We start from the raw sequence: 227,735 nt of genomic DNA, 5'->3' as shown, positions 1-227,735 counted from the left end.
CTCCAGGAGCAGGTGGTGGCGACGGCGTCGGCGCCGAGGTCGCCGGTGTCCCAGACGCTCAGGCCGTCGGGGCTCATGCAGCGGGTCTCGCGGTCGATGTCGGCCTTGCTGGAGGTGGTCGACAGATGGCGGGCCCTCGCGGCGACCCGGTCGTCGAGACCGCAGTCGTTGCGGCTGGCGGTGATGGTGGCGACGGCCTCCTCGAAGGCCCGCCGGGCGTCGGCCCGGGAGATCCCGGCCGGCAGGCGGCCGTCGCCGAGGAACCACTCGTACGTGCCGTACTCCTTGCGGCCCGCGGTGGCGTAGGCGGCGTCGGCGCAGGGGGCGGGGGCGTCGGCGCGGCCGCCCCGGACGGCCGTCGCACGGGCCGCCTCGTAGGCGTAGGAGACGGTGCCGTCGGCGGCGACGGTGAGGGTGAACCCGTGCGCCGAGCCGTCCGCGGTGAGGGCGTCGACGCTGACCGTCGTGCCGGGTGCGGGCACCGCCAGGCCCGCGCCGTCGTGGGTGACCACGCGGCCGACCGCGGGGCAGTCGAGCACGGAGGAGCCGGCGGGCAGGTCGTCGACCGTGAGCTCGCCCCGGGCGAGGGGGCAGGCGGGCGTGCGGGGCGCCTGGCCCACGCAGAGCACCGCCAGCGTCACCGCCAGGAGGAACGCCGTGATCGCCCTGCCGGGTCGCCCCGGCCCGCGCCGCCCTGCCACCGCACACTCCCCCTTCGGCGCCGCGCCGGTGCGCGGAACATGATCGACCCGGGAGACATTAGTCACGCGGCGCGGGCCGGGCCCCCGCCGGTCCGCACCCGTTCGGGGGACCGACCGGACGGGCGTCCGGGGCGGTCACGGCGCGAGATGCCGCTCCACGGTCGCCACCTTCGAGGTGAGCCCGTCCGTCACGCCGGGGCGGATGTCGGCCTTCAGGACGAGGGAGACGCGCGGGGCGCGCGCCTCGACGGCGGCGACGGCCCGCCGGACGACGTCCATCACCTCGTCCCATTCGCCCTCGACGGAGGTGAACATGGCGTCGGTGCGGTTCGGCAGGCCGGATGCGCGAACCACCCGAACGGCGTCGGCCACGTACTCGCCGACGTCCTCGCCGACACCCAGGGGAGTGATGGAGAAGGCGACGATCATGCGTTCACGACGCCTTCCTTGCGGGCGCGGGAGGCGATGACCGCGTCCACCGACTCACGGCGCAGCCGACGCTCGGCGAAGAACCCGCCGGTCGGCAGGACCGCGAGGACGAAGTAGAGGGCCGCGGTCTTCAGGGACCACTTCGCGCGGTTCCAGGCGTCGGCCCAGAAGAGCAGGTACACGATGAAGAAGCCGGCGTGGACCCAGCCCATCACTCGCACGGCGTCGAAGTCGGTGGTCCGCTTCAGCACCGAGCAGACCAGCAGCAGGAGGAACGACACGGCCTCCGGGGCGGAGACCAGGCGCAGGCGGCGGAGGGCGGAGGCGGTCTTCAGGTCCACGGGTCACCTTCGGGTGGGGTACGACGAGGGCAGGAGATTGTGAATGCACGCACAAGCGTTCGTCCATTGTGGCAAACGCTCCCCCTAAGGGTGCGTTCAGGGTCTTGCTCCACCTCCGGGTGCTGTTCGGCGCACCCGTCCGGCCGATACCTTCGCCCCGTGGCGATGTTTCGACTCCAAGGCAGCAAGGTGCTCGCCGTCGACATGACCGGCGACGCCGTGAAGGCGAAGAACGGCTCGATGGTCGCGTACGACGGGCAGATGGCCTTCAAGAAGCTCAGCGGCGGCGGTGAGGGCATCCGGGGCATGGTGACCCGGCGGCTCACCGGCGAGCAGATGACCGTGATGGAGGTGAGGGGGCAGGGCACCTGCTGGTTCGCCGACCGCGCCTCCGAGATCAACCTCGTGCAGCTCCGGGGCGACAAGCTGTTCGTCGAGTCGAGCAACCTGCTCGCGACCGACGCCGGCCTGCGCACCGGCACCAGCTTCACCGGGGTGCGCGGCGCGACCCAGGGCAACGGGCTGTTCACGACGACCGTCGAGGGCACCGGCCAGGCGGCGATCACGTCGGACGGGCCGGCCGTGGTGCTGCGCGTCAGCCCGCAGTACCCGCTCACCGTCGACCCGGGCGCCTATGTCGCGCACCAGGGCAACGTCCGGCAGTCCTTCCAGTCGGGGGTGACGTTCCGCACGTTTCTGGGCGAGGGCGGCGGCGAGGCCTTCCAGATCCGCTTCGAGGGGGACGGCCTGGTGTACGTCCAGCCGAGCGAGCGCAACACGATCGCGGGGGACGTGTGAGATGACCTTCCGTGAGATCAACTCCAAGATGATCGAGGCGACCGTCGTCCCCGGCGCCCGGCTCTTCAGCCAGCGCGGGGCCATGCTGGCCTACCGCGGCGAGGTGTCCTTCACCCCGAACGTCCAGGGCGGGCAGGGCGGGGTGATGTCCATGATCGGCCGGCGGCTCGCGAACGAGGACACGCCGCTGATGACCGTCGAGGGCAGCGGCACGGTCCTCTTCGGGCACGGCGGGCACCACGTCCAGGTCATCCGGCTCAGCGGCGACACGCTGTGCGTCGAGGCGGACCGCCTGCTCGCCTTCGAGGGCACCCTCCAGCAGGGCACCATGTTCCTGGGCTCGCAGGGCGGCGTCATGGGCATGGTCCGCGGCCAGATCAGCGGACAGGGCCTGTTCACCACCACCCTCAAGGGCCACGGGGCGGTCGCCGTGATGGCCCACGGCGGGGTGTTCGAGGTCCCGATCACCCCGCAGCGCCCGGTGCACGTCGACCCGCAGGCCTACGTCGCCCACCACGGCGACGTCCGCAACAAGCTGTCGACGGCGCTCGGCTGGCGGGACATGGTGGGCCGCGGCTCCGGCGAGGGCTTCCAGCTCGAGCTGAGCGGCAGCGGTGCGGTGTTCGTCCAGGCGTCGGAGGAGAAGCTGTGAGCATGTACGGGGCTCCGGGCGGCGGCCCGACGGTGCACGACCCCACGACCCTGCCGGTCGACGACAACGTGAACAGCTACACCTTCTGCGTGGAGCTCAAGGGGAGCCAGTGGTTCCTGCAGAAGGGGAAGATGATCGCCTACTACGGGTCGATCGACTTCAACGGCGTCGGACACGGCCGGCTGGACCGTCTGGTGCGCACTTCCTTCCATTCGCCACTGCACGCGAGCGACTGGGTCGTGGCGGAGGGCTCGGGCAAGATGCTGCTCGCCGACCGGGCCTTCGACGTGAACTCGTACGACCTCGAAGACGGCAACCTGACCATTCGCTCGGGCAATCTGCTCGCTTTTCAGCCAAGTCTGTCGCTCAAGCAGTCGATCGTGCCGGGATTCCTCACCCTCATCGGAACCGGAAAGTTCGTGGCCGCATCCAACGGCCCGGTGGTGTTCATGGAGCCCCCGCTCCGGGTGGACCCTCAGGCGCTCGTCGGCTGGGCGGACTGTCCCTCTCCGTGCCATCACTACGACCACGGGTACATGACCGGCGTGATGGGCGGTCTACGTGCGCTGACGGGCCTCGGCGGCGCCTCCGGGGAGGAGCACCAGTTCGAGTTCGTCGGCGCCGGGACGGTGCTGCTGCAGTCGTCCGAGACCCTGATGGCCGAGCAGGCGACGGGGGCTGTTCCGCACGAGCCCGGAGTGCCCGGTTCGGGCGGCGTCCCAGGTGGGCACGGGGGCCACGGCGCGCCGTCCGGCGCACCGCGCCTTCCCGGACAGCTGGGGGACCTCCAGCGTCGCTTCGGGCTGTGAGCGGTAGTCTGCGGAGTGTGACATCGAACGCGTGCGCACCGTCACACCACCCGTACTAGTTCGCCTTTCAACATTTTAGGTAGACTTCATTTATGGAGACCGAAACGGCCACGCGCTGGCTGACCCAAGCGGAGCAGTGCGCCTGGCGCACCCATCTGGAGGTCAACAGGCTGTTGACGTACCAGCTCGAGAAGGATCTTCAGCCGTTCGGACTGACCATGAACGACTACGAGATCCTGGTGAACCTCTCCGAGTCGGAGGGCGTGCGGATGCGAATGAGCGATCTCGCCGCCGCCACCCTCCAGTCCAAGAGCCGCCTCTCGCACCAGATCACCCGCATGGAGAACGCCGATCTGGTGCGCCGGGAGAACTGCGAGTCCGACCGCCGCGGCCTGTACGCGGTCCTGACCGAGCACGGCATGGAGACCATGCAGAAGGTCGCGCCGCACCATGTGGACTCCGTGCGGCGGCACTTCATCGATCTCCTGTCCCCCGAGGCCCTGGCGGAACTCTCCAAGGCCCTGAAGCCCGTCGCGGAGAACCTCCGCGGGCGGCGGGGAAGGCTTTAGCAGCCCCTACGCGGTGACGGCGGGCAGGCGGAGCTCGAAGAGGGCTCCGCCTGCCGGCGTCCCACCGGCCGTGAGCGTGCCGCCGTGCCGCGCCGCCACGTCCCGGGCGATCGCGAGACCGAGACCCGCCCCGCCGTCGTCACGGCTGCGCGCGTCGTCCAGCCGGACGAACCGCTCGAAGATCCGCTCCCGGTCGGCCTCACCCCCGCCCCGTCACGGTCCCCCGACCGCCGCACCCGCACCGAGACCTCCGTGCGGGCGTGCCGCTGCGCGTTGTCGAGCACCCCGTGCCCCTCTCCCCGGCGTGTTCCCGGGCGTTCCCTTCCCCGGCGTGCCCCGCCCCGACGCGCCCGCGACGAGCGCCGCCGTCGCGAGCACCGCCGCCCCGGTCAGCGCGAAGCACGCGCCCACCGCAAGCCGCCCGGCCAGCGCCCCGGCGACCGCCGTGCCCGCCGTGCAGCCCGCGTTGACGGCCGTGTTGATCCACGCCCCCGCCCGCACCCGGGCCTCGGGGGCCGCGACCTCGTCGGCGACGAGGTAGGCCGTGGTGAGAACCGGCGACACGAAGAACCCGGCGATCGCGACCGCCGCGGCCAGGGCGCCGAGCCCCGGCGCCAGGGCCGCGCCGCACAGCGCCGCTCCGAGGCCCGCCGTGAGCCACGGCAGCCGGCCCGGTGCCGGCGTCCGCCAGGAGACGGCGCCGTTGAGCAGCCCGCCGACCGCGCTGCCGGCCGACAGCGCCGCCAGCACCCAGGCCACGGCCGCCCCGCCGGAGCCGTGTCCGTGCCGTTCCGAGAACGCCACGACCAGCAGGTCGACCACGCCCAGCGCCAGCCCGACGCCGGCGACGGCGGCCACGGGCCGCCCGAGGCCGCGCAGCCCGCCGCCGCCCCGCCGCACGGCGACGGCCCCGGCGGACGCGGCCGCCAGCGCGGGGGACGACAGGAACCCGGCCGTGCCCCCGGCCATCAGGGCCGCGCCGGCCACGATCCCGGCGGCCGGCGGTGCGAAGCCGACGAGGACGCCGACCAGCAGCGGACCGGTCACGAACAGCAGTTCCTCGGCGACGCCGTCGAGGCTGTAGGCGCGCTGGAGCAGGGCCCGGTCGGGGGCGAGCCGGGTCCAGACGGCCCGCATGGTCGGCCCCAGCGGCGGCACGCAGGCCCCGGCGGCCGCGGCGAGGGCGCCGAGCACCGGTGCGGGGGCGGCGTCCGGCCGGGAGACGGCGGCGGCCAGCAGGCCGAGCAGCACCGTGTGGCCGGCCGTCATCGGCGCGAGCGCCCGGCGCGGCCCGTGGCGGTCGACGAGGGCCGCCCGCGCGGGCGACAGGAAGACGGCGGTGGCCCCGAACAGCGCCATCACGGCGCCGGCCACCGCGTACGAGCCCGAGGACCGGGTCACGGCGAGCATCACGGACAGCGGGACGACCGCGTAGGACAACCGGCCGGTCAGCGCGGCGGCGAAGGTGCGGCGGGCATGCGGGACCCGCAGGACGGCGGCATACGAAGGCCGCGCGGAGGGCGAAGCGGACATGAGGAGGTTCCTCGACTCGAGGCAGGGCGGGAAAGGGAACGCCGGATCGCCGCGACCGGTGCGGCCTGCTGCCGCTCACCGATCACGGACCTGGGCGGTCCCTATGCCAAGAGGAGAAACACGAGAACGAACGTACCAGCGCCCCTGCGCGCCCCGCACGCCGTTTTCCCGAGGCGTGCCCCCGGCCCGGCTCAGCCCTCCGTCAGCCCCGCCACGAGTTCGTCGGCGGCCCGGTAGGGGTCGAGCTCGCCGGTGACGATGCGGTCCGCCAGGCTGCTCAGCCGGCGGTCGCCGTGGAGGTCGCCGATGCGTTCACGCAGGGCCGTGACGGCGATCGTCTCGACCTCGCGGGCGGCGCGGGCGCGGCGGCGCTCGGCGAGGACGCCGTGCTCCTCCATCCACGCCCGGTGCTTCTCCAGCGCCTCGACGACCTCGTCGACGCCTTCGGAGCGCGCCGCCACGGTCTTCACGATCGGCGGCCGCCAGTCCCCGGGGCCGCGGGCCTCGCCGAGGCCGAGCATGTGGTTCAGTTCGCGGGCGGTGGCGTCGGCACCGTCCCGGTCGGCCTTGTTGACGACGTAGACGTCGCCGATCTCCAAGATGCCCGCCTTGGCCGCCTGGATGCCGTCGCCCATCCCCGGGGCCAGCAGCACCACGCTGGTGTCCGCCTGGGAGGCGATCTCGACCTCCGACTGGCCGACGCCGACCGTCTCGACCAGGATCACGTCGCAGCCGGCCGCGTCCAGCACCCGGATCGCCTGCGGCGCCGACCAGGCGAGGCCGCCGAGGTGGCCGCGGGTGGCCATGGAGCGGATGTAGACGCCGGGGTCGGAGGCGTGGTCGGACATCCGGACCCGGTCGCCGAGCAGCGCGCCCCCGGAGAACGGGGACGACGGGTCGACGGCCAGCACGCCGACCCGCCTGCCCTGCCTGCGGTAGGCGGTGACCAGCGCGGATGTCGAGGTGGACTTGCCCACGCCCGGCGACCCCGTCAGCCCGACCACGTACGCGTTGCCGGTGAGCGGCGCCAGGGCCGCCATGACCTCCCTGAGCTGCGGGGACGCCCCCTCCACGAGGGAGATCAGCCGGGCCACGGCCCGGGGGCGGCCTTCCCTGGCCTGGGCGACCAGCGAGGAGACGTCCTGCATCACAGCTCCGTTCAGATCCGTTCAGTTGCGTTCAGCGAGTGACGTCGCGCGACGCGACTCAGGCCTTGGGCACCCGCACGATCAGCGCGTCGCCCTGCCCGCCGCCGCCGCACAGCGCCGCCGCGCCGACGCCGCCGCCGCGCCGCTTGAGCTCCAGCGCCAGGTGCAGCACCAGCCGCGCGCCGGACATGCCGATCGGGTGGCCGAGGGCGATGGCGCCACCGTTGACGTTCACCTTTTCCGTGGACACGCCGAGGTCCTTCATTGACTGCACCGCGACGGCCGCGAAGGCCTCGTTGATCTCGACGAGGTCGAGGTCGGAGACCTCCAGGCCCTCCTTCTTCAGGGCGTGGGCGATGGCGTTGGAGGGCTGGGACTGCAGCGAGTTGTCCGGCCCGGCCACGTTGCCGTGGGCGCCGATCTCCGCGATCCACTCCAGGCCGAGCTCCTGCGCCTTGGCCTTGCTCATCACGACCACGGCCGCCGCGCCGTCGGAGATCTGCGACGACGAGCCCGCGGTGATCGTGCCGTCCTTGGCGAAGGCCGGGCGGAGCCTGCCGAGGGACTCCGCGGTCGTCTCGGCGCGGATGCCCTCGTCCTTGCTGAAGACGACGGGCTCGCCCTTGCGCTGCGGGATCTCGACCGGGGTGATCTCCGCCTCGAAGACGCCGTTCTTCTGGGCGGCGGCCGCGCGCTGGTGGGACAGGGCGGCGATTTCGTCCTGCTCCGCGCGGGCGATGCCGAGGCGGGTGTTGTGCTTCTCGGTGGACTCGCCCATGGCGATGTTCTCGAAGGCGTCGGTCAGACCGTCGTGCGCCATCGCGTCGAGCATCTCGATCGCCCCGTACTTGAAGCCCTCGCGGGACTTCGGCAGCAGGTGCGGGGCGTTGGTCATGGACTCCTGGCCGCCGGCCACGACGACGTCGAACTCGCCCGCGCGGATCAGCTGGTCCGCGAGCGCGATCGCGTCCAGACCCGAGAGACACACCTTGTTGATCGTGAGCGCCGGCACGTTCATCGGGATGCCGGCCTTGACCGCGGCCTGGCGGGCCGGGATCTGGCCCGCGCCTGCCTGCAGCACCTGGCCCATGATCACGTACTGCACCTGGTCGCCGCCGATGCCCGCGCGGTCGAGGGCGGCCTTGATCGCGAAGCCGCCGAGATCGGCTCCGGAGAAGGACTTGAGGGAGCCCAGCAGTCGTCCCATGGGCGTACGCGCGCCCGCGACGATCACCGAGGTCGTGCCGTTGGAGCCAGTCGAGTCAGTCATGAGCTGCGATTCCCCTTACCGGCCCGCACAGGCCGAGGAGTGAACGAGGGTTTACTTCGAATGTACTGAGTGGCACTCCGTGCCGTCATCGGGCCGTCAGTGTGATCGCGCGCACGTTGCGTAACCACCTCGACCGCGCTGCACTAGCACCATGCTGACGCGAATCGACCACATCGGGATCGCCTGCCACGACCTCGACGCGACCGTCGAGTTCTACCGTTCCACATACGGCTTCGAGGTGTTCCACTCCGAGGTCAACGAGGAGCAGGGCGTGCGCGAGGCCATGCTCAAGATCAACGAAACCTCCGACGGCGGCGCCTCCTACCTGCAGCTTCTGGAGCCGACCCGCCCCGACTCGACCGTCGCCAAGTGGCTGGACAAGAACGGCGAGGGTGTCCACCACATCGCTTTCGGTACGTCGGATGTCGACGGCGAGGCCGCGGACATCCGCTCCAAGGGCGTACGCGTTCTGTACGAAGAGCCCCGACGCGGCTCCATGGGGTCACGAATCACCTTCCTGCACCCGAAGGATTGCCACGGAGTGCTGACAGAACTGGTCACATCGGCCCCTGTTGAGTCACCTGAGCACTGACCCCCGTACATATGGGCCGGTAGGGTTGGGCTCGGTCGCCGCTCACACCGGGGCGACCCGGTCCTGCCGTGAGCGGCGGGACGCAGCCGGGGTCCGGGTTTCGGGGGACGAGCGTCGGGGCAGCAGCCCATGCTCCGTCGTTGATCTGACACCATTCCCCGGGGGCCCCGTCCGGCGGATGGACGGAGCTCGTTCGGGAAGCTTGCGACCAGGGACGGATGGGACCGCGCAGTGCGGGGCTATGAGAGCCAGGAGCGGGAGCCGGCGGCTGACGTCGACCACCTGACTCGGTTCGAAGCCGAGATGAAGCGGCTGAAGACCGAGCGGGAAAAGGCGATCCAGCATGCCGAGGACCTCGGCTACCAGGTCGAGGTGCTGCGCGCCAAGTTGCACGAGGCGCGGCGCACCATCATGTCCCGGCCCGCCTTCGACGGCGGCGACCTCGGCTACCAGGCCGAGCAGTTGCTGCGCAACGCGCAGATGCAGGCCGACCAGCTGCGGCAGGACGCCGAGCGGGAGCTGAGCCAGGCCCGGGCGCAGACCCAGCGGATCCTCCAGGAGCACGCCGAGCAGGCGGCCCGCCTCCAGGCGGAGCTCCACCAGGAGGCCGTCACCCGTCGCCAGCAGCTCGACCAGGAACTGGCCGAGCGCCGGCAGAACGTCGAGTCTCACGTCAACGAGAACGTGGCGTGGGCCGAACAGCTGCGCGCCCGCACCGAGGCGCAGGCCCGCCGGCTGCTCGACGAGTCGCGGGCCGAGGCCGAGCAGGCCCTGACGGCCGCCCGCGCCGAGGCCGAACGGGTGGCGACGGAGGCCCGGCAGCGGCTCCAGGCCGACGCCGAGTCGGCCCGCGCCGAGGCCGAGCAGCTGCTGCTGCGGGCCCGCACCGACGCCGAGCGGCTGCTGAACGCCGCGTCCACGCAGGCCCAGGAGGCCAGCGACCACGCGGAACAGCTGCGCACCTCCACCGTCACCGAGTCCGACGCCGCCCGCCGCCAGGCCGGCGAGCTCAGCCGCGCCGCCGAGCAGCGCATGTCCGAGGCCGAGGAGGCGCTGCGCAAGGCGCAGGCCGAGGCCGACAAGGTGCTCGCCGAGGCCAAGGAAGCCGCGTCGAAGACGCTCGCGGGCGCCGAGTCGGCCAACGAGCAGCGCACCCGCACCGCGAAGGAGCAGGTCGCCCGGCTGGTCAGCGAGGCCACCAAGGAGGCCGAGACCACCAAGGCGGACGCCGAGCAGCTCGTCGCCGACGCCCGCGCCGAGGCCGAGAAGATCGTCGCGGAGGCCTCCGAGAAGGCCCGCACGCTCACCGCCGAGGAAAGCGCGACCCAGCTGTCGAAGGCGGCGAAGACCGCCGAGGACGTCCTCGTCAAGGCCCAGGAGGACGCCCAGCGCACCACCAGGGCCGCCGCCGAGGAGGCTGAGCGGATCCGCCGCGAGGCGGAGAGCGAGGCGGACCGGCTGCGCGCCGAGGCGCACGACATCGCCGAGCAGCTCAAGGGCTCGGCGAAGGACGACACCAAGGAGTACCGCGCCAAGACGGTCGAACTGCAGGAGGAGGCCCGTCGTCTGCGCGGCGAGGCCGAGCAGCTGCGCGCCGACGCCGTCGCCGAGGGCGAGAAGATCCGCGCGGAGGCCCGCAAGGAGGCCGTCCAGCAGATCGAGGAGGCGGCCAGGACCGCCGAGGAGCTGCTGTCCAAGGCGAAGGCCGACGCGGACGAGCTGCGGCAGAAGGCCACCGCGGACAGTGAGAAGGTGCGCACCGAGGCCATCGAGCGCGCCACGGCGCTGCGCCGGCAGGCCGCCGAGACGCTGGAGCGCACCCGCGCGGAGGCCGAGCGCTCCCGCGAGGAGGCGGTGGAGCTCGCCGAGACCATCACCTCGAACGCCGAGCGGGCCGCGCGCGAGCTGCGCGAGGAGACCGAGCGCGCCATAGAGGCCCGGCGGACGGAGGCGGCCGAGGAGCTGTCCCGGCTGCAGACGGAGACGGAGAGCCGGCTGGCCTCCGCCGAGCAGGCCCTCACCGACGCCCGTGAGGAGGCCGCGCGGATCCGCCGCGAGGCCGTCGAGGAGACCGAGCGGCTGCGCTCCGAGGCCGCCGAGCGGATCCGTGGCCTTCAGCAGCAGGCCGACGCGGAGGCCGAGCGGCTGCGCAACGAGGCCGCCGCCGACGCGTCCGCCTCGCGCGCCGAGGGCGAGGCCGTCGCCGTCCGGCTGCGTTCCGACGCCGCCGCCGAGGCCGAACGGCTCAAGACCGAGGCCCAGGACACCGCCGACCGGGTCCGCGCGGAGGCGCAGGCCGCGGCCGAGCGGCTGGCCGACGAGGCGTCCGAGACGCTGGCCGCCGCCCAGGAGGAGGCCGTCCGGCGTCGGCGCGAGGCCGAGGAGTTGCTCGGCTCCGCCCGCCAGGAGGCCGGCCAGGAGCGCGAGCGGGCCCGCGAGCAGAGCGAGGAGCTGCTGGCCTCGGCGCGCAAGCGCGTGGAGGAGGCGCAGACCGAGGCCGTCCGGCTGGTCGAGGAGGCGGACCGGCGGGCCACCGAGATGGTGTCGGCGGCCGAGCAGCACGCGCAGCAGGTGCGCGACTCCGTGGCCGGGCTGCACGAGCAGGCGCAGGAGGAGATCACCGGGCTGCGCTCGGCCGCCGAGCACGCGGCGGACCGGGTCCGGCGCGAGGCCGAGGAGGAGGCGGACCGGGTCCGCGGCGACGCCTACGCCGAGCGGGAGCGGGCCGCCGAGGACGCGAGCCGGGTCCGGCGGGAGGCGAGCGAGGCGGCGCAGGCGGCGCAGGCGCTGGCCGAGCAGACCGTCGGCGAGGCCATCACGGAGGCGGAACGGCTGCGCTCGGAGGCGTCCGCGCACGCCCAGCGGGTGCGCACCGAGTCGTCGGACACCATCGCCCAGGCCGAGCAGGACGCGTCGCGCACCCGCGCCGACGCCCGCGACGACGCCAACCGCATCCGCTCGGACGCGGCGACGCAGGCCGACACCCTCATCACCGAGGCCCGCAACGAGGCGGAGCGGCTCCAGACGGAGACCATCGCCGAGGCCGAGCGGCTGCAGACGGAGACCATCGCGGAGGCCGAGCGGCTGCGCGCCGAGTCGGTCGCCAAGGCGGAGAAGCTGATCTCGGACGCGTCGGGGGACGCGGAGCGGCTGCGCGCCGAGGCCGCCGAGACCGTGGGGTCCGCGCAGCAGCACGCCGAGCGGGTTCGGGCCGAGGCGGAGCGCGTCAGGACGGAGGCGGCCGCGGAGGCCGACCGTCTGATGAGCGTGGCCCGCGAGGAGGCCGACTCGACGCTGGACGAGGCCCGCAAGGAGGCCAACAAGCGGCGCTCCGAGGCGGCCGAGCAGGTCGACACCCTCATCACGGAGACCGCGGCCGAGGCGGACAAGCTGCTCGCCGAGGCGCAGACGCAGGCGCAGAAGACCACCGCGGACGCGGAGGCGCAGGCCGACTCGATGGTCGGCGCGGCCCGCAGCGAGGCCGACCGGCTGGTCTCCGAGGCGACGGTGGAGGGCAACTCCCGGGTGGAGAAGGCCCGTACGGACGCGGACGAGCTGCTCATCGGCGCCCGGCGCGACGCGACGGCCATAAGGGAGCGGGCCGAGGAGCTGCGCGACCGCATCACCAGCGAGATCGAGGCGCTGCACGAGCGGGCCCGCCGCGAGGCCGCCGAGACGATGAAGTCGACCGGCGACCGCTGTGACGCGCTCATCAAGGCGGCCGAGGAGCAGCTCGCGAAGGCGCAGGCCAAGGCGAGGGAGCTGGTGTCGGACGCCAACTCCGAGGCCGGCAAGGTGCGCATCGCCGCCGTGAAGAAGGCGGAAGGGCTCCTCAAGGAGGCCGAGCAGAAGAAGTCGGCGCTGGTGCGGGAGGCCGAGGAGCTCAAGGCCGAGGCGATCCGCGAGGCGCGGCGCACCGTCGAGGAGGGCAAGCGGGAGCTGGAGGTCCTGGTGCGCCGGCGTGAGGACATCAACGCCGAGATCTCCCGGGTCCAGGACGTGCTGGAGGCACTGGAGTCCTTCGAGGCGCCGGCCGGGAGCAAGGACGGGGGCGTCAAGGCGGGCGCCGCCATCGGCGCTCCCCGATCGGGTGGGAAGCCCTCGGACGGCTAGCGGAATGTGTGGATTGGGTTAAAGTCTGGCGCGTTTGACCGGACCTTTGGCAAGGGCTGTGCCGCTCAGCCACCCAAAAGGGGTGTCATTCTCCAGATCAAACACGCATACGCTCGATGACACACCGCTCAGGCCCCTAGGATTCCACCTATCACCTCACCGGTCTCATTCGACAGGAACCCCATGAGCGACACTTCCCCCTACGGCTTCGAGCTTGTGCGGCGTGGGTACGACCGCGCTCAGGTGGACGAACGCATCTCGAAGCTCGTCTCCGACCGTGACAGCGCTCTGGCTCGTATCACTGCTCTGGAAAAGCGCATCGAGGAGCTCCACCTCGAGACGCAGAACGCCCAGGCCCAGGTAAGCGACGCGGAGCCGTCGTACGCCGGTCTCGGCGCGCGTGTCGAGAAGATCCTCCGCCTCGCCGAGGAAGAGGCCAAGGACCTGCGCGAGGAGGCCCGTCGCGCGGCCGAGCAGCACCGGGAGCTCGCCGAGTCGGCCGCCCAGCAGGTGCGCAACGACGCGGAATCGTTCGCTGCGGAGCGCAAGGCCAAGGCGGAGGACGAGGGCGTCCGGATCGTCGAGAAGGCCAAGAGCGACGCGTCGCAGCTGCGTTCCGAGGCGCAGAAGGACGCGCAGTCGAAGCGTGAGGAGGCGGACGCCCTCTTCGAGGAGACCCGCGCGAAGGCCGCGCAGGCCGCCGCCGACTTCGAGACCAACCTGGCCAAGCGCCGCGAGCAGTCGGAGCGCGACCTGGCGTCCCGTCAGCAGAAGGCGGAGAAGCGTCTCGCGGAGATCGAGCACCGCGCGGAGCAGCTGCGTCTGGAGGCGGAGAAGCTGCGGACCGACGCCGAGCGTCGTGCCCGTCAGACCGTCGAGACGGCGCAGCGCCAGGCCGAGGACATCGTGGCCGACGCGAACGCCAAGGCGGACCGGATCCGTTCCGAGTCCGAGCGCGAGCTGGCGGCGCTCACCAACCGCCGCGACAGCATCAACGCCCAGCTGACGAACGTCCGCGAGATGCTCGCCACGCTGACCGGCGCGGCCGTGGCCGCGGCCGGTGCGCCCTCCACGGACGACGAGCCGATCTCGCGCGGGGTCCCGGCACAGCAGTCCCGGTAACGTCCGGAGGTACGGGGAACGGACGTCGGAACACCGGTCGAGCCCTCTGCCGCTTCAGGTGGCAGGGGGCTTTGCCGCGCTTTAGCGTGGCCGCATGATCGAGCTGTCGGGACTGACCAAGCGGTACGGCGACACGGTGGCGGTGAACAACCTCAGTTTCACCGTCAGACCGGGCATCGTCACGGGCTTCCTCGGTCCCAACGGCGCGGGGAAGTCCACCACCATGCGGATGATGCTCGGTCTCGACCGGCCGACCGCGGGGGACGTCCGCATCGACGGGCAGCACTACGACCGGCTCAAGGACCCCCTCACCCGCATCGGCGCCCTGCTGGACGCCAAGGCCATGCACGGCGGGCGCAGCGCCTTCAACCATCTGCTGTGTCTCGCGCAGAGCAACGGCATCCCGCGGAGCCGGGTGCACGAGGTGCTGGACACGGTCGGTCTCACGTCCGTGGCGCGGAAGAAGGCCAAGGGGTTCTCGCTCGGCATGGGCCAGCGGCTGGGCATCGCGGGCGCGCTGCTCGGGGACCCCGGGATCCTGATGTTCGACGAGCCGGTCAACGGCCTCGACCCCGAGGGCATCCACTGGATCCGCACCCTGATGAAATCGCTGGCCTCGCAGGGGCGGACGGTGTTCGTCTCCTCCCACCTGATGAGCGAGATGGCGCTCACCGCGGACCATCTCGTCGTCATCGGGCAGGGCCGGCTGCTCGCCGACACCTCCATGGCCGACTTCATCGCGCAGAACTCGCGCAGTTACGTCCGTGTCCGCACCCCGCAGCGGGAGCGGCTGCTCGATGTGCTGCACGACGCCGGGACGACGGTCGTCGAGACCGGCGGCGGGGTGCTGGAGGTCGACGACGGAAAGCCCGAGCACATCGGCGAGCTGGCGGCGCGGCACCAGATCGTGCTGCATGAGCTGAGCCCCCAGCGGGCCTCCCTGGAGGAGGCCTTCATGCAGCTCACCGCTGAGTCGGTGGAGTACCACGCGCACACGGACGTGCCGATGGACATGCCCCTGGACGTGCCGGCGGGTGCGCCCGCCGTAGCGCGGCAGCAGTGGGGCGACGACTGGACGAGGAGCTGACGATGGCGGCGACCCAGGTCATCCGGTCCGAATGGACCAAGATCCGGTCGGTTGCGTCCACGGTGTGGACACTCTCCCTCGCCGTGGTGGTCACCGTCGCCCTCGGCGTGCTGATCTCGGCGCTGTCGAACCACGAGTTCGACAACATGAGCCGAGGCGACCGGCTCTCCTTCGACCCCACCTTCGTCAGCTTCGCGGGGATGACCCTGGGTCAGCTCGCGATGATCGTGTTCGGCGTGCTGGTGGTGTCGAACGAGTACAGCACGGGCATGATCCGCACCTCGCTGGCCGCGGTTCCGCAGCGCGGCACCTTCCTGTTCAGCAAGATCGCGGTGGCCGCCGGGCTGTCGCTGGCCGTGGGGATGGTGACCAGCTTCGTCACCTTCTTCCTGGGGCAGGCCATGCTGGGCTCCCACCGGGCGTCGCTCGAGGACAGCGGGGTCCTGCGGGCGGTGATCGGCGGCGGTCTGTACATGACGCTCATCGCCGTCTTCTCGATGGGCGTGGCCACGATGCTGCGCTCGCCGATGCTGTCGCTCGGCATCCTGATGCCGTTCTTCTTCCTGATCTCCAACATCCTGGGCAACGTCTCCGCCACGAAGAAGATCGGCCGGTATCTGCCCGACCAGGCGGGCAGCAGGGTGATGCAGGTGGTCACACGGATCGGCGACGACACCCCGTACGGGCCCTGGGGCGGGCTGGCGATCATGGCACTGTGGACCCTGGCGGCGCTCGCCGGCGGCTTTCTCCTGCTGAAGAAACGCGACGCATAACGCTCTGGGCTTTGCTTTCATTTGAGCGGAACCGTCAGCGCCCCGATAGTCTCCTAACCCTTACGGGGGCGTATGCCCTGCTGTCCTGATCCTTTCGATGGGTGCGGAGCATGATCGAAGCAGTCGGCCTGACCAAGCGCTACGGCGACAAGACCGCTGTGTACAACCTTTCCTTCCAGGTCCGTCCTGGCGCGGTCACGGGCTTCCTCGGACCGAACGGCTCGGGCAAGTCCACGACCATGCGCATGATCCTGGGACTGGACAACCCGACGGCCGGCTCGGTGACGATCGGCGGCTACCCGTACCGCCGGCTGCCCAACGCCGCCCGCCAGGTGGGCGCCCTGCTGGACGCCAAGGCGGTGCACGGCGGCCGGCACGCCCGCAACCATCTGCTGAGCCTGGCCCAGCTGTCCGGCATCCCGGCCCGGCGGGTCGACGAGGTGCTCGGCGTGGTCGGCCTCCAGGACGTGGCCCGCAAGCGGTCCAAGGGCTTCTCCCTGGGCATGGGCCAGCGGCTGGGCATCGCGGCCGCCCTGCTCGGCGACCCCCAGGTGCTGCTCTTCGACGAGCCGGTCAACGGCCTCGACCCCGAGGGCATCCTCTGGGTGCGCAACCTGATGAAGGCGCTGGCCGCCGAGGGCCGCACGGTGTTCGTCTCGTCCCATCTGATGAGCGAGATGGCGCTGACGGCCGATCACCTGATCGTCATCGGGCGCGGCCAGCTGCTCTCCGACATGAGCGTGAAGGACTTCATCTCGGCCAATTCCGCCGACTTCGCGCGTGTGCGCACCCCGCACACCGAACCGCAGCTGCGGGAGAAGCTGGCCTCGGCGCTCACCGAGGCGGGCGGCCACGTCCTGCCCGAGCAGGACGGGGCGCTGCGGGTGACGGGGCTGCCGTTGCCCCGGATCAGCGACGTCGCTTACGAAAGCGACGTCCGGCTGTGGGAGCTGTCCCCGCACCAGGCCTCCCTGGAGGAGGCGTACATGCGGATGACGCAGGGCGCCGTGGACTACCGGTCGACCATCGACCAGAAGGCCGGCCTCCAGCAGCAGCTGCCGCCCGGCGCGCAGCCGCCGATGCCGGTGCCGGGACAGGGCCAGCCGGGCTGGTACGCCCCGCCGCCCCCGCAAGCGGGCTACGCGCCCGGCCAGCCGGCCCCGGCGCCTCTGGCGGCCCCCTACGGGGCGTACGGCGCTCCGGGAGCGCCCGGCGCGGCTCCCGGCCCCGGCCCGAGCGTCGCCAACCCGTATGCGCAGCCGCCCGCACAGGCCCCGGCCGCAGAGGCCCCGACCGGTCCGCCGGCGCCCGCGCCCGCCACGCCGTCCGCTCCGGCCGCGGCGCCCGCCGCTCCGGCCGCGGCTCCGGCGCCCGCAGCCGCGCCGGCGCCCGCGCCCGCCTCCGCCCCCGACGCCCCGACCGAGTCCGAGGACGCCCGATGAGCACCCCGCAGCACCCGTCGCCGCAGGCCGCACCCGCCTGGCAGCCGGCGCCCGGCGCCTCGTACACCGCGGCCGGCGCCGTCTACACCTCGCCCATCCCGGTGGTACGCACGCACCTCGGGCACGCCATCGCCTCGGAGTGGACCAAGATCCGGTCGGTGCGCTCCACGATGTGGACTCTCGGCGTGTACGTGCTGCTCGTGATCGGCATCGGGCTGCTGGCCGGTGCGATCGTCGCCTCGAACGCCACCGAGCAGGATCTCGCGGGCAACACCGCGCTGTCGTTCGGCTTCTTCGGACTGCTTCTGGGCAGCATGTGCGTCATCACGCTCGGCGTGCTGACCACCGCCTCCGAGTACGGCACCGGCATGATCCGCACCACCATGGTGGCCTGCCCCTCGCGCGGCAGGGTCCTCGCGGCGAAGGCGATCGTGTTCTTCGTCGTCGCCTTCACGGTGACGCTCGTGTCCACGGGCCTCGTGGCGATGGCGCACGTGGCGATGCTGTCCGGGGCCCGCTCGCCGAGCGGCGAGGAGTGGCTGAAGGCCACCGTGGGCGTGTCCCTCTACATGGCCCTGCTCGGTCTGGTCTCGCTGGCCGTCGGCTCGATCATCCGGCACTCGGCGGGCGCCATCACCATCATGATCGGTCTGCTGCTGGCCCCGCTGGTCATCGCGATCTTCATGTTCTCGTCCTCGTTGGAGGACCTGCGCCAGGCCCTCTTCGAGTACTCGATCCCCAGTCAGCTCGGCGTCTTCTACGCGGCTTCGCTCAGCGACAGCGGGCCGAGCGGCTGGGACCCGCTGTGGATCGCGCTGGGCATGGCCGCCGTCGTGCTCGGCGCGGCCTTCGCGCTGCTGGAGAAGCGGGACGTGTAGCGCGCCGCGTAGAACGCCGCGTCTCCAGGCACGGGAAGGACCCGGGTTCAGAACCTGGGTGCGTTACGGGACCGCTGCATCCCCGGGGTGCGGCGGTCCCGTGCGTTCCAGCACGCCTTGTGCCAGTGGCGCCGGTCGTCGACGCCCGCGTGGTCCGGCCAGGCCACCACGTGCGGGACGCCGCCGGGGATCAACTGGTCGCAGCCGGGGCACCGGTACGTCTTGCCCTGGGCGCTCGCCCCGGCCACGTGCCGTACGCTCCACTGCTCGCCGTGCCAGTCCTGCGCCGACTCCCATCCGCCGTAGCGGCTCGCGCGGTCGTCCTCGGCGCTCCGGCCCGACGAGCCCTCATCCTTGGGTCGGTTGCGACGCGGGGACACAGGACACCTCACGGGGCTATACAGGGGGCAGGGCCGTTCTCCAGCGTACGCGGCGCGAGCCCGGGCACCCGTGGGGCGACGGTCCCGCAGCCCCCTTCCCGGACCCCGCATTCGGCAGACAATCCGCAAATCTCTCCGCCAGGCCGTGTCCTCGGCACGTGTCGGACGGTTATGCCGGGTGGGGGAGCTCCGTGTCGGAGCCAAGGAAGCAGGAAAGTCCATGCGCGTTGGAAGTTTTGTGTTGGGGGCCCAGTTCCCGGGCCAGGGTCAGGGCGAGGCCCTGCACCGCGCGGTCCGCTCGGCCGAGGTCGCCGAGGAGGCGGGGCTCGACTCGGTCTGGCTGGCCGAGCACCACTTCGTGCCGTACGGCACATGCCCGTCGGCCGTCACGCTCGCCGCTCTGCTGCTGGGCCGCACCCGCCGCATCCGGGTGGGCACGGCGGTCAGCGTACTGCCCACCGTCCATCCCGTGACGCTCGGCGAGCAGGCCGCGCTGCTGCACGTGACCAGCGGCGGCCGGTTCTCCCTGGGCGTGGGCCGCGGCGGGCCGTGGGTCGACCTCGAGGTGTTCGGCTCCGGCCTGGAGGCGTACGAGAAGGGGTTCCCGGAATCACTCGATCTGCTGGTGCGCTGGCTGCGTGAACCCTCGGTGGGGGCCGACGGCGAGCGCTTCCGGTTCCGTGAAGTCCCCGTCGTGCCCCGGCCGTCGGAGGCCCTGACGGAGGCGACGGGGCCGGAGGTCGTCGTCGCCTGCACCTCCCCGGCGAGCGTGCGGCTGGCCGCCGAACGCGGCCTGCCGATGCTGCTCGGCATGCACGTCGGGGACGAGGAGAAGGCCGAGATGGTCGCCCAGTGGCGGCGATCGGCCCGTGCGGCGGGGCGCCCGGAGGACGAGATCCGCGGCGCGGCGCATGTCTCGGCGGGCGTCTGCCAGATCGCGGACCGGCGCACGGACGCGGTGGAGACCCTGGTGAAGGCCATGCCGGGCTGGCTGAAGCAGGGACTCGACGCCCATGTCACGGTGGACGGACGGCCCCGCTCCATGCGGGACCCGGTGGCGTACACCGAACTGCTCTGCGGGCTGCACCCGGTGGGCACCCCGAGGCTCTGCGCCGACCGCCTCGCGGCCACCAGCGAGCGGACGGGCATCTCGCGCTTCGCCCTGCTCGTCGAGGGCTCCGGCGACCTGGCGGCCACCGAGGACAACGTACGGCGGCTGGGCTCGGAGGTGCTCCCCCACCTCCGGTGAGCGGCCCAGCCGGCCGCGGAGCCTGCCGCTCCCGTGATGCTCCCGTGGCGCCGGAGACCTCCCGCGTCAGGAGCGGCAAGCGACATCGTCTTGCCGTCAGCAGTCCCGGAACTCCGGGGACTGGTTGAGCACCTGGCTGCGGATCGAGGTGAAGCGGTCGAGCTTCTCGTCGACAGCCGAGTCCAACGGGAACACCGCCACCCGGTGGCAGTTCTGGAAGGCGAGCCGCACGCCGAAGTGCCGCTGCAGCGCGCCGCGTATGGCGTCACTCGCGAGCGCGCGCAGCAGCTGCCCGCGTGCCTGCTCGTCCGGCGGGGGCGTCTGGTTGTCGGCGAAGTCTCCGCCGTCCACCTTCAGCTGGGCCACCAGGGAGCTGACCATCTCCCATGCGTAGGGCAGGGAGGTCCGGACGCAGTCGACGAATTCTGCTTCGTCGACCTCGCCTCGCTCGGCCTGATCGAGTAGGGCCGGTGAGACGTCGAGCGACATGGGTACTCCTCTCGCACCCCCGAGAAGGACGAGGGTTGACGGACAGGGAAAGGGAGTCCGCCATGCCGAAATACCGCACACGCTGAGTACACGCATCGCGACCTCCCGTTCACTACGGTAGGCAACGGACGGTGACCGCACCAGGAGAATGAGCACATAGGGAACCCCTGTTGGGCACACAATCGGCCACGGTCGAACAGCGGCTTTCCTGATCAAAAGGGGCGGGGCCCAAGGGTCGCCCGGTGCGTGCGTGGCCCGGAGACGGGGCGGGCGGATCGCGGGCACCGCGGGGCGTCGGATAGCGTTGCCGACCATGCGTCTCGTCATCGCCCGGTGCTCCGTCGACTACGCCGGCCGGCTCACCGCCCACCTCCCCTCCGCCCCCCGTCTGATCCTGGTGAAGGCGGACGGCAGCGTCTCCATCCACGCGGACGACCGGGCGTACAAGCCCCTCAACTGGATGTCGCCGCCCTGCACGCTGAAGGAGGACGCGGGGGACTCCGACGGTGTCGCGGGCGTCTGGACCGTCGTCAACAAGGGCGGTGAGAAGCTCATCATCACGATGGAGGAGATCCTCCACGACTCGTCGCACGAACTGGGCGTCGATCCCGGCCTGATCAAGGACGGCGTGGAAGCGCACCTGCAGGAACTGCTCGCGGACCGCATCGAGACCCTCGGCGAGGGCTACACCCTCATCCGCCGCGAGTACATGACGGCCATCGGTCCCGTCGACATCCTGTGCCGGGACGCGGACGGGCAGACCGTCGCGGTGGAGATCAAGCGACGCGGTGAGATCGACGGCGTCGAGCAACTCACCCGCTACCTCGAGCTGTTGAACCGCGACCCGCATCTCGCCCCGGTCCGCGGCGTGTTCGCCGCCCAGGAGATCAAGCCCCAGGCCCGCGTCCTCGCCACGGACCGCGGCATCGGCTGCACGGTCCTCGACTACAACGCCATGCGCGGCATCGAGGACGACAAGCTGCGACTGTTCTGACATCCGGTACGACGCCCGTCCGGCGTCCGTACGGCCTCCGTACGAGATCCGTACGGCGACCAGGGCCGGGTTCCCGATGAGGAACCCGGCCCTGTCGTGTGCCCGGGGCCGGTGGCCCTTCGGCTCAGATCACGTCCGGCGAGGTCGCCGCCGAGCCGGAGGGACCGGAGAGCCCGGAGGAGGAGCTCATCGTGCTGCCGACGGGCGCGGAGGACATGGAGTTGCCGCCCGAGGTCGACGTGCCGCCGCTGGGGGTGCCCGTGGGCGTGCCGGGGTCTGACTGCGACGGCGACGGCGAGCCGGTGCCGCCGCTGGGGGACGCCGACGCCGAGGGCGAAGCCGGCCCGGACCGGGTCGGGCTGGACGACGGCCTGCCGCTCGGCTTGGGCGTGCCGGACGGCTTCCCGTCCCCGGGGTCCTGCGAACCGCTCGCCGACGCCGACGGTCCCGCCGACCCCGTGGGCGTCGGGTCGTCGGAGGTGCCCATGGTCCCGTCCGGGCCCGGGTCCGTCGGCCTGCCGGTCGGCTCGCCCGTGTCGGCGGAGCCGTCGTCGCCCGGGGTGTCCGCGCCGACCTCGCCGTCGTCGACGCCGACGGAGGCGGACGGGTTGACGCCGACCCGGTCGGAGGGATCGTCGGCGTCCTTGTGGGAGGTCGCGCCGAGCGTGACCACCGTGCCCAGCACGGCGATGAGCAGCGCGCCGGCGCCGACCCCGACCAGGTTGCGTCTGGCCAGGCTCCGCAGGCCGCCGCGACTGTGCCGGATCGGCCCCGCGGGCGGTTCGCGGCGGGCCACGAGGGTCTCGGCCTCCGGCGGGAAGCTCGGGAGCGCCGCCTGGACGACGCCGCGGGGCGGGGACGCCTGCTCCTCGTGGCGGGCGGGGTCGGGCGCCTCGTCGGCGGACGACGCGACGGGCAGCCCGGGCACGTCGCCGGTGCGGTCGGCGACCAGCGCGAGGGCGCGGCGGCCGGCGACGGTGCCGCGTTTGTCGGCGATCGTGCCGCGCAGGGCGAGCGACGCCTCCAGCTCGGAGCGGGCCCGGTCCAGGTCCCCGGTGCACAGCGCGAGGACGCCCAGCTCGTGGTGGAAGTAGGCGCGGTCCGCGGACTGCGCCGCGAGCCGGGCGGCCTCCGCGCCTTCGTGCAGAGCGCTCGACCAGGCGCTCCAGTGCAGCCCCGCGGCGAACGCGGGCGCCGCCGTGCGGGCGAGCCGGACGGCGGTGGGCTCCTCGCCCTCCTCGGGCCGGGTCGTGTCCGGGACCACCGCCGCGAGGGCGGCGAGGACGGCGTCGGCCTCCGCGCAGACCCGTTCCGGGGTGACCGAGGGGTGCCCCGTCCACCAGGCGTAGTGCTGGGCGGCGGCGTGGGCGCGGGTCGTGACGTCGTCGGCGTAACCGGCGGCCTCGAGCTGGGCCTGGACGCCCGCGGCGAGCCGGTAGCGGTTGCCCACCGGGGAGACGAGCCCGCAGCCCGCCAGCTCGCCGAGCGCCGCGTCGGCGTGGGTGTCGCCCACCAGGGCGGGCAGATGGGCCTGGTGCGGGACCTCGCCGTCGAGGGCGACGGCGAACCGCAGGGCGGCGCGGGCGGAGGCGCTGAGGCGGGCGGCGAGCAGCGGGGCGGGCGCGGCGGCCTCGCCGAGGGAGGGCAGGGATATCTCCTCGGCCTCCCCCGCCCCGGCGACGGCGTCGACGGGGGTGGGGAGAGTCCGGGCGTCCTCGAAGACGCCGAACGCGTCGACCGCGTCGGCGCTGGCCCGCAGCCGGTCGCGCTGCGCGAGCAGGGCGCCGGCCTGCACGAACCGCAGCGGCAGGCCCTCGGACTCGAACCAGAGGTCGCCCGCCCAGTTGGCCTCCTCCTCGGTGAGGACCCGGGCGACGGCGCGCTCGATGACCTCGACGCCGCCCGCCCGGTCGAGACCGCTGAGGACGACCTCCTCGACGGCGGAGTCCGCGGTGGGCGGCGGGGTGTCCGGGGTCGCGCCGAGCAGGAAGGCGCATTCGGGCGTCGCGTCCAGCAGGTCGTCGAGGGCGGCGCCGCCGAGTTCGAGGTCGTCGACCACCACGACCGCGCCGATCTCGCGGACCAGCTCGCGCAGCTCGTCCTCGTCGGGGTGGTGCTGCGGGGCGTCGTAGACGGCGTGGAAGAGATCGCGCAGCAGGTCGGCGGCGGTGCGCAGACGGCCGCTGAGGCGGACGACACCGTCGGGGGCGAGGTCCTCGCAGTCCTCGGCGACCAGGTCGAGAAGGCTGGTGCGGCCGGAGCCGGGCGCGCCGGTGAGACGGACGGAGCGGCCGCGGGCGAGGAGCCGGACCAGCTGTTCGCGTTCGTCCTGACGGCCGAGGAGCGGCCGCACGGGCGGGGCGTTCCCAGCGGGAGCGGCCGGCCGGGCGGCGCGCTCGGCCTCGGCGCGCCGCTCGGGCGTGCGCCTCGCGGGCCGCTCGGCCCGCTCTCCCCCAGGCGGCCGCAGCTCGATCTCGCTGCCGTCGACGGGGTTGACGGTGAGCAGGTGGTCGCCGGCGACCAGGCGCACCGTACGGGCCAGGGCCGGCGCGGGCTGGCCGAAGTCGGGCGTGAGGGGGTCCCTGGACGGGCGCGGGCGCGACGTCTGGCCGGGCCCGGAGTCGAAGGCGCTGGACCGGGAGGCCTCTCCCTCGTCGTGGCCGTGCTCCTCGGGTCCCCGGGTGTTCGGGTCCATGGGTCAAGCCCCCCAAAAGCGTCGTGTGGCGGTAGCCCCTCCCGGCCTGGCCGCACACTGGGCTGTCGCTTCTGGTCCGGTGCCCGCTCGAGGGCTGCGGGCGGCGGGCAGACGAACCGTAAACCTTCGCACAGTATCTACGACAGCCCGGGGTGCCCGGCCGCCCGATGCGTCACAGTCTCGTGAGGATTGCGCCCGTCGCGCGTGCCCTGTCACACGGTTCCCACCGCAGGCCACACGCCCTGTGCGTCACACGCGGGGCAGGGACTCCACGCCGATGCCGCCCTCGATCGCGAGGATCCGGTGCAGGCGGGTGGCCACCAGCAGGCGTTGCATCTGCGGCGGCACGCCGCGCAGCACCAGGCGCCGGCCGCAGCGGCCGGCCCTTCGGTGGACGCCCATGATGACGCCGAGTCCGGTGGCGTCCCACGAGTCGAGTCCGGACAGGTCGAGCACCAGGTCGCCGACTCCGTCGTCGACTGCCGTGTGCAGGGCCGTACGGGCGTCCGCCGCGCTGCGGACGTCGAGGCGGCCCCCGACGACCAGCTCGACGTGGTCGCCCTTGATGTGCATAGCGCTCCCCTAAGCGTGCGTCTCGTGCTCCGCGGTGTGGTGTCCGGTGTTGCATGCTCTGACTGCGCGAAGCGGTCAGAGGTTGCCGTCTGTGAGCGAACCGATACCCAATTCACCCGCAAGGGTGAGGCTCCTGGGACCTGTGCGGTTCCGGTGCCTGTACAGCCCTGCCCGCTCACGCGTCCGATGTCACCGGCGTCAACCATCCGGCGCAGCCGCCCCGGTCGCCTGTCCGTCTGCCTCTCGGCCGGAGATTAGCGGTCGTGAGGCGCTGCGTGACCGCTTAGTAACGCGTCTCACGTCTCACGGCGTGAGACGCCGGTCACGTCGTCAAATCCTGTCCGATTCACGCCGATTGGACCCGTCCTGAGCAGGCGTCGGCGCCCGGCCGGGGGCCGCCGGTCCGGCCGTCCGCGGACCGTGACGAAGGGAACGGAGCGGATGCCCGGGGACGGTCTAGATTGGCGGCATGGTCAATCTGACGCGCATCTACACCAGGACCGGCGACCAGGGCACCACGAACCTCGGCGACATGAGCCGGGTCGCCAAGACCGACCTCAGGATCGCCGCGTACGCGGACGCCAACGAGGCGAACGCGGCGATCGGCACGGCGATCGCGCTCGGCGGCCTGGACGAGGAGGTCGCCGAGGTCCTCGTCCGCGTCCAGAACGACCTGTTCGACGTGGGCGCCGACCTGTCGACGCCGGTCACGGAGAACCCCGAGTTCCCGCCCCTGAGGGTCGAGCAGTTCTACATCGACCGGCTGGAGGCGGACTGCGACCGCTTCAACGCGCAGTTGGAGAAGCTGCGGTCGTTCATCCTGCCCGGTGGCGCCCCGGGCGCGGCCCTGCTGCATCAGGCGTGCACGGTGGTCCGGCGTGCCGAGCGCTCCACATGGGCCGCCCTGGAGGCGCACGGCGAGCGGATGAACCCGCTCACCGCGACCTACCTCAACCGGCTGTCGGACCTGTTGTTCATCCTCGCCCGCACCGCCAACAAGGCGACCGGGGACGTGCTGTGGGTGCCGGGCGGGGAGCGCTAGTCCATCTTGGCCGGTTCCCGCTTCGGGCCGCCCTTCGGTTCCCGCTTCGGGAAGAGGGTGTAGCTCGCGGCGATGACGACGTTGACGCCGACGACGAACACCATCCGCTGCTGCCATGCCCGCAGCGAGCCGGTCTCCCCGTCGGCGCCGACGTACCGTACGGCCGCCTCGAGCAGGGCGGCGGCGACCAGGGCGGCGAGGGTCCAGCGGCCCGCGACCTTCCATTCGTGTACGGCGCGGGCCGTGCCGTACTTCGGCGGTCCCACCGGCGGCGGGCCGCCCGCGAAGCGGTGGGCGACACGGGCGTCGGCCCACTTGATCGTGGAGTGGCCGAGGCCGACGGTGAAGCCGATGTAGACGGCGGCGAGGCCGTGCCGCCAGTCCGGCTCGGCGCCGTTCTTGAGGTCGGTCGCGGTCACCGCGAACAGCACGACCTCCAGCAGCGGCTCGCACAGCAGCAGGGCGAGGCCCAGCCGCGGCATCCGGAACACGTACCGGAAGGCCAGCCCGGCGGCCAGCAGCACCCAGAAGGCCACCTCGCAGGCGATGATCAGCGTGACGATCACGGTCCGCTCCTCTCGTTCGCCGTCCCAGCCTCCCTGCGCCCGTGCCCGCCCGCGTCGTCGTCGACGACGAACCGCCGGTACATCGAAAGATGCAGTTCGGGACCGTTCGCGAGGAGCAGGCGCACGGGTCGCGGGGCGTGTTGGATGGAGGGCATGCCCGTACGCCGATCGCCCCGCCCGCACCGGTTCGACGTCCGCATCGCGGCCGGCGGACTGCTCGGCGGACTGCTGCTCGTCGTCGCCGGCCTGGGCACCCGGCCGTCCAGCGACCCGATCACACTGTTCGACGGCCCCTGGGCCGTCCTGCCGCCGCTGCTGGTGACGGCGGGCTGCGAGCTGATGCGCCGCACGGCCCCGCGCGCGGCCCTGCTCACGGCCACGGCCGCGGTCTGCGCGGATCTGGTGACCCAGGGCAACCTGTCCACCGTCCTGATGTTCACCGACGTCATGTACGCGGCCGTCCTGTACGGTCCGCTCGCCTCCGCCCGCCGTATCCAGTGGATCACCGGGCTGCTCACGGTGGTGGGGACGCTGGTGCCGTTCGCGGTGTGGCGGGTGCCGGAGGCGCTGCTGATCGGCGTGGTCGTGGGCGTCGTCGCGTACGGGCCCGCCGCCACCGGCTGGATCGTGCGCGACCATCGTGACGCCGCCGAGGCCGCGCGGCTGCGGGCCGAGCAGACCGCGCTGCTCGCCGAGGCGGACCGGGCGCAGGCGGTCACGGCCGAGCGGGCTCGCATGGCGCGGGAGTTGCACGACATGGTCGCCAACCATCTGTCGGCGATCGCCATCCACTCGACGGCCGCGCTCTCCATCGACGACCCGGACACGTCCCGGCAGGCGCTGTCCGTCATCCGCGAGAACAGCGTCGAGGGGCTGGCGGAGATGCGGCGGCTGATCGGGATCCTGCGCGACGACGGCGGGGACTGCGAGCCGGCCGTCGCCCCCACCCTCGAAGGCCTGCGTTCCCTGGTCGACGGCGCCCGCGCCAACGGCCTCGACGTCACCCTCGACGCCGACCACGGCGAAGTCCCCACCCCCGTCGGACTCGCCGCCTACCGCATCGTCCAGGAGTCGCTGACCAATGCGCTGAAGCACGCGTGCCCCGGCCGGGTCACCGTCGGCCTCGTGCAGCGCGACGGCGCACTCGACCTGCGGGTCGGCAGTCCGTTCGGCCGCCGGGACGGGCCCCGCGCCCCCGGCTCCGGGGCCGGACTCGTCGGGATGCGGGAGCGGGCCGCGCTGCTCGGCGGCACGTTCGCCGCCGGGCCGCAGGGCTCGCGCTGGACCGTGCACGCCGTGCTGCCCCTCGCCGGGGGAGAGCCCGCATGAGCAAGGAGAGTCCCTGTGAATTCCGCCGTCCGTGTCCTGGTCGCCGACGACCAGTCCGCCGTCCGCGCCGGACTCGTCCTCATCCTGCGCAGCGCGTCCGACATCGAGGTCGTCGGTGAGGCCGCGGACGGGGAGCAGGCGGTGGCGCTGGCCCGGGAGCTGCGTCCGGACCTGGTGCTGATGGACGTTCAGATGCCCCGGCTGGACGGGGTGTCGGCGACCCGGAGGATCGTCGCGGAGGGGCTGGCCGACGTGCTGGTGCTGACCACCTTCGACCTCGACGCCTACGTGTTCGGTGCGTTGCGGGCCGGTGCGGCCGGATTTCTGCTCAAGAACACGGAGGCGCGGGATCTGCTGGCCGCGGTGCGCACCGTGGCCGCCGGGGACGGTCTGATCGCCCCGGCCGTGACACGACGTCTGATCGCCGAGTTCGCCGCGCGTCCGGTCCGTACTCCCGCGGCCGATCCGGCCGCGCTCGACCCGCTGACCCGGCGTGAGCGCGAGGTGCTGGCCTGTCTGGGGCGGGGGCTGTCCAACGCGGGGATCGCCGAGCGCCTCGACATGGCGGAGGCGACGGTGAAGACGCACGTCAGCCGACTGCTGGGCAAGCTGGGGCTGCGCAGTCGCGTCCAAGCGGCGGTCCTGGCACAGGAGTTGGGCGTGGAGTGAATCCGGAGGCACGACCCATCCGATTGGTCCAGACCTATTGACCCGTGGTCCAGACCTTTCTATTCTCGCGGCACCGTGGGCGTGAAGGCTCAGTCACGCCCCCCGACTCCCCCCGAGGAGGCGCGAGATGCGCTTCAGACACAGAGCCGCGGCAGGGTTCGCGACACTGTTGCTCCCCCTGGCCGGGCTGGTCGGCCTGGCGGGCCCCGCCCAGGCCGCCACGACCGCCACCGCCACCTACACCAAGGCCTCCGACTGGGGCACCGGCTTCGAGGGCAGGTGGACGGTGAAGAACACCGGCACCACCGCCATCAGCTCCTGGACGGTCGAGTGGGACTTCCCCTCCGGCACGTCCGTCACCTCCGCCTGGGACGCCGACGTCACCTCCGCCGGCCTGCACTGGACCGCCAAGAACAAGTCGTGGAACGGCTCTCTCGCCCCCGGCGCCTCCGTCTCCTTCGGCTTCAACGGAGCGGGCGCCGGCTCCCCCGCCAACTGCAAGCTCAACGGCGGCAGTTGCGACGGCACGACCGTCCCGGGTGACGCCGCACCCTCCGCGCCGGGCACCCCGACCGCGTCCTCCGTCACCGACACCTCGGTGAAGCTGACCTGGTCGGCCGCCACCGACGACAAGGGCGTCAAGAACTACGACGTCCTGCGCGACGGCGCCAAGGTCGCCACGGTGACGACGACCTCGTACACCGACACCGGTCTGACCGCGGGCACCGACTACTCCTACGCCGTCCGGGCCCGTGACACCGCCGACCAGACCGGTCCGGCCGGGGGCGCGGTCGCCGTGCGCACCACCGGCGGCGGCACCACTCCCCCGACCACCGGCGACAAGGTCAAGCTCGGCTACTTCACCGAGTGGGGCATCTACGGCCGCAACTACAACGTCAAGAACCTGGTGACGTCGGGCTCGGCCGCGAAGATCACGCACATCAACTACGCCTTCGGCAACGTCACGAACGGCCAGTGCGCGATCGGCGACTCCTACGCCGACTACGACAAGGCCTTCACCGCCGACCAGTCGGTCAGCGGCGTCGCCGACACCTGGGACCAGCCGCTGCGCGGCAACTTCAACCAGCTGCGTCAGCTGAAGGCCAAGTACCCGCACATCAAGGTGCTGTGGTCGTTCGGCGGCTGGACCTGGTCCGGCGGGTTCGCCCAGGCCGCGGCCAACCCGGCCGCGTTCGCCCAGTCCTGCTACAACCTGGTCGAGGACCCCCGCTGGGCCGACGTCTTCGACGGCATCGACATCGACTGGGAGTACCCGAACGCCTGCGGCCTGTCCTGCGACACCAGCGGAGCCGCGGCCTACAAGAACCTGATGCAGGCCCTGCGCGCCAAGTTCGGCACGGGCAACCTGGTCACCGCGGCGACCACCGCCGACGGCACCTCCGGAGGCAAGATCGACGCCGCCGACTACGCCGGCGCCGCGCAGTACGTCAACTGGTACAACGTGATGACGTACGACTTCTTCGGCGCCTGGGCGGCCCAGGGCCCGACCGCCCCGCACTCGCCGCTCACCTCGTACAGCGGCATCCCCACGGCCGGGTTCACGACGGCCGACGCGATGGCCAAGTTCAAGGCGAAGGGCGTGCCCGCGAGCAAGCTGCTCATCGGCATCGGCTTCTACGGCCGCGGCTGGACCGGCGTCACCCAGGACGCCCCGGGCGGCACGGCCACGGGCCCGGCGGCCGGCACCTACGAGCAGGGCATCGAGGACTACAAGGTCCTCAAGACGTCCTGTCCGCCGACCGGAACCGTCGCCGGCACCGCGTACGCCAAGTGCGGCGGCAACTGGTGGTCCTACGACACCCCGGCCACCATCGCCGGGAAGATGGCCTGGGCCAAGAGCCAGGGCCTCGGCGGCGCGTTCTTCTGGGAGTTCAGCGGCGACACCGCGAACGGCGAGCTGGTGAGCGCCATCAACAGCGGACTGTGACGACCGTCACGGGAGAACACGGATGATCCAGCGGGTGAACGGGCCTACGCCACGTTCACCCGCTGTCCGGGCGGGGCCGCCTCGAGCCACGCCAGGAACCCCGTCAGCGCGTCCTCGCTCATCGCCAGCTCCAGGCGGGTGCCCCGGTGCAGACAGACGAGGATCACCGCGTCGGACAGCAACGCCAGCTCCTCCTCGCCCTCGGGGAGCCGGCGGCCGGCCACCTCGATCGAGCCGCGCTCCAGCACCCGGCGCGGACGGTAGGCGTAGGAGAAGACCCGGTACCACTCGATGCGGTCGCCGTTGTAGCGGGCGACGCCGTAGCTCCAGCCCTTGCCGCTCGTGTCCGGTTTCTCGGAGACGTCCCAGCGCAGGGAACAGTCGAAGGTGCCGCCGGAGCGCTGGATGAGTCTGCGGCGCAGACCGAAGACGAACAACCCCAGCGCCACCAGGGCCACGACGATTCCGCACACAGTCAGAGCGAGGACCATCGACACCGACCTCCTCGTCTCCTAGGTACCGAAATAGGTAACGGAACGGAAAAATCATCCATATCTGCCACAGCCGCGGTCGGCACCGGATTGCTCCGGTGCCGACCGCGGCTGAGTGACGTCATGCGGTTACACGCTGGCTCAGCGCGAAGCCGCCGCACGCAGTCGTACGTCCGCGCGACGCTCGGCGGCGGCATCGCCCTCCGCCTTCGCGCGCTCGAGTTCACGCTCGACGCGCTGGACGTCGATCTCGTCCGACAGTTCGGCGATCTCGGCGAGCAGCGACAGCTTGTTGTCCGCGAACGAGATGAAACCGCCGTGCACAGCGGCGACGACCGTTCCACCGTCACTCGTGCGGATCGTCACCGGGCCCGACTCCAGCACACCGAGCAGCGGCTGGTGACCGGGCATGACGCCGATGTCGCCGGACGTGGTGCGCGCGACGACCAGGGTGGCCTCGCCGGACCAGACCTCTCGGTCGGCCGCGACCAGCGCGACGTGCAGCTCAGCAGCCAAGGTGGCTCCTCGGGTCACCACCCGGCGGATTCTGCCGGGTGTTGGTTACAAGTCTAATGGGCGTGCGTGAGGGGGCGGGACGCGCCCGCCCCCTCAGACGTGAGCCGCAGGGCTCACTGCGAACTCAGGGAGTTCAGGAGACGCCCAGCTCCTTGGCGTTGGCCTTCAGGTCGTCGATGCCACCGCAGAGGAAGAACGCCTGCTCCGGGAAGTGGTCGTAGTCGCCGTCGATGATCGCGTTGAACGCGGTGATCGACTCGTCCAGCGGCACGTCCGACCCGTCGACGCCGGTGAACTGCTTGGCGACGTGGGTGTTCTGGGACAGGAAGCGCTCCACGCGACGGGCGCGGTGGACGGTGAGCTTGTCCTCCTCGCCCAGCTCGTCGATGCCGAGGATCGCGATGATGTCCTGAAGGTCCTTGTACTTCTGCAGGACCGTCTTGACGCGCATCGCGGTGTTGTAGTGGTCCGCCGCGATGTAGCGGGGGTCCAGGATCCGGGACGTGGAGTCCAGCGGGTCCACGGCCGGGTAGATGCCCTTCTCCGAGATCGGACGGGAGAGCACCGTCGTCGCGTCGAGGTGGGCGAAGGTGGTGGCCGGGGCCGGGTCGGTCAGGTCGTCCGCGGGGACGTAGATCGCCTGCATCGAGGTGATCGAGTGACCACGGGTCGAGGTGATGCGCTCCTGGAGGAGACCCATCTCGTCGGCCAGGTTCGGCTGGTAGCCCACCGCGGAGGGCATACGGCCGAGCAGGGTCGAGACCTCGGAACCGGCCTGGGTGAAGCGGAAGATGTTGTCGATGAAGAACAGCACGTCCTGCTTCTGCACATCGCGGAAGTACTCCGCCATGGTCAGACCGGCCAGGGCCACGCGCAGACGGGTGCCCGGGGGCTCGTCCATCTGGCCGAAGACCAGCGCGGTCTTGTCGATGACGCCCGAGTCGGCCATCTCCTCGATGAGGTCGTTGCCCTCACGGGTGCGCTCGCCGACACCGGCGAACACGGAGACACCGTCGTGGTTGTTGGCGACGCGGTAGATCATCTCCTGGATGAGCACCGTCTTACCGACGCCGGCGCCGCCGAACAGACCGATCTTTCCACCCTTGACGTACGGGGTGAGAAGGTCGATGACCTTGACGCCGGTCTCGAACATCTCGGTCTTCGACTCGAGCTCGTCGAAGTTCGGGGCCTTGCGGTGGATGGACCAGCGCTCGCCCTCGTAGCTCTCGTCGACGTTCAGCACCTCACCGAGGGTGTTGAACACCTTGCCCTTGGTGAAGTCCCCGACCGGGACGGTGATGCCCGTGCCGGTGTCGGTGACCGGGGCCTGGCGGACCAGACCGTCGGTGGGCTGCATCGAGATCGTGCGGACCAGGCCGTCACCCAGGTGCTGGGCGACCTCCAGGGTCAGCGTCTTCTTCTCGCCGGCGAGGGCCGGGTCGGCCACCTCGACGTGAAGGGCGTTGTAGATCTCCGGCATGGCGTCGACGGGGAATTCCACGTCGACGACCGGGCCGATGACCCGGGCGACGCGGCCCGTGGCAACGGCCGTCTCAACTGTCGTCGTCATTACCTGTCACTCCCCGCGGTCGCGTCGGCCAGGGCTGCGGAGCCACCGACGATCTCGCTGATTTCCTGGGTGATTTCGGCCTGGCGGGCCGCGTTGGCAAGCCGGGAGAGCGTCTCGATGAGCTCGCCCGCGTTGTCGGTCGCCGACTTCATCGCGCGCCGCGTGGCGGCGTGCTTCGAGGCTGCCGACTGGAGGAGAGCGTTGTAGACGCGGCTCTCCACGTAGCGCGGCAGCAGGGCGTCGAGGACGTCCTCCGCCGAGGGCTCGAAGTCGTACAGCGGAAGGATCTCGCCCTTCGGCGCCGCCTCCTTCGCGACCTCGTCGAGGCTGAGCGGCAGCAGACGGTCGTCGAGCGCCGTCTGCGTCATCATCGAGACGAACTCGGTGAAGACGATGTGGAGTTCGTCCACGCCGCCGTCCGCCGTGTCCTTCTCGATGGCCTCGATCAGCGGACCCGCGACCTTCTTGGCGTCCGCGTACGTCGGCTCGTCCGTGAAGCCCGACCACGACTGGGCGACCTTGCGCTCACGGAAGTTGTAGTGCGCGAGACCACGCCGGCCGACGATGTACGTGTCGACCTGCTTGCCCTCGGCCTCGAGGCGTGCCGTCAGCTGCTCCGCGGCCTTGATGGCGTTGGAGTTGAAGGCGCCGGCGAGACCGCGGTCGCTCGTGAGGAGCAGCACCGCGGACCGCACGACCGTCTCGGCCTGCGTGGTCAGCGGGTGCTTCGTGTTCGAGCCGGTGCCGACCGCCGTGACCGCGCGGGTGAGCTCGGTCGCGTACGGCGTGGAGGCCGCCACCTTGCGCTGCGCCTTGACGACGCGCGAGGCGGCGATCATCTCCATCGCCTTGGTGATCTTCTTGGTCGCGGTGACGGATCGGATGCGACGCTTGTAGACCCGGAGCTGGGCTCCCATGAGTCAGGTCCCTTCCTTACGTCACTTGGCCGCGGCCGGGGCGTCCTCGCCGAGAAGCTTGCCGTCCGAGGTCTCGAACTGCTTCTTGAACTCGGCGATGGCGTCGGCAACAGCGGTGAGGGTGTCGTCCGACATCTTCGCGCCCTCCTTGATGGAGGTCATGAGGCCCTGCTCCTTGCGGTGCAGGTACTCCAGCAGCTCCTTCTCGAAGCGGCGGACGTCGGAGACCGGGACGTCGTCCATCTTGCCGGTGGTGCCGGCCCACACGGAGACGACCTGGTCCTCGGTCGGCATCGGCTGGTACTGCGGCTGCTTCAGCAGCTCGACCAGGCGCTGACCGCGCTCCAGCTGCGCCTTCGACGCCGCGTCCAGGTCGGAGCCGAAGGCGGCGAAGGCCTCCAGCTCGCGATACTGGGCGAGGTCGAGGCGGAGCCGGCCGGACACCTGGCGCATGGCCTTGTGCTGGGCGGAGCCGCCGACGCGGGAGACCGAGATACCGACGTTCAGGGCCGGACGCTGACCGGCGTTGAACAGGTCGGACTCCAGGAAGCACTGGCCGTCGGTGATGGAGATGACGTTGGTCGGGATGAACGCCGAGACGTCGTTGGCCTTCGTCTCGACGATCGGCAGACCCGTCATCGAGCCGGCGCCCAGGTCGTCGGAGAGCTTCGCGCAGCGCTCCAGCAGACGGGAGTGCAGGTAGAAGACGTCACCCGGGTAGGCCTCGCGGCCCGGCGGGCGGCGCAGCAGCAGGGACACGGCGCGGTAGGCGTCGGCCTGCTTCGAGAGGTCGTCGAAGATGATGAGGACGTGCTTGCCCTCGTACATCCACTGCTGGCCGATGGCCGAACCGGTGTACGGCGCCAGGTACTTGAAGCCGGCCGGGTCGGACGCCGGGGCGGCGACGATGGTCGTGTACTCCAGCGCGCCGGCCTCTTCGAGGGCGCCACGCACGGAGGCGATGGTCGAGCCCTTCTGGCCGATGGCGACGTAGACGCAGCGGACCTGCTTCTTCACGTCACCGGAGCGCCAGTTGTCGCGCTGGTTGATGATCGTGTCGACGGCCAGGGCGGTCTTGCCGGTCTGGCGGTCGCCGATGATCAGCTGACGCTGGCCACGGCCGATCGGGGTCATCGCGTCGACGGCCTTGTAGCCGGTCTCCATCGGCTCGTGCACCGACTTACGGGCCATGACGCCGGGAGCCTGCAGCTCCAGGGCACGGCGACCGGACGTCTCGATCTCGCCGAGGCCGTCGATCGGGTTGCCGAGCGGGTCGACGACACGGCCGAGGTAGCCCTCGCCGACGGCGACGGACAGGACCTCTCCCGTGCGGGTGACCGGCTGGCCCTCTTCGACGCCGCTGAACTCGCCGAGGATGACGGTACCGATCTCGCGCTCTTCGAGGTTGAGCGCAAGACCGAGGGTGCCGTCCTCGAACTTCAGCAGTTCGTTGGCCATGGCCGAGGGGAGGCCCTCGACCTTCGCGATGCCGTCGCCGGCAAGGGTGACCGTACCGACCTCCTCGCGCGAGGCCGCGTCCGGCTTGTACGACTGGACAAAGTTCTCCAGCGCGTCCCGGATCTCCTCCGGCCGGATCGTGAGCTCCGCCATCTGGGTTCCCTGCTCTCCTTGTTGGGCCCGAAGTTTCACTTTGGGGGGATGGGGACTCCCCCCTGAAAGAGGTGAATCCTCTGCACGGCCCAACCAGGGCCGCCATCAGTTCGACTTGCGGTCTTGAGTTGCTGCTAGCTCGCCATGCGGCGGGCGGCGTCCTCGATGCGGTCCGCGAGGGAGCCGTTGATCACCTCGTCGCCGACCTGCACCCGGATCCCGCCGAGGACCGCGGGGTCCACGTCGAGGTTGAGGTGCATCGGGCGGCCGTAGAGCTTGGCGAGGGCTGCGCCGAGGCGCTGCTTCTGCGGGTCGCTCAGCGGTACCGCCGAGGTGACGACGGCGACCATGCGGTCCCGGCGCTCTGCGGCGAGCTTGGACAGGGCCTCGAGGCCCGCTTCCAGGCTACGTCCACGGGGCGCGGTCACGAGGCGCGTCACCAGTCGCTCGGTGGCCGCGTCGGCCCGGCTGCCGAGCAGGCTGCCCAGCAGCTCGCTCTTGGCCGAGACGGTGGCCTTCCGGTTGGTCAGTGCGGCGCGCAGCTCGGTGTTCGAGGAGACGATCCGCCCGAAGCGGAACAGCTCGTCCTCGACGTCGTCGAGCGTGCCGGCCTTCTGCGCGGCCGTGAGGTCGGCGATGGACGCCAGCTCCTCCAGCACGTCCACCAGGTCGCGGGACTGCGACCAGCGGGAACGCACCAGGCCGGACACCAGGTCGGCGGCGGGGCCGCTGATCCGGGAGCCGAGCAGGCGCTGGACCAGCTCGGCCTTCGCCTCGCCGGCCTGCGCCGGGTCGGTGAGGACCCGACGCAGTGAGACCTCGCGGTCGAGCAGCGCGGTGACGGTCGCCAGCTCACCGGCGAGCTGTGCGGCGTCCACGGACGTGGAGTCCGTGAGCGCGTCGAGACGCTCACGGGCTGCTGCGAATGCCTCGCGGCTCGCTCCGTGTGCGGTCATCGAGACGCCTCGGCCTTCTCCTCGAGCTCGTCGAGGAAGCGGTCGATGACGCGGCTCTGGCGGGCGTGGTCCTCGAGGGACTCCCCGACGAGCTTGCCGGCCAGTTCGGTGGCGAGCTTGCCGACGTCCTGGCGCAGCGCGGACGCGGCGGCCTTGCGGTCCGCCTCGATCTGGCTGTGCCCGGCGGCGACGATCTCCTCGCGCTGCCGCTGGCCTTCCGCGCGCATCTCGGTGATGAGCGTGGCGCCCTGCTCCTGCGCCTCCTGGCGCAGCCGCGCGGCCTCGTGGCGGGCCTCGGCGAGCTGGGCCTTGTACTGCTCCAGGACGCTCTGGGCCTCCGTGCGAGCGGCCTCGGCCTGTTCGATCCCGCCCTCGATGGCGTCGCGACGCTCTTCCAGAACCTTGTTGATGTTCGGAAGGAGCTTCTTGCCCAGGACGAAGAACACGATCGCGAAGGCGATCAGACCGATGACGAGCTCGGGGATCTCCGGGATCAGAGGATTCTGGGCCTCCTCCTCAGCCGCGATTTGCAGCAAGGGCGAGATCACATCAGTTCCTTCCGTGGAATTCTCTCGTCGGCGTGGACCGGATCAGGACGTCGGGTAGACGAAGCCCATGACCAGACCGATCAGGGCGAGCGCCTCACAGAGGACGAAGCCCAGGATCTGGTTCTGACGGATCAGGCCGGCGGCCTCGGGCTGGCGGGCCAGCGCCTGGGTGCCGTTACCGAAGATGATGCCAACGCCGACGCCGGGGCCGATGGCCGCGAGACCGTAGCCGATGGCAGCGAGGTTGCCCTTGATTTCGACCGCGGCGAGGGTGTCGAGAGCGGACATGCCGTAACTTCCTTCTCTTTACACAGGCCGGTGGGGGTTGGCCACCGGAAGTTCAGGGGGTGGTGCGGGTGCTCAGTGGTGCTCTGCGAGCGCGCCCTGGATGTAGCTGCAGGACAGGAGGATGAAGACGTAGGCCTGGAGGGCCTGGATGAACAGCTCGAACACCGTCATCACGAGGACCATCAGGAACGAGACCGCCGAGTAGGCGATGCCGATGCCGTTGAGCAGGTACCAGGTTCCGATCGTGAAGATCAGGATCAGCACGTGCCCGGCGAACATGTTGGCGAAGAGCCGGACGGCGTGGGTGAACGGCCGGATGAACACGTTCGACAGGAACTCGAAGAACATGACCATCGGGAACACCGGGCCGAGCGACGGGTCGTAGCCCGTGATGTTCTTCCAGCCGCCGATGAAGCCGTGACGCTTGAACGTCAGGCTCATCCACACGATGTAGACGAGGGCGGCGAGACCGACCGGGAACGCGATGACCGCGGTCGCCGGGAACTGGGCGATCGGGATGATCGACCACAGGTTCATGATCCAGATGAAGAAGAACAGCGAGAACATCAGCGGGACGTACTTCTCGCCCTCGCGCTTGCCGATCGTCTCGTACACGACCCCGCGACGGACGAAGTCGTAGCCCGCCTCGCCGACCATCTGGAGCTTGCCGGGAATCAGCTTCGGCTTGGCGAAGGCCGCCCAGAAGAATCCGATGACGATGACGGTGCTCACGAGCGAGAGCAGCATCGGCTTGTTGAATTCGATGCCGCCGACGGTGAAGAGCGGTTCGAAGAGGAACGAGTGCAGGCCGGGGGTCGGGAAACCGCACCCGTCGAAAATATGACAGTCGGTCTCGAAGGCGAGCGTCTTGGCGTTACTCACCGCGAGCTCCTTCAGCGTGGCGCATGGGTACGGCAACCTCGATGTGTCGGCGCGGCCTGCGACCGCGGGACGGCACTGGACTGGACTTGCGGATCAGGGGGCGGCGTATGGGCTCCGAACCGTGAGACGTCACAGGCACGCTTGCCGCCCGCGCCAGCTCTGCCGCAGTTGTGGCGAGACCATAGCAAAAGAGCGGAAGTCCCTTTACACCGGCCCTACAGGTCACGACGACGTCCGAGCGGAATCCGGCTCGACGTAGAGGATCTTGGCCTTCATGTGCGAACGCACCTGGGCGGCGATCCACACCAGAGTGGCCGCGAGCAGCGTGAAGGCGAAACATTTCGGATTGAAGGCCGAGGTCCCCTTGAACGTGATCAGCACGATCATCAACAGCAGAATCTGAGTGGTGTACAGCAACAGCCCCATCGACTGGAACAGATGGGGAAGCTGGCGCGCGGTGCGCAGCAGCACCATCAGCCCGCCGCCCATGAAAAGCAGGACGAGCACCGCACCGAAGACGGCGCCGAGCGCTCCCTTGCCGCCGGCAACGGCGGCGCTCACCGCGACTCCCGCCACACCCGCGACCGCGGTGGGCAGGGCACAGTGCAGGAGCGTTCGTACGTCGTTGGACTGCATGGCGGCAACTCCGCATTCAACGGGGGGCAGGGTGTCGTCATGGACGAGCGTAGTCCCGGCCCGAGGGGGCGAGTGACCTCGCTCCGCCTCGCTCCAACGAACCGTCTCAGCACGGTCCTTCGGCTCTATCCGGGGGTTCTCGTGAACCGTATCACAAACTATTTGATGAGGTCTTTACCTGGATGGTGTGCGCACTGTCACACATGAGAGTGACAGTGCGCGTCTGTGCAGAAACCGGGGTGGCTTGTCTGGTAATGGGTGCTTTGCCCTCCCCGTGTTCCCCCACGACTTGGCAATGCTCTCGTCAGATTCTTACCTTGGAGCTGCGCCGCCCGCCGATCGCGGTGGCCCCGTTGACCCCCGCCACCCCGACCGTGACAGGCGTTGGGCGCTCCTCCTCCGCGCGGGCCGGGACCGGCTCCGCATCCGCCTCGGACGACTCGGCGGAGACCGCCGCGGTCTGCTGCCGCCGAGCGTCCGCGGAGCTCCGGCGGCGCCGGTAGCGCGGCGGGACGAACGCCTCCGCCCAGCGCGGGGTGCGCGGCGTGAAGCGAGGCAGCAGAAGCAGCACCAGCCCGATCGCGCTGAGGAACACGACGCCCAGGACGATCCACATGGATGCCGAGTTGACCGAGTAGGCGAGCGCGCCGAAGGCGATCAGCGCCGACCAGAAGTACATGATCAGCACCGCGCGGCTGTGCGAGTGGCCGATCTCCAGGAGCCGGTGGTGCAGATGCCCCCGGTCCGCGGCGAACGGCGACTGACCGCGCCAGGTGCGGCGCACGATCGCCAGGATCAGGTCGGCGGCCGGGATCGCGATGATGGTCAGCGGCATCACCAGCGGGATGTAGACCGGCACCATCTGGTGGACGGTGCTGCGCTCGGACCCGCTGACGCTGAACAGATTGTCCGGGTCGACGTTTCCCGTGACGGAGATGGCTCCCGCGGCCAGCACCAGCCCGATCAGCATCGAGCCCGAGTCGCCCATGAAGATCCGCGCGGGGTGCATGTTGTGCGGCAGGAAACCCAGGCACATGCCCATCAGGATCGCCGCGAACAGCGTCGCCGGGGCGGCCGCCTCGATGCCGTACGAGTACCAGATGCGGTACGTGTACATGAAGAACGCGGCCGCTGCGATGCACACCATGCCGGCGGCGAGTCCGTCGAGCCCGTCCACGAAGTTGACGGCGTTGATGGTGATGACGACCAGCGCCACCGTCAGCAGCGTGCCCTGCCACTGCGTCAGGGCGACCGTGCCGACCCACGGCACCGGCAGCCACAAAATCGTCAGACCCTGCATGACCATCACGCCCGCGGCGATCATCTGGCCGCCCAGCTTGATCAGGGCGTCGATCTCGAACTTGTCGTCCAGGACGCCGATCAGCCAGATCAGGGCGGCTCCGGACAGCAGGGCGCGCGGCTCGTTCGACTTCTCGAAGACCTCGTTGAGGTTGGTGAGATGGTCGGCGACCAGCAGGCCGGCGCACAGACCGAAGAACATGGCGATACCGCCGAGCCGCGGAGTGGGTTCCCGGTGCACGTCACGGGCCCTGATCTCCGGCATCGCTCCGGCCACGATCGCGAATTTCCGTACCGGCCCTGTCAGCAGATACGTGACCGCGGCCGTGATGCAGAGCGTCAGCAGGTATTCACGCACGGGCTTCCCCACATGTCTCGCCGGCCATCTCAGTCCCACACCCTAGCGATCGACTACGTCACGGCGCATATGTGTGAGGACTTCCGGGTAGTGACGATGGTTTCACGTGAGCCTGTGCGCTGTGGCGTACCGGGGTGCGCAGCGGGGGCGCACAGGGCGCGTCTACCCCGGTTCAGGCCGGATAGGGCGGGAACGCGCGGGTCAGTTCGCGCACGTCCTCGCGGGCCGTCCTCGCGTCGGTCTCCTCCCGCAGCACCCCGGCCAGCAGCGCCGCGATCCGCGTCATCTCCGCCTCCCCCATGCCCTGCGTGGTCACCGCCGCGGCGCCCAGGCGCAGGCCGCGGGCGTTGCCGTGCGGCAGGGCGCAGCAGTCCAGGACGATCCCGGCGGCCGCCAGCAGCCCGCGCGCGGCACGTCCGTCGACCCCGAGGGGAGCGGTGTCGGCGGTGAGGAGATGCGTGTCCGTGCCGCCGGTCGTCACGACCAGGCCCTCCCCCTGCAGCGCGGCCGCGAGAACCCTCGCGTTGGCGACCACCTGATGGGCGTACGCGGCGAACGCCGGCGTCGCCGCCTCCCCGAACGCGACCGCCTTCGCGGCGATCGTGTGCATCTGCGCGCCGCCCTGTGTGAAGGGGAAGACGGCCCGGTCCACGCGCTCGGCGAGATCCCTGCCGCAGAGGATCATTCCGCCGCGCGGCCCGCGCAGCACCTTGTGGGTGGTGGCGCAGACGATGTCGGCGTACGGCACCGGGGAGGGCGCCGCTCCCCCGGCGACCAGGCCGATGGGGTGGGCGGCGTCGGCGATCAGGAACGCGCCGGCCTCGTCGGCGACCTCGCGGAAGAAGGCGTGGTCGATGTGACGGGGATAGGCGATGGAGCCGCACACGATCGCCTTGGGCCGGTGGGCCCGTGCCAGCGTGCGGACCTGTTCGTGGTCGATGAGCCCGGTCTCCGCGTCCAGCCCGTAGGGGACGAAGTCGAACCAGCGTCCGGAGAAGTTCGCCGGGGAGCCGTGGGTGAGATGGCCGCCGTGGGGCAGCCCGAGGGCCAGCACGGTGTCGCCGGGCCGCAGCAGGGCGGCGTAGGCGGCCAGCACCGCCGAGGAGCCCGAGTGCGCCTGGACGTTGGCGTGCTCGGCGCCGAACAGCGCCTTGGCGCGGTCCACGGCGATGCGTTCGGCGACGTCGACGATCTCGCAGCCGCCGTGGTGGCGGGCGCCCGGATACCCCTCCGCGTACTTGTTGGCGAGCGGCGAGCCGAGGGCGGCGAGCACGGCGGGCGAGGTGAAGTTCTCGGCGGCGATCAGCTGCAGCGTCGACGCCTGCCGCTCCCGCTCCCCGAGGACGACCCCGGCCAGCTCGGGGTCCTGGCGGCGCAGGGCATCGGTCTCGGGGGCATGGGTGACCGACATGGTGCGCTCCGGGCGTCGACGGTGACGTACGTCCAATGTAGGCCCGCACCGCCCGCCGCGCCCCGCGCGCGGTCAGGCTCGGGTCGGCACCCCGGTCAGGGCCGTCACCACCGGGTCCAGGGCCTGGTGTATCTCGTCGCCGATGGAGCGGAAGAACGGCAGGGGCGCCCCGTACGGGTCGTAGACCTCGTCGGCCTCGAGGGTCGGGGCGAGGAGCCACCCGCGTAGAGCCGCCGCCGCGCGGACCAGGGCCCGCGCGCGCATCACCACGCCCTCGTCCACCGGGGGGAGGGTGGCCGGGTCGATGGCGTTCACCAGCCGGGTGAACTCCTTCAGGGTGAAGGTGCGCAGGCCCGCCGAGTGCCCCATGGAGATGACCTGGGCACGGTGGTCGCGGGTCGCCGTCAGGACCAGGTCGGCCATGATGACGTGCTCGTCGAGTAGCTCCCGCCCGGTGAAGCCGGACGCGTCCGCGCCGAAGTCGGCCAGCACGGTCTCCGCGTTGGCCTCCATCGGCGCGCCCTCGTGGCCCCAGGTGCCCGCGCTCTCCACGATCAGCCCGCCGCCCAGCAGGCCGAGCCGCTGCGACACGAAATGCCGGGTCAGCCGCTCGGTGATCGGTGAGCGGCAGACGTTGCCGGTGCTGACGTGGAGGATGCGGAAGGTGTCGCGCGGATATCCGAACGTCGTCGTCTGCTCCGCGGCACGTTCCCCGTTGCCTATGCCACGCCCCGCGTCAGGGGCTGTCAATTCGCCACCTCGAGGTCGGGTACGACCTTCCGCAGCTCGTCCGCGGAGATCGCGCCCGCCCGCAGGAGCAGCGGCGTCTCACGGCTGACGTCGACGATCGAGGACGGCACGTTGCCGGGGGTCGGACCGCCGTCGAGGTAGACGGAGACGGAGTCGCCGAGCATCTCCTGCGCGTAGTCGCAGTTCTCCGGCGCCGGGTGACCGGTGAGGTTGGCGGAGGAGACCGCCATCGGGCCGACCTCCGTCAGCAGCTCGATGGCGACCGGGTGCAGCGGCATCCGCACGGCGACCGTGCCCCGGGTGTCGCCGAGGTCCCACTGCAGGGACGGCTGGTGCTTGGCGACGAGCGTCAGCGCGCCCGGCCAGAACGCGTCGACCAGCTCCCAGGCCAGCTCGGAGAAGTCCGTGACGAGGCCGTGCAGCGTGTTCGGGGAGCCGATGAGGACGGGGGTGGGCATGTTGCGGCCCCGGCCCTTGGCGTCCAGCAGGTCGGCGACGGCCTCCGAGGAGAACGCGTCGGCGCCGATCCCGTACACCGTGTCGGTGGGGAGGACCACGAGCTCGCCACGGCGGACGGCGGACGCGGCCTCGCGCAGACCGGTGACCCGGTCGGTCGCGTCGTTGGTGTCGTATCGCCGAGCCATCTAGCGAGCCTCCTCGTACACGGAATACACGAAGTACACGAATGCGGACGCGGACGCGTCCTGCTGCGGGTCGAGAGTGCGGGGGGCGCTCACGGCATCGCCCTGCGGGCGGTGGCGAAGCGCGGGCGGTTGTTGAGGTCGGGGTGGTCGGCCGCGTCGGCCCAGCCCCGCTCCTCGGTGAAGATCCAGGGCACCTGGCCGCCCTGGGTGTCGGCGTGCTCGATGACGACGACGCCGCCCGGCCGCAACAGCCGGTGCGCGGTGCGCTCGATGCCGCGGATCAGGTCGAGCCCGTCCTCACCGGAGAACAGGGCCAGCTCGGGGTCGTAGTCACGGGCCTCCGGGGCGACGTACTCCCACTCGGTGAGCGGGATGTACGGCGGATTGGAGACGACGAGGTCGACCTGCCCGTCGAGGTCGCGGAAGGCGTCCAGCGCGTCGCCCTGCCGCAGGTCGACCCGCGAGCCCTCCATGTTCTTGCGGGTCCACACCAGGGCGTCCTCGGACAGCTCGACGGCGTGCACCCGGGAACGCGGGACCTCCTGCGCGAGGGCGAGCGCGATGGCGCCGCTGCCGGTGCACAGGTCGACGATCCGGGGCTCGACGACGTCCATGGCGCGTACGGCGTCTATGGCCCAGCCGACGACCGACTCGGTCTCGGGACGCGGCACGAAGACCCCGGGGCCGACCTGGAGCTCCAGGTACCTGAAGAAGGCCCGGCCGGTGATGTGCTGGAGCGGCTCGCGCTGCTCGCGCCGGGCGATGGTCTCCCAGTACCGGGCGTCGAAGTCGGGGTCCTTCACGGAGTGGAGCTCACCGCGCTTCACACCGTGCACGAACGCGGCGAGCTCCTCCGCATCGTTGCGCGGCGAGGGCACGCCGGCGTCGGCCAGCCGCTGGGTGGCCTGAGCTACCTCAGCGAGCAGCAGACTGCGAGGGCTCGGGGGGCGTCCCCCAAATGATTGCTGCACGCAAGTCCTCCGTGTCGTCCTCGTCGTGCGTCCGTCCTACAACGCCTACGCGGCCGCGAGCTTGGCGGCCGAGTCCGCGTCGACGCAGGCCTGGATCACCGCGTCCAGGTCGCCGTCCAGGACCTGGTCCAGGTTGTACGCCTTGAAGCCGACGCGGTGGTCCGAGAGGCGGTTCTCCGGGAAGTTGTACGTGCGGATCTTCTCGGAGCGGTCGACGGTGCGGACCTGACTGCGGCGGGCGTCGGCGGCTTCCCGCTCCGCCTCCTCCTGCGCCGCCGCCAGCAGCCTGGAGCGCAGGATACGCATCGCCTGCTCCTTGTTCTGCAGCTGGCTCTTCTCGTTCTGGCAGGAGGCGACGACTCCGGTGGGAACGTGCGTGATGCGCACGGCGGAGTCGGTGGTGTTGACGGACTGGCCGCCGGGGCCGGAGGACCGGTACACGTCGATGCGCAGGTCGTTCGCGTTGATCTCGACGTCGACCTCCTCGGCCTCGGGCGTCACCAGGACGCCGGCGGCGGAGGTGTGGATCCGGCCCTGCGACTCCGTCGCGGGCACCCGCTGCACGCGGTGCACTCCGCCCTCGTACTTCAGCCGCGCCCAGACGCCCTGACCGGGTTCCGTCGCGCCCTGCCCGCCCTTGGTCTTCACCGCGACCTGGACGTCCTTGTAACCGCCCAGCTCGGACTCGGTCGCGTCGATGATCTCGGTCTTCCAGCCCACGCGCTCGGCGTAGCGCAGGTACATCCGCAGCAGGTCGCCGGCGAACAGGGCCGACTCGTCGCCGCCCGCGCCCGCCTTGATCTCGAGGATGACGTCCTTGTCGTCGGACGGGTCCCGGGGCACGAGCAGCAGCCGCAGCTTCTCGGTCAGCTCCTCGCGCTGCTTCTCCAGCTCCTTGACCTCGGCGGCGAAGTCCGGGTCGGAGGCGGCGAACTCGCGCGCGGTCTCGACGTCGTCGCCGGTCTGCTTCCAGGAGCGGTACGTGCCGACGATGGGGGTGAGCTCGGCGTAGCGCTTGTTCAGCTTGCGCGCGTTGGCCTGGTCGGCGTGGACCGACGGGTCGGCGAGCTTCTTCTCCAGGTCGGCGTGCTCTCCGAGCAACTCCTCGACGGCCTCGAACATGGTGGGCTCCTGAATGACGTACGTGGGGGAAGGGCGGGCGACCAAAAACGCCGGTCCCGGCGTGTCCCGGGCGGGGACACTGCCGTGGACCGGCGAAGAGGGGCTCGCTACTTCTTGGAGCCGGCGGCGGCCTTGCCGAAGCGGGCCTCGAAGCGGGCCACACGGCCACCGGTGTCGAGGATCTTCTGCTTGCCCGTGTAGAACGGGTGGCACTCGGAGCAGACGTCGGCGCGGATGGCACCGCTGCCGATCGTGCTGCGGGTGGTGAACGACGCGCCACAGGTGCAGCTGACCTGCGTCTCGACGTACTCGGGGTGGATATCGCGCTTCAAGGTGTCTCCTAGTTTCGGGAGGGCGCCGGGTCGCTGCCGCGGGATGCGGCAAACGTGAACCGGAGCCGACGTACCAGTCTGCCAGCACTGGCCGTATCCCCCAAAACCGGGGGGCGGGGCGATCTATTCCCCAGGGGTTCCGCGGTGTACTAGGGCGAGGTCACGACGCCGGCGGCCTCGCCGCTGGCGTTGCCCTCGGTGGCCGCCTTCGGGACGGGCCGGTCCTTCTTCAGGGCCGTCCACACCTGCTCGGCCTTCGCCTCGGAGACGAGGACGCGGTTGCGGTTGGACGGGTCGTAGTGGACCGGCATCGTCACCATGGTCATGTCCGTGGCGCCGATGCCCTTGAGGCCGCCGGCGAAGGACATCAGGGAGTTCAGCGACCCGAGGTGGGAGTCGGTGGTGACGGCCTTGGTGGCGGTGTCGGCGAGGTGGTACAGCTTGCCGCCGCCGGAGAACAGGCCGATGTGCTCGACCTGCTCGACCAGGGCCTTGACGAAGGCCTGCTGCAGCTGGATGCGGCCGAGGTCGGAGCCGTCGCCCACGCCGTGCCGGGTGCGGACCAGGCCGAGCGCCTGGCCTCCGGTGAGCGTGTGGGTGCCCGCGCCGAGCTTCAGGTGGCTCTCGGGGTCGTCGATCGCCTCGGTGGTGGTGACCTCGACGCCGCCGAGTTCGTCGACGAGCTTCTCGAAGCCGGCGAAGTCGACTTCCAGGTAGTGGTCCATGCGGATGCCGCTGATCGCCTCGACCGTCTTGACCGCGCAGGCGGCGCCGCCCGTCGAGTACGCCGAGTTGAACATGACGTCGGACGCGGCGTCGTGCGTGACGCCCTCGGCGTCCGTGCAGGCGGGCCGGTCGATGAGGGTGTCGCGCGGTATGGAGACCACACTGGCCCTCTTGTGGCCTTCGTAGACATGCACGACCATCGCCGTGTCGGAACGGGCGCTGCCGTCGTCCGCGCCGCCGCCGAGCTTCTTGTTCGCGCCGGAGCGGCTGTCCGAGCCCAGGACGAGGATGTTCTCCGAGCCGTCGTCGACCTTGGCGGGCCGCGACGTGCCCAGAGCGTGGTCGATGTCGACGCTCTTGATGTTGCCGTTGAGCTTGAAGTACAGGTATCCCGCTCCGGTGCCGCCCAGCAGGAGGACGCCCGCGGCGCTCCACGCGGCGATCAGCAGGCCCCTGCGTCTGTCGCCTCGCTGCTTGCGGTGGCGCGGATCGCGCCGGCCGTCCTGGCCGCGCCGACCGCCCGGACCTCTGCGGTCGGCTGCCCCGCTCGTCGTGCCGGCCTCACCCGGTGTGTCGGGCTCCGGCGTGCTCTCGGCAGACATGTGCTCCTCTGTTCTCGTGGAACCTCACCATCGTCACCCCGTCAGGGCAGACGGGGTAACTCGGGACAGGGTTGCACGACGCTCTGTGCGCGAAACGGGGCGCGGCGAGCACGGAACGTGATCGCAGGTGGGGGCCGAACGCGGCTCCCACCTGCGATTTCACGAGGTTTCAGCCGAAGATGTCGTACTGCTTGAACGTCGTCCCGAGTGACACCCTTGTGGCAAAGATCGCACTCGTGGGCTTTCCGGTGCCCTTGTACAGGTAGAGCGTTCCGGCGGGCGTACGGGCCAGCAGGTCGGCCACCCCGTCCCCGCTGACGTCCCCGACGGCGGCGACGGCGTTGTACGTCGTGCCGGCCCAGGTGGCGACCTTGACCCGGGCCGCGAACGCGGACGCGGCGGCGCCGTTGCCCCGGTACAGGTAGACAGCGCCGGTGCTCTTGTTTCGGGCGATCAGGTCCGCCCTGCCGTCGGCGGTGAAGTCGCCGTGTCCGCGCAGGACGTCGTACTGGTTCCAGCCCGTGCCGTTCTTGACGCGCGCCGCGAAGGAGCCGGCGCCGTTGCCCGGGTAGACCCACAGTGCGCCGGCCGAGTCGACGGCGACCAGGTCGGGAAGCCAGTCGCCCGTGACGTCGCCGGGGGCGACGATCTGGGTGCGGGTCTTCCAGTTGTCGGCGATCAGCTTGGTCGCCCAGGTCCCGCTGGAGGGCACGTAGTGCTTCCAGAAGACGTCGCCGTCGGAGGCGCGCCGCAGGACGAGGTCCTGGACGCCGTCGCGGTCCAGGTCGGTCTGCAGGACGAGGTTGAAGCCGCTCCAGGTGCCCCAGGACTCCCGGGCGCCCAGCGAGGCGCCCTTGGAGTCCATCTCGTACCCGGTCCTGGTGGACGCGGAGCGCGCCCACAGGTCGGCCAGGTGGTCGCCGCTGAGGTTGGCGTCGTCGACGCGCGGGTAGGCGCTGCCGACGTACGCGGAGACCTTGCTGAAGACGCTGTACGCGCCGCTCTCGACGCAGTTGGTGACGCCCCAGGAGACGACGCCCGCGATCCTGTCCTGACCGGCGGCGTTGCGCACGATCAGCGGCCCGCCGGAGTCGCCGTTGCAGGCGGAGGTGGTGCCCGCGTCGGCGCCGGTGGCGGGCGTGCCCGCGCACACCATGTGGCCCTTGCGGTAGTCGGCGCCGTAGTAGTCCGAGCAGGTGGCGTCCGACTGCATCGGCAGCACGGCCGTCTTCAGCGTCTCGGAGAGGTCGTCCGTGGCGGAGGTGGTCCGGCCCCAGCCGTACAGCGTGGCCTTGGTGCCGGACGCGTACGAGGCGGTGTCCGTGCTCGTCGTCATCCTGATCGGCGTGGCCCTGACCGGCGTCTCCAGGGTCAGCACGGCGATGTCGTTGTCGATGGTGGTGGCGCTGTAGGACGGGTGGTTCCACTGCCGGCGGACGTAGGTGCCGGTCCCGCCGTGCAGGCTGCCGTCGTCGGACATCAGCTGTGTGCTGCCGGTGACGACGTAGCCGTGGGCCTGCCAGTTGTAACCCTTGACGCAGTGCGCGGCGGTGAGGATCTTCGTCGGCGAGACGACCGAGCCGCCGCAGAAGAAGCCGACGTCGTCGGAGGTGGTGCTGGTGCCCCGGTCGTCGCCGTACCAGAGCTGGGCCATCCACGGGGCCCGGGTGACGGTCGTCGTCGTGCCGCCGATGATCTTCGGGTCGACCCTGGTGGCGCCGACGCTCGTGCTCCCGCTGAGGGAGGCCTTCGCGGCCTGTCCCGGCGTCTCGTCGCCGTTGACCGCGACGTCGATCAGCTTGCGCAGCTCCTTGGCCGACTTCGTCGCGGCCGTGGCCGGCGCCGGAGGCGTCTCGGCGGCCTGGGCGGACGACAGGAACAGCGTGCCGGCGACGGCCGCCGCCAGGCCTGCCGCGGCGACGGGCAGGGCGATCCGTATCCGGCGTCTGTGCCGGCCGCCGCCCCCGGACATGGGTGTACCCACGCGAGTCCCCCCTCAGGGATCAGGATGGTGGAAGAGCGAGATCGTATCCCGCCCGTGAAACGCGGATCAGGGCCGCCCCCGCGTGCGGGGACGGCCCTGATCCGATGTCGGGGCTACGACGTCAGTCGTTGTTGTTGCCCGGCGACGGCGTCGTCTTCTGGATCTGCATCAGGAACTCGCCGTTCGACTTCGTCTGCTTCATCTTGTCCAGGAGCAGCTCGATCGCCTGCTGCTGGTCGAGCGCGTGCAGCACCCGGCGCAGCTTCCAGGTGACGGCGAGCTCGTCGCTGCCGAGCAGGATCTCTTCCTTGCGGGTACCGGACGCGTCGACGTCCACCGCCGGGAAGATGCGCTTGTCGGCGAGCTTGCGGTCGAGCTTGAGCTCGGCGTTGCCGGTGCCCTTGAACTCCTCGAAGATCACCTCGTCCATGCGGGACCCGGTGTCCACCAGCGCGGTGGCGAGGATGGTCAGCGAACCACCGTCCTCGATGTTGCGGGCCGCACCGAAGAAGCGCTTCGGCGGGTACAGGGCCGTCGAGTCGACACCGCCGGACAGGATGCGGCCGGAGGCCGGGGCGGCGAGGTTGTACGCACGGCCCAGACGCGTGATCGAGTCGAGCAGCACGACGACGTCGTGGCCCAGCTCCACCAGGCGCTTGGCCCTCTCGATGGCGAGCTCGGCGACCGTGGTGTGGTCCTCGGCCGGACGGTCGAAGGTCGAGGAGATGACCTCGCCCTTGACCGACCGCTGCATGTCGGTGACCTCTTCCGGACGCTCGTCGACCAGGACGACCATCAGGTGGCACTCGGGGTTGTTGTGCGTGATCGCGTTGGCGATCGCCTGCATGATCATGGTCTTGCCGGTCTTCGGCGGGGCCACGATCAGACCGCGCTGGCCCTTGCCGATCGGCGCGACGAGGTCGATGATGCGCGTCGTCAGGACGCCCGGGTCGGTCTCCAGACGGAGCCGGTCCTGCGGGTAGAGCGGCGTCAGCTTGTTGAACTCGGGGCGTCCGCGCCCGGATTCGGGAGCCATGCCGTTCTGCGAGTCCAGTCGCACGAGCGCGTTGAACTTCTCGCGGCGCTCCCCGTCCTTCGGCTGACGGACGGCGCCGGTGACGTGGTCGCCCTTGCGCAGACCGTTCTTGCGGACCTGGGCGAGCGAGACGTACACGTCGTTCGGGCCCGGCAGGTAGCCGGAGGTCCGGATGAACGCGTAGTTGTCGAGGATGTCCAGGATGCCCGCGACGGGGATCAGCACGTCGTCGTCGGCGAGCTGCGGCTCGGGGGCGCCGATCTCGTCGCGCCCGCGGCGGCCGCGGCGGTCACGGTAGCGGCCGCGACGGCCACGCCGGCCGTCGCCGAACTCGTCGTCGTCCTGCGGGCCGTTGTCGCGCTGCTGACCCTGACGGCCGCCGCCCTGCTGCTGACCCTGCTGGCCGCCGCGCTGCTGCTGGCCGCCCTGCTGGTCGTCGCCCTTGCGGCGGTCACCGCGGTCACCGCGGTCACCGCGCTCGCGGCCGCGCTCACGGCGGTCGCGGCGACGGCCCTCGCCGCCGTCGGCGTCGCTCTTGGCGTCGCCCTGCGGCTGCGCCTGCGCCTCGGCCTGCGCCGGCGCGGGCGTCTCGGCCTTCGGCGCGCTCTTGGCCTCCGCGGCGACCGTCTCCGGGCTGCCCGCGTCGGCGGTGGCACGACGGCGACGGCGCTCGGTGGGCGCGTCGGCGCCGGCCGGCTGACCGGGAATCTCGATCTGCTGCTGGGCCACGGCCTTTTCGGCGGCCTCGGCCGGGGCGGCGTCCGCCTTCTTGTCGGCGGCCTCTCCCGTGCGGGCCTTGGAGGTGGCGCGGCGCTTGGGCTTGGCCTCGGTGGCCGGGTCCTCGGCCTTGGCCGGGGCGCCGCCGCCTGCCTGCGCCTCCTTGATGACCTCGATCAGCTGGCTCTTGCGCATCCGCGCGGTGCCCTTGATGCCGAGGCCGGATGCGACCTGCTGCAGCTCGGCCAGCACCATGCCCTCGAGGCCGGTACCGCGGCGTCGCCGGGAGCCTGCACCGGTGGCAGGCGCGGAGGCGTCCGTGGCGGGCGCGGCAGCGGTCTCCTCGACACGTGCGCCCATCAGATCGGTGGTGTCGCTCACGAAGGGTCCTTCCCTGGAGCGGACGTCGGCCTGTCTGGCTCGGCGACCGTTTGTGCTGTCCGGCTTCGGTCCTTGCTGAGGCGAAGCCGGGGCGGTGGTCCGCCTCATGCGGCGGAAGAGAATTTGCTGGTGATGGCGCTTCCCCGACGAGCCGTGACACCCGGTGTCACGTGGCGTGGTAAAGCACCGATTCCGAAGCTCCCCCAGAGGGGGGACCCCCACTTGCGGCCGCTCAGCGTCGTTGCACGGCGTACTGCCCAGGTACGACGTACGGAACGCAGTGCGGCTTGGGGAGCTCCCGGAAGAATGTCTGTCCCGAAGCGGGACACGAAGCACCTCGCCGTGGTGGGGTCGGGTGCAGACTTGAGGTTAACACTACCGGATCCAACAAACATTCCCCCTCTCGAAATCCGGCAACCGAGCGCTTTTCAAATGTCGCCGGAGGGCGCAAGAGGCAGCACGCACGCCCCTTGCAGGTCCATGGCCAGGCGGTTCGCGGCCCAGTCCGCGCCGGCCGAGGACTCGATCTTGTCGGCCGTGTCCGCGTCGGCCAGCGCCATCACCGTCGGTCCCGCGCCGGAGATGACGGCCGGGATCCCGTCGGCGCGCAGCCGCTCCACCAGCGCGGCGCTCTCCGGCATGGCCGGCGCGCGGTACTCCTGGTGCAGACGGTCCTCGGTGGCGGGCAGCAGCAGCTCGGGGCGCCGGGTGAGGGCTTCGACGAGCAGTGCGGCGCGGCCGGCGTTGGCCGCCGCGTCGACGTGCGGGACGGAGCGCGGGAGCAGGCCGCGCGCGGTCTCGGTGAGGACCGGCTTCCCGGGCACGAAAACCACCGGAACGATGGAATCGGCGGGCTCCGTCCTGATCGCCCGCGCCGCGCCGGCCTCCATCCAGGACAGGGTGAAACCGCCGAGCAGACAGGCCGCCACGTTGTCCGGGTGGCCCTCGATCTCGGTGGCGAGCTCGAGCAGGGCGGCGTCGTCGAGCCTGCTCTCACCGCCTATGGTCACCGCGCGCGCGGCGACGATGCCGGCGCAGATCGCGGCGGATGAGGAGCCGAGGCCCCGGCCGTGCGGGATGCGGTTGGCGCAGACGATCTCCAGTCCGCGCGGCTGACCGCCGAGGACGTCGAAGGCGGTGCGCAGGGAACGGACGAGCAGGTGCGTCTCGTCACGCGGCAGCGTCTCGCTGCCCTCGCCCGCGATGTCGATGTGCAGCCCGGAGTCGGCCACCCGGACGACGACGTCGTCGTAGAGCCCCAGCGCGAGGCCGAAGGCGTCGAAACCCGGGCCGAGATTGGCGCTGGTGGCGGGAACGCGCACGCGCACGGGGGCGGCACGGAAGGCGGGACCGGCCATCTTGCGATGACTCTCCTTGAGCTGCGGGGCTGTCGAATGAGATGCGCTACGTACATGGGGACCCTGCCGCCGCTAGGGCGACGCGGCACCGCGGCATATGCGGCGGGCGGGTTCGGTACAGCCTATCGAAGGAAGGTTCTGCGGCGACATAGGGCGCACAGGAGGCGCACGATGCGTGTCGTAAGCCCCCTGTGCACCCCTGATGGGGAAGTCCCGTCGGGGTCTCGCTTCGATTCGCCGCCGGGCCGCTGCCGAGGCCTCTGCCCGGGCGGCGGCCAGGCCGCTGCCGGGTCGTGCCGGGCGGGGCCGTGCCGGGCCGCCGCCGACGACGGCTTCGCCGAGGTCTCTCCGCCCCCATACCGCCGGGCGGGTGTTCCTGGTGGAACAGATGTTTCGGGCGTTTCCAGTCGTCCTGGTGTTTCCGGCGATTCCCGTGTTCCCGGCCGTTTCCCGTGTTGCCGCCGCCGTTTCCCGTGTTTCCGGTGTTTCCGGTGTTTCCGGTGTTTCCGGGTGGGTGGGCAGCCGTGCCGCCGTCGGCCGGCGGGCGCCCGTGGGCCGCCCGCCGGTTCGTGGAGGGATCCGCTACGCGAGTCCGAGCCGCTCGGCCGCCGTGACCGCGTCGACCGGGACGGTGACAGGCTGCGGGGCGCCGGCGACGGCCCAGTCGGGGTCCTTGAGGCCGTTGCCGGTGACGGTGCAGACGATGCGCTGGCCGGGGTCGACCAGGCCCTGCTCGGCGGCCTTCAGCAGACCGGCCACCGAAGCGGCGGACGCGGGCTCCACGAAGACGCCCTCCTGAGCGGCCAACAGCCGGTAGGCGCGCAGGATCTCACGGTCCGTCACCTCGTCGATGCGGCCGCCGGACTCCTCCTGCGCCGCCAGCGCGTACTTCCAGGAGGCGGGGTTGCCGATACGGATCGCGGTGGCGATGGTCGACGGGTCCTTGACGATCTCGCCGCGCACGATCGGCGCGCTGCCGGACGCCTGGTAGCCCCACATTCGCGGCGTCCTGGCGGCGATCCCGTCGGCGGCGTACTCCTGGTACCCCTTCCAGTACGCGGTGATGTTGCCCGCGTTGCCGACCGGCAGGACGTGGATGTCGGGGGCGTCGCCGAGCATGTCGACGATCTCGAAGGCGGCCGTCTTCTGCCCCTCGATGCGCACCGGGTTCACCGAATTGACCAGCGCCACCGGGTAGTTGTCGCTCAGCGAACGGGCGAGGGTGAGGCAGTCGTCGAAGTTGCCGTCGACCTGGAGGATCTTCGCCCCGTGGACGAGGGCCTGGCCCATCTTGCCGAGCGCGATCTTGCCGCGCGGCACGAGCACGGCCGAGACCATGCCCGCGCGGACGGCATAGGCGGCCGCGGAGGCAGAGGTGTTGCCCGTTGAGGCACAGATGACTGCCTGCGCGCCTTCCTCCTTGGCCCGCGTGATCGCCATCGTCATGCCGCGGTCCTTGAAGGACCCCGTCGGATTGGCGCCCTCCACCTTGAGGTGGACCTCGCAGCCCGTGCGCTCGGAGAGCACCTGCGCGGGCACGAGCGGTGTGCCGCCCTCGCGGAGCGTCACGACCGGCGTGCTGTCGGATACCGGCAGCCGGTCCCGGTACTCCTCGATGATTCCGCGCCACTGGTGGGTCATTGGTTACTCTCCTTCAACCCGCATGATGCTGGCGACACCCCGCACGGTGTCGAGCTTGCGCAGCGCCTCGACGGTCCCGGTGAGGGAGGCGTCGGACGCGCGGTGGGTGACGACGACGAGAGAGGCCTCGCCGTCGCTGTCCTGCCGTCCCTGCTGGCGCACCGTATCGATGGACACCCCGTGCTCGGCGAACACGGTCGCCACCTGGGCGAGAACGCCCGGTTTGTCGGCGACGTCCAGACTGATGTGGTAGCGCGTGACGACATCGCCCATGGGCGACACCGGCAGGGCGGCATACGCCGACTCGCCGGGCCCCGTCGCCCCGCTGAGCCGGTTGCGGCAGACGGCGACGAGGTCGCCGAGCACGGCGGAGGCGGTGGGTGCACCGCCGGCGCCGGGGCCGTAGAACATGAGCTGGCCGGCCGCGTCCGACTCGACGAACACGGCGTTGTAGGCGCCGCGGACCGAGGCGAGCGGGTGGCTCAGCGGAATCATGGCGGGGTGCACCCGCGCGGTCACGGAGCCCCCGTCGGCCGCCCGCTCGCAGATGGCGAGCAGCTTGATGGTGCAGCCCATCTCCCGGGCGGAGGCGAAGTCGGCCGACGTCACCTCGGTCATGCCCTCGCGGTAGACGTCGTCGAGACGCACGCGCGTGTGGAAGGCGATCCCGGCGAGGATGGCGGCCTTGGCGGCCGCGTCGAAGGCCTCGACGTCGGCGGTCGGGTCGGCCTCGGCGTATCCCAGCGCGGTGGCCTCGTCGAGGGCCTCCTGGTAGCCGGCGCCGGTGGAGTCCATCTTGTCGAGGATGAAGTTGGTGGTGCCGTTCACGATGCCGAGCACCCGGTTCACCTTGTCGCCGGCGAGGGACTCGCGCAGCGGCCGGATCAGCGGGATGGCCCCGGCGACGGCGGCCTCGTAGTAGAGGTCCTTGCCGTGCTCGTCGGCGGCGGCGTGCAGCGCGGCGCCGTCCTGGGCGAGCAGCGCCTTGTTGGCGGAGACGACGGAGGCGCCGTGCTCGAAGGCGGTGGTGATGAGCGTGCGGGCGGGCTCGATACCGCCGATGACCTCGACGACGACGTCGATGTCACCGCGTTTGACGAGGGCGGTGGCGTCGGTGGTGACGAGGGCGGGATCGATGCCCTCCCGGACCCGCGACGGCCGCCGCACGGCGACACCGGCGAGCTCCACGGGAGCGCCGATCCGCGCGGCGAGGTCGTCGGCGTGCGTCGTCATGATGCGCGCCACCTCTGAGCCGACCACTCCACAGCCCAGCAGCGCCACCTTCAGCGGACGCGTACGCATCATCCGACCTCGTTTCCTGAATACCGTCTACGGCTGTTTCCGGTTGGTTCAGTCTCACTCACCGGACCGGAGTTTCTATCCCCGGTCCGGATCGTGAGACATCTATTTCATTTTCGCAGAGGCGGCGGACAGGAGATCTTCCGCCCTTTCCTCTCCGCCGCCCCATTCTCCTTCGCGGGGCCGATTTCCCGGCCGGCCGCTCAGCCCACGTCGAGCCGCAGCAGGTCCTCCTCGGTCTCCCTGCGCACGACGACCCGCGACTCCCCCTCGTGCACGACGACCACCGGCGGCCGCAACACGTGGTTGTAGTTGCTGGCCATGGAACGGCAGTACGCCCCCGTCGCGGGGACGGCGATGAGGTCACCGGGCGCCAGGTCCGACGGCAGGAACGCGTCCTTCACCACGATGTCCCCGCTCTCGCAGTGCTTGCCGACCACGCGCGCCAGCATGGGCTCGGCGTCACTGGCACGCGAGACGAGCGCGACGCTGTACTCGGCGTCGTACAACGCGGTGCGGATGTTGTCGGACATGCCGCCGTCGACGGAGACGTACGTCCGCAGCCCGTCGAGCGGCTTGACGGTGCCGACCTCGTACAGGGTGAAGGCGGTGGGCCCGACGATCGCGCGGCCCGGCTCGACGGAGATACGCGGGGTGCGCAGCCGTGCGGCCTCGCACTCCCGGGTGACGATCTCGGTCAGCGCCTTGGCGATCTCGTGCGGCTCACGGGGGTCGTCGTCGCTGGTGTAGGCGATACCGAGACCGCCGCCGAGGTCGATCTCGGGCAGCTCGACGCCGTGCTCGTCCCTGATCACCTTGAGGAGCCCGACCACCCGGTGGGCGGCGACCTCGAACCCCGACATGTCGAAGATCTGCGACCCGATGTGCGAGTGGATCCCGACCAGCTCGAGTCCGTCGAGCTGCAGGGCGCGCCGCACCGCCTCGGCCGCCTGACCGCCGGCGAGCGGGATCCCGAACTTCTGGTCCTCGTGGGCGGTGGCGATGAACTCGTGCGTGTGGGCCTCGACGCCGACGGTGATGCGGATCTGGACCCGCTGGCGCTTGCCGAGGGACTGCGCGATGTGCGCGACCCGCACGATCTCCTGGAAGGAGTCGAGGACGATGCGCCCGACGCCGGACTCCACGGCCCGGCGGATCTCCTCCGTCGACTTGTTGTTGCCGTGGAAGGCGATGCGGTCGGCGGGCATGCCGGCCGACAGGGCGGTGGCCAGCTCGCCGCCGGAGCAGACGTCGAGGTTGAGCCCCTCCTCGTGCAGCCACCGCACAACGGCCCGGGACAGGAACGCCTTGCCGGCGTAGAACACGTCGGCGTCGTCGCCGAACGCGGTGCGCCAGGCACGCGCCCGGCCGCGGAAGTCCGCCTCGTCGAGGATGTAGGCGGGGGTGCCGTGCTGTTCGGCAAGGCTGACGACGTCGACGCCGCCGACGGTCAGCACACCGTCGGCGTTGCGTGTGACGGTCTGCGCCCAGACCTTGCCGTCGAGGGTGTTCAGATCGGCGGGCGGCGCGGAGTAGTGGCCCTCGGGCAGGACGTCGGCGTGACGGGGCCCGGCGGGGTGGGCGGAACGGCTCATCTGGGCGTGCTCTCTCAGAGGTGATCGGGTGCGTCGATGCCGAGCAGGGACAGACCGCCGGCCAGCACCGTCCCGGCGGCTTCGGCAAGCGCGAGCCGGGCACGGTGGGCGGCCGAGGGTTTCTCCTCACCACGGGGAAGGACGACGGGAAGCAGGACGAGGGTCACGTCGGCCAGCGCGAGAAGGTGCCGGGCGAGACGGGAGGGAGCGCCGGCATCGAGGCCGGGGGTGACCGGCTGCGGGACGTCGGTCACGGCCGTGGCCAGGATGCGGGGGTAGTCCGCCAGAAGGGTAAGCAGGTCTTGGGCTTCGGACGACGCCCGAAGCCCGAAGCCGGCGCCGCCGACGTCCGCGACGACATCGGTGAGGACGTTCGTGAGGGCATCGCGCGGCCCGGGGCCGGACCGGGGCCCGAACCCGAGATCGGCGGCGTTGCGGCACACGGCCCGGGTGCGGGCGTGGGCGTAACGGACACGGAAGAGAGGATTGTTCTCCCGCTGGACCAGATGATCGGCGGTGATCCGGGGCCGGTCGTGCGGCGCCGGATGCAGCAGCGCCCAGCGTGCCGCGTCGGGCCCGAGCGGGGCGGGGTCCTCGGGCGCAGGAATGGGCCGCAGGGTGACGGGCCCGTCGTGACAGATGTCGACCCGGCCGCCCTGCGCCGCGACGATCCGCGCGAGCGCGTCGGCGACGACCTCCGCCCGCACCTCGTACGGCACCCGCACCGCGAACACCTGACCGGCGAGCCTGTCGTCGTGCCCGTACCGCGGCCCCTCGACGAGAACACGCCGGACGAGGACCGCGGCGGCGGAACCGTCGAGGCGCAGGTTGAGGAACCCCGGCCCGGTGATCTCGACGCCGGCGACCCCTTCGGAGGCGGCCAGGTACGACCGGAGCACTTCAGCGACACGGAGCGGGGGCTGCCCGGCCGGGCGGGCGAGCTGCAGGGCGATGTTGGTGGCGTAGTCCCCACGCCCACCGGGCCCCGGCGGCGCGACCACGGCACGCGCAGGAACCGCCACGCTGAGCTCCCCGGCCTCCACGGCACGACGCACCGCGCACAGCACGGTACGGGAGAGCTCGACGGGGGTCACGGGACAAGCGTAGGGGAGGAAGGGGGCGGGTATGCGAGCAGGTTTCCGAGACGTCCGCAATGTGGACGCCGACAAGGATCGACACGACTACGGGATGTGTCTAGTCGGTCATGGGTCCCGCGCCGGACCCGCCCCCCGTCCCGGCCCCCACGCCCTCCCCCGCGCCGCTCTCCCGATCCATCAAGCTCCGAACGAGCAGAACGAGTTCGGCGGGGTCGAAGGGCTTGGCGAGGAAGGCGTCGACGCCGACCTCCAGCCCGGCCTCCACCTCGTACTGCGTACACGCGCTGATGATGGCGAGCGGCAGATCACGCGTCCGTGGATCGGTACGCAGCCGGGCGGCGGTACGCAACCCGTCGAGCCGGGGCATGGCGACATCGAGGGTCACGAGATCGGGTCGCACCTCATGGACGACTTCCAGACACTCGACACCATCGGACGCGGTCACGACCTCGATGCCCTCCAGCTCGAGGTTGACCCTGATCAGCTGCCGGATGACCTTGTTGTCGTCGACAACAAGCACCCGGCCCGACGCGCCTGGCACACCTCGAGAGTAGGTCGGGACCGGCCACCGCGTCCGGGTTTTCCCCACTTCCACCCCTCGCAGGCGACGCTCCGGCCCGCGAAAACACGTTCATGAACACCCCGAGGGAGCTGGTAGTGTTCTACCCGTCGCCGCGAGCAAACAACTCCGGCCCGACACGCCCCCGTAGCTCAGGGGATAGAGCAACGGCCTCCGGAGCCGTGTGCGCAGGTTCGAATCCTGCCGGGGGCACCTTGAATTAGGTGCCCAAAGACCCCGCCACCAGCGCTTTCGCTGAGGACGGGGTCTTGGCGTATGTGCAGCTGTGTGCCGCTCGGAGCGGCCGTATGTCGAAGCCCGCGGCCTATTCGCGGCCAGGCCGCAGAGCGTAAATCCGCAGGTAGACCCCCGGAAACGACGAGGCCCCCGGACAGGAAGTCCAGGGGCCATCATGCCGCGTGTGGGCGGTCTCAGGTGTGTCGGGATCAGGTCTCGTCGCCGGGCTCGCCCTCCTGGTCGTCGTGCTCCTCCAGGAGCTCGGCAATCCGACGGTTGGCAACGTCCTGCCGACCGTCGAGGCACTTGGCGTACCGGCTCAGGAGCACCTCGACGCTGTTACCTGCCCGCTCGGCGACCTCGGTCGGATCCACGCCGGCGTTGAGCCACGAGGAGAGCGCTGCGTGCCTCAGGTCGTACGGCCGAGCCGCGAGCGGTGATGCCGCCTGCTCCGGTGTGAGCGCCAGGTGCCGCGCCTCATCCCAGACACGCCAGTAGGTGGTGGAGGCGACCACTCCCCCACGTTCGTTGGCGAACAGCCGGCCATCCTTGGCCGTGCCGAACTCCTCGATGTGCGCGAGGAGCATGCGCACGAGGCGGGGCGGAATCGGAACGATGCGGGTCTCGTTCGCTGCTCGGTTCTTCAAGCCGCGGTCGTCGTGAACGGCGCCGGTCCCGGTCCAGCGCTTACCGACGGTCGGGCGGCTCTTCTCCAGGATCAGCGAGCCCCACCCGCTGTCCGGCAGCGTGCAGTCCTGACGGCGCAGCGCCACGGCCTCAGCTGGACGGAGACCACCGAAGTACATGCAGGCGAACAGCGCGACGAGCCGCCGCCCGCGAGCCCGGCGGTACCCACCCACGTACGAGACCGCGACCAAGAGCTCCCCTGCCTGGCGAGGGTTCACGACTACACGGCGGTCCACTTCCTTAGTCACCTTGGGTGGCTTCCACTTCACGAGCGTGACCGGGTTCTCGGGGAGCTCCCCCAACTCGACCGCGTAGGCGAGCGCGTTGAAGAGGACGGCCCGCTTGCGCCGTACGGTCTCGGCGGCAGCCGTGGCCCCGGACAACGTGAGCTTGAGCGAGTCGAGGACGCGCCGGATGTCCGCCGGGTTCTTGAGCGTCGCCAGCGGCAGCGACGCTTTGGCCACCCAGCGCAGGGCGTTTGCGAACTCGACGGGCAGCGGTTCCTCGTTCGCGCCCCGGACGACGAAGGCCCAGCCACGCAGTGCACGTCGGAGCACGTCATCAGCCGGCCGACCCGGCCTGTCGTCGAGCAGCTGTGTCGTGACGAGCGTCATCGTCTCGTTGGCGCTGTCTCGGGAGTTCGGCGCAGCATGCGGCCACTTCATGGCGATGTACGCCCGCGCGAAGTCGTACCAGGTGAGGGACGGTTTAGCGGTTGCCATCGAGTCCGGCAGACCGGTTTCCGAATCGAATGCCTCCCCGTTCTGAACGGCCCTGAGTAGCTGCGCCCGGAAGTTGTCCGCGAGTGCCTTGGTTCGGAAGGTCTCGGAGAACGGCAGCGTGCTGGCGACCCTCCAGCGCACCTCATACGAAGCCTTCTTCGTTGGCCTCTTGCGAATGCTCCAGATCCGCACGTCGTAGGACTTCACGCGGCCTCCCCGAGCCCATGGAGCCACGAGGTGAAGTCACTGCGCCAGAAGCGAAGTTCACCGTTCGGAAGCTTGATCGCTTCCGGAGCATGCCCCAGTTCGCGCCAGCGGTAGAAGGTGCGGCGAGAGACTCCGCCCAGCTCGGCAAGGATCTGCGGGACGGTCATCAGTTCGTCTCGTCGGCGGTCCACGACGAGTCTCCTTCCGTGTCCGGGGTGTCGGGTCGCCGCGAGGTGGCGAGCCAGGATTCGGCGGCGGTCAGCCCGGTACCGGCGAAGCGCCAGTGAGAGAGGACGAGGACGGTGTCCGGGTCGGGCAGCGGGTGACCCGCCTCAGCCGCGCGTTCACGGGTGAGTGCTTCGTTGTGGTCAGCGCGTTCCTGGCGGAGGGCGCCGAGGGTGACGGAGTACGCGCGGGACTTGGTCGAGAAGTGACCGCGGAAGCCGAGCATGTGAGCCCACTTGCGCAGGCGCAGGTCTTCGAGCTCAGGGAGCGCGCCGAGGTGCCAGCAGGTGAGGATCATCCGTCGGGCGTGGTCGGTGACGTCGGTGCCGATGAGGTCGATGACTGGGTTGCGGATCGGGCGGTCGAGGGTGCCGGTCGCGCTCTCCGCGCCCTTGGTGGCGTACTTGGCGATGTAGGAGGCGACGGCTCGGCTGCTCAGGTCGGTAGTGCCCGTGAAGTCGGCGGAACGGATGGGCCGGACGTCGAGCTCTTTGCCGAAGCGGAAGGTGTAGGCGCGACCGTCGAGGATCGGACCAGGCGCCTCGGCGAGACGACCTGCCGAGCGGATCGCATCGCTGAGGAGCTCTGTGGTCGCCCAGGCCGGCGGAGTGTCCTCGGCACCTTCCGGACCATCGAGCCGGATCACGGCGTGAAAGTGGACGGCACCGCGCCGCTGGTACTCGGCGACCTTGGCGTACGACACCTTGAGGCAGTCGCGCAGTTCGGAGCGGCCGATGCCCGCGCGGGAGGCGAGCTGCTGACGCAGGTAGGTGGTGAACCGAGCCCAGAGGGCACCGGCGTGCGCGTTCCAGAGGACGGCCGCGCCGTAGTCGTAGCGCTCTGGGTCGAGGGGCGTGCCGAGGATGGAGTCCCCTTCCGGGTGGACACGACCACAACGGCAGCGGCCGGCGGAGGGACGGTTATGGACCGGGCCGAACGACGGGGCGGTGAAGGTGGCGAAGACGCGGGGGTGTCCTGCGACGATCGGGCCGATCCCCTTGCCGCCGCTCAGCCCGGCCGTAACCAGGTGGAACGTGTCCTTGCGGTAGACCTCGGCGCACGCGGCGCACCTGGTGGCGCGGCGGTTGTTGCAGCGGATGAGGAGCTGTCCGACCGGAAGGTCTCGGTCGACGACCTCACGGACGATCTCGCCCGTAGCGGCGTGGACGTCTAGGCGCTGACCCTCCATCCGTACGGGCTGCTCGCAACCACCGAGACGTTGGATCTGCCGTGCGTAGCCGCTGAGGTCGCCGTGCAGGGCGAGGGCCGCCAGCTGACGGATGGCTCCGGGCGGAGCCTCGGGACGCATGTGCGGGTTCCTCCTTGGAGGGGCTGGAGTTTGGGGCCAGACCTCGGCTCGTCCAGGGGGCTAGACAGTGTGGGCAAGTCGAGGCAGAGAAGTGGATGAGGTCAGCGGCGGTCGCTCCGGAGGATGGAGCGGATGACGACCGCGCAGACGGCCACGGAGGCGGCGGTGATCGCAACAGCGAGGAGCATGGAGACCAAGACCGCACCGACGACGAGGACGGCGGCACTGCCACCAGCGATGAGGGCGAGCGTGCTGCCGGGCGTGAGCTGGACAGTCGGGCGGTTGGAGGTCGGGGCGGACGGAACGGGGACGGAAGCCGGGGCATAGGCCGCCGGGCTGTACGCGGTCGGGCTGTAGACGGTCGGAGCCGGGATGGTGTTGACCGAGGCGGTGTCCTGCGGCGGGTACTTCGGGGTGAACACGTGGGTGATCCCTTCTGCGGGCGATCAGTCGAGGAGGGCGGCGACGGCGGGGGCGAGGACGCTGTCGGCGACGAGGTAGCCGCCCAGGAGGAGCAGGGCGACCAGCCACCACGGCGGGCGGGCGAGCTGGATGCCGAGGACGGCGACGACGAGCACGGCGAACCAGAGCGGGACGGTCATGGCGGCGGTCTCCTGTCAGGCCTTGCAGCGGTGGGTGCGGGCGGCGAGTTCGGCGGCGGCGCGGCTGTCGTACTCGGTGGAGAAGTCACAGCGAGGTGCGGTGCAGGCGGCGAGGTGGCGGTTGCGGCCACGGGCGAGGTAGGAGGCGACCTGTACGGGGCCGATGCGGCGGACGTTGCGGAACCTGGGGTTGGTCATCGCGGGGTGTCCTCTCCGGTGAAGTCGTGGGCGTGGTCGGTGAGCCACTGCCTGATCTCGGGGAATTCGTCGTGGGTGGCCTGGTAGAACGCGGCTTCCGCGACCGCGACGGCTTCGACGAGCCGATTGCGGCGGGTCAGCTCTGCGGCGTACTCCAGCGCGGAACGGATAGCGGGACGCATCGCGTGCGTCTCCTTTCAGAGGTGGGCGGCGACGGACGGCGTCATGGACGGCGGCAGGCCGAGCCGGGCTCGGACGGTGTCGGGGTCGGCGGGGTGGCCGGTGGTAGCGCGGTGTTCCTCGGCCAGGACCCGGACGCGGTCGACGAGGGCGGGCGGCAGGGAGACGGCGGGAGCAGTGGGCGCCGGGGCAGGAACGGGGGTGGCGATCCGTTCGATAGCGGACTCCGGAGCCGGTTTCGGGTCGGTGGACGGTGCCGGGAGCGCGTCACGGTCGGGCTCCTCGACGGCGACCGGGGCAGTGGGCGTCCCCGTCTCCGTCGGTGCCTCTGGCATGCGGGACGTGTGCGCCAGAAGCGTTCCGCCGAAGAAGGCGACGGCGGGCCAGCCGGCCACCACTACGCGGAGCGACGCGGGAACGTCGTCCAGGTCGAGGAGCCCTGCGGTCGCAACGTTCGCGCCGAGGGAGGCGGCAAGGGCGACCAGGAACCACAACCTCGGTCCCCCAGCGGGTTGTCCGGCGCGCTGCGCTTCCCGCATCCGACGCCATGCAGCGACCAACAGCAGGTCGACGCTGACGGGGTAGGCCCACGCCTTCCAGCCGCCCTGTCCAGCCGCCTCAGCAAGGTCGTGCAGGTGCGAGAAGGACAGGGCACCCGCGATGACGGCCTGGACGATCACGGCGTCCACACGGGCCAGTTGGGCACGCATCGGCTCGGCTTCCTTCCGGTTCGAGGCATGGGAGGGGTAGGGACTTGGCGCGCGACGGTCACGCCGACCGTGGGAAAGGGGTGCGGCTACTCGGTCACCGGGCGCACGGTCGGCGCGGCAGCGGCGGGAGAGGCCGACCCGGCGGACTCGACGGCGACGACGGGCCGGAAGGAGCCGAGGCGGGGCAGTTCCGGCACGAGGCCGGAGGTGTCGCGGCAGATGGCCGCCGCCTCATCGAGGGTGAGGTGTGGCGAGCGGGCGCGGAACCAGCCGCCGGAGGAGTCGCCGACGATGGCGACGCCGGGCCGTTCGGCCGGGATAGAGGTGGCCGCGAGAGCCGCTTCCGGGGAGATGTCGGCCAGCGCCATGTTCGCCGACGACTCGTCGTTGACGCGGTGGCAGATGCGGCCGGTGAGCTGGGCGCGGAGCATGGTCGCGCCCTTGCCGAGTTCGGAGCCGAAGCGCTGGCCGCACACTTCGAGGTAGATGCCGGCCGCGCGACCGAGCTGGGCGATACGGATGAGCTTGGTGACCATCGCATCGCGTCGCTTCTCGTCGTCCCGGCTTGCGGCGAGGAAGAGTTCCGCGACCTCGTCGACCACAACCACGACCGGCACCGGCCGCACCGCGTCCGGCAGCCCCCACACGTCCGAGGTGAGCACGGCATCCGCACCCAGTCCGGACCGAAGACCGATCAGCCGGAACCGTGCCTCCATCTCTTCCAGCAGAGCGTCAAGGAGTTCGTTGGCACGGTCGGAAGTGTCAGCGAGTGCCGACAACCGGGGTGCGAACGGGGCGAGTTCGACGCCCCATTTGCAGTCGATCCCGACGAGCACGACACGTTGCCGGGCCAGGCCACACAGAAGGTTCCGCAGGTACACGGACTTGCCGGACTGCGTTGCGCCGAGGATGAGTTCATGCGGCACGGCACGGAAGTCCCGTACGTGCCACCGTCCGTCATCCCGAAGCGCCAGCGGAAGGGTGAGCGGCCCGCGCTGCTTCCACCGCCGTGCGGGCTGCACGTCGGAGAGAACGTCCCAGCCGATCAGGCGCAGTTCGAGCCAGCCCGGCTTGGTCGGACGGATGTGCACGGCGTGTGCGGCCCAGGCGTGGCGCAGCCGGTCGGCCGAGGCCATGAAGTCCTCGGGAGCCTGCCCGGTCGCCATGCGCAGCCGCATCACGAGCCCGGACCCGGTCGGCCACGGAAGCGACCGCCGAGGCGGAACGGGGGTGGCTTCCCGCCCGATCATCCGGGCCGTGGCCCGACGGACGGCCGAGGCCGGGACCGTCAGGCCGCACGCGTCCATCGTGGCCCGGTAGGTGGTGAGCACGCGCAGCGCGACGAACGGGTAGCCGACCAGCCACCAGAACGCGACCGGTGCGCGGCGGCGCAGGACCAGCAGGGCGGCGAGTGCCAGCAGGCACAGTGTCAGCGTCCAGACGGTGTCAGTCATGGCGATCAGCCCTGCACCGGAGCCGGAGCGTTGACCATGACCGCGTCCGCCCGGTAGGCGATGCCGTGACGCATCCGCCCGCCGAACTCGCTCTCCCAGGGACGGGCGATGAGGCCGGGCAGGATGACCGGAGCTCCCATCACCAGGCCCTCACCGATGCCCTTCTCAGGAACGGTGACCTTGATCATGTCCGAACCGCCCGCCGCGATGAACACCAACTCCAGCACCATGAGCCGGTCGTTGGTCACCGGGTCGATGGCGATCTCACCGGTCTGACGGTCCTTCACCTTGACCTCAGGCAGCTTGGTGACGAGGAGCGTCGCAGCCGAGACGTCTACGGGGATGACACGCATTTCTTGAACCTCACTTGGTTGGCGATGCGTTCAGTCCGCACCGCTTGGGCTGGATACCCCCCTAGACAGCAGAGGGGTGGCCCACCCGGAACTGTCTAGGGGGGTTGACGACTACGTTAGACCGACGGACCGTCAACTGTCTAGGGGGGTATGCAAGTCGGGTGGCTCTGACAATGTCAGACCCGTGCCGGATCATGACGCCCGAGGGCCGGTCGACCTTGCTGGAGGGAACGTGGTGGACACCGACTTGATACGGGACCTCGGGGTGCCGGACCGACGCGAAGCGGCGGCTGACACGTTGGCCGCTCTTGGCCCCGACGCGGTGGAGCACCTGGTGCGGGAGCTGACGGACGAGGAATCCCCTGTGGACTGGCGGCCGATCGCCAGCGTGCTTGAGCGGATCGGGGACGCAGCCTTCGACGGCCTACTTCGAGGTCTCGCCTCCGCGTCCACCGAGAGCTCTCGCAAGCGCGTCGGCTTCGCGTTCTCCTGCCTTGGCGCGGCGGCCCTGGACCGCTACACCGCAGCCCTCTCCCATCCCGTGCCGCACGTGCGCGCGACGGCCATCCGCGGGCTCCAGCACTGCGGCGACGATGCCCGGTCTGTCATTTCTGCCCTGATGCCCCTGCTCGGGGATCCCGACCCGGGGGTTGCCCGACAGGCGCAGGACGCCCTGATTCTTCAAGGCGAGCACGTCATTCCCCTGCTCCAGCGCATCCGGGACCAAGGGCCGGGCTGGCAGCGGGCGCGTGCGTTGACCGTGCTCGCCGAGCTGGGCGGCGAACCGGCACTGTCCCGCGCCGACGTGGCCGCGATCGAACGACTCATCCGCGTCAAACTCCCGGACGACCGGCCCGAAGGGATGTGGGCGTGCTGGAATCACTGGATGGCCGTCCCGAGCGGTGACCAGGCCGGAATCATGCAGACCCTTGGCTTGGTCGACCCAAGACCGGTGACCTTCGCTCTCGGCAACGACATCGTCGACGCGGACGGCCACGGCTGCGGCGCGGACGACCCCCACAACGGCTACGAACGGGTCTTCGTGACGCCCGAGCTCGACGGCTGGACCCTCATCCTCGGCGCATGGTGCGACCCGTGCGGCGAGGAGCGAAGCGAGGACGTCCTGCGCCTGTGCACCGAACTCAGCGCCCGCTACGGCCAGGCCCACGCGTACTACTACGGCGGCCAGGGCGACGGCTCCGCCTGGCTCATCGCCGAGCAGGGCACCGTGATCCGGCGGTACTGCGAAACAGGCGAAGGAGAGGACGAATTGCTCACCCTCGGCGAGCCCCTGCCGTACGAGCGGGCCCGCCGTGTGGAACTGGGCCTCACGCCCGACTGGGACCCCGCCCAAGAGAGCCAGGACGACGAAGACGAGTGGCGGTCGGCAACTCACGACATGGCCGCGGACCTCGCCCGCTCCTATGGCGTCAGCCCCCTGCACATCGGCCCCGACACACCGTCACGGGGAACCGGCGTCGTCGCCCTGACTCCGTACGGCGTCGCCCATGGCGTACCAGCGGGGGCATACCGCATCTGAGCAAGGGCGGGAGCAGGGCAACGCCGGTTACTCGGGCAGCACCCAGTGCAGTGCGGTGGCGTCATCATGTGCCTTGCCCCGTGGCCAGCGACGACCGTCGGGGTCATCGGCCTCGGCATCCCGCACTCGGCGGATCAGCCCGTCGGGCCCGGACTCCCCGAGGACGTCCAACGCCTCTTGCCAGGTGGCAAGTTCGAAGAGGTCGACGAGTCGCGTAGCGCCGTCGCTGAGCAAAGTCACGGAGGTCAGCGATTCCAGCGGCACGGACCCGGTAAGGGCATGTTCGGCCGCTTGAGGATCGGGCCCGGCGATCCAGAAGCCACCCGGCCGGTTGCGGAGCCCCGTCAGGGCGTCGCGGTACTCGGCCAGGGCGGCAGCGTGCTCGGGGGAACCGGTAGGCAACGCGTCGACTGGCCCACGCAGCTGCACGCTGACGTCGTCCAGGCGCAGATCCGTGACGGCGGTCGTCTTCCCGTCCTTGTCGGCGAGCAGGAGTGTCGAGTCGCCGAGTACGAGGTATTCCAGGACTCCCTCAGCGGCCCGCACGGCGACGACCGTACTGGTCGGACTGGCCCGATAGGCCAGGTCGCAGGTGTCTTCGTGCAGCGACCGGACTCCGCGGATCGAGTCGGCCAGACAATCGGCGAGCGGCCGTGCAGGTTGCACCGTGATGGCGCTCAACAGCAGCCCGCCCAGCGTGAACGAGAACCACGCGACGCCGTGCATGCAACCGGTCTCCGCCCCGGCCACGCCGGCACCGTCCAGCAGGACAGCCGTGCCATGTGCGGCAGCGGCGAAGTCCTCGTTGCCCCCGCACGGTTCGGAGGGCTGTGAACCGAGGGCGACGTTCACGCCTCCGTCTCCTCATCGTGCAGGTAGAGGGGGGTGAGCAGTTCGACGGACTGCGGTTCGTCGGTCTCGGGGTCGTACTCGACGCGCACCAGCGTGGAAAAGCGGCGCTCGCCCACCTGCCCCCAGATCGTGTTGAGGTCGGAGGTGAGCATGTGGACCACACCGAGGGAGCCCTCGGTGTGGATTCCGGCGATGGCGAGCACCGAGCCGTTGCCGTCCGGTCGAGGCAGCCGGCCGAGGTATCCGACGTCGTACCAACGAGACGGATCGGTATCCCGACCCGCTCGATACGAGTTGCCGGTACGCCGGTCCACCAGCGCCCAGGGTTCTCCTTCCGGATGCTCCCAGCTCAGTACCGGGTCCTGGGCGTACAGGTCACTCATGGTCTCGGACATACCCGGACCGCAGACGACGACCAGGCCATCCCGGTTGAGGTCAACTTCACCGCTCACCAGCACGTGACCGGAGCTGACATCGAGCCCGTACGACTTGGCCAGCTCTTCCAGCCGCTTCCCGGAGTTCACGTCAGCCATGGCAACGACGGGGCGCTTCTTCTCGGCGTCCCAGCGCAGCGGGGTGACGATCGTGACGGCGCCCGCACCAAGGAAGACCCCCTCGGGTGCTGGACCGGTGTGTCGGATCTGGTGAATCCGCCCACGACTCAGGCCGGCCTTCTCGGCGATCTGCGCATACGACAGCCCCTGGGCGTGGAGGTCCTGGACCACACGGCGACGGAGCCGGGCGAGTTCGGTCACCTCCTGCTGCGCGTCGGCCAACCGCGTCGTGACCTCACGCAGGAGCAGGTACGGATCATCGATCGCCATGATCCGCTGCAACTCGTCCGACATGACCACACCTCCTAGAAGTACCCAGGAGTCTAGGGCCCTAGACGGAATGGGCGGGAGTCGCCTGCCCGAATGAACACCGATCACATAGAAGCCGGCCCGCCGCCGAGGCACACCACGAGGACTCACCCTCCACTACCCGCGAGGCAGCCACCGCCACGGATCACCACCGGGCAGGAGGTCATGACGCGCCGTTCCGCGACAGCTCGGCCCAGACGCAACGCCCACCCGCGGGCCGGTCCTTCACACCCCAGTCCTTGGCGCAGGCCGCGATCAGCATCAGCCCGCGGCCCCCCTCTTCCACCTGGCTGTTCACGCTGCGAAGCAGGGGCTCCTCGTCGCCACCTTGGTCAGTCACCTCGATGCGCACCAGGTCGTCGCCGAAGTGGACGACCACGAGGAACCATCCGCGATACCAGCCACTTCGCGTGTGCCGGACGGCGTTGGCCGCCAGCTCGCCGACGACCAGGACCGCGTCGTCCACGAGGCCGGAGCCCTCGTCCTCAAGCAGGGCACCGACGAAGTGTCGGGCCTCCGCAACCTGCCAGGCCAGGCCAGGGAAGATGCGGCACCACTTTTTGGGCATGGGAACTCTCCTCTTCGTCTAGGGGGCTAGACGGCATTGCGAGCAGAGTATTCCTATGCGTGACCGATGAGCCAGGCATTTAGAGGAATTATTCCTCTAACGAGTGGTGAAGTCCTCCAACTCCCGGAACTCCTGCATCACGCGGAGCAGCAGCTCCCGCGCCTCGATCCCGAAGATCGCAGCTTCTTCGAAGCGGGCGAAGATCTCCTCGTACGCGGCGACCTCGGCAGAGTCATCCAGGACCCGTTCACCTCGGAAGGTCTCGACGACGACCGCCCGCCGGTCGCACAAGGTGAACCCGTGACGAGGCATGACCGGCACCGCCCGACGCCAGGGGATGACCCCGAGGCGCACCGTGCTCAGACTCTCGACGGCCAGGAGCCGGTCAAACTGGGCGAGCATCAGCGAGGGGTTCCCAGGCCAGGTCCGCAACACGGCCTCCGTCAGCACGAACGTCGATTCCCGCCCAGGCTCGTACAGGAGGCTCTGTCGCTCGACACGGACAGCCACGGCACGGCCGACAGCCTCAGGCGTCGAGTTCGGCGCGCTGTCGAAGACGTGCCGGGAGTACTCCGCGGTCTGGAGCATGGCCGGCAGAACGACGCATTGGAACGAGCGCACCAGCCGTGCAGATCGGACCGCGTCATCGAGGGTTGCCCCGGCGGGTGCGTCGTTGCCGGTTGTCTCGTCGGTGTCCGGAGCAGCCTCGACGGCGACCAGGAGGTCACGCACCTCACGAGTGGTCGACTCGTCGAGGTCGAGGGCAAGCGTCAAACGCCGCAGGACGTCAAGGCTGGGAACCATGCGCCCGTTCTCGACCTTGGACACGGTCGGTTGCCCCACGCCGGCCCGCTGCGCCAGGACGGCACCCGTCAGACCAGCCTCCGTACGAAGCCCCCGAAGACGCACCCCAAGCGCCTGCATCCGTTCCCGCCGCTCACTCCCCATACACAGGGTTCTACACCACGGGGCAGGGTCTCCCGATACGCCAAGGTCTGTCCGTCCCACGGATCTCAGGAAACGTCCTCCTCCGATCGCACCCAGGCCAGTTGCACGTCACTGAGCAGAGGGGAGAACCCGTCCGGGAACGCCATCATGAGGGGCTGAGGCCACATGTTCTCGGGCCCGTGCCGTTCGCAATGAAGGGCGATGAGATGCGCCCCTTCCCCACAGCGGTCGTGCCCGTAGTAGCGGTCATGGGTCTGACAGAAGTACGAAAACGTCGAACAGTCGTCCCCGTCCACCGGCTCGTAGAAGTCCGGATCACACACAATCTGCGTCACCGGATCCTGCCGGTTGAACCTGGGGATGGGCCTGGGATCACACCAGAGCAGTCGAGATGGAAGCACGCGACCATCCTCCCTCCAAGCCCCGCGCTACAACGACGCGCACAGCAAAGCCGATCACGGCCACTGTCAACCATCAGCTGGGACCGAAGCGTCAAGCATCTCCCGGGACCGGACAACGCCAGCACCCGGACCATGATTCAAACTTTCTCTACTGGTTCAAGGCGGCTCGCTCCGCTCCCCGCGCGCGGCCCGGCCCCCGGCCGGGCCTGCGCTCCTGTCTGCGCCCCGCTCCAGCCCGGCCGGGGGCCGTGCCGCGATGGCAGCACTCAGCCGACCGACCGGGGATGAAGCCGTCACTCTTGGGGCAGTTCCTGGAAACACCATCCCACAACTGACCTGATGCTCTGCCTTCACGGAGATCAAGTATGCCTTCCAGTGGCGACACTTCGGTGTCTGTGGTGGTCTGGATACGGGGCCTGCAAACGCTCAGCAGGAGAGCAGTCATGGAGCATGTAAGACCGCTCAACATTCTGGCTTCTCGTATCGCCACACGGGCTGACAATAGTGAGCCGCAGACGCTTGTTCGAACTTTCGTCAATGTTCAAGCAGTCGCTGACGCCCTGGGTAGCCCTGACAACCAAATCCTATACGGCAGGCGCGGCACCGGAAAGACACACACCCTCCATCACTTGGCTTCCGACGTCCTAGCATCAGGCGACCTCCCAATATATCTAGACCTACGGCAGGTGGGATCGAACACCGGGCTCTATTCTGACGACAGCGAGTCAATTAGCCTTCGCGGCACTACGCTGCTTGTCGATATCCTTGAAGGTATTCATGGAGAACTCCTATCGAAAGCTATCGAGGATGAAAGATTCGAGGGAATTTTGCATGTATTGGATGATTTCGTAGATGCGAGCACGCAGGTAAAGGTTAAAGGGCCCGTCACGGAAACTGAGGAAAACGAAAAAGGAAACTCGCAAGAGTCTGGGCACGGAGCCCACCTTAAAGTCTCACAGAAAGGGTTCGATGCCGGGATCGAAGCGAGCGCAAAGACCTCAACAAATCGTGCCAACAAGAGGTCACGTCAAGTGTCCGGCATAGAAACACCTAGAGTAGTCTTTGGGCAACTAAGATCAGCTGCTGAAAAGATAACGGACCAGCTGCATCCTCGGCGCATCTGGGTACTGCTAGACGAGTGGACGAGCATTCCGATATCGCTGCAGCCAATCCTGGCAGATATGCTGAGACGGACAATATTCCCACTCCGAGGTTGGGTAGTGAAGGTGGGAGCCATTGAGCGACGATCAATGTTCTATCAGCCTATGGCGCACGGCACGGATTATTTGGGACTCGAGCCAAGCGCTGACACTGGCGCATCATTGAATCTGGACGAGCATCTCCAAGAGGGCGAAGCCGGACCGGAGGCCCGTGCATTCTTTGCTGAACTCATATACCGCCATCTAGAAGTACTTCTAGAGGAGCACAACAAGGGAACTCCATACGGCGATCACAATGCTCTTATTCGTGACTTGTGCGCCCCAGGAGCCTTTGAGGAATTGGTCAGGGCTGCGGAGGGTGTGCCTCGAGACGCGATTCAACTACTCGGCAAGGCGGCCCGTTGTGCAGGAAGGAATCGGATACAGCGCGCCCATGTACGCAAAGCTGCAATGAAGCATTTCACCACCGATAAGGAGGTGACCGTAACGCAGAATCAATCTGCATGGACACTCTGGAGGCGAATTCAGAAAAGCGTTGTTCTCGATGGGAGATCCAGACTCTTCCTCGTGAAGAGAAGGAACGACACTCCTGCCTCACTCTTGGACCTTCACGATGCACGCCTTATTCATCTCATCCGCCCAGCCCTAACCGTTCGAGGGAGGAGCGGGGATTTGTACGATGGCTACTGTGTCGACTATGGATCTTACGTCAACTTGCTAGAGGAAGCAGAAATAGACGCTGCCTGGGATGTTCGAAATTCCCCGTGGCGTTACTCTGATCAAGAATTCTTCCTGTCAGAGAACTTCGACACAAGTGCAGTCATCAGGGTCCACAAAAGCAATTGATTCTAGTAAAGGATAGGTGGGGTTAGACGCTTTGACCTACTCGTGGCCGGCTCCGTCCGTCAACGACACAAACCAATAACGTGGCTGGAGCCGGTGGGGGTGCGGCGAGACATACGCGCGCCTGGTCGGCCAGCCGGCCCACCGTCGTGGCTGACTGTCGTCGGCCTAGGTTCAGACTGGCACCGGAGCCACCCACCGCCGGTCGAAAACGGTCTCAAGCACCAAGGGCTACCGTCAAAGCATAAGCACACGGCTCCTGAACGGGCCCGCACGCCTCAGCGCCGCGGCACATTGAGCGGGCCACGGCAACCTACCGGCGTCCAAGCTTGGCGAAGATGGGTTCAAGCTGGACAAGACCGTCAAGAACGTCAGATACCTGATTTCGGGCGAGTGACGGGTCCGGGGGATTCCGCACCCGATTGGCAGACTGGTGAGCCACACGCCCCCTGGCTACACCGAAGGTATTCACCGTAGCTAGCCATGTTGAGAGCGCGTCGAAATCAGATTCTTGAAATCCAATGGGAAGCAGCAAGCGCAGGAGATTCGCCTCTTTAATCCCGTGGTTTTCTTCCTGGGTAAAGTCTCGATGCTTCTTAATCGCCTTTGTGATGATCACATCGATAGCTTCTGCTGGTGGCTGCTTCGCAAGAGACTTGGGGGGACTAACTTTCTTGTCATTGTAAAGAAGAAGTGCTGCAATGCAGGGTCCAGCAGATGCGGAAGATCTCCAACGATCTTCAGCTTTGCGAAGCACATCTAGACACATAGCCTCAAGATATGCCTCCATTTCTGCATGGCAGAGCACAATGTAAGCACGCACCTGATCATACTCATCGGGCGTGTAGGATCCGACTGGGCTTGGCAGAGGAAGGAAAAGCTGCTCGAGCCGTTCAACTCTGCTCTTGAGCTGCTTATACCGCCGCGTAGGCAATCCGACCCTCCTCCGTGATAGCCGGAACAGGCAGCGGCATGCCAACGGCATGCTCCAGCGCCTTACCCCAAATAACCAGTCGATTCTCGACAGCTTCAAGGCTTTTCGTAGTGCTCGTGAGGGCAGCAACGAACCGAGCATCACTCGACAGGTCTTCAAAAGCCCCACGCACAGAGCCAGCCCGTTCGACCATGCGGGTTCGAACTGTCGGATCACTCGCATAAAAACACATGATGTCAAAGACGGCTCGATTAAATGGGCGCTCGTACTCGTCACCATTATGGCGCCGAAAGGCATTTTCCTTGAAAATTGCAGAGATAGCCCTGATCGCTTCAGCGCACTGCCTCGCCTGTTCCTTAACCTGGTGGCGCTCATTCTTCCAACTATCGTTCAGTTGAACGCAAGTTTGATCGAGCAGCAACTTGAGGTTTCCGACATATTGAGGGAGGAACCTAGCAAATGCAAAATACCGGACCAGCAACTCGACATCACGCATCCGGAAGTCAGGTCCGTCTTTACGACCGAATAGCCTGGCGAAGGTAAGGTCTTCGGTCGTGAATTCGTTTACGAAGGCCACAAAATCACCGGGATGCAGCGCCTGCCGCAATTCCTGCGGGCTTAGCGGCACACTGCCGGTATTCAGGCGGTGAAATACCAGATACAAAAACTCGTCACCCTGCCAGTGCCTGACAACCATGGTGCGAAGAGTCTGCGTCTCAAATGCCAGCTTTTCATCGGCGGGCATACTGTCGATGTCACAGCGATTGAGATCCGAGCGAAGCTCAAGTCCTGTAAGTTTAAAGTCTCCACGCGCAAACTGAATCAGCGTTAGCAAGCGCTGCTTGCCGTCGAGGACAATATACTTCCCCCGCTTAGCTTTCCGCTCTGCCAGTACGATTTGAGGTACCGGTAGACCCACAATGAGCGACTCGATGAACCTACTTTTCTTAAGTCGGTCCCAAGCGTCGCGCCTTTGGAAAATGGGATCCATCTCAATGTTGGCGCGATCGATTTGCCCTAGCAGGGTTTCCGTTGTCCAGTCGCTCGACACAACAAATGCCTCGAACGTCGTCGCCGAATGAAGATTTTCAAGATCGTCTTCCGATTCACTGAAAAGGTCTTCTGCGTCAACCTCCGGACTCCTACCCTCCAGTTCGCGGTTCATATCCACTGCTGCATCCTTCGAATAGTTCTTCAGCGATGTACCCATGCACGATCATGCCACCTCACCACCAGCGCGTCAGGATCTGCCACAAGTTCAGGATCAGCACGGCGCCACCCGCGAGCAGCCCGGAACGTACTTGGAGGTGCCGACAGCACACATGGGCCTCGGACATCCCAGCAGTAGGCCCTTGATCGTTCCTGCTCCCAAGCTGAGGCCCGCAGTCGTGGAAGTACTGTGTCCGCCTCAGCCAGCTGCCTGGGGTCGCGAACCTCGGCTCACCTGGAGGCCCTCCGTGGCAGCTACTGCTCACCGCCCCTGATCGACTGTGGTCAGTGCAGCAGGTCTTGGTCCGTCCGAGCCCAGTCCCCGCAACGGCCGGGGTGTACGGATGGCACCTCGAGCTACCACCCCACTCAGACCTGGCCGCGGGACACTTGCCCTACCCCGGCATCGCGCCGCGCTACATGGCGAACCGATCTAGCAAGCAGAACCTCTGCAAACGCGTGCGGCACACGACCGTGGCAACGCGGCCGACTTGACGCTACGGCTTACGCTCGGCTGTCTACTCGGGCTGGAGCTACGCCGTGTGGGCAGCGGTGCGCGCATGACTTTCGGTAAGGCTGACGAAGCCGACTTAAACCGATGGATGGCAGACAACGCACAAGTCTGTTGGATCGAGCAGAACGAACCATGGACCTTGGAGTCAGAGCTCATCTCCCAACTCGACCTGCCACTAAACCTTGACCAGAACCGCCACAACGCGTTCCACAACCGCCTTAAGCAGCTAAGAGCTCAAGCGCGCCAGCGAGCGCGCGAGTTGCCCATCAGCGCATAGGTCTTCGAGTGCGGCGACTGACGTCAGCGGTGCGGGTTCAGGCCGCCGCTTGAAACCTGATTTGGAGTGTCAGCGGACTGTCATAGTGTTCCTCTACGTGCGTCTTCACCCTGGGGGGAACCTTGGCTGCGTGGCTGTTGACCTGCAACCCGAACATCTTCGACATAGCACGCTTCCGTAGTGATGGCCAGGTGCTCGAGTCATGGACCCTCGCACGCCACAGGGCTGAGGTCGCCGCGGGGGACAGTTTCGCCGTGTGGGTAACCGGTACCCACGCGGGTGTAATCGCCTATGGTCACTTCACCGGCGGAGCCAACCGCGGCAAGGCCGACGACGCAGAGTACTGGGCGACAGACCCCGGGGAACGGGACTACGTTCCTCTGGAGGTCGATGAGTGGCTGGACCGGTTGGCCCCCAAGAGCCTGCTCGCTAGCGATCCCCGCATGGCTGGCGCGAGCGTTCTCGCCCAGCCTTGGGCAGGCAACCCCCACCGACTGAGCAAGCGCCAGTGGGAAGCCATCCAGGAAGCCATCAGCGTTTCAAAGGGCGAGGACCCAAATTGGCATCTCAACCCTGGAGATGAAATTCGGCGGGTCGAGCTACATGAGCGCTATGGGGGAAGCTCTCAGAACGGAATCAGCCCGTCGAGGACAACGAACAACATCCTCATCTTCACGGCGCCCAGCTCAGGGCATCAACACGGTTACTACGACACCTGGAACGAGGACGGCACCTTTCACTACACAGGTGACGGGCAAACCGGCGACCAAAAGTTGATCCGTGGCAACAAATCCATCTACGAGCATCGTGAGACCGGCAAGCGGCTCCGTCTATTCGAGGGCGCCCGCGGAACGGTTCGCTACCTGGGCGAGTGGGCCCTTGATCCAGAGCAGCCATATTCGGAAGGCCAGGCTCCTGCCACCGGTGGCGGCCCCCTGCGCAAGGTCATCCGCTTCCACCTAGTTCCCGTGAAAGCAGCGATCAACGATCCCGATGTGCAGATCGGGCAAGACTACGTGGCACCAGACGAGAGCGTGGCGCCGGCCCCTGCCACACCAAACGCTCCTGACCCTGACCTGGTTGGACGGAACCTATCGACACACCGGCGGCTGCAAAACGCACTCGCAGAGGAAGCGCAGAAGCGCGGCTTCATTGCCTTGTCTCCCAACGTATCCGACCCCGATTTCGACGTTGCATGGCGGGATCCCGAAGGGCGAGTGACAGTCTGTGAAGTCAAATCCCTGACACGCGCCAATGAGGCCCGCCAACTCCGCACCGGACTCGGACAGGTCCTCGACTATCACGATCAACTTAGCAATCGCGCAACAGCGGTAGCAGCGGTCCTCTGGGTCGAGCGCGAACCGTCTGAGTCAAGGTGGGTGGACCTCTGTCGGCGAGTAGGCGTGGCACTTGCCTGGCCCGGACAAGAAGACGTCGTTTTCAACGTCTGACCTGAGAGCGAGCAGCACCCACACGGTGTGACTTGCATCACACCTCCGGCTCGAAATGTGCATCTGGTGGGGATTTGCGCTCGTCTTGCCGGGGACCGAAAACCCGTCTCCGGTCTATGCACCTTTTATCCCTTGCGGCCCACACATAAAGGCAGGTCAGAGTCGTTCGGTAGAAGTCGTTGCACTGGAGAGCATTCCATTTTGCCGGGTATATGCGTAATACGCTTCCTGGTAGTCAGGACTCCAGAGTGAAGCCATGATTGCGGCACCTTGTTCGCAGAAGTCGCCCGCGCCACCGAGCCGGCAAGCCACTAGTGACGCGGACGACCACACGACGCCGCGGAGGCATCGATATGAGTGTGACGCAAGTTCAGCCCAACCTGCCTACTCCAGCCGTGCCGATCTGGACGGTCACCGTGATCGTCATCGTGATTTCGATATGGCCAGCCATCGGTAGAACAGCTGGGGCACTTGCTGACGTACTGTCGCTCGTGGCTGCTCTGACCGCGGGCGGCTACCTCCAAGAGAGGGTGGGCCACAGGGCTTGGCTTCATCGCTGACGCCCGCGGAAACGGGTGACTGCGCACACCAGCCCGCCCGGCGGAGTTACATAGGCGCCAATGAACACCGCCGCCCCGCAGGACCCGACCGCCGCCCTCGTCCAGCAGCGCAGCCAGAACACAGAGCATGCCGCCGTCCTGGAGGAACAGCCATGATGCATCCAGCAGAACCTGTTCTGATCTTCGACGAGGACGGACGCATGTTCATCCTCCACGAGCCAGCCCTCGCCAACGATCTGATCGGATCTAAGGACGAGTTCCACGAGGGCTACGACGGCCAGGGCCGTCCGGTTAGGGCATGCGGAGAGCCCGGGAAGGTACACCTGGCTCTCATCGCCACTGAGCCTCAGGAAGACAGGCTCCGTGGGCTCGTGTGGCGCTACTACACCGTCTTCGCGGCACGACATCCGACACGCATCCCGCCTCAAGAAGACGACCTAACGGCCTTCATTCAGGCTGTGTCGGCGGACTGGATCGAGGAGTAAAACTGCGGACTATTCGTGGACGAGAGACCCGTCCGCGTCGTTAAATACCTCTCTGACCAGCACAGACCCCGAAACAGCAAGGGGCCTCCGGAGCCGTGTGCGCAGGTTCGAATCCTGCCGGGGGCACCTTGCACAAGGTGCCCAAAGACCCCGCCACCAGCGCTTTCGCTGAGGACGGGGTCTTGGCGTATGTGCAGGCAGATGCAGCCCGAAGCGGCTCTATGTCGGGGTCTGTGGACGAGGCGTGGACGGGATCTTGGGGCGTTCCCCCAGGTGGGCGCCACCAAAGCGACGCAGCCCCGGACGAGTACGGGGCCGCATCGCGAAGCGGTATCGGTCCCCCTAGTCGGCGGTGACCCCCCAGTAGCCGATCTGCGCGGGCCTGCCGTCGCGGTAGAGCACTGTGCAGTTCCCCTGGGCGCGGCTCGGGAAGCCCAGTTGCTCGGAATCAAGAGCTGCGTCCCACTCCTCGTAGGTGGGCCGGCCGTGAGGAGCCCACGCACGCACCTCCCCATCGGTCAGGGGCCGCATGAACGGACCGTCATCGGTGTCCGCGGCTTCGATCATGAGAGGAAAGTCGAGCACGGTGCACGTGCCGCCGGTGAATATGTACTCCTGCCACTCCGGGTCACGCCACAGTTCCTCGACGGACTGGCCCTCGAAACCGTGGTTGTCCCGCGCCAACTCGTCCTCCTGAGCCTGCCGAAACGCGGCCACCAGATCACGCTGATACGGGCCCGTGTGGCTCCACTCGTTTCCGCCCATCCGTATCCCCTCCCCATCCGAACTGCTTGATCAGGAGCGGAGCGTAAAGGACGGCACTGACAGGGCGCCCCACCCCGGCGCCGGTCACGTCATGAAGGCTCCCCCACAGCTCTCATGGAAAGGGCCGACACTTCACCGAGAAGAGCTGGCTGAGGCCCCAATCCACGCTTGGCGATGACGGGCGACGTCGTACACCTGCTCGATCTGTTCAGCGAAGAAGCTCACTCATCACACCGGCGACCAAGGGGCTCTGGCCCTGGGAGACGAGGTGACCTGGGGCATCGACCTGGCCGAAGGCGGCGCCGCCCTGGCCATCACCATCCTGTTCAACCACGACCAGCGGGTGCACTACATCTCTGGCCGGGCCATCCACCGCGCCTGCGAGAGCTACCGCGGCGAAGGCAAGACCAACGCCAAAGACGCCGCCGTCATCGCCGACCAGACCCGCATCCGCCGCGACCTGCACCCCTTACGCACCAGCGACGAGACCGTAACCGACCTCAAGATCCTCACCGGACGTCACACGGACCTGATCGCCGACCGCACCCGCACCGTCAACCGGCTCCGCGTCCAACTCACCGACATCTTCCCCGGCTTGGAGCGGGCCCTGGATCTCACCAACACCGACCCGCTCACCCTGCTGACCGGCTATCAGACCCCTGCCTCCCTCCGTCGGACAGGCAAGAATCGGCTCGAAGCCTGGCTGCGCAACCGCAAGGTCCTGCGCGCCGACCGGCTCGCCGAGACCGCTGTGGAAGCTGCCGGGCGCCAGCACACACGCCTGCCAGGGGAGAAACTGACCGCTCAGATGGTGCACACGCTCGCGCGGGAAGTGATGGCCCTCAACCACCAGGTCGCCGAGCTCGACAAGACGATCGAGGCCCGATTTCGCGAACATCGGGACTTCGACGTGGTCACCAGAATGCCGGGCCTGGGCGTGATCCTCGGTGCCGAGTTCCTGGCCGCGACAGGCGGTGACATGACCCGCCTTCGGCACCGCAGACCGTCTCGCCGGCTTCGGCGGCGTCGCACCCGTACCCCGCGACTCCGGCAAGATCAGCGGCAATCTCCGTCGGCCACGACGCTACAACCGCCGCCTCCAACGCGTCTTCTACATCTCCGCACTGTTCAGCATCCGTCACTGCGATTAATCCCGCCGGTTCTACGAACGCAAACGAGCCGAAGGCAAGCGCCACATCTAGGCCGTCCTCGACCTGGCCCGCCGCCGGGTCAACGTCCTCTGGGCCCTCCTACGCGACGGACGGACCTACGAACTCGTGCCGCCCATCGCTCTCGCGGCTTGAGACCGCATTAGGAATCATTGGGCGTAGGAGCCGGAGGCGACTTCCGATCCAATCTGCCTCACGAAGGATGGCGTGGAATTTTCCCTACCCGATCCAGGGCGGGGGTCTCCTGCCACCCCTGGGATACCGTCCATCAAGAGCATCGAAGAAGCCGCGAGAGCACCAGTCGCGGGCCTTCCACGTCAGAGCTATCGTGTAGTTGAAGGTATTTGCGACAGTCCACCACTCGTTGAGTGACATCCCCTCTTCGGGTGACTAGCACACTCTTAAGTCGAGCTGCCCATGGGCTGCGCTACAGAGCTCCCATTGACCGTCTCCCATTCCAGCGATGTCGGATGCTTTTGATGCGCCATCAACTAAGGAGCCGAAATGAGCGGGTTCAAGATCATCGTGGGGCACATCAAGTTTCGATTCACGAGGGAGGGCTCAACGAGAGGTGTGGAACTTCGCGGCCTTCCGGCGTTGAACCTGCGGATCACACTGATGTCGCCCCATGATCCGGGAGGTGACATCACGGCGCAACTGCACCGCCTGGGCGGCACCGTAGGTGGCCCCGTAAGACTGCCAGCGGACGGAGCATCACATGACCATACCTGGTCCAGCCTAATTCCAGGTATGTACAAAGTAGTCCTGACGACAACTACTCCTCTCCAAGGCCAAGCCAAGACGGGCACCTACGCGCTCAGTAGTGACGCGCCAGAAGCGGACGAGGCTTTGGCCTCGTTCGGCGGGCCCGAACTCGAGGAAGAGTAGGCAGAGAGATTGTCCGCAAGCGCTCTGCCGCGCGGGGCGTCTCGCGGATCGCAGCTCGACACAAGAAGCGGGAGGAGCCATGGCGGACGACACTAAGGGCGTCATCTACGGCATCACACCGGACGGCCAACTGCGCTGGTACCGCCACGACGGATGGACGGACGGCACCGCGCGATGGACCGCCGGCCAAGGCGGAAACCTGCTCAGCGGCGGCTGGAACATCTACCGCACCGTGTTCAGCGGCGGCCAGGGCGTCATCTACGCCATCACACCGGACGGCCAACTGCGCTGGTACCGCCACGACGGATGGACGGACGGCACCGCGCGATGGACCGCCGGCCAAGGCGGAAACCTGCTCAGCGGCGGCTGGAACATCTATCGCACCGTGTTCAGCGAAACAGCTCACTCCGCCATCAGGCCTCAGCCAATGTTGTCGGACAACGTGATCTCCTACCGAACCGACTGTTTCGGCTTGGGTGGAGAACTTCAAGGACAGGAAGGAGAGGTATCGGCTGCAAGCAATGAGCCGATACTGATCAGTGGTCCCAAACTTCCAGGAGAGAGGCTCTCCTGGAATTACAGGGCCGTCGATGAGGCTGGAGCATTGAGATATCGAAACGGCGTGCTAAAGGCTGGGCTAAACGGACGGGTTCAGCTCGCCATTCTTAACTTCAACGGCTCGTTCGATGGAGATAAGCTAGAAGCCAAGCTTCACGCCGAAGCTGTCACGGGGAGACTAGACGGATCAGCCAATTTTGATTTGCCAGGCAGCTCAGGGGTCCTTGATGGATACGCCCAGGGGCCTGCCATCTACACGGATTTGGAGGCCAGCCCAGACGGAGTGGGCGGAAAACTTGGCGCGTCGGCAGGCGAGATCGGTGGACGAGTTGCGGTAAACGTTTTCGGCCAACCCTACGGCACCGGAGTTCCGGTCGGACTCAAGGCAGAGCTAGGCGTCCATTGGGGGTCCACGAGTACTCTCAAACTGCCTCTCATCACTATTAGCGGACCCAATCCGATGGCTGGGGTGGCAACCTTCGCCGAGAACGCCATACTCGACGTCGTTCGAGACCCACAAAGGACCTCGGAACAGGCGATGAAGGACATCATCGGTGCCGGCGTAGACGGCGCCGGGACCATTGGTCATGCGGCCGAAGGCGCTATCGGCCTCATCGGCTCTATACCGGACCTCTTTGAAGTGGACGACGACGAGCCCAATATTGTGACCAGCGACCATCCGGAAGGCCGGCGTCCTCCACTGGCGCCCGGCGCGGTCTATTTCGACTGACCCGACTACATGTTCGGCTGGACCAGCGCGGTACGCAGCCGTGGCGAGCTGCTGGCATGGCTCCTGCGACACAGGTCCGACACAGTATGGGTCCCCATGTCGCAACGAACCGACTTCCTCGCAGGTCAGGTCGGATGTGAGGCTCGATCGGCACAATCACTCCGGAGCCGTGTACGCAGGTTCGAATTTTGGCGGGGCGCCTTGCAAGAGGTGCTCGAAGGCTGCGGGGGACACCCACTGGACCGGGAGCGCAGCATGCCGGTCGGTGAGCCGGGGGCGCCGGGGTCTGTCTGCGACCAATTGCTGATCAGCCTGTCCTGTCTCCGCGGCCCCGGCCTCGAATGCTGTCCGCTGCTCGGCGGACGCGCGCGCGTCCTGTGGACTCTGGCGGTGACCACCCTTCGAGAGCGAGTTCCGCCGGCAACACGGGCATGTGGCGTAGCCCTTTAGGGCATCGGGTCGTCTGAGCTTCGCATTCCGGCGGCCCGGCGGCGCCCCGGGCGTCTTGTACGAGCTCGGCGCGCTGACCAGGGGTGACCGCTCGGGGTGTTGCCTGTGCCCCGCGGGTGACTGACTCAGCGGCGCGCTCAAGAGAGCAGAGATCATGATGTCCGGGGCCGGTCGGACTTCTGGAGGAATGTGGTGGACATCGGCTTCGTCCGGGGTCTTGGGGTACCGGATCGACGTGAAGCGGTGGCAGACGCCCTGGTCGCGTTGGGGGGTGACGCGCTGACGGACCGGGATTCCCCCGTTCCCTGGCGGCCGGTCGCCGACGTACTCGAGCGGATCGGGGAATCGGGCTTCGATGAACTGATTCAGGCTCTCGTCTCCGCATCCGACGAGAGTTCCCGCAAGCACATCGCCCTTGCGTTTTCCCACCTCGGACCTGCCTTCCTGGGGCGCTACACCACGGCCCTGTCTCATCCCGTGCCACTTGTGCGCCGGGAAGCGGTCCTCGGAATCCGGTACTGCGGTGAGGCCGGCCGGTCTGCCGCCGCCGCCCTCCTGCCGCTGCTCGGAGACCCGGACCGAGAAGTCGCCCGCCAGGCACAGGACACCCTGATTTCCCAGGGGCCGCAGGTGATTCCCCTGCTCCAGCGCATCCGGGAAGCGGGACCAGGAGCCCAGCGGGCGCGAGCACTGACCGCGCTCGCCGAACTGGGCGGTGAGCCGGCGCTCTCCGCCGCCGACGCGGCCGCGATCGAACGACTCATACGCGTCAAGCTCCCGGGGGACCGGCCCGAAGGAATGTGGGGGTGCTGGAATCACTGGATCGCCGTCCCGAGCGGTGAACAGACCGGCATCATGCGGGCCCTCGGTGTCGTCGACCCACGACCTGTGACCTTCGCCCTCGGCAATGACATCGTCGACGCCGACGGTCATCGCCGCGGTGACGACGAAGATCCGCACACGGGTTACGAACGGGTCTTCGTGACGCCCGAGCTGGACGGATGGACCCTCGTCCTCGGCGCCTGGTGCGACCCGTGCGGCGAGGAACGTCGCGATGACGTCCTACGTCTGTGCACCGAACTCAGCGCCCGCTACGGGCAGGCCCAGGCGTACTACTCGGTTCCGCCTGGCTGATCGCCGAACACGGCTCGGTGATCCGGCGGTACTGCGAAACAGGGGCGGGGGAAGACGAGTTGCTCACCCTCGGCGAACCCGTGCCGTACGAACGGGCACGCCGTACGGAACTGGGCTTGCAGCCCGACTGGGACGCTGCGCAGGAAAGCCAGGAGGACGAGGAGGAGTGGCAGTGGGTGGCACACGACCTCGCCGCCGACCTCGCCGACTCCTACGGGGTCAGTCCCCTCCGCATCGGCCCCGACACACCGTCACGGGGAACAGGCGTCATCGCCCTGACTCCGTACGGCGTCACCCACGGCGTACCGGCCGGCGCCCACCGCATCTGAGCCGCGTTGGAGGGCGACCCCGTCATCTGTAGGGTCGGCACCGGAGGGGATGTGATGTTGCAGGTTCTGTACAGCGGGACGACCAGGGAGCTTGAGCTCTCCGGGACGCGTCCAGGGCTCCTGGCTCTCGGGCAGCTGCTGCGGGGGAAGGCTGGAAGTCGTGGTCTCTCGGAGAACGGGCGCCCCTTTCCCTACGAGAGGTCGCTGTCCGAGGTCGCGTTCCGAGAGGACCCGGAGCGCGACAAGGTTTCGATCGTCACGGATGGCCGGATCCTGAGGATTCAGGGAGGGCGGCAGGCTCTCGACGTCCTCGCCGACAACCTCGAGGGCTTCGCCTCCGATGCGGACGCGAGCCATCATTGCCACATCGAATCCACGACGTGCGACTCCATCGCGACGGAGTCGGATCCGCTGGTGATCGCGTTCATGAGCTGAGCGGGGAGCCCTCGACCACACGGCAGTTGAGCCCACGGGCGTAGTCGCGGGCCGGACGCCGGCGGACGGTGAGCCACGAGAAGGTGTGCTCAGTGACTGCTCAATTGCGTCCGCTGAGAGGTTGTGGAGCCTAGGCGAGATCCTTCCGCATCAACGTGCACATCGTTTCGTAGCGGCGCAACGATCCATCAGGGGCCTGCTCGTCCCAGGAGTCCGGACGGCGGTCGTACGCGACATAGCCCAGCCTTTCGTACAGCGCACGCGCCCGGGGGTTGCTTTCCTCGACACCGAGCTCGGCACGCCGCAGACCGCGGTTCCTGATCCGCAGTTCCGCGGCCTCGACAAGGAACGTGCCGATCCCGCACGACTGCAACGCGGGGTGGACCGCGAGCTGCCACAGGGTGCCGACCCCTTTCTTGACCTGGTAGTCGACGCCGCCTTTCGCCACAGGGATGTCCGTCGCAGGGCAGATCGCAAGGTAGTCGACCTCGCCGACCCGGGCACGCTCCAACTGCCTTGCGACGACGGCCAGATGGTGGTCGGATCCTGCCCACCCGCACGACGCCAGGTCCGCGTGCACCAGATCGCGGGCTGACAGTCTCAACACGACGTCGGCTATCTTCAGCACCTCCGGCGAGCCAGCATCCATGCCGATCACACAGGGCGCAACGCCGTTTCCGCTGCCCGCCCTCCCGGCTCAGGGGCTACTGCCGCCGTTCTCCCCACCTGTGACCAGTCTTCGTCGTCGACGCCGACAGCCGTCTGGTCGTCGTTATCGGCCTACCCGTGCCCGGCATCGCAAGCAATCTTTCGTGCCTTCTGTGGCCGAATGCCAGGAATCCCCCGCGCGCCGATGGAGGTCTGCCGCTGGACGGGAGATTGGAGAACTCGTCGGTCATATAACTCGCGAGTGATGTGCCGGTGGCATCCATGGGAGTGAAATTCGGTTGCGGCCGAGACGTTGACGCGTGTGCGTGACAGAGTTTTATGTAACGTATATACATGACCTTGATCGTCCGCTTTCTGAGGCGCGTACGGGCCGGTTATGACTGGTCTCTGGAGTCGAGGCAGTTTCGTTGGGTCCTGTTGGCCGACTTCGTGGTTTTTATGTTCACGGGCGTCTACGACTTCTTCTTGACAGGGGGCGAGCTCGCCTTCTCGAGCCTGATCAGGATCGCGATCGGGATAATCAATCTGGTGGCCTGGTTCGATGTGCGCAAGTACTTGAAAACGATGGCCACCCCGCTCGCGCCCTGGGGGTTCCCGAGCGTTATCGCCGGGCAGGCGTCCTCGATCCCGATGCTCCTCATTCCCTTCTGGATCGAGATCAGCGGATATCTTCACGACTTCCTCGACATCGTGATCCTTGCGCTACCCGCCCTGCTCCTGTTCTTTGCAGTCGCCGTTTCCCTGAGTGCCGTCATCGGTCACAAGGGTTCTCTCACGCTCACCTGGGGCGTCGTCGCCGCACTCGTACCTCTCGCCGGCCTGCTGCAGTTCTGGTACGTGACGTTCTACAAGACCGAACACGAACGGCCGCGCGTCAATACGACACTCGAACTCGACAAAGTGGTGCAGCGCTCTGGCGAAACGCAGATGCGGGGAACCATCACGTTGGAGAACGTAGGCACGGCGGAGCTTGCCGTTCTGGAGGCCGTGTATGACGTCACGGGCCATACGGTCGGGTCTACCGATCGCGTTTTTCTGGTCCCCCAGGATATCCATCATGCCCTGGACGGGCACCGAGTCACCTGGGACGACGAAAGCGAGTACAGAGGCCTGATCAAGGTTGGGCGCTTCATTCGACGCGGCGGGCATCTGACGCCGGGACAGAAAATCAGGACTTCCTTCGTGTTCGATGTCAGAAACTATCCACGTGAGAAGTTGCGCCTCACCTCGCACCTCTCCCTGATCAACAACAACGGCTACTTCAATAAGTTCAAGCCTTGTGACCCCGTCCCAGAGGGAGCATACGAGTGCTCCCAGATCAAACTGCCTCCCCAAAGTCTTATGCGGCACCTCCTCGGGGACGGCCCCATGGCGCGGATCTCATTTTTCCAGCCTACCGAGGAAGTGCGCGTTCCTCATTTGGTGACGAATTTTCTCGCACTGAACTGGAAGGGGGATCCCGGCAAGGATCCGAACCAGCAAGTGAACGTCCTCGACCCTTTCCGGACGAGTCGTAGCCTGACGAGCAGCGTCGAGCTCAGGGTGGACCGGTGAGGTGGGCCGTGGCGCGGAGTCTCGGACGGGTGGTCAGACGAGCTGGGGCATGACCTCGGCGGCCACGGTTTCGAGGTGGTCTCGGTCCTCCAGGTCGAACGGCTGCAGATAGACGCGGTCGACGCCCGCCTCGACGAACCTGCCGATCCTGTCCACGACTTCGGCCGGCGTGCCGGAGATGCGGCTCTTGGAGTACGCGCCGCCCTCGGGCCCCAGGGCGGCGGCCCGGCGGCGCAGTTCCGCCTGGTTGCGGCCGCAGCACAGGACCTGCGCCACGGAGAGGCGGAGGGTGTCCGGGTCGCGGCCTGCGCTGCGGCATGCACGGCGGACGCGGTCGAAGAGCGGAACGGTCGCTTCCAGTGAGAGGAAGGGGACGTTGAACTCGTCGGCGTAGCGCGCGACGAGGCGGGGGGTGCGGGACGGGCCGTCGCCGCCGATGAGGATGGGCGGCCTGGGCTGCTGGATCGGCTTGGGGAGCGCCGGCGACTCGGTGAGCCGGTAGTGCGCGCCCTCGTGGGTGAAGGTCTTTCCCGGCAAGGTGTCCCACAGACCCGTGATGACGGCGAGTTGTTCCTCGAAGCGGTCGAAGCGCTCGCGCAGTGGGGGGAACGGGATGCCGTAGGCGGTGTGCTCTTCCTCGTACCAGCCCGTTCCCAGGCCGAGTTCGGCCCGGCCGCCGCTCATCCGGTCCACCTGGGCGACGGTGATCGCCAGGGGGCCCGGGAGGCGGAAGGTCGCCGAACTCATCAGGGTGCCCAGCCGGATCCTGCTCGTCTCCCTGGCCAGTCCGGCCAGGACGGTCCAGGAGTCGATGGGGCCGGGCAGGCCCGGGACGTCGCCGAGCTTCAGGTAGTGGTCCGAGGTGAAGAAGCCCTCGTATCCGCAGTCCTCGACGGTGCGGGCCACACCGAGCAGACGATCGTAGTCGGTGCCCTGCTGCGATGCCGTGTAGACGCTCAGCCTGGGTTTCATGCGTGCCTCCGGGGGTCGTACACCAGGCGTGCGCGGTGCAGGTGTTCGGTGTCGTAGACGGAGTGGTGCTGGGCGACGAGCACGAGGTCGGCCTCGGCGATCACCGCGCCGAGATGGGACACGGACTTGTGGTGCATGCCGTCCACGACCAGTTCAGGGACGTGCGGGTCGTGTATGCGGACCTGCGCGCCGCGGGCGGTCAGCTCGCGGACGAGCGGCACGACCGGGGTGTTGCGGACGTCGGAGACATCGGGCTTGTAGCTGACCCCCAGGACCAGTACCTCGGCGCCCGCCAGTGGGGTCCCCGTCGTCCGCAGCAGCGTCTCGCACACGTCCACGACCCTGACCGGGCGTTCGTCGTTGATGCGCTGGGCCAGCTCGACCAGGTGCAACGGCGTACCGGCGGCGCGTGCCGAGTGCGCCAGGTACAGGGGGTCGACGGGGATGCAGTGGCCGCCGACGCCGACGCCGGGATAGAAGGGCTGGAAGCCGAACGGTTTGGTCGCGGCCGCGTCGATCACGGCTGCTGCGTCGATGCCCAGGGCGTCGCAGTAGGCGGCGAATTCGTGGACGAGCCCGAGATTGACCTGGCGGTAGGTGTTCTCCAGGACCTTCGTGGCCTCGGCCTCGCGCAGTCCCGCCGTGATGTGCACGCCGGACACGACGCCTCCGTACAGCTCCTCGGCGCGCAGGGCGCAGACAGGGGTGAGACCGCCGATCACGCGCGAGGTGTCGGCCGAGTCGAACACGGGGTTGCCCGGGTCCACGCGTTCCGGGACGTGCGCCAGGCTGAAGTGCACTCCGGCGACGAGTCCGGAGCGTTCCAGGACGTCCCGGACCACACCGTCCGTCACTCCCGGGTACACGGTGGACTCGATCACCACCAGCTGGCCGGGACGCAGGTGGGCGGCGACGGTGGCGCAGGCGGCGCGCAGGGCGGACAGATCCGGTTCCCCGGCGGCGTCTACCGGGGTCGGCACGCACACCACGACCGCGGAGCATTCGGCCAGCGCCCCGGTGTCGTCCAGGGCGGACAGCGCGTCGCCCACGCGTCGCACCCGGTCGTCGGACACGGTGTCGACGGGGCTTCTCCCCTCGCGGAGCATGGCGGTCACCTCGGGGCGGTTGTCGACCCCGGTCACCGGGTGCCCGGCCTCCGCGAAGGCGACCGCCTGGGGCAGTCCGGCGTAGCCGAGGCCGATGACACCGACACGGCAGCGAGCTCCCGCGGGCGTGCGCGTGCTGACCTGCAGGGTGAGTTGGGTCATCGCGCACCACGCCGGGTCGTCGGGAGAGTCGGCCTCTGCGCCGGCGCTTCCCCGGGTCCGGGCCGCACGGTCGCCGAGGCGGAGGTCTCGTCCCGGGCGCCGGGCATCAGGCGGCCGAGGGCGTGCAGGACGCCGAGGGCTCGATTCAGCTCGCGTATGGCGAGGTCGTCGCCGACGGCGCTGTCGCGGGCGGTGGCGACCAGATCGGAGACGGTCATGCGCTGGGGGTGGTCGATCCCCGCGGACCAGGCGTTGCGCAGGGCGGCGGGCCAGCCCTTGCCGTTGCGGTGGGCGATCACGAGATCGGGGTGGAACCGCACGGGGGTCCCGACCTGGCCGAGGGAGCGGGCCAGACTGTTGTCGCCGCCGACCCCCTCGTTGCTGAATCCGTTCACCTGGTGGAAGGCCGAGGTGAGCACGGCGCCGTTGCCGCAGGCGAAGAAGTCGACCGGGACGCCCTCGCGCAGCCCTCGGTAGCGGGCGTCGTAGCGCGCCTGCCTGGCGCGCGAGACGAGACCGGAGTCGAAGCCCAGCACCCGGCCGGTGACGGCCGGCCGTTCGGCGTCCACACCCGCCGCCACGGTCAGCCAGTCGCCGCGCGGCACCGCGTCGTCGTCGAGGAACGCCAGCACCTCGCCGTCCGCGACCTCCACTCCCAGACGCCTGCTGGCCCCCGCGCCGAGCCGTTCGGGGTTGCGGAGCAGGACCACCGGAAGGTCGCTGTCGCGGGCGGGCGACGTGGCGTCGGGGCCGGTGGACGCGTCGTCCACCACGATGACCTGGTGGAGTGTCACGCCGGCCGGCAGCCGGGTGGTGCACTCGGCCAGGCCCTCGAGGCACCGACGCAGGTCGGCTGCCCGGTTGCGGGTGGGGATCAGCACCGAGATCCGTACCACTGTTCTCTCCAATCTGCGGCCATGGCGGGCCAGCGGTCGGTCTCGCCGACCGGCAGGTAGGTGCGCCTGATCTCCAGCGGGCGAGCCGTCCAGCTCGTGGGAAGGGATTTCACGGTCCCGAAACCGAGCACGGTGGACGGCACCGGATTGACCTCGGGGACAAGGCCGTAGGGATAGGCGAAGGAGCGCGCGGGGTGTCCTGTCCGTTGGGCCACGTCTCGCAGCGAGCCCTCCACCTCGTGTTCCGCGCTCGCCGGGTCCAGCTCGGTGAGCTGGGGATGGGTGCGGGTGTGGGCGGACAGGACATGGCCGTCGGCCGCCAGGCGACCGGCCTCCGCCCAGTCCAGGTAGGACTCCCTGGGCGGCAGGGCGGCGCGCTCCTGCGGCGTCGTCACGGACGCGCGGTCGAGTCGCTCCGTGGTGCAGAACAGCAGGACGCGGACGTCGAACTCGGCCAGCACGGGGGCGGCCAGGGTGAGCGTGTCGCGGTAGCCGTCGTCGAAGGTGAACAGCACGCTCGGTTCGTCGGGGGGCCGGAAGTCCGGTCCGACGTCCGCGGGCTCCAGCGCCGGTCCCATGTGTCGCAGGACGTTCTCCAGCCCGCGGCGGAAGTGGTCCGGGTCCAGCGAGGTGTAGTGCCGGACCAGCGGGTTGACGTGGTGGAAGTAGAGGACGAGCGGCCAGCCAGGTGCGCTGCCGAGGGCCGGGTCGGCGAGCGGCGTCATGAGGCGTCCCAGCCCAGTGCCGTGACGACGGACGCGGGCAGCTCCAGCCCCTGCTTCTCCGCGTGTTCGGCCCTGTCCTCCTCCAACTGGTCCGGGAAGTAGGGCCGTTCGGGCGTCGTGTCGTAGCCCGTCTCCACGGCGCCGCGCAACCGGGCGACCAGGGCCCCGAGGTCGGCCGGGGCGGCGGGCGCGTCGGAGCGCACGGCGGGGTCGGTGAAGTGCCGCACCGAGAACCCGACGAACAGCTGCGCGCAGCGCATGACCTCGCCTGTCCGGGTGACCTGACGGGTCACGTCCGGGCTGACCAGGCCCCCGGCCAGGCCGCCGGCCAGAATCTCGGCCATCAAGGTGATGCACAGGCCCTTGTAGTCGCCGAACAGGGGGATGGAGCCGCCCTTGTCGAGTTCGGCGGGGTCGGTGGTGGGGGCGCCGTCCGGGTCCAGCAGCCAGCCCTGCGGGACGGGTTCGCCGCGGTGCCCGGCGTCCCTGATCTTGCCCGCGGCGACGATGCCGGTGGCGAGGTCGATGCAGAAGGGCTCTTCGGCCGGGGTGGGGGTGACCAGCGAGACGGCGTTGCTGCCGAGCGTGGGGCGGCGCGCGCCCGGGGCGGCCACCGAGGGCGCCGAGATGTTGAGCAGCAGGCCGACCACTCCGTGCTCCTGGAAGGGCCGGCGGTAGGCGGCGAGCATGCCGACGTGGTTGTTGGTGTGCACCGCGACGGCGGCCAGACCGTGCTCCGCGGCGGTGGCCGCGCACCAGCGGGCGGCCAGGTCGGCGGCCGGCTGGCCGAATCCGCCGCGCGCGTCGACGGAGGCCAGCGTGGGCGCGACGGGGGTGAGCCGGGGTTCGGCGTCCACGACGATGCCGCCGTCCGCGATGCGCCGCAGATAGGTCGGCAGCAGGGCGACGCCGTGCGAGGCGTGGCCGCGCCGGTCGGCGTCGACCAGGACGTCGGCGACGAGGGAGGCGGTGGCAGCGTCGGCGCCGGCTTCGGTCAGGGACCGGTGGGTGCGCTGCCGTACCTCGTCCAAGGTCATGTGAACGGCCGGTGGCGGCGTGGGCCGCTGCGGCTCGGCCAGGAAGCGGCCGCCCTGGAGCGTCAGGGTGCGGTGGCCGCCCGGGACGGGAGCCGATGTCCAGCCGGGGCCGCCGAGCACCAGCACGGCGGCGTGTGGCCCGTTCGGCAGCGGGGTGGCGGTCTGCGTCGCGGCCGGACGGTCGCCGGCGTCCAGGACGAGTGTCTCCCCCGCGCGGGGGCGGTCGCCGAGGACGCCGGCCCGGGCCCGTCCCGCGCGGACCGTGCCGTAACGGGGGCGCAGGCGGCCGGTGAGCAGGGCGGCAAGGCCGCGGCGGGTCAGGGCGTCGAGGCCGGTGAGAAGTACCGTCTCGCCGTCTTCGGCGCGCAGGTCGGCGCCGCGCAGCAGGACGCGTTCGGCTCCGTCGGGCCCCAGGGCCAGTACGACGTCAGACAGTTCCAGCACGGTGGTCCCCTTCCGGAGCGGTCGGCGGCAGCCAGGCGGTGAGGGCGGCGGCGACGCCCACGGGGTTCGTGGCCAGCAGCAGGTGGCCGCCCTTCACGGGCACGACGTCCAGGGCGCGGACGCTGTCGCGCCACGCCTCGACGGAGTCGACCGGGCAGCCCGGGTCGTCGGGGGCGTGGAGCGCCAGGGCGGGGGCGGGCGAGGTCGTCGCCGGGTCGGTCCGCTCGGGCAGCCATTCGGCGAGGGCGCCGAAATCGGCTCTCAGCGAGGGCAGCAACAACTCGAGCAGCTCGGGCATGCCGGCGATCTCTTCCGGGACGCCCCCCATGTCGATCACCTGGCGGAGGAAGTCGTCGTCGTCGGCGGTCGCGTCGGGCAGGTCGCCGGGCCAGGAGGGAGCCGACCGGGACACCAGGACGAGCCCTGGAACGGTCCTGCCCCGCCGGGACAGCTCGATCGTGGCGAGCCAGGCGACCAGCGCGCCCGAGCACTGGCCCAGCAGGACCGGGACGGCGTCGGTGAGCTCCTCGGCCTCGGTCGCGGCGGTGACGACGTCTTCGACCAGGTCGGCCAGCCGGGAGGGCGGTTCGTCGAGGAAGCGGGACTCCCGGCCGCCGAAGGCGACGCCTGCCACCAGCCAGTTCTCCGGGAGAGCGGCCCGCAGCGGGTTGGCGGTCGCGGAACCGCCGCCGCCGTGCGGGACGACGAGCACGGTGCGCGCCGGGGATGGGGGGTGTTCCTCGGGCAGGGCCAAAGTCTTCATGAGGGGTGGCCTCCCACGTCGGTCAGCTCGGGGCGGATGAGTTCGTGCAACGTGCGCAGGGTGGGCGAGGCGTACAGCTCCCGGGGGGCGACACGCACCCCGTGCTCCCGGGTGAGCCAGGCCAGCAGACGGGCGAAGGCCAGGGAATCTCCGCCGGAGCGGAAGAACTCCGCGTCCGGGCCGGAGGGTGGCCGACCGAGCGCCTGAGTCCAGGCGAGCCGTGCCAGGGTGGCGGCGGGGTCGGCCGGTCGTGCCGCGGTGGCTGCCGCGGGTGCTGCGGCTGCTACCTCGGGAGCGGAGGATTTCTCGGGCGCACCGGATGTCTCGGGCGGACCGGACGTCTCGGGTGCACCGGATGTCTCGGGCGCGGTGAACGGCTCGGAGCCGGAAGACGGATCCGGCGCAGCAGGCCGGCCCTTCCCCGGCGCCCCGTGTTCCCGTTCCTCGTCCAGCGGTCGTGCCCCGGCTGCGACGACCGCCGCGTCCACCTTTCCGTTGGCGGTGAGCGGAATGGTGTCGAGCACCGACCAGAGCGCGGGGACGCAGTAGCCCGGCAGGGTGCGGGAGAGGCGGGCCGCCAGCTCGGACACCGACAGGTCGGCCGGGCCCTCGGGTACGACACCGGCCGCCAGGCGGCGCTGTGTCGCGTCCGGGCCGACGGTGACGACGGCGGCGTCCTTCACCCCGGGCTGAGCGGCCAGCGCGAGGCGGACCTCGTCCAGCTCCACGCGGTAGCCCCGAATCTTGACCTGCTGGTCCACGCGGCCGAGGAATCGCAGCTGTCCCGCACCGGTCAGCCGGACGAGGTCGCCGGTGCGATAGGCGCGCTCCCCGGCTGCGAGGACCTGGCGGAACGAGTCCGCTGTGCGTTCGGCGTCGCCCGCGTAGTCCAGCGCGAGGCCCAGGCCGGTGACGTACAACTCGCCTGTGCCGCCCGGCGGCACGGGCCGTCCCGACGCGTCGAGGACCAGCGCGCCGCTGCCGGGCACGGGGGCGCCGATCGGCAGGGGGCCGATCGCCTCGGAGGGGTCGTCGAAGTGGGCCACGGTGCTGAACGTGGTGTTCTCCGTCGGGCCGTAGCCATTGGTCACGCGCAGGCCCGGGTAGCGGGTGAGCAGGTCGCGGACCTGCTCGGGCGGTACGACGTCACCGCCGGCGAGGACGTGCGAGGCGCGGGCGAAGGCGTGCGGCGCGAAATCGGCCATGAGCCGGAAGAGCCCCGCGGTCAGCCAGAGCACGTCGACCTCGCGGTCCAGCAGGAACCGGGCCAGCTCGGCGGGAGCGATCAGGCCGGGCGGATGGACCTCGACACAGCCCCCGCCGATCAGGGGTGCGAAGACCTCCAGGGTGGAGGCGTCGAAGGCGAGCGGGGCCAGCCTCAGCATCCGGCGTCCGGGGCCGCAGGAGACGACCCGGCCGGGCGAGGGCCACACCAGCCGGGCCACGGCCCGGTGCGGCACCCGTACCGCCTTGGGCAGCCCGGTCGAGCCCGAGGTGAAGGCCGTGTACGCCACCCGGTCGCCGCGGGGGACGGGCGGTGGCGCCTCCGGCTGCCGCGCGCGGGAGGCGAGGCGGACGTCGACGGCCGCGACACGGCGTACCGGGACCGGAGAGGCGCTCTCGGCCCGCCGGGCGAACGCGCCGCTTCGCGGATCGGCGCCGGCGACGACGGCCGCCGGGGGCAGGACCCGCAGGAGGGTACGCAACCGCTCGTCGGGCGTGTTCGGGTCGATGGCGACGTAGTGGGCGCCGACGGCGAGGACGGCGAGCACGGCGACGATCTCCGAGGCGCCGCGTTCCAGGGCCAGCAGCACCGGGTCGCCGTCGGTGACGCCGGCGTCGGTGAGCGCGGCGGCCTGGGCGGTCACGGCACGGACCAGCTCCGTGTAGGTCAGCGTGGCGTCCCCGTCCCGGACGGCCTGGGCGTCGGGGTGGGCGCGGGCGGCGCCCAGCACCAGGGTCCACAGGTCGCTCTCGGCGACCTCCGACGGCAGCGGGGGTCCGGCGCGCAGCGCTTCGAGGCGGGCCTGCTGGGCGGGGGGAATGGTCCGCATCGCGGCGAGCGGCGCGGTCGGCTGCCCGGCCAGTTCCTCCAGGGTCCACTCGACGGCGTCCAGCAGGTCGTGGGCTTCGTCCGGCAGGAAGGCCCCGTGCGCGTACTCGAGGACCAGGCGCGGCTCGTCGCCGGTGCGCTGGACGTACAGGGTCGCGTCGAACGGCGCGCCGTGGCAGTGCCCCTCGTGCAGGCGGAGAGTGACCTCGCCGCGCCGCACCTGCTCCGGCAGGAGGTCGTCGTGGACGCCGAGCACGAACTGCACCAGCGGGTTGCGCCGACGGTCGTGCGGCACGCCGATGGCCGGCACGAGGTCTTCGACGGGGACGTCGGACGCGGCGACGGCGTCCGCGAGGGCTTCGGCGACGGCGAGGACGTACTCGGTGACGGTCGCGGCGTCGTCCGGTGCGCAGTGCACGGGGACGAGTCCGGAGCAGGGGGCGAGCACACCGTGGAGGTCGGGGTCCAGACGTCCGGCGACGGGCACGCCGACGAGGAGTTCACGCGCGCCGCTGCGACGCGCCAGGACCAGGGCGTAGGCGGCCAGCAGCACGACGGTCCCGGTGGTGCCGGTGTCCCGCGCCAGGTCGCGCCAGGCCTGTGCCGCGGACGGGCCGAGGGCGGCGGGCAGCCGGTCGCCGATCACCTCCCAGCGGGCGGGACGCCGCGTGTCGGTGGGCAGTTCGAGCACGGGGGGCACGGCACGCAGCCGGTCGGCCCGCTCGCGCAGGGTCTCGCGCCAGGCGGGCGTGGCGGTGCGGGCCCGGTGCGCGGTGAGCACGCTCTCCGGGCTGGGGGCGGGGGTGGGCAGGGTCTGCCCCGCCAGCAGGGCTGCCAGTTCGTCGAAGAGGACGCCGAACGACCAGGCGTCCAGCAGGGCGTGGTGCGCCAGGACGGACACCAGCAGGCGGTCGGGTGCCCCGAGCCGGGTGACGGTGGTCACGGCGAAGTGGACCGGGGGCCGTTCGTAGGGGCGTAACAGGGCCGTGCCGGCCCCGGCCAGTTGCGTGTGCACGACGGCGACGGGGTCCGTGCCGTCGGGGATGCGCAGGCTCCGGTGGTGGATCACGGGCCTGGCGTGCGGGACGACCCGGCGGCCGGCCCTGCCGGTTTCGGGGTCGGCGGGAAGGAACACGGTGCGCAGGCCCTCGTGCCGTTCGACCAGTGCCGTCAGCGCGGGGGACACCGCGGCCGCGGGGGCGCCGTCGACCTCGGCGGTGAACAGCAGGTGGTAGGCGGCGCCGGGAGCGAGGTCCTCGACGCCGAGCATCCCGGTCTGCGCGGGCAGCGCGGCACGGCGGGCGGCCGGCTCGGCGGGGCGCGGCGCGGGAGCGGTCGGGGGCAGCGGTCCGGCGGCGCCCAGCACCGCGGCGACCGGTTCGCGGCCGAGGATCCGGTGCAGGGGCAGATCGGCGCCGGCCCGGGCGGCTTCGCCGACGAGGCGCAGGGCCTGGAGGGAGGAGCCTCCGAGGGCGGTGAACGACAGGCGCTCGCATCGCTCCCGCACCTCGGCAGACGGCAGCCCCAGCGCGGTGGCGGTCAGCGGCAGCAGGGCGGCGAAGCCGGGTGCGGCGGTGGGACCGGTCATCGGGGCGCACCTCCGCCGGCCGGTGCCGGGTCGCCGCCGGCGAGTTCCGTCAGCAGTGCCGTCGTGCCGTCCAGCAGCTTGCGGACCGTTTCGTCGGTGTAGTGGTCCGTGCTGTACCGGATGGTCAGCATCAGCCGGTCGGTCACCACGTCACCCTCGACGTTCAGTGCCCAGGGTTCCCGTTGCCGTGCCGACCGGCGGCTGCCGCCCGCCGTGTCGGCCGGGCGCAGCCAGCGGCCCACCCGGTCGTTGACCTGGTTGATGCGGCTGCGGAAGTTGAGCCGGATACCGCTGCCGCGCAGGGTGTCGGACCCGTCGGCGCCATCGGCCGGCAGCCGGTTCCCCGCGTGGCGCAGGGCGTCGAAGCCGAACGTGTGCGGCGGCACCGCGGCGAGGTCGGCGAGGGCGTCGGCCTGCCAGGACGCGCGCGGCCCGGAGTGGATCACGACGGGGTAGGTGGACTGGAGATAGCCGAGCGCGCTGGTGATGTCGTGGCCGCCGGGGACCCCGTCGCGGCCGTGGTGGTAGGTGTCCACGCTGACGGCGGGCAGGTCGAAGTGCTCGGCCACGGACCGGGCGACGGCGGCCAGCACGAGCAGCCCGACGGGGTGTCCGAGCCGGCCGGCCGCGGTCTGCAGGGCGGCGGTGTGCTGCTCGTCCAGGTCCGCCGTCACGGCGGTGGAGGTCGACAGCGTTCCCGGCCCGCTGGAGTCGGTGGGCGCCGCGGGCACGTCCGGCAGGCCGAGGGCGGCCCAGCGGGCCGCGTCCTCGTCGGCCCGCTCGGAGGCGAGCCAGGCGGCGAGGTCGGCGGCGAGATCGCGGGGCTGGGCGGCGGGCCGCCCGGTTTCGCGGCCGATCAGCGCGTCCTCCAGTTCGTCGGCCAGCATCGTCAGGGAGTAGCCGTCGAGGGTGAGGTGGTGCACGGCGATCTGGAGATGGCGCTGCCGGGGCAGCCACAGGGCGTTGAACACGCGGCCCTCGGCGAGCCGGTGGCTGCGCACCGCCGCCTCGAACGCCTCGGCGAGCCCGCTGTCGTCGGTGTCCACGGCGGTGAACAGTCCGTCGGCGGCCTCGGGAAGGACTTCGGCGACCGGTCCGTCGGGGCCGTCCAGCAGGTAGCGGGTGCGCAGTGCCTCGTGCCGGTCGCTGAGCCGGCGTACGGCCGCCTCGATGCGTGCGGCGTCGACCTTCTCGCCGTCCGGAGTGGTCTCGGGCACGTCGAAGACCCAGACGAAGCCGAAGTGGTCGGGGTCCGTGAAGGCGTTGGAGATCCAGCGTGACTGGCAGGGAAGCAGGGGCACGGGTCCGGCGGAGGGCCGGGGCCGCGCCGGGGCCGCAGGCGTGTTGTCCGCGCGCAGGCGGGCCAGGATGCCCCCGAAGGTCCGGCCGTTCAGGAAGTCGGCGGGGCCGGCGGCGAAGCCTGCCTTGCGCAGTTGGGTGACGCTGCGGACCACCAGCAGCGAATCGCCGCCGGCGGCGAAGAAGTCGGCGTCCCGGCTGGAAGCGGGCTTGCCCAGAGCGGCTTCCCACACGTCGGCGAGCAGCCCGGCGAGGGCGTCCGGTGCGGAGTCGACGGATTCCGTCATGGTGAACTGGGTCCTTTCCTTGCGGTCTGCCGTACCGGGCCCGGAGGCGGGGGTGGCGCTCAGCTCGCGGGAGGGGCGGCTCTGTCGGGCTCGATCGGGGAGGCGGCGGCAGGGGGCTGCGCGGTGTCCGGTCCGGCCGTCGTGCGCACGAGCCACGCCGATGCCAGGCAGCCGACGACGAGCAGGGCGGCCAGGGCGAACCAGGCCAGGTCCGTGTCGGCGGCGATCAGGGTGGTGACCAGGACCGGACCGGCCGCCTCCTGGGCGGCCAGGCTCAGCCCGAACAGCGACAGGTACCGGCCGCGCAGCCGCTCGGGCGCCAGACCCATGGACACGGTCCACTCCCCGACCGCGCCGAAGAGTTCGGTCAGCGTGTGGGCGAAGACCGCCAGCACCAGCAGGACGATCACCACGAGCGTGGCGCCGCCCGAGCGGTGGGCGGCCCAGTAACCGATTGCGGCGAGGACGAACAGCAGGGCGGCTGCCCGGTAGACGCGCGGCGCCTGGGCGGGAGAGGTGCAACTCCTGGCCGTGCGCATCTGCAGCAGCACGACCAGCACGGTGTTGAAGGTGAACAGCAGGCCGACGAGACCGGCGGGGGCGCTGGTGTACTCGTACACCCACAGCGGCATGCCGATGGTGAACGTGGTCGAGTACATGAGGACGAGGACGTTGAGCGTCGCGAGGCTCACGTACCGCCGGTCGGCGAGGACCTGACGGTAGCCGGCGCGTGGCCGGCCCGGCTCGGGGGGCTGCGGGGCACGGATGACTTCGATGGTGAGGACGAGGGCGATGGCCCCGGTGTAGGAGACGGCGTTGACCACCAGCAACGCGTGGTAGCCGGTGTCCGAGCCGAGGGCCAGGACGGCCGCGGCGGCCAGGCCGCCGATGCCGAATCCGACGTTGAGGACGGCCCGTTGGAAGGCCATGAGAGGGACCTGGTCCTCGGCGTCCGCGATGGTGGTGAGGAAGACCTTGCGGGCCGGGTTGACCATGCGGTCGGCGGCATGGGCGACGCTCGCCACGACGACGAGACCGGTCCAGTCGCGCACTCCGAGGAAGCCGACGTACGCCGCGGCGCCCGCCGCCCAGCAGCCGATCACGACCTTGCGGGCGCCGAACCGGTCGATCAGCGTGCCCGACAGCGGTGTGGCGAGGCTGCCCACGAGTCCGGCGATACCGAGGCCGGCGCCGACGGATCCGGCGCTCAGGCCGACCACGACCGTGAAGTAGAGAACGGATATCGGCAGGAACATGCCGGTGCCGACGGCGTCCACGATCGCGACCAGGGCCCAGCGCTTCGCCGCGGGTGCGTCCGGCACACCGGCGCGGCTGAGGACTGCACGGCCCCGCACTGCCCACTTGGTCACGGACTTCTCCCTTGCAAGGTCGGTGGCGTCAGCCCGGCGGGGTCAGGGGGTGCTCAGGTCCGACAGCGTCCGCCACAGGCGGCTGATGTGCTCGGGCAGCGGCTCCTGCTCCGGCTCGCCGGCCCGTTCGCTGAGCTGCTGCGCGTACGGGAGCAGGTCGAGTCCGATCGCCCGGGACAGGCGGTCCAGGTCTTCGCCGGCGCACACGCGGGCGTACTCCACGACGGTGGCGCGGGCCGGGTCGCGGGCAGCGGGGTGCGCCAGCCACTGCTGGTGCCAGGAGGCCCATTTCTCCAGCGCTTCCCGCCGGCTGCCGGGCCGCCACGGCCGGTCGCCGGTCCACTTCAGCATGGAACGTGCCACGGCGGCCGGATGGCGCACGAGGAGCACCCAGTGCGCCTCGGGCAGCGTGTCGGCGAGCTGGTCGAGTTCCAGCAGGTACTCGTTGTACTTGTCGCCGTAGCGGGTGGCTCCCGAGTACGCCTCCCGTACCAGGTGTCTGCGCAGCGCCGTCGCGTCGGTGACGCGGCCGTCGGCCACGTCGGCGGCCGCGGTTCGCAGCGCCTTCTCCACGCTCTCGAGCCAGCGCCCGGCATACCGGCCGTAGGGCGGCTTGCGGTGCAGGGCGTGCAGGATCTCGTCCACCCGGAGGTGGCGGCCGGTCACGTCCTGCTGGGTGCACCAGCGGTGCAGCAGGTAGGGCAGTTTGCCGTTGATGGTGAACATGCCGCCGACGTCGGCGAAGGCGTCGTCGAGGACGCCGGCGAGGGCGGTGGTCCCCGAGCGTTGCGCGCCGAGCAGCACCAACGGGCGTGCGCCGGGGCTCATGAGGTCTCCAGCAGCTCTCGGGGGAGCTGCTCGCACCAGGCCCGCAGCCGCTGCATGCACTCGACGCTGGCCGCGAACCCGTCCCGGGAGAAGTCCTCGCCCCAGGGCCGGTCGCGGTTGACGGGCGAGAGGACCCGGCCGTGGCGCCAGTGGGTTTCCAGGCTGAGGAAGCCGGTGTAGCCGTCCTCGGCCAAGCGGGCGAGCATCGTCGGCCAGTCCAGGTCGCCGTCGCCCAGCCGGACATAGCCGTTGACGCCGTCCGGGTCCTTCACGTGCACGTGCCGGATGAGGTGGCGGCCCATCAGGTAGTCCGAGGGGTAGCGCACGGGCCCCCAGCCGCCGCGTACGGCGTTGGCGGGGTCCCAGAGCACGCCGACGTCGTCCCGGCCCAGCGCGTCCAGGAAGTCGAGAACCTCCCGCATGTGCGGGGTGTTGCTGCGGGACTCGGTCTCCAGGACCAGCGGGAGGCCCGGGTCGATGCCCTCGAGAACGGCGGCGACGACGTCGGCCGCGCGCTGCGGCTCGGGGGCGTGCTCGGTGTCCGTGAAGAAACTGAAGATCCGGGCGTGCGGGGCCCCGAGGCGCACCGCACGCCGGCAGGATTCCACCACGGTCCGGCGGGCCTCGGCGAGTTGTTCGTCCGTGGTGGGCAGAAGGCCCTTGAAGATCGGCGGCGCGAAGCCGGCCACGGTCAGCCGGCGCTCGTCGAGGAGCCGGCGGTGGTGGTCGATCTGTTCGTCGGTCAGCTCGTGGGGCGGCGTCTCGTCGTACGACCGCACCTCGACGCCGGCGAAGCCGAGTTGGGCGGCGGTGTCGGCCACCAGGACGGGGTTCTGGGACAACTCGTCACCTATGACGGCGAGTTTCATGCGTGTGCGGCTCCTGGCTCGGACGGGTGCGTCGGCTCGGCCGGCTGTCGGCCGAGCGGCATCCCTGGTCGGTTGGCGCTCGGGAGGGGCGAGCGCGTCGTGTCGGCGCCCATGTCCGGCCGTGCTCCCCGGCGTGGGGTGTCCGGTCCGGCGGCGGGCGAGGCCAGCTCGGCCGCGAGCACTGCGAGATCGGCGTCGGGGACGCCTGCGCGCGATTCGACGGTCACCGCGTGCAGCGGGCCGAGACTCAGCAGGTACGACAGGTCGGACAGGTCGTGCGGGGCCAGCGGGCGGTGCCGGGTGCCCTTTGAGGTCCGGTGAACGCCCTTGACCTGCGCCGCACGCACGAACGGGGCGAGGGCGCGCAGTTGCGCGTGGTCGGCGCCGCCGATCTCGGCCAGGCCGAGGAGGTCGAGCAGCACGCCCACGCCGGTGCGCTCCGTGAGGTCGATCAGTCCCGTGACGTCGGGGCCGCCCGCGTGGGTCTCCACCCATGGCCGCAGGCCGGCGTCGGCCGCGGCGGCGAGCTGCTCGCCGACCAGGACCGGGTCGGGGCGTTCGGCGCAGAAGACCTTGACCGGGTACTCCGCCGGTACCTCCTCCTCGCCGACGGGCCAGAGCGCGGCGTCGCCGAGACGCCAGCCGACACCGACGAAGAAGACGTCGGCGCCGGTTCGCCTGATCCGGTCGATGCCCGCCCGTACGCCGTCCCGTTCCCAGCCGTGGTCCTTGCCGATGCGCAGGTCCACGCCGGTTCCCCCGGCGAGAAGCACCGCCCGGGCCAGTTCCTCGGGGCCTGCCCCGGGCAGGGTGCCGGACGAGTATCCGAGGGGCGGGTGGCAGTGGGCGGGCGCGGCCACGGTGCGGGCGCCGCTCATGCGGCCGCCTGCCGGGTCGCGCCGACGACGGAGTGGAGCAGGCCGTCGAGTATCTCCACCACGCCGCTGCTGCGGTCGAGGCGGGACAGGTCCGGGGCCGGGCCGCCGCGCAGCGCGTCGGCCAGCTCGCGGTAGACGTCCTGGCGCAGTTCGGCGGCCGGGCGGGCGGGTGCGGCGAGCGGCCGGCCGTCGACCTCGCCCGTCGTGGCGCCGGCCCGCACCTCCACCCAGTCCTGCCGACCGAGCACGGTGAGTTGTTCGAAGCGGGCGGCTGCCCGACAGGTCACGGTGACGGTGAGCCGCGCCCCCGAGCGGAAGGCGATGTGGCCGGACAGTTCCGTGTCGATGCCCTCGACGGCGTCGGTTCTGGACAGGCACGTGATCGCGACGGGTTCGCCGAGCAGCTGGCAGGCCAGGTCGAGGTAGTGGGCCCCGAGGTGGACGCTCACTCCGCCGACGGCCGCTTCCGGCTCGGCGCGCCAGCCCTCCCGGTAGTGGTCGGCGGAGCGCGGACGGGAGATCAGCAGGCTGCCCACCGCGTCCGCGAACCGCTCCGGCGCCTCGGCCCGCAGTGGCCCGGGGAGGGCGAAGCGGTGCTGGAACATCACCGTGCTGAGCAGGTCCGCGCGGGCCGAGGCGGCGAGGATCTCGTCCAGTTCGGCGGGTAACCGGGCCGGCAGTTTCTCGATGACCAGATGCTTGCCGGCGGCGACCGCGTCGGCGAGGACCGCGGGGCGGTGCCCCGGCGGCAGGCATACAGCCACCGCGTCCGTCCGCGGGTCGGCCAGCGCCTCCGGCAACGGGCGTACGGGCAGGCCCGCCTCGCGGGCCCGGCGGGCGGTCGCCGGGTCGGACTCCACGACGGCGGCCAGCCGCACGCCGGGTAACGCCTGAACGGCGGCGACGTGCTGTCTGCCCGCGTTGCCGAACCCGACGACCGCGATCCCGACCGGGTGCGTTTCCGTTGCCATCAGCCCGTCCTTCCCCGTCACGCCCGGCGCCCCGGCCTCTGTCGCCATGTCAGCTGCCGTCCGGTGAACCGGGGGACGGACACCACAGCTTCGCGGCGGTCCGTCCGAGGTAGTCCTCGGCGCCGTCGCCGGGCAGGGCGCGGGCTGCCTCCCGGGCGTAGTCGACGAGTCCGGCGTAACCGCGGTCGGAGGTGTGCGGGTAGTCGGATCCCCAGACGAGGCGGTCCGTTCCGAAACACCGGCCCAACTCCTTCAGGAGCGTTCCGGGGTCGGCGACGTCGTACAGGTTCATGGTCGAGACCTTGACGTAGAGGTTGTCGTGGGCTCCGACCTCGAACAGCGGCGCCGCGCCCCTGCCGTCTGGGCCGTCGCGGAAGTCGACGAATCCGCAGTGGTCGAGGACGAAGGCGACTCCCGGGAACCGTGCGACCAGCGCCGGCAGTTGAGGCAGCTGTTCAGGGGTGACCCGCACCAGGACCGGAATGTCTAGTTCCGCCGCGTTTTCCAGGAGGGGATGGCAGCGGGGGTCGATGGTCCCGGCTCCGGTCGCCAGGTTCACCCGTATGCCGGCCAGGCCCTGTTCGCGGATGCTGCGATGCAGGTCGGCACGCGAGGCGGCCGGTTCGCCGACGTCCACGACGGCCACCCCGCGCAGCCGGTCCGGGTATGCCGCGCAACTGTCGGCGAGGTAGCTGTTGTCACTGCCGTAGACCTGGATCGGCTGGACGAGAATCGTCCACGCCACGCCCCCGTCGTCCATGAGCGCCGGCAATTCCTCGGCGGTGACGGGGTGGGTGCTGTACCAGGCGTTTTCGTCTCTGCTGCGAAGAATCGACGGATAGCGTAATGCATCCTCTGCAATGACGTGCACGTGCGAATCAACAATCACCGCTGCCGACCCCCGTCGAATCGCGAAACGCTTGCTCGATCATTTGGTATCACGGTGCTTTCGGTCACGTCAACGCCATTATTTTTTGCGTACCTCAGCCCCTCTCGCGCCCACCGCGACTCTCGCCCACACAGGTTCTTCACGGGTTAGCGACCCCTTGACACGACTCGCCACCGCACGGACCATCCTTGACGTGGCCGATTCACTGAGCAATTCATCGACAGCTCGCGCCCGCGCTGCCGCAGGCGTGCTTTTCTTTGACGAGCAGGGTCGTATCATGCTCGTCCAGCCGACCAACCGGGAAGACAAATTCCTCGGCATTCCGGGCGGTTACGTACCACCCGGGGAGACTCCTTACGAAACTGCCGTACGCCAGGTCAAGGAAGAAATCGGGATCGATGCACCGGTAGGCCGCCTCCTCGTGGTCGACTGGGCCCCCTCCGGCGACGACGAGAAAATCGTCTTCGTTTTCGAGGGAGCGGTCCTGGACGCCGAGACTCAACGCCGGATCCGGCTGAACCCGGAATCGACCAGCGGTTTCGACTTCTATGAGCCGGAGCGCACGTCGGATCCCGAAATGCTCATGCTGCGGCTCATCAAGCGCATCGAGGCCGCGGTGCCCGCCCGCGCCGCGCGGACCACGGCATACCTGGAGCACGGCGAGCCGCTCGGCTGACGGGAAGCCCGGCAGTCGTTCGCCGCCGCGGCGATCCGGCCGGCCGCGCCCAAAAGCACGAGCCGGTCGGCCGTCGCCGGCGGTCTTCGTCGCCGGTGGGGCTCCCGCGGGGCGGGCGGCGGCCGGTGCGGCGTCACAGCATCCCCTGGACGCCCTTGACCAGGACGGAGAGGCCGCCGGTCAGTGCCAGGGCGAAGATGAGGCGGCGCACCCACTCCTCGGGGACCCTCGGTGCGAGCGCTCTGCCGACGAGGGCGCCCGCCACCATGGCGGCCACGGCCACCGACCAGGCCGGCCCGCTCAGCCGGGGCACGCCGTTGGCGGCCACCGAGAAAACGTTGACCAGGATTCCATAGAATTGTGCGTTCGGCACGAATTCACGGACCGACCAGCCCGCATTCACCGCGTACAGCGAATACGGCGGTCCTCCGACTCCGGCGGCGGAATTCATGAATCCGCCCAGAGCCCCAGCGGCGACAGCTCCCCTCGTCCCCGCCAGAGCCGGTATGCGCACGCCCCCCATGACGAAAGCGACGGCCAGCGTCACCAGTATTCCGATACCTGCCAGCAGAACGGGTTCGGGCAGTCGGGCCGCCACCCAGGAACCGGCGGGCACCGTGCATCCCGCGGCGATGATCAAGGGAACCATGGCACCGATGCGAACCTGCCGCCACCCCGCGGTGAGCCCCACGACACTGATGGCTCCGGCCACGCAATTCGCGAGCACTACGCCCTGAGTCGTCCCGAGCACCAAAACGAGCGCGGGCACCGCGATGAGCGCAAAGCCCATGCCGGTCAGCCATTGCACCGACGCACCGAGCATGACTATGCCGCCCAGCAGTAACTCGGCCGCCCCTGCGCTCGCCACAGCTCACACCCACCATCATCCGAGATGATCTACGCCATCCTCTCCACAGGACGGCCGCGATTGCAACGGCCCGGCACGGAAGAATTTTCTGCGCACTCGCCGGCATATTGCTTACACAGCCCTTACACGCGGAGGTCATACAGAGTTCCCCGCCTTCTCGGACATATCGGCGACGCAAGGGAACCGATCCGGACCCGCGACCGGCACGTCGGCTGCTTCCTCCGGCCTGCCGCGAGCCGCTCGGCGGCCAGGCCGGGCCTGCCTGCCCGCCCGGGTGCGCGACGGCGTGGTGTCGATCGCCGCGCCCGTCCGCGGTCGCCGCGCGATCTCGCGCGATCCGGGCGCCGCCTCCCCTGAGGCGGCCGTGGGCCACCGGGGACGGCGGGCAGGGCGCTCCTCGCTCCGCGCTTGCCGCGGCCTTCGCAACGGCGGCCCGTGCCCGAGGCGTCGGCTAGCGCCGTGACCGTAAAGGTTTGCCGAGAAGCTCGCGGCGTCCGGTGGTGGGGGCACCTCCCACGCCGTTCAGGCTGCGGGGGAGCATCGCAAGGCGGAGCATCGCCCGTGTACTGGATGTACTCGGGCGAGGCGAGGCGATGCGACAACGCGGCGAGGTGCCGTGCCGGACGTCGCGAGCCGGTGAACCTTTCCGGTCACGGCACTAGCGGTAGAAGACGGACACGCCGCCGTGGTGCGAGCAGGCGCCCTGGTGGTGAGCGGCATAGGAGTACGTACCGTCATTGCACAGGGCCGTCGCACCGCCGCCCGCAGAGTCCGAGCCGCCCGACGAGTCGGAGCCGCCGCCGGACGACGAGCCGCCGGACGACGAGCCGCCGCCCGTGCCCGACCCCGCGGCGGCGTGCGCGGTGACGGTCACCTTCACCGTGACCGTCTCCGTCACCGTCGGCGCGGGCTCCGGCTTCGCGGTCTCCGTCGCCGTGGCCGTCGCGGTGACCGTGGCCGTGGCCGTGACCGTCGGCCGGGTCTTGTCGCTGACCGCCGTCTTCGTCGTGTTCGACTTCTGGTCGTCCGCACCGGCGCTTCCCAGGCCGATGATGAACGCCAGGCCCAGGGCGGGCAGTACGAAGCGTTTGCGGGCCCACCTCGGTGCGGGACGGGCGGCCGGCGGTCCGGGCGGAGGCTGCAGCGGCGGTTGCGGCTGGTAGTAGCTCACGGGGCCCCCTGATCACGTGCGTGAGGGGCGAAACTACCCACACCGGGACGTCAACCGTGAGGGAACGGTGAAGAAGTTGACCCAGTTGTGACCTTGCGCCTTCGCCCTCGACCCCGTGCGCGCACGGCAGTTCCCCCGGCGGGCCGGTGGTCAGGCTGTGCGCTCCTCCGGTGTGAACGGGCCGGTCGCGGGGGCGACGCACTTGTCGACGACGGTCTGCTCGCCGGCCGCCGAGCCGTCCAGGCAGAGCCGTCCGCCCCGGTCGCGCAGGTCGAGGAAGAAGCGGGTGGCCGTGCCGGACTGCTTGAGGTCGTGGATGCGCTCGTCGATGTAGCCGAGGTCGTTGAGGACCTTCCTGACCTTGGCGGGGGTGGGGTCCGCCAGATTCCACAGCGCCCGTGCGACGCGCTCTTCATGGAGGTTGCTCGCACACCAGTCACGTGCGTTCAACTCCACCTCGGGGCCCGCCGTGGGGGCGATCGGCGCGACGGCGTCGGCCGGCGGCGTCTCCCCGGACGGCGACGTCCTCGCCGGACCCGACGGCGGCGCCTGCGGCGGAGCGCTCGCGGGGCACTGTTGCGCGACCTGCCGCAGCATCTCCGTGAAGGCCACGCCCTGTTGGGGCCCCGCGCCGGCGGCTCGGCTGCCCGGCGAGCTGTCCGCGTGCGGCTTCTCGGCTCCGCAGGCGGTGAGCGCCAGAGCCGCGAGAGCGGCACCCGCGAGCGCCGGCCGCAGACGGCGCGGGGTGCGGGCGGTCGTGCCGGTCGGTGCGGAGGTTCGATTTCTCATGCCCCGAGTCTGGAAGCAGGTCACGGCCGCCACATGAGCACGCCTACTCACGTGCTCGACCGCAGTCACTCAGACGTCGGCTTCGGCACACCCAGGCCGCGCCGCGCGCCCGATCACGCCCGGCTCATGAACCGGCGCCCAGGCCGATGCGCGTCATGAGACGGGTCAGCGCCGAACGGGACGGCACGTCGAGCTTGCGGTAGACCGAGGACAGGTGCGTTTCGACGGTGCGCCGGCTGAGATGGAGCCGGGCGGCGATGTCCTGGTTGCTCAGGCCCTCCGCCAGCAGCCCTGCGACCTCGACCTCGCGTGCCGTGAGCTCCGCCAGTTCCGCCGGGACGGCGGGCGTCCGGGGGATGACCTCGGGACGGATCGACTCGGCCAGGTCCACGAGCAGGCGCGCGCCGCCGGCGACGGCGATGCGGTGGGCGCGGCGCCACATGGCGGCGGCGCGTTCGCCCTGGCCGGTGCGCCGCACCAGGGGGGCCGCGCGGAGGAGGCTGTACGCCTCCCACAGGCGCTGGCCGCAGTCGGCGTACTCATCGGCGGCGGCGGCGAGGAGCCGGACGGCTCTCTCCGTGTCGCCGCGGTGCTCGGCCAGCGATGCCTCGGCCCGGCGGGCTGCCGCCCGCTGACCGCCGAGACCGAGCCGGTCGGCCTCGCGCGCGGCCTGTGCGGCCCAGCGCCGGGCCTGGGCGAAGTCGCCCGTGGCGAGGGCCGCGCCCGTGAGCGTGTCGAGCTGGCCCGGACGGATCGACGGTTGCAGCAGGGGGAGTTCGCGGCCGCCGCCGGCTGTCATGATGGCCTCCTGCGCGCGGTGCGCGTCGCCGCCGACGAACGTGGCGTGCCCGAGCATGCACCACGCCAGGGCGGGCCACCAGCCCTTGCTCCCGCTGGTCGCCGCGACGGCCTCCTCGGCGGTGGCCAGGGCACTGGCGTCCCCGAAGGGACGGCTCAGCAGCAGCACCAGCGTCTTGACGGCGAGGGCGAACGCCAGAAGGTCGGGGCTGCCCGCGGCTCGCGCCAGGGTCTCCGCCTCCTCGGCCGCCTCCAGCGCGGACGGCAGGCGGCAGGTGGTGAGGTGGACGAACGCCTTGCTCGTCAGCAGGTGCGGCAGGACGTGGAGCCGGCGGCCGCGCCGGGCGATGTCGAGCCCGCGGGTGAAGTGCCTCTCGGCGTCCGGGTAGCGCTCCAGCAGGACTTCCGCCCAGGCCAGCCAACTCAGCGACTCGCACAGGTCCGTGAGGCCGGGGTCGGTCAGCGCGTCCGTCAGCCGGGACGCGGCGTCGGTGTGGCGGACGGCCGCTGCCGTCTCGCCCTCGTACGCCTCGCCCAGGGCGGCCAGGGCGAGGGCTGCCGCCTCACCCGCGCAGTCGCCGTCGGCTCGGGCGAGGGAGACGGCTTCCTCGACGTCCGCGCGGGCCTCGGGGTAGGACGCCGTCAGCAGGGCGGACATGCCGAGGGCGAGCCTCAGGGAGACCGCCTGCCCGGGAGAGGGGCTGGGACGGCGGGACAGCTCGCGGCGCAGCAGTGCGGTGGCCTCCGGGGAGTGGCCGAGGTGCCGCTCCACCACGGCGCACCAGGCGACGGCCTCCGTGCGCAGCAGCAGGTCCTTGCCCGGCGTCTCGATCAGGTCGTGCAGCAGATCGCGGCTCTCGCGGAGACTGCCGCTGACACCGAGCGCGCGGGCACGCGCCAGGACGAGTTCGTCTCGCCGCCGGTCGTGTCCTGGTGTGTCCGGCAGATGCGCGAGGACGACGTTCAGCAGGTGGGCGGCGGTGGCCGGCGCGGTCGACGCGCACTGAGCGGCGGACTCCTCCAGCACCGCGGCGGACTCGGCGTCCCAGCCGGTCATCGACCGTTCGACGTGGTGGGCGCGTTCGGTGGCGGGGGCGCCGCTGCGGGCCAGTGCCCGCGCGGCCCGCCGATGCAGCTCGGCGCGTCGCCCCGGGGCGGTGTTCTCGTAGACCAGGGCCCGCACGAGCGGGTGGCGGAGCACCCACCGGCCGCCCGGCGCGGCGCGCAGCACGTCCCGCGACTCGAGTGCCCGGATCTGCTCCGTCACGTCAGACACGTCCGACGCCGCCGGCACTGTTTCCGAAATTTCCGGCACGATTTCCGACGACTCCGGCACCGTTCCTGACGCCCCCGGCACCGTTTCCGGCACCTCCGCCGGCTGCTTCGGCGCGTCCGCCCTGACCGGCAACGCCTCGGCCGACGGTCCGATCGCCTCGGCCACCATGGCGGGGGTGGCGTGGGCGCCGAGCGCCGCCACCGCCTCGGCCACGCGACGCTGTGGCGCGGTCAGCGCGGTCAGCTCCTCGAGCAGCAGGGCCGCGAGGCCGCCCTGCACTCCGACCGTGCCCGTCGCTCCCGTCCCGCCGGACTCGGTGGGGATGCTGTGCGGTCGGGCTCCGCCGCGGTATGCGTGCAGCAGGGCGAGCAGATAGAAGGGGTTGCCCTCGCTGGCGGCGTACAGCTGCTTCGCCTCGTGCCCGGGAACGTCGGCGGCCAGCGTCCGGATGGACTCCTCCTCGGGAAGCGGACCCAGCGCGAGGTGCAGGACGTCTCCGCCGGCGGCGCCGCGGGTCAGGGCCGCGGTCAGGGAGGTGGGGGTCTGCCGGGCCCGTCGTGCCACGACCAGGAGGACCCGGCCGCGGGCGGGGTGCCGGATCAGGTGATCCACGAGTTCCCTTGACGCGGGATCCGCCCAGTGCAGGTCGTCGACGGCCAGCACCACTCCTCGCTCGCCCAGGCGTGTGAGGAGGACCCTGATCGCACGGTGCAGTCCGAAGCGGGCGACGGCGCCCGGGTCGGACGTGTCGCCCGGCGCCGACTGCCGGATGCCGTGCAGCACCAGGTCCAGTTCGGGCAGGGCGGGGTAGGCGGCGACGACGCCGGGGTCGACGTCGGCGAGCGCGTCGGTGAAAGCCTGGAAGGGGACGTGCTGTTCGTATTCCGTGGCACGGCCGCGAAGCACCGTGAATCCGCCCCGGCGGGCCCGGGCGCAGACTTCGCCGAGCAACCGGCTCTTGCCGATGCCCGGCTCGCCGGCGATGTCGACGACCGCCGGTGCGTCGGGCAGGTCCGGACCGGCCAGCAGGGCGTCAAGACGCGCGAGTTCCGCTGTTCTGCCCACCAGTTGTGTCACGCTCGCGCACCCTGCCCGCCCAGTCGGTCCCAGTTCCCCGCGACCATCCTAGAAGCGGCTACTGACACATATGGGGTGACATATGTCGAGCCTGTCCTCGGCACGATGCCGCGATGGCGTGGGGTGCGGCTCCGTGGCCGACGGAGTGCGGGCTGTGGGCGGCAGGCGGTACGGCCGTGGGCGGTACGGGCCGTGGGCGGTACGGGCCGTGCGGGCCGCAGGACCGTGCGGGCTGCTACGCGTCGGGGGCCTCGGCGGTCGACAGGGGGACGCGGAGAGCGCGGTGCAGTCGGGCGGAGGCGTCGGGGTCGAGGCCCGGCCTCGCGTGACGCAGGGACGCGCCGTGCTGACCGATCAGGGCCAGGTCACGCAGCTGACGCCGCAACTCGGCGACGGCGTTCAGACGTTCGCCCGCGGCTTCGACGCCGCGGCTGCCGACCACCGCGATCGGATCGGCTGCGCCGAACAGGTAGGCCACCGCGGTGTGGAGCACGGCGGCCGCGGCAGGCTCGTCGGCGTCACCGGGTCCGGCCTGCCCGTCGTTGTGGCAGTACTCGCTCAGCAGGTGCTCACCCAGACCGTGCTTGATCTCCCCGAAGGCGGACGCATTTCCCAACGCCCCCTCCCACAGGGCGTTGAGCATCGGTCGGAGGCCGATGGCGTACTCCGCCTGGTCAGGGGCCGGCAGAGCCTCCTGGACCCGCATCAGCCGCTCGGCCACGCCGACGGCGAACACCACGCGCTCTCCCGCGGACGCGGCGGCCAGCCGGTCCGCCACCTCGGCCTGCAACTCCTGCCAGGTCGCCATCCGCGTCCACCCCCGTCGTGATCGATCACCTGCCGACGACACTAGCCGCACCGTGGCCAGGGGCCACGCGGCCCACCGGACGGGCACGCCGCAACCGACGGCGATCGCGCCGGTGGCCTGCGGGGACTCCCGGGGCGGGGCTTCGCCGGGCCGGGACGCGGTCCGTGTTCCGTCGTGAGGTGACAGGGGTGCGGCGCGGTGTCGCGGTGCCGGGCCGCGCCGTGTCGCGGTGCCGGGCGGGCGGCGGACACGAAGTCGGCGCCGTCGCGGCGATGAGTCCGCCCGGGTCCACAGGTCTACCTTCCGACCGAGACAGACGAAACGCGTGACTCACGGGAGCAGGGCATGGGCCTCATCGACATCGAGATGTTCGCATCACTGGACCTCGTCGCACAGTCGCCCGGCGGCCCGGACGAGGACCCGGAGGGGTTTCCGTTCGGCGGCTGGCAGGCGCCGTTGTCGGACGAGGTCGCCGGAGCGCAGATCGTCGCCGCGTACGAGGGCACGGACGCCCTTCTGCTCGGCCGGCGGACGTACGACGTCTTCGCCGCGTACTGGCCGCACCAGAAGGGCGGCGTGGACAACGAGATCGCCACGCTCTTCAACAGCGTCCCGAAGTACGTCGCCTCCCGCGGCACGCCCGACCTCTCGTGGGAGGGGTCGACGCACCTCGGCCCGGACCTGGTCGGCGCGGTGCGCGAGATCCGCGACCGGCACGAGCACGTGAAGGTCGTCGGGAGCATCGACCTGGTGCAGACGCTACTGCGGGAGAAGCTCTTCGACCGTCTCGACCTCTGGGTGCACCCGATCGTGCTCGGCGTCGGCAAGAAGGTGTTCGACGGTGGCGCGGTGCCCACGAACGTCACCCTCCTCGAACCGCCCGCGACCAGCCCGAAGGGCACCGTGTACCTGCGCTACGGACTCGCCGAGGGCACGCCCCGGACCGGGGACATGAGCGCACCGGGGCGCGGCCTCGGCGACGACTGACGACCGGGTGGGCGTCAGTAGCGGTGGCCGGGCCAGTGGGGGGAGGTCCAGCGGGCCTCGCCGGTGAGGGCCAGCAACTGTATCCGGTGGCGCAGGTCCGCCGGTGCGTCCGAGGCGCGCAGTCGCGTCACGGCGTGGCCGAGCAGCCAGTCGACCAGTTCGGCGCGCAGCTCCTCCTCGTCGTGCTCGGGCCAGTGGACGTGCCACGGCAGGCTGTCTCCCAGGAGTTCGTACTCCCAGTGCCCGGCCGCCTCGGCGAGACGCCGGTCGCTGAGGGCCCCGGTGTGCCGCTCCCAGTCGGCGAGCCACGGGCGGAGCGTCCCGGAGGCCTCGGCGCACATCGCGAGGACCTGGTGCACGGGGACGGCGGCGTCCGGGTCGGTGAGGCTCTGCATCCACCAGGCGTGCAGGAACTCGTCGACGGCGGCGGCCTGTTCGCCGGGCCACTGCCGCCAGCGGGCGCGAGCAAAGGAGTAGCCGGCCTCTTCCAGACCGGACGGGGCGCGCACCCGTCCGGCGGCGAGGGCCGTGGCGAACTGCGGCAGGATGCGGCGGAGCACGGCCGCGTGATCGGTCCAGTCGACGGCCTGCCAGGTCCGCCGCAGGAGGTCGGGCTCCAGTTCCGCATCCGGGGTCTTGAGGAGGGAGACCTCTTCCGGACTGCCCCAGTGGCATGAGCAGTTGTGCTCGTCCGGATGTGCGGTCATGCCGTGGAAGACGTCGGAGACGTCGTCCAGGGCGGCGCGCAGACGGCGGCGTGCGGCGAGGTGCATGGGTTGCCCGGCCTTCGAGGACTCCGTCCGGCTCGCCGGGCGAAGAGCGTCACGCTACACGGTGCGGCGGGGCGGCGCACCGGCCGTGCCGACCGGTGAACCGACGCGGCATCGACATGGGAGCGGCGTCGCGGGGCACTCGACCCGCAAGTCGAAAACAAGGAGCGCGTGGCCCGTTCGGTCCGTGCCACCGACAACCGGGAGTGTTCCATGGCGGGTTACAGCAACTCTTCCACCGCGTCCTCCGGGTCCCGCACCAACGGCCTTGCCATCGCGAGTCTGTGCTGCGGCATCGTCGGCCTGTTTCTCCTGAACATCGTCCTGGGCCCGCTGGCCATCGTCTTCGGCGCCGTCGCCCGTCGCCAGGCAGCGGTCAGGAACGGTGCCGGGATGGCGAAGGCCGGCATCGTCCTCGGTGTCGTCGACGTGGTCCTCTGGCTCGTGCTGCTGACCGTCGCCGCCAGCAACGGAGGGGTCAGCTGGTACGTGGGCGGCTGACCCGACACGCGGACGCGCGGGGATCGCGTGGACGCAGGGGAGCGACGGGGCGCCGGGCCGTGGGGCCGGGCGCCCCGTCGTCGCGGTCCGGGGCGCGGTCGACCAGCCGTATCCGCCCCGGCCCGTGAGAGGCGGACCCGCGGATCAGGCGGTCGGGTGCGGGGTGGTCCGGCGGGGCGGGGCGGTCGTGCTGCGGCGCACTCGCAGGTCGACCGGGATGAGGGTGAGGGAGGGCTCCGGCGGGAGGGACGGCTGGGGCGGGGTGTCGATCCGGGCCAGGAGGACGCGCAGGGCGATGGTGCCGATGTCGGTGAAGTCGGTGCGGATCGTGGTCAGCGGGGGAAGGAAGTGGGCGGCTTCCGGGATGTCGTCGTAGCCGACCACGCTGACGTCCTCGGGGACGCGGCGGCCCGCCTCGTGCAGGGCGCGCAGAACGCCGAGCGCCATCTGGTCGTTCGAGACGAAGACCGCGGTCAGGTCCGGGTCCTTCGCCAGTTCGCGGCCCCGGTCGTAGCCCGAGTCGGCGCTCCAGTCGCCGATGAGGGGAGCGTGGACCTCGGCTCCCGCCGCCTCGAGTGTGGCGCGCCAGCTGTCCGCGCGCCGGTCCGCCGACGTCCAGCCCGCCGGGCCGGCGAGGTGGCGGACGGTGGGGTGGCCGAGGGAGAGCAGGTGCCGCGTCGCCTTGCGGGCGCCGGTGCGCGCGTCGGAGGTGACCATGGGGGTGCCGTCGCCGAGTTCGTTGTCCATGACGACGAGCGGGGTGTCGAGGTGGGCCTCCGCGAGGGCGCGCGCGAGCCGGACCTGGGGGGCGATGGCGATGACGCCGTCCGCGCCCTCCGCCGACAGCCGGTCGGCCGCCCGCACCACCGTGTCCCGGTCCGCGGTGTCCAGCGCGATCGAGCTCACCAGGTAGCCGGCCTCCTGCGCCGCCGTGTTGATCGCGGTCAGGGTCGAGGCGGGGCCGTAGCGGGCCGCGTCGAAGGAGATCACGCCGAGCATGCGGGTACGGCCGCTGGCCAGCGAGCGGGCGCTGCTGCTGGGGCGGTAGCCGAGCGTGCGCATCGCCGTCCGGACCGCTTCCCTCGTCTCGGCGCGGACGGCCGGGTGGTCGTTGAGCACCCGGGAGACCGTCTGCTTGGAGACGCCCGCCAGTTTCGCGACGTCGTCCATCACCGGGCGGGCTCCGGCGAAGTTGCGTCTGCTGCGTCCCCTGGGCACCGGGCCGTCGGCAGCGCTACCGGTCATGGTGGGGGCTTCTTCCTGGGCTGGCCGGACAGGGCGGAGGCGCCTGGGCGCGGGCGGGGGCGGGGAGGGTTCCGCTTGCGGGGGCGGGCTTGTCCGGGCAGTGGCGCTGTTCGTGCGGAACCGCCCGGCGGATCCACAGGATAGGCCGGGCGGCGGGCGGACGGGTGGGCGAGGGGACGGGCGGGCCGTCGGCCGGCCGGACGGCGGGACCGGTCGAGGAGGCGGACGGACGGAGGGAGGGACGGAGGAGGCGGGCGGGGTCAGGGGCCTGTCGGGCCCAGGTCGGGGACGTCGGTGAGGTGGACCTCGGACGTCGTGGTGCCGTGCAGCTCCAGGACGACCAGGTCGTTGGCCCCGCTGCGCAGGACGGGGCCGGGGACGTAGAGGGTGCGCTGGGGGCCGCGGTTCCAGTAGCGGCCGAGGTGGAAGCCGTTGATCCACGCCTGGCCCTTGGTCCAGCCGGGGAGGGAGAGGAAGGCGTCGGCCGGGGTCGACACGTCGAAGGCGCCGTGGTGGAAGGCGGGCCCGGCGGAGGCGAACGCCCCGGGGACGGGGAACCGCGAGACGAGGGTCCCCCAGGTCCCGCCCTCGGGGCCTGCGGTCCCGCTACCGGCCGTCCCGGGGTCGGCGGTCCCGGGATCGGCGGTCCCGGGATCGGCGGCCTCGGGATCGGGGGTGGCGTTCGCAGCGGTGAGGGTCGCGAGGGAGGGGGCCTCGTCGAGCGGGAGGGCGTGGCAGTCCCAGTCCCGCAGGGGTCGTCCCAGGAAGGTGACCGGGCCCAGCAGGCCCTTCGGGACGCCGATGCGGGGCCCGTAGTTGACCCGGCCCATGTTCTCCACGAGCACGTCGAGGACGGCGCCCGCGCGCGGGACGTGCACCGGCAGGCTCTCCTCGTAGCGCTCGCGTTCCAGGACGCCGGCCGGGGCTCCGTCGAGGAACACCTGGGCGCGGTCCCCCACTCCCCCGGCGAAGTGGAGCAGGCCGTCTCCCGGGGTGGGGACGGTCGTCCGGTAGAGGGTGTAGCCGGAGCGCCGGCCCAGGTCGTCGGCGGAGAGCGGGTCCGTGGCGCGGACCGGCCGGCCGGCCGACCGGAAGAGGGACGCGCGGTGGGCCAACCGGACCGCCGTCGGCGGGAGTTTGGGCGACGGCGCCGGGACCGGCTCGTCCGGGACCGGCGCGTGGCGGGCGATGACCTCGCGGAAGGCGTGGTACTTCGGGCCCGGGTCGCCGCTCTCGGTGAGCGGGGCGTCGTAGTCGTAGGAGGTGACGGTGGGCACGTAGGCGTGATGGTGGTTGGCGCCGTTGGTGTAACCGAAGTTGGTGCCGCCGTGGAACATGTAGATGTTGACGGAGGCGCCCGCGGCGAGGAGCCGGTCCAGGTCGGCGGCGGCGTCCTCGGCGTCCCTGCCGTGGTGCGGGCCGCCCCAGTGGTCGAACCAGCCGATCCAGAACTCCGAGCACATCAGGGGGCCTTCGGGCTGCGCCTCACGGAGCCGGCGCAGCGACTCCTCCACGCGGCTGCCGAAGGTGCCGGTGGCGAGGACGCCGGGCAGCGTCCCGTTGCCAAGGTGGTCGCCGGCGGTCTGGTCGCAGGTGAAGAGCAGTTCCTCGACGCCCCGGGAGCGCAGGGCGTGCTCGATGTGCTTGAGGTAGGCGACGTCGTCGCCGTACGCGCCGTACTCGTTCTCCACCTGCACGGCGATGACGGGGCCGCCCGACGCCGCCATGTACGGCAGGAGCGGCGGGAGGAGGAGGTCGAGGTAGCGGTCGACGGCGTCCGTGAAGCGGGGGTCGCTGGTGCGCAGGCGGATGTCGGGGTCGGCGGTGAGCCAGTGGGGCAGGCCGCCGCCGTCCCACTCGGCGCAGATGAACGGGCCGGGGCGCAGGAGGACGTGCAGGCCCTCGGCCGCGGCCAGGCGCAGGAAGCGGGGCAGGTCGAGCAGGCCGTCGAGGACCAGGGTGCCGGGTTCGGGCTGGTGGAGGTTCCAGGGGAGGTACGTCTCGACGGTGTTCAGGCCCATGAGGCGGGCCTTGCGCAGCCGGTCCGCCCACTGGTCGGGGTGGACGCGGAAGTAGTGCATCGCCCCGGAGAGGATGCGGAAGGGGGCGCCGTGGAGGAGGAAGCCGTCGGAGGTGGTGGCGAGGGCGGGCATGAGGTCCCTTCGGTGGGATGGGGCGGGGATGGGGCGGTTTGCGTCAGCGGGACGGCCGGAGCGTCGTCCGGGTGAGCCAGAGGGTGGACGCCAGGCAGACGGCCGAGACGGCCGCGAGGATGAGGGGGACGGCCCGGACGCCCGACCACTCGATGATCTTGCCGAGTGCCGGGCCCGCGGCCACGCCGCCCAGCATGGACGCGGCCATGACGATCGCGCCGGCCCTGCGGGCGCCGGGGGCGACCCGGCTGAGCCAGGGCAGGCCGGTGGGGAAGATCGGTGCGATGAAGAGGCCCACGCCGGCGTAGGCGTACGGGGCGATGCCGGGGACGGCCGCCAGGAGGAGGCAGGCGGTCATGCCGGCGCAGGAGACCGTGATGATCGTCTGGGCGGAGAAGCGCAGGGCGATCGGGGCGGCCAGGAAGCGGCCGACGGTCATCATCAGCCAGTAGACGCTGGTCGCGGTGGCGGCCGCACCCGCGCCGTAGCCGACGGACTCCAGGTGCGTGGGCTCCCAGCCGCCCACGCCCGCCTCGATGCCCACGTGCAGGACGTAGAGGGCGACGAAGACGGCGAGGACGGAGCGCAGGGCGGCGCCGACGGGTGTGCGGTCGCCGGTGTCGGCGGACGCGGGGCGCGGTGCGTGGTCCCTGACGCCTCGCAGACAGAGCAGCAGGGGGAGGTTGGCGAGGGCGAAGGCCAGGAAGAGGGCCGGGTAGTGCTCGGAACCGACGGCTCCGATCAGGGCGGGACCCAGGATCGCGCCGACGCCGAAGTGGGCGTTGAGGATGTTGAGCATCGCGGTGGAACGGCGCCCGAAGCCCGTCGCGAACAGACGGTTGAGGCCGTAGTCGATGCCGCCGAAGCCGACGCCGGCCACGAGGGCCGCGAGGAGCGCGAGGGGCCAGCCGGGGGCGAGGGCGAAGCCTGCGGCCCCGGCCGCCATCAGGAGGTGGGCGACGGCGAGGATCCGGCGGTTGCCGGTGCGCCCGAAGCGGCGGTCGAAGAGGAGGACGCCGGCGACGCCGCCCGCGAAGTGGGCGCTCAGGCCGAGGCCCGCGGCGGAGGGGGAGAGTCCGAAGTCGTCGCGCAGGGCCGGGATCGACGGCCCGTAGAGGGCCTGGAGCGCGCCGATGAGCACGAATCCGAAGCAGGACGCGACCACGGCGGACGTCGTGAAGACGGGACCGGCCTCCACGGCGCCGGCGCCGACTCCGGCGACGGCGGACCCGTCTTCCGCATCCACGACGGGCCCGGCGTCGGCGACGGCGGGGCCCGTCGGAGTGCGGGTCGGGGATGCGGCGGCCGGGGCACGCCGCGCCGGGGGGCGGTCGGTCACGCGGACTCCAGGACGGGCGGCCCACGGCGTCGTGGGGGGCGGTGTGATGCTCCGACGTCCTTCGATGTTACCGGTAACATGACACGCGTCAAGAGTGCGGCGAGACCCGGCGGACCGGGGTTCCCGGACTCGGCGCACCGGGCCTTCGGGCTCGAGGCGACGGGGTCCTCGGGCTCGGTGCGGTGAGCGGTCGCCGGGCGGTCAGGGCACGGCTTGGTTGCGACAACGCGGTCGGGCTGCCGGGGAGTCGGCGGGAGCGGCAGCATGCGGGGCATGAGTCGAGACCGGTACGTCGACTTCCTGCGGGCCTGGGCGATCCTGCTGGTGGTGCTGGGGCACTGGCTGATCACCGGGCTGATCCGGCACCCGGACGGGACGCTCACCGCGCCGGAGATGCTGCGCGCGCTGCCCTGGACGCAGTGGCTGACCCTGGGCTTCCAGATCATGCCGCTGTTCTTCCTGGCCGGCGGGCACGCGGCCGGCGGTTCCTGGGCGCGGCGCCGGGACGCCGGCGGAAGCGCCGCCGGGTGGGTGGGGCAGCGGGCGGTCCGGCTGCTGCTGCCGACGGCCGTGTACAGCGGTCTCGTGCTGCTCGCCATCGGCGTGTGCGCCCCGCTCGGCGTGGATCCCGCCACCCTCGCGATGGTGGGATGGGCGATGGCCATGCAGTTCTGGTTCCTGCCGGTGTATCTGCTGATCAGCGCCCTGACGCCGGCGCTGTACGCGCTGCACGAACGGTGGGGGCCGCGTGTGCCGTTGGTCATGGGCGCCGTCGGGTTCGGCGTCGGCTCGCTCGTCGCGGTCGTCGGGCCGCCCCGCTCCGCGCTCGTCGAGGCCGTCGGAGCGGTGAACTACCTGCTCGTGTGGGGCGTCGTCTACCAACTCGGCTTCTGCTGGCGGGACGGGTCGCTGAGCGAGGGCGGGCGGCCGGCCCCGGTCGCTCTTGCGGCGGGCGGCGGGGCGGTGTTCGCCGCACTCGTCGGGCCCGGACCGTTCCCGGTCAGTCTCATCCTGGTGACGGGGCAGGACCCGAGCAACACCGATCCGCCGTCGGCGGCCCTGCTGGCCTGGGCGGTGGCGCAGGTGGGGGTGGCGCTGTGGATCGCGCCGGCCGTCCGCGGGGCGCTGGAGGGGGACCGGGTGCGACGGGCGGTGCGGGTGCTGGGATCCGGCAGCATGGCGCTCTACCTGTGGCACATGCTGCCCGTGCTGATCGTCGCCGCCGCCTTCTACCTCACCGGTCTCGCCCCCCAGCCCGGGTACGGCTCGGCGGGCTGGTGGGCCCTGCGCGCGCCGTGGCTGCTGGTGCTGGGGGCGGTGCTGGCCGGGGTCGTGCGGGCGTTGCGTCCGCTGGAGCGGAGGCTTGCCTCGGCGGACAGGGCCGTCCGGCCCGACGCCGGGCTGTGCGGGGCGGGGGCCTGGCGCATGTGGGCGGGGCTCGGGGTGAGCGTCTGGGCGCTGGTCTTCTTCGCGGGCCACGGGTTCGCGCCCGCGGGCGTGTTCCCCGCCCCTGCGGCGGCGGGGCTGGCCGCGGGCACGGCACTGCTGGCCTTCCCGCACCGGGGCGGCGTCCCGGCCGGCACGGAGGGCGGGGCGGACCTGGCCGACGGGCGCGACGGCCCCGGCGACGAGCGCGGAAGGCGCGGGGACGAGCGCGGGGGGCGCGGGGACGACGGGAAGCGCGCGGATGACGGGGAGCGCGGGGATGACGGAGAGCGCGGGGACGACGGGGAGTTCGCGCGCCGGGGGCGGGGCGGGCGGTGACGGTCAGGCCGTGCGTTTGCGGGAAGTCGCCTTCTTCGCCGTCTTCTTGGCCGCCGTCTTCGCGGTCGACCCTGCCGTCGCCTTCTTCGCCGTCGACGCCGTCTTCTTCGCGGCGGTCTTCTTGGCCGTGCTCCCGCTCGCCGTGGTCTTCTTCGCGGCCTGGGCGGACTTCGCCGTCGACGCGCGCGGCGCCGCCGTGGACTTCTTCGCCGTGGACGTCGACTTCTTGCCGCCCGTCTGCTTGGGCGAGGATCCCGCCGACTTGCGCTGGGGCAGGCGTCTGACCTCGGCCTTCTCGGCCGCCGCCGGTTCCTGCGCGGACGGCGACGCCTCACCCCGCGACTCCTTCGCCGCCCGGACGCTCTTCTCCAGGGCCGCCATCAGATCCAGCACCTTGCCGCTGGACGGCGCGGACGGAGCCTCGGGAGGCGCCTCGCCGGCCGCCTTCGCCGCGACGACCTCCTCCACCGCCTCGCGGTACTCGTCGTGCAGGTCCTCCAGGTCCACCTCGCCGAGGGTGTCCATCAGGGCGTCCGCGAGGTCCAGCTCGTTGTCGCGGACGGTGACGGAGGTGTCCGGGGCGATGCCCTCCGGCGCGCGGACCTCGTCCGGCCAGAGCAGTCCATGCATGGCGATCGCCTCGCCGACCACGCGGAGCATGCCGAGCCGCTCACGGCCGCGGAGGGCGTACTTCGCGATCGCGACCTTGTTGCTGCGCTTCAGGGCCTCCCGCAGCAGGGTGTACGGCTTGGCTGCGGGAGCGCCGCCCGCCTGGAGGTAGTAGGCGGCGTCCATCTGGAGCGGATCGATCCGGTCCGCCGGCACGAAGGCCACGATCTCGATGGTCTTTGCGGTGGGGAGCGGCAGGTGGGAGAGGTCCTCGTCGGTGATCGGGATGATCGTGCCGTCCGCGTCCTCGTAGCCCTTCCCGATCTCCGCCGACGTCACCTCGCGCTCCTCCAGCTCGCAGACCTTGCGATAGCGAATGCGCCCGCCGTCCTCCGTGTGGATCTGGCGGAAGGAGATCGAGTGGTTCTCGGTGGCGTTCACCAGCTTGATCGGAATGCTGACGAGACCGAAGGAGATGGCGCCGTTCCAGATGGATCTCACGTGCAGCACCTTTCCGGCCGAGAACGGGGGGCATGAGGTGATATCAGGTGTTTTGTGTGACTCTCATCGTATGACGCCGATCACCGAGGTGGAGGGCAGGCGGCTCGCGCTCAGCAACCTGGAGAAGGTGCTGTACCCGGCGACCGGCTTCACCAAGGGCGAGGTGCTGCACTACTACGCGACCGTCGCCGACGTCCTGCTCCCCCATCTGCGGGACCGGCCGCTGTCCTTCCTGCGCTACCCGGACGGGCCCGGCGGCCAGGTCTTCTTCGCCAAGAACGTGCCGCCCGGGACACCGGACTGGGTCACCACCGCCGAGGTGCCGCGGTCGGAGGGGCCGGCCCGGATGGTGGTCGTGCAGGACCTGCCGAGTCTGGTGTGGGCGGCGAATCTCGTCACCGAGTTCCATACGCCCCAGTGGGTGATCCAGGAGCCGGAGACCGCCGACCGGCTCGTCTTCGACCTCGACCCCGGCGCGCCCGCCACCGTCGTCGAATGCTGCGAGGTCGCGGTGTGGCTGCGCGAACGGCTGGCGGCGGACGGGATCGAGGCGTTCCCGAAGACCTCCGGGTCCAAGGGGCTGCATCTGCTGGCGGCCGTGCGGGGGGCGTCGTCCGAACGGGTGACGGAGTACGCCAAGCGGCTGGCCGTGGAAGCGGAGCGGGCGGCTCCGGGGCTGGTGCTGCACCGCATGACGCGGAGTCTGCGGCCGGGGAAGGTGTTCGTGGACTGGAGCCAGAACGCGGCCCGCAAGACGACGGCCGCTCCGTACACGCTGCGGGCGCGGGCGGAGCCGACCGTGTCGGCGCCGGTCACCTGGGAGGAGGTGGAGGGGTGCCGGTCGGCGGGGGCGCTCACGTTCTTGGCGGCGGATGTCGCTTCGCGGGTGCGGGATCTCGGCGATCCGTCGGGGGCGGTGTTCGAGGAGGGGCGGGCGGGGGCGGTGCCGGCGTGAGCGGTGGGGGTGTGGGGTGGGGTGTGGGCCGGGTTCTTCCGACCCCGCCGCCCCTGCCCGTCCCGTCATCGGGGGCGCGGCCCCTGCGACCCGGCAGGGGGCGCTGCGCCCTGACCCCCGTGGCGGCCCTGAAAGGGCCTCGCCCTCAGACGCCGGGCGGGCCGTGAGGACGGGGCCGGTCGGCGGGGTTCAGGGTTCTGACCAGGTTCTGCGGTCTCTTGCCATGGCATGGAGGGCCTCCACGTCCGCCGGTTTGAGGACTCCGCCCAGGCGGACCAGGCCGGGGAGGTCGGCGTCGGTCAGGACGCGGACCTGGCGCGGGGGGCCGGTGAAGGCGACGTCCGCGGGGCCCACCAGGGCGAGCACGGGACGGACCTCGGCCGTGAGCGCGTGGGACGCGCGATCGGCGGCGCCCCTGATCGCGCGCAGCAGGGGCTCGGGGTCCCGGCGTCCCAGGCCGACCACGGGGTCGGCGATCCGCACCCGCTGCTTGCGGGCGTACAGCGTGTGGACGCAGAACAGGCCCGCCGGGCCGATGGCCAGGTGGTGGAGTCGGCCGCCGCCGGGGAGCGGGAGGGAGTGCAGCGTGTGCCAGCCTGCGCCGTCGAGCCGGTCCAGGGCCTCGCCGACCGTCTGCTCGGCCGCCAGGGAACGGCGGCGGGGGTCGGTGCGCAGCCGGTGCGCGGGGCCGGGGGCGCGCTCGAGGTCGACCAGGAGGGCCTCTCCGGGGCGGTTGGGCGCCAGGTCGTCGTCCGGGGGGAGGGCGAGCCGGGCCAGCTCCGCGGGCGTGGGGACCGGGGGCGGGCCGACCGTGACCGGGCCGGTGACGAAGGGGCCGAGGACCTCCAGCACGTCCTCCCTGCGGTCGTCGCCGATCAGGTTGATCCTGGCCGCCTCACGGTCGTACCAGGCGATGTTCCTGCCGTCCGTGAGGCAGACGTACAGCCGCTCCCGGCCATGCCTCCAGGTCGGTATGACGCGCAGTCCGTTCATGCACCATCACCCCACGACCATGGGAACAGGAGGGACGCTCCGGGGCAAGAAGGCGGTTACCCGGGGAGCGAGTTGGGCAGAGCCTAGGGAGCGCGTTTGGGGAGGCGCCGTTGCGGACTCGCAGGAAGCGACCCGACGTACCGGAACCGGATCGTCCGTGGAGCGAGATCGTGCCCGGGCTGTGGATGGGCGGCCATGAGTTCCGGGGCCGTTCCGGAGAACGGGAGCTCGCGGTGGTGGGGGACGAGTTCGATCTCGTCCAGACGCTCACCCGGGCCAGGCCGGGACACGGACCCGGGCCCGGCGTGCAGCACCAGGTGTGGCCGATTCCCGACGGGCCGCTGGACGGCACCCAGCTCGCGGGGGTGATCCGGCTGGCCCAGGCCGCGGGCGACGCGCTGGACGCGGGGCGGACGGTCCTCGTGCGCTGCTACAGCGGCTACAACCGCTCGGGGCTGGTCGTCGCCCATGCGCTGGTGCGCCGGGGCTCCTCGGCCGACGACGCGATCCGGCTGATACGGTCACGGCGCTCACCGTGGGCCCTGCACAACGAGCTGTTCGTGGAGTACCTGCGCGCGGGACTGCCGACGGCGCGGCTGCTCGAGGAGTTGGCCGAGTAATCGTTTCGCCCGTGGTCAGAGCGGTTCGGCGCCGGCTCGCTCCACCGGCCTACCGGTACACAAAACGGACTTCCTTACGAATTAAGGTGTGCGGAGGCCGGTAACGACGTCGCCTACAGGCCGCCATCACCGGCCGTAAGCCGTCATCATCGGTCAGAAGCCGTCGCCACCGGTCATAGGCCTGGTCACCGGCCACCGGCCAGAGGAGTCACAGGAGTCCCGTGTTCCGCAGTCGTCCCGCCGCCCCCGGCGATCCCGACGCCGACGCTCCCGGCCGTTCCGGCGGGCCGTTCCGCACCCGGTTCGCGGCGGCCTCCGCCGGTGTCGTCCTGCTGGGCTCGGCCGTCGCGGGCTGCGGGGACGCCGGCGAGCTGCAGGGGGCCGGCGCCACGCCGACGGCGATCAGCCCGGACCGGCTGTGGCCGGATCTGACCCCCGCCTCCCGCCCCGCCTTCGACATCGGCGAGGTGGAGACCGAGGTGGTGCGGGGCGTCTCCGTGCCCGGCGGGGACATCCGGGCGGTGGACCCGGTCACGGTGGTCCGCCGGGAGATCGCCCAGAATCCGGGCGACTACGCTCCGGGAGCGTACGAGGAGACGGCCCGCCGGATGGCGGACTGCGGCAAGAGCGGAGCGAAGGCGGCCGAGTGCCCCGTCCTCGAGCCGTACTACCGCGATCTCACCGGAGACGGTCGCGACGACCTGACGCTGGGCTTCCGCCAGCTGCCCGGGAATCTCACGGCGGTCCGCGTCTACACCGTCCGCAAGAACCGGCTGGTGCAGATCATGGGCTACGAGGACGCGGTCAGCGGGGTCGAACTCGCCGCGCGGTCCGTGATCATCCGCGCCCCCTCGGAGGTCGCCGGGTACGAGTACCGCCTGCAGTGGACCTGGGACCAGCAGCAGCAGGCCATGCTGCTCACCCACGACGAGATGCTGCGCACCGGGGGCCGCAAGCACACACCGCGCTCGTCGTCCTCCTCTCCCTCCCCCACCCCCGGAGCCACGACCCCTCCGGCGGCCTCCGAGCCGCCCTCGGCCCCGTCGGCGTCCGTGCCGGGGTCCGCCTCCACCGCCTCCTCCCCCGTGAGCGGCCGATGAGACCGGGGGTGCCCTCGTGGGCCGGCACGCTCGCCGTCAAGGCGGCGGTCTTCATCACGGTGATGTGCTGTGCGCTGGCCGCCCTGCTCGGCGTGCTCGTGCACGTCTCGGTGACGAACCAGACCGTCGGCCAGGCCCGCCACCTCGCGCTGTCGAGGCTGAAGGACGCGACGGCGGCGTTCGAGGCCGGCGACTCGCTCGGGTGGGGCGCGAGCGTCGACCCGCGGGGACTGCCCCTGTCGCTGCGGGAGTTGGCGGCGGCCGGGGAGCGCGGCACCATGGTCGCCGACCGCGACGGGCGGCCCACGATGTGGGCGGCGGGCCCGGTGGACCACGGCCGGACCCTGGCGGTCGCGGTCGACTACGCGCAGAGCGCCCGCACCATCGAGGCGCTGGACACCGCGATCCTGTGGTCGTCGGCGCTGGCGATCGGGGCGACGCTGCTGGTCGGCGCGGTCGCGGTGACCCGCGTGACGCGGCGGCTGCACACCACCGCGCAGGTGGCCCGGCGGATCACCGCGGGCGATCTGGACGCCCGTGTGAACGACCCTCGCACGAGGGAGCCGGGGCGGCCGCGGGACGAGGTGGGCACGGTCGCCGCCGCACTGGACTCGATGGCGTCCTCGCTGCAGGGCAAGCTGCTGAGCGAGCAGCGGTTCACCGCCGACGTGGCGCATGAGCTGCGCACACCGCTGACCGGGCTGCACGCGGCGGCCGAACTGCTGCCGCCGGGACGGCCGACGGAGCTGGTACGCGACCGGGTGGCGGCACTGCGCACGCTCACCGAGGACCTGCTGGAGATCTCGCGGCTGGACACCGGACGGGAGCGGCTGGAGCTGGACGCCGAGGACCTGACGGCGGTGGTGGTGCGGGTCGTGCGGACGGCGGAGGCCTCGGACGCGGCGAGCGGCGCCGGCGGCCCGGGAACGGCCGGTGGAGCCTCTGCCGCCGGGGGCGCGGGTGCCGCCGGGGGCGCGGGTCTGGCCGGTGGCGTGGGCGGTGCGGGGAGCGCGGGCGGCTCGGCGGCCGGCATGGTGGTCACCGTCGTCCGGGATGCTCGCGTCGAAACCGACCGGCGGCGCCTCGAGCGGGTGCTCGGCAATCTCCTGGCCAACGCGCGCCGGCACGGGCGGGCGCCGGTCGTGCTGACGGTGGACGGGCCGGTGGTGACCGTGCGGGACCACGGGGACGGCTATCCGGAGTACATCGTCGCCCACGGGCCGCAGCGGTTCCGCACCGAGGGCGGGACGAAGGGGCATGGACTGGGGCTGACGATCGCGGTGGGGCAGGCGGAGGTGCTGGGGGCACGGCTGACGTTCGCCAACGCGCCGGACGGCGGCGCCGTGGCGACCCTGACACTGCCTCAGACGCCTCCGGCCGCGCGCGGCCTCCCCGATGGCGCAGCGTGACGGGCGGCGCGCCCGAACCGCTCCTAGTCTGGCGATAAGTCAGCTTCACCCTCTTCATGGAGGTATCGCCATGCCCATGCGCACCGCTCTCACCCGCCTGGCCATAGTCACCGCGGCAGGCGCCCTCGCCGCCTCCGCGGCCGTCACCCCGGCCCTCGCCGACGGCGGGGACGGCGTCCACGCCCAACAGGGCGGAACGAACGGCCGTCAGAACGAGGGCGACGACGGCGACGACTGGCGGCCCGGCGGCGGCGACGGCGGCGGCGACGGCGGCGGTGACGGCGGCGGCGGCTGGCAGTCCGGGGGCGGCAACCAGTGGCAGTCCGGCGGGAACCAGTCCGGCGGCCATCAGAACGGCAACCAGTCCGGCGGGAACCAGTGGCAGTCCGGCGGCAACGGCAACGGCAACGGCAACGGCAACCAGTGGCAGTCGGGCGGCAACGGCAACGGCAACCAGTGGCAGTCGGGCGGCCATCAGAACGGCAACCAGTCGGGCGGCACCCAGTCGGGGGGAAACCAGTGGCAGTCGGGCGGTGACCAGTCCGGGGGCAACCAGTCCGGCGGCCAGAACGACGGCCGCCTTGCGCGCGGACGCGTCACCGCCGACGAACTGCTGCTGCGCAGCGCGCCCACCCGGGCGAGCCAGGTGATCCGCGTGGCCCTTCGCGGCGAGATCGTCTCCATCTTCTGCCGTACCGCGGGCCAGGACGTCCAGGGCGACCCGCACTGGTACCTCCTGACGGACGGCACCTGGGCCTGGGGCTCGGCGCGCTACATCGAGACCATCGGAGCGGCGCCGCGCTGGTGCTGACACGACCGCCCGTCACGGCTCACAAGGAGCCACATTTGGGTAAGTTCCGGACATGACGAAAACCGGCGTCGGTGCGGGGGCCGCCGTGGCGGCGGCCGACGCGCCCGCTCCCGCGGCAGGCCTCCCCCGGCGCCGTGGCGTCGAACTCGCCCTGATCGTGCTGGCAGTCCTGCTCTCGGTGTACGGCTACTGCGCGGTCGGCCTGGCGAAGCTCGGCGCCGTCCCGCCCGGCGCCGTCGGCTACGGCGCCGGGCTCGGGGTCCTCGCGCTGCTGGCGCACCTCGCGGTGCGGTGGCGCGCCCCGTGCGCCGACCCGCTGCTGCTGCCCATCGCCGTGCTGCTCAACGGGATCGGCCTGGTGCTGATCTACCGGCTGGACCTGGAGACGCCCGGCGACCGGGCCGCGCCCGCGCAACTGGTGTGGTCGACCGTCGGGGTGGCCCTGTTCACCGTGGTGGTTACCGTGCTGCGGGACCACCGGGTGCTGCAGCGGTACGCGTACCTGTGCGTGGTCGCGGCGCTCGCCCTGCTCACCCTGCCGGTCCTCTTCCCGCCGGTGAACGGGGCGCGCATCTGGATCCGGATCGCCGGATTCTCCATTCAGCCAGGCGAGTTCGCCAAGGTGCTGCTGGCGGTGTTCTTCGCGGCGTATCTGGCGGCCAACCGCACGGCCCTGAGGTACGCGGGCCGGCGGATCCGGCGCTTCACGCGCATGCAGCTGCCCACCGGACGCGTGCTCGGCCCGATCGTCGCGATCTGGCTGCTGAGCGTCGGCGTGCTGGTGCTGGAACGGGACCTCGGCACCTCCCTGCTCTTCTTCGGCCTCTTCGTGGTGATGCTCTACGTGGCCACCGGACGCACCGGCTGGATCGCCGTGGGCCTGCTGCTCGCCTCCCTCGGCGCGGTCGCCGTCGGCCGTCTCGAACCGCACGTGCACAGCCGGGTCGAGGACTGGCTGCACCCGTTCGCCACCATCGAGGCCGGCCAGGGACCCAACCAGCTCGCGCAGTCGCTGTTCTCCTTCGCGGCCGGCGGGGTGCTCGGCTCCGGGCTCGGCCTCGGCCACTCCGTCCTCATCGGCTTCGCCGCGAAGTCGGACTTCATCCTGGCGACCGCCGGCGAGGAGCTGGGACTGGCGGGGCTGTCGGCGCTGTTCCTGCTGTACGGGCTGCTGGTGGAGCGCGGTTTCCGGGCCGGGCTGTCCCTGCGCGACCCCTTCGGACGGCTGCTGGCGGCCGGCCTCGCCTCGATCGTGGCGCTCCAGGTGTTCGTGATCGCGGGCGGGGTGACCGGCCTGATCCCGCTGACCGGCATGGCGATGCCGTTCCTGGCGCAGGGCGGCTCCTCGGTCGTCACCAACTGGGCGATCGTGGCGCTGCTGATCCGGGTCAGCGACTCGGCGCGGCGGCCGTACGACGAGACACGCCCCGAAGCGCGGGACGCGGCGCGCCGCGAGGCGGACGACCACGACGGGGGCCGCGAGGGGATCGGCGAAGCGCCCGGCCGGGCCGCCCGCGCCACGACTTCACGGAGGTCCGGGTGACCCGGCACATCCGGCGCGCCGCCGCGTTCTGCGCCCTGCTGCTGGCGGCGCTCCTGGTCAACGCCGCGCGCGTCCAGGTCGTCCGGTCCGAGGCGTACGACGGCAACCCGGCCAACCGGCGGGCGGTCATCGCCCGTTACGCCCAGCCGCGCGGCGACATCCTGGTCGGCGGGGTCCCGGTGACCGGCTCCCGGGACACGGGCGAGCAGCTGCGCTACGAGCGCACGTACCGCGACGGGCCGCTGTACGCGCCGGTGACGGGCTTCGCCTCGCAGGTGTACGGGACGACGTTCCTGGAGCACAGCGGGGACGGCGTGCTCTCCGGTTCGGACCCGCTGCTCGCCTCGTTCCCGCTGTGGGACGACGTCACCCGCGGCCGGCCGGCGGGCGGCGACGTGGTGACCACCCTCGACCCGCGGGCCCAGCGGGCCGCGTTCGAGGGACTGGACGGGCGCAAGGGCGCGGTGGCGGCGATCGAGCCGTCGACGGGCCGGGTGCTGGCGCTGGTGTCGAGCCCGTCGTACGACCCGGCCGCACTGTCCGGGAACGACGCCGGCACGGAACGGGCCTGGGCACGGCTCAACGGCGATCCGGACCGGCCGATGCTCAACCGGGCGGTGCGGCAGACCTATCCGCCGGGGTCGACGTTCAAGGTCGTCACCGCGGCGGCGGCGCTGGACGCGGGGGTGATCACCGACCTGGACGCGGCGACCGACTCCCCCGCCCCCTACCGGCTGCCCGGGACGCGGACGCGGCTGACCAACGAGGGCGACGGGTGCGAGGACGCTCCCCTGCGGGACGCCTTCGAGTGGTCGTGCAACACGGTGTTCGCGAAGCTCGGCGTGGACACGGGCCTGGCCCGGATGACCCGGACGGCGCAGGCGTTCGGCTTCAACGACCTGGACGTGCGGATCCCGTTCGCCGTCGCGCCGAGCACCTTCGACACCTCGCTCGACCGGGCCCAGCTGGCGCTGTCCTCGATCGGGCAGTACAACACGCGGGCCACTCCGCTGCAGATGGCGATGGTGTCGGCGGCGGTGGCCGACGGCGGTCAGGTGCGCACGCCGTACCTGGTGGAACGGACGACGCGGCGGGGCGGGGCCACGGTGTCCACCGCGGGCTCCCGTCCGTCGCGCCAGGCGATGCTGCCCTCGACGGCGCGGCGGATGCGCGAGCTGATGACGGACGTGGTGCGGGAGGGCACCGGGGTGAACGCGGCGATCCCGGGCGCGATCGTGGGCGGCAAGACGGGCACCGCGCAGCACGGCGTCGGCAACGCCGGGATCCCCTACGCCTGGTTCGTCTCGTGGGCGCAGGGCGTGCGCGACCTGGAGCCGAGGGTGGCGGTCGCGGTGGTGGTGGAGGACGGTTCGGCGCGCCGCGGGGACATCACCGGCGGCGGGATGGCGGCCCCGATCGCGCGCGCCGTGATGGAGGCGGTGCTCGGCTGACGGCGTTCGCGGCGCCGGAGGACCTCGGCCGCCCGGTGCGGGCAATTCCGCGCAGGGGATTGACGAGCTTGCTGACAAGCAGTCTCATAAGTGCATGACGACCCTCACGGACGCCGACGCGGTGGAAGGGCTGCGGGACGCGCTGGGCCTGCTCAAGGACCGGGAACAGGTGGCCGAGCGGCTGCTCGCGTCCTCCGCCAGGCACTCCTTCGACCCGGACCAGGAGCTGGACTGGAACGCCCCCTTCGAGGAGGGCAAGTGGTTCTGGCCGCCGGAGCTCGTGTCGCTCTACGGCACTCCGCTCTGGCGGCGGATGGGCGAGGAGCAGCGGATCCTGCTGTCCCAGCACGAGGCCGCCGCGCTCGCCTCACTGGGAATCTGGTTCGAGATCATCCTCATGCAGCTCCTCGTCCGGCACATATACGACAAGGCGGCGACGAGCGCGCACGTGCGCTACGCGCTCACCGAGATCGAGGACGAGTGCCGGCACTCGAAGATGTTCGCCCGGCTGATCTCGCACGGCGACACTCCCTGGTACCCGGTGAGCCGCGCCCACCAGAACCTGGGCCGCGTCTTCAAGACGATCTCCACCACCCCCGGCTCCTTCACCGCGACGCTGCTCGGCGAGGAGGTCCTCGACTGGATGCAGCGGCTGACCTTCCCGGACGAGCGGGTCCAGCCGCTGGTCCGGGGCGTCACCCGGATCCACGTCGTGGAGGAGGCCCGGCACGTGCGCTACGCCCGTGAGGAGCTGCGCCGGCAGATGATGACCGCCCCGCGCTGGTCGCAGGAGTTCACCAGGGTCAGCTCGGGTGAGTTCGCCCGGGTCTTCTCCGTGGCCTTCGTGAACCCGGACGTCTACACGAACGTCGGCCTGGACCGGCGGGAGGCCCTGGCGCAGGTGCGGGCGAGCGGACACCGGCGGGAGATCATGCAGACCGGAGCGAAGCGGCTGACGGACTTCCTGGACGACATCGGGGTGCTGCGGGGCGTCGGGCGCCGGCTGTGGCGGTCGTCCGGACTGCTGGCATAGGCACGGCCCGGGGGCGGGGGATTACGCTGCACGTCATGACGCCCGCCGCCCCCGCCTACCGTCGCCTCAGCGTCGAGGAGCGCCGCAGCCAGCTGCTGGAGGCCGCGCTCTCGCTGTTCGCGCACCGCGTCCCCGAGGACGTCTCGCTGGACGACGTGGCCGAGGCGGCCGGAGTCTCCCGGCCGCTCGTCTACCGGTACTTCCCCGGCGGCAAGCAGCAGCTCTACGAGGCCGCTCTGCACTCCGCCGCCGACGAGCTGCGCCACTGCTTCGACGAGCCCCACGAGGGCCCCCTCCTCCCCCGTCTGGCCCGCGTCCTCGACCGCTATCTGACCTTCGTCGGCCGTCATGACGCCGGTTTCAGCGCTCTGCTCCAGGGCGGCAGCGTGGTCGAGACGTCCCGGACGACGGCCATCGTGGACGGCGTGCGCCGGGCCGCCGCCGAGGCCATCTACAGCCACCTGGGGGTGGCCGCACCGGGACCGCGGCTGCGGATGACCGTGCGGATGTGGATCACCGCGGTCGAGGCGGCCTCGCTGATCTGGCTCGACGAGGACAAGCAGCCGCCCGCCGACGAGCTGCGGGACTGGCTGGTCGACCAGTTCGTCGCCGTCCTCATGGTGACCGCCGCCCGGGACGCGCAGACCGCCGAGCTGGTCCAGGATGCACTGATCGCGGAGACCTGATCGACACTGGTGGCGTGAAGAGCGAAGACACCCCCTTCGAGGGCGGCCCCATGGACGGCCGGGTGCTGCCCGTGCTGCTGGGCCCCACCGGGCACCCGCCGAAGACGTACCGCATCCCCGTCCCGGACTCGGCCGGCGGCCCGCCCTCCGTCCTGGTCTACCGGCGCGTGCCCCGCGGCCACAGCAGGCGGCTCGGGCTGCCCCAGGGCTGGAAGTACGCGTTCGATCCCGAGGGCAAGGACAGCGGACGGCCGCGCTGGCCCTGGTCGAAGCCCGACGCGACGCCCGGCCCCCCGTCCGGCGGCCCGCCGGACGCGACGCGCCACGCCACGCCCGACGCCACGCCGGACGGACGGCGGGACGACGCCGACGGGTGACCCCGTTGCGCCGAACCGCGCACGCTCGGCGCGCGGACCGCGCGGATCCGTCCGAAGCTCGCCCTGCGGGCTGGAGGGGCCACCCCGCAGCGGAGGTGATGGCGTGTCAGGAAGACTGCTGCGGCTGGCCTGTACGGTCGCCACGGCGGCGCTCGCCGCGCAGACCCTGCTGGCCCCGGTGTGCGCCGCGGCCGCGCAGGAGGTCCCGGAACCGGGCGGTCCGACGGCGACCGCGCCGGCGCCCCCGGACCGGAGCACCCCACCGGCCGCCGAGAAACAGGACGCCGGCCCCGATGTCGACGCCGACGCCGACCCCCACGGGGGCGCGGACGAGGGCGTTCCGGGCGCCGCGGACGAGGGCGGCGGCACGGACGGGGACGGCGGCGAGCGGACCGCGGCCGAGCTGCTGACGGAGCTTCAGCGGCTGTACCGCGAGGCCGAACAGGCCACCGAGGCCTACAACGCCACCGAGGAGCAGCTCGCGCGCCGGCGCGCCGAGACCGGGCGGCTGGACGCCGGCCTGGTGCGGGCGCGGCTGTCGCTGCACGACAGCCGGGGAGCGGCCGGCCGGCTGGCCCGCCAGCAGTACCAGGGCAGCACCGGCATCTCCGCGTACGTGCGGCTGCTGCTCGCCCGCGATCCGCAGCACGCCCTCGACCAGGGGCATCTGATCGGGCAGTTGGCGCGCGAGCGGGCCGTGGCGGTCGGCCGGCTCGCGGGCGGCGAACGCCGGGCCGACGCGCTGGCGCGCCGGGCACGGGCCGCCCTCGACGCGCAGCTCACCCTGACGGCGCACAGGAAGAAGGAGCGCGACGCCGTACGCCGGCGACTGGCCGCGGTCGAGAAGCTGCTGGCCTCCCTCACCGCCGGACAGCTCGCCGCGCTGGAGAGGCTGGAGAAGGACGACGTCGCGCGGGCGCAGCGGAGCCTGGTCGCGTCCGGTGCGCTCGGCGAGGACGACCGCAAGCCGTCGAAGGAGGGCGAGCGGGCCGTCCGGTACGCGGTGCGGCAGATCGGGAAGCCGTACGAATGGGGCGCGGAGGGCCCGCGGTCCTACGACTGCTCGGGCCTGACGTCCGAGGCCTGGGGGCACGCCGGGACCCCGATCCCCCGCACCAGCCAGGAGCAGTGGGCGCGCCTGCCGCGGATCCCGCTGAAGGAGCTGCGCCCCGGCGACCTGGTGGTCTACTTCCCCGAGGCCACCCACGTCGCGCTGTACCTGGGCGGGGGCAGGGTGATCCAGGCGCCGAGGACCGGCGAGAGGGTCGGGGTCTCGCCGATCGCGTCCCATCCGGTGCTGGGAGCGGTGCGTCCGGACCGGCGGGCGGCGGGTCCCCAGGCCGGGCCGGACGCCACGCCGGGTCAGGACGTCAGGAGGGCCGCGCAGTAGGCGTCCACGCCCATCAGCGGGGGCGGCGGGGTGGCCGGCCGGATCGCGCGGACGAGCCGGGGCACCTCACGGGACCAGCGGCGCAGGGGCAGCCAGGCGGCGACGTGGGCCTGCTCGCGGTCGGTGCCGCGGCGGCCCGAGCCGCCGACGTCGTGACGCATCCGCGGGACGCGGCCGCGGCCGCGGCGCTCGACGACGTTGCGGGTGAAGGTGTTCGCCACGGCCCGCATGTCGGCGTGCGTGAAGACCTCGGGCAGGCCGGGGGCGTCACGGTAGAGGCAGAGGAAGTCGATGTCGATCAGGGCGTGCGTGACGTCCTCGGGGACGGTGACCGCGCGGTAGGAGGGGCGCACGTCGGATCCGTCGGCCCCGGGCGAGCCGGTGGCCTCCCACCCCCGGTGCACACGGCCGAAGCCGGGCCAGTACGGCCAGACGGCCGCGCCGTCGACGGCGGCGAGGTCCCCGTGCAGGGCGCGGGCCATCGCGGCGGCGCGGTCGCGCCAGCGCGCCTCGCCGGTGACCACGGCGAGCTGGACGGCGGTGCGGCCCATCGCGAGGAACTCGTTGGTGGGCAGCTCGGCGCCCGCGAAGGAGACCGGTTCGTCGGGCAGCCAGCGGTAGAAGCCACGGCCGTCGTCCGTGGCGCCCCACTGCTCGTCGTGGACGCGCATCGCCCGGTCCACCGCCTCGAGGTAGCCGTCGAGGCGGGCGCGCACGGAGGCGGGCACGGCGTCGGGACGTTCCCGGGCGAGTCGGGCCAGACCGGCCATGGGATAGGTGATCATGCCGGTCTGGGCGGCGAGCGAGACCATGGCGGGCCGTACGGCGTAGGCGCCGGGACGCGGTCTTCGCGGGCCGCCGGCCGGCGGCTCGGGCGGCAGCAGCCGGGCGGTGACCGCGGTGCGCTGCTCGTACGCGGCGTACAGGACCCGGTCCGCGCGGCGCTCGTCCAGCGGGTCGAGGCTGAGCCCCGCCACCTCGACGTCCGTGCGCTGGGGTCCGGTCACGGATATCCGGAAGTGCCGGTCGCCGTCCGGGTGGACGGCGACCTTGGCGGTTCTGGCGTGCGGCGGACAGACCGTGATCTCGAGGGCGGGCCGGCCCTCCGTGTCGTTCAGGACGACGGAGGCGGCGGTGAACTTGTGGGCGGTGCTCCACACCGGCAGGCTGCGGCCGCGGAAGTCGTGCACGCCCCGGAGGTCGTCGCGCGCCAGGAGGACCTGGTCGATGAGCTCCGCGAGCCGCTCGGCGTAGTCGGGCCGGCCGGTGCGCCGGGCCATCAGCAGATACCCCTGCATGCGCCACGAGGTGCCCCAGCCGATCACTCCGGTCTCGTTGTGGGGCAGGACGTGCGGGCCGTTCACTCCGACGAGGTTGCGCTCGGTCTCGCCGAAGGAACGTATTCCGACACGGTGCAGTCCGGCAAACTTCTCTTCAAGAAACGGCATCGGGCGAGTATGGCAGCGCGGCCGGGCCTCCTCACCGCCGTTGCGTGAATTCCCGCCGGCCGGTCCTCAGGCCCCGGTGACCTCCGCCAGATAGGCCGCCGTCTTCTCCGGCTCGTAGAAGAAGTTCTCGAAGTCCGCCGGGTCGTTGAAGGCGTTGGCGAAACGATCGGCCACCGGCGGCAGCTGCCCGGCCGCGCCCAGCAGGCCGACGATGTGCTCCGGCGGCGGGGCCAGCATCGCGTTGGTCCACTTGGTGACGTGCTGCGCGGTGTTCCAGTACCGGTCGAAGGCGCCGCGCATCCACTCCTCGTCGAACTCCTTCTCCCCGCGCTCGAGGATCGACGCGAGGTAGGCGGCCGCGCACTTGGCGGCGGAGTTGGAACCCTGGCCGGTGATCGGGTCGTTGGCGACGACGACGTCCGCGACGCCCAGCACCAGGCCGCCGCCGGGCAGGCGGCCGACGGGGTTGCGGACCGTGGGGGCGTAGCGGCCGGCGAGCGTGCCGCCCGCGTCCGTCAGTTCCACCCTGGTGGCCCGCGCGTACTCCCAGGGCGTGAACCTCTCCATGAGCTCCAGCGTCAGGGAGAGGTGTTCCGCCGGGTCCTTGACGCCGTTGAACACGTCGAGGGGGCCGCCGGGTATGCCCTCCCAGAACAGGATGTCCGCGCGGCCGGAGGTGGTGAGCGTCGGCATGACGAACAGTTCGCCCACGCCGGGGACCAGGTTGCAGCGGACCGCCTCGGTGTCCGGGTGCTCCGGGCGCGGGTCCAGACCGTGGACGTAGGACACGGCCAGGGCGCGCTGCGGCGCGGCGTAGGGCGAGCGCTCGGCGTCCCGGCCGAACATCTGGACGAGTTCGCCCTTGCCCGCGGAGACCAGGACGAGGTCGTAGGCGCGGGAGAAGTAGTCGAGGTCGGAGACCGCCGCGCCGTGGATGACGAGCTGACCGCCGCGCTGGGCGAACGTCTCCATCCAGCCGGCCATCTTCACGCGCTGGTCGACGGACTGGGCGAAGCCGTCGAGCCGGCCGAGCCAGTCGATCGCGCGCTGGGTGGGGCCGGGGTCGTGCGAGCCGGGGGCGGCGACCGAGACGCCGAGGCCCTGGATCTTGGGGGCCTGCTGCTCCCAGAAGTTCAGCTGGAGGTCGCGCTCGTGCTGCAGGGCCGTGTGGAACATGCACTGCGTCGACATGACGCGGCCGGAGCGGATCTCGTCCGCCGTCCGGTTCGACATCAGGGTGACCTCGTACCCGTGCGACTGGAGGCCGAGGGCGAGCTGGAGTCCGGACTGGCCGGCTCCGACGACGAGTATCTTCCGCATGCGGGGATGGCTCCTAAACGAGGATTACTCGGGGGTTTCGTCGAGCGCGTGGCCCACCAGGGCCAGGAGGGTCTCGATCACCGAGATCCGGCGCCGCGCATCCATGATCATGACAGGTATGTGCGGGGACACCGTCAGCGCCTCGCGCACGTCCTCGGGCTCGAACAGCTCACTGCCGTCGAAGTGGTTGACGGCGACCACGTACGGCAGTCCGCAGCTCTCGAAGTAGTCCAGCGCGGGGAAGCAGTCCTTCAGACGGCGGGTGTCGGCCAGCACGACCGCGCCGATCGCACCGCGCACCAGGTCGTCCCACATGAACCAGAAGCGCTGCTGACCCGGTGTGCCGAACAGGTAGAGCACCAGGTCGTCGTCGAGGGTGAGCCGGCCGTAGTCCATGGCGACCGTGGTGGTGATCTTCTCCGGCGTGCCGGTGAGATCGTCGGTCTCCTCGCTCGCCTGGGTCATCAGCGCCTCCGTCTGGAGGGGCTCGATCTCCGAGACGGTGCCGACCAGCGTGGTCTTGCCGGCTCCGAAGCCGCCCGCCACCACGATCTTCGTGGCGACGGGGGCCCGGGTGCGGTCCGTCTGCCAGGGCTGCAGGGGTTCGTCGGGTTCGACGACGGGGGTGACGCCGGGGGAGGAGGCGGCGTCAGAGACGACGGAGTCCACTCAGCACCCTTTCCAGCAGAGCGCGGTCGGGACGGCCCGTACCGTGAGCGGTACCGGTGCCGTACACACGGATCTTTCCCTGGTCCGCGAGGTCGCTGAGCAGCACCCGGACCACGCCGAGCGGCATCCGCAGCAGCGCGGCGATCTCGGCCACGGTGCGCATCCGGCGGCACAGTTCGACGATGGCCCGCAGCTCGGGCGTGACGGTGGACTTGAGCGAGCCCCCCGTCAGCTCCCGCCGTTCCTCGGGGGCCTCGAGTGCCGCCACGAACGTCTCGACGAGAAGGACGTGGCCGAAGCGGGTGCGGCCGCCGGTGAGCGAGTAGGGGCGCACCCGGGCCGGCTTGCGGTCGCCGCCGCGGACCGGGAGCTGCTGCCTGACGTTCTTCGGGCCCGTGCTCATCGCAGACTCCCGGTCGTCTCGGACTCCAGGGATTTTCGCAGTTCGCTGCGGAGTTCCGGGGTGAGCACGTGTCCGGCGCGGCCCACGAAGAGAGCCATGTGGTACGACACCACGCTCATGTCGCAGTCGGCGGAGCCGTGCACGCCGAGGAGTGAGCCGTCGCTGATCGACATGACGAAGAGGCTGCCCTCCTCCATGGCCACCATGGTGTGCTTCACCCCGCCGAACTCCATGAGCTTGGCCGCCCCGACGGTGAGGCTGCCGATCCCGGAGACGATGGTGGCGAGGTCCGCCGAGGACCCGCGGGGTCCGGTGGGCCGGGTCTCCCTGGACTGCCGTGCCGCGGCGTTGCGGCCGGGGTCCGAGGAGAGCAGGAGCAGGCCGTCCGAGGAGACGACCGCGACGGACTGGATGCCGGGGACCTCCTCCACCAGGTTGCTCAACAGCCAGTGCAGGTTTCGGGCTTCACTGCTCAGTCCGAAGGTACTGGGCGCGGTCAACTGCTTGCCTCCTCGACTGTGCCCCCCGTGTCTTCTTCGGCGTGTGCGTGTGCTTCTTGAGCTGCTCGGCGCGGTGCGTCCGGCTCCGCGGAAGGGGACGGGACCCGGTTCTGGCCCGTTCGTTCGGCGATCTCCGCTTCGACGTCGCGGTAGCCGGCCTCCGCCCCCCGGCGGAAGCCGCCCAGACGGCGGCGGAGGGCGTCCGCGTCGACGGTGGCGGTCCGCCGACGCGGGGACTGTGCGGGTGCGGTGATCCTGGGCGTGCGCTTCGGGAGGCCCTTGTCGGTGACGAGCTCTTCCGGGGCGTCGGGAGTGCGGGTGTGCTCGGCTTCGGCTTCGGTGGCGAGGGCGGCGCCGCTGTCGGCTTCGGCCTCGGGGGCGGTACGGGGCTCCGGTCGGGGTCCGGGCACCACGGGCGTGGCCGGGGCCGGCCACGCGGTCGGTCCTGCGGGCGCCTGTCCGGCGGGTGCGGGGTCGTCCTCCCGCCACCGGGCGCCCTCCTGCTCCGTGTCCGGCGAGTCCGGCGGGCTCGGCAGCAGGAGTTCCATCGTCGTCTCGGCCGGCCGCTCCGCGGGCGGCTGCGCCACCGGATCCGCCGTCGGCGTCGGCACGGACGCGGACGTCTGCACGGCGTCAGGGGCCGGCAGGGCATCGGGGGCCGGCACGGCGGCCGGCGTCGGCGCGGGCTCGGGCGCCGCCGGGGACTCGAGCGCGGGCTCGGGCCGGGGCGCGGGCTCGGTCGTCTGCTCCGCCGGGGGCCGGGCCTCGCGGACCGCCCGCTCCGCCAGGGCGACCAGCGGGTCCGCGGACGGCGAACGGCTGGGCAGGACGTTGGAGTTGGCCTCCGCGTCCGCGCCGGGAAGGGTGAAGCTCTGGGCGGCGGCCGAAGCCGGGGAGGTCGCCGGGATCGCGGCGGCCGGGGCCGCGGCCAGCAGCGGAGCCGGCAGGACGACGACCGCCGCCACGCCGCCTTGCTTCTGTTCGCGCAGCCGCACCCGCACCCCGTGCCGGTGGGCGAGCCGGGCCACCACGTACAGACCGAGGCCGAGGCCGTCCTCGCCCTCCTGGTCGTACGGCGTCTCCGGGTCGAACTCGGTGAGGCGTGCGTTGAGACGGCTCAGCCGGTCGTCGGTGATCCCGATGCCCTCGTCCTGGACGGAGAGCATGACCTCGCCGTTCTCCAGGAGCCAGCCGGAGACCTCGACGGGCAGGTCCGGCGGGGAGAACGAGGTGGCGTTCTCCATCAGCTCGGCCAGCAGGTGCGAGAGGTCGTCGGCGGCGAAGCCCGCCACATGTGCGTGCGGCGGGAGCGCGGAGATCCGGACCCGCTCGTACCGCTCGATCTCGCTGACCGCGGCACGGACCACGTCCACCAGCGGGATCGGGCCCGCGTGCTGCTGGACGTGCTCGGTGCCGGCCAGCACCAGCAGGTTCTCGCTGTGGCGGCGCATGACCGTGGCGAAGTGGTCGAGTTTGAAGAGGGTGGCCAGCCGGTCGGGGTCCTGCTCGCGCTCCTCCAGGCTCTCGATGACGGCGAGCTGACGCTCCACCAGGCCCAGGGTGCGCAGCGCGAGGTTGACGAAGGTGCCGCTGATGCTGTCACGGAGGCCGTCCAACTGGGCTGCCGCGTCACCGAGTTCGGCGCGCAGCTCCTCCCGTGCGTCGGCCATCTGCCGGCGCTGCCCGACGAGGTGCTTGCGGTCGGACTCCAGCGTGGCGACCCGCTCGTGGAGGGTCGCGGCGTGCGCGTGGAGGGCGTTGACGGAGCGCACGACCTGGGCGAACTCGTCGTTGCGGCCGGTGAACGCGACCGGTTCCTCGGCGGCGGGGTTCTCCGCCCCGGCGAGCCTGGCGGATCCGCGGCGCAGCACGGACAGCGGGCGGGTGAGGCTGCGGGCCATGCCCGTGGCGACGGCGACGGCCAGCAGCATCAGCGCGCCGAGGACGGCGACGCGGATCTCCAGGCCGGTGACGTCGTCGTCGCGCAGCCCTGCGAGGTCCTCGGCGCGATGGCCGTACAGGGAGGCCTCGGCTCCGCGCATCAGGTCGACGCGGGCGGAGAGCGCGACGTCGAGTTTCCTGACGCTGGTGCCGAGTTCGCGCTCGCTCAGTCTGGGCTGGTCGGTGAGGGACGCGAGATAGGCCTCGGCGGTGTCGACGTCGCCGCCGGTGACGGTGGAGTCGTAGGAGGCCAGCGTCTCCTGGGGCGCGCCCTCGCGGAAGTCGGCGAGGGCCGCGTCGGAGCGCAGCCGCGCCTGCTGCGCGGCGGCGGTGAGGGCGTCGCGCTGTTCGGCGTCGGAATCGCTCGCGACCTTCTCGGTGGTCGTCCGGCCGGTGACCGGGTCGTAGTCCGTCTCCGTGTGGGTCGGCACGCTGAGCGCCGCCAGCAGCAGTCCGCGGGTCGCGGAGGCCTGCTGGACGCCGGTGTCGAGCTCGGCGAGGGCGTACGCGCCGGAGCCCGCACGGGGCGGCATGTCCTCCGCCAGCCGGTCGACGAGCACATGGAGTGCGGCGATGGCCTTGGAGTAGTCCTGGTGCGCCTGCAGCGCCGTGCTCTTGCCGGTGAGGGCCGACTGCCGCGCCGCGGGGACGGCGGCGAGGGCGGCGCGCAGTGCCGCGGAGACGTCGGTCCCGGCGGTCAGCTCGCGCACCTGGAGGTCCACCTTGGCGCTGCTCTGCGTGGAAGGCGCCCGGGACTTCGCACGGCCGGCCGCCACGTAGACGGTGACCTCGTCGCGCTCGTCCGCCAGGGACCGGGCGAGAGCGAGGGCGTCCTCGGTCTGCTCGGCCAGGGTGACCAGGTCCTGGGAGTCCTTCAGCTGGCCGGAGGCGGCCAGGATCGAGGGGGCGCCGGCGCCGGCGATGGCGGCGGCCACCACGGCCACCGCGACGATCAGCCGGTTGCGCACATGGGTCGGACGGCCCTTGCCGACGGGGGTGCCCTCCGCGGCGCCTCCCTCGGAGGCCGTCTGCCTGCCTGTACGCCGAGGCCGCGTCTTCTGCACCGGTGCTCGCATTCCTGACTCGTGTTCCAGGGGCCGGATGTGACGCTCAGTCAACTGACGTCCACGTCCGGTACGGTTCCCGACCCTCCCAGTGCCGGTGGGCAGGGGCCGCGCATCGCTTGCCCCGCCACCCGAAGGAGTGAACATCGGAGGGGAGTTGGCGGGCAAGTTCCTCTGGCGCGTGCGGCAGCCCTGTCCGGTCGGCCGGTTGGACGTGGGCGGCGGGCTTTGACAGGATTCGCCGACACGCGTTCCCGGAGTGCTTCATTCCCGCCCAAAACAGGCGTCTGACCTGCGACGGCGCACCCGTTCGGCGTGTGTTGCCGGCCTTTCACGAAGGCTGTGAAGGGCTCGTGCAGACTGGCCGGATGCGTACGGAACTTGTGTCGGAGGCCGGTGACCGGGCCCGCCCCAACGAGGACTTCGCGAGCGTCGGGCTCGCCGCCTCCGGGCAGGGAGGTTCGCTCGTCCTCCTCGACGGGGTGACTCCGCCGCAGGGCGGCGGGGGCTGTCTGCATTCGGTCCCCTGGTTCACGGCACGGTTGGGCGGCGCCCTGACCGAACTGACCGTTTCACTCACGGATGTTCCGCTGGCCGGGGCGCTCTCCCTCGCCATCGCTCGTACCGCCGAGGCCCATGCGGAAACCTGTGACCTTTCTCACCCGCGTACTCCGCAGGCGACGGCGGTCCTGGCGCGCTGGTCCCCACGGACGCTGGAGTACCTGGTCCTGTGCGACGCGACCCTGCTGCTCGCCTCGCCCGACGGCGCGGTGACCGCCGTCCAGGACGACCGGCTGGCCCGTGTGCCGCGCGCCCTGCTGCGCAGCGCCGACGTCGTGGACGGCACGCTGCGCAACCGGGAGGGCGGCTTCTATACGGCGGCGGCCGATCCGTCGGTGGCGGCCCGCGCGGTGACGGGGTCCGTGCCGCGCGGGGAGGTCCGTTCGCTGGCGGCCGTGTCGGACGGGGCCGGGCGCTGGACGGAGCTGTTCCGCCAGGGCGACTGGCGGGATCTGTTCGCGCTCGTCGACCGGCAGGGGGCGCGGACGCTGGTGGAGCGGGTGCGGGAGCTGGAGCGGGCGGACGAGGCGGCCGGACGGCCCCTGCTCGGCCGGGCGAAGACCCACGACGACGCGACGGTGGTCCACGTGGAGCCATGACCGGATCCGGTCCCGCACCGCACCCGCACCGCGGGCCCACCTCCGCAGGACCCCGGTGACGGCGGCTGCGGCGGCGGGCCCGCCCGGTGTCCCCGACCAGCCGGCCCCGGGGACGCGGTTCGGCGGGGCTACTTCTCCATGCCGCGGTTCAGCTGGTGCAGCAGCCGTGCCAGTTCCTCGACCTCGGTGCGGTCCCAGTGGGAGAAGTGGCTGACGTACCGCTCACGGCGGGCCTCGCGGACCCGGCTCACCCGCGTGCGGCCCTCCTCGGTGAGGTCGACCAGCCAGGCCCGGCCGTCCGCCGGGTCCGGGGCGCGGGCGACCAGGCCGAGCTGCTCCAGGGCGCGCAGCTGGCGCGACATGGTGGCCTTGCCGACGCCGATGTAGGCGGCGAGCTCGGTGGCGCGCTGGCGGCCGCACTCCTCCAGCCGGACGAGGAGCCCGTAGGCGGCGGACTCCAGGTCCGGATGGACCTCGCGGGCCATCTCCCCCTGGTTGGCCCGGGCCCGGCGGAACAGCACCGTCAGCTCCCGCTCCAGGGACAGGAACTCCCGGTCGTCCCGCTCCACCCCGCGCGACGGCGCGCCGGACTCGTCCCCGCGTCCGTCGCCGTTCGTGTCCTCGTGCACGTCAGCACCTCTGCCCGTTGTTCGCCGGTCGCCGCCATCGGCGCAGCTCCTCAGTATTTCGCAGGCCCCGCCCGGCGGCTTCCCGCAGGGCCGCCCGCGGGCATGGCGAGGGCCCGGTCCCCACGGGTCCCGGGCCCTCGTCCGTCCCACGGCGTCCGTCACGCCGCCACGGGAACCTCCGGCGTCGCGCCGTTCGCGGCGGGCGCGAGCGCGAGCTCCAGCACCTGGCGGACGTCGGTGACGGCATGGACGTCGAGCTTGTCCAGCACCTCCGCGGGGACGTCGTCCAGGTCGGGCTCGTTGCGCTTGGGGATGACCACGGTGGTGACGCCGGCCCGGTGCGCGGCGAGCAGCTTCTGCTTCACTCCGCCGATCGGCAGGACCCTGCCGGTCAGGGACACCTCGCCGGTCATCGCCACGTCCGTGCGGACGAGCCGGCCGGACAGCAGGGACGCGAGGGCGGTCGTCATGGTGACGCCGGCGCTCGGGCCGTCCTTGGGGACCGCGCCCGCCGGGAAGTGGATGTGCACGCCCCGGTCCTTGAGGTCGCCCACCGGCAGCTCCAGTTCGGCCCCGTGGCTGCGCAGGAAGCTGAGCGCGATCTGCGCCGACTCCTTCATGACGTCACCGAGCTGACCGGTCAGGGTCAGGCCCGCCGCACCCGTCTCCGGGTCGGCCAGCGAGGCCTCGACGTACAGGACGTCGCCGCCCGCGCCGGTGACCGCGAGACCGGTCGCGACGCCGGGCACGGCGGTCCGGCGCTCGGCCGGGTCCTGGGCGGACTCGGGCACGTGGTGCGGCCGGCCGATCAGGCTGCGCAGATCCTCGCCCCCGATGGCGAACGGCAGCTCCCGCTCGCCCAGTTCGTGCTGGGCCGCGACCTTGCGCAGCAGCCGCGCGATGGACCGCTCCAGGGTGCGCACGCCCGCTTCCCGGGTGTACTCGCCGGCGAGCCTGCGCAGCGCGCTCTCCTCCAGGGTGACCTCGTCCGCCGCGAGGCCCGCACGCTCCAGCTGGCGCGGGAGCAGGTGGTCGCGGGCGATGACGACCTTCTCGTCCTCGGTGTAGCCGTCGAGGCGGACCAGCTCCATGCGGTCGAGCAGGGCCTCCGGGATGGCTTCGAGCACGTTGGCGGTGGCCAGGAACACCACGTCCGACAGGTCGAGCTCGACCTCCAGGTAGTGGTCGCGGAAGGTGTGGTTCTGCGCCGGGTCGAGCACTTCGAGGAGGGCGGCGGCCGGGTCTCCCCTGAAGTCCGAGCCCACCTTGTCGATCTCGTCGAGGAGCACCACCGGGTTCATCGACCCGGCCTCCTTGACCGCCCGCACGATCCGGCCGGGCAGCGCGCCGACGTACGTACGGCGGTGGCCGCGGATCTCGGCCTCGTCGCGGACGCCGCCGAGGGCGACGCGGACGAACTTGCGGCCCATGGCGTGCGCGACGGACTCGCCGAGGCTGGTCTTGCCGACGCCGGGCGGCCCCACGAGGGCCAGGACCGCGCCGCCGCGCCGGCCGCCGACCACGCCCAGACCCCGCTCGCCGCGGCGCTTGCGCACGGCCAGGTACTCGGTGATGCGCTCCTTCACGTCCTCCAGGCCCGCGTGTTCGGCGTCGAGGACGGACTTGGCGCCCTGGATGTCGTACCGGTCCTCGGTGCGCTCGTTCCACGGCAGTTCGAGGACGGTGTCCAGCCAGGTGCGGATCCAGGAGCCCTCGGGAGACTGGTCGCTGGAGCGCTCCAGCTTGTCGACCTCCTTGAGGGCGGCCTCGCGGACCTTCTCGGGCAGGTCGGCGGCCTCGACGCGGGCGCGGTAGTCGTCGGACTCCTCGGCCGCGTCCTTGCCGTCGCCGTTGAGCTCGCGCAGCTCCTTGCGGACGGCTTCGAGCTGGCGGCGGAGCAGGAACTCGCGCTGCTGCTTGTCGACGCCCTCCTGGACGTCCTTGGCGATGGTCTCGGCCACGTCCTGTTCGGCGAGGTGGTCGCGCAGCTGCTGGGCGGCGAGCTTCAGACGGGCCACCGGGTCGGTGGTCTCCAGGAGCTCCACCTTCTGTTCGGTGGTGAGGAACGGCGAGTAGCCGGAGTTGTCGGCGAGCGCCGAGACGTCGTCGATGGCCTGGACGCGGTCGACGACCTGCCAGGCTCCGCGCTTGCGCAGCCAGGCGGTGGCGAGCGCCTTGTACTCCTTGACGAGTTCGGCGACATGACCGGGCAGCGGCTCGGGGACGGCCTGGTCGACGGTGGTTCCCTCGACCCAGAGCGCGGCCCCCGGGCCGGTGGTGCCGGCGCCGATGCGCACGCGGCCGCGGCCGCGGATCAGCGCGCCCGGGTCGCCGTCGGCCAGGCGGCCGACCTGTTCGACGGTGCCGAGCACGCCGGTGCTCGCGTACGTGCCGTCGATACGCGGCACCAGGAGCACCCGGGGCTTGCCGGGCTCCGAGCGGGCGGCGGCCTGGGCGGCCTCCACGGCGGCGCGTACGTCGGCGTCGTTGAGGTCCAGCGGAACCACCATGCCGGGGAGCACGACCTCGTCGTCGAGAGGCAGCACGGGCAGAGTGAGCGGAGCGGACGTCGATGCCATGATCTCCCCTTCGGCAGTCAAGTTGAGCTATGCCGACTCAATGCACGTGAGCCTCCGAATGTTCCCCACGGGGCGGCCCGTTCGCTGTGGGCGATCATCACTGCTCCGGACGGGTGCCGGAGAGGCGTCGGACGGACCGCGGACGGGCAGCTGACGGGCGGCGGGCGCGCACTGTACGAGCCCGCGCCGCGGCGCGTCGAGTCGTCTCCGGCGAGCGCGGAGTTCACGGGGGACGCACGGGGGCGACATCCGCCGACCCAGGGGGCGCACCCCACGCCGCCGCACGACGGGCCACGCCCCCCGCGCCCCCTGCCCGCACCCCGCCCACTTCCGGCATTCGCCCCGAAGCGGGCCGCCGCCCCGACCACAATGCGCTTATGACCGATGACTGGAAGCGACGTCTCGACGCCCTCCACGCGGAGCTGGTCCGCCGCGACGACCCCGTCGCCTGGGTGACCGAGGCGGACGCCGTCGAGGCCTCCAGGCGCTACCCGCACATCGCGCTGCGCGGGCCCGTCTTCGGCGTCGCCGTCCTGGACCCGGCCGTCGACGGGAGGTGCTGGCGGCTGCTGAAACCGGTGGTGGACGGCATGCCCCAGCAGGCCCGGGACGGGCTGAACTCGCACCTGTGGTTCGAGGCGAAGGACGGCGCCGGCGATCCGGCCGTGCGACGCGAGCTGCTGACCGCCGTCGCCGTGCTGGAGCGGGCCCCCGCCGACGAGGTCGAGGCCCTGGGGGTGCGCTACCGGGTGGTGCGCGGCGACGAGTTCGCCCGGACCGGCGACGACGGGCTGGAGCCGCCCCGGCCCACCGACCCGGAGGTCCTCGGCGCGTCGTGGGAGGAGCCGGGCGCCGCGCCGTCGCCGGACGTGGGCTTCGCGCTCGACCCCGGCCGAAACGAGGGACCGATGGCGGGCGCGCTGCGGCTGGGGCTGCGCGACTTCACGTACACGGGCGCCCGCTTCCCCGCCGACGTCCGCGAGGACTCCGCGCGGGCGGCTCTGACCCACCCGGACGTGGTCCGCCTGCCGGTCGGCTTCTCGGTGGCGGAGCGCGAGGGCGCGCAGTGGACGCCGTTCGGCTCGCTGGCCGCCACCCCGCACGAGGCGCGCCGCGCGCTGTACGAGGGGATGGCCCGGGTGTGGGCGATGCTCTACCGCTTCGACGAGCGCAAGAAGGCCCTCTACGCGCGCGCCGCCGAGGCGTTCAGGGCGGCCGGACGGGCCGACGAGGCCAGTGTGGAGGGCCGCCTGTTCCGGGTCTGCCGCGTCGAACGGATGATCCGGCTGGGCCCCGACGGCCCCGAACCGCCCCGCCCGTCCGACGTGGACGAGTACGGCCCCATGAAGCTCCACCCCACCCTGTGCGAGGACGGCACGGTCCGGTTCAACGACTGAGGCCCGCCCGGCCGAACGCCCGGTGGCGCCCGGTGGCGCCCGGCGTCGGTCGGATGCTCACGCGCCGGCCCCGCGCCACGCTCACGCCGCGGACGGGGACGCCGCCCGCCGGGGACGGACGGGCCGGCCCCGCAGGTCCCAGCGCCGGACCCACGGCCAGACGGCGACGCCCGTCGCCAGCGCGATCAGGTGACCCCAGTTGGTCAGCGGGTCGGTGTAGGCGATCAGGTCCTGCAGCAGCATCCCGCCGAACCCGACGAGCACGAGCCCGCGCAGCCACGGCCGGAGCAGTCCGGCCAGCGCGCCGACGCTCGCGGCGACCCCGAAGCTGATGCCGTAGTCGAGACGGTGGAGCGAGCTGTCGGGCAGCCGCCCCACCAGCACGGCCAGCCCCACCGGGACCTCGGTCGCGAGGGTGGCGAGCACATGTCCGAGCAGGAAGACGACCGCCGTACGGGCCCCTCCTATGCGCCTTTCCAGCGCGGTGAGGACGACGACGAAGCCGAGCGTGAAGGGCGAGGCGAAGCCGCCCGCCACCCACAGTGCGCTGGCCGCCAGCACCAGCGCCGGCGTCTGCAGCAGATGCGCCACATCGGTGCTGGAGCCCTGGTAGAGGGCGTAGACGAGCGCGGGGTCGGCGTGGGCGGCGACGTACGAGGTGACGGCGAGGACGGCCGCGTAGGCGAGGGTGAAGGGGACGGGGACCCGCACCCGGACGCCTGCCGGACGCCCTGGGCGGGGGACGGTGTCCGTCCGCGCGGGCGGCTCGGCCGGACCCTCCGCGAGCCGCTCTCCAGGCCGCTCCAGGGGCCGCTCCCCGGGCCGTTCGGCATGCGGCGGTACGGGCCGCACGCCGCGCTGGCCGGGGATGCCGTCCAGCAGACCGGCGACGTCGGGCAGGGGCGGGCTCGCGGGTGAGGTCGTGCGTTCCACCTGACGCGCTCCTTCCGTTTGCCCCCACCCTTCGCGTCCCGCACGCCCCCTGTCTGTGACCCGCGCCACGCCGGGGCCGATTCACAGAAACCTCTGAGACTCCTCGCATCCCATTCTCATGCACCCCGGGCGCAACTCGAACATCCATACGTCAACTGCACCCGCGGGACACGGATTTCCCTCGCCCGGGCACCGGCGAACTGCCAGGATGGCCGTATGGCTCCCCCGTACGACATGCCCGACGCCCCGGAAGTGCTCGACCGTCGTGAGGGCCCCTACGGCGAGGTGGTCCTGCGCCGGCACGGGAAGCTGCTCCAGATCATCGCCAACGGCTGCTTTCTGATGGACACCTCGGACGGCCGCTCGGAGCGGCTGCTGGTGGAGGCGGCGCGTGCGGCGCTCGACGACCGTGCGGCCCCCCGCCTGCTGATCGGCGGCCTGGGCGTGGGCTTCTCCCTCGCCCACGCGGCCGCCGACCCGCACTGGGGCCGGATCACGGTGGTGGAGCGCGAGCGGGCCGTGATCGACTGGCACCTCGACGGCCCCCTGGCCGCGCTCTCCGGGTCCGCGCTCGCCGACTCCAGGACGAAGATCGTGGCAACGGACCTGCTCGACTACGTCGATGAGACTCATGACACATTCGACGCGGTATGCCTGGACATCGACAACGGACCCGAGTGGACCGTCACCGAGGGCAACGAGAGCCTGTACTCCCCCGATGGACTCGCGGGCTGCGCACGGGTGTTGAGACCGGGCGGCGTACTGGCCGTATGGTCTGCCCGGCCCTCTCCGGAATTCGAGGGAACCTTGCGGAATGCCGGGTTCCGTCAGGTGCGTACCGAAGAGATCCCGGTTGCCCGAGGAGTGCCGGACGTCGTGCATCTCGCCGTCCGGCCTGGATAGCAAAGCCGTGGTGACTCCCCGTACGCTGCACCCCTGACGCCGATCATTTACGCGTCAACCGCAGTCATGCGCAGACATGGGATCACCCCACTGGTTCCGGAAAGCACACTCAGGGGCGGGCGATGGAGCAGACACACACCGCACACAACAGCACGGCGACCGCCACACCGGGCGCGCAGCGGCGCGTCCTGGTGGTCGAGGACGACCCGACGATCGTCGACGCCATCGCGGCCCGCCTGCGCGCCGAGGGATTCCTCGTGCAAACGGCGGGCGACGGCCCGGCGGCCGTCGACACGGCAGAGGCCTGGCAGCCCGACCTGCTGATCCTCGACATCATGCTGCCCGGCTTCGACGGCCTCGAGGTCTGCCGTCGCGTGCAGGCCTCCCGTCCGGTGCCGGTGATGATGCTCACCGCGCGCGACGACGAGACCGACATGCTGGTCGGGCTCGGCGTGGGCGCCGACGACTACATGACCAAGCCGTTCTCCATGCGGGAGCTGGCGGCTCGCGTGCACGTGCTGCTGCGCCGGGTGGAGCGGGCCGCGATCGCCGCGACCACGCCGCGCAGCGGGATCCTGCGGCTCGGCGAGCTGGAGATCGACCACGCGCAGCGCCGGGTGCGGGTGCGCTCGGAGGACGTGCACCTCACGCCCACCGAGTTCGACCTGCTGGTCTGCCTGGCGAACACCCCGCGCGCGGTGCTCTCCCGTGAGCAGCTCCTCGCCGAGGTCTGGGACTGGGCGGACGCCTCCGGCACCCGGACGGTCGACAGCCACATCAAGGCGCTGCGCCGCAAGATCGGCGCCGAGCGGATCCGCACGGTGCACGGCGTGGGCTACGCGCTGGAGACCCCGACGCCATGAGTCCCGGGCCGGACGGACCCAGAAGCCCCGCTCCCGGAACCGGGGAGCCCTGGGGCCGTGTGCGCCCGTTCTCGATCAAGACCAAGCTGGGCGCGCTGGTCGTCATCTCGGTGCTGATCACCACGGGTCTGTCGATGATCGCGGTGCACACCAAGACGGAGCTCCGCTTCATCACGGTCTTCTCGATGGTCGCGACGCTGCTCATCACGCAGTTCGTCGCGCATTCGCTGACCGCGCCGCTGGACGAGATGAACACGGTGGCCCGCTCCATCTCGCACGGCGACTACACCCGCCGGGTGAGCGAGAACCGCCGCGACGAGCTGGGCGACCTCGCCCAGACGATCAACGTCATGGCGGACGAGCTGGAGGCGCAGGACCGGCAGCGCAAGGAGCTGGTGGCCAACGTCTCGCACGAGCTGCGCACGCCCATCGCGGGTCTGCGCGCCGTCCTGGAGAACGTCGTCGACGGGATCGCCGAGGCCGACACCGAGACGATGCGCACGGCGCTGAAGCAGACCGAGCGGCTCGGGCGGCTGGTGGAGACCCTGCTGGACCTGTCCCGGCTCGACAACGGCGTCGTCCCGCTGCGCCGGCGGCGCTTCGAGGTGTGGCCGTACCTGTCGGGCGTGCTGAAGGAGGCCAACATGGTCGCCTCGGCGCGCGCCACGATGGGCTCGGGCGGCAGCCACACCCGCACGGACGTCCATCTGCACCTGGACGTGTGCCCGCCGGAGCTGACCGCACACGCGGACCCGGAGCGCATCCACCAGGTCGTCGCCAACCTCATCGACAACGCCGTCAAGCACAGCCCGCCGCACGGACGGGTGACGGTGAAGGCGCGGCGCGGTCCGCAGCCGGAGTCGCTGGAACTCGAGGTCCTGGACGAAGGGCCCGGCATTCCGCGCTCGGAGTGGCGACGCGTGTTCGAGCGGTTCAACCGGGGCGCCGTTCGCCGGCCGCACGGGCCGGGCAGCGACGGCGGCACGGGGCTGGGGCTGGCGATCGCCCGCTGGGCGGTCGATCTTCACGGAGGCCGGATCGGAGTGGCCGAATCCGAGCGGGGCTGCCGGATTCTTGTCACTCTTCCGGGAGAGTCCTCCGTCCCAAGTTGACGTAAAGTTCGAAGCGGAGCCGCAAGATCCACCGGTGTCCGCCCAGTCGGACACGTGTGATCAGGCAGAGCGCCGACGCAGGTCGGCGAAGGGTCCGCACGCCCGTCGTGCGTGACGTGCATCAACACACCCTTTTGACGCGCAACCGCGCTTGTTTCCCGCCATTTCCACCCCCGAAACGCGCTCTCCGATGTGACTTACGCGACGATGGACGGGCCCGGCCTGACTCTCCCCCTCCGGGGGGCGTAGCCTTTATTCCCGCTGTCCATCACCTTGTGAAGCGGAAGAGGGCGGTTGCCGCCGTGTCGCCACAGTCCCCCAGTAACGCATCGAGCATCTCGACCGACGCAGACCAAGCGGGCAAGAACCCCGCTGCCGCGTTCGGACCGAACGAGTGGCTCGTCGACGAGATCTATCAGCAGTACCTCCAGGACCCGAATTCGGTAGACCGCGCCTGGTGGGACTTCTTCGCCGACTACAAGCCAGGGGCCGCTGCCCCCTCGGCTACGGCGGGTACTGCGGCCGCGGGGGCCGCAGCGACCACCACAGCGCCTCCCGCACCCGCCGCCCCGGCCCAGCAGCCGGCTCCCGCCGCCGCTCCGGCGCCCGCGCCGGCCCCGGCCTCCGTGCCGAAGCCCGCGGCCGCCGCACCGGCTCCCGTGAAGGCGGCCCCCGCGGCCAAGCCGGCCGCCGCCGCGCGGCCAGCGCCCGCCGCCGCGGCGCCCGCCTCCCCCGAGGGCCCGGAGTTCGTGACGCTGCGCGGCCCGTCCGCCGCGGTCGCCAAGAACATGAACGCCTCGCTGGAGCTGCCCACGGCCACGTCCGTGCGCGCGGTCCCGGTGAAGCTGCTGTTCGACAACCGCATCGTCATCAACAACCACCTCAAGCGCGCCCGGGGCGGGAAGATCTCCTTCACGCACCTGATCGGCTTCGCGATGGTGCAGGCCATCAAGGCCATGCCGTCGATGAACTGGCACTACGCGGACAAGGACGGGAAGCCCACCCTCGTCAAGCCGCCGCACGTCAACTTCGGCCTGGCCATCGACCTGGTGAAGGCCAACGGCGACCGCCAGCTCGTCGTCGCCGGCATCAAGAAGGCCGAGACGCTGAACTTCTTCGAGTTCTGGCAGGCCTACGAGGACATCGTCCGCCGCGCCCGCGACGGCAAGCTGACGATGGACGACTTCACCGGTGTCACGGTCTCCCTGACCAACCCCGGCGGCCTCGGCACCGTGCACTCCGTGCCGCGTCTGATGCCCGGCCAGTCGGTCATCATGGGCGTCGGCTCCATGGACTACCCGGCGGAGTTCCAGGGCACCAGCCAGGACACCCTGAACAAGCTCGGCATCGCCAAGGTCATGACGCTCACGTCGACCTACGACCACCGGGTCATCCAGGGCGCCGCCTCCGGCGAGTTCCTGCGGATCGTCGCGAACTACCTGCTCGGCGAGAACGGCTTCTACGACGAGATCTTCGAGGCGCTGCGCATCCCCTACGAGCCGGTCCGCTGGCTCAAGGACATCGACGCCAGCCACGACGACGACGTCACCAAGGCCGCCCGCGTCTTCGAGCTGATCCACTCCTACCGGGTCCGCGGCCACGTCATGGCCGACACCGACCCGCTGGAGTACCGCCAGCGCAAGCACCCCGACCTCGACATCACCGAGCACGGGCTCACCCTGTGGGACCTGGAGCGCGAGTTCGCGGTCGGCGGCTTCTCCGGCAAGTCCCTGATGAAGCTGCGCGACATCCTCGGCGTGCTGCGCGACTCGTACTGCCGCACCACCGGCGTCGAGTTCATGCACATCCAGGACCCCAAGCAGCGCCGCTGGATCCAGGACCGCATCGAGCGCCCGCACACCAAGCCGGAGCGCGAGGAGCAGCTGCGCATCCTGCGCCGGCTGAACGCGGCGGAGGCCTTCGAGACCTTCCTGCAGACCAAGTACGTCGGCCAGAAGCGCTTCTCGCTGGAGGGCGGCGAGTCCGTCATCCCGCTGCTCGACGCGGTGCTGGACTCGGCCGCCGAGTCGCGCCTGGACGAGGTCGTCATCGGCATGGCCCACCGCGGCCGGCTGAACGTCCTCGCGAACATCGTCGGCAAGTCGTACGCGCAGATCTTCCGCGAGTTCGAGGGCAACCTCGACCCGAAGTCGATGCACGGCTCCGGCGACGTCAAGTACCACCTGGGCGCCGAGGGCACCTTCACCGGCCTGGACGGCGAGCAGATCAAGGTCTCGCTGGCCGCGAACCCCTCCCACCTGGAGACGGTCGACCCGGTCATCGAGGGCATCGCCCGCGCCAAGCAGGACATCATCAACAAGGGCGGCTCGGACTTCACCGTCCTGCCCGTCGCCCTGCACGGCGACGCGGCCTTCGCGGGCCAGGGCGTGGTGGCCGAGACCCTGAACATGTCGCAGCTGCGCGGCTACCGCACCGGCGGCACGGTCCACATCGTCATCAACAACCAGGTCGGCTTCACCGCCGCCCCGGAGTCCTCGCGCTCGTCGATGTACGCCACCGACGTGGCGCGCATGATCGAGGCCCCGATCTTCCACGTGAACGGCGACGACCCGGAGGCCGTCGTCCGCGTCGCGCGGCTCGCCTTCGAGTTCCGCCAGGCGTTCAACAAGGACGTGGTGATCGACCTCATCTGCTACCGCCGCCGCGGTCACAACGAGTCGGACAACCCGGCCTTCACCCAGCCGCTGATGTACGACCTGATCGACAAGAAGCGCTCGGTGCGCAAGCTCTACACCGAGTCCCTCATCGGTCGCGGCGACATCACCCTGGAAGAGGCCGAGCAGGCGCTGCAGGACTACCAGGGGCAGCTGGAGAAGGTCTTCACGGAGGTCCGCGAGGCCGTCACGGCCCAGCCGAGCGCCGGCCCGGTGTCGGACCCGCAGGCGGAGTTCCCGGTCGCCGTGAACACCGCGATCTCCTCCGAGACCGTCAAGCGGATCGCCGAGTCGCAGGTCAACATCCCCGACTACTTCCACGTCCACCCGCGTCTGCTGCCGCAGCTGCAGCGCCGGGCGTCGATGGTCGAGGACGGCACGATCGACTGGGGCATGGGCGAGACCCTCGCGGTGGGCTCCCTCCTCCTCGAGGGCACGCCGGTCCGGCTGTCCGGCCAGGACTCCCAGCGCGGCACGTTCGGCCAGCGTCACGCGGTCCTCATCGACCGCGAGACGGGCGAGGAGCACACCCCGCTCCAGTACCTCGCCGAGGAGCAGGCGCGCTACAACGTCTACAACTCCCTGCTGTCCGAGTACGCGGTCATGGGCTTCGAGTACGGCTACTCGCTGGCCCGCCCCGACGCGCTCGTGATGTGGGAGGCGCAGTTCGGCGACTTCGTCAACGGCGCGCAGACGGTCGTCGACGAGTACATCTCGGCGGCCGAGCAGAAGTGGGGCCAGACGAGCGGCGTCACGCTCCTGCTCCCGCACGGCTACGAGGGCCAGGGCCCGGACCACTCCTCGGCCCGCGTCGAGCGCTTCCTCCAGCTGTGCGCGCAGAACAACATGACGGTCGCGATGCCCACGCTCCCGTCGAACTACTTCCACCTCCTGCGGTGGCAGGTGCACAACCCGCACCACAAGCCGCTGGTCGTCTTCACCCCGAAGTCGATGCTGCGTCTGAAGGCCGCCGCGTCGAAGGCGGAGGAGTTCACCACGGGCCAGTTCCGCCCGGTCATCGGCGACACGTCGGTCGAGGCGAACGCGGTCAAGAAGGTCGTCTTCTGCGCCGGCAAGGTGTACTACGACCTCGAGGCCGAGCGGCAGAAGCGCGGCATCACGGACACGGCGATCATCCGCCTCGAGCGGCTGTACCCGCTGCCCGGCGCCGAGGTCCAGGCCGAGGTCAACAAGTACCCGAACGCCGAGAAGTACCTGTGGGTGCAGGAGGAGCCGGCCAACCAGGGCGCCTGGCCGTTCATCGCCCTGAACCTGATCGACCACCTGGACCTGGCGGTCGGCGCCGACATCCCGCACGGCGAGCGTCTGCGCCGCATCTCGCGCCCGCACGGCTCGTCCCCGGCCGTCGGCTCGGCGAAGCGGCACCAGGCCGAGCAGGAGCAGCTGGTCCGCGAGGTCTTCGAGGCCTGACCGGCTGACCGCCGGCGCGCGTCGACGGTGTGATCCACGGCGAAGGGCCCACCCCCCGGAGGTTTCGGGGGGCGGGCCCTTCGCCGTGGATCTGTGTGGCCGCCGACCGGTGCCGGCCTCAGATGACCTGGGGTTCGAAGTCCCAGTAGGGCCGGTTGCGGGAGCGGGCCGAGACGGTGTGCGGATGCCTGCTGCCCAGCGTCGCGTCGAGGTCCGACAGGGCCTCCTGCTCGACCTTCTCCGCCTGCCGCCGGTCCCGCAGGCCGCGCAGGTCCGCCGCGTGGGCGATGCGCGCCGACAGGGTCAGCGGATGGGTGCGCCCGAGCGTCTCGACGGCCCGGCCCACCGTGTCGTGGCTGAGCTCGGCGGCGCTCTCGGTGTCGCCGACGATGTTGCGCAGGGCGGAGGCGTTCAGGGCGCAGCCCAGCGTCCAGGGGTGGTGCTCCCCCACCGCGTCGGTCATCGCCGCGAGCGCCTGCTCGAGGAGGACGTGGCCCGCCTCCCGCTCGCCGACGTTGCGCAGGATCAGCGCCTGGTTGGCGCGGGCCCCGGCGACGAACGGGTGCTCGTCGCCCAGCATCACCTCGTAGCGCGCGACGACGGCCTCGCTGAGCTCGCGGGCCCGGTCGATGTCGCCGTGCTCGCGGGCGTAGCAGCTCTGGGCGGTCGCGAAGATCAGGGTCAGCGGATGCGTCTCGCCGAGCACCCGCTCGCCGCGCTCCAGCACGCTGGAGAGCAGCTCCCCGGGCTCCTCGCGTTCGGCGCCGCGGTCGCGTCCGCGGTCCCGCTCGCCCAGGCGGTAGCGGCACAGCGCGAGGTTGTGCTCGGCCTTGAGGGTCTGCGGGTTGTCGCGGCCCATCACGAGCCGGATCTCGCGCACGTTCTTCGCCTGGATGGACTCGGCCTCGGCGTACCGGCCGAGCAGTCGCAGGTCGATGGCGTAGGAGATCTCGGAGCCGAGGGTCCACGGATGGCGGGCCCGCAGCAGCAGCCGGCGGGATTCCATGGTCCGCCGGTCGTGCTCCAGGGCCTCCGGGTAGCGGCCGAGCAGCCGCAGGGAGACGGCGAGGTTGTTGAGCGAGTTGAGGCTGCGCGAGTCCTGGTCGCCCAGCAGGTCGCGGTAGGCCACCAGGACCCACTGGGAGAGTTCCAGCGCCTCGTCGTAGCGGCCGAGGCCGCGCAGGTCGGCGGCGAGGCCGGCGGCGGCCCGCAGATGCTCCAGGTCCTGCGGTCCGCGCTCCGCCTTCAGATGTTCGGCGGCGGCCCGGCTGAGGGCCTCGGTGGCGGCGTAGTCGCCGACGGCCCGCAGCAGGTTGGTGTAGTGGTAGGTCAGCTCCCAGATCCGGGGGTGGGTCGGGCCGAGGAGTTCGCGCCAGGCCTTCATGGCGCGTTCGCCGAGTTTGATGCCGGCGACGTACTCGCCGGAGAAGTACATGTAGCGCAGGCAGTTGAAGACCAGTCGCTGGACGGTCGGTTCCTGGGTCTGCAGCACGTCGGCGTACTTCAGGTGCGGCACGATCTCGGCGTACCCGGGCCACAGGTCGGGGTCGGTGGGCCGGCGCGGGTCGGCCGCGGCGAGGGCCAGCCGGACGACGTCGATGAACTCCTTGCGGTCGGCGTCCGGCATGTCCTTGTGCACGATCTGGTGGACCATGCGGTGCAGGTACAGCGACTCCCCGGAGCCGGCCCCTTCGTCGCCGACGGCCTCGTGGGACTCCAGGCGGACGACGGAGTACTGGCGGAGCTGGTTGATCGCCTTGTTCCACAGCAGCGGGTCGTTGAGCAGTCCGGCGAGCTGTTCGGGCAGTTCGTCGCTCGACATCTCGCGCAGCAGCCGGACGGGGATGAAGCCGGGGGCGAAGAAGGTGCACAGCCGCAGCAGGTCCACGGACTCGGGGACGGTCTCGCGGAGTTTGTTCAGCAGTATCGACCACGCGGTCTGGAAGGCGAGCGGGAAGTCCGCCGACACCTTCACCACGTCGCTGTCGATGCCGCCGTCCAGCAGGGCGATGTACTGGCGCACCGACAGCTCGGAGTCGTTCAGCCAGCCCGCCGTCTGGTCCAGCAGCAGCGGCAGGTCCTCCAGCGCGTCCGCGAGCTGGTCGGCCTCGCCCTCGGACAGCCGTGGCGCGCGGCGCCTGATGAACGCCACCGACTCGTCGCGGGCGTAGACGGGCACCTCCAGCAACTTGCTGTTGTGCTCGGTCCATTCGGGGTTGCGGGAGGTGATGATGACGTGGCCGGGGCCGGTGGGCACCAGGTCCCAGATCTGGTCGGGCTCGTCGGCTCCGTCCAGGATCAGCAGCCATCGTCCGTACGGGTCGCCGCGGCGCAGCGAGTCCCGGACGGCGCGCAGCCGTTCGCCGTACTCCTGTCCGGTCTGCAGGCCGAGTTTCGGGGCGAGTTCGGCGAGCAGCCGGCGGTAGGTGACGCGTTTCTCGGCGTTGACCCACCACACGACGTCGTACTCGGAGCCGAACCGGTAGACGTACTCGGCGGCCGTCTGGGTCTTGCCCACTCCGGACATGCCGTGCAGCGTGACGACGCCGGCGCCGGGCTCCGCGCCCTGGAGCAGGTGGTAGGCGTCGTTGAGCAGCGTCTCCCGGCCGGTGAAGCGGGTGTTGCGGCGCGGCACCCCGCCCCATACCTCGGGCATCGCCGCCGGGAAGCGGGGGCCGCGGCGGGCGCCCTCGGGGAGGTCGGGCTGCGGCTCGAAGGGCAGGTCGAGCCGGTCGAACAGGCGGCGCTCGGCCTCCTCCGCGCCCATGTTGGTCAGGTCGACGGGGGCGAGGACGGCGGTCGCGGCCGGTACGGAGGCCGTCGTCACGGAGACGGCGGCGAACCGTGACGGGTCGGGGGCGACGACCTCGCGCAGTGCCGCGTTCCACTCCTCCTGCGTACGGGGGCCGAGCTGGAAGTACCACTCGCTGACGACGATGAGGATGCGGCCCTCGGCGAGTTCCAGGTCGCGCAGCAGATCGACCAGCGGCACCTCGGCCGGGGAGTCCCAGCGCAGGTACACCACACGCAGGCCGCGGCGTTCGAGCCGGTCTCCGATCCATGCCGCCCAGGCCCGGTTGAATCCCGCGAAATGGATCGTGACCGCCTGCCTCGCGGCCCCTCTCCCGGTTGCCCCGACCGGCGTACGAGCTCCAGACATGCAGCGGCCTCCAGCACGTAGTACCTCGAAAATCCTAGGACCTCGGCGCGGCGCGCGTAAGTCCGCCGACCTCTTCCGCGCGCGCCTCGGCCCGACGATCTTCGCTCACCTGACGGCCCCTCGCAGGCCATCCTCATTCTTTCGGGCGTGGCAGCGCGGGAGTATGACGCTGTGTCCACAGGGCGCGCGCGGCCTTCACGTAGGCCTCGGCCCGGGCGGTGTGGCTGCGGGGCGCCGGATGTTCGGCCATGCGTTCGTAGGCGGCGGCCATCTCGTCGACGAACCGGCGTCCGCGGACGGTGAGGTCGGGCGAGCCGACGAGCGCCGGCAGCGCCGCTTTCACCTGGGCGCGGTAGCGGGCGTGCCGGGACCATGCGTACGCGGCGTCGGGCGGCGCGGCGACGAGCGCCCGGTGCTGGAAGTAGTCGGCGAGGGCCAGATGGGAGTACACCCCCTGCAGCAGGGCGTCGTAGGGCCGGGGGCCGGTCTTCCAGGGGGCGAAGTAGCGCGCCTCGGGACCGGCGTGATGGAGCGTCACCAGGTCGGCGAGAGCGGCGAGTTTGGCGTGGTGGAGTTCGTGGACGAGGGTGGCGGCGAGGGCGACGGCGTCCTGCGGGGGGCTGGCGAGCAGGGCGCCGAACGCCTCGTGCCGGGTCGCGCTGCAGCTGTCGCGTCCGTCCGCGCCCGGCGGGCTCTCCAGCGGGACCAGGCAGCGCAGCAGGGTCACCGCCTCGGCCACCCGGTGCGCACCGCCGGAGCGCAGGGCGGCCTCGGTGCCCGACCAGGCGTGCAGCCACCGTTTGTGGTCCGTGTCGTCGAGCACGGCCGGTCCGCTGAGGCCGCGGTGGCCGGGACCGGGCGCGGTGCGGTACGGGTCCACGTCGTCCAGGGGCAGGGGCGCGGTGGCGGGCGGCAGGCCGGGCAGGGTGCGCACGGGCGTCCAGGCGAGGGCGGCGGACCAGGCGCCGATGCCGCTCTCCAGGTGGACGACGACGTCGGGCGCGTCGGGTCCGCGCAGCGTCAGCCGCCCGTCGCGGTGGGCGACGTCGACGAGGGCGTCCGCGGCGGTGGCCGTGTGCAGGGCGCCGAGGGAGGGCAGGGTGAGCACTCCGGCGCGGGCGGTGAGCCGGACGGTGAAGGGGATGCCGGCGCGCGCGGCGGCCACCGCGGCGAGGGCGCCGAAGTGGGCCAGGTCCTGGCGGAGCCGGCAGGCGCGGTGCTCGTCCGCGGGGCCGCCGCGCTCGTCGAGTCCGCGCAGACAGCTCAGCGCCCAGGGTCCGGTGAGGGGGTGGAAGAGACGTTCGCGGGCGGGCGAAGGCGGGGCGCCGGGCGGGTACGGGTGGCCTGTGGACGGGCGGGGGCGGCCGGCGGGCGGGCCGGACGGGCGGGTGGGGTGGTCTGGGGGGCGGACGCGGTCGGCCTCGGTGAGCAGGGCCCAGTCGTCGCGCAGCCGTGCCTTGCGGGCCGGGGAGCAGACCGCCGGGCGCGCCGCGTCGGCGGCGTCGAGGACGGCGCGCAGGAGGAGCAGGCGCCGGGTGTCCTGGTCGCGGACCAGGAGGGCCAGGGTGTCGGGGCCGCCCCGGGTGCGGCCGAGCTCCACGAGGCTGCGGTCCGGGACCTCGGGGCGGATCACGGGGCGCCCTCTTCACGGGCGGCGAACACGGCGTGGGGGTCGGGAACGGCCGGGACCGCGGGGGCGGCGGGTGCGGCGACGGGCGTGTGCGGAGCGAGCCGGGCGGCGATGTGGCGGATCAGGCGCTGGAGGTCGGCGCAGTACACCGACGGGTTGCGAAAGCCGTGTCCGGCCCGGTAGCGGTGGGCGTAGTGGCCTCCCCCGCAGACCGTCAGCAGGGGGCAGGCGCGGCACTGATGCGCGAGGGACGCGGCGCCCGCCTGCCGGGCCGCGACCGCCGGGTGGCGCAACGCGTCGTCGAAGGTGTCGTGGAAGACGTCCAGGCCGGTGTGCGCGGCGCCGTCGTACGCCGACTTCAGGGAGTCCGTCTGCTCGATGGACCCGTCGGTCTCGACGACGACCGCGTCGAAGGGCGCGAGGCCCAGGGACTCGGTGGCGGAGGGCATGCCCAGCAGGAGGGCGAGGCACTCCTCGAAGAGACGCACGCGGGTCTCCCGGCGGCCCGCGTCCCACCAGCGGTCGAAGACGGCGCACAGCCACTCCCCGTGCCGGGCGCCGGCCCAGTGGGGCGGCGGGGCGGACCAGTTGCCGTGCGGCAGCAGGAAGTTGAGGGCGGGGGGCCGCAGTCCGAGGAGGGACTCGTACGTCTCCACGGGGTCCAGCGAGGCGTCGACGACGGTGAGGATGCCCGCGTACGCCGACGGCGCGTGCTCGGCGGCCAGCAGGGCGCCGCGTGCGGCGGCGGGCCAGGAGGGGCGGCCGGCGTGGTCCACGCGGCGCGCGTTGTGCGCGGCGCGCCCTCCGTCGAGGCTGACGCTGATCCGGACGCCGCCGTCGGCGAGGACGGCCAGCCGTCGGGCGGTGAGCAGGGTGGCGTTGGTCTGGACGACGGCGTGGACCGTGCAGCCGTCCGGGACGCGGTCCCGGACCAGGCCGGTGAAGCGGGTCAGGGTCTCGGCGCCGGCCAGCAGGGGTTCGCCCCCGTGCAGGACGAGGGAGAGGGCCTTCAGGGCGTGGGCGCGGGCGTGCTCGGCGATGCGGGCCGCGGTGCGGTCGAGGACGTCGGGGGCGGTCCTGGCGGGGCGGGTGCGCCAGGTGCCGTCCGGGCCCTCGTAGAGGTAGCAGTAGGTGCAGGCGAGGTTGCAGCGGCCGTGCATCTTCACGATGAACTGCCGGAAGGCCTGTCCGGACATCCAGCACCCCCATGCCCTGCAGCTGCCCTGAAGCGGCCGTACGGCTGCCCTGCGGCCGGCGTCGGCCCGCGCTGCGGTGTCCCCCGCGGCACGGCGCGGGCGCCGCACGGGGCGCATGCCCGTGCGGACCGCGGACACAAACCCCGCCCGACCGAACTTGTCCGAGTCGCGCGCACATGAGACCGGATTCGACTTCCGAACGATCGAATGTGTCCGGTAGAGGGAGTGGGAGAAACCCGTCAGAGCACGGAGTCGAACCCCCACAGCGTCTCGCTCGACCTCCCCGCCCGCTCCCGCAGGTCCTCCACCACCTCCCGCAGCACCGGGTGCCCGATCGTCCGCAGTTCCGCCAGGTCCAGCGCCAGCGGATCCGGCAGCGGCCCGCCCGCGCCGGGCTCACCCGCGCCGAACTCCCGCGCGGTCGTCTGCTCCACGAACTCGCCCCGTACGTCCATGCCCGTTCCTCCCCAACCCGCTCGGCTCACGTCACACGCTCCAGCGCGGCAAGCCGCTCCGCCGTCCCGGCGGCCGTCGGCCCGTCGGCGACCAGGCTGCCCTCCGGCAGCCGCGACCACTCCGTCCGGGCGGCACGGTAGGCCTCCCGGGCGGCCCGCGGCCGCGAGGCCGCCTCATAGGACATACCCCGCCAGTGGTGCGCCTGCGCACCCGTTCGGACGGCCTCGTGCCGCCGGCGTTCCGTGGTGGCCCTCCCCTCGGCCTCCCGGGCCGACTCCGCCGCGTCGCGGAAGGCGTCGACCGCCAGGTCCAGGCGGGCCGGTCGACGCAGGCTGCGGTAGGCCTCGAACTGGACCTGGCCGAGTTCCAGACGGCACCGGGAGGCAAGCAGCGGGTCCGCCGCGTCCGCGGCGGCGAGCCCGAAGAGATGCTCGGCCTCGCGCAGGTCGACGCGGTCCCCGCGGCCCCGGTAGCGCAGCATCAGCGCACGGCCGAGCAGCAGCAGCCGGTGGGCGACCTGCGCGCTGCCCGCCGGGGTCTCCATCCGGCAGTCCCGCAACACGCGGATCGCCCGGGAGAGCGTGCCCTGGGCCCGCGCCCCCGACTGCAGTCCGGCCAGCCGAAGCAGCGCCTCGCCCCATTCGGCGAGGACGTCGGCGTGCGCGGGCGCGTCGCGGGACATGCGCTGGGCGGCCTGCGCGAAACGGTCGGCTGCCGTCTCCAGCTCCGCCGGATCGCCCGACTCCCGGTGGCGGGCGACGGCGATCCGGCCGGCCCGCGCCAGCAGCGCCGCCCGCCGCCCCTGTTCGCGGACCAGGGCGAGCGCCTCGTCGACGCGGGCCTGGGCGTCGTCCAGCGGACCGCCCGCCTGGAGCAGGGCGTCCACCAGATCGAGCAGGACACGCACCCGCGCGCGTGCCGACTCCGCGGTGTCGGGCGCCTCCCCGGTGTCGAGAGCGGCGCGCAGCGACTGCGCGCCCTGCTCGGCGTAGAGGCGGGCCTGCACGGGGTCGGCGGTGGCGCCGGAGAGACGCAGCAGGATCCGGCCGTGCTCCAGGGGGAGTTCGGACGGCCGCTGCCGACGGTCGGGCCAGACGTCGGCGAAGGCCTCCAGCATGCCCACGGCGCCCTGCAGCAGCGCGCTGTCCCCGCCGAGCCGCCACTGCGCCTCCAGGGCGCGCACCCGCTCCAGGGTGAGCCCGAGGGCCTGGCGGTGGTCGAGGTCGGGCGCCGCGCAGGCGACGGCGTACTCGCGGTCGGCGCGGCGCAGCAGGTCCAGGGCCCCGGACCCGTCGCCGCGGCGTCGGCGGTCCGTCGCCGCGGCGTGCAGCACCCGTGCCAGGACGGCCCGTTCGTGCAGCCGCCGCGGGTGCGCCGCGGCGCGCTCCGCGGCCGCCTCCGCCTCCTGCAGCAGATCGTCGCCGCCCTGCACCTCCCACAGGCGCAGCGTGCAGTGCGCGTACTCGGCCCACAGCTCGGGGTCCGCCCCGGCGGGCCGTTCGTGCTCGGTGGCGCCGCGCAGCAGCTGCACCGCGTCGATGACGTCCTGGATCATGCCCTCGCGGTCGAAACGCTCGATCAGCGTGCGGGCCCGGCGGACCGCCTGGTGCGTCGGCCGCTCCTCGGGACGCCCCGGGCCGGTGCGGCCGCCGGGCGTCTCGAACTGCTCGGGCAGCGGCATGAAGCGTCGCAGCACGCGCGCGGCGACCTCGGCGAAGGGCTGCGGCACTGGCGCCGCGTCGCCGTTGCCGCCGTTGTCCCCGTGGTCGGCCCGGTCGCCGCCGTCCGCGGCGCCGGCGGCGGACGTGTAGGGGCGGCCCGCGCCGCCGTCGCCGAGCTGGGCGAGGGCCAGCGCGGGAAAGTTGGGGCCACCCTTGCCGAAGCGCTGCTCGATGTACTCCGAGCAGTGCTTGAGGACCAGCATGGCCTCGTCGCGGCCCAGCCGGGACAGCAGGGCGTCGCGCACGTCCGGATCGATGCGGTACCACTGGGCGCCGTCGTCGGCGTACTCCTCCGACTCGCGCGTGAGCAGACCGCCCACCAGCACCTCCGCCAGCTCGGACGGTCCCGAGTCGGGCAGCATCGTGCGCTGGACGAGCTGCATGACCGGCAGGCACAGGGGCGCGGCCGCCAGATACACGGCGAGCCGTCCGGCGGTCGGGGAGGCGCTGGAGCTGAACCTGCTGACCCGCTCGAACGGTGTGCGCCGGCGGTCGGCGCGCCCGGCGGGCGCGGGCGGCTGGTCCGCGCGCACCCAGCCCACGGCTCCCGGCACCGGCCCGGCGCCGGCCCCCGACAGCAGCCTGGCCCAGGCGCCGAGGGCCACCGGCTCGGGCGGCAGCACGGGCACCGGCAGCGCACCGCGGCGGGTCTCCGCAGGCACACCGGACGCGGTGCGCACCCGTAGCGCGGCCGCCCCGCCCAGCGTCTCGCCCCGGCTCAGCTCGCAGAAGACCACGGGCAGTCGGGTCCGGTTCCACAGGCGCTGCGGCAGCGGCTGGAGCACGGCGACCGGGCCCTGCCGGGAGAGGTGGTGCAGCAGCCGGTGCGCCTGTCCGCTGTGCCACAGCGGGCCCGCGCAGTCGCTGACGAAGAGCACGATCCGGCGGCCGGTGGGATCGCTGAGCCGGTCCGTGGAGTGCAGCGGCGCCGCGTACACGTCGGGGCTGCGGCTGACGGCGGGAGCGCCGTCGGGGCCCTGGTGCAGATGGCTGACCCTGATGTCCGAGAAGGCCCCCAACTGGCTGAAAACCTGCTCCAGTTCGAGGAAGAGCCGGTCCCACACCCGCATCGACGACGAGGCGTCCAGTACCAGTTGGAGCCGGGCGTCGCCCCGGACGACCGCACGGTGGACGGGCATGACCAGGCCGCCCGCCTGCGCGCTGCGCTCCGCCGTCGCCGTCTCGTCGAGCTGCATGCGCAGCGGCGGCGCCGGGCTGCGGTAGCGCTGCAACCGCCTCAGCGCGCGCTGGAGTTCGAGCGGCGCGGGCAGCGCGGGCGCGGCGGGCACGCCCACCGGCAGCGCGGCGGCCCGGCCCGCGCCACGGGTGCGCCGGCCTCCGTCCTGGGGCACCGGGTACAGGCTCACGCGTCCGCCGGCGCCCACCTCCTGCGGGGGCGGCTCCGCCTGCTCGGGCCGCTCCTCCCGCGCCCCCGCGTCCGGGGTCGCGCCCCGACCGCCGCCGCGTCTCGACGCGGGCCTGCCGCCGGCCGCGGCCGACGGTTCCTCCCGTCCGGGAACGTCCACCGGCCGGGTCCACCGCGCCAGCCACAGCGCGTCGCACAACTGCTCCACGTCGGGGTCGAGCCCCACCCCGCGCAGTCGCGCCACCAGCTCCGCGAGAGGGTCGCCGTCCTGGGCCGGGACCGGGGCCGGGGCCGGGGTCCGGGAGGCCGAGGGGTCGTCGTGGTGGTCCTGGCGGTGGTCGTCGTCAGGCGGGACGGGGCCGTGGCGGGCCGCTGCGTCGGGCATCAGGCCCTCACCTCGGACGGTCGAGTCGCTGGATGAGCAGGTCGGCCAGCCGGTCACGACTGGGCGGCGCGGCCGCGTCGGTGAGGTAGATCGCGTTCAACAGCTGGTCCGCGGCGAGGAGTTCGCTGCGCGACCGCTCCAGGAACCGTGTGATCAGATCGTCCCCCGCGCGGGCCGCCTCGTCGCCGAGATGCGCGCGGACGAACGTGGCGAGCCGGTTGTGGTCGGGGCGGCCCAGCTCCAGATGGATGCACCGGCGCATCAGCGGGGCCGGGAAGTCGCGCTCGCCGTTGCTGGTGAGCACGACGAACGGGAAGGCACGGCAGCGCACCCGTCCGTCACGCACCCGCACCTTGACGCCGTCGGCGGTCAGCACCTCCGCCTCGCCGTCCGGCAGCCGGTCGGCGATGCGCTCCAGCTCGGGTATCGCGAACTCGCCCTCCTCCAGGACGTTCAGCAGGTCGTTGGGCAGGTCGATGTCGCTCTTGTCCAGCTCGTCGATGAGCAGCACGCGCGGTGTGTCGGAGGGCAGCAGGGCGGTGCCGAGCGGCCCCAGCCGGATGTAGCTGCCGATGCCCTCGACCGCGCCCGGCGAGCCGGCCGCCGACCCGAACCCGCCCTGCGCGGCGATCTGCACGTCCTGGAGCCGGGCGATGGCGTCGTAGTGGTAGAGCCCGTCCTGCAGCGCGGAACGGCTGACGATGGACCAGCGCAGCACGCTGCCGAGCCCGAGTTCGTACGCCACCGAGTGGGCGAGGGTGCTCTTCCCGGCGCCGGGGCTGCCCGTGACGAGCAGCGGACGGCGCAGGTACAGAGCCGCGTTGATCATCTCCAGCTCCTCGGCGCCCGGCCGGTGCAGCTCCGCCAGATGCCGGTGCGCGCCGAGCCTTCGGTCCTGGGAGCCGTCGCCGGACCCCGCCGCGTCCCGGCTGGTGAAGTCCCGCCACGGGGGAGGATCGGGCAGCCGCTCGATCCCGTCGTGCGGTTCGCCGGCGCCTCGGTAGATGAGCCACTCACTGGATTCGGTCATGATCCGGTCCTCGTCACTCGTCCACCGCCGCGGCGGTCCGAACGTGCATCACGTTATCCATCCTGGGGGTACCTGGTAAGGGGCCGGCCGGTCTCGCGGACGGGCGGCTCAAGGGGCCTCCAGCAGGTCACCCGTTCCGGGCAGGGGCTGGTGGGGGTCGTCGTACAACAGGGCCACGCCGTCGGCCCAGAACGACTCCGTGCGGCCCTCCCGCAGCCGTACCCGCAGATCGTGCACGGCCTCGGGGAGGTGCTGCGCGGTGGGCGGTTCGGCGATCTCGTCGATCGTGCCGCGGTGGAACTCGCCGCAGACGGCGTCCGACCGGCCGCGCCGCCTGCGCCACAGGGCCACGCCGTAGCCGCCGAGCACGATCCGGGCGAGCGCCTCCGCGTCGTCCTCGTAACGGAGGTCGCCGTAGCGGCAGAGCACCGGGACGGTGCCGTGCGAGAGGGCGCGCAACTGCTCCACGGTCGGCACGGGTTTGCGCAACCCCTCCTCGCAGTCGAGGACTTCGGCCCGCGCGCGGTGCGCGTGCAGCCAGCGCCAGCGGGCCCGGCGCTCCGCGTCCACGTCCTCGTCGTCCTCGTCGCCGTGGCCGTCGTGTCGGGGGTGGCCGTCGTCCGCCTCGGCGTCTCCCGGGTCCTCCGAGCGCACCGGGTTCTCCGGGTTCTCCGGGGCGCGCCAGTGGTCTGCGGCGTCGCCGCCGGCCGCGTCGTACTCCCCGAACGCCTCGTCGGGCAGCCGGTCGCGGTCCGCGCAGCGCACGACGACGGGCCGCAGGGTACCCAACGGCGGTTCTTCCGGACCGAGTTGCCAGGCGTCCACCTCGAGGCCGAGCAGCGTGTGGGGCAGCGCCACCTGGAGCAGCGCGGGCCTGCCGGGCTCGTCGCAGTGGCGGAAGGCCTCCGCGAGCGGTCCGGCGAGGCGGCCGGGCAGCTCGGCCAGCGGCGTCCGCTCGGCCTCATGCAGCCGCACCGCCTCGCCGCCGGGAGCGGTCACGCAGACCGACCAGTCGCAGCGGTCCGGCTCCCAGCCGCGCCGCACCAGCTCGAGCAGGGCGGAGGGCCGGGCCGCGCTGCCCGGTGCGCGGTCACGGCCACGCGCGCGTGCGTCCTGCCCGTGCCGCCGGTCGAGCCGGCGCCCGGCGGGTCCGTCCGTGGCGTGCGCCCCCGAGGAGACCGTGTCGGGGGTGTCGCGCCCCGCTCCGTCCCGTCGGCGCAGCCGCGCTATCCGCTGCTCGGCGAGGCCGGACCGGTACCGGGCGCTCAGCCGCTGCGCGGCCTGCCACACCCAGACCCACAGGGCCTTCTCGGCGTCGGGGGTGCTGGGCACGACGAACGGCCGCGGCGCGGACATCGCCCGCATCGCGTAGTCGAGCACCAGCTCCAGCGCCCCGTCGTCGCTGGCGCTCTCGTACAGCGCGCCGAGACCGTCGCGCCAGCCGCGCGGCGCGGGCAGCGGAACGGGACCCTGGAGGTCGGGCAGGGAGTCGAGGATGTCCAGCAGACCGCGGGTGCTCTGGGGCGGCGGGAGCTCGGCGAGCCGGCCCAGCAGCTGGATCCGCTCGTCCGGGCTGAGGGTGCGGCCCGGCCGGGCGCCCAGCCTGCCCTGCACGTCGGTCCAGGTCTGCCGCCGGGACGCCGGGTGGCGCTGCCGGTCCCGGTGGTAGCGGTCATGGGCGTGGAAGACCGCCTGGTAGAGGTCGCTGTGCTCGGCCGGCACCGCCTCCGCGGGCACCCGCAGGGTGCGCAGCTGCTCGATCCCGGTGGAGGTGCCGCCGGGCCGGTGGTCCGAGCGCGCCTTCAGAACGCCGATCACCTCGCCGCGCACCGGGTCGATCACCGGCCCGCCCGAGACGCCGTAGGGCAGGTCGTTGTCGCCCAGCCGCATCTGCACGTCCGGGGACCAGCCGCCGATCGTCCCCTGCACCGTGAGCGTGCCGTCCAGGACCTGTAAGCGGCCCTCGTTCTCGGTCCAGCCCGCGTACAGCACCCGGCCTTCGCCGTAGTACGCCGCCGGACGCTCGGAGACGTACACGCACTCGTGGTCGTCGACCGGCTCGGTCAGCTGCACCAGGGCCAGGTCCGGCGCCGGCCAGTTGCCGGCGGACGCGGACCGCTCGGCGCGCTCGGGCAGCGTCGCCACGACCCTGCCGGGCGCGGTCGAGGCGCCCCGTCCCGGAGCTGTCTCATACACCACGGCAACCTTGCCCCCCTCCCCGCCGCAGGCCACGTGTGCGCAGGTCAGAACCCAGTTGGGAGCGACGAAGAAGCCGCTTCCGAGGAACGTCCCGGGCTCATCCAGGGCATACCCGACCACCGGGCGATGAATGCGCACGGTCGCCGCCACGACGAGTCCACGCAGCGCACGGCGGGCCGCATCGAACGCGTTCGATGCGCCCGGGGCGTGCCCGCCCGTCATGCTCCGCCCCCGCCGACGGGGCCGTCGGCCCCCCTGTGCATCGGCGCGCCGGGGGACGCGCCCGCGCGCCGCCCCCCGTCGGCGTCGGACACAGCCGGCGGTGCGGGTGAGGCCGATCGCGGCGGTGCGGCGGGGGGCGGCGTCGAGGGGGGCGCGGCGGGGGGCGGGGGCGCCGCCGGAGGCGGGGGTGCGGCGGGGGGAGCCGGTGCGGGCGGCGCATCGGACGGGGAGCCGTCACGCGCGCGGGAGTCCGTGCCGGTGCGGGCGCCGGAGTCCGTGCCGGTGCGGGATTCCGGGCCGGCAGGCGCTGCGTCGAGGTCGGGGGGCCCGCTGTTCCAGGTCAGGGTGACCGTGATGCCGGCCTTGGCCTCGCCGTCGGCCAGCAGGCCGACGACCTTTCCGGCCTTGGCGGTCAGCTCGATGCCGAACTCGACGCTCACCTCGTCCGGCCGCACCGCCCGCAGCGGCTCCGCCAGCGACCGCGCGACCCCCGTGACGAGCGCGTGCAGGCTCTCCACGCTCGCCTCCACCCGCTCGGCGAACCCGGTGTCGCTGTACGACAGCCGCCCGGACGGCGCGGACAGCTCGCCGGCGCCCGAGATCCGGGCCCAGACGGGCGTCCCGTCCGGCAGCGCGACGCGCGCCACCCGTGTCACGTCCTCACCGCTCATGCCACTCCCCCGTTCCCCCAGTCCCTCCCGGCCGCCCGCGCGCGTGCGCGGGCCGACGGCGGGCTTTGTCCGCGCGGAGGTCCCGCGGCCCGCGGGCCCGCACCCCCTGCGCCTATCCTTTTTGCTGTCCCCTCCCCACCGGAGAGCGGACCACTTCCTCCCCTCGCAGGAACAAGGGTCCTTCCCCCGACGGAGGACCCCTACCCCTGCGACCGACCCACGGAGCACGATCCATGTACTTCACCGATCGCGGAATCGAGGAACTCGAGAAGCGCCGCGGCGAGGAGGAGGTCACCTTCGAGTGGCTCGCCGAGCAGCTGCGGACGTTCGTCGACCTGAACCCGGACTTCGAAGTTCCGGTGGAGCGGCTGGCGACATGGCTGGCCAGGCTGGACGACGACGAGGACGACGAGTAGGGCGGTGGACGGCGGCGGCAGCCGCGCGGGAAGGGGCGTCCCGGACGCCCCAGCCGCGCGGGAAGGGGCGTCCCGGACGCCCCTTTTTTCGTGTCTTGACTTTCGACGGCCGCGATATATCGTGTTTGACGGAAGACGCGATATGGCGCGTCGTGCCGTGTGCCGTGCAAGGAGGTCCGCACCATGTCCGAGTGGTCCGTCGCCGAACCGGGGAAACTCTCCTTCGACGAGCCCGTGAGCGAACTGCACGTGCGCATCGTCGAAGGCGCGGTGAACGTGGTGGGCGCCGACGAGGGCCCCGCCCGCCTGGAGGTCTCCGAGGTCGACGGCCCGCCGCTGGTGGTCAGCCACCGCGACGGGACCTTGACCGTGGCCTACGAGGACCTGCCCTGGAAGGGCTTCCTCAAGTGGCTCGACCGCAAGGGCCGGCGGCGCAGGGCCGTCGTCTCGCTCGCCGTGCCCGCCGGCGCCCGGGTGGAGGTGGGCGTGGTGAGCGCCGCCGCGGTGCTCTCCGGCATCGACGGCCATGCCGAGGTGAAGGGCGTCAACGGGGACACCACGCTGGTCGGCCTCGCCGGCCCGGTGCGCGCCGACACCGTCTCGGGCAGCGTGGAGGCGCAGGCCCTCACCGGCGACCTGCACTTCCACTCCGTCTCCGGGGACCTGACCGTGGTCGAGGCCGGCTCCTGCGTGAAGGCCGACTCCGTGAGCGGGTCGATGATCGTCGACCTCGATCCCGCGAGCCGCCCCACGCGGATCGACCTGACCAGCGTCTCGGGAGAGATCGCCATCCGGCTGCCTCATCCGGCCGACGCGCAGGTGGAGGCGAACACCGCGAGCGGCTCGGTCTCCAACGCCTTCGAGGACCTGCGGGTCAGCGGCCAGTGGGGCGCCAAGCGCATCACCGGCCGGCTGGGCGCGGGCAACGGCAGGCTCAGGGCGACGACGGTCACCGGCTCGATCGCCCTCCTGAGGAGGCCTCCCACGGAGGACGCGGCGGAGGCGGGGGACGCGGCGCAGTACCCGACGGCGGACACGCGGGAGGACGGGCGCGCGGAGGCGCACGGGGCGGACCGAGGGCCGCAGGAGCGCGCGGGCGCGCCCTCCCGGCCGGGGGACAATGCCGTTTCCGGCCCGGGCGGCGAGGGCTCCTTGAGCGACCCGGCCGACAGCACGACCGACAAGAAGGTGCTCTGACATGCCTCCCGTCTTCGCCCACGGCCGTCTCCGCCTCTACCTGCTGAAGCTGCTGGACGAGGCGCCGCGTCACGGCTACGAGGTGATCCGCCTCCTCGAGGAACGCTTCCAGGGTCTCTACGCGCCCTCGGCGGGCACCGTGTACCCGCGGCTGGCCAAGCTGGAGGCCGAGGGACTGGTCACCCACACCACCGAGGGCGGCCGCAAGGTGTACGCGATCACCGACGCGGGCCGCGCCGAACTCGCGGACCGCAGCGGTGAACTGGCTGACCTGGAGCTGGAGATCCGCGACTCGGTCGCCGAACTGGCCGCGGAGATCCGGGCCGACGTGCGCGGGGCGGCGGGCGATCTGCGCCGCGAGATGCGGGCGGCGGCCTCCGAGGCCCGGCAGGGCGCCGGCCGCCCGAAGGCGGCGGAGCCCGGCGACCACGGAACCGACGGCGAGAGCGGCGGGTACGGCGAGAGCGGTGGGTACGGCGACACGGAGGCCTGGCGCGTCGCCAAGGAGGAGATGCGCCGCGTCAAGCAGGAGTGGAAGGAACAGGCGCGCCGGGCCAAGGACGAGAGCCGCCGCGCCCGCGAGGAGGCCCAGCGGGCCCGCCGCCAGGCCAAGGAGGCGCAGGACAACGCCCGCACCCAGGCCCAGGAAGAGGTGCAGCGCATCGCGCGCCGGGTACAGGAACAGGTCCAGGACCACTTCGCCCGGGGCGACTGGCCGACGGGCGTCCGCGAGGGCCTGACCGAACTGGCCAAGGAGTTCGGCGAGTTCGGCAAGGACTTCGGCAGGGAGTACGGCAGGGACTTCGGCTTCGGCCGCGCCGGCGGGCCGACCGGCCGTAAGACGTCCACGCGTCCCGAACACCCGGCCACGCCGGACCACTCCGCCGGCCCGCACCCCTCGGGCGCACCGGAGCAGTCCACCGTCCCGGACTACTCCGCAACTCCCGAGGGCTTCCCCGCCGCGTACGAACCGGCCTGGGCCCACGAGGACACGGGCGGCGACCCGGCCCGCGACCTGGACCGCCTCCTGGACCGCTTCCGGGACGACATCCGGGACGCGGCCCGCGACCACGGCGTCACGGCGGAGCAGCTCCGCGAGGCGCGCCGCCACCTGTCCACGGCGGCGGCCCACATCGGATTGATACTGCGGACCCCCAGGGGCTGACGCTCATGGCCGGGGCGGGCGCCTGCGGCCTCAGCCGGCCGCGGCCCCGGCGCCCGCCCCGGCCCCGGGCTCGTCCCCCCGCCCCCGGTCGCCGTAGAGCACCCGGGTCAGGGACGCGTGCGTGACGCCGTGGTCGGCGAGGACCTCCGAGGGGGCACCGCGGCGGGCGGTCAGGGCGAGCAGCAGGTGCTCGTCCCCGATGCGCCGTTCGCCGTGGGCGACGGCCACCCGCAGGGTCCCGGTGAGCAGGTCCTTGGCGCCGCGGCCGAACGGCCGCCGTCCGGACCGCCCGCCGAGGGGACCGCGCCGGCCGGCCGCGGCCAGCGCGCCCGCACCGTGCGTCTCCTCGACCCGGGACACGATCTCCGCCAGGTCGATGCCCAGTCCTGACAGGGCGTCCGCGTCGGCCCGGGAGAGGCCGCCGCGGCGGCGCGTCTCGTCCAGATCCCGCACCAGCCCCTCCCGGCCGCCGGGCGGCAGTCCGAGCGAGGCCAGCGCGAAGGAGCCGCGACTGCCCTCGCGGTCGAGGAGGGACAGCAGGACGTGCGTCTCCTCGACCCGTGTCGCGCCTTCCCGCTCGGCGTGCCCCACGGCGCCCTCGACCACCGCACGGGCGTCCTTCGTGAACCGCTCGAACATCACTGCCTCCCGTACTTCTTGTGCACGGCCTGCCTGCTGACTCCGAGCTCCGCGGCGATCTCCTGCCACGACCAGCCCTGGTTGCGCGCACTGCGCACCTGCACCGCCTCCAACTGCTCCAGCAGTCGGCGCAGTGCCGCTACGGCGCGCAGTCCGACCCGCGGATCGCGGTCGCCGGCGCGCTCGGCGAGATCCGTTGCCTCGGTCATGCATGTCAACTTACATTGACAACCGCCCGGTGTCAACCATGGTTGACAGTCAGCGGATGCGACCGCCGCGACGGCCGTGCGCTCGACGCACAACGGGCACACGAAGGGCGGGCCCGGATTCCCCGGACCCGCCCGTAGCACCCCGCGACCGGCCGCTCGGCCGGTCCTTGGCCGCTCAGCCGGTCATCGGCCGCTCAGCGGATCACCGGCCGGTGGCGGATCATCGGCCGGTGAGCACGATCTTGCCGAACAGGTCGCCGGACGCGAGCCGTTCGAACCCCTCGCGGGCCCGGTCGAGCGGCAGCGTCTCGTCGATGACGGGGCGGACGCCGGTGGCGGCGCAGAAGGACAGCAGATCCTCCAGCTCGTCCTTCGAGCCCATGGTGGAGCCGACGACCTTCAGCTCGAGGAAGAAGATCCGGGTCAGCTCGGCGTGCGAGGGCCGGTCGCCGCTCGTGGCGCCGGAGATGACGAGCGTGCCGCCGGGCCGCAGGGACTTCACCGAGTGCGACCAGGTCGCCGCGCCCACGGTCTCGATGACGGCGTCCACCCGCTGGGGCAGCCGGGCGCCCGGCTCCACCGCCTCCACGGCGCCCAGCTCCAGGGCCCGCTTGCGCTTGGCCTCGTCCCTGCTGGTGGCGAAGACCCGCAGCCCGGCCGCCCTGCCCAGCACGATGGCCGCCGTGGCGACGCCGCCGCCGGCCCCCTGCACGAGAACGGAGTCGCCGGGGCGCACACCGGCGTTGGTGAAGAGCATCCGGTACGCCGTCAGCCAGGCCGTGGGCAGACAGGCGGCCTCCGCGAAGGAGAGCTCCTTCGGCTTGGGCAGGATGTTCCAGGTCGGCACGGCCACCTGCTCGGCGAAGGTGCCCTGGTACCGCTCGGTGAGGATCGAGCGCGGCTCGTCGGGCCCGACGCCGTGGCCCGTCTGCCCGATGACGGAGTGCAGGACGACCTCGTTGCCGTCCTGGTCGACGCCGGCCGCGTCACAGCCGAGGATCATCGGCAGCCGTCCTTCGGGGAGGCCGACGCCCTTGAGCGACCAGAGATCGTGATGGTTGAGGGAGGCGGCCCTGACGTCGACGGTGCTCCAGCCGGGCCGGGCCTCGGGGGCCGGACGCTCCCCCAACTCCAGTCCGGAAAGCGGCTGGTCACGGTCGATGCGGGCGGCGTAGACGGCGAACATGGGATCGACCCTAGGCTCAGGCGGCGGCCGGCGAAACCGGACGGCACTGTGAGACATGCCCTCTTGCGCTCCCGCCCCGGCCCCGACCGAACACCGGCCGGCGGTTCCAGCCCCCGTCCCGCGATGGGTGGGGCGGGGGTCCGGGGCCGAAGCGGGGGTCCAGGGGCGGCAGCCCCGGGGACGGCGCCTCGCCATCACCCGAACGGGCGGGCGGGCGGCCAGAAAAATGGTCCCGCCCTCCCGGACGGGACCATTCGCAGGCGCACGTCAGCGACGAGCGACCCCTTCGGCCCGGGCAGCCGCAGCCACCGCCGCCGTCACCGCGGGAGCGACCCGCTCGTCGAACGGCGACGGGATCACGTAGTCCGCCGCCAGATCGTCGCCGACGACCCCCGCCAGCGCCTCGGCCGCCGCGAGCTTCATGCCCTCGGTGATCCGCGACGCCCGCACCTGCAGCGCGCCCGCGAAGATCCCGGGGAACGCCAGCACGTTGTTGATCTGGTTGGGGAAGTCCGACCGCCCGGTCGCGACGACCGCCGCGTACTTGTGGGCGACGTCCGGGTGCACCTCGGGGTTCGGGTTGGCCATGGCGAAGACGAACGCGCCCTTCGCCATCGAGGCCACCGCGTCCTCGGCCACGGTGCCGCCGGAGACGCCGATGAACACGTCGGCGCCGGCCAGCGCGTGCTCGAGCGAACCGCTCAGCCCGGCCTTGTTGGTGAACCCGGCCAGCTCGCGCTTGACGTCGGTCAGGTCGCTCCGGTCGGCGGAGACGATGCCCTTGCGGTCGGCGACCGCGACGTCCCCGATGCCCGCCTCGATGAGCATCCTGGCGATGGCGACGCCGGCCGCCCCGGCGCCGGAGATGACCGCCCGCAGCTCGCCGATGCCGCGCCCGCTCAGCCGCGCCGCGTTGCGCAGCGCCGCCAGCGTCACGATCGCGGTGCCGTGCTGGTCGTCGTGGAAGATCGGGATGTCGAGCTCTTCCTGGAGCCGGCGCTCGATCTCGAAGCACCGCGGCGCCGAGATGTCCTCCAGGTTGACTCCGCCGAACGAGGGCGCGAGGCGCACCACCGTCTCGACGATCTCGTCCACGTCCGTGCAGGCGAGCGCGATCGGAACCGCGTCGACACCGCCGAACTGCTTGAACAGGATCGCCTTGCCCTCCATGACCGGGAGGGAGGCTTCCGGGCCGATGTCGCCGAGCCCGAGCACGGCCGTGCCGTCGGTCACGACCGCGACCACGGACGACTTCCACGTGTAGTCGTTCACCAGGTCCGGCTGTTCCGCGATCGCGGTGCACACGCGAGCGACGCCGGGCGTGTAGGCGAGGGACAGGTCGTCCTTGTCGCGGATCGGGACGGTGGCCTGCACGGCCATCTTTCCACCACGGTGCAGCGCGAACACCGGGTCGAACGAGTCGAGGGGCTCCGCACCGCCCTCCTGGCCCGTTCCGTCGGCGCTCTCGCTGCGAGGATTGACGATCTCCGCTGCCACTGTGTCTTACCCCTTAGGTCTGCATGGTTTGAGGGTGGCCACTCCTGATTGAGAAGTGGGCGGGCATCGCGCAGAGCCGAGGTGATGCGTACGGGCGCCTGCGCGTCGGGCGCGCCGCACACGCGCCCTGAGCCCCGGATGAGGGGTGTGAAGAACCTTCTTACCGGACGGGGACCACAGCCGACGAGTCCATTCGGTGCAAGGTCACACCGCTCGGTGTGTGGACCTTCGACAGTGGGCCACCACGAGTGACATGACTCATGCAGGGGGACGCACCAGTTTCCGCGGGTCCTCTTGACAATGCCTCGACAACAACGCAAGTCGGCGCACGCAATACACCGCGATGATCTCCCCGCGGGAGGAACCGGAGATTTTTCGGCCGGAACGGGGGATTCCCGCAGATGGTCCGGCTCCGTCCGGTCGTGATGTCCCGGACTGAGGCGGTTCGGGGGTCGCCCGTTATCCGATTTTGACATGGCTGGCCCCCTGAATGGCGTCGTCCGAATGGCAAGATGCCGTCATCACACGAGGTCGCGACACTCGAAGGTGTGTGTTCTCGTCGACCCAACGGCATGGTCGGCCCCTCGGCTGTGTCGCGCCATCGGCATCTCCATCCATCCGCCGGAGGAACCCACCATGACCGCACGCTCCACCCGAACCACGACCGCCGCGCGCACCCGCCTGGCAGCGGTCGGATCCCTCGCGGTCGCGGGCGCACTGCTGCTCACCGCCTGCGGGGACCAGACCAACAGCGGCGGAAGCTCCTCCGAGTCGTCCACCGGCTCCGACAAGGGCCCGCTCTTCTCGAAGCTGCCGGCCGACATCCAGAAGGCGGGCGTCATCAAGGTCGGCACCAACGCCGAGTACGCCCCGATGGAGTCCGTGGAGGGCGGCAAGATCGTGGGCGTCGACCCGGACATCGCCGCCGCGCTCGGCAAGCAGCTCGGCGTCGACTTCCAGTTCACCTCGGGCGGCTTCGACACCCTGATCACCGCGGTCAACACCGGCCGCTACAACGTCGCCATGTCGTCCATCACGGACAACAAGCAGCGCCAGGAGGGCCTGGACGACAAGGGCAAGAAGCTGGGCGAGGGCGTCGACTTCGTCGACTACTTCACCGCCGGCACGGCCATCTACGTCAAGAAGGGCAACCCCAAGGGCGTCAAGACCATGGACGACCTGTGCGGTCAGACGGTCGCCGTGCAGCGGGGCACCACCTACGAGGAGGCCCTGCAGGCGCAGTCCAAGAAGTGCACGGACGGCGGCAAGAAGGCCCTCAAGATCGAGTCCTTCGAGAACGACACCGAGGCGCAGACCCGCGTGAAGTCCGGCGGCGCCGTGGCCGGCGTCAACGACTACCCGGTCGCCGTGGACATGGCCCGCAAGGCGGGCAACGGCAACACCTTCGAGGTGCTCGACGAGCAGTACGAGGCCGCTCCGTTCGGCATCGTCGTCGACAAGAAGAACACCCAGCTGCGCGACGCCCTCAAGGAGGCCGTCGACGCGATCATCAAGGACGGCTCCTACCAGAAGGTGCTGGAGAAGTGGGGCGCCGAGAGCGGCGCGATCAAGGCTGCCGCGATCAACGGCGGCAAGTGATCACCCCGCACCTCCTGAAGTCTTCGAAGGGCAGTCCCCATGACTGACAAGCTCGACAAGTCCTCCGCGGGCGCACCACCCGAGGACACCCCGCCGGTCGCCAAGGACGCGGCGTTCTCCGGTCCGCCGGAGGCCATCAAGGCGATCCCGGTGCGCCACTACGGCCGCTGGGTCAGCGCCGTGATCGTCATCGCGCTGCTCGCGCTGGTGGTCAACGCCTTCGCCCACGGCGACATCCAGTGGGACACGGTCGGCGACCAGCTGTTCGACTCGACCGTGATCGCGGGCGCCGGGCGCACCCTGCTGATCAGCATCCTGTCCATGGTGCTGGGCGTCGTCCTCGGCGTGCTGCTGGCCGTGATGCGGCTGTCGAAGAACCCGGTGACCAGCACGGTCGCCTGGCTGTACATCTGGTTCTTCCGGGGCACCCCGGTGTACGTGCAGCTGCTGATGTGGTTCAACCTGGCGCTGATCTTCCCGATGCTGAACCTCGGTCCGATCTACAAGGACGAGATGACGGACGTCATGACGCCGTTCATGTGCGCCCTGCTCGGCCTGGGTCTCAACGAGGCCGCGTACATGGCCGAGATCTGCCGGGCCGGCCTGCTGGCCGTCGACGAGGGTCAGACCGAGGCGGCCCACGCGCTCGGCATGAGCCACGGCAAGACGCTGCGCCGGATCGTCATCCCGCAGGCGATGCGGGTCATCGTGCCGCCGACCGGCAACGAGTTCATCAACATGCTCAAGACCTCGTCGCTGGTGTACGTGGTGACGTACAACGAGCTGCTGCGCTCGACGTCGGTGATCGGCTCCTCGTCGTTCGCCGTGATGGAGCTGCTGTTCGTCGCCTCCATCTGGTACCTGGTCATGACCAGCGTCTTCAGCGTCTTCCAGTACTACCTGGAGCGCTACTACGCCCGCGGTTCGAGTCGTAGTCTGCCGCCCACGGTCTTCCAGAAGATCCGGGCGAACCTGTTCTCGATCGGCCGCGAAAGGGGTGCGGCATGACCGCGATGGTGAAGGCCGAGGGCGTCCACAAGTCCTTCGGCGCGGTCGAGGTCCTCAAGGGCATCGACCTGGAGGTCAAGAACGGCGAGGTGTTCTGCCTCATCGGCCCGTCCGGTTCCGGCAAGTCGACGTTCCTGAGGTGCATCAACCACCTCGAGAAGATCAACGCCGGCCGGCTGTACGTCGACGGGGACCTGGTGGGCTACCGCCAGAAGGGCGACAAGCTGTACGAGCTCAAGGACAGCGAGGTCGCCCTGAAGCGCCGGGACATCGGCATGGTGTTCCAGCGGTTCAACCTGTTCCCGCACATGACGGCGGCGGAGAACGTGATCGAGGCCCCGGTCCAGGTCAAGGGCGTCAGCAAGGCCCAGGCCCGGGAGCGGGCACGGGAGCTGCTGGACCGGGTCGGCCTGGCCGACAAGGCGGGCAACTACCCCTCCCAGCTCTCCGGCGGCCAGCAGCAGCGCGTCGCCATCGCCCGCGCGCTGGCGATGGACCCGAAGCTGATGCTGTTCGACGAGCCGACCTCGGCCCTCGACCCGGAGCTGGTCGGCGACGTCCTCGACGTCATGCGCGACCTCGCCGAGTCCGGCATGACGATGGTCGTCGTCACCCACGAGATGGGCTTCGCCCGAGAGGTCGGCGACAGCCTGGTCTTCATGGACGGCGGTGTGGTCGTCGAGTCGGGCAACCCGCGCGAGGTCCTGACGAACCCGCAGCACGAGCGGACGCAGGCGTTCCTGTCCAAGGTGCTTTAGCGGTACGGCACGCGCGAGGAGGGGCGGTACGGGATTCCCGTACCGCCCCTTCCCGTACCTGTGCACTCAGGGCAACAGCGCCGAGTTCAGCGCCAGTTGACGCAGCTGTGCCTTCGTCAGCGGGTATGTGAGCATCGTCCGGTACGGCTTCCCGCCCTCGGCCCCGGTCCAGGACGTCACGGTCAGGACGGCGCCGCCCTTCAGCGCCAGCTGAGCCGTCATGCTGTTCGACTGCTGGGGCAGGTCCTCGTCGGGGAACCGCCATGTCGTCAGCTGTCCGACTCCGGGAACCTTCTCCGTGGCGCAGTCCGCCACCCCCGTTCGCCCCGGCGCGCGGCAGGCGAGGGCGACGGTGGTCCCGGACGACTTTCGCGCTCTGACCGTGATGTAGCCGACGCCGCCCGAGTCCCGGGTGACGGCGTATACCCCGTCGTACGGCCCGTCCCCCCTCTTCCCCTGCACCGGCGGGTGCTTCAGGCCCTTCACGGGAAGCCGTGCGACCTCGCGCACCGTGCCCACCCCGGCGGGCAGCAGCTTCGCGAAGCCGGCCGCCCTCGCGCCGGCCCCTGCGCCGCCGCCCCCCGCGGCGGCCGCCTTATGTCCCCCGGTCCCGCCCGGCAGGACCCCCGTCCCGAGGACGACCCCCCCGGCGACCACGACCGCCGCCGCACCCGTGACCGCCACCCGCCGCCGGCGCCGTAGCGCCGCGGCCCGCGCGAAGACGCTCTCACTGCTGCGGGCGACCCGGGGTTCGACCGTGTCGACCGCGTGCCCCAGCAGATCCCGCACCGTGTCCTGCTCGTTCATACGAATTCCTCCCGCACCGCGGCCCGCAGCGCCGCGAGTCCCCTCGCCGTATGGCTCTTGACCGTGCTCTCCCGCATCCCCAGCAGCTCTGCGGTCGCCGCGACGCCGAGGTCCTCCCAGTAGCGCAGCACCAGCACCGCCCGCTGCTTCGGCGGCAGCGCGGCGAGCGCGGCGCGGACCACGAGACCGGTGTCCCGGTCCGTCGGCCGGGCCGCGACGTCGGGCAGCTCGCCGTAGGCGCGCTCACGCCGCCAGAACCGGCGCCGCCCCGCGATGAAGGTGTTGACCAGCGTCTTGCGCGCATAGGCCTCCAGGTTGTCCAGCCGCCCGTACCGGCGCGCCCCGAGGACGACCTTGACGAGCGTGGTCTGGACGAGGTCGTCGGCCTCGTCGCGGTCGCCGCACAGCAGGAGTGCGCTACGGAACAACGCCGTCCGTCTTCCCTCGACGAAGGCGTGCAGAGCCGCTTCCGCGCCCCGCGCCATCGCTCCCCCTCTCCCGGCCCGTCCGGTGGCGGACCGTCTCACCCTTCCAGTGCGGTGGGGAGCCCCGCAGGACGCGGCGGACGTCCACGAGATTTCGGAGGCCTTCCTTCCGGCGCATGCGTAATACCCTGGAAGCAGCCTCAGCCGTTACCCGGCCGCGTCCACGACGCGTGCACGACCATCGAGCCCCCGGTAAGGACTACAAGTGGAGCTTGCCCATTACTCGGATTACGCCGTGCGTCTCGTCAACAGCGAGGACCCGGCCCGGGGCAAGGACGCGCTGACCTCGGTCGAGGCCGTCCGCGCGCTCTTCGGCGCCAGCCGGTCGGCCGCCCGCCGCGCCACCGACGCGGACGTCACCCGGTTCCGGTCGGTCCGCGGCCGGCTGCGCGCGGTCTTCGAGGCGGCCGACGACGGCGACGAGACCCTCGCGGTGGACCTGCTGAACTCCCTGCTGCTGGAGTTCCCGGTGAGCCCGCAGATCTCCGGCCACGACGTCCGCGACGAGGACGGCCGTCCGCTGTGGCACATGCACCTGGCCGACCACCCCTCGAACGCGACGGCGGGGTACGCGGCGATCGCCGCCATGGGCCTGGCCTTCCACCTGACCGAGCACGGCGTGGACCGGCTCGGCCTGTGCGAGGCGAGCCCCTGCCGCAACGCCTACCTCGACACGTCGACCAACCGCTCCCGGCGCTACTGCTCCGACCGCTGCGCCACCCGCGCCAACGTGGCCGCCTACCGCGCCCGCAAGCGCCTGGAGACCGACCGGACGCCCCCGACCGGCCTCGCGGCCGACAGCGCCCAGCGCAGCACCGCCAGCGGCGAGCTCTGATCCCGGCGCCGCGGGCGGTAGCGCAGCCGCACCCTGCCGAGGACCAGCTCGTCGGGCACCGTGCCGTAGTCCGTGCTGTCGCCGCCCGCGAAGGCGTTGTCGCCGAGCACCCACCAGCCGCCCTCGCGGCGCTCCGCGGCCCGCTTGACGACCAGCAGGTCCTGCTGGAAGGGATGCCGCAGCACCACCACGTCACCGGGCCGCACCCGGGCGCCGTAGTGCACCACCAGCTGATCCCCGTGGTGGAGCGTGGGCACCATGGACGGACCGGTCACCTCGGCCAGCCCGAAGGGCGCGGCGACCCTCCCCCGCTCGGTGTCCTGCGACGGTTCCGGCATGCCCAGCACCTCCCCGGTCCGTTCCTCCACCAGTCTCAGTCTGACCCCGGACTTTTGTCCTAAGCCCAAGGGGGCACCCGCGAAAAGCCGTCCGGCAGGGAGTAATGTCCCACCTGAGAAGACGATCACGAGGAAGGAACGCTCCATGCTTTCCCGCCTGTTTGCCCCCAAGGTCAAGGTCAGCGCGCACTGCGACCTGCCCTGCGGCGTGTACGACCCGGCCCAGGCCCGCATCGAGGCGGAGTCGGTGAAGGCCGTGCAGGAGAAGATGGCCGCCAACGACGACCCGCACTTCCAGGCGCGCGCCACCGTCATCAAGGAGCAGCGCGCAGAGCTCGCGAAGCACCACGTCTCCGTGCTGTGGAGCGACTACTTCAAGCCCCCGCACTTCGAGAAGTACCCGGAGCTGCACCAGCTGGTCAACGACACCCTGAAGGCCCTGTCGGCCGCCAAGGCCTCGACGGACCCGAAGACCGGTGAGAAGGCCCTGGAGCTCATCGCCCAGATCGACAAGATCTTCTGGGAGACGAAGAAGGCCTGACCTTCTTCACGCCGTTCTGACCTGCGCTTCTTTCGGCCGCAGCGTCACTCTCCCCGCACCCGGCCCGCAGGCCGCCGCACCTCGGCGGACGTCAGCGGTCCGGGTGCGGTGTCGTGTGCGGGGTGCGGTGTCGTGTGCGGGCGCGATTCCGTGCGGCGCGGCGCGGCGCGGTGGCGAATGCCGCGGCGTCGTGTGCGGGACGCGGGGTGCGGAATGCGGCCGTGACGCGCGGCGGGCGGTCCGGTCACGTTCGCCGGCGAACCGCCCGCGTCCCCGCCCGGCCCGGGCGGGCACGGCACCCGCCCGCGCCGGTCACAACACGCGCCAGCGCGGCCGGTCCCGGTCCGTCGTGTCGACCTCGCCCGCCTCCAGCAACCCAGCCGCGGCGCCCACGATGCGCGGATCCGGGGTGCCGACGACCTCCTCGTCCTTGCCGGTGTAGGCGAACCGGGCGAGCACGCTGCGCATGGCTTCCACGCGGGCCCGCTTCTTGTCGTTGCTCTTGACCACGGTCCAGGGCGCGTACGCCGTGTCCGTGTCGTGGAACATGGCGACCTTGGCCTCGGTGTAGTCGTCCCAGCGGTCCAGCGAGGCGAGGTCCATCGGGCTCAGCTTCCACTGCCGCACGGGGTCGATCCGGCGGATCGTGAAGCGGGTGCGCTGCTCGCTCTGCGACACCGAGAACCAGAACTTCACCAGGTCGACGCCGTCGTCCACGAGCATCCGCTCGAACATCGGCGCCTGGCGCGCGAAGCGCCGGTACTCGTCGTCGCTGCAGAAGCCCATGACCCGCTCGACCCCGGCCCGGTTGTACCAGGACCGGTCGAAGAGCACGATCTCGCCCGCGGTCGGCAACTGCTCGACGTACCGCTGGAAGTACCACTGCCCCCGCTCCCGCTCGGTCGGCTTCTCCAGGGCCACCACCCGGGCGCCCCGCGGGTTGAGGTGCTCGGTGAACCGCTTGATGGTGCCGCCCTTGCCGGCCGCGTCGCGGCCCTCGAAGACGATGACGAGTCTGCGTCCCGTGTCCTTGATCCAGCTCTGCAGCTTCAGCAACTCGATCTGCTGCAGCCGCTTGTGCCAGTCGTACTCCCTGCGCTCCATGCGCTGCGCATACGGATAGTTCTCCCGCCAGGTGTCGACCGGGGTCCCGTCGGGCCTGATGAGAAGGGGTTCGTCGTGGTCGCTGTAGTCGACGCGCAGGTCGGCCAGTTCGGACAGCGGGGGCGGTATCGCCATGCCCTCTACCTCCCGGTCTCGGACCTCGGGCCCACATGTGGACGGCGAGGTGACCAGCCATGCGTTCACCATGCGCCCGCCGACGCCCCGGCGCACCCCGAAGGGCCGCAGCCCGGCCCGGTGGCCGGAGTCCCGCGACGTCGATCCGTCCCCAGGAGAGCAGACGCCCGTGTACGCGGGGCGAACCGCAGGCGAAGCCCGCCCGGCGTCCCGCACCCACCGGGCGCGCCACCGTGCCATGCTGGCAGGGTGAAACGGGAGGACCTCGTCAGACTGCGGCAGGCACGTGACCGCATGGACCGTGACTACGCCGAACCGCTCGACGTCGCCGCGCTCGCGCGCACCGCGCTGATGTCCTGCGGCCACTTCCAGCGCAGCTTCCGCGAGGCCTACGGCGAGACGCCGTACAGCTACCTCATGACCCGCAGGGTCGAGCGCGCCAAGGCCCTGCTGCGCCGGGGCGACCTCACCGTGACCGAGGTGTGCATGGCGGTCGGCTGCACCTCGCTCGGCTCGTTCAGCGCCCGGTTCACCGAGCTGGTCGGCGAGACCCCGAGCGCGTACCGGGCGCGGTCGCACGAGCCGAGCGCGGTGATCCCGCCGTGCGTGGCCCGTAAGTTCACCCGCCCACAACGCTCCCGACCTCCCCTACGCCCGTAAGGCCGGACACCATGGACCTGCTGCTGCACCAGTGCTTCATCGCCGTCGACGACCACGACAAGGCCGTGTACTTCTACCGTGACGTCCTCGGGCTGGAGGTCCGCAACGACGTCGGCTTCGAGGGGATGCGCTGGGTGACGCTCGGCTCACCGCTCCAGCCGGACGTCAGCGTCGTGCTGGAGCCGCCGGGCGCCGATCCCGACGCCTCCCCCGCCGACAAGGACGCGCTGGCCCGGCTGCTCGCCAAGGGCCTGCTGCGCGGGGTCATCTTCTCCACCGCCGACTGCGACGCCCTGCACGCGCGTGTGCGGGAGGCCGGTGTAGAGGTGCTCCAGGAGCCGACCGACCAGCCGTACGGGGTGCGCGACTGCGCGTTCCGGGACCCGGCCGGCAACCTGCTGCGGTTCATGGAGCGCAAGGACGGCGCCGGGCGTCCGGGCGTGTGAGCAGCGGGAGTCCGGCTCCGTCCGAACTCGACCCGGTGGGCATGCGCGTCGACGACCTGACGGGCGGCAGCCCTACGATCGGCCCATGAGCACCCCGGCCGCCCGCCCCGCCCCCGCCGTCCGCTGGACGTACGCCTTCGTCGACCGGCCCGCCCGCCACTTCACGCGGGCGTGCGCCTTCTGGACCGCGGTCACCGACACCGATCTGTCCGGACTGCGCGGCGACGAGGGCGAGTTCGTCACGCTGTTGCCGCGGGGCGGCGCGGACGCCTGTGTGAAGGTCCAGGGAGTCGCGGCCGGCGACGGCGGCGCGCATCTCGACCTCGCCGTCGAGGACGTGCCCGAATTCGTGGCCGGGGCGACGCGGCTGGGGGCGGGGACGGCCGCCGCGCACGAGGGGTGGTCCGTGCTGCGCTCCCCCGGCGGGCTGTCGTTCTGCGCGGTGCCGTGGCAGGGGGAGGCGAAACGACCGCCCGTGGTGGCGGACAGCCGGCTGGACCAGGTGTGCCTGGATCTCGCGCCGTCCGTGTTCGACGCCGAAGTCGCCTTCTGGAGCGCACTGCTGCCCGGCTGGACGTCCCGGCCGGGCTCGCGGTCCGAGTTCCACGTGGTGGAGCCGCCGGCCGGGCTGCCGATCCGCATCCTGCTCCAGCGGCTCGACGAGGAACGCCCCGCCGACGCGGATCCGGCCTCGGCCCATCTCGACCTCGCATGCGGGGCGGACGTCGACGCGGTGCGCGTCCGTCATGAGCGGCTCGGCGCGATCCTGGTCGCCCGCGAGCCGCACTGGACGGTGATGCGCGACCCGGCCGGCGGCCTGTACTGCCTGACCGGACGCGACGCGGAGACGGGCGGCCTGCCGCGGACGGCCTCCTGACCTGGCGGCGGTCCGGGTCCGCCCACCCCGCAGCAGGCGGCGGGCGAGGGAGACGCCCGCCCGGTGTCACGAGGCGGGGGCGGCGGGGGCCTCGGGCTTCTGCTCGGGCTCGGCGACGGCGTCCGCGTACGCCTCGCACTCCTCGTTGTGACACGGCCCCGCCGTCCAGCGCGGCACCCACGCCCCCAGCGTCTTGTGCCGCTGGACGACAGATTGCACGGGCTGCCCACAGGCGGGACACACGCGTTGTTCCCTGTCCATGACCTCAGGGTAGGACGGCCCGGGCGCGAGCGCTCCCCGCGTGCACCGCCGGGTCAGCGTGCCCGGTCGTAGGTGCGCACCACGGCGCCGTTGCCGAAGGAGCGCACGGCGACGAGGGCGAAGCCGGCGACGTCGCAGTCGGCGGCGCCGAACATGGGCATGCCGGAGCCGTAGACCATCGGGTACGTCTTGATCACCAGCTGGTCGATCTCGTCGAACAGCTCTCCCGCCAGACGGGAGCCGCCGCACAGGTAGATGTCGAGGCCGCCGTCCTGCGCCTTCAGCTCGCGCACCGTGTCGAGGAGCCCCTCCCCGACGATCTCGACCTCCGGGCTCGGCGAGGCGGCGAGGGTGCGCGAGGCGACGTACTGGCGCAGATGGGCGTACGGGCTGACGTCGCCCTCCTTCAGCGCCAGGTCATAGCTGGCACGGCCCTGGATGATCGTGTCGAACCGCTTGTTCTCCAGGTCGTCGAAGCCCAGGGCGCGCCGGCCGCGGGTCGGCACGGTCTCCGGATACTCGGACTTCAGGAAGTCCAGGAACTCCTCGTCGACGTACGCGAGCATCGCGGTGGCGTCGCCCGTGACGTCTCCGATGAAGCCGTCGACGGAGCAGGCGATGTAGTACGTGAGCTTTCGCAAGTGGGTCTCTTTCCGTAGGCTGCCGTGAACCACTCCAGTTGTAGTACTTCAGATGTAGTGGTTGCAAGGGGATTACGCGCCGCGGTTCGGGACCGCGACAAGTGAGAGAGAAGGTTCCGCATGGCCGGAAATCCGGAGCGCCGGGCGGCTCTGGTCGACGCCGGGGTCGACGTGCTCGCCCGCGAAGGGGCCAGGGGGCTGACGTTCCGTGCGGTGGACTCGGCGGCCGGAGTGCCGGTGGGCACCGCCTCCAACTACTTCACCGGGCGGGACGACCTGCTCCGGCAGATCGACGCCCGGCTCCACGTGCGGCTGGCGCCCGACCCCGAGGTGCTCGGCGCCCTGATGGCACAGCCGCGCGACCGCTCGCTGGTCGGCGCGTTCATGCACGACCTGATGGCCCGCGCGACCCGGGACCGGAAGGGCTACCTCGCCCTGCTGGAGATGCGCATGGAAGCGACCCGGCGTCCCGAACTGCGGTCCTCCTTCACCGCGTCGGTGCGCGGCGACCTCCAGGACGGCATGGACTTCCACCGTGCGGCGGCCCTGCCCGGCGGCGACGAGACCGTGGTGGTGCTCTATCTCGCGATGCTCGGCCTGCTCCTGGAACACCTCACCCTGCCGGCCGTCCTGGACGGCGTCCTGCCCGGCGTCTCGGTGCCGGACGGGCTGATCGACCGCATCGTGGCGACGGTGGTCCCGGAGCGTCCCTGACGCCCTCGGAGCGCCCGCCCGGCGGGGGCGCCGCTCCTCCCGGCGGGGCCCCGCCGGGACGGGCGGGGCCCGGCGGCCCGTCGCACCGCGCAGGCCGCCGACGGCCCCGCTGCGGACGCGCCGAGGCGCGGAGCACGACGGTCTTCCCGACCCACCGCACTCCGCGCCCCGGCGCCCCGCTCCCCGGCCGTGTCCCCCCTTCGTCCCGGCCGTCTTCCTCCTGCGTCCCGCCGCTGCGGCTCGCCTAGGCGCTGCGCCGGGTCACGAACTCGGCCAGCGACAGCAGAGCGCCCGCCGACTCCGGGTCCGGGACGGCGCGGGTCAGTTCGTGCAGGGCACGGGACATGCGGTCGGCCGCCTGCTCCTGGGCCCACGCTCGGCCGCCGGCCCGTTCGACGACGAGCGTCGTGCGATCCAGGTCGGCCGGCCGGTAGGGCGCCGCGTACAGCTCGGCCAGCTCCGCGGCCGCCGGAGTGCCCGAGGTGAGCGCGGCGACCACGGGCAGGGACTTCTTGCGGGACGCGAGGTCGGCGCCGGCCGGCTTGCCGGTCTGCCGCGGGTCGCCCCAGACGCCGATGACGTCGTCGATGAGCTGGAAGGCGAGTCCGGCCTCCCTGCCGAACGCGTCCAAAGCGTCGACGTCCGCTTCCGTCGCCCCCGCGTACAGCGCGCCCACCGCACAGGCGCAGCCGAGCAGCGCGCCCGTCTTCGCCTCGGCCATCGCGAGCACCTCGTCGAGGGTGATCTCGGTGGGCCCGCGTCTCTCCATGGCCGTGTCCGCCTGCTGGCCGGCGCAGAGCTCCACCACACAGGCCGCTACGCGGGCGGCGGCCGCCGCCGACGCGGGGTGCGGGTCCGTGGCGAGCATCCCGAGCGCGAGGGCCTGCAGGGCGTCCCCGGCGAGGATCGCGTCGGCGTCGCCGAACACGGTCCAGGCGGTGGGGCGGTGGCGGCGGGTGGTGTCCCGGTCCATGACGTCGTCGTGCAACAGCGTGAAGTTGTGGACCAGTTCGACCGCCGCGGCGGCCCGGACGGCCGCCGCGCGGGCCGCCGGGCCGCCGAGCGCGGCTGCCGCGGCGAGCACGAGGGCCGGGCGGATCGCCTTGCCCGCGTTGCCCGCCGCAGGGGCGCCGTCCGCGTGCTGCCAGCCGAAGTGGTGGAGCGCGACCCGCCGCAGGGAGCCGGGCAGCGAGTCGATCGCCGAGCGCAGTTCCGGGTCGACCGCGGCCCGGGACTCCTCCAGGACTGCCGCCGCCTCCTGCCCGTCGGCCGGCCCCGCCTCGCCGTCGTCGGGGCTCCCGACGGCGTCCCGCCCTTCCCGCGTCCCGCCTCGCTGCCGCCTGACGGCGGAGGTCACCGCCAGCGGCCGATCTCGACGTTCTCCAGGACGCCCAGCGCGTCCGGCACCAGGACTGCGGCCGAGTAGTAGGCCGTGACCAGGTACTTGATGATGGCCTGTTCGTTGATGCCCATGAACCGCACGGACAGGCTCGGCTCGATCTCGTCCGGCAGGCCCGACTGGCGCAGCCCGATGACACCCTGGTCCTGCTCGCCCAGACGCATCGCGATGATCGAGCTGGTGCGGGCCTCGCTGACCGGGATCTTGTTGCACGGGTAGATCGGCACCCCGCGCCAGGTCGGGATCCGGTTGCCGCCGACGTCGATCGTCTCGGGGACGAGTCCGCGCTTGTTGAGCTCGCGGCCGATCGCGGAGATGGCGCGCGGGTGGGCGAGCAGCATCTTGGTGCCGCGCCGCCTGCTGAGCAGTTCGTCCAGGTCGTCGGGGCTGGGCACACCGTCGTGCGGCTGGAGCCGCTGGTCGTACTCGCAGTTGTGGAGAAGGCCGAACTCCCGGTTGTTGACGAGTTCGTGCTCCTGGCGCTCCTTGAGCGCCTCGACCGTCAGCCGCAACTGCTGCTCGGTCTGGTTCATCGGCTGGTTGTACAGGTCGGCCACGCGTGAGTGGATGCGCAGGACGGTCTGCGCGATGCTCAGTTCGTACTCGCGGGGCCTCGCGTCGTAGTCGACGAAGGTGTGCGGGATGTCCTGTTCGCCGGCGTGGCCCGCGGCGAGGTCGACCTCCTTCTCGCCGTACCTGTTGGTGCGCTGCTCGGGGATCGCGCGCAGCTGCCGCAGGTGCTCGCCCAGCGACTCGGCGCGCTCGGCGACCTGCTCGACGTCCTGCCGGGTGAGGACCAGCACCGTGCAGGCGGTGTCGGCGCGGGCCGTGTACTCCCAGATGGCGTCCGCGTCGAGCAGCGACTGGTCGCCGAAGTACGCGCCGTCGGCGAGCACTCCGAGCACCTGGTCGTCGCCGTAGGGGCCGGTGCCGACCTTCTCCACGCGGCCGTGCGCCAGCAGGTACACCTCCTCGCTCCGGCTGCCGAAGGAGGCGATGACCTCGCCGGGGCCGAACTCCCGCTGCCGGCAGCGCTGGGCGAGTTCCGCCAGCACCTCCTCGTCCTCGTAGGAACGCAGTGCGGGCAGTTCGCCCAGCTCCGCCGGGATGACCTCGACGCGGTCGCCGGTCTTGACGAACGTGATGCGACCGTCGCCCACCGCGTACGTCAGACGCCGGTTGACCCGGTACGTCCCACCCTGCACATCCACCCAGGGCAGGGTCCGCAGCAGCCAGCGGGAGCTGATCTCCTGCATCTGCGGCGCGGACTTGGTCGTGGTGGCCAGGTTCCGCGCGGCCGCGGTGCCGAGGCTCTGCTGCGGCTTGCCCGACTCCGTGCGGACCTCTTCGCCTACCGACATGAGAAATGCCCTCCCGATTCATGCACGGGCGCCGAACTGCACCGGTGCACTCCGTTCACGCGGCAAGCCTTCCATCACTGTGTGTGCTCGTGCTATTACCCGAAAGAGCGGGAATGGATCACCGCGGCCTGGGAAGAAGCACGTTTCACCGAACGATGTTCGACAATGGGCGGGTGACCGACCTGCACCCCCGCCTGCCCTCCCCCCTCCAGGAAGTGGGCGACGACCGGTTCGCCCGCCACGGCGTACGGCTGCTGCTCAAGCGGGACGACCTGATCCATCCCGAGCTGATCGGCAACAAGTGGCGCAAGCTCGCGCCCAATCTGGAGCGGGCCGCAGGCCGCACGCTCCTCACCTTCGGCGGCGCCTACTCCAACCATCTGCGGGCCACGGCCGCGGCGGGGCGCCTGCTGGGGCTGCCCACGGTCGGCGTGGTGCGCGGCGACGAGCTGGCCGGCCGGCCGCTGAACCCCTCGCTGACCCGGTGCGCGGCGGACGGCATGCGCCTGCACTTCGTGGACCGTGCGACGTACCGCCGCAAGACCGAGCCGGACACCCTCGCGGCCGTCCTGCGGGCGGCCGGCGCCGAGGGCGCGTACGTCGTCCCCGAGGGCGGCAGCAATGCGGCGGCGGTCCGCGGCTGCCGGGCGCTCGGTGAGGAACTGCGGGACCGCGCCGACGTCGTCGCCCTCGCGTGCGGCACCGGCGGCACGCTCGCGGGCCTGGCCGCCGGACTGTCCGCGGGCCTCGCCCCCGGCCCGCGCGTGCTGGGCATACCGGTCCTCAAGGGCGGTTTCCTGGGCGAGGAGATACGGGCCCTGCAGGAGGAGGCCTTCGGGGGGCGGCGAGGCGACTGGGGACTCGACGAACGGTTCCACTTCGGCGGATACGCCCGGGTCACCCCCGAGCTGGAGGCCTTCGCGGCGGACTTCGAACGCCGCCACGGCCTGCCGGTCGAACGTCTCTATGTCGCCAAGTCGCTCTATGCCCTGACCGTGCTGGCCGGGGAGGGCGCCTTCACGCCCGGGACGCGCCTCGCGGCCGTCGTCACGGGCTCGCCGTTCACCGCGTGAGAACCGGCCGGCCCGCCCGGACTGCCGCACATCCGCCCCGCCCGGGGCCGCCGCCCCCGTCCGCGCGGGCCTTTCAGGCCGTCTCCCGGAACGCCGCTGCCTCCTCCAGGTCGAGTCGGCGCAGCAGCGTGCGCAGCATCTCGTCGTCGATGTAGCGGCCGTCGCGCAGCCGGACGAACACCTCGCGCTCGGCGCTGATCATCTCCCGCGACAGGCGCCGGTAGGTGTCGTCGACGGTCTCCCCCGTGACGGGGTTGACCTGCCCGAGGCGCTCCCACACGGCGTTGCGGCGGCGCTCCAGGACGCTGCGCAGCCGGTCGGCGAGCGGCGGCGGCAGGGCGTTGCGCTCGTCGGCCAGCAGGGCGTCCAGCCGCTCCTCGGCGACCCGGGAGGCCTGCGCCTGCGCGTTGGCCTCGGCGAGCGTCGCGGCCTGCGGGTCGGCCTCGGGGAACTTCAGCAGGCGGATCAGCGGCGGCAGCGTCAGGCCCTGCACCACCAGCGTGCCGATGACGGTCGTGAAGGTGAGGAACAGGATGAGGTTGCGGTGCGGGAAGGGCGCGTCGCCGTCCTCCACGGTGAGCGGGATGGAGAAGGCGATGGCGAGCGACACCACGCCCCGCATGCCGGCCCAGGCGATGACGACCGGTCCGCGCCAGGTCGGGTCGTCCTCCCGCGCGCGGATGCGCGCCGACACCATCCGCGGGAGGAAGGTCGCCGGATACACCCACAGGAAACGCGCCGCGACGACCACGAGGAAGAGGGCGACGGCGTACCAGGCGGCGGCCATGCCCTCGTAGTCGCCGAGGCCGCGCAGCACCACCGGGAGCTGGAGTCCGATCAGCGCGAACACCGCCGACTCCAGGACGAAGGCGACCATCTTCCACACCGCCTCCTCCTGGAGGCGGGTCGCGAAGTCGACCTCCCACGCGCGGTGGCCCAGGTACAGCGCCACGACGACCACGGCGAGCACCCCGGAGGCGTGGAACTGCTCGGCGGCCGCGTAGGCGACGAACGGGATCAGCAGGGAGAGCGTGTTCTGCAGGAGGGGTTCCTCGAGGTGGGTGCGCATCCAGTGCAGGGGGGCCATCAGGATCAGCCCCGCGGCGACCCCGCCGACCGCCGCGACCAGGAACTCCTCGATGCCGCCGCCCCAGGAGGCGCCCTCGCCGACCACGACCGCGAGGGCCACCTTGTAGGCGGTGATGGCGGTGGCGTCGTTCAGCAGCGACTCGCCCTGGAGGATGGTGGTGATCCTCGACGGCAGGCCGACCCGGCGGGCCACCGCGGTGGCCGCGACCGCGTCCGGCGGCGCCACCACCGCGCCCAGCACGAGCGCCGCCGTCAGCGGCAGCCCGGGGACGATGAGATGGGCGGCCCAGCCGACGGCGAACGTCGCGAAGAGCACGTACCCGACCGACAGCAGGGCCACCGGCCGGAGCTGGGCGCGCAGGTCCAGGTAGGAGCTGTCGGTGGCCGAGGTGTAGAGCAGCGGCGGCAGCAGGAGCGGCAGGACGACGTCCGGGTCCAGGGTGTAGTCCGGGACCCCGGGCAGGTACGACACCGCCAGGCCCACGGCCACCAGCAGCAGCGGCGCGGGGGCGGGGGTGCGCCGGGCCGCCGCCGCGACCGCCGCACTGCCGGCCACGAGCAACAGCAGTGGCATCACGTCCATGTCTCGCCGCTTTCTTTTCCGCGCGGGCGTCCGCACACCCGTCGTAATCTGGCAATCATGAAACAGTGCACGCACGCCGACGCGCTGCCCGACCCCGAACCCGTCCCGCTCGGCGAGACGTGTCCCGAGTGTCTGCGGGACGGCACCCACCCGGTACAGCTGCGGCTGTGCATGACGTGCGGCCATGTCGGCTGCTGCGACTCCTCGCCGAGCCGGCACGCCACCGCCCACCACAAGGAGTCCGGTCACCCGGTCATGCGCACGTTCGAGCCGGGCGAGAACTGGCGCTGGTGCTTCGTCGACCACGTCCTCGTCTGACCCCTGCGGCGGACCCGTCCGGGGCCGGTCCCTCGTCGCGCGAACTTCCCGGGCGGCTTGTGCGTTGAACTCATGAGACGTCCCGGCCGCCGGACGGGTACGGTTCGACCGTCCGACGCCTGGGTACGTCAACCCGGCGCGCCTTCTTCCCCTTTGGCTCCGCAGACCCCCTAGACACGGAGCGTGTTCACAGCTTTACTGTGAGTGACGCCAGGGGGTTGGGGTCCCGGGACAGGAATCGTGAGAGCGCGATAGCGTCACCGCTGCACCACACACGCGTTACCCCGGGGGGCGACCCTCGGCCCCGAAAAGCTTGTACCACCTTGGAGGTGAGGGTGTCCCAGATCGCAGGCGAGCCCGCGACCCAGGACTTCGTGGAAGTCCGGCTGCCGGCTGCGGGTGCCTACCTGTCGGTGCTGCGGACGGCCACGGCCGGCCTCGCGGCCCGTTTGGACTTCACCCTGGACGAGATCGAGGACCTGCGCATCGCGGTGGACGAGGCCTGCGCGATCCTGCTCCAGCAGGCCGTGCCCGGCTCGGTGCTCAGTTGCGTCTTCCGCCTCGTCGACGACTCGCTCGAAGTCACCGTCTCGGCGCCGACCACGGACGGCCACGCCCCCTCGCGGGACACCTTCGCCTGGACCGTCCTGTCCGCCCTCGCGGGCAAGGTGTCCTCCGCCGTGGACGAGGACAAGACCGTGTCGATCAGCCTCTACAAACAGCGCGGCGCGGGACCCGGTCCGGCGTGAGGAACGGGGACGGGCCGGTGCGGGACGAAGAGCGCGGCACACAGGAGCTGCCGGCCGGGAGCGCCGACGTGCCAGTCTCTCCGGACGGTTCCCGACACCTGGCGGACAACATCGACGGCATTCCCGAGCAGGCCCGGCCGCATCCGGAGGACGACTCGTCATCCGTGCAGGCGAGCACGCCGGACGATGCCGGGCAGGGCTCGCCCCGGGAGGGGCGGATCGGGGGCTCGCCCCCGGGCCGAGCGCAGGCGAGGGCTCGACAGAGGGCGACGGGCGGGACAATGAGCGAGCACGAGCGAGACGGCGAGCAGAGCGTGCCGGGCACACAGCACACACCCTCGCCCGCGTCGGCGACCGACCGCAGCGGGGCGCGGGCGATGTTCGTCGAGCTGCGGCAGCTGGACGACGGCAGCCCCGAGTACGCGGAGATGCGCAACCGGCTGGTCCGCATGCATCTGCCGCTGGTCGAGCACCTCGCGCGCCGCTTCCGCAACCGCGGCGAGCCGCTGGACGACCTCACCCAGGTCGCCACCATCGGCCTGATCAAGTCGGTCGACCGTTTCGACCCGGAGCGCGGCGTGGAGTTCTCCACGTACGCGACCCCGACGGTCGTCGGTGAGATCAAGCGGCATTTCCGCGACAAGGGCTGGGCGGTCCGGGTGCCGCGCAGACTCCAGGAGCTGCGCCTCGCGCTGACCACCGCGACGGCCGAGCTGTCGCAGCAGCACGGCCGCTCCCCCACGGTGCACGAGCTCGCCGAGAAGCTGGCGATCTCTGAGGAGGAGGTCCTGGAGGGCCTGGAGTCCGCGAACGCGTACTCCACCCTGTCGCTGGACGTCCCCGACACCGACGACGAGTCCCCCGCGGTCGCGGACACCCTCGGCGCGGAGGACGAGGCGCTGGAGGGCGTCGAGTACCGGGAGTCGCTCAAGCCGCTCCTGGAGGACCTGCCGCCCCGGGAGAAGCGGATCCTGCTGCTGCGGTTCTTCGGCAACATGACGCAGTCGCAGATCGCCCAGGAGGTCGGCATCTCGCAGATGCACGTCTCCCGGCTACTGGCCCGCACCCTGGCCCAGCTGCGGGAGAAGCTGCTCGTCGAGGAGTAGCGGCCGCCCCGCGGCCGCTGCGCCCCGGCTCTACTCCGGTGTGCGGCCGGGCCCCCGGATCCCGAGGGCCCGGGTCGTCTCCCCGTTGACCAGCAGCACGAGCGAGGCGACCGCGACGGCGGCCAGCGCGATGCCCGCCGGGATGGCCATGCTCTCGGCCTGCAGCAGGTTGTAGGCCACCGGCAGCGCCATGATCTGCGTGATGACGGCAGGTCCCCGGCTCCAGCTGCGCAGACCCCACAGGCCGCGCGCGGCGAGCAGCGGCAGCAGCGCGAGCACGATCAGCGTGATCCCGCCGGTGACGGCCTGCTGACGGTCGTCCGGGTCTGCGGAGATCCCGAGGACGAGCATCCAGGCCCCGCCGACCACCAGTGCCAGCCCTTCGAGGGCGGCGAGCGCGGCGGCGTACACCAGGCGGCGCGGGCGGGGGTCTGCGGTCTCCGGGGCTGCCGGGGTCTGCTCACTGCTCACCCCTGAAGGGTAGCCCGCACGGCCGGCGCTCCCGGGTCGGCCCAGGCCCGCCCAGGTCCGCCCAGGTCCGCCCGTGTCGAGGCTCACCTCGCGATCTCTTACCCGATCCCCACCTCGGCCTGTGCCCGGTACCGCCCAGTAGGTACCCTGCAACTCATGCGTGCACTTCTCGTGGTCAATCCGGCGGCAACCACCACCAGTGCACGGACGCGCGACGTCCTCATCCACGCGCTCGCCAGCGAGATGAAACTCGAGGCGGTCACCACCGAGTACCGGGGACACGCACGCGACCTGGGCCGGCAGGCGGCCGAGAGCGGAAACGTCGACCTGGTGGTGGCCCTCGGCGGGGACGGCACGGTCAACGAGGTCGTGAACGGCCTGCTGCACGCAGGCCCCGATCCCGAGAACCTGCCCGGTCTCGCGGTGGTCCCCGGCGGTTCCACCAACGTCTTCGCCCGGGCCCTGGACCTGCCCAACCACCCCGTGGAGGCCACCGGCGCCCTGCTGGACGCGCTGCGCGAGGGCCGTGAACGCACGGTCGGTCTGGGTCTGGCGGCCGGCACGCCCGGCACCGACGACGAGGCGGTGCCCTCGCGCTGGTTCACCTTCAACGCCGGGCTGGGTTTCGACGCCGGAGTGGTGGGCCGGGTGGAGCAGCAGCGTGAACGCGGCAGGAAATCCACGCACGCTCTTTACATCCGCCAGGCCGTACGCCAGTTGTTGGGCGAATCACATCGCCGGCGCGGTTCGATCACCCTGGAACGGCCGGACGCCGAACCGGTGACGGATTTGGTGCTTTCCATAGTCTGCAACACGGCCCCGTGGACCTATCTGGGCAATCGCCCGGTGTACGCGTCACCTAAGGCCTCGTTCGATACCGGGCTCGACGTACTCGGTCTCAGCCGTCTGTCCACGGCCTCGGTTGCCCGATATGGCACCCAGTTGCTCACTTCGTCCCCCGAGCGGGGACCCCAGGGAAAGCATGCGGTCTCACTGCACGACCTGGACCAGTTCACCTTGCATTCGAAGGTCCCGTTGCCCCTCCAGATGGACGGTGACCACCTGGGGCTGCGAACCAGCGTGACGTTCACAGGCGTACGCCGTGCACTGCGTGTGATTGTGTGAGCAGAAAGGGCTGAAGTCCTTTCACTCGAACGTTTAGGCCAGGATCCACCCCATGGAAGTACGGCTGTGACCTAGTCGACACCGAGGAATCAAAAAAAACTTTCCGGTAGGGGTTGTATCCGCCGCTGAGGTTTGCGAGTCTCTACGTGGCGATCGGGACAGCCCGCAACACCGGCATCCACTGATCACCGGAACCCCTCTTCACACACAGGACCAACGCCGGCACGTCTGGCTGGTGGCCCTTCACTTGTTGAGGGATTCGTGAAAGCGTTCACATTCACAAGCAACCTGCATGTAATACCAAGGAGAGGTAGCAGCCATGGACTGGCGTCACAACGCCGTTTGCCGCGAGGAAGACCCCGAGCTCTTCTTCCCCATCGGCAACACCGGTCCTGCGCTGCTGCAGATCGAGGAAGCCAAGGCCGTCTGTCGTCGCTGCCCGGTTATGGAGCAGTGTCTGCAGTGGGCGCTCGAGTCCGGCCAGGACTCCGGCGTCTGGGGTGGCCTCAGCGAGGACGAGCGCCGTGCCATGAAGCGTCGCGCCGCCCGCAACCGGGCCCGCCAGGCAACCGCCTGACGACACCCGCCCCGCAAGCCTGAGCTTGGCGGCGCGTACAGCGAGTACGCAACTCCCGCCCCCGAGCCGCAGCGCGCAGTACCCCCGATGCGCAGCACACGCTGGCAACGAGCATTCGAGCCCCGGACCCCTGAACGGTCCGGGGCTTCGTGCTGTGCGCGGCCCGCTGCCCCGGCTGTGCGCGGTCCGACGTTCGGGCTTCGCCCGGCGCGCCCGCCGCACGGCTCACTTGTGTGCGCGCACCGGGACGTCGAGGATCACCCGTGTCCCGCCGTCGGGAGCGGGCACCATGTCGAAACTCCCGCCCAACTCCCCCTCCACCAGCGTCCGCACGATCTGCAGGCCCAGGTTGCCCGAGGTGTGCGGGTCGAAACCGGCGGGCAGGCCGACGCCGTCGTCCTGGACGGTGACGAGGAGGCGGGCCTCCTTGGCGGTGCCGCCGCGGACGGCCGAGACCTCGACGGTGCCGGTGTCGCCCTCGCGGAAGCCGTGCTCCAGGGCGTTCTGCAGGATCTCGGTGAGGACCATCGAGAGCGGGGTGGCGACCTCGGCGTCCAGGATGCCGAAGCGTCCGGTGCGCCGGCCGGCGACCTTGCCCGGGGAGATCTCGGCGACCATCGCCAGCACACGGTCGGCGATGTCGTCGAACTCCACCCGCTCGTCCAGGTTCTGGGACAGCGTCTCATGGACGATGGCGATGGAGCCGACCCGGCGGACCGCCTCCTCCAGGGCCTCCCGGCCGCGTTCCGACTCGATGCGCCGGGCCTGCAGGCGCAACAGGGCGGCCACCGTCTGGAGGTTGTTCTTCACCCGGTGGTGGATCTCCCGGATGGTCGCGTCCTTGGTGATCAACTCGCGCTCGCGGCGGCGCAGTTCGGTGACGTCACGCAGCAGGACCAGCGCGCCGATGCGGGTGCCCTTGGGCTTGAGCGGAATGGCCCGGAACTGGATGACCCCGTCGTTGGCCTCGATCTCGAACTCGCGGGGCGCCCAGCCGCTGGCGACCTTGGCCAGGGCCTCGTCCACCGGGCCCCGGGTCGGGGCCAGTTCGGCGGTGGTCAGGCCCAGGTGCTGGCCGACCAGGTCGGAGGCAAGGCCCATCCGGTGGTACGCGGAGAGCGCGTTCGGGGAGGCGTACTGGACGAGGCCCTCGCCGTCGACCCGGATCAGGCCGTCGCCGACGCGCGGGGCCGCGTCCATGTCCATCTGCTGGTCGGGGAACGGGAAGGAACCGGCCGCGATCATCTGCGCGAGGTCGGAGGCGCTCTGGAGGTAGGTCAGCTCCAGCCGGCTCGGGGTGCGCACGGTGAGCAGGTTGGTGTTGCGGGCGATGACGCCGAGGACGCGGCCCTCCCGCCGCACGGGGATCGACTCGACCCGGACGGGGACCTCTTCGCGCCACTCCGGGTCGCCCTCGCGCACGATCCGGCCCTCGTCCAGGGCGGCGTCCAGCAGCGGACGGCGGCCGCGCGGGACGAGGTGGCCGACCATGTCGTCCTGGTAGGAGGTGGGGCCGGTGTTGGGGCGCATCTGGGCGACCGAGACGTACCGCGCGCCGTCACGGGTGGGCACCCACAGGACCAGGTCGGCGAAGGAGAGGTCGGAGAGCAGCTGCCACTCCGAGACCAGCAGGTGGAGCCACTCGAGGTCGGAGTCGTCGAGTGCGGTGTGCTGGCGTACGAGTTCGTTCATGGAGGGCACGTCCGTGAGCGTACCCGGGCAGCCGGAGTGTCCGGAAAAACACCCGCGGGCCGCGGCGCCTGAGAGGGACCCTCAACCCTCCCGGCACCGCAGCCCGGAGCAATATCGGCCGCGGGGTGTGCGGTCCCGTCGGCCGAAGGTGAGGACCGGGGCAGTCAGGGCAGAGAGCTCCGGGTCCTCGGTCCGCCTTCCTGTGCGGGGAAGACGGAGGCTCTGCGTCATGCCCCTCTGCCATTGTGGACTAGACCACTAAGGGTGTCCATGCACGGGGGCTTGTTCGTTGTTGTGGGTATTCGGATGCTCTGACATCCATCACGCAGCCTAGCCTGTGCGGGTTCCCCTGCGGGGCGGTTGCGCGGGGCAATTTCCCCGGCCGCCCCCGGACCGGGCTCGCCCGGCCCCGCCCGGCAGACGCACCCCGCGTCCGCGCCCGCCTCCACACCGCGCCCCGCAGACGCACCGGCACCGGTACCAGGCCCGGGCCCGGCAGACGCAGACGGGGGCTCCCCGTTCTGTTAGATTGAACCCATTGGATTGGTCTAAACCACATAGCCCTTCCGGGCCCTCGGAGCCCCTCTCAGAACGGCAGGCCAGCGTGGAAGTTGTCATCGTTGCGGACGCCCGGTCGGGCGGCGAGCTCATCGCCGAGGCCATGGCCCAGCTCCTTCGGCGCAAGCCGGACGCGCTGCTCGGCGTGGCCACCGGTTCCACCCCGCTGCCCGTCTACGAGGCGCTGGCCGCCCAGGTGCGCGCCGGCGCCGTGGACACCGCGCGCGCCCGGATCGCCCAGCTCGACGAGTACGTGGGCCTGCCCGCCGAGCACCCCGAGTCCTACCGCTCGGTGCTGCGGCGCGAGGTGCTCGAGCCGCTGGGCGTGAAGATGGAGGCGTTCCTCGGCCCGGACGGCACGGCCGAGGACGTGCAGGCCGCCTGCGAGGCCTACGACCGGGCGCTGGCGGCGGCCGGCGGCGTGGACCTCCAGCTGCTCGGGATCGGCACCGACGGGCACATCGGGTTCAACGAGCCGTGCTCGTCGCTGCGCTCGCGGACCCGGATCAAGACGCTGACCGAGCAGACCCGGGCGGACAACGCGAGGTTCTTCGACTCGGACGTCGACCAGGTCCCGCACCACGTCATCACCCAGGGGATCGGGACGATCCTGGAGGCCCGGCACGTGGTGCTGCTCGCCACCGGTGAGGGCAAGGCGGACGCGGTCGCCGCCTCGGTCGAGGGCCCCGTCGCCGCCGTGTGCCCGGCGTCCGCGCTGCAACTGCACCCGCACGCCACGGTCGTCGTCGACGAGGCCGCCGCGTCCAAGCTGAAGCTCGCGGACTACTTCCGGCACACCTACGCCCACAAGCCGCCGTGGCAGGGGATCTGATCCGGAGCCCCGCTGCCGCCGCGCACCGCGATCGCCGCAACGAGGAGGGCGCCGGTTCCCGACCGGGGAACCGGCGCCTTCCTCGTCGTTCCCGGTGCCGTGACCGGAAGGGTTTGCCGTCGCGAGCCGGTGAACCTCTCCGGTCACGGCACTAGCGTCCCGCGACGACCTCGGCCGCCGCGCGGCCGCACACCCGGGCCGCGCCGTGCGTGGCGATGTGCAGGGCGCCCCGGGGCGGCGCCTGGGGGACGCCCATCTCGACGACGACCGTGTCCGGACGGGCCGCGAGGACGGTGTCGAGGGCGGTCGTCATCCAGGGATGCCGGTGCTCGTCGCGGACCACGGCGATGATCCGCCGCTCCCCGGCCGCGACCAGCGCGTCGTGCCCCGCGTCCGGGCCGGCGAAGCTGCCGGTCTCCGTCCCCGGCAGCAGACGGTTCAGCTCGGCGGCCATCCCCCACGGGGTCTCGTCTCCGACGGCGATGTTGGCGACGGGCGTGAGGGCGGCGACGTACGGCGGATCGGTGAGCGGGGTGAAGACCTCGTCCCCGGTCAGCCGCAGGGCACGGCGGGCGGCGATCAGGCCGATGTCGGCGTGTACGGCTGCGCCGGCCGGCTGCTCGGTCCCGGCCGTGGCGGCCGTCGCCGTCCAGCGGGCGAGGGCCCGTACCCGCCGCGCCGCGTCGGCGAGGCGTTCCTCGGGGAGTTCGCCCGTGCGGACGGCGGTGACCAGGGCGTCGCGCAGCCGGCACACCGTCTCGTCGTCGGCGAGTCCGCCGCCCACGCAGATGGCGTCCGCGCCGGCGGCGATCGCGAGGACGCTGCCGCGTTCGATGCCGTAGGTCGCGGCGACGGCCTGCATCTCCATGCCGTCGGTGACGATCAGGCCGTCGTAGCCGAGTTCGTCGCGCAGGAGGGCGGTGAGGACGCGGGGGGACAACGTTGCCGGGTGCGCCGGGTCGAGGGCCGGGACCAGGATGTGCGCGCTCATCACGGCGCGGGTGCCGGCGGCGATGGCCGCCCGGAACGGGGTCAGCTCGCGCTCGGCCAGGACCGCCGGGTCGGCGTCGATGCGCGGGAGCGCGTGATGGGAGTCGACGGCCGTGTCGCCGTGGCCCGGGAAGTGCTTGGTGCAGGCCGCGACGCCCGCCGACTGCAGACCGGTGACGTAGGCGGCGGTGTGCCGGGCGACCAGGGCGGGGTCGGCGCCGAAGGAGCGCACGCCGATGACCGGGTTCGCGGCGTTGGAGTTGACGTCGGCGGAGGGCGCCCAGTTGAGGTTGACTCCGCAGGCGGCGAGGCGGCGGCCCAGCTCGGCGGCGACCTCCAGGGTGAGCGAGACGTCGTCCACCGCGCCCAGCGCGTGGTTGCCGGGGAAGCTGGAGCCGGTGCGCACCTCGAGCCGGGTGACGTCCCCGCCCTCCTCGTCGATCGCGACCAGGACGTCGTCCCGTTCGGTGCGCAGGCGGGCGGTGAGCGCGGCCAGTTGTCCGGGCGAGGCGATGTTCCTGCCGAACAGTCCGACCGACGCCAGCCCTTCGCCGAGCCGGCGAAGCAGCCAGTCGGGGGCGGTGGTGCCGGGGAAGCCGGGCTGCAGGACCGTCAGGGCGTCGCGGGTGAGTGTGTCGGTGCCGCTGGCGAGTGTCGTCATCGGGGCGTCATCCCTTCACGGCGCCCGCGGTCAGCCCCGCGGCCATCTTGCGCTGGACGAGGAGGAAGAGGGCGACGATCGGCAGCGCCATCATGGTGGCGCCGGCCATCATCGGGGCGTACTCGGTGCCGTGCTTGGTGGAGAAGTTGCTGAGCCACACGGTCGCCGTCTGGTTCTTCTGGCTGAGCAGCATCAGGGCGTACAGGTACTCGTTCCAGGCCTGGATGAAGCCGTAGACCGAGGTGGCGACCATGCCGGGGGCCAGCAGCGGGAAGACGACGCGGACGAAGGCGCCGGTGCGGGTGCAGCCGTCGACCATCGCCGCCTCCTCCAGCTCCTTGGGGATGTTGACGATGAAGCCGCGCAGGGTCCACACCGTGAACGGGAGGATGAAGGTCAGGTACGTGATGACCAGGCCGGAGAGCTTGTCGTACTGGTCCAGGTCGTTCAGGAGCAGGAAGACCGGGATGATCATGGCGACGAGCGGGACCATCTGCACCGCCAGGATGCCGACGATGACGATCTTGCGGCCTCGGAAGGCGAACCGGGAGATGGCGAGGGCGGCCAGCATGCCCACGACGACGCCGATCGCGACGACCGCCAGGGAGACGAGCAGGCTGCGGCCCACCGGCCCCCAGAAGTCGGCGATGTGCAGCGCGCGGCTGAAGTTGTCGAGGGTCAGGTGCGTCGGCAGCAGGCTGGGGTCCGGGTCGATCGCGTCCTTCGCCGGCTTGAACGCCGTGTTGAGCATCCAGTAGACGGGGAAGCCCGCGACGGCGAAGACCAGCAGGCCGAGGAGGTTCCAGCCGAGCCGTGACGTCCGGCGCGGCGCGGCGAGGGTGCGCACGCTCGTCATTCCACCTCTCCGATCTTCAGCATCTGGCGCATGTAGACGGCGACCACCCCGAGCAGCAGCAGCACGGTGATCAGCGCGATGGCCGAGCCCTGGCCGTAGTCGTTGACGACGAAGGCGCGGTCGTAGGAGTACGTCGTCAGGAGCTGGAACTCGGCCTCGGGGTGGCCGTTGCGCATGACGAAGACCTGGGGGAAGACGCCCATGTCCCAGATGACCGACAGGGTCGTGAGCATCACGATGACCGGCTTGAGGATGGGCAGGGTGACGTACCGGAAGACGCCCCAGGCGCCGGCGCCGTCGAGCCGGGCGGCCTCCTCCAGTTCGGCGGGCACCTGGGTGAGGCCGGCGCTGAGAGTGATCACCACGAAGGGCACCGCGCCCCAGATCACCAACAGCATGATCACCGCGAGGCCCTGCGGTCCGCTCGCGAACCAGTTGTGGCCGATCAGCTCGACGCCGGGCAGTCTGCTGAGGACGGCGTTGAGGATGCCGTAGTCGGAGTCGAACAGCCACTTGAAGACGGTGGTGGCGACGATGACCGGCATGCCCCAGCCGGCCACGAGCGCGATGTTGACGAGGGTTTTCACCCAGCCGGAGACCCGCTGGAGAAGCAGCGCGACCATCATGCCGAGGACCATCGTGAGGATGACGCAGCCGGCCGCGAAGACGATCGTGCGCAGGACGACCTGCCAGAACTCGCCGTCGCCCAGCACGCCGGCGAAGTTGTCGAACCCGACCGACTCGGCCGGCTGGAAGCCCCACAGCTGGGACTGCCCGAACTTCTGGAAGGAGAGGGTGACGAGCCGGACCAGCGGATAGCCCATCACCAGGGCGAGCACCAGCAGGCAGGGCGCGAGGAGCAGCCAGGGCGTGGTGGCCGGGGTGCGCCGGCTGCCTGGTCGCTTCGGCGGAGCCGGGGGTGGGGGTGACGGCCGCCGCGGCGGCGCCTTGGCAGGGGTGGTCGTGTCTGCGGCACTCATCCGCGCGCTCCTCAGCGGTCCTTCGGGTCGTACGGGAGGCAGGGCCCGGTGGGCCACGGGCCCTGCCCTCAGGTCACTTGGTGTTGATGACCTTGTCGATCGCGGCGTCCGCGTCCTTCGCGGCGGCCTCGACCGTCTTCTTGCCGGTGCCGATGCTCTGGAGCATGGTCTGGAGCACCTGGGCCTTCTCCACCTGGCCCCAGCCGGGGGCCATCGGGACGAACCAGTTGGACTCGGCCGCGGTGGCCGGGACCGCCGTCGCCGGGTCGTTCTTGAGGGTCGCGAGGTCGGTCTTGTTGTTGGGCAGGTTGCCCTTGGCGATCAGGCCCTTCTGCCCGGCGGGACCGGTGAAGGCGTTGATCCACTCGGCGGCGAGGCCCTGCGCGTCGGACTTCACCGGGACGGCGAGGTCGGAACCGCCGAGGAAGACGGGGAGGTTCTTGCCGGACGGGCCGGGCATCACGAAGTTCTCGACGTTGCCGGCCAGCTTGCCGGTCTTGTCGTTCTCCTTGGCGGCGGCGGTCGCGCCCTCCCAGGCGGGGGCGAAGATCATGCCCGACTTGCCCTGGCCGTAGACGATGTAGCGGTCGGACTCGTCCTTGGTCTTGTCGCCGTGCATGTACGTGTCGAGGACCTTCTTGAACTCGTTGAGGCCCTTGATCGACTCCGGCGAGGACAGGTCGGCCTTCCACTGGCCGCCGTCCTCCTTGGCGATGGAGCCGCCGGCGTCGTAGACGAACGACATGGCCGCGTACCAGTCACGGCTGGGCTGGTACCACGCGGAGAACTTGTCGCCCTCCTTCTTCTGCACCTTGTCGAGCGCCGCGGTGAGCTCCGCGTACGTCTTCGGCGTGGACGTCACCCCGGCGGCGGCGAAGACGTCCTTGCGCCAGTTGGCGACGCGGCCGCCGGCGTAGTACGGCACGCCGTAGGTCTTGCCGTCGTAGGTCACCGAGGCCTTGAGGCCGTCGAGCCAGGCGGAGGAGTTGTCGAACTTGCCGGCGTCGAGGGGGGCGAAGGCGCCCTTGACCATGTAGCCGAGCATCTCGGTGTTGCCCATCTCGACGACGTCGGGGGCCTTGTCGGTGGCGAGGACGGCGTCCAGCTTGGCGTTCTTGTCCGGCCAGCCGTAGTACTCGTGGTTGATCTTGACGCCGGGGTGCGCCTTCTGCACCGCCGCGTCGGCGGCCTTCACCAGCTCGGGCCAGTTGTTCTGCGCGTCGACGGTGAGCCAGACGGTCAGCTCCTTGGCGTCGGTGCCCTTGGAGTCCCCGCTCCCGCTGTCGTCCCCGCATGCCGCGATGGAGACCATCATGCCCGCGATACCGATCGCGGCTATCAGCTTGCGCTTCACGCCATCCTCCTCAGGGATGCCACACCCCCCGCCCACGGGCCGGGACCTCGATCTCCTGGACCAATGGTGTAGACCAGTGCGCAGAGCTTGGCTCAGACCATTAGGCCTGTCAAGGGTGGCCGAATCCCCTCCGACCAGCCGTTATGGGACCTACATATGCAGGAACCTTTAAGTAAGAAGCCCTCGAAAACCTCGACGTCGGAGGCGCTCGCTCCGGTAGACCATTTGACCTGGTGGACTAGACCAGCAAAGGTTGCGACGGTATACAGAGGGGATCACGGAACGGCGGGGCAGCAGTGCCGCGTCCGTGCCACGATGTGACCCGCATCCGAGGCCGGGAAGGCAGGACATGAGCACCGACGTCAGCAGTGCGGCGAACGAGGGTGGGGCGACCGTCCGTACCGCGCGTGTGCCCAAGTACTACCGGCTGAAGAAACACCTGCTCGACATGACGCAGACCCAGTCGCCGGGCACGCCCGTCCCGCCGGAGCGCACCCTGGCGGCCGAGTTCGACACCTCGCGCACGACCGTCCGCCAGGCGCTGCAAGAGCTCGTCGTGGAGGGCCGGCTCGAGCGCATCCAGGGCAAGGGCACCTTCGTCGCCAAGCCGAAGGTCTCCCAGGCGCTCCAGCTCACCTCGTACACCGAGGACATGCGCGCCCAGGGGCTCGAGCCGACCTCGCAGCTGCTGGACGTCGGCTACATCACCGCGGACGACCGCCTCGCCGCTCTGCTCGACATCACGGCCGGCGGACGGGTGCTGCGCATCGAGCGGCTGCGGATGGCCAACGGCGAGCCGATGGCCATCGAGACGACCCACCTGTCGGCGAAGCGCTTCCCGGCCCTGCGCCGGTCCCTGGCCAAGTACACCTCGCTGTACACCGCCCTCGCCGAGGTCTACGACGTCCACCTCGCCGAGGCCGAGGAGACCATAGAGACCTCACTGGCCACGCCGCGCGAGGCGGGCCTGCTCGGCACCGACGTGGGGCTGCCGATGCTCATGCTGTCCCGCCACTCGCTGGACCGCGAGGGCCTGCCGGTGGAGTGGGTGCGCTCGGTGTACCGGGGGGACAGGTACAAGTTCGTGGCACGGCTGAAGCGGCCCGCCGAGTAGAGGGTCTGTGGAGGGCCTTCCGCTGGGCTTATCCGTCACTTACATTGCCTGCGCATTACATCTGTGATCAAGGCGATCTAGTGAGGGGCGGAGCCGCCGATGTCAGAGACCCCCGAAGTGACCGAGGGGCCGGTGGTGACGCCGTTGCGCGTCGCCATCGGCCTCTGCCTGTTCGCGCCGTTCGTGGCGATGCTGTGGGTGGGTTCGTACGCGAAGGTCGATCCGGCGTTCATCGGGATCCCCTTCTTCTACTGGTACCAGATGCTGTGGGTGCTCATCTCGACCGTGCTCACGGTGGTCGCGTACAAGCTGTGGCAGCTGGACCAGCGCGGCCGTGCGGGCTCCTCCTCCGCGAAGGGCGGTGCGTCGCGGTGAAGGACGGCGTGAACGGCGTGGCGCTCGCCGTCTTCATCTTCTTCTTCCTGGCCGTCACGGTCATGGGCTTCCTGGCCGCACGCTGGCGCAAGGCCGAGAACGAGCACAGCCTCGACGAATGGGGCCTGGGCGGCCGGTCGTTCGGCACCTGGGTCACCTGGTTCCTGCTCGGCGGCGACCTGTACACCGCGTACACCTTCGTCGCCGTCCCGGCGGCGATCTACGCGGCGGGCGCGGCCGGGTTCTTCGCGGTGCCGTACACGATCCTCGTCTACCCGCTGATCTTCACGTTCCTGCCGCGCCTGTGGTCGGTCTCCCACAAGCACGGCTATGTGACGACCTCGGACTTCGTGCGGGGCCGCTTCGGCTCGAAGGGCCTGTCGCTGGCGGTCGCCGTGACCGGCATCCTCGCGACGATGCCGTACATCGCGCTCCAGCTGGTGGGCATCCAGGCCGTGCTGGACGTGATGGGCGTCGGCGGCGGCGAGAACACCAACTGGTTCGTGAAGGACCTGCCGCTGCTGATCGCGTTCGGCGTGCTGGCCGCCTACACCTACTCCTCCGGTCTGCGGGCCCCCGCGCTGATCGCTTTCGTGAAGGACACGCTGATCTACATCGTCATCGCGGTGGCGATCATCTACATCCCGATCAAGCTCGGCGGCTTCGACGACATCTTCGCCAAGGCGGGCGAGGCGTTCAGCCAGACCAACCCGGCGACGGGCAAGCCGCGCGGTGCGCTGACCCCGGCCGAACCGGGCCAGTGGACGTACGCGACGCTCGCGCTGGGCTCGGCCCTGGCGCTGTTCATGTACCCGCACTCCATCACCGCGACGCTGTCCTCGCGCAGCCGTGAGGTGATCCGCCGCAACACCACGATCCTGCCGCTGTACTCGCTGATGCTGGGCCTGCTCGCGCTGCTGGGCTTCATGGCGATCGCGGCCGGGGTCAAGGTCACCAACGGGCAGCTGGCGATCCCGCAGCTGTTCGAGGACATGTTCCCGTCCTGGTTCGCGGGCGTCGCGTTCGCCGCGATCGGCATCGGCGCGCTGGTGCCCGCGGCCATCATGTCGATCGCGGCCGCGAACCTCTTCACGCGCAACATCTACAAGGACTTCATCAGGCCGGACGCGACGCCGGCGCAGGAGACCAAGGTCTCCAAGCTGGTCTCGCTGCTGGTGAAGGTGGGCGCCCTGGTCTTCGTCCTGACCATGGACAAGACGGTGGCCATCAACTTCCAGCTGCTGGGCGGCATCTGGATCCTGCAGACGTTCCCGGCCCTGGTCGGCGGCCTCTTCACCCGCTGGTTCCACCGCTGGGCCCTGCTCGCCGGCTGGGCGGTCGGCATGCTGTACGGCACCTTCGCGGCGTACGGGGTCGCCTCCCCGACGCAGAAGCACTTCGGCGGCTCGGCGAAGGAGATCCCGGGCCTCGGCGAGATCGGCTACATCGGCCTGACGGCGTTCGTCCTCAACGTCGTCGTCACGGTGGTCCTGACCTTCGTCCTGAAGGCCGCCAAGGCCCCCGACGGCCTCGACGAGACGAAGCCGTCGGACTACACGGCGGACGCCGGCGACCCTGGCGTCCAGGTGGATCTGCCCCCGGCGACGGCGGGCACCTCCCACTAGACCGGGCGGACGGACGATCGGGCCGTCGGGCGGACCCGGGGCCGGTGCCGTGAGCGGCGCTAGTCCCGTGTCCGTCGGGCCATCGCGTCCCAGAAGCGGTCCAGTTCGCCGACCCGCATGCCGACCCAGTGCGGGGTCTTCCGGCGCAGCCCGCGGGGCAGCCAGCGCCGCACGCTGCCGGGCAGCAGGGCCTGTTGCTGGCGGCAGAACGGCTCGCGGATCTCTCCCCGGGGCACGCCTCCCCGGGGAGGGTACGGGCAGAGCTGGAACTTGCAGTCGGGCAGACAGGTCGTGCCCGGCGCGGGCGGGTTCGACGTGCCGATGCGCAGTCCGGGCCGCAGCGGCTCGCGGTCCGTGCGGATGCACGGCGGCAACGACATTCCGGGCTGCTCCATACGGGCCAGGCGTTCCTCGACCTCGTCCGGGTGGCCGTCCCGCTCGACGAGGTTCAGCATCACCAGGACGTCCGCGACCAGGCGTTGGGCGCGCGGGTCGAGGGTGCTCCAGCCGACCGAGGGGGGAATCCACAGGTTGTGCCTGCGGTACCCCGCGGTGTCGCCCGCGCGGGCCCCGATGTTGTCGGCGACGCCCTTCTCGTCGATCCACAGGAACCGCTCGGGCTGCCCGGTCTCCAGGGCGAGGGCGGCCAGGTCGCCGGCCTCGGCGACGAACGGATGCAGGCACCGCCGGGCGGGTCCGTCCGGGGCGGCACCGGGCGCGCCGTTGACCGTGCCCGCCATCGACAGCCAGCGCTCCACCGTCTGCACGGCGTTGGCCCCGCCGGCCGGCTGGAAGGGCTGCCGCCCGTCGGAGCGGCCGCCGGCCAGGTCCGGCAGCTCCCACAGGCACAGCGCCTGGATCAGGCTGAGCTGCGCGTACCAGCAGCGTGACTGCTGCAGCACGGTCTCCGCCTGACGGACCAGGTCGTCCCGGCCTCCCCGGTAGATGTGCGGGTGCCGGTGGCGCCGGTTGGCCGCGTACTTGAATCCCTGGGCCAGTGCCGCCTCCAGGGCGAGCGGCAGATCGGGCGAGCCTCCGGTGAACTTCGGGTCGAGGTGGCGCAGCCATCTGGTCAGGCGTTCCCTGGCCTCGTCGCGATGGGCCTCGTCGACGGAGCCCAGGAGCATCGGGAGCATCCAGGCCCGCATCACGAACTCCCGGAAGAGATCCACCCGTTGCTCGCGGTAGCGCCGCTTCAGCTCCTTGCGGTCCTCCTGGAGCCGCCCGATGTCCTCCTCGGGCGCGCTCCCCGGAGCCGCGCGCACAGCCCGTGCCCGTCCCATCCGCGCGGCCCAGGCCTCGTACTCCTGTCGCTTTTGGGCCTTCAGCCGGTCGAGCCGGTCGTTGTACTCCTGCACGGGGTCGCTGTTCAGGCCGACCCGCTCGCGGATCACCGCGAACGCCGCGTTGCCCCCGGTGCCGAACTCCTGGGCGACGACCAGGCGGATGGAGTAGGAGGGTTCCCGGACGGCCAGTTGGAAGAGCTCCCAGTACAGCGGGGTGGTGTCGATCCGGTCGGAGACCGCCCGCAACGCGGCTCCCAGCTGTTTGAGGACCCGGCGCTTGGCGTCCCTCAGGGTGCGCCGGTCGCCCTTGATCCCGGGCCAGTGCCGGCGCACCGCCCGCACGATCTCACCCAGATGCTTCGGGTCGGCCTCGGCGCTCTCGATCTCCAGGGCGGCCGCATAGAGGTCCAGGGCCTTGGGGTCGTCGGTGCGCCGGCCCGCGGCGGCGCACAGCCGGCAGGCGAGCGGGCGGCCCCGCACGGGGGCCCGCCGGATCCGCTCCGCGATCTCCTTGCGCACCTCGGCCCGCACGCCCCGCCTGCGGCCCGAAGGGGCTGCCGCCCGCCGGGACACCAGGACGAGTGCGATCAGCAGTTCACGGCTGGGGCCGGGCGGCTGCAGCGCCTGCTCCGTCAGGTCCCCGGCGCCCCGCTCCCCGAGGTGGCTCAGCACACGGCAGCCGAAGTAGGCCTGGACGATGCTGTGCGGGAAACGGACCCTGTGCTCGAGGCCCTCCACCAGTCTGAGCCTGCTCGCGTTGGCGGCGAAGCGGGCGAGGACGGCGTTGCACTGGTCCATGTTGCCCTCGCGCAGCCGTCTGCTCTCCGGTTCGCCGAGCCGCTCGCACAGCGCGTCCCAGATCTGCTGCCGGTGCCAGTCGGACAGCGTGTGGTCGCGCTTGCCGTACTGGTCGAAGCCGCGGCCGGCCCACAGGCGCTCGGCCCGGATCCGGGCGCGTCGGGCCGCGCCGGGGTGCAGGACGTCCGGGTCGAGCAGCTCCGCGAAGCCGACCTCCAGCGTGTCCTGGAGCAGTCCGACGCAGGCCAGCGCGCAGACCACTTCGAGGGTGTCGCGGCGCTCCTCGGGGGTCAGCGCGACGTCCTCCCGCAGCTTCCCCTCGCACAGCGCCTCGGCCCAGGTCTCCAGCAGCCACAGCCGCAGGGTGGCGCGGTCGCGGCTGCGGGTGACGACGTTTCGCGGGTCGTCCTCCGGACGGTCGTGCTCCAGCAGTCCCCGCCGGTGGAGCTCGCGGGCTATCTGCAGGTAGACCGGCGACTCGGTCACCTCCGCCGTCTCGACGATCCAGTCCACCCGGCGTTCGTCGGTGTCCGGCACGTCCGCCTCGACGAAACGCAGCGCCGCCTCCTCGCTGAGCGGTTCGAGCACCACGATCGCGGCGGAGGTGGTCTCCAGCGGGCTGTGCGGCCGGGAGGCGATGACCAGGGGCAGCTTCTCCTCGCGGGCGCGCTCGATGGCCCGGCGGATGACGTTGTCCCGGTTCTGCTGCCGGCCGTCGTCGAGCAGGGCCTCCTCCAGGCCGTCGGCGAGGACGACCGGCTTGTCGTCGGCGAGGAGTTGCTGCCACACGCGGTCGGTCTTGCTCCGCGCCAGAACGCCCTTGGGCGCCTCCTGGGCGAACCGCTGCCTGGCCAGATGCTCGAAGTTCAGGTCGGCGCCGTCCGTCGCGTCGCGCAGCCTGATCGGCACCGGTACGGCGTTCTGGCGGGCCAGGAGTTCGGTGAGCCGCACGAGGACGGCGGTCTTGCCCGCGCCGACGCCGCCGACGAGCAGATACGGCCGCCGGGTGTCGCGCTCCCGCAGCCGCTCGGCGATGACCTGGGCGATGTCCTCCCGGCCGACGATCTCGCGGGTGTCGTACCCGGCGGTGGGCACCAGCCGGCGCGGATCGCGCAGCGCCTTGGTGAGATAGCGCCGCTTGGTCCAGCGGTACCACCAGAACAGGAAGAGCGCGGCGGCGATCGAGGCGGCGAGTACCGGTCCGACGAACCGGGAGACGATCTCGAAGCCCTGGTTCTGCCGGCGCCACTTCTCGAAGCCCGTCGTGTCGTGGGTGACGAGGATGAACACGCCCTCCCCGACCCAGGCGAGCACCGCCAGCACGGAGACCAGCCAGATCGCCCGGGTGACGTTGGCGTACGAGACCCACCGGCGCCACTTCTTGGGCCGGGCGACGCCGCGGCGGGCCTCCAGACGGACCGTCAGGGAGTGCCAGCGGCCGACGATCCCGCGTCCGAAGCGGGTTCCCGCCCGCCGGACGTGCAAGGTGGCCATCGGCGCGTCGCGCGGTCGCTCCTTGCCGGGCGGATGACGGACGACCCTCGTCATGGCGTTCTCCTTGCGCGTTCCGGGACGGATTCCCCGGTACGGAGGACCCGCGGGGCAGAGGATTCACGCGGCGCCGACGGCTCCTTCCATGGAATCACTCCCGACGGCCTCCGCAACCCGGGCGTCCGGCAGACTCGGGGACATGGACATCGCGATACGGCAGGCCGTGCCCGGCGAGTACCGGGCCCTCGGCGACATCACCGCGCAGGCCTATCTCCAGGACGGGCTCCTCGACTTCGGCGAGGGGGACCCCTACCTGCCGGTGTTGAAGGACGTCGCCGCACGGGCGGCCGCCGCCGAGGTGCTGGTGGCCGTGGACGGCGACCGGCTGCTCGGCGGCGTCACCTTCGTGGCCGGTCCCGGCCCGGTCGCCGACATCGCGCGGCCCGGTGAGGCCGAGATCCGTGCGCTCGCGGTCGCGCACGCGGCGCGCGGCCGGGGCGCCGGCGAGGCGCTCGTGCGGGCCTGCCTGGAGCGGGCGCGGGCCACGCAGGGCTGCAAGGCCGTCGTGCTGTCCAGCCAGCGCAGCATGCACACCGCACACCGGATCTACGAACGTCTCGGCTTCGTCCGCACACCCGAGCGGGACTGGAGTCCCGTGCCGCACCTGGACGACCTCACTCTCCTCACCTACGAGTTGACCCTCTGAAACCACCCCGACACAACATCTGGGGGTGGCGTGACAGGTGAGCACAAGATGTATGCTCATGCTCGCTGTCGCCGCAGGGGAATCCGGTGCGAATCCGGAACTGTCCCGCAACGGTGTACTCGCGTGCATCCCTACCCATATGGGCACGCCTGTTCAGTCCGAGGTCCTGCCGACAGCGCGCCCGGCCGTCCGGTCCGGGTGCCCTGACGTCCGGGCCTCGTGGAGTGGGCCGGTGGACGCGACGCCCCCGCGCGCTCGTGTGCTGCCCCCTGCCCTCCGCCAGGCCCCTTGCCGAGCGAGGGAGAGCCCCCACGTGACCATCGCGCCAGCCGAACCGGCCTCAGTCACCGAGCTGCAGACCGACGGTCCCGGTACCGCGTTGCTGCGGACCCTGACCGAGCTGACCGCCGACCTGCCCGACGCCGACCCCGGCCGGGTCGCCGCCGCCGCGCTGCGCGGCCGGTCTGCGCGGGCCGCCTCCGAGATCACCGCGGAGCTGCGCGAGCTGGCCACGGAGGCGGCTGCGGGCCTGATCTCCGAGGATCCCGCCTACTCGAAGCTGGCCGCCCGCCTGCTGACGATCGGCATCACCGCGGAGGCCGCCTCCCAGGGCGTCACGACGTTCACCGAGTCGATCGCCGTCGGGCACCGCGAGGGCCTGATCGCGGACCGCACCGCCGAGTTCGTGCGCGTGCACGCGGCCCGGCTCGACGCGCTGATCGACTCCGCCGCCGACGACCGCTTCGGCTACTTCGGACTGCGCACCCTGCACAGCCGCTACCTGCTGCGGCACCCGATCACCCGCAAGGTCGTCGAGACGCCCCAGCACTTCCTGCTGCGCGTCGCCGCCGGTCTGGCGGACGGGGGCGCCCCCTCTGGGGGAGACACGGCCCGCGCCCTGGACGAGGTCTCGGCGCTCTACCGGCTGATGAGCCGGCTGGACTACCTCCCGTCCTCGCCCACGCTCTTCAACTCCGGCACCCGGCACCCGCAGATGTCGTCCTGCTACCTCCTCGACTCCCCGCTGGACGAGCTGGACTCCATCTACGACCGCTACCACCAGGTGGCCCGGCTGTCGAAGCACGCCGGCGGCATCGGCCTGTCGTACTCCCGTATCCGCAGCCGGGGTTCGCTGATCCGCGGCACCAACGGGCACTCCAACGGCATCGTGCCGTTCCTCAAGACCCTGGACGCCTCGGTCGCCGCCGTGAACCAGGGCGGCAGGCGCAAGGGCGCGGCGGCGGTCTACCTGGAGACCTGGCACTCCGACATCGAGGAGTTCCTGGAGCTGCGGGACAACACCGGCGAGGACGCCCGGCGTACGCACAACCTGAACCTCGCGCACTGGATCCCGGACGAGTTCATGCGCCGGGTCAACGCCGACGAGCCGTGGTCGCTGTTCTCCCCGGCCGACGTGCCCGAGCTGGTGGACCTGTGGGGCGACGAGTTCGACGCGGCCTACCGCAGGGCCGAGTCCGCGGGGCTGGCCAGGAAGACCATCCAGGCCCGCGACCTGTACGGCCGCATGATGCGCACCCTCGCGCAGACCGGCAACGGCTGGATGACCTTCAAGGACGCGGCCAACCGCACCGCCAACCAGACGGCCGAGCCGGGCCACGTCGTGCACTCCTCCAACCTCTGCACGGAGATCCTGGAGGTCACGGACGACGGCGAGACCGCGGTGTGCAACCTGGGCTCGGTGAACCTGGGCGCGTTCGTCGACACGGCGAACGGCGACCTCGACTGGGAGCGGCTGGACGAGACCGTCCGCACGGCGGTCACGTTCCTGGACCGCGTCGTCGACATCAACTTCTACCCGACCGAGCAGGCGGGGCGTTCCAACGCGCGCTGGCGTCCGGTCGGGCTGGGCGCGATGGGCCTCCAGGACGTCTTCTTCAAGCTGCGGCTGCCCTTCGACTCGCCCGAGGCCAAGGCCCTCTCCACCCGCATCGCCGAGCGCGTGATGCTCGCCGCCTACGAGGCCTCCGCGGACCTCGCCGAGCGGAGCGGCCCGCTGCCCGCCTGGGAGAAGACCCGCACGGCCAGGGGCGTGCTGCACCCGGACCACTACGGCGTCGAGTTCGCCTGGCCCGAGCGCTGGGCGGCGCTGCGCGAGCGGATCGCCTCGACGGGGCTGCGCAACTCCCTGCTGCTCGCCATCGCGCCCACCGCCACCATCGCCTCCATCGCCGGTGTGTACGAGTGCATCGAGCCGCAGGTGTCGAACCTGTTCAAGCGCGAGACGCTGTCGGGCGAGTTCCTCCAGGTCAACTCGTACCTGGTGCAGGAGCTCAAGGAGCTCGGCGTCTGGGACGCCCGTACCCGTGAGGCGCTGCGCGAGGCGAACGGCTCGGTGCAGGGCTTCGCGTGGATCCCGGCCGAGGTGCGTGCCCTGTACCGCACGGCGTGGGAGATCCCCCAGCGCGGCCTGATCGACATGGCCGCCGCCCGTACCCCCTACCTCGACCAGGCGCAGTCGCTGAACCTGTTCCTGGAGACGCCGACGATCGGCAAGCTCTCCTCGATGTACGCGTACGCGTGGAAGTCGGGCCTGAAGACGACGTACTACCTGCGCTCGCGCCCGGCCACCCGGATCGCCCGGGCCGCCCGTGCCCAGGCGCAGCCCGAGAACACCATCCCCGTGCAGCAGGCCGCCGACCCCGACGCCGTCGCCTGCTCCCTGGAGAACCCCGAGTCCTGCGAGGCCTGCCAGTAATGACGACCGCACCCGAGAAGACCGAGCAGACCGAGAAGTTCGAGAAGTCCGAGAAGAACCTGCTCGACCCGGGCTTCGAGCTGACCCTGCGCCCGATGCGCTACCCCGACTTCTACGAGCGCTACCGGGACGCCATCAAGAACACCTGGACCGTCGAGGAGGTCGACCTCCACTCGGACGTCACGGACCTAGCGAAGCTCTCCGAGGGCGAGCAGCACATGATCGGCCGGCTGGTCGCGTTCTTCGCGACGGGCGACTCGATCGTGGCGAACAACCTCGTGCTGACGCTGTACAAGCACATCAACTCCCCCGAGGCGCGCCTGTACCTGTCGAGGCAGCTGTTCGAGGAGGCCGTGCACGTCCAGTTCTATCTGACGCTGCTGGACACCTACCTGCCCGACCCCGACGACCGGGCGGCGGCCTTCGCGGCGGTGGAGAACATCCCGTCCATCCGCGAGAAGGCCGAGTTCTGCTTCAAGTGGATCAACGAGGTGGAGAAGCTGGAGCGGCTGGATTCACAGGCCGACCGGCGCCGCTTCCTGCTCAACCTGATCTGCTTCGCCGCGTGCATCGAGGGCCTGTTCTTCTACGGCGCGTTCGCGTACGTCTACTGGTTCCGCAGCCGGGGCCTGCTGCACGGTCTGGCCACCGGGACCAACTGGGTGTTCCGCGACGAGACCATGCACATGAGCTTCGCCTTCGAGGTGGTCGACACGGTCCGCAAGGAGGAGCCTGAGCTCTTCGACGACCGGCTCCAGGAGCAGGTCACGGCCATGCTCCGGGAGGCCGTCGAGGCCGAGCTGCAGTTCGGGCGCGACCTGTGCGGCGACGGCCTGCCCGGCATGAACACCGAGTCGATGCGGCAGTACCTCGAGTGCGTCGCCGACCAGCGCCTGTCGCGGCTCGGCTTCGCCCCGGTGTACGGCTCGGAGAACCCCTTCTCCTTCATGGAGCTGCAGGGCGTTCAGGAGCTGACCAACTTCTTCGAGCGCCGTCCGTCGGCGTACCAGGTCGCGGTGGAGGGCACCGTGGACCTGGACGAGGACTTCTGAGTCCGCGCCCGGGTCACGGTCTGCGCGGCGGCCTTCAGCTGGCGGTCGATCCGGCGCTCGTGGAGATGTCCCACGAGCGCCGGAGCCGCGAGGACGAGGAAGAGGGCCAGGACGGTGAGGTACTCGCTGAGTGCGTTCATGAGGTAAGCGTCGTACACGCCGAACACTGCTGACAGTGGCAGGACTGCCGTACATCTTCAAATTACTGCCACTTCGGGGGCACACTGGCGGCATGCTGAAAAACGTGGCGGCGATTCTGCTGGACGGTGTGCACCCCTTCGAACTGGGCGTCGTCTGCGAGGTCTTCGGGATCGACCGCAGCGACGAGGGGCTGCCGGTCTACGACTTCGCCGTCGCCTCTGCGGAGGGGCCGACGCTGAGCACCCACGCCGGGTTCACCATGAGCACCCCGCACGGGCTGGAGCGGCTGGAGAGCGCCGACCTCATCGCCGTGCCGGCCGGCGAGACCTACGGCAGGCGCGCGTTCCCCCCGGAACTGCTCGACGCGCTGCGCCGGGCCGTGGACCGCGGCACGCGGGTGCTCAGCGTCTGCTCGGGGGCGTTCGTGCTGGGCGCGGCGGGACTGCTGGACGGCCGGCGCTGCGCGGTGCACTGGCGGCACGCCGAGCAGCTGGCCCGGCAGTATCCGCACACCACCGTGGAACCGGACGTGCTCTACGTCGACGAGGACCCGGTGATCACCTCGGCGGGGACGGCCGCGGGCATCGACGCCTGCCTGCACATCGTCCGCAAGGAGCAGGGGCCGGAGGTCGCCAACCGGATCGCCCGCCGGATGGTGGTGCCGCCCCACCGGGACGGCGGCCAGGCCCAGTACATCGAGCGGCCGCTGCCCCGGTCGCGGTGCGACACCGTCGGCGAGGTGCTCGCGTGGATGGAGCAGCACCTCGACCAGGAGATCACGGTCGAACGGCTCGCGGAGCGCGCCCACATGTCCCCGCGCACCTTCGCCCGCCGTTTCCAGCAGGAGACGGGCACCACCCCCTACCGGTGGCTGCTGCGTCAGCGGGTGCTGCTGGCACAGCAGTTGCTGGAGGCCACGGACGAGACGATGGACGCGATCGCCTGGCGCGCCGGGTTCGGCACGGCGGGCGCCCTGCGCCACCAGTTCGTGCAGGCGCTGGGGACGACCCCCAACGCCTACCGGCGCACGTTCCGGGGCCCTCGGGCCGTCGCCTGAGCCGCGGCTCTCACCCGGGTATCGCCCGCAGCAGCAGCCGGCGCGGCCGCAGCGTGATGCCGATGTGCGTCCGGCTGTCGGAGCCGGGGGCCGGCTCGAAGCGGAACGCGTTCGCCACCACCGCCGTGATCAACGTCAGCTCGGCCATCGAGAAGTGGTCGCTGGGGCACTTGCGGTTGCCGACGCCGAACGGCGTCATGGAGTACTTCGGCAGCTCCGCGGAGCGGCCGGGCAGCCAGCGGTCGGGGTCGAACTCCGTGTGCCGCTCGTACGACCGCGGATCGCGCTGAACCGCGTACGGGCTGTAGACGATGTCGGCCCCGGCGGGAATGCGGTAACCGCCGAGCTCCGTGTCGGTCACCGCGCGCCGGGTCAATATCCATACGGCGGGATAGAGCCGCATGGTCTCGACGACGACATTGGCGGTGTGCCGGAGCTTTCGGACGTCGTCGAATGCGACCGGCCGGTCGCCGACAACGTTTTTCACCTCTTCGCGGATCTTGTCCACTTGATCCGGATGCTCGGTGAGGACGTGGAGCAACGACATGACCACCGAGCCGGCGGTTTCGCTGCCCGGGGTGAGTATCGCGACGACCTGGTCGTGGATCTCCTGTTCCCCGATCGGGTCGCCATTGTCATCCTTCGCCTCCAGCAAAGCCGTCAGCAAATCGTCCGGTTTTTGACCGGATGCCCTGCGGTCGGCGATGATCTCGTCCACCAGCCGGTGCAGATCGGCCAGCGCCCGGTTGAATTCCCGGTTGGCCGGAATCGGTACCCGATAAAGCGGCCCGAGAGGCACGACCATGCGCTGGTACATGCCGGCGAACAGTGTGGCGAGCGCGGAGGTGATGCGCTCGGACCGGGCGTCCATGTAGCTGCCGCGCATGAGGCAGCGGGCCGAGATGCGCACGGACACCCGGAAGGCCTCCGCGGTGACGTCGAGGACCTCGCCCCTCGTCCAGCGCTCGACGAGCGCGTACGCCTCCTCCTCCATGATCGGGCCGTAGCCGGGGATGGCGTCGAGCCGGAACGCGGGCTGGATCGTGCGGCGCTGACGGCGGTGCAGCGGCCCGTTGGCCGTGGCCACGCCCTCTTTGCCGAGCAGGCTCTCGAGGGACTCCCACAGCGGGCCGGAGATGATGTAGTCGGGACTGAGCGCCAGGGCCCCGGTGAGGCCCGGCGCGGTGACGGCGTACACCGTCTTGGGGCCGAGCCTGAGGCGGACCACGTCGCCGTGGTCGCGGAGCCGGGCCAGGAAGGCCAGCGGGTCACGGGCCAGCTTCCAGCCGTGCCCGAGGAGCGGCACCCTGCCGCCCGCCAACGGTGGCTCGCGCAGTTCGGGGGCCTCGGCGGTCGCGTGTTTCACCGACTCGACGGTCATTTCTCACCTGCCGCTTCGTTGTTGACGTACGGGGGCGTGGACCGGTCGTCCCAGCTGTCGACCATGTAACGGCCGGACTCGTGATGGAACCAGTAGACGGAACTGAACCAGTTCCGCATATTGCCGAGACAGGCTCGCACGGCGGTGCCGATTTGCATTCCGCGGACCGTCCCGTCGGAGACCCGGTCGGCGAGCTTCAGGACGTCCTTCTCAACGATCAGGAACTCGGACACACACTGTTCGACGCGTCGCCTTAAATCCTCGACAGCTTCTTCGAGAGTCATTCCCTGGTGGGTGACTAGGCTGATTCCGAGATTGTGCACCTCATCGCCCGCTAATTCCTTGGGCAGCGAGCAGAGGTCGTTGTACCAGGCGGCGAAGTCCTGACTCAGCAGTGCCGCGCGCCGATAGGACGGGTGTTTCCGCACCGAGTCCGGGAGTTCGCACCCCGCGCTCGGTTCCAACAGGTCGGTCCAGATCCAGTGCGCGAAGGTGAGCCGGCGCAGGGCGAGATATTCCTCGACACCGGGAATGCGCCCGTCGACACGGTTGTGGAATTCCCGGTCGTACGCCTCGATCACGGTGTGGAAGTGCCGGGCGAACCGGGCGTTCCAGGTGCCGGGAAGGAAGGAGTACAGCCGGCCCACGCCGTCCGCGAGCCCGGCGACCAGCGGATCCGGGTGGGCCAGATGCTCCGCCGGGGCGTCCAGGGCCGCGTGCAAGCGGAACCTGAGCTGCCGCCAGGAGGACACCCGGCCGTGCACGACGTCACGGTCGTGCCGGTCGTCCCAGACGAAGAACCATGCGCTGTAGTCGGCTATGGCCTGCATGACCTCGTCGGGCGCCCCGAGGTAGTAACCCGCCATCAAGTCCGTGTAGCAAAGTCCGTCGGCATATTCTGCGACCTTCTCCGCCGGCATCAACCGCTTTTCCAGCAGCCAGGAGCGGGTGTTCTCCTGCAACCGGGGCCAATATGGGTGGAGTTGCCGGGGAAAGGCCGCCTCGATGACCGGAAGAGAGAGCGAGGGAGGGACCGCGGGCGCGGTCACCGTGGTGCTGTATGTGGTGCTGTATGGGAAAGCTGGCACGAACAACCCCTCTCAGCCGCCAGTGGGCGCACACCCCTCCCGCCGTGCCGGGCGTGCGCCGTTGCGTATCCCCGCTCATCCCATTCAGCACTACAACTGACCGGTCTGGGAACGGATTTGCTTCATTCACTACCCCAAGATGCCGAGAATCCGCCCCCACGTGACTGGTTACGGGTCAGCAGATGTGTAGTAGATGTGCGTAAGCGATCGAACGTCCGTCGGACACACGAACGACGCCTGTCCGGGGAAAGTCCGGACAGGCGTCGAGTGGGCGGATGGAGCTCAGTCGTTGGCGACCACGGGGTAACGAGGCTCGTTCTCGGCCATCTGCCGCAGCGCGTCCTTGCGTTCACGCTTGGAGAGACGGTCGATGTAGAGGTAACCGTAGAGGTGATCCGTCTCGTGCTGCAAACACCGTGCGAAGTACCCGGTGCCGCGCACCTTGATCGGGTTGCCCCGCTCGTCCTGCCCCGTCACTTCGGCGTAGTCCGGACGGGCCAGCGGCGCGTAGGCGGTCGGCACCGACAGACAGCCCTCGTTGCTGTCGTCCAGCCGACGCCGGTCCGCGGGCAGCTCGACGAGCTTCGGGTTGCAGACGACGCCGACGTGCCGAGCGCCCTCGTCGTCCGGGCAGTCGTAGACGAAGACCTTCAGGTCCACCCCGATCTGGTTGGCGGCCAGGCCCACGCCCTCCGCGGTGCGCTGCGAGGCGAACATGTCGTCCACCAGTTTCAGCAGCTCGTCGTCGAACGCGGTGACGTCCTTGCACTCCTTGTGGAGCACCGGGTTGCCGACGACCGTGATCGGCCGCGAGGCGCCGCGCTCGCGGTGGGCCCGCTCGCGCTCCTCCGTCTCCTCGGTGTCGATGACGAAGCCCTCGTCGTCCACGGGGAGCACGCCCCCGTGCTGCTGATCGGTGTCCTGCTGCGCCATGACCGACGTATGCCTTCCTGACTGTGTCCTCCGAGGGCTGCCCTCGGACCCCCACCCGGGGGTTCGTCGCTGATACAGGGTACGGGGACGGCTAGCAGACCTCTTCCAGGTCCCGCCAGTCGCGGGTGTCCGGACTGTCCGCGACCCACCCGTCCAGCAGCCCCCGCACCAGCGAGGCGGGCGCGGCCACCCCGCACTCCCGCTCCGGCGCCCACTGCTGCCCGTCGGTCACGTGCCCGAGCGGGCCCGGGTGCCCCGGCTCGCTGTGGTCGTGCGGGTCGAGGTGCTCGCCGTCCCCCTCGTCGGAGGGCATCCGCGACTCCGAGCACATCCGGCACAGCAGCCGCACCGAGGACGACCAGTCCTCCGCCGCGAAGCCCGCGTCGGCGGCCAGCTGCTCCAGGGCGTCACGGTCGGTCTCGGAAGCCGCCTCCAGCAGGACCACCCACGTCGGCACGGGGGACGGGGCCCACAGCTCGATCTCGTCGAAGACGGGGTAGGAGTGGCCGGCGGAGGTGGTCCGCTCACCGTGCGGGACCCCGTCGTGCAGCACGACCTCGCCCCAGCGTCGCCCCGAGGAGGGCAGCGGGATCGACAGCACCTCCATGCGGGCGGGATCCAGCCGCCGCCCCCACACCACCTCGGCCTCGCCTTCGGGCGACAGCCGTACGGCCGCGCTGCCCAGCTCCATCCCGACGGGCTCGCCCGCGCCCGTGGCCTCGCCCGGCACGTGCAGCCCGTACGCCTGCCACGCACGGCGGGCCAGCGGCCAGTCCTGCAGGGCGGTGGCGGCGATGCCCACGTTCCACCAGTCGGGGGCCCCGGCCTCCCGGTCGAGCAGGGCGACGGCGCGCAGCCCGGCCGTGCGGGCCTGCTCCCAGTCGTGCCGGAACTTGTGCAGCAGGGCGAGGTTGAACCAGGACTCGGAAAGCCAGGGTTCCAGGTCGGCGGCACGTGTCAGCAGCGCGCCCGCGTCCTCGTACCGCCCGTCGCCGATCAGCGTGAACGCGCGGTCGGTGGCCTGCCGCCAGGAGGCGGAGGGCCGGTGCCGTCCCTTGCCGAAGATCCTCACGATTCCCGCCTGCCAGTTCCGTTCTGTGGGCTGGCCAGTGCCCCCGGACACTCTCTCCCTCGCATCCAACCACGTGTGGCCGGAAGGCGGCTCATTACCCATGGGTTACCCACCCACGGGCAGGGTCAGACCCGTCCTCGAAAGCACCCTGGCCAGGGCCTCCACCACCTCCGGCGCGTACTCCCGGCCGGTGCCGAGACGCAGCTCCTCCAGGGCGGTGAGAGGCCCGTCGGGACCGCTGCCCCGCACCCGCTCCTCGTATGCGTTCACCGCCCGGACTATGCGGGCGGCCACCGGCTGCTCCGGGTAGGGGTCGGCCTGCCGCTCGACGACCGTCGCCACCTGGGCGCTCACCCCGGTCTGGCGGACGACGGCCCCGCCGAGCAGCGCGATCCGCCGCTGCTCGGCCGCCGGCAGGCCCGCCGTGGCCCCCGCCGGCACCGGGTCGACGAGGCTGAGCTGCCCGATGTCGTGCATCAGGGCGGCGTACTCGAGGACGGTCAGCTCGGGCTCCGGCAGCCGCAGGTCCCGGCCCACCGCCTGGCTGAGCGCGGCGACCCGGCGGGCGTGCCCGGGCGGGGTGTACCCGGCGATCTCGGTGGCGCGGGCGAGACAGGCGATGGTCTGCCGGTAGGTGGCGCGGACGGCCGCGTAGCGGCGCAGGGACAGCTGGGTGAGCAGCAGCGGCACCGAGAACACGGGGAGCGCCCACAGCCCGACGACGGCCACCGCGAGCGCCATCACCGCACCGGTCGCGCACACCGCCGACCCGATCCCGGGCACCGACCGCAGCTCGTCGCGCAGCAGCGGGGGGAACGGCCACCCGGTGCGGGAGCAGGCGAGGGCGGCCGCCACCACGGCGTCGCACAGGACGGTCAGCACCAGCAGCGCGAGCAGCAGCAGCGCGTACGCGGGGCCGCTCCAGCCGTCGAAGGCCCCGCGGTTGTACAGGGGCTGGAAACAGACGGCGGCGAACCCGACGGCCAGCACGCGCCGGACCAGGTGGTCGAGAACGCGCTCCCGTCCCCGGGCCAGCTGGGGCACGCTGCCCAGCAGGGAGGCGGCCGCGACCACCGCCACGACCTGCGCGACCCCGTGGTGCGTGGGATGCCCGGCGTGCTCTCCGACCAGCGCGTACGCCAGCGATCCGGCGGCGCCGAGCGGCGCGGTCTCGCGCAGTCCCGGCCCGCTCGCGGGGCCCGGGTCGCCCGGGCGGAGCCGGGAGCGCGCGAGGGTCGGCTCGCCCACGGCCACGAGGATCCCGAAGGCGAGCGCGACGGGGCGCTCCCGCAGACCCGTCAGAAGGGTGACGAGGAGGCCGCCGGAGGCCAGGAGGGCGGCGATCGCGTAGAGGGCGACCAGGGCACGGCGGGAGGCCGCCGGCCCGCCCGGCTCGCGGAAGGCGGTCACCGGCGGGCCTCCGAGCGGTCGTCGGGCGCCGGGGCGGGGGCCGGCACGTCGGACCGGGTCTCCTCTGCGGTCACCACCGGGTGCCAGCCGTCCCGGCCGACGACCCGGGTCAGCGCGGTGACCATCCGCGGGTCGAAGTGGGAGCCGGCGCACCGCCGCAGCTCCTCCAGGGCCGCCTCCACCGGCCGGGCCCGGCTGTAGCAGCGGGTGGAGGTCATCGCGTCGAAGGCGTCCGCGACGGCGACCACCCGTGCGGACTCCGGGATCTGACCGCCCGCCAGTCCGTAGGGGTAGCCGCTGCCGTCGATGCGCTCGTGGTGGTGGAGGATCGCCGAGCGCGCCTCGCCGAGGAAGGAGATGCCCCGGGTGATCTCGTGCCCGTACTCGGGATGCAGCTCGATCACCCTGCGTTCCTCGGGCGTCAGCGGCCCGTCCTTGCGCAACAGGCGGGTGGGTACGCCGAGTTTGCCGACGTCGTGCAGGATGCCGGCGAACCGGAGCACCTCGATCCGGTCGTCGTCCATGCCGAGTTCGCGCCCGATCATCATCGAGGCCTGGCCGACGCGTTCGCTGTGGCCGCGCGTGTAGCCGTCCTTGAGGTCGACGGCCTGCACCAGGGCGCGGATGGTCGCCTGGTGGGCGGCGCGTTCCCGGTGGTACTGGGCGAACACCCACCAGGACACGGCCATCGGGAAGAGCACCAGCAGCGCCGCGACGGGGCCGTACGGGCTGCTCCACAGCACGGCCGTCATCAGTCCGGCGAGGCCGTGCACGGCGACGGGGGCGAGGGAGCGCAGGAACATCCCCTGGCAGACCGCCCGCAGCGGAAGCCCCTCGGCGAGCACCAGCATCCCGCCGTCGAGGAGGGCGAGCGCGGCGCAGAACACCAGGACGGCCGCGCCCGCCGGCACGAACGCGGGCGGCAGGTCGGAGCCGGCCACCGCCGCAGGTCCGCCGAGCGCCCCGTGCGCCCGGGCCGCCAGCCACACGGCGAGCGACGACTCGGCGGCCCGCCAGACGCGCCGCAGCAGGAAGGGGCGCGCCTCGACGTGCGAGAACAGCGCGCCGGGCAGCGGGACGAGGGCCGCCGCGGCGGGCGCCAGCAGGAAGGCCCCGGCGAGCAGGACGGGGTGGAGGGTGGCTGCGAACCTGCGCCGGGCGATCTGCTCGCCCGCCGCGTACACCGCGGCCAGCAGGGCGACGGCCCACCAGGGGGTCGGCGCGCCGGGGAGCGAGGAGAGCGTGCACAGCAGTGCGCCGAGGGCGACACAGGCGACGTAACCGCGTGCCCGCGCCGGGATCCCCTCCATCGCCACTCCCCCCAGCCGTGCCTGTCCGGGCTCAGGAGCCTAGGACGGCCGGGGGCGGGCCGCGGGCGTATCACCCGCGGATTAGCACATTCGGGTGACGGCGGCGCTCTTCGGGCCCGGAGCTCGCCGAAGGCGGGCGAGCGCTCGGGGCCGGTGGGTCAGGACTCCTGGGAAGTGGCCGGCGTCGTGGCCACGTCGTGCTCGGGGACGGCCTGCCCGGAGCGGATCAGGTCGATCCGGCCCATGACCTTGGCACGCAGGTCGGTCGGCACGTCGTCGTGTCCGCAGCACCGCTTGACCAGCTTCTTCACGGCCTCTTCCAGCCCGTACTTCTCCAGGCAGGGCGAGCACTCCTCGAAGTGGTGCTGGAACTTGTCCCGGTCGAGAGGAGGCATCTCGCTGTCGAGATACTCGTACAGGTGGTCTAGGACCTCACTGCAGTCCGTCTCGTGCGGATCTCCGCAGCTCATGAGCCCGAGCCTTTCGCTTCGTTCGACTCTCCGGCGCCGGCCGGGACCAGTCCGCGCTCGCGGGCGTAGTCCTCGAGCATGCCGCGCAGTTGACGGCGGCCCCGGTGCAGCCGGGACATCACCGTGCCGATGGGTGTCCCCATGATGTCCGCGATCTCCTTGTACGCAAAGCCCTCTACGTCCGCGAGATACACGGCGATCCGGAACTCCTCCGGAATGGCCTGAAGCGCTGCCTTCACGTCCGAGTCGGGCAGGTGGTCCAGCGCCTGCGACTCCGCGGAGCGCAGACCCGTGGACATGTGCGACTCGGCGCGCGCCAGCTGCCAGTCCTCGATCTCCTCGGCCGCGCTGCGCTGGGGTTCGCGCTGCTTCTTGCGGTACGAGTTGATGAAGGTGTTGGTGAGGATCCGGTAGAGCCAGGCCTTGAGGTTGGTGCCCTCCCGGAACTGGTGGAAGGACGCGTACGCCTTGGCGTAGGTCTCCTGCACCAGGTCCTCGGCGTCCGCCGGGTTGCGCGTCATGCGCAGGGCGGCCGAGTACATCTGGTCGAGGAACTCGAGCGCGTCCCGCTCGAAGCGCGCGCTGCGCTCCGCGGTGGACTCCGCACCCGGCGCCCCGCTCACGCCCTGGCCCTCGGGCAGCTCCGCCTGGCCGTTGTCGGTCCCTGCGTCGGTACCGGTGACCGGACCCACCTCCTCAAGATCGCGGGCAGAATCGAAACCGATCCCACTCGAATCGGAGGATAGACGACTACCCGTGCCCGCCGCCGCTCGAACAGGAGCGATCTTGGCCGCGTGCAGCACCGTCCAGTCGAGGGCGGTACGGCTCGGGCAGATGGTCGAACCCATGCGGAGGACTTCCTCTCCCACTGACGTCGGTGCCGGATGTTCAGCACTTCTGTCCGCCTCAACAGCGAGACCGCCCTCCGCATTCCCCCGCACTCACCCGAGCGACCCGATCCAGCGCACGACCGCGCCGGTGACGGTCTCCAGCGCCTGTTCGCCGGTCACGGGGGCCCGTTTCGGGACGGCGAACCCGTGATCGCCGTACGGCACCTCGACGAGCTCGTACGGCCCCTCGGGGAACTCCTGCGGCCTGCCGAACGGGTCGTTGCCGCCCTGGACGACGAGGGTGGGCGCCCCCGCGCCGAGCAGCTCCGCGGCGCGGGACTTCTCCGGCTTCCCGGGCGGGTGCAGCGGAAAGCCGAGCGCGAGCACCGCGTGGGCGCCGAGCTCGGCTGCGGTGCGGCAGGCCACCCGGGCCCCCGCCGACCGGCCGCCGGAGATCACCGGCGCCCCGGACCCGGTGACGGCGGGCCAGATCCCGCGCCAGCCGACGTCGAGGGTCCTGGGAGCGGTGGCGACCTTCTTGCCGGCCACCCGCCAGGGCTGCTCGACGAGGGCCACGCTCACCCCGTGCCCGGGCAGCACGGCGGCGAGCGCCTGAAGATCGCGGGCTTCGACGCCGCCGCCCGCCCCATGACCGACGGCGAGGACGAAGGCCGGTTTCCGGGCCCGGTGCCAGGTGATGCGGGCGGTCCCCGCGTCGGTCTCGACGGTCTCCACGGTTTCGGTGATCACGTCAGAAGAGTGTGCCCTCCTCGGGCCCCTCCAGCTCCTTCAGCAGCTCCGCGCCGTTGTTGCGGACGTTGCTGACGGCCGTGGAGACCGGATAGGCGCGCATCAGCCCCTCCGCCGGCGGCTCGAGGAGCGTGCGCAGGGCGTCGACGTCGGTCCGCGCCGGGTCGAGCCAGTCGTCCCAGCGGTCCGGGGTGAGCATCAGGGGCATCCGGGGGTGGATGTCGGCGAGGGCGTACGGGCCGTCGGCGGGGGCCACGGCGAGCGGGGAGGTCTCCGCCTCGGTGGTGATCACCGAGCACGTCGCCCACCAGGCCTGCGGGTGGTCGTCGGGCAGGGTCCGGTCCCGCCAGAACTCGTACAGCCCGGCCATCGCGAAGACCGAGCCGTCGGCCGGGAGCACGAAGTAGGGCTGCTTGCGCGGCCGCTTCTTCTTCCCCTCCACCTCGAGATCCCGCTCCTGGACGCCGGTCACCCACTCGTAGTAGCCGTCGGCGGGCAGGATGCAGCGCCGGGCGGCGAAGGCGCGGCGGTACGACGGCTTCTCGTGCACCGTCTCCGCGCGCGCGTTGATCATCCGGGCGCCGCCCTCGGGCGTCTTCGCCCAGGACGGCACCAGTCCCCACTTCAGCCTGCGCAGCTGACGAACCGGGCGCTTGTCGGCGGCGTCCTTCACAGGACGGTCGAGAACGGCGTAGACCTCCTTGGTCGGCGCCACGTTGTAGTCGGGCTCAAGGCTCTCCTCGGGCTCCCACTTCTCGACTTCGAAGATCGCTGCGAGATCCTCGGGCCCACGACTGGCTGCATACCGTCCGCACATACGTGCCACACTGCCAGGCCGACCCGCCACCCGGCCACCACCACCCGGCGCCGGCGCCCCGCGCCGGCCCGTGCATCACGAGAGGGAGCCACCCCCGACCATGGACAGCACCGCCGCCCTCGCGCTGCCCGACCTGTGGGACCGTCTCGTCGGCACCCAGACAGACCCCGACCTGTGGGTGGTGATCGCCACCGCGGTGGCGGCGCTCGCGGTCGTCGTGCCGCACCGCCTGTGGCGGGTCTCCCGCAACGCGATCACCATCGCCCACGAGGGCGGCCACGGCCTGGTGGCGCTGCTGACGGGCCGCCAGCTGACCGGGATACGGCTGCACTCCGACACCAGCGGCCTCACCCTCAGCCGGGGCAAGCCGCACGGCCTCGGCATGATCCTGACCGCGGCGGCGGGCTACCCCGCTCCCCCGCTGCTCGGCCTGGGCGGCGCCGCTCTGCTGGGCGCCGGCCGCATCACCCTGCTGCTCTGGGCGGCGACGGCGCTGCTGCTGGCGATGCTGGTGATGATCCGCAACGCCTACGGCGCCCTGACGGTCGTCCTCACCGGCGGCGCCTTCCTGCTCGTGTCCTGGCTGGCGGGTCCGCAGGTGCAGGCGGCGTTCGCGTACGCGGTGGTGTGGTTCCTGCTGCTGGGCGGGGTCCGTCCGGCGTTCGAGCTGCAGGCGAAGCGGTCCCACGGCGGGGCCGGGGACTCCGACGCGGACCAGCTGTCGAGGCTGACCCACGTGCCGGCCGGGCTGTGGCTGTTCCTCTTCCACGCGGTGAGCCTGTGCGCGCTGCTCGGCGGGGGCAGGTGGCTGCTGGGCCTGTAGTGCCCCCGCACCCGTGGCGCCCCGCACCGGAGGCGGCCCGCTCGCCCGCGGGGCCGCGCGCGGCGGGCACGGCGCGCTCGCGGCCGAACGACGGCCTCCCGAGTTCATTAGAGTGGAGTCCATGGCCCCGAACCCCGCCCACACCGCCCTCTGGCCCGCCCCGCACGCGAGCGAGGCCGTCGACGCGACGGTCCACGTGCCGGGGTCGAAGTCCGTCACCAACCGCGCGCTGGTGCTGGCCGCCCTGGCCTCCGAGCCCGGCTGGCTGCGCCGCCCGCTGCGCTCCCGCGACACCCTGCTGATGGCCGACGCCCTGCGGGCCATGGGCGTCGAGATCGAGGAGACCGTGTCGTCCAGCTCCACCGGCGGCGCGGGCAACCCCGACCGCGCGGGCGAGGCGTGGCGGGTGCTGCCCGACGGTCTGCGCGGTCCGGCCACGGTGGACGTGGGCAACGCGGGCACCGTGATGCGCTTCCTGCCGCCGCTCGCCGCCCTGGCCGACGGACCCGTCCGGTTCGACGGCGACCCGCGGTCCTACGAGCGTCCCCTGCACGGCGTCATCGACGCGCTGCGCGTCCTCGGCGCGCGCATCGACGACGACGGCCGCGGATCGCTGCCGCTGACCGTGCACGGCGGCGGT

Annotated in this window: 205 protein-coding genes, 1 tRNA gene, 2 pseudogenes and 1 riboswitch (2 of these 209 cut by a window edge); of the genes and pseudogenes, 78 read left to right on the top strand and 130 right to left on the bottom strand. The window is 71.4% G+C overall.

What is annotated here, in order from left to right; genetic code table 11:
• From ACH4ZA_RS03745 to ACH4ZA_RS03735, 3 genes are all read right to left on the bottom strand, one after another.
• On the bottom strand, window positions 1–701 hold the 5' portion of the coding sequence (locus ACH4ZA_RS03745; protein WP_398427797.1) for a matrixin family metalloprotease. 280 nt of this gene lie to the left of the window's left edge; 701 of the gene's 981 nt are visible here — the first part of the coding sequence; its start codon is at window positions 699–701; its stop codon lies off the left edge, out of view.
• Window positions 702–836: 135 nt separating this feature from the next.
• Complete coding sequence (locus ACH4ZA_RS03740) at window positions 837–1,130, bottom strand: MTH1187 family thiamine-binding protein (RefSeq protein ID WP_319281202.1); 294 nt, start codon at window positions 1,128–1,130, stop codon at window positions 837–839.
• Window positions 1,127–1,471 carry a DUF3817 domain-containing protein gene (locus ACH4ZA_RS03735; RefSeq protein WP_319281204.1) on the bottom strand — a complete coding sequence of 115 codons (345 nt, stop codon included), beginning with the start codon at window positions 1,469–1,471 and terminating at the stop codon, window positions 1,127–1,129. The genes ACH4ZA_RS03740 and ACH4ZA_RS03735 overlap by 4 nt, the downstream gene beginning before the upstream one ends.
• Window positions 1,472–1,636: 165 nt before the next feature.
• Here ACH4ZA_RS03735 and ACH4ZA_RS03730 point away from each other — a divergent pair, with 165 nt between their 5' ends.
• From ACH4ZA_RS03730 to ACH4ZA_RS03715, 4 genes are all read left to right on the top strand, one after another.
• Window positions 1,637–2,269 carry an AIM24 family protein gene (locus ACH4ZA_RS03730; RefSeq protein ID WP_057584720.1) on the top strand — a complete coding sequence of 211 codons (633 nt, stop codon included), beginning with the start codon at window positions 1,637–1,639 and terminating at the stop codon, window positions 2,267–2,269.
• 1 nt (window position 2,270) lies between these two features.
• A complete protein-coding gene (locus ACH4ZA_RS03725) occupies window positions 2,271–2,921 on the top strand; it encodes an AIM24 family protein (RefSeq protein ID WP_107441864.1) in 651 nt (216 codons plus the stop codon).
• A 2-nt stretch (window positions 2,922–2,923) separates the two neighbouring features.
• Window positions 2,924–3,730: an AIM24 family protein gene (locus tag ACH4ZA_RS03720; protein WP_319281210.1), complete on the top strand. Its 807-nt coding sequence runs from the start codon at window positions 2,924–2,926 to the stop codon at window positions 3,728–3,730.
• 92 nt (window positions 3,731–3,822) lie between these two features.
• Entirely contained in the window at window positions 3,823–4,299 is a 477-nt protein-coding gene (locus ACH4ZA_RS03715) for a MarR family transcriptional regulator (protein WP_319281207.1), read from the top strand.
• Between the two features lie 6 nt (window positions 4,300–4,305).
• On the opposite strand, the pseudogene ACH4ZA_RS03710 reads toward ACH4ZA_RS03715, so the two are convergent.
• From ACH4ZA_RS03710 to ACH4ZA_RS03695, 4 genes and pseudogenes are all read right to left on the bottom strand, one after another.
• Window positions 4,306–4,488: pseudogene (locus ACH4ZA_RS03710) on the bottom strand (ATP-binding protein); the annotation flags it as partial.
• Between the two features lie 24 nt (window positions 4,489–4,512).
• Entirely contained in the window at window positions 4,513–5,832 is a 1,320-nt protein-coding gene (locus ACH4ZA_RS03705; RefSeq protein WP_398427794.1) for an MFS transporter, read from the bottom strand.
• Between the two features lie 191 nt (window positions 5,833–6,023).
• Entirely contained in the window at window positions 6,024–6,980 is a 957-nt protein-coding gene (gene meaB / locus ACH4ZA_RS03700; RefSeq protein ID WP_306949229.1) for a methylmalonyl Co-A mutase-associated GTPase MeaB, read from the bottom strand.
• A gap of 58 nt (window positions 6,981–7,038) precedes the next feature.
• On the bottom strand, window positions 7,039–8,250 hold the full coding sequence (locus tag ACH4ZA_RS03695; RefSeq protein WP_319282253.1) for an acetyl-CoA C-acetyltransferase: 1,212 nt from the start codon (window positions 8,248–8,250) through the stop codon (window positions 7,039–7,041).
• A 151-nt stretch (window positions 8,251–8,401) separates the two neighbouring features.
• Here ACH4ZA_RS03695 and mce point away from each other — a divergent pair, with 151 nt between their 5' ends.
• The 7 genes from mce to ACH4ZA_RS03660 all read left to right on the top strand — a co-directional run bounded on the left by mce (window position 8,402) and on the right by ACH4ZA_RS03660 (window position 18,257).
• Entirely contained in the window at window positions 8,402–8,842 is a 441-nt protein-coding gene (mce, locus tag ACH4ZA_RS03690; protein ID WP_398427792.1) for a methylmalonyl-CoA epimerase, read from the top strand.
• A gap of 231 nt (window positions 8,843–9,073) precedes the next feature.
• Window positions 9,074–12,955 carry a polarized growth protein Scy gene (scy, locus tag ACH4ZA_RS03685; protein ID WP_398427790.1) on the top strand — a complete coding sequence of 1,294 codons (3,882 nt, stop codon included), beginning with the start codon at window positions 9,074–9,076 and terminating at the stop codon, window positions 12,953–12,955.
• Between the two features lie 183 nt (window positions 12,956–13,138).
• The gene (locus ACH4ZA_RS03680; RefSeq protein WP_057583994.1) at window positions 13,139–14,077 is read left to right on the top strand and encodes a hypothetical protein; all 939 of its coding nucleotides are present in this window, start codon (window positions 13,139–13,141) and stop codon (window positions 14,075–14,077) included.
• A gap of 94 nt (window positions 14,078–14,171) precedes the next feature.
• Entirely contained in the window at window positions 14,172–15,164 is a 993-nt protein-coding gene (locus tag ACH4ZA_RS03675; RefSeq protein WP_319282262.1) for an ABC transporter ATP-binding protein, read from the top strand.
• Window positions 15,165–15,166: 2 nt separating this feature from the next.
• Window positions 15,167–15,937 (top strand): ABC transporter permease, encoded by a 771-nt coding sequence (locus ACH4ZA_RS03670; RefSeq protein WP_319282267.1) that lies wholly within the window; start codon window positions 15,167–15,169, stop codon window positions 15,935–15,937.
• Between the two features lie 110 nt (window positions 15,938–16,047).
• On the top strand, window positions 16,048–17,379 hold the full coding sequence (locus tag ACH4ZA_RS03665; protein WP_398427787.1) for an ABC transporter ATP-binding protein: 1,332 nt from the start codon (window positions 16,048–16,050) through the stop codon (window positions 17,377–17,379).
• Complete coding sequence (locus ACH4ZA_RS03660; protein WP_319281429.1) at window positions 17,376–18,257, top strand: ABC transporter permease subunit; 882 nt, start codon at window positions 17,376–17,378, stop codon at window positions 18,255–18,257. The genes ACH4ZA_RS03665 and ACH4ZA_RS03660 overlap by 4 nt, the downstream gene beginning before the upstream one ends.
• Window positions 18,258–18,304: 47 nt before the next feature.
• Here the strand turns inward: ACH4ZA_RS03660 and ACH4ZA_RS03655 are convergent, their stop codons facing one another.
• A complete protein-coding gene (locus ACH4ZA_RS03655; protein ID WP_319281428.1) occupies window positions 18,305–18,637 on the bottom strand; it encodes an ATP/GTP-binding protein in 333 nt (110 codons plus the stop codon).
• A 220-nt stretch (window positions 18,638–18,857) separates the two neighbouring features.
• Between ACH4ZA_RS03655 and ACH4ZA_RS03650 the strand changes: the two genes are divergently transcribed.
• On the top strand, window positions 18,858–19,886 hold the full coding sequence (locus tag ACH4ZA_RS03650; RefSeq protein WP_319281427.1) for an LLM class flavin-dependent oxidoreductase: 1,029 nt from the start codon (window positions 18,858–18,860) through the stop codon (window positions 19,884–19,886).
• Window positions 19,887–19,982: 96 nt separating this feature from the next.
• Here ACH4ZA_RS03650 and ACH4ZA_RS03645 read toward each other — a convergent pair whose 3' ends face one another.
• Window positions 19,983–20,375, bottom strand: coding sequence for an SCO5389 family protein (locus ACH4ZA_RS03645; protein ID WP_306949240.1), 393 nt, complete (start codon window positions 20,373–20,375; stop codon window positions 19,983–19,985).
• 313 nt (window positions 20,376–20,688) lie between these two features.
• Between ACH4ZA_RS03645 and nucS the strand changes: the two genes are divergently transcribed.
• On the top strand, window positions 20,689–21,369 hold the full coding sequence (gene nucS / locus ACH4ZA_RS03640; RefSeq protein WP_319281426.1) for an endonuclease NucS: 681 nt from the start codon (window positions 20,689–20,691) through the stop codon (window positions 21,367–21,369).
• A 124-nt stretch (window positions 21,370–21,493) separates the two neighbouring features.
• Here the strand turns inward: nucS and ACH4ZA_RS03635 are convergent, their stop codons facing one another.
• On the bottom strand, window positions 21,494–24,064 hold the full coding sequence (locus ACH4ZA_RS03635; RefSeq protein ID WP_398427785.1) for an ATP-binding protein: 2,571 nt from the start codon (window positions 24,062–24,064) through the stop codon (window positions 21,494–21,496).
• Between the two features lie 249 nt (window positions 24,065–24,313).
• Window positions 24,314–24,637 carry an STAS domain-containing protein gene (locus tag ACH4ZA_RS03630; RefSeq protein ID WP_057584016.1) on the bottom strand — a complete coding sequence of 108 codons (324 nt, stop codon included), beginning with the start codon at window positions 24,635–24,637 and terminating at the stop codon, window positions 24,314–24,316.
• A gap of 469 nt (window positions 24,638–25,106) precedes the next feature.
• Between ACH4ZA_RS03630 and ACH4ZA_RS03625 the strand changes: the two genes are divergently transcribed.
• Entirely contained in the window at window positions 25,107–25,679 is a 573-nt protein-coding gene (locus ACH4ZA_RS03625; protein WP_319281424.1) for a cob(I)yrinic acid a,c-diamide adenosyltransferase, read from the top strand.
• Here the strand turns inward: ACH4ZA_RS03625 and ACH4ZA_RS03620 are convergent.
• On the bottom strand, window positions 25,676–26,245 hold the full coding sequence (locus ACH4ZA_RS03620; RefSeq protein WP_319281423.1) for a hypothetical protein: 570 nt from the start codon (window positions 26,243–26,245) through the stop codon (window positions 25,676–25,678). The two genes, ACH4ZA_RS03625 and ACH4ZA_RS03620, sit on opposite strands and share 4 nt — an antisense overlap.
• A complete protein-coding gene (locus tag ACH4ZA_RS03615) occupies window positions 26,242–26,400 on the bottom strand; it encodes a hypothetical protein (RefSeq protein ID WP_319281422.1) in 159 nt (52 codons plus the stop codon). The genes ACH4ZA_RS03620 and ACH4ZA_RS03615 overlap by 4 nt, the downstream gene beginning before the upstream one ends.
• On the opposite strand from ACH4ZA_RS03615, the gene ACH4ZA_RS03610 reads away from it, so the two are divergent.
• From ACH4ZA_RS03610 to ACH4ZA_RS03600, 3 genes are all read left to right on the top strand, one after another.
• Window positions 26,399–27,574 (top strand): sensor histidine kinase, encoded by a 1,176-nt coding sequence (locus ACH4ZA_RS03610; protein ID WP_398427783.1) that lies wholly within the window; start codon window positions 26,399–26,401, stop codon window positions 27,572–27,574. The genes ACH4ZA_RS03615 and ACH4ZA_RS03610 overlap by 2 nt on opposite strands.
• A gap of 15 nt (window positions 27,575–27,589) precedes the next feature.
• The gene (locus ACH4ZA_RS03605; protein ID WP_398427782.1) at window positions 27,590–28,243 is read left to right on the top strand and encodes a response regulator; all 654 of its coding nucleotides are present in this window, start codon (window positions 27,590–27,592) and stop codon (window positions 28,241–28,243) included.
• Window positions 28,244–28,370: 127 nt separating this feature from the next.
• Window positions 28,371–30,191 carry a glycosyl hydrolase family 18 protein gene (locus tag ACH4ZA_RS03600; protein WP_398427780.1) on the top strand — a complete coding sequence of 607 codons (1,821 nt, stop codon included), beginning with the start codon at window positions 28,371–28,373 and terminating at the stop codon, window positions 30,189–30,191.
• A 44-nt stretch (window positions 30,192–30,235) separates the two neighbouring features.
• Here ACH4ZA_RS03600 and ACH4ZA_RS03595 read toward each other — a convergent pair whose 3' ends face one another.
• The 26 genes from ACH4ZA_RS03595 to ACH4ZA_RS03470 form a co-directional block, all read right to left on the bottom strand.
• A complete protein-coding gene (locus ACH4ZA_RS03595; protein WP_107441886.1) occupies window positions 30,236–30,682 on the bottom strand; it encodes a DUF2550 domain-containing protein in 447 nt (148 codons plus the stop codon).
• A 141-nt stretch (window positions 30,683–30,823) separates the two neighbouring features.
• Window positions 30,824–31,198 carry a F0F1 ATP synthase subunit epsilon gene (locus ACH4ZA_RS03590; RefSeq protein ID WP_057584029.1) on the bottom strand — a complete coding sequence of 125 codons (375 nt, stop codon included), beginning with the start codon at window positions 31,196–31,198 and terminating at the stop codon, window positions 30,824–30,826.
• Window positions 31,199–31,331: 133 nt separating this feature from the next.
• Window positions 31,332–32,768 (bottom strand): F0F1 ATP synthase subunit beta, encoded by a 1,437-nt coding sequence (gene atpD / locus ACH4ZA_RS03585; protein WP_319281417.1) that lies wholly within the window; start codon window positions 32,766–32,768, stop codon window positions 31,332–31,334.
• Window positions 32,768–33,685, bottom strand: a complete 918-nt coding sequence (locus tag ACH4ZA_RS03580; RefSeq protein WP_319281416.1) for a F0F1 ATP synthase subunit gamma — start codon at window positions 33,683–33,685, stop codon at window positions 32,768–32,770. Before ACH4ZA_RS03580 ends, atpD begins: the two co-directional genes overlap by 1 nt.
• Window positions 33,686–33,706: 21 nt before the next feature.
• Window positions 33,707–35,296, bottom strand: coding sequence for a F0F1 ATP synthase subunit alpha (gene atpA, locus ACH4ZA_RS03575; protein WP_319281414.1), 1,590 nt, complete (start codon window positions 35,294–35,296; stop codon window positions 33,707–33,709).
• A 134-nt stretch (window positions 35,297–35,430) separates the two neighbouring features.
• Window positions 35,431–36,252 (bottom strand): F0F1 ATP synthase subunit delta, encoded by an 822-nt coding sequence (locus ACH4ZA_RS03570; protein ID WP_306949250.1) that lies wholly within the window; start codon window positions 36,250–36,252, stop codon window positions 35,431–35,433.
• Entirely contained in the window at window positions 36,249–36,797 is a 549-nt protein-coding gene (locus tag ACH4ZA_RS03565; protein ID WP_306955932.1) for a F0F1 ATP synthase subunit B, read from the bottom strand. The genes ACH4ZA_RS03570 and ACH4ZA_RS03565 overlap by 4 nt, the downstream gene beginning before the upstream one ends.
• A gap of 45 nt (window positions 36,798–36,842) precedes the next feature.
• Window positions 36,843–37,088 (bottom strand): ATP synthase subunit C, encoded by a 246-nt coding sequence (locus ACH4ZA_RS03560; RefSeq protein ID WP_020131181.1) that lies wholly within the window; start codon window positions 37,086–37,088, stop codon window positions 36,843–36,845.
• Between the two features lie 72 nt (window positions 37,089–37,160).
• Complete coding sequence (gene atpB / locus ACH4ZA_RS03555) at window positions 37,161–37,970, bottom strand: F0F1 ATP synthase subunit A (RefSeq protein ID WP_319281413.1); 810 nt, start codon at window positions 37,968–37,970, stop codon at window positions 37,161–37,163.
• A 222-nt stretch (window positions 37,971–38,192) separates the two neighbouring features.
• Window positions 38,193–38,606, bottom strand: a complete 414-nt coding sequence (locus ACH4ZA_RS03550) for a hypothetical protein (protein WP_319281412.1) — start codon at window positions 38,604–38,606, stop codon at window positions 38,193–38,195.
• Between the two features lie 304 nt (window positions 38,607–38,910).
• Entirely contained in the window at window positions 38,911–40,263 is a 1,353-nt protein-coding gene (locus ACH4ZA_RS03545) for an MraY family glycosyltransferase (RefSeq protein ID WP_319281411.1), read from the bottom strand.
• A 172-nt stretch (window positions 40,264–40,435) separates the two neighbouring features.
• Window positions 40,436–41,674, bottom strand: coding sequence for a serine hydroxymethyltransferase (glyA, locus tag ACH4ZA_RS03540; protein WP_319281410.1), 1,239 nt, complete (start codon window positions 41,672–41,674; stop codon window positions 40,436–40,438).
• 72 nt (window positions 41,675–41,746) lie between these two features.
• The gene (locus ACH4ZA_RS03535; protein ID WP_319281409.1) at window positions 41,747–42,424 is read right to left on the bottom strand and encodes a protein-tyrosine-phosphatase; all 678 of its coding nucleotides are present in this window, start codon (window positions 42,422–42,424) and stop codon (window positions 41,747–41,749) included.
• Window positions 42,421–43,068, bottom strand: coding sequence for an L-threonylcarbamoyladenylate synthase (locus ACH4ZA_RS03530; protein WP_319281408.1), 648 nt, complete (start codon window positions 43,066–43,068; stop codon window positions 42,421–42,423). Before ACH4ZA_RS03530 ends, ACH4ZA_RS03535 begins: the two co-directional genes overlap by 4 nt.
• 89 nt (window positions 43,069–43,157) lie before the next feature.
• Window positions 43,158–43,997, bottom strand: coding sequence for a peptide chain release factor N(5)-glutamine methyltransferase (gene prmC / locus ACH4ZA_RS03525; RefSeq protein ID WP_319281431.1), 840 nt, complete (start codon window positions 43,995–43,997; stop codon window positions 43,158–43,160).
• Window positions 43,998–44,084: 87 nt separating this feature from the next.
• Window positions 44,085–45,161, bottom strand: coding sequence for a peptide chain release factor 1 (prfA, locus tag ACH4ZA_RS03520; protein WP_057584061.1), 1,077 nt, complete (start codon window positions 45,159–45,161; stop codon window positions 44,085–44,087).
• A gap of 107 nt (window positions 45,162–45,268) precedes the next feature.
• Window positions 45,269–45,493: a 50S ribosomal protein L31 gene (gene rpmE / locus ACH4ZA_RS03515; RefSeq protein ID WP_055632551.1), complete on the bottom strand. Its 225-nt coding sequence runs from the start codon at window positions 45,491–45,493 to the stop codon at window positions 45,269–45,271.
• A gap of 149 nt (window positions 45,494–45,642) precedes the next feature.
• Window positions 45,643–46,821 (bottom strand): LCP family protein, encoded by a 1,179-nt coding sequence (locus ACH4ZA_RS03510; protein WP_398427778.1) that lies wholly within the window; start codon window positions 46,819–46,821, stop codon window positions 45,643–45,645.
• Window positions 46,822–46,990: 169 nt separating this feature from the next.
• Window positions 46,991–48,793 (bottom strand): trypsin-like serine protease, encoded by a 1,803-nt coding sequence (locus tag ACH4ZA_RS03505; protein ID WP_398427840.1) that lies wholly within the window; start codon window positions 48,791–48,793, stop codon window positions 46,991–46,993.
• 133 nt (window positions 48,794–48,926) lie between these two features.
• Entirely contained in the window at window positions 48,927–50,939 is a 2,013-nt protein-coding gene (gene rho / locus ACH4ZA_RS03500; RefSeq protein ID WP_398427776.1) for a transcription termination factor Rho, read from the bottom strand.
• 428 nt (window positions 50,940–51,367) lie between these two features.
• A complete protein-coding gene (thrB, locus tag ACH4ZA_RS03495; RefSeq protein ID WP_351674149.1) occupies window positions 51,368–52,297 on the bottom strand; it encodes a homoserine kinase in 930 nt (309 codons plus the stop codon).
• A 582-nt stretch (window positions 52,298–52,879) separates the two neighbouring features.
• The gene (thrC, locus tag ACH4ZA_RS03490) at window positions 52,880–53,938 is read right to left on the bottom strand and encodes a threonine synthase (RefSeq protein ID WP_398427775.1); all 1,059 of its coding nucleotides are present in this window, start codon (window positions 53,936–53,938) and stop codon (window positions 52,880–52,882) included.
• A gap of 3 nt (window positions 53,939–53,941) precedes the next feature.
• Window positions 53,942–55,240 (bottom strand): homoserine dehydrogenase, encoded by a 1,299-nt coding sequence (locus ACH4ZA_RS03485; RefSeq protein WP_398427839.1) that lies wholly within the window; start codon window positions 55,238–55,240, stop codon window positions 53,942–53,944.
• 200 nt (window positions 55,241–55,440) lie between these two features.
• Entirely contained in the window at window positions 55,441–56,832 is a 1,392-nt protein-coding gene (lysA, locus tag ACH4ZA_RS03480; RefSeq protein ID WP_398427774.1) for a diaminopimelate decarboxylase, read from the bottom strand.
• Between the two features lie 14 nt (window positions 56,833–56,846).
• Window positions 56,847–57,926: an ArgS-related anticodon-binding protein NrtL gene (gene nrtL, locus ACH4ZA_RS03475; protein WP_398427773.1), complete on the bottom strand. Its 1,080-nt coding sequence runs from the start codon at window positions 57,924–57,926 to the stop codon at window positions 56,847–56,849.
• A 100-nt stretch (window positions 57,927–58,026) separates the two neighbouring features.
• Window positions 58,027–58,518, bottom strand: coding sequence for a response regulator (locus tag ACH4ZA_RS03470; protein ID WP_398427772.1), 492 nt, complete (start codon window positions 58,516–58,518; stop codon window positions 58,027–58,029).
• 111 nt (window positions 58,519–58,629) lie between these two features.
• Here ACH4ZA_RS03470 and ACH4ZA_RS03465 point away from each other — a divergent pair.
• Window positions 58,630–58,701 (top strand) — tRNA-Arg (locus tag ACH4ZA_RS03465).
• Window positions 58,702–58,934: 233 nt separating this feature from the next.
• On the opposite strand, the gene ACH4ZA_RS03460 is transcribed toward ACH4ZA_RS03465, so the two are convergent.
• From ACH4ZA_RS03460 to ACH4ZA_RS03415, 10 genes are all read right to left on the bottom strand, one after another.
• Window positions 58,935–60,341 carry a tyrosine-type recombinase/integrase gene (locus tag ACH4ZA_RS03460; RefSeq protein ID WP_398427770.1) on the bottom strand — a complete coding sequence of 469 codons (1,407 nt, stop codon included), beginning with the start codon at window positions 60,339–60,341 and terminating at the stop codon, window positions 58,935–58,937.
• Window positions 60,338–60,508, bottom strand: a complete 171-nt coding sequence (locus tag ACH4ZA_RS03455) for an excisionase (protein ID WP_328436064.1) — start codon at window positions 60,506–60,508, stop codon at window positions 60,338–60,340. The genes ACH4ZA_RS03460 and ACH4ZA_RS03455 overlap by 4 nt, the downstream gene beginning before the upstream one ends.
• Window positions 60,508–61,875, bottom strand: a complete 1,368-nt coding sequence (locus ACH4ZA_RS03450) for a replication initiator (protein WP_398427769.1) — start codon at window positions 61,873–61,875, stop codon at window positions 60,508–60,510. Before ACH4ZA_RS03450 ends, ACH4ZA_RS03455 begins: the two co-directional genes overlap by 1 nt.
• A 101-nt stretch (window positions 61,876–61,976) precedes the next feature.
• The gene (locus tag ACH4ZA_RS03445; protein ID WP_398427768.1) at window positions 61,977–62,297 is read right to left on the bottom strand and encodes a SpdD protein; all 321 of its coding nucleotides are present in this window, start codon (window positions 62,295–62,297) and stop codon (window positions 61,977–61,979) included.
• A gap of 24 nt (window positions 62,298–62,321) precedes the next feature.
• On the bottom strand, window positions 62,322–62,477 hold the full coding sequence (locus tag ACH4ZA_RS03440; protein ID WP_328433989.1) for a hypothetical protein: 156 nt from the start codon (window positions 62,475–62,477) through the stop codon (window positions 62,322–62,324).
• A 15-nt stretch (window positions 62,478–62,492) separates the two neighbouring features.
• Entirely contained in the window at window positions 62,493–62,675 is a 183-nt protein-coding gene (locus tag ACH4ZA_RS03435) for a mobile element transfer protein (protein ID WP_328433990.1), read from the bottom strand.
• Window positions 62,672–62,857: a hypothetical protein gene (locus ACH4ZA_RS03430; RefSeq protein ID WP_398427767.1), complete on the bottom strand. Its 186-nt coding sequence runs from the start codon at window positions 62,855–62,857 to the stop codon at window positions 62,672–62,674. The genes ACH4ZA_RS03435 and ACH4ZA_RS03430 overlap by 4 nt, the downstream gene beginning before the upstream one ends.
• A 15-nt stretch (window positions 62,858–62,872) precedes the next feature.
• Window positions 62,873–63,565, bottom strand: coding sequence for a DUF2637 domain-containing protein (locus ACH4ZA_RS03425; protein ID WP_398427766.1), 693 nt, complete (start codon window positions 63,563–63,565; stop codon window positions 62,873–62,875).
• 86 nt (window positions 63,566–63,651) lie between these two features.
• Window positions 63,652–65,019, bottom strand: coding sequence for an FtsK/SpoIIIE domain-containing protein (locus ACH4ZA_RS03420; RefSeq protein WP_398427765.1), 1,368 nt, complete (start codon window positions 65,017–65,019; stop codon window positions 63,652–63,654).
• A gap of 5 nt (window positions 65,020–65,024) precedes the next feature.
• Window positions 65,025–65,372 carry a hypothetical protein gene (locus ACH4ZA_RS03415; protein ID WP_069768393.1) on the bottom strand — a complete coding sequence of 116 codons (348 nt, stop codon included), beginning with the start codon at window positions 65,370–65,372 and terminating at the stop codon, window positions 65,025–65,027.
• A 232-nt stretch (window positions 65,373–65,604) separates the two neighbouring features.
• Between ACH4ZA_RS03415 and ACH4ZA_RS03410 the strand changes: the two genes are divergently transcribed.
• A complete protein-coding gene (locus ACH4ZA_RS03410) occupies window positions 65,605–66,912 on the top strand; it encodes a HEAT repeat domain-containing protein (RefSeq protein ID WP_398427764.1) in 1,308 nt (435 codons plus the stop codon).
• Between the two features lie 27 nt (window positions 66,913–66,939).
• Here ACH4ZA_RS03410 and ACH4ZA_RS03405 read toward each other — a convergent pair whose 3' ends face one another.
• The 4 genes from ACH4ZA_RS03405 to ACH4ZA_RS03390 form a co-directional block, all read right to left on the bottom strand.
• Window positions 66,940–67,764: an integrase gene (locus ACH4ZA_RS03405; RefSeq protein WP_398427763.1), complete on the bottom strand. Its 825-nt coding sequence runs from the start codon at window positions 67,762–67,764 to the stop codon at window positions 66,940–66,942.
• Entirely contained in the window at window positions 67,761–68,612 is an 852-nt protein-coding gene (locus ACH4ZA_RS03400; protein ID WP_398427762.1) for a sigma factor-like helix-turn-helix DNA-binding protein, read from the bottom strand. The genes ACH4ZA_RS03405 and ACH4ZA_RS03400 overlap by 4 nt, the downstream gene beginning before the upstream one ends.
• Before the next feature lie 178 nt (window positions 68,613–68,790).
• Window positions 68,791–69,195, bottom strand: a complete 405-nt coding sequence (locus ACH4ZA_RS03395; RefSeq protein ID WP_093776427.1) for an ATP-binding protein — start codon at window positions 69,193–69,195, stop codon at window positions 68,791–68,793.
• Window positions 69,196–69,291: 96 nt separating this feature from the next.
• Entirely contained in the window at window positions 69,292–70,143 is an 852-nt protein-coding gene (locus ACH4ZA_RS03390) for a helix-turn-helix domain-containing protein (RefSeq protein ID WP_398427761.1), read from the bottom strand.
• 1,030 nt (window positions 70,144–71,173) lie between these two features.
• On the opposite strand from ACH4ZA_RS03390, the gene ACH4ZA_RS03385 reads away from it, so the two are divergent.
• Window positions 71,174–72,550: a hypothetical protein gene (locus tag ACH4ZA_RS03385; protein ID WP_398427760.1), complete on the top strand. Its 1,377-nt coding sequence runs from the start codon at window positions 71,174–71,176 to the stop codon at window positions 72,548–72,550.
• A gap of 310 nt (window positions 72,551–72,860) precedes the next feature.
• On the opposite strand, the gene ACH4ZA_RS03380 is transcribed toward ACH4ZA_RS03385, so the two are convergent.
• On the bottom strand, window positions 72,861–73,532 hold the full coding sequence (locus tag ACH4ZA_RS03380) for a HEPN domain-containing protein (protein ID WP_398427758.1): 672 nt from the start codon (window positions 73,530–73,532) through the stop codon (window positions 72,861–72,863).
• Window positions 73,462–74,691, bottom strand: coding sequence for a DUF262 domain-containing protein (locus ACH4ZA_RS03375; protein ID WP_398427757.1), 1,230 nt, complete (start codon window positions 74,689–74,691; stop codon window positions 73,462–73,464). The genes ACH4ZA_RS03380 and ACH4ZA_RS03375 overlap by 71 nt, the downstream gene beginning before the upstream one ends.
• Window positions 74,692–75,181: 490 nt before the next feature.
• Between ACH4ZA_RS03375 and ACH4ZA_RS03370 the strand changes: the two genes are divergently transcribed.
• From ACH4ZA_RS03370 to ACH4ZA_RS03360, 3 genes are all read left to right on the top strand, one after another.
• Window positions 75,182–75,481, top strand: a complete 300-nt coding sequence (locus tag ACH4ZA_RS03370; protein WP_398427756.1) for a GIY-YIG nuclease family protein — start codon at window positions 75,182–75,184, stop codon at window positions 75,479–75,481.
• A 122-nt stretch (window positions 75,482–75,603) separates the two neighbouring features.
• Window positions 75,604–76,932 (top strand): hypothetical protein, encoded by a 1,329-nt coding sequence (locus ACH4ZA_RS03365; RefSeq protein WP_398427755.1) that lies wholly within the window; start codon window positions 75,604–75,606, stop codon window positions 76,930–76,932.
• 712 nt (window positions 76,933–77,644) lie between these two features.
• Window positions 77,645–77,977 (top strand): hypothetical protein, encoded by a 333-nt coding sequence (locus ACH4ZA_RS03360; protein ID WP_398427754.1) that lies wholly within the window; start codon window positions 77,645–77,647, stop codon window positions 77,975–77,977.
• A 342-nt stretch (window positions 77,978–78,319) separates the two neighbouring features.
• Here ACH4ZA_RS03360 and ACH4ZA_RS03355 read toward each other — a convergent pair whose 3' ends face one another.
• Window positions 78,320–78,694 carry a hypothetical protein gene (locus ACH4ZA_RS03355; RefSeq protein ID WP_398427753.1) on the bottom strand — a complete coding sequence of 125 codons (375 nt, stop codon included), beginning with the start codon at window positions 78,692–78,694 and terminating at the stop codon, window positions 78,320–78,322.
• Between the two features lie 298 nt (window positions 78,695–78,992).
• Here ACH4ZA_RS03355 and ACH4ZA_RS03350 point away from each other — a divergent pair.
• The 5 genes and pseudogenes from ACH4ZA_RS03350 to ACH4ZA_RS03330 form a co-directional block, all read left to right on the top strand.
• Window positions 78,993–80,046, top strand: a pseudogene (locus ACH4ZA_RS03350) (IS110 family transposase); the annotation flags it as partial.
• Between the two features lie 832 nt (window positions 80,047–80,878).
• Window positions 80,879–82,087: a tachylectin-related carbohydrate-binding protein gene (locus ACH4ZA_RS03345; protein WP_398427752.1), complete on the top strand. Its 1,209-nt coding sequence runs from the start codon at window positions 80,879–80,881 to the stop codon at window positions 82,085–82,087.
• Between the two features lie 1,080 nt (window positions 82,088–83,167).
• Complete coding sequence (locus tag ACH4ZA_RS03340) at window positions 83,168–83,671, top strand: hypothetical protein (protein ID WP_398427751.1); 504 nt, start codon at window positions 83,168–83,170, stop codon at window positions 83,669–83,671.
• 59 nt (window positions 83,672–83,730) lie between these two features.
• The gene (locus tag ACH4ZA_RS03335) at window positions 83,731–84,000 is read left to right on the top strand and encodes a hypothetical protein (protein WP_398427750.1); all 270 of its coding nucleotides are present in this window, start codon (window positions 83,731–83,733) and stop codon (window positions 83,998–84,000) included.
• Between the two features lie 54 nt (window positions 84,001–84,054).
• Window positions 84,055–84,435: a hypothetical protein gene (locus ACH4ZA_RS03330; protein WP_398427749.1), complete on the top strand. Its 381-nt coding sequence runs from the start codon at window positions 84,055–84,057 to the stop codon at window positions 84,433–84,435.
• A gap of 130 nt (window positions 84,436–84,565) precedes the next feature.
• Here ACH4ZA_RS03330 and ACH4ZA_RS03325 read toward each other — a convergent pair whose 3' ends face one another.
• Entirely contained in the window at window positions 84,566–85,084 is a 519-nt protein-coding gene (locus ACH4ZA_RS03325; RefSeq protein ID WP_398427838.1) for a GNAT family N-acetyltransferase, read from the bottom strand.
• Between the two features lie 353 nt (window positions 85,085–85,437).
• On the opposite strand from ACH4ZA_RS03325, the gene ACH4ZA_RS03320 reads away from it, so the two are divergent.
• The gene (locus ACH4ZA_RS03320; protein WP_398427748.1) at window positions 85,438–86,658 is read left to right on the top strand and encodes a hypothetical protein; all 1,221 of its coding nucleotides are present in this window, start codon (window positions 85,438–85,440) and stop codon (window positions 86,656–86,658) included.
• A gap of 33 nt (window positions 86,659–86,691) precedes the next feature.
• On the opposite strand, the gene ACH4ZA_RS03315 is transcribed toward ACH4ZA_RS03320, so the two are convergent.
• From ACH4ZA_RS03315 to ACH4ZA_RS03250, 14 genes are read right to left on the bottom strand one after another with little or no spacing between them, the layout of a single operon-like run.
• A complete protein-coding gene (locus tag ACH4ZA_RS03315) occupies window positions 86,692–87,630 on the bottom strand; it encodes an LLM class F420-dependent oxidoreductase (protein ID WP_398427747.1) in 939 nt (312 codons plus the stop codon).
• On the bottom strand, window positions 87,627–88,898 hold the full coding sequence (locus ACH4ZA_RS03310; RefSeq protein ID WP_398427746.1) for a nucleotide sugar dehydrogenase: 1,272 nt from the start codon (window positions 88,896–88,898) through the stop codon (window positions 87,627–87,629). The genes ACH4ZA_RS03315 and ACH4ZA_RS03310 overlap by 4 nt, the downstream gene beginning before the upstream one ends.
• Window positions 88,895–89,806 carry a glycosyltransferase family 2 protein gene (locus ACH4ZA_RS03305; protein WP_398427745.1) on the bottom strand — a complete coding sequence of 304 codons (912 nt, stop codon included), beginning with the start codon at window positions 89,804–89,806 and terminating at the stop codon, window positions 88,895–88,897. The genes ACH4ZA_RS03310 and ACH4ZA_RS03305 overlap by 4 nt, the downstream gene beginning before the upstream one ends.
• Window positions 89,773–90,519, bottom strand: a complete 747-nt coding sequence (locus ACH4ZA_RS03300) for a polysaccharide deacetylase family protein (protein WP_398427744.1) — start codon at window positions 90,517–90,519, stop codon at window positions 89,773–89,775. Before ACH4ZA_RS03300 ends, ACH4ZA_RS03305 begins: the two co-directional genes overlap by 34 nt.
• Window positions 90,516–92,000: an Ldh family oxidoreductase gene (locus ACH4ZA_RS03295; RefSeq protein ID WP_398427743.1), complete on the bottom strand. Its 1,485-nt coding sequence runs from the start codon at window positions 91,998–92,000 to the stop codon at window positions 90,516–90,518. Before ACH4ZA_RS03295 ends, ACH4ZA_RS03300 begins: the two co-directional genes overlap by 4 nt.
• Entirely contained in the window at window positions 91,984–92,763 is a 780-nt protein-coding gene (locus tag ACH4ZA_RS03290) for a thioesterase II family protein (protein ID WP_398427741.1), read from the bottom strand. The genes ACH4ZA_RS03295 and ACH4ZA_RS03290 overlap by 17 nt, the downstream gene beginning before the upstream one ends.
• Window positions 92,760–96,404, bottom strand: a complete 3,645-nt coding sequence (locus tag ACH4ZA_RS03285) for an amino acid adenylation domain-containing protein (RefSeq protein WP_398427740.1) — start codon at window positions 96,402–96,404, stop codon at window positions 92,760–92,762. The genes ACH4ZA_RS03290 and ACH4ZA_RS03285 overlap by 4 nt, the downstream gene beginning before the upstream one ends.
• Window positions 96,401–97,990: a condensation domain-containing protein gene (locus ACH4ZA_RS03280; protein ID WP_398427738.1), complete on the bottom strand. Its 1,590-nt coding sequence runs from the start codon at window positions 97,988–97,990 to the stop codon at window positions 96,401–96,403. Before ACH4ZA_RS03280 ends, ACH4ZA_RS03285 begins: the two co-directional genes overlap by 4 nt.
• 59 nt (window positions 97,991–98,049) lie before the next feature.
• Entirely contained in the window at window positions 98,050–99,360 is a 1,311-nt protein-coding gene (locus ACH4ZA_RS03275; RefSeq protein WP_398427736.1) for an MFS transporter, read from the bottom strand.
• Window positions 99,361–99,402: 42 nt separating this feature from the next.
• Entirely contained in the window at window positions 99,403–100,188 is a 786-nt protein-coding gene (locus ACH4ZA_RS03270) for a sulfotransferase (protein ID WP_398427735.1), read from the bottom strand.
• The gene (locus ACH4ZA_RS03265) at window positions 100,185–101,057 is read right to left on the bottom strand and encodes a sugar phosphate isomerase/epimerase family protein (protein WP_398427734.1); all 873 of its coding nucleotides are present in this window, start codon (window positions 101,055–101,057) and stop codon (window positions 100,185–100,187) included. The genes ACH4ZA_RS03270 and ACH4ZA_RS03265 overlap by 4 nt, the downstream gene beginning before the upstream one ends.
• A complete protein-coding gene (locus tag ACH4ZA_RS03260; protein WP_398427733.1) occupies window positions 101,054–101,935 on the bottom strand; it encodes a hypothetical protein in 882 nt (293 codons plus the stop codon). Before ACH4ZA_RS03260 ends, ACH4ZA_RS03265 begins: the two co-directional genes overlap by 4 nt.
• A complete protein-coding gene (locus ACH4ZA_RS03255; RefSeq protein ID WP_398427732.1) occupies window positions 101,932–102,906 on the bottom strand; it encodes a Gfo/Idh/MocA family protein in 975 nt (324 codons plus the stop codon). The genes ACH4ZA_RS03260 and ACH4ZA_RS03255 overlap by 4 nt, the downstream gene beginning before the upstream one ends.
• Window positions 102,907–102,955: 49 nt before the next feature.
• Entirely contained in the window at window positions 102,956–103,777 is an 822-nt protein-coding gene (locus ACH4ZA_RS03250) for an amidohydrolase family protein (RefSeq protein ID WP_398427730.1), read from the bottom strand.
• Between the two features lie 211 nt (window positions 103,778–103,988).
• Between ACH4ZA_RS03250 and ACH4ZA_RS03245 the strand changes: the two genes are divergently transcribed.
• Entirely contained in the window at window positions 103,989–104,471 is a 483-nt protein-coding gene (locus ACH4ZA_RS03245) for an NUDIX domain-containing protein (RefSeq protein WP_398427729.1), read from the top strand.
• A gap of 133 nt (window positions 104,472–104,604) precedes the next feature.
• On the opposite strand, the gene ACH4ZA_RS03240 is transcribed toward ACH4ZA_RS03245, so the two are convergent.
• The 5 genes from ACH4ZA_RS03240 to ACH4ZA_RS03220 form a co-directional block, all read right to left on the bottom strand.
• Window positions 104,605–105,339 (bottom strand): TSUP family transporter, encoded by a 735-nt coding sequence (locus tag ACH4ZA_RS03240; protein WP_398427728.1) that lies wholly within the window; start codon window positions 105,337–105,339, stop codon window positions 104,605–104,607.
• Between the two features lie 658 nt (window positions 105,340–105,997).
• Window positions 105,998–106,510 carry a flagellar motor protein MotB gene (locus tag ACH4ZA_RS03235; RefSeq protein ID WP_398427727.1) on the bottom strand — a complete coding sequence of 171 codons (513 nt, stop codon included), beginning with the start codon at window positions 106,508–106,510 and terminating at the stop codon, window positions 105,998–106,000.
• A gap of 150 nt (window positions 106,511–106,660) precedes the next feature.
• Window positions 106,661–107,299 carry a hypothetical protein gene (locus ACH4ZA_RS03230; protein ID WP_398427725.1) on the bottom strand — a complete coding sequence of 213 codons (639 nt, stop codon included), beginning with the start codon at window positions 107,297–107,299 and terminating at the stop codon, window positions 106,661–106,663.
• Window positions 107,300–107,423: 124 nt separating this feature from the next.
• The gene (locus ACH4ZA_RS03225) at window positions 107,424–110,450 is read right to left on the bottom strand and encodes an AAA family ATPase (RefSeq protein ID WP_398427724.1); all 3,027 of its coding nucleotides are present in this window, start codon (window positions 110,448–110,450) and stop codon (window positions 107,424–107,426) included.
• 235 nt (window positions 110,451–110,685) lie between these two features.
• On the bottom strand, window positions 110,686–111,258 hold the full coding sequence (locus tag ACH4ZA_RS03220) for a hypothetical protein (protein WP_398427723.1): 573 nt from the start codon (window positions 111,256–111,258) through the stop codon (window positions 110,686–110,688).
• 345 nt (window positions 111,259–111,603) lie between these two features.
• Between ACH4ZA_RS03220 and ACH4ZA_RS03215 the strand changes: the two genes are divergently transcribed.
• Complete coding sequence (locus ACH4ZA_RS03215) at window positions 111,604–112,245, top strand: dihydrofolate reductase family protein (protein ID WP_319280068.1); 642 nt, start codon at window positions 111,604–111,606, stop codon at window positions 112,243–112,245.
• A gap of 14 nt (window positions 112,246–112,259) precedes the next feature.
• Here ACH4ZA_RS03215 and ACH4ZA_RS03210 read toward each other — a convergent pair whose 3' ends face one another.
• On the bottom strand, window positions 112,260–113,018 hold the full coding sequence (locus ACH4ZA_RS03210) for a hypothetical protein (protein WP_319280066.1): 759 nt from the start codon (window positions 113,016–113,018) through the stop codon (window positions 112,260–112,262).
• A 210-nt stretch (window positions 113,019–113,228) separates the two neighbouring features.
• On the opposite strand from ACH4ZA_RS03210, the gene ACH4ZA_RS03205 reads away from it, so the two are divergent.
• Window positions 113,229–113,516: a DUF4190 domain-containing protein gene (locus ACH4ZA_RS03205; protein WP_319280096.1), complete on the top strand. Its 288-nt coding sequence runs from the start codon at window positions 113,229–113,231 to the stop codon at window positions 113,514–113,516.
• A 144-nt stretch (window positions 113,517–113,660) separates the two neighbouring features.
• Here the strand turns inward: ACH4ZA_RS03205 and ACH4ZA_RS03200 are convergent, their stop codons facing one another.
• The 3 genes from ACH4ZA_RS03200 to ACH4ZA_RS03190 form a co-directional block, all read right to left on the bottom strand.
• On the bottom strand, window positions 113,661–114,761 hold the full coding sequence (locus ACH4ZA_RS03200; RefSeq protein WP_398427722.1) for a LacI family DNA-binding transcriptional regulator: 1,101 nt from the start codon (window positions 114,759–114,761) through the stop codon (window positions 113,661–113,663).
• 260 nt (window positions 114,762–115,021) lie between these two features.
• Window positions 115,022–116,914, bottom strand: coding sequence for a beta-galactosidase (locus ACH4ZA_RS03195; RefSeq protein ID WP_398427721.1), 1,893 nt, complete (start codon window positions 116,912–116,914; stop codon window positions 115,022–115,024).
• A gap of 43 nt (window positions 116,915–116,957) precedes the next feature.
• Window positions 116,958–118,079, bottom strand: coding sequence for an MFS transporter (locus ACH4ZA_RS03190; RefSeq protein WP_398427836.1), 1,122 nt, complete (start codon window positions 118,077–118,079; stop codon window positions 116,958–116,960).
• 447 nt (window positions 118,080–118,526) lie between these two features.
• Between ACH4ZA_RS03190 and ACH4ZA_RS03185 the strand changes: the two genes are divergently transcribed.
• Complete coding sequence (locus tag ACH4ZA_RS03185; RefSeq protein ID WP_398427720.1) at window positions 118,527–120,017, top strand: acyltransferase; 1,491 nt, start codon at window positions 118,527–118,529, stop codon at window positions 120,015–120,017.
• A gap of 3 nt (window positions 120,018–120,020) precedes the next feature.
• Here the strand turns inward: ACH4ZA_RS03185 and ACH4ZA_RS03180 are convergent, their stop codons facing one another.
• Window positions 120,021–121,136 carry a Ku protein gene (locus ACH4ZA_RS03180; protein WP_398427719.1) on the bottom strand — a complete coding sequence of 372 codons (1,116 nt, stop codon included), beginning with the start codon at window positions 121,134–121,136 and terminating at the stop codon, window positions 120,021–120,023.
• Window positions 121,137–121,197: 61 nt separating this feature from the next.
• Here ACH4ZA_RS03180 and ligD point away from each other — a divergent pair, with 61 nt between their 5' ends.
• Window positions 121,198–122,082, top strand: coding sequence for a non-homologous end-joining DNA ligase (gene ligD / locus ACH4ZA_RS03175; RefSeq protein ID WP_319280055.1), 885 nt, complete (start codon window positions 121,198–121,200; stop codon window positions 122,080–122,082).
• Window positions 122,083–122,271: 189 nt separating this feature from the next.
• Here the strand turns inward: ligD and ACH4ZA_RS03170 are convergent, their stop codons facing one another.
• Window positions 122,272–123,075: a nuclease-related domain-containing protein gene (locus ACH4ZA_RS03170; RefSeq protein ID WP_319280053.1), complete on the bottom strand. Its 804-nt coding sequence runs from the start codon at window positions 123,073–123,075 to the stop codon at window positions 122,272–122,274.
• A 110-nt stretch (window positions 123,076–123,185) separates the two neighbouring features.
• On the opposite strand from ACH4ZA_RS03170, the gene ACH4ZA_RS03165 reads away from it, so the two are divergent.
• The 10 genes from ACH4ZA_RS03165 to ACH4ZA_RS03120 all read left to right on the top strand — a co-directional run bounded on the left by ACH4ZA_RS03165 (window position 123,186) and on the right by ACH4ZA_RS03120 (window position 133,495).
• Window positions 123,186–123,695, top strand: coding sequence for a dual specificity protein phosphatase family protein (locus ACH4ZA_RS03165; RefSeq protein ID WP_319280051.1), 510 nt, complete (start codon window positions 123,186–123,188; stop codon window positions 123,693–123,695).
• Between the two features lie 221 nt (window positions 123,696–123,916).
• Window positions 123,917–124,795 (top strand): hypothetical protein, encoded by an 879-nt coding sequence (locus ACH4ZA_RS03160; protein WP_398427716.1) that lies wholly within the window; start codon window positions 123,917–123,919, stop codon window positions 124,793–124,795.
• Entirely contained in the window at window positions 124,792–126,204 is a 1,413-nt protein-coding gene (locus ACH4ZA_RS03155; protein WP_398427714.1) for an ATP-binding protein, read from the top strand. The genes ACH4ZA_RS03160 and ACH4ZA_RS03155 overlap by 4 nt, the downstream gene beginning before the upstream one ends.
• Before the next feature lie 70 nt (window positions 126,205–126,274).
• Window positions 126,275–127,015: an SH3 domain-containing protein gene (locus tag ACH4ZA_RS03150; protein WP_398427713.1), complete on the top strand. Its 741-nt coding sequence runs from the start codon at window positions 126,275–126,277 to the stop codon at window positions 127,013–127,015.
• Window positions 127,016–127,067: 52 nt separating this feature from the next.
• Complete coding sequence (locus tag ACH4ZA_RS03145; protein WP_398427712.1) at window positions 127,068–128,558, top strand: FtsW/RodA/SpoVE family cell cycle protein; 1,491 nt, start codon at window positions 127,068–127,070, stop codon at window positions 128,556–128,558.
• Window positions 128,555–130,009 (top strand): peptidoglycan D,D-transpeptidase FtsI family protein, encoded by a 1,455-nt coding sequence (locus ACH4ZA_RS03140; protein WP_398427711.1) that lies wholly within the window; start codon window positions 128,555–128,557, stop codon window positions 130,007–130,009. The genes ACH4ZA_RS03145 and ACH4ZA_RS03140 overlap by 4 nt, the downstream gene beginning before the upstream one ends.
• Window positions 130,010–130,103: 94 nt before the next feature.
• Window positions 130,104–131,042: a diiron oxygenase gene (locus tag ACH4ZA_RS03135; protein WP_319280042.1), complete on the top strand. Its 939-nt coding sequence runs from the start codon at window positions 130,104–130,106 to the stop codon at window positions 131,040–131,042.
• A gap of 35 nt (window positions 131,043–131,077) precedes the next feature.
• Window positions 131,078–131,728, top strand: a complete 651-nt coding sequence (locus tag ACH4ZA_RS03130; RefSeq protein ID WP_319280040.1) for a helix-turn-helix domain-containing protein — start codon at window positions 131,078–131,080, stop codon at window positions 131,726–131,728.
• A gap of 14 nt (window positions 131,729–131,742) precedes the next feature.
• Window positions 131,743–132,105: a hypothetical protein gene (locus tag ACH4ZA_RS03125; protein WP_319280038.1), complete on the top strand. Its 363-nt coding sequence runs from the start codon at window positions 131,743–131,745 to the stop codon at window positions 132,103–132,105.
• Window positions 132,106–132,208: 103 nt separating this feature from the next.
• Complete coding sequence (locus ACH4ZA_RS03120; protein WP_398427710.1) at window positions 132,209–133,495, top strand: NlpC/P60 family protein; 1,287 nt, start codon at window positions 132,209–132,211, stop codon at window positions 133,493–133,495.
• Here ACH4ZA_RS03120 and ACH4ZA_RS03115 read toward each other — a convergent pair.
• The 6 genes from ACH4ZA_RS03115 to ACH4ZA_RS03090 form a co-directional block, all read right to left on the bottom strand.
• On the bottom strand, window positions 133,468–134,943 hold the full coding sequence (locus ACH4ZA_RS03115) for a hypothetical protein (RefSeq protein ID WP_398427708.1): 1,476 nt from the start codon (window positions 134,941–134,943) through the stop codon (window positions 133,468–133,470). The two genes, ACH4ZA_RS03120 and ACH4ZA_RS03115, sit on opposite strands and share 28 nt — an antisense overlap.
• Window positions 134,944–135,009: 66 nt before the next feature.
• A complete protein-coding gene (locus tag ACH4ZA_RS03110; RefSeq protein ID WP_319280032.1) occupies window positions 135,010–136,263 on the bottom strand; it encodes a styrene monooxygenase/indole monooxygenase family protein in 1,254 nt (417 codons plus the stop codon).
• Window positions 136,264–136,287: 24 nt separating this feature from the next.
• Window positions 136,288–136,932 carry a GTP-binding protein gene (locus ACH4ZA_RS03105; RefSeq protein ID WP_398427707.1) on the bottom strand — a complete coding sequence of 215 codons (645 nt, stop codon included), beginning with the start codon at window positions 136,930–136,932 and terminating at the stop codon, window positions 136,288–136,290.
• A complete protein-coding gene (locus ACH4ZA_RS03100) occupies window positions 136,913–137,335 on the bottom strand; it encodes a DUF742 domain-containing protein (RefSeq protein WP_319280030.1) in 423 nt (140 codons plus the stop codon). Before ACH4ZA_RS03100 ends, ACH4ZA_RS03105 begins: the two co-directional genes overlap by 20 nt.
• The gene (locus ACH4ZA_RS03095) at window positions 137,332–137,835 is read right to left on the bottom strand and encodes a roadblock/LC7 domain-containing protein (RefSeq protein ID WP_319280029.1); all 504 of its coding nucleotides are present in this window, start codon (window positions 137,833–137,835) and stop codon (window positions 137,332–137,334) included. The genes ACH4ZA_RS03100 and ACH4ZA_RS03095 overlap by 4 nt, the downstream gene beginning before the upstream one ends.
• A complete protein-coding gene (locus ACH4ZA_RS03090; RefSeq protein WP_398427705.1) occupies window positions 137,832–140,840 on the bottom strand; it encodes a nitrate- and nitrite sensing domain-containing protein in 3,009 nt (1,002 codons plus the stop codon). The genes ACH4ZA_RS03095 and ACH4ZA_RS03090 overlap by 4 nt, the downstream gene beginning before the upstream one ends.
• Before the next feature lie 368 nt (window positions 140,841–141,208).
• Here ACH4ZA_RS03090 and ACH4ZA_RS03085 point away from each other — a divergent pair, with 368 nt between their 5' ends.
• A complete protein-coding gene (locus tag ACH4ZA_RS03085; RefSeq protein WP_319280026.1) occupies window positions 141,209–142,000 on the top strand; it encodes a hypothetical protein in 792 nt (263 codons plus the stop codon).
• Between the two features lie 128 nt (window positions 142,001–142,128).
• Here ACH4ZA_RS03085 and ACH4ZA_RS03080 read toward each other — a convergent pair whose 3' ends face one another.
• Both ACH4ZA_RS03080 and lon read right to left on the bottom strand, forming a co-directional pair.
• Window positions 142,129–142,629, bottom strand: a complete 501-nt coding sequence (locus tag ACH4ZA_RS03080; RefSeq protein ID WP_319280025.1) for a MarR family transcriptional regulator — start codon at window positions 142,627–142,629, stop codon at window positions 142,129–142,131.
• A 158-nt stretch (window positions 142,630–142,787) separates the two neighbouring features.
• The gene (lon, locus tag ACH4ZA_RS03075; RefSeq protein WP_319280024.1) at window positions 142,788–145,208 is read right to left on the bottom strand and encodes an endopeptidase La; all 2,421 of its coding nucleotides are present in this window, start codon (window positions 145,206–145,208) and stop codon (window positions 142,788–142,790) included.
• Between the two features lie 377 nt (window positions 145,209–145,585).
• Here lon and ACH4ZA_RS03070 point away from each other — a divergent pair, with 377 nt between their 5' ends.
• A complete protein-coding gene (locus ACH4ZA_RS03070; RefSeq protein ID WP_319280023.1) occupies window positions 145,586–146,605 on the top strand; it encodes a DUF5954 family protein in 1,020 nt (339 codons plus the stop codon).
• A gap of 81 nt (window positions 146,606–146,686) precedes the next feature.
• Here ACH4ZA_RS03070 and ACH4ZA_RS03065 read toward each other — a convergent pair whose 3' ends face one another.
• Window positions 146,687–147,538 (bottom strand): rhomboid-like protein, encoded by an 852-nt coding sequence (locus ACH4ZA_RS03065; RefSeq protein ID WP_319280022.1) that lies wholly within the window; start codon window positions 147,536–147,538, stop codon window positions 146,687–146,689.
• Between the two features lie 216 nt (window positions 147,539–147,754).
• Between ACH4ZA_RS03065 and ACH4ZA_RS03060 the strand changes: the two genes are divergently transcribed.
• From ACH4ZA_RS03060 to ACH4ZA_RS03045, 4 genes are all read left to right on the top strand, one after another.
• Window positions 147,755–148,441: a spermidine synthase gene (locus ACH4ZA_RS03060; RefSeq protein ID WP_319280021.1), complete on the top strand. Its 687-nt coding sequence runs from the start codon at window positions 147,755–147,757 to the stop codon at window positions 148,439–148,441.
• 122 nt (window positions 148,442–148,563) lie between these two features.
• A complete protein-coding gene (locus ACH4ZA_RS03055) occupies window positions 148,564–149,304 on the top strand; it encodes a response regulator transcription factor (protein ID WP_020130720.1) in 741 nt (246 codons plus the stop codon).
• Window positions 149,301–150,416, top strand: a complete 1,116-nt coding sequence (locus tag ACH4ZA_RS03050) for a HAMP domain-containing sensor histidine kinase (protein ID WP_319280019.1) — start codon at window positions 149,301–149,303, stop codon at window positions 150,414–150,416. Before ACH4ZA_RS03055 ends, ACH4ZA_RS03050 begins: the two co-directional genes overlap by 4 nt.
• A 302-nt stretch (window positions 150,417–150,718) precedes the next feature.
• Window positions 150,719–154,522, top strand: a complete 3,804-nt coding sequence (locus ACH4ZA_RS03045; protein ID WP_398427701.1) for a multifunctional oxoglutarate decarboxylase/oxoglutarate dehydrogenase thiamine pyrophosphate-binding subunit/dihydrolipoyllysine-residue succinyltransferase subunit — start codon at window positions 150,719–150,721, stop codon at window positions 154,520–154,522.
• Between the two features lie 118 nt (window positions 154,523–154,640).
• Here the strand turns inward: ACH4ZA_RS03045 and fxsT are convergent, their stop codons facing one another.
• The 8 genes from fxsT to ACH4ZA_RS03005 all read right to left on the bottom strand — a co-directional run bounded on the left by fxsT (window position 154,641) and on the right by ACH4ZA_RS03005 (window position 168,558).
• Entirely contained in the window at window positions 154,641–157,682 is a 3,042-nt protein-coding gene (fxsT, locus tag ACH4ZA_RS03040) for an FxSxx-COOH system tetratricopeptide repeat protein (RefSeq protein WP_398427700.1), read from the bottom strand.
• Window positions 157,683–157,815: 133 nt separating this feature from the next.
• On the bottom strand, window positions 157,816–159,312 hold the full coding sequence (locus tag ACH4ZA_RS03035) for an aKG-HExxH-type peptide beta-hydroxylase (protein WP_398427834.1): 1,497 nt from the start codon (window positions 159,310–159,312) through the stop codon (window positions 157,816–157,818).
• Entirely contained in the window at window positions 159,312–160,508 is a 1,197-nt protein-coding gene (locus tag ACH4ZA_RS03030; RefSeq protein ID WP_398427698.1) for an FxsB family cyclophane-forming radical SAM/SPASM peptide maturase, read from the bottom strand. The genes ACH4ZA_RS03035 and ACH4ZA_RS03030 overlap by 1 nt, the downstream gene beginning before the upstream one ends.
• 239 nt (window positions 160,509–160,747) lie before the next feature.
• A complete protein-coding gene (fxsA, locus tag ACH4ZA_RS03025; RefSeq protein ID WP_398427696.1) occupies window positions 160,748–160,963 on the bottom strand; it encodes an FxSxx-COOH cyclophane-containing RiPP peptide in 216 nt (71 codons plus the stop codon).
• Between the two features lie 26 nt (window positions 160,964–160,989).
• Complete coding sequence (locus tag ACH4ZA_RS03020) at window positions 160,990–164,436, bottom strand: SAV_2336 N-terminal domain-related protein (protein ID WP_398427695.1); 3,447 nt, start codon at window positions 164,434–164,436, stop codon at window positions 160,990–160,992.
• Window positions 164,437–164,443: 7 nt separating this feature from the next.
• Window positions 164,444–165,466 carry a MoxR family ATPase gene (locus ACH4ZA_RS03015; RefSeq protein ID WP_319278598.1) on the bottom strand — a complete coding sequence of 341 codons (1,023 nt, stop codon included), beginning with the start codon at window positions 165,464–165,466 and terminating at the stop codon, window positions 164,444–164,446.
• Between the two features lie 108 nt (window positions 165,467–165,574).
• Entirely contained in the window at window positions 165,575–167,887 is a 2,313-nt protein-coding gene (locus ACH4ZA_RS03010) for a trypsin-like peptidase domain-containing protein (protein ID WP_319278600.1), read from the bottom strand.
• Window positions 167,884–168,558 carry a CU044_2847 family protein gene (locus ACH4ZA_RS03005; protein ID WP_319278601.1) on the bottom strand — a complete coding sequence of 225 codons (675 nt, stop codon included), beginning with the start codon at window positions 168,556–168,558 and terminating at the stop codon, window positions 167,884–167,886. Before ACH4ZA_RS03005 ends, ACH4ZA_RS03010 begins: the two co-directional genes overlap by 4 nt.
• A gap of 233 nt (window positions 168,559–168,791) precedes the next feature.
• Between ACH4ZA_RS03005 and ACH4ZA_RS03000 the strand changes: the two genes are divergently transcribed.
• From ACH4ZA_RS03000 to ACH4ZA_RS02990, 3 genes are all read left to right on the top strand, one after another.
• Window positions 168,792–168,974 (top strand): DUF6104 family protein, encoded by a 183-nt coding sequence (locus ACH4ZA_RS03000; RefSeq protein WP_019058231.1) that lies wholly within the window; start codon window positions 168,792–168,794, stop codon window positions 168,972–168,974.
• Window positions 168,975–169,157: 183 nt separating this feature from the next.
• Window positions 169,158–170,171 carry a DUF4097 family beta strand repeat-containing protein gene (locus ACH4ZA_RS02995; RefSeq protein WP_319278602.1) on the top strand — a complete coding sequence of 338 codons (1,014 nt, stop codon included), beginning with the start codon at window positions 169,158–169,160 and terminating at the stop codon, window positions 170,169–170,171.
• Between the two features lies 1 nt (window position 170,172).
• On the top strand, window positions 170,173–171,336 hold the full coding sequence (locus tag ACH4ZA_RS02990) for a helix-turn-helix transcriptional regulator (RefSeq protein WP_319278604.1): 1,164 nt from the start codon (window positions 170,173–170,175) through the stop codon (window positions 171,334–171,336).
• 30 nt (window positions 171,337–171,366) lie between these two features.
• Here the strand turns inward: ACH4ZA_RS02990 and ACH4ZA_RS02985 are convergent, their stop codons facing one another.
• From ACH4ZA_RS02985 to ACH4ZA_RS02970, 4 genes are all read right to left on the bottom strand, one after another.
• Window positions 171,367–171,975, bottom strand: coding sequence for a Clp protease N-terminal domain-containing protein (locus ACH4ZA_RS02985; protein WP_319278607.1), 609 nt, complete (start codon window positions 171,973–171,975; stop codon window positions 171,367–171,369).
• Entirely contained in the window at window positions 171,975–172,184 is a 210-nt protein-coding gene (locus ACH4ZA_RS02980; protein WP_018571396.1) for a helix-turn-helix domain-containing protein, read from the bottom strand. Before ACH4ZA_RS02980 ends, ACH4ZA_RS02985 begins: the two co-directional genes overlap by 1 nt.
• A 220-nt stretch (window positions 172,185–172,404) precedes the next feature.
• Entirely contained in the window at window positions 172,405–173,370 is a 966-nt protein-coding gene (locus ACH4ZA_RS02975) for a zinc-binding dehydrogenase (protein ID WP_319278610.1), read from the bottom strand.
• Window positions 173,371–173,637: 267 nt separating this feature from the next.
• Window positions 173,638–174,867 carry an NADP-dependent malic enzyme gene (locus ACH4ZA_RS02970; protein ID WP_319278612.1) on the bottom strand — a complete coding sequence of 410 codons (1,230 nt, stop codon included), beginning with the start codon at window positions 174,865–174,867 and terminating at the stop codon, window positions 173,638–173,640.
• A gap of 636 nt (window positions 174,868–175,503) precedes the next feature.
• Here ACH4ZA_RS02970 and ACH4ZA_RS02965 point away from each other — a divergent pair.
• From ACH4ZA_RS02965 to ACH4ZA_RS02955, 3 genes are read left to right on the top strand one after another with little or no spacing between them, the layout of a single operon-like run.
• A complete protein-coding gene (locus ACH4ZA_RS02965) occupies window positions 175,504–176,466 on the top strand; it encodes an ABC transporter substrate-binding protein (RefSeq protein WP_319278613.1) in 963 nt (320 codons plus the stop codon).
• Window positions 176,467–176,505: 39 nt separating this feature from the next.
• Entirely contained in the window at window positions 176,506–177,474 is a 969-nt protein-coding gene (locus tag ACH4ZA_RS02960; RefSeq protein ID WP_319278615.1) for an amino acid ABC transporter permease, read from the top strand.
• Window positions 177,471–178,232 (top strand): amino acid ABC transporter ATP-binding protein, encoded by a 762-nt coding sequence (locus ACH4ZA_RS02955; RefSeq protein ID WP_319278617.1) that lies wholly within the window; start codon window positions 177,471–177,473, stop codon window positions 178,230–178,232. Before ACH4ZA_RS02960 ends, ACH4ZA_RS02955 begins: the two co-directional genes overlap by 4 nt.
• Window positions 178,233–178,298: 66 nt before the next feature.
• Here ACH4ZA_RS02955 and ACH4ZA_RS02950 read toward each other — a convergent pair whose 3' ends face one another.
• Together ACH4ZA_RS02950 and ACH4ZA_RS02945 are read right to left on the bottom strand one after the other, a co-directional pair.
• Window positions 178,299–179,039 (bottom strand): hypothetical protein, encoded by a 741-nt coding sequence (locus ACH4ZA_RS02950; RefSeq protein WP_398427693.1) that lies wholly within the window; start codon window positions 179,037–179,039, stop codon window positions 178,299–178,301.
• Entirely contained in the window at window positions 179,036–179,524 is a 489-nt protein-coding gene (locus tag ACH4ZA_RS02945; RefSeq protein ID WP_319278621.1) for a sigma-70 family RNA polymerase sigma factor, read from the bottom strand. Before ACH4ZA_RS02945 ends, ACH4ZA_RS02950 begins: the two co-directional genes overlap by 4 nt.
• A 205-nt stretch (window positions 179,525–179,729) precedes the next feature.
• On the opposite strand from ACH4ZA_RS02945, the gene ACH4ZA_RS02940 reads away from it, so the two are divergent.
• Window positions 179,730–180,359, top strand: a complete 630-nt coding sequence (locus ACH4ZA_RS02940; RefSeq protein WP_319278623.1) for a CGNR zinc finger domain-containing protein — start codon at window positions 179,730–179,732, stop codon at window positions 180,357–180,359.
• Here ACH4ZA_RS02940 and sodX read toward each other — a convergent pair.
• Entirely contained in the window at window positions 180,263–180,697 is a 435-nt protein-coding gene (sodX, locus tag ACH4ZA_RS02935) for a nickel-type superoxide dismutase maturation protease (RefSeq protein ID WP_319278722.1), read from the bottom strand. The genes ACH4ZA_RS02940 and sodX overlap by 97 nt on opposite strands.
• 145 nt (window positions 180,698–180,842) lie before the next feature.
• Between sodX and sodN the strand changes: the two genes are divergently transcribed.
• The gene (gene sodN / locus ACH4ZA_RS02930; protein ID WP_057584215.1) at window positions 180,843–181,238 is read left to right on the top strand and encodes a superoxide dismutase, Ni; all 396 of its coding nucleotides are present in this window, start codon (window positions 180,843–180,845) and stop codon (window positions 181,236–181,238) included.
• A 312-nt stretch (window positions 181,239–181,550) separates the two neighbouring features.
• On the opposite strand, the gene ppk2 is transcribed toward sodN, so the two are convergent.
• Window positions 181,551–182,477, bottom strand: coding sequence for a polyphosphate kinase 2 (gene ppk2, locus ACH4ZA_RS02925; RefSeq protein ID WP_319278626.1), 927 nt, complete (start codon window positions 182,475–182,477; stop codon window positions 181,551–181,553).
• Window positions 182,478–182,726: 249 nt separating this feature from the next.
• On the opposite strand from ppk2, the gene ACH4ZA_RS02920 reads away from it, so the two are divergent.
• The 3 genes from ACH4ZA_RS02920 (at window position 182,727) to ACH4ZA_RS02910 (ending at window position 184,460) form a co-directional block, all read left to right on the top strand.
• On the top strand, window positions 182,727–183,137 hold the full coding sequence (locus tag ACH4ZA_RS02920) for a helix-turn-helix transcriptional regulator (RefSeq protein ID WP_319278628.1): 411 nt from the start codon (window positions 182,727–182,729) through the stop codon (window positions 183,135–183,137).
• An 11-nt stretch (window positions 183,138–183,148) separates the two neighbouring features.
• On the top strand, window positions 183,149–183,583 hold the full coding sequence (locus ACH4ZA_RS02915; RefSeq protein WP_319278630.1) for a VOC family protein: 435 nt from the start codon (window positions 183,149–183,151) through the stop codon (window positions 183,581–183,583).
• Between the two features lie 85 nt (window positions 183,584–183,668).
• The gene (locus ACH4ZA_RS02910; protein WP_398427689.1) at window positions 183,669–184,460 is read left to right on the top strand and encodes a VOC family protein; all 792 of its coding nucleotides are present in this window, start codon (window positions 183,669–183,671) and stop codon (window positions 184,458–184,460) included.
• Window positions 184,461–184,526: 66 nt separating this feature from the next.
• Here ACH4ZA_RS02910 and ACH4ZA_RS02905 read toward each other — a convergent pair whose 3' ends face one another.
• Together ACH4ZA_RS02905 and ACH4ZA_RS02900 are read right to left on the bottom strand one after the other, a co-directional pair.
• The gene (locus ACH4ZA_RS02905) at window positions 184,527–184,721 is read right to left on the bottom strand and encodes a hypothetical protein (RefSeq protein ID WP_319278634.1); all 195 of its coding nucleotides are present in this window, start codon (window positions 184,719–184,721) and stop codon (window positions 184,527–184,529) included.
• Between the two features lie 53 nt (window positions 184,722–184,774).
• Window positions 184,775–185,362, bottom strand: a complete 588-nt coding sequence (locus ACH4ZA_RS02900) for a dihydrofolate reductase family protein (protein ID WP_319278636.1) — start codon at window positions 185,360–185,362, stop codon at window positions 184,775–184,777.
• A 120-nt stretch (window positions 185,363–185,482) separates the two neighbouring features.
• On the opposite strand from ACH4ZA_RS02900, the gene ACH4ZA_RS02895 reads away from it, so the two are divergent.
• Window positions 185,483–186,076, top strand: coding sequence for a TetR/AcrR family transcriptional regulator (locus ACH4ZA_RS02895; RefSeq protein WP_398427687.1), 594 nt, complete (start codon window positions 185,483–185,485; stop codon window positions 186,074–186,076).
• Window positions 186,077–186,320: 244 nt separating this feature from the next.
• Here the strand turns inward: ACH4ZA_RS02895 and ACH4ZA_RS02890 are convergent, their stop codons facing one another.
• Both ACH4ZA_RS02890 and ACH4ZA_RS02885 read right to left on the bottom strand, forming a co-directional pair.
• Window positions 186,321–187,433 (bottom strand): family 2 encapsulin nanocompartment cargo protein polyprenyl transferase, encoded by a 1,113-nt coding sequence (locus ACH4ZA_RS02890; protein WP_319278639.1) that lies wholly within the window; start codon window positions 187,431–187,433, stop codon window positions 186,321–186,323.
• Window positions 187,430–188,836 (bottom strand): family 2B encapsulin nanocompartment shell protein, encoded by a 1,407-nt coding sequence (locus ACH4ZA_RS02885; RefSeq protein ID WP_319278641.1) that lies wholly within the window; start codon window positions 188,834–188,836, stop codon window positions 187,430–187,432. Before ACH4ZA_RS02885 ends, ACH4ZA_RS02890 begins: the two co-directional genes overlap by 4 nt.
• Window positions 188,837–188,991: 155 nt before the next feature.
• On the opposite strand from ACH4ZA_RS02885, the gene ACH4ZA_RS02880 reads away from it, so the two are divergent.
• A complete protein-coding gene (locus ACH4ZA_RS02880) occupies window positions 188,992–189,909 on the top strand; it encodes a pyridoxal-phosphate dependent enzyme (protein WP_319278643.1) in 918 nt (305 codons plus the stop codon).
• 73 nt (window positions 189,910–189,982) lie between these two features.
• On the opposite strand, the gene ACH4ZA_RS02875 is transcribed toward ACH4ZA_RS02880, so the two are convergent.
• The gene (locus ACH4ZA_RS02875; RefSeq protein WP_398427685.1) at window positions 189,983–191,581 is read right to left on the bottom strand and encodes a Na+/H+ antiporter; all 1,599 of its coding nucleotides are present in this window, start codon (window positions 191,579–191,581) and stop codon (window positions 189,983–189,985) included.
• A 57-nt stretch (window positions 191,582–191,638) separates the two neighbouring features.
• On the opposite strand from ACH4ZA_RS02875, the gene ACH4ZA_RS02870 reads away from it, so the two are divergent.
• The 3 genes from ACH4ZA_RS02870 (at window position 191,639) to ACH4ZA_RS02860 (ending at window position 193,754) form a co-directional block, all read left to right on the top strand.
• A complete protein-coding gene (locus ACH4ZA_RS02870) occupies window positions 191,639–191,899 on the top strand; it encodes a UBP-type zinc finger domain-containing protein (RefSeq protein ID WP_057584245.1) in 261 nt (86 codons plus the stop codon).
• A 335-nt stretch (window positions 191,900–192,234) separates the two neighbouring features.
• Window positions 192,235–192,648, top strand: a complete 414-nt coding sequence (locus tag ACH4ZA_RS02865; RefSeq protein ID WP_004925829.1) for an anti-sigma regulatory factor — start codon at window positions 192,235–192,237, stop codon at window positions 192,646–192,648.
• The gene (locus ACH4ZA_RS02860; RefSeq protein WP_319278647.1) at window positions 192,645–193,754 is read left to right on the top strand and encodes an RNA polymerase sigma factor SigF; all 1,110 of its coding nucleotides are present in this window, start codon (window positions 192,645–192,647) and stop codon (window positions 193,752–193,754) included. The genes ACH4ZA_RS02865 and ACH4ZA_RS02860 overlap by 4 nt, the downstream gene beginning before the upstream one ends.
• Before the next feature lie 30 nt (window positions 193,755–193,784).
• Here the strand turns inward: ACH4ZA_RS02860 and ACH4ZA_RS02855 are convergent, their stop codons facing one another.
• Window positions 193,785–194,225: a hypothetical protein gene (locus ACH4ZA_RS02855; RefSeq protein ID WP_398427684.1), complete on the bottom strand. Its 441-nt coding sequence runs from the start codon at window positions 194,223–194,225 to the stop codon at window positions 193,785–193,787.
• Window positions 194,226–194,381: 156 nt separating this feature from the next.
• Here ACH4ZA_RS02855 and ACH4ZA_RS02850 point away from each other — a divergent pair, with 156 nt between their 5' ends.
• Together ACH4ZA_RS02850 and ACH4ZA_RS02845 are read left to right on the top strand one after the other, a co-directional pair.
• Window positions 194,382–195,350, top strand: coding sequence for a diacylglycerol kinase family protein (locus ACH4ZA_RS02850; protein ID WP_319278652.1), 969 nt, complete (start codon window positions 194,382–194,384; stop codon window positions 195,348–195,350).
• A 319-nt stretch (window positions 195,351–195,669) separates the two neighbouring features.
• Window positions 195,670–195,927: a WhiB family transcriptional regulator gene (locus tag ACH4ZA_RS02845; protein WP_006380970.1), complete on the top strand. Its 258-nt coding sequence runs from the start codon at window positions 195,670–195,672 to the stop codon at window positions 195,925–195,927.
• A 225-nt stretch (window positions 195,928–196,152) separates the two neighbouring features.
• Here ACH4ZA_RS02845 and ACH4ZA_RS02840 read toward each other — a convergent pair whose 3' ends face one another.
• A complete protein-coding gene (locus tag ACH4ZA_RS02840; RefSeq protein WP_319278723.1) occupies window positions 196,153–197,619 on the bottom strand; it encodes a PAS domain-containing sensor histidine kinase in 1,467 nt (488 codons plus the stop codon).
• Between the two features lie 604 nt (window positions 197,620–198,223).
• Here ACH4ZA_RS02840 and nagB point away from each other — a divergent pair.
• Entirely contained in the window at window positions 198,224–199,009 is a 786-nt protein-coding gene (nagB, locus tag ACH4ZA_RS02835; RefSeq protein ID WP_398427683.1) for a glucosamine-6-phosphate deaminase, read from the top strand.
• 151 nt (window positions 199,010–199,160) lie between these two features.
• Here the strand turns inward: nagB and ACH4ZA_RS02830 are convergent, their stop codons facing one another.
• The 4 genes from ACH4ZA_RS02830 to ACH4ZA_RS02815 form a co-directional block, all read right to left on the bottom strand.
• On the bottom strand, window positions 199,161–200,660 hold the full coding sequence (locus tag ACH4ZA_RS02830; RefSeq protein WP_319278655.1) for a glycoside hydrolase family 3 N-terminal domain-containing protein: 1,500 nt from the start codon (window positions 200,658–200,660) through the stop codon (window positions 199,161–199,163).
• A gap of 7 nt (window positions 200,661–200,667) precedes the next feature.
• Window positions 200,668–201,516 (bottom strand): carbohydrate ABC transporter permease, encoded by an 849-nt coding sequence (locus tag ACH4ZA_RS02825; protein WP_319278656.1) that lies wholly within the window; start codon window positions 201,514–201,516, stop codon window positions 200,668–200,670.
• Window positions 201,513–202,496 (bottom strand): sugar ABC transporter permease, encoded by a 984-nt coding sequence (locus tag ACH4ZA_RS02820; protein WP_319278658.1) that lies wholly within the window; start codon window positions 202,494–202,496, stop codon window positions 201,513–201,515. Before ACH4ZA_RS02820 ends, ACH4ZA_RS02825 begins: the two co-directional genes overlap by 4 nt.
• Before the next feature lie 73 nt (window positions 202,497–202,569).
• Window positions 202,570–203,850 carry an extracellular solute-binding protein gene (locus tag ACH4ZA_RS02815; protein WP_319278659.1) on the bottom strand — a complete coding sequence of 427 codons (1,281 nt, stop codon included), beginning with the start codon at window positions 203,848–203,850 and terminating at the stop codon, window positions 202,570–202,572.
• Window positions 203,851–204,199: 349 nt separating this feature from the next.
• On the opposite strand from ACH4ZA_RS02815, the gene ACH4ZA_RS02810 reads away from it, so the two are divergent.
• From ACH4ZA_RS02810 to mctP, 3 genes are all read left to right on the top strand, one after another.
• Window positions 204,200–204,964, top strand: a complete 765-nt coding sequence (locus ACH4ZA_RS02810; protein WP_319278661.1) for a GntR family transcriptional regulator — start codon at window positions 204,200–204,202, stop codon at window positions 204,962–204,964.
• A gap of 99 nt (window positions 204,965–205,063) precedes the next feature.
• Complete coding sequence (locus tag ACH4ZA_RS02805; protein ID WP_319278663.1) at window positions 205,064–205,339, top strand: DUF3311 domain-containing protein; 276 nt, start codon at window positions 205,064–205,066, stop codon at window positions 205,337–205,339.
• Window positions 205,336–206,964 (top strand): monocarboxylate uptake permease MctP, encoded by a 1,629-nt coding sequence (mctP, locus tag ACH4ZA_RS02800; protein WP_398427681.1) that lies wholly within the window; start codon window positions 205,336–205,338, stop codon window positions 206,962–206,964. Before ACH4ZA_RS02805 ends, mctP begins: the two co-directional genes overlap by 4 nt.
• A 59-nt stretch (window positions 206,965–207,023) precedes the next feature.
• Here the strand turns inward: mctP and ACH4ZA_RS02795 are convergent, their stop codons facing one another.
• Entirely contained in the window at window positions 207,024–210,596 is a 3,573-nt protein-coding gene (locus tag ACH4ZA_RS02795; protein WP_398427680.1) for an ATP-binding protein, read from the bottom strand.
• A 142-nt stretch (window positions 210,597–210,738) separates the two neighbouring features.
• On the opposite strand from ACH4ZA_RS02795, the gene ACH4ZA_RS02790 reads away from it, so the two are divergent.
• The 3 genes from ACH4ZA_RS02790 to ACH4ZA_RS02780 all read left to right on the top strand — a co-directional run bounded on the left by ACH4ZA_RS02790 (window position 210,739) and on the right by ACH4ZA_RS02780 (window position 215,013).
• Entirely contained in the window at window positions 210,739–211,245 is a 507-nt protein-coding gene (locus tag ACH4ZA_RS02790; protein WP_319278668.1) for a GNAT family N-acetyltransferase, read from the top strand.
• A gap of 77 nt (window positions 211,246–211,322) precedes the next feature.
• Window positions 211,323–211,412: riboswitch (cobalamin riboswitch) on the top strand.
• Window positions 211,413–211,558: 146 nt separating this feature from the next.
• A complete protein-coding gene (locus ACH4ZA_RS02785) occupies window positions 211,559–213,961 on the top strand; it encodes a ribonucleoside-diphosphate reductase subunit alpha (protein WP_319278670.1) in 2,403 nt (800 codons plus the stop codon).
• Window positions 213,961–215,013, top strand: a complete 1,053-nt coding sequence (locus tag ACH4ZA_RS02780; RefSeq protein ID WP_398427679.1) for a ribonucleotide-diphosphate reductase subunit beta — start codon at window positions 213,961–213,963, stop codon at window positions 215,011–215,013. The genes ACH4ZA_RS02785 and ACH4ZA_RS02780 overlap by 1 nt, the downstream gene beginning before the upstream one ends.
• Here ACH4ZA_RS02780 and ACH4ZA_RS02775 read toward each other — a convergent pair.
• A complete protein-coding gene (locus ACH4ZA_RS02775) occupies window positions 214,926–215,153 on the bottom strand; it encodes a hypothetical protein (RefSeq protein WP_319278674.1) in 228 nt (75 codons plus the stop codon). The two genes, ACH4ZA_RS02780 and ACH4ZA_RS02775, sit on opposite strands and share 88 nt — an antisense overlap.
• Before the next feature lie 92 nt (window positions 215,154–215,245).
• On the opposite strand from ACH4ZA_RS02775, the gene ACH4ZA_RS02770 reads away from it, so the two are divergent.
• On the top strand, window positions 215,246–216,211 hold the full coding sequence (locus tag ACH4ZA_RS02770; RefSeq protein ID WP_398427677.1) for a GlxA family transcriptional regulator: 966 nt from the start codon (window positions 215,246–215,248) through the stop codon (window positions 216,209–216,211).
• A 10-nt stretch (window positions 216,212–216,221) separates the two neighbouring features.
• On the opposite strand, the gene ACH4ZA_RS02765 is transcribed toward ACH4ZA_RS02770, so the two are convergent.
• The 10 genes from ACH4ZA_RS02765 to ACH4ZA_RS02720 form a co-directional block, all read right to left on the bottom strand.
• On the bottom strand, window positions 216,222–217,592 hold the full coding sequence (locus ACH4ZA_RS02765) for a cytochrome P450 (protein WP_319278678.1): 1,371 nt from the start codon (window positions 217,590–217,592) through the stop codon (window positions 216,222–216,224).
• Window positions 217,589–218,680, bottom strand: coding sequence for an epi-isozizaene synthase (cyc1, locus tag ACH4ZA_RS02760; protein ID WP_398427675.1), 1,092 nt, complete (start codon window positions 218,678–218,680; stop codon window positions 217,589–217,591). The genes ACH4ZA_RS02765 and cyc1 overlap by 4 nt, the downstream gene beginning before the upstream one ends.
• Before the next feature lie 282 nt (window positions 218,681–218,962).
• Entirely contained in the window at window positions 218,963–219,613 is a 651-nt protein-coding gene (gene def, locus ACH4ZA_RS02755) for a peptide deformylase (protein ID WP_319278679.1), read from the bottom strand.
• Window positions 219,614–219,704: 91 nt separating this feature from the next.
• Complete coding sequence (locus tag ACH4ZA_RS02750; RefSeq protein WP_319278681.1) at window positions 219,705–220,685, bottom strand: hypothetical protein; 981 nt, start codon at window positions 220,683–220,685, stop codon at window positions 219,705–219,707.
• Between the two features lie 105 nt (window positions 220,686–220,790).
• Window positions 220,791–222,047 (bottom strand): HD-GYP domain-containing protein, encoded by a 1,257-nt coding sequence (locus tag ACH4ZA_RS02745; protein WP_398427833.1) that lies wholly within the window; start codon window positions 222,045–222,047, stop codon window positions 220,791–220,793.
• 44 nt (window positions 222,048–222,091) lie between these two features.
• Entirely contained in the window at window positions 222,092–223,405 is a 1,314-nt protein-coding gene (locus ACH4ZA_RS02740) for an HD-GYP domain-containing protein (RefSeq protein WP_398427673.1), read from the bottom strand.
• A gap of 158 nt (window positions 223,406–223,563) precedes the next feature.
• On the bottom strand, window positions 223,564–223,875 hold the full coding sequence (gene rsrA / locus ACH4ZA_RS02735) for a mycothiol system anti-sigma-R factor (protein WP_319278687.1): 312 nt from the start codon (window positions 223,873–223,875) through the stop codon (window positions 223,564–223,566).
• Window positions 223,872–224,567 (bottom strand): RNA polymerase sigma factor SigR, encoded by a 696-nt coding sequence (gene sigR, locus ACH4ZA_RS02730; protein WP_319278690.1) that lies wholly within the window; start codon window positions 224,565–224,567, stop codon window positions 223,872–223,874. Before sigR ends, rsrA begins: the two co-directional genes overlap by 4 nt.
• A 249-nt stretch (window positions 224,568–224,816) precedes the next feature.
• Complete coding sequence (locus tag ACH4ZA_RS02725) at window positions 224,817–225,455, bottom strand: alpha/beta family hydrolase (protein WP_319278693.1); 639 nt, start codon at window positions 225,453–225,455, stop codon at window positions 224,817–224,819.
• A 1-nt stretch (window position 225,456) separates the two neighbouring features.
• Window positions 225,457–226,272, bottom strand: coding sequence for an SOS response-associated peptidase (locus tag ACH4ZA_RS02720; RefSeq protein WP_398427671.1), 816 nt, complete (start codon window positions 226,270–226,272; stop codon window positions 225,457–225,459).
• A 100-nt stretch (window positions 226,273–226,372) separates the two neighbouring features.
• On the opposite strand from ACH4ZA_RS02720, the gene ACH4ZA_RS02715 reads away from it, so the two are divergent.
• Together ACH4ZA_RS02715 and aroA are read left to right on the top strand one after the other, a co-directional pair.
• A complete protein-coding gene (locus tag ACH4ZA_RS02715) occupies window positions 226,373–227,095 on the top strand; it encodes a M50 family metallopeptidase (protein ID WP_319187210.1) in 723 nt (240 codons plus the stop codon).
• A gap of 121 nt (window positions 227,096–227,216) precedes the next feature.
• Window positions 227,217–227,735 carry the 5' end (the start) of a 3-phosphoshikimate 1-carboxyvinyltransferase gene (aroA, locus tag ACH4ZA_RS02710; protein WP_319278696.1) on the top strand. The gene runs 825 nt beyond the window's last position, so only the first 519 of its 1,344 coding nucleotides appear in the window; it begins with the start codon at window positions 227,217–227,219; its stop codon lies off the right edge, out of view.

The sequence above is a fragment of the Streptomyces sp. NPDC020597 genome (assembly GCF_044335095.1).
Taxonomy (GTDB): Bacteria; Actinomycetota; Actinomycetes; order Streptomycetales; family Streptomycetaceae; genus Streptomyces.
This window is presented reverse-complemented; position numbering and strand designations above follow the sequence as displayed.

Coding starts and splice junctions, on each gene's coding strand:
- ACH4ZA_RS03740 (WP_319281202.1), bottom strand. CDS start 1,130: ATGATCGTCGCCTTCTCCATCACTCCCCTGGGTGTCGGCGAGGACGTC.
- ACH4ZA_RS03730 (WP_057584720.1), top strand. CDS start 1,637: ATGTTTCGACTCCAAGGCAGCAAGGTGCTCGCCGTCGACATGACCGGC.
- ACH4ZA_RS03725 (WP_107441864.1), top strand. CDS start 2,271: ATGACCTTCCGTGAGATCAACTCCAAGATGATCGAGGCGACCGTCGTC.
- ACH4ZA_RS03720 (WP_319281210.1), top strand. CDS start 2,924: ATGTACGGGGCTCCGGGCGGCGGCCCGACGGTGCACGACCCCACGACC.
- ACH4ZA_RS03715 (WP_319281207.1), top strand. CDS start 3,823: ATGGAGACCGAAACGGCCACGCGCTGGCTGACCCAAGCGGAGCAGTGC.
- ACH4ZA_RS03705 (WP_398427794.1), bottom strand. CDS start 5,832: ATGTCCGCTTCGCCCTCCGCGCGGCCTTCGTATGCCGCCGTCCTGCGG.
- meaB (WP_306949229.1), bottom strand. CDS start 6,980: ATGCAGGACGTCTCCTCGCTGGTCGCCCAGGCCAGGGAAGGCCGCCCC.
- ACH4ZA_RS03695 (WP_319282253.1), bottom strand. CDS start 8,250: ATGACTGACTCGACTGGCTCCAACGGCACGACCTCGGTGATCGTCGCG.
- mce (WP_398427792.1), top strand. CDS start 8,402: ATGCTGACGCGAATCGACCACATCGGGATCGCCTGCCACGACCTCGAC.
- ACH4ZA_RS03680 (WP_057583994.1), top strand. CDS start 13,139: ATGAGCGACACTTCCCCCTACGGCTTCGAGCTTGTGCGGCGTGGGTAC.
- ACH4ZA_RS03675 (WP_319282262.1), top strand. CDS start 14,172: ATGATCGAGCTGTCGGGACTGACCAAGCGGTACGGCGACACGGTGGCG.
- ACH4ZA_RS03670 (WP_319282267.1), top strand. CDS start 15,167: ATGGCGGCGACCCAGGTCATCCGGTCCGAATGGACCAAGATCCGGTCG.
- ACH4ZA_RS03665 (WP_398427787.1), top strand. CDS start 16,048: ATGATCGAAGCAGTCGGCCTGACCAAGCGCTACGGCGACAAGACCGCT.
- ACH4ZA_RS03660 (WP_319281429.1), top strand. CDS start 17,376: ATGAGCACCCCGCAGCACCCGTCGCCGCAGGCCGCACCCGCCTGGCAG.
- ACH4ZA_RS03650 (WP_319281427.1), top strand. CDS start 18,858: ATGCGCGTTGGAAGTTTTGTGTTGGGGGCCCAGTTCCCGGGCCAGGGT.
- ACH4ZA_RS03645 (WP_306949240.1), bottom strand. CDS start 20,375: ATGTCGCTCGACGTCTCACCGGCCCTACTCGATCAGGCCGAGCGAGGC.
- nucS (WP_319281426.1), top strand. CDS start 20,689: ATGCGTCTCGTCATCGCCCGGTGCTCCGTCGACTACGCCGGCCGGCTC.
- ACH4ZA_RS03635 (WP_398427785.1), bottom strand. CDS start 24,064: ATGGACCCGAACACCCGGGGACCCGAGGAGCACGGCCACGACGAGGGA.
- ACH4ZA_RS03630 (WP_057584016.1), bottom strand. CDS start 24,637: ATGCACATCAAGGGCGACCACGTCGAGCTGGTCGTCGGGGGCCGCCTC.
- ACH4ZA_RS03625 (WP_319281424.1), top strand. CDS start 25,107: ATGGTCAATCTGACGCGCATCTACACCAGGACCGGCGACCAGGGCACC.
- ACH4ZA_RS03610 (WP_398427783.1), top strand. CDS start 26,399: ATGCCCGTACGCCGATCGCCCCGCCCGCACCGGTTCGACGTCCGCATC.
- ACH4ZA_RS03615 (WP_319281422.1), bottom strand. CDS start 26,400: ATGCCCTCCATCCAACACGCCCCGCGACCCGTGCGCCTGCTCCTCGCG.
- ACH4ZA_RS03600 (WP_398427780.1), top strand. CDS start 28,371: ATGCGCTTCAGACACAGAGCCGCGGCAGGGTTCGCGACACTGTTGCTC.
- ACH4ZA_RS03595 (WP_107441886.1), bottom strand. CDS start 30,682: ATGGTCCTCGCTCTGACTGTGTGCGGAATCGTCGTGGCCCTGGTGGCG.
- atpD (WP_319281417.1), bottom strand. CDS start 32,768: ATGACGACGACAGTTGAGACGGCCGTTGCCACGGGCCGCGTCGCCCGG.
- ACH4ZA_RS03580 (WP_319281416.1), bottom strand. CDS start 33,685: ATGGGAGCCCAGCTCCGGGTCTACAAGCGTCGCATCCGATCCGTCACC.
- atpA (WP_319281414.1), bottom strand. CDS start 35,296: ATGGCGGAGCTCACGATCCGGCCGGAGGAGATCCGGGACGCGCTGGAG.
- ACH4ZA_RS03570 (WP_306949250.1), bottom strand. CDS start 36,252: ATGACCGCACACGGAGCGAGCCGCGAGGCATTCGCAGCAGCCCGTGAG.
- ACH4ZA_RS03560 (WP_020131181.1), bottom strand. CDS start 37,088: ATGTCCGCTCTCGACACCCTCGCCGCGGTCGAAATCAAGGGCAACCTC.
- ACH4ZA_RS03550 (WP_319281412.1), bottom strand. CDS start 38,606: ATGCAGTCCAACGACGTACGAACGCTCCTGCACTGTGCCCTGCCCACC.
- glyA (WP_319281410.1), bottom strand. CDS start 41,674: ATGTCGGTCACCCATGCCCCCGAGACCGATGCCCTGCGCCGCCAGGAC.
- ACH4ZA_RS03530 (WP_319281408.1), bottom strand. CDS start 43,068: ATGGCTCGGCGATACGACACCAACGACGCGACCGACCGGGTCACCGGT.
- prfA (WP_057584061.1), bottom strand. CDS start 45,161: ATGTTCGAGGCCGTCGAGGAGTTGCTCGGAGAGCACGCCGACCTGGAG.
- ACH4ZA_RS03510 (WP_398427778.1), bottom strand. CDS start 46,821: ATGTCTGCCGAGAGCACGCCGGAGCCCGACACACCGGGTGAGGCCGGC.
- ACH4ZA_RS03505 (WP_398427840.1), bottom strand. CDS start 48,793: ATGTCCGGGGGCGGCGGCCGGCACAGACGCCGGATACGGATCGCCCTG.
- thrB (WP_351674149.1), bottom strand. CDS start 52,297: ATGGCCGGTCCCGCCTTCCGTGCCGCCCCCGTGCGCGTGCGCGTTCCC.
- thrC (WP_398427775.1), bottom strand. CDS start 53,938: ATGACCCACCAGTGGCGCGGAATCATCGAGGAGTACCGGGACCGGCTG.
- ACH4ZA_RS03485 (WP_398427839.1), bottom strand. CDS start 55,240: ATGCGTACGCGTCCGCTGAAGGTGGCGCTGCTGGGCTGTGGAGTGGTC.
- lysA (WP_398427774.1), bottom strand. CDS start 56,832: ATGAGCCGTTCCGCCCACCCCGCCGGGCCCCGTCACGCCGACGTCCTG.
- ACH4ZA_RS03455 (WP_328436064.1), bottom strand. CDS start 60,508: ATGACCGTCCCGCAGATCCTTGCCGAGCTGGGCGGAGTCTCTCGCCGC.
- ACH4ZA_RS03450 (WP_398427769.1), bottom strand. CDS start 61,875: ATGCGTCCCGAGGCTCCGCCCGGAGCCATCCGTCAGCTGGCGGCCCTC.
- ACH4ZA_RS03440 (WP_328433989.1), bottom strand. CDS start 62,477: ATGACCGTCCCGCTCTGGTTCGCCGTGCTCGTCGTCGCCGTCCTCGGC.
- ACH4ZA_RS03435 (WP_328433990.1), bottom strand. CDS start 62,675: ATGACCAACCCCAGGTTCCGCAACGTCCGCCGCATCGGCCCCGTACAG.
- ACH4ZA_RS03430 (WP_398427767.1), bottom strand. CDS start 62,857: ATGCGTCCCGCTATCCGTTCCGCGCTGGAGTACGCCGCAGAGCTGACC.
- ACH4ZA_RS03425 (WP_398427766.1), bottom strand. CDS start 63,565: ATGCGTGCCCAACTGGCCCGTGTGGACGCCGTGATCGTCCAGGCCGTC.
- ACH4ZA_RS03420 (WP_398427765.1), bottom strand. CDS start 65,019: ATGACTGACACCGTCTGGACGCTGACACTGTGCCTGCTGGCACTCGCC.
- ACH4ZA_RS03415 (WP_069768393.1), bottom strand. CDS start 65,372: ATGCGTGTCATCCCCGTAGACGTCTCGGCTGCGACGCTCCTCGTCACC.
- ACH4ZA_RS03400 (WP_398427762.1), bottom strand. CDS start 68,612: ATGTCGGACGAGTTGCAGCGGATCATGGCGATCGATGATCCGTACCTG.
- ACH4ZA_RS03395 (WP_093776427.1), bottom strand. CDS start 69,195: ATGCCCAAAAAGTGGTGCCGCATCTTCCCTGGCCTGGCCTGGCAGGTT.
- ACH4ZA_RS03390 (WP_398427761.1), bottom strand. CDS start 70,143: ATGGGGAGTGAGCGGCGGGAACGGATGCAGGCGCTTGGGGTGCGTCTT.
- ACH4ZA_RS03380 (WP_398427758.1), bottom strand. CDS start 73,532: ATGCCGTTGGCATGCCGCTGCCTGTTCCGGCTATCACGGAGGAGGGTC.
- ACH4ZA_RS03375 (WP_398427757.1), bottom strand. CDS start 74,691: ATGGGTACATCGCTGAAGAACTATTCGAAGGATGCAGCAGTGGATATG.
- ACH4ZA_RS03360 (WP_398427754.1), top strand. CDS start 77,645: ATGATGCATCCAGCAGAACCTGTTCTGATCTTCGACGAGGACGGACGC.
- ACH4ZA_RS03345 (WP_398427752.1), top strand. CDS start 80,879: ATGGCGGACGACACTAAGGGCGTCATCTACGGCATCACACCGGACGGC.
- ACH4ZA_RS03330 (WP_398427749.1), top strand. CDS start 84,055: ATGTTGCAGGTTCTGTACAGCGGGACGACCAGGGAGCTTGAGCTCTCC.
- ACH4ZA_RS03325 (WP_398427838.1), bottom strand. CDS start 85,084: ATGGATGCTGGCTCGCCGGAGGTGCTGAAGATAGCCGACGTCGTGTTG.
- ACH4ZA_RS03320 (WP_398427748.1), top strand. CDS start 85,438: ATGACCTTGATCGTCCGCTTTCTGAGGCGCGTACGGGCCGGTTATGAC.
- ACH4ZA_RS03315 (WP_398427747.1), bottom strand. CDS start 87,630: ATGAAACCCAGGCTGAGCGTCTACACGGCATCGCAGCAGGGCACCGAC.
- ACH4ZA_RS03310 (WP_398427746.1), bottom strand. CDS start 88,898: ATGACCCAACTCACCCTGCAGGTCAGCACGCGCACGCCCGCGGGAGCT.
- ACH4ZA_RS03300 (WP_398427744.1), bottom strand. CDS start 90,519: ATGACGCCGCTCGCCGACCCGGCCCTCGGCAGCGCACCTGGCTGGCCG.
- ACH4ZA_RS03290 (WP_398427741.1), bottom strand. CDS start 92,763: ATGAAGACTTTGGCCCTGCCCGAGGAACACCCCCCATCCCCGGCGCGC.
- ACH4ZA_RS03285 (WP_398427740.1), bottom strand. CDS start 96,404: ATGACCGGTCCCACCGCCGCACCCGGCTTCGCCGCCCTGCTGCCGCTG.
- ACH4ZA_RS03280 (WP_398427738.1), bottom strand. CDS start 97,990: ATGACGGAATCCGTCGACTCCGCACCGGACGCCCTCGCCGGGCTGCTC.
- ACH4ZA_RS03270 (WP_398427735.1), bottom strand. CDS start 100,188: ATGAGCCCCGGCGCACGCCCGTTGGTGCTGCTCGGCGCGCAACGCTCG.
- ACH4ZA_RS03265 (WP_398427734.1), bottom strand. CDS start 101,057: ATGAAACTCGCCGTCATAGGTGACGAGTTGTCCCAGAACCCCGTCCTG.
- ACH4ZA_RS03260 (WP_398427733.1), bottom strand. CDS start 101,935: ATGAGCGGCGCCCGCACCGTGGCCGCGCCCGCCCACTGCCACCCGCCC.
- ACH4ZA_RS03255 (WP_398427732.1), bottom strand. CDS start 102,906: ATGGCAACGGAAACGCACCCGGTCGGGATCGCGGTCGTCGGGTTCGGC.
- ACH4ZA_RS03230 (WP_398427725.1), bottom strand. CDS start 107,299: ATGAGAAATCGAACCTCCGCACCGACCGGCACGACCGCCCGCACCCCG.
- ACH4ZA_RS03220 (WP_398427723.1), bottom strand. CDS start 111,258: ATGGCGACCTGGCAGGAGTTGCAGGCCGAGGTGGCGGACCGGCTGGCC.
- ACH4ZA_RS03215 (WP_319280068.1), top strand. CDS start 111,604: ATGGGCCTCATCGACATCGAGATGTTCGCATCACTGGACCTCGTCGCA.
- ACH4ZA_RS03210 (WP_319280066.1), bottom strand. CDS start 113,018: ATGCACCTCGCCGCACGCCGCCGTCTGCGCGCCGCCCTGGACGACGTC.
- ACH4ZA_RS03205 (WP_319280096.1), top strand. CDS start 113,229: ATGGCGGGTTACAGCAACTCTTCCACCGCGTCCTCCGGGTCCCGCACC.
- ACH4ZA_RS03200 (WP_398427722.1), bottom strand. CDS start 114,761: ATGACCGGTAGCGCTGCCGACGGCCCGGTGCCCAGGGGACGCAGCAGA.
- ACH4ZA_RS03195 (WP_398427721.1), bottom strand. CDS start 116,914: ATGCCCGCCCTCGCCACCACCTCCGACGGCTTCCTCCTCCACGGCGCC.
- ACH4ZA_RS03185 (WP_398427720.1), top strand. CDS start 118,527: ATGAGTCGAGACCGGTACGTCGACTTCCTGCGGGCCTGGGCGATCCTG.
- ligD (WP_319280055.1), top strand. CDS start 121,198: ATGACGCCGATCACCGAGGTGGAGGGCAGGCGGCTCGCGCTCAGCAAC.
- ACH4ZA_RS03170 (WP_319280053.1), bottom strand. CDS start 123,075: ATGAACGGACTGCGCGTCATACCGACCTGGAGGCATGGCCGGGAGCGG.
- ACH4ZA_RS03155 (WP_398427714.1), top strand. CDS start 124,792: ATGAGACCGGGGGTGCCCTCGTGGGCCGGCACGCTCGCCGTCAAGGCG.
- ACH4ZA_RS03150 (WP_398427713.1), top strand. CDS start 126,275: ATGCCCATGCGCACCGCTCTCACCCGCCTGGCCATAGTCACCGCGGCA.
- ACH4ZA_RS03145 (WP_398427712.1), top strand. CDS start 127,068: ATGACGAAAACCGGCGTCGGTGCGGGGGCCGCCGTGGCGGCGGCCGAC.
- ACH4ZA_RS03135 (WP_319280042.1), top strand. CDS start 130,104: ATGACGACCCTCACGGACGCCGACGCGGTGGAAGGGCTGCGGGACGCG.
- ACH4ZA_RS03130 (WP_319280040.1), top strand. CDS start 131,078: ATGACGCCCGCCGCCCCCGCCTACCGTCGCCTCAGCGTCGAGGAGCGC.
- ACH4ZA_RS03115 (WP_398427708.1), bottom strand. CDS start 134,943: ATGCCGTTTCTTGAAGAGAAGTTTGCCGGACTGCACCGTGTCGGAATA.
- ACH4ZA_RS03110 (WP_319280032.1), bottom strand. CDS start 136,263: ATGCGGAAGATACTCGTCGTCGGAGCCGGCCAGTCCGGACTCCAGCTC.
- ACH4ZA_RS03100 (WP_319280030.1), bottom strand. CDS start 137,335: ATGAGCACGGGCCCGAAGAACGTCAGGCAGCAGCTCCCGGTCCGCGGC.
- ACH4ZA_RS03085 (WP_319280026.1), top strand. CDS start 141,209: ATGCGTACGGAACTTGTGTCGGAGGCCGGTGACCGGGCCCGCCCCAAC.
- lon (WP_319280024.1), bottom strand. CDS start 145,208: ATGGCATCGACGTCCGCTCCGCTCACTCTGCCCGTGCTGCCTCTCGAC.
- ACH4ZA_RS03070 (WP_319280023.1), top strand. CDS start 145,586: ATGACCGATGACTGGAAGCGACGTCTCGACGCCCTCCACGCGGAGCTG.
- ACH4ZA_RS03060 (WP_319280021.1), top strand. CDS start 147,755: ATGGCTCCCCCGTACGACATGCCCGACGCCCCGGAAGTGCTCGACCGT.
- ACH4ZA_RS03055 (WP_020130720.1), top strand. CDS start 148,564: ATGGAGCAGACACACACCGCACACAACAGCACGGCGACCGCCACACCG.
- ACH4ZA_RS03050 (WP_319280019.1), top strand. CDS start 149,301: ATGAGTCCCGGGCCGGACGGACCCAGAAGCCCCGCTCCCGGAACCGGG.
- fxsT (WP_398427700.1), bottom strand. CDS start 157,682: ATGTCTGGAGCTCGTACGCCGGTCGGGGCAACCGGGAGAGGGGCCGCG.
- ACH4ZA_RS03030 (WP_398427698.1), bottom strand. CDS start 160,508: ATGTCCGGACAGGCCTTCCGGCAGTTCATCGTGAAGATGCACGGCCGC.
- fxsA (WP_398427696.1), bottom strand. CDS start 160,963: ATGGACGTACGGGGCGAGTTCGTGGAGCAGACGACCGCGCGGGAGTTC.
- ACH4ZA_RS03020 (WP_398427695.1), bottom strand. CDS start 164,436: ATGCCCGACGCAGCGGCCCGCCACGGCCCCGTCCCGCCTGACGACGAC.
- ACH4ZA_RS03015 (WP_319278598.1), bottom strand. CDS start 165,466: ATGACCGAATCCAGTGAGTGGCTCATCTACCGAGGCGCCGGCGAACCG.
- ACH4ZA_RS03010 (WP_319278600.1), bottom strand. CDS start 167,887: ATGACGGGCGGGCACGCCCCGGGCGCATCGAACGCGTTCGATGCGGCC.
- ACH4ZA_RS03005 (WP_319278601.1), bottom strand. CDS start 168,558: ATGAGCGGTGAGGACGTGACACGGGTGGCGCGCGTCGCGCTGCCGGAC.
- ACH4ZA_RS03000 (WP_019058231.1), top strand. CDS start 168,792: ATGTACTTCACCGATCGCGGAATCGAGGAACTCGAGAAGCGCCGCGGC.
- ACH4ZA_RS02995 (WP_319278602.1), top strand. CDS start 169,158: ATGTCCGAGTGGTCCGTCGCCGAACCGGGGAAACTCTCCTTCGACGAG.
- ACH4ZA_RS02990 (WP_319278604.1), top strand. CDS start 170,173: ATGCCTCCCGTCTTCGCCCACGGCCGTCTCCGCCTCTACCTGCTGAAG.
- ACH4ZA_RS02985 (WP_319278607.1), bottom strand. CDS start 171,975: ATGTTCGAGCGGTTCACGAAGGACGCCCGTGCGGTGGTCGAGGGCGCC.
- ACH4ZA_RS02980 (WP_018571396.1), bottom strand. CDS start 172,184: ATGACCGAGGCAACGGATCTCGCCGAGCGCGCCGGCGACCGCGATCCG.
- ACH4ZA_RS02975 (WP_319278610.1), bottom strand. CDS start 173,370: ATGTTCGCCGTCTACGCCGCCCGCATCGACCGTGACCAGCCGCTTTCC.
- ACH4ZA_RS02965 (WP_319278613.1), top strand. CDS start 175,504: ATGACCGCACGCTCCACCCGAACCACGACCGCCGCGCGCACCCGCCTG.
- ACH4ZA_RS02960 (WP_319278615.1), top strand. CDS start 176,506: ATGACTGACAAGCTCGACAAGTCCTCCGCGGGCGCACCACCCGAGGAC.
- ACH4ZA_RS02955 (WP_319278617.1), top strand. CDS start 177,471: ATGACCGCGATGGTGAAGGCCGAGGGCGTCCACAAGTCCTTCGGCGCG.
- ACH4ZA_RS02950 (WP_398427693.1), bottom strand. CDS start 179,039: ATGAACGAGCAGGACACGGTGCGGGATCTGCTGGGGCACGCGGTCGAC.
- ACH4ZA_RS02945 (WP_319278621.1), bottom strand. CDS start 179,524: ATGGCGCGGGGCGCGGAAGCGGCTCTGCACGCCTTCGTCGAGGGAAGA.
- sodX (WP_319278722.1), bottom strand. CDS start 180,697: ATGCCGGAACCGTCGCAGGACACCGAGCGGGGGAGGGTCGCCGCGCCC.
- sodN (WP_057584215.1), top strand. CDS start 180,843: ATGCTTTCCCGCCTGTTTGCCCCCAAGGTCAAGGTCAGCGCGCACTGC.
- ppk2 (WP_319278626.1), bottom strand. CDS start 182,477: ATGGCGATACCGCCCCCGCTGTCCGAACTGGCCGACCTGCGCGTCGAC.
- ACH4ZA_RS02915 (WP_319278630.1), top strand. CDS start 183,149: ATGGACCTGCTGCTGCACCAGTGCTTCATCGCCGTCGACGACCACGAC.
- ACH4ZA_RS02910 (WP_398427689.1), top strand. CDS start 183,669: ATGAGCACCCCGGCCGCCCGCCCCGCCCCCGCCGTCCGCTGGACGTAC.
- ACH4ZA_RS02905 (WP_319278634.1), bottom strand. CDS start 184,721: ATGGACAGGGAACAACGCGTGTGTCCCGCCTGTGGGCAGCCCGTGCAA.
- ACH4ZA_RS02895 (WP_398427687.1), top strand. CDS start 185,483: ATGGCCGGAAATCCGGAGCGCCGGGCGGCTCTGGTCGACGCCGGGGTC.
- ACH4ZA_RS02885 (WP_319278641.1), bottom strand. CDS start 188,836: ATGTCGGTAGGCGAAGAGGTCCGCACGGAGTCGGGCAAGCCGCAGCAG.
- ACH4ZA_RS02880 (WP_319278643.1), top strand. CDS start 188,992: ATGTTCGACAATGGGCGGGTGACCGACCTGCACCCCCGCCTGCCCTCC.
- ACH4ZA_RS02875 (WP_398427685.1), bottom strand. CDS start 191,581: ATGGACGTGATGCCACTGCTGTTGCTCGTGGCCGGCAGTGCGGCGGTC.
- ACH4ZA_RS02870 (WP_057584245.1), top strand. CDS start 191,639: ATGAAACAGTGCACGCACGCCGACGCGCTGCCCGACCCCGAACCCGTC.
- ACH4ZA_RS02850 (WP_319278652.1), top strand. CDS start 194,382: ATGCGTGCACTTCTCGTGGTCAATCCGGCGGCAACCACCACCAGTGCA.
- ACH4ZA_RS02845 (WP_006380970.1), top strand. CDS start 195,670: ATGGACTGGCGTCACAACGCCGTTTGCCGCGAGGAAGACCCCGAGCTC.
- ACH4ZA_RS02840 (WP_319278723.1), bottom strand. CDS start 197,619: ATGAACGAACTCGTACGCCAGCACACCGCACTCGACGACTCCGACCTC.
- ACH4ZA_RS02830 (WP_319278655.1), bottom strand. CDS start 200,660: ATGACGACACTCGCCAGCGGCACCGACACACTCACCCGCGACGCCCTG.
- ACH4ZA_RS02825 (WP_319278656.1), bottom strand. CDS start 201,516: ATGACGAGCGTGCGCACCCTCGCCGCGCCGCGCCGGACGTCACGGCTC.
- ACH4ZA_RS02820 (WP_319278658.1), bottom strand. CDS start 202,496: ATGAGTGCCGCAGACACGACCACCCCTGCCAAGGCGCCGCCGCGGCGG.
- ACH4ZA_RS02810 (WP_319278661.1), top strand. CDS start 204,200: ATGAGCACCGACGTCAGCAGTGCGGCGAACGAGGGTGGGGCGACCGTC.
- ACH4ZA_RS02805 (WP_319278663.1), top strand. CDS start 205,064: ATGTCAGAGACCCCCGAAGTGACCGAGGGGCCGGTGGTGACGCCGTTG.
- ACH4ZA_RS02795 (WP_398427680.1), bottom strand. CDS start 210,596: ATGACGAGGGTCGTCCGTCATCCGCCCGGCAAGGAGCGACCGCGCGAC.
- ACH4ZA_RS02790 (WP_319278668.1), top strand. CDS start 210,739: ATGGACATCGCGATACGGCAGGCCGTGCCCGGCGAGTACCGGGCCCTC.
- ACH4ZA_RS02780 (WP_398427679.1), top strand. CDS start 213,961: ATGACGACCGCACCCGAGAAGACCGAGCAGACCGAGAAGTTCGAGAAG.
- ACH4ZA_RS02775 (WP_319278674.1), bottom strand. CDS start 215,153: ATGAACGCACTCAGCGAGTACCTCACCGTCCTGGCCCTCTTCCTCGTC.
- ACH4ZA_RS02770 (WP_398427677.1), top strand. CDS start 215,246: ATGCTGAAAAACGTGGCGGCGATTCTGCTGGACGGTGTGCACCCCTTC.
- ACH4ZA_RS02765 (WP_319278678.1), bottom strand. CDS start 217,592: ATGACCGTCGAGTCGGTGAAACACGCGACCGCCGAGGCCCCCGAACTG.
- def (WP_319278679.1), bottom strand. CDS start 219,613: ATGGCGCAGCAGGACACCGATCAGCAGCACGGGGGCGTGCTCCCCGTG.
- ACH4ZA_RS02740 (WP_398427673.1), bottom strand. CDS start 223,405: ATGGAGGGGATCCCGGCGCGGGCACGCGGTTACGTCGCCTGTGTCGCC.
- rsrA (WP_319278687.1), bottom strand. CDS start 223,875: ATGAGCTGCGGAGATCCGCACGAGACGGACTGCAGTGAGGTCCTAGAC.
- ACH4ZA_RS02720 (WP_398427671.1), bottom strand. CDS start 226,272: ATGTGCGGACGGTATGCAGCCAGTCGTGGGCCCGAGGATCTCGCAGCG.
- ACH4ZA_RS02715 (WP_319187210.1), top strand. CDS start 226,373: ATGGACAGCACCGCCGCCCTCGCGCTGCCCGACCTGTGGGACCGTCTC.